This is a genomic window from Amycolatopsis sp. NPDC028719 (genome assembly GCF_055565395.1).
This window is the reverse complement of the sequence record NZ_JBVHUL010000003.1, coordinates 1-222,724: the sequence shown is the minus strand read 5'-3', so window position 1 is coordinate 222,724 and position 222,724 is coordinate 1. Positions and strand designations below refer to the sequence as shown.

General features: G+C 70.9%; 225 protein-coding genes, 1 tRNA gene and 4 pseudogenes (1 of these 230 cut by a window edge). 123 read left to right on the top strand and 107 right to left on the bottom strand.

Annotation, left to right across the window (positions count from 1 at the left end):
- Positions 1-624: the 3' portion of a DUF3592 domain-containing protein gene (locus tag ACZ4TR_RS14875; RefSeq protein WP_465287556.1), read on the top strand. It extends 186 nt beyond the left edge of the window; the window shows 624 of its 810 coding nt (coding positions 187-810); its start codon lies off the left edge, out of view; it ends in the stop codon at positions 622-624.
- Positions 625-716: 92 nt separating this feature from the next.
- Positions 717-3,089 (top strand): penicillin acylase family protein, encoded by a 2,373-nt coding sequence (locus tag ACZ4TR_RS14870; protein ID WP_465287555.1) that lies wholly within the window; start codon positions 717-719, stop codon positions 3,087-3,089.
- Between the two features lie 36 nt (positions 3,090-3,125).
- Here ACZ4TR_RS14870 and ACZ4TR_RS14865 read toward each other — a convergent pair.
- Positions 3,126-3,419, bottom strand: a pseudogene (locus ACZ4TR_RS14865) (ATP-binding protein); the annotation flags it as partial.
- A gap of 99 nt (positions 3,420-3,518) precedes the next feature.
- Entirely contained in the window at positions 3,519-3,887 is a 369-nt protein-coding gene (locus ACZ4TR_RS14860) for an STAS domain-containing protein (protein WP_465287554.1), read from the bottom strand.
- 459 nt (positions 3,888-4,346) lie between these two features.
- Between ACZ4TR_RS14860 and ACZ4TR_RS14855 the strand changes: the two genes are divergently transcribed.
- Positions 4,347-5,168, top strand: coding sequence for a GAF and ANTAR domain-containing protein (locus ACZ4TR_RS14855; protein WP_465287553.1), 822 nt, complete (start codon positions 4,347-4,349; stop codon positions 5,166-5,168).
- A 49-nt stretch (positions 5,169-5,217) separates the two neighbouring features.
- On the opposite strand, the gene ACZ4TR_RS14850 is transcribed toward ACZ4TR_RS14855, so the two are convergent.
- Positions 5,218-5,661 (bottom strand): MarR family winged helix-turn-helix transcriptional regulator, encoded by a 444-nt coding sequence (locus ACZ4TR_RS14850; protein ID WP_465287552.1) that lies wholly within the window; start codon positions 5,659-5,661, stop codon positions 5,218-5,220.
- A 56-nt stretch (positions 5,662-5,717) separates the two neighbouring features.
- On the opposite strand from ACZ4TR_RS14850, the gene ACZ4TR_RS14845 reads away from it, so the two are divergent.
- The 3 genes from ACZ4TR_RS14845 to ACZ4TR_RS14835 all read left to right on the top strand — a co-directional run bounded on the left by ACZ4TR_RS14845 (position 5,718) and on the right by ACZ4TR_RS14835 (position 8,165).
- A complete protein-coding gene (locus ACZ4TR_RS14845) occupies positions 5,718-6,743 on the top strand; it encodes an NAD-dependent epimerase/dehydratase family protein (RefSeq protein ID WP_465287551.1) in 1,026 nt (341 codons plus the stop codon).
- A 27-nt stretch (positions 6,744-6,770) separates the two neighbouring features.
- Positions 6,771-7,136: a MerR family transcriptional regulator gene (locus tag ACZ4TR_RS14840; protein ID WP_465287550.1), complete on the top strand. Its 366-nt coding sequence runs from the start codon at positions 6,771-6,773 to the stop codon at positions 7,134-7,136.
- Positions 7,137-7,241: 105 nt separating this feature from the next.
- Positions 7,242-8,165 (top strand): quinone oxidoreductase family protein, encoded by a 924-nt coding sequence (locus ACZ4TR_RS14835; RefSeq protein ID WP_465287549.1) that lies wholly within the window; start codon positions 7,242-7,244, stop codon positions 8,163-8,165.
- 38 nt (positions 8,166-8,203) lie between these two features.
- Here the strand turns inward: ACZ4TR_RS14835 and ACZ4TR_RS14830 are convergent, their stop codons facing one another.
- Positions 8,204-8,758 (bottom strand): TetR family transcriptional regulator, encoded by a 555-nt coding sequence (locus ACZ4TR_RS14830; RefSeq protein WP_465287548.1) that lies wholly within the window; start codon positions 8,756-8,758, stop codon positions 8,204-8,206.
- A 61-nt stretch (positions 8,759-8,819) separates the two neighbouring features.
- Between ACZ4TR_RS14830 and bioB the strand changes: the two genes are divergently transcribed.
- Entirely contained in the window at positions 8,820-9,872 is a 1,053-nt protein-coding gene (bioB, locus tag ACZ4TR_RS14825) for a biotin synthase BioB (RefSeq protein WP_465287547.1), read from the top strand.
- Positions 9,873-9,925: 53 nt separating this feature from the next.
- On the opposite strand, the gene ACZ4TR_RS14820 is transcribed toward bioB, so the two are convergent.
- Positions 9,926-10,363, bottom strand: coding sequence for a hypothetical protein (locus ACZ4TR_RS14820; RefSeq protein ID WP_465287546.1), 438 nt, complete (start codon positions 10,361-10,363; stop codon positions 9,926-9,928).
- Positions 10,364-10,523: 160 nt separating this feature from the next.
- Between ACZ4TR_RS14820 and ACZ4TR_RS14815 the strand changes: the two genes are divergently transcribed.
- The 3 genes from ACZ4TR_RS14815 to ACZ4TR_RS14805 all read left to right on the top strand — a co-directional run bounded on the left by ACZ4TR_RS14815 (position 10,524) and on the right by ACZ4TR_RS14805 (position 14,892).
- A complete protein-coding gene (locus ACZ4TR_RS14815; RefSeq protein WP_465287545.1) occupies positions 10,524-13,337 on the top strand; it encodes an AfsR/SARP family transcriptional regulator in 2,814 nt (937 codons plus the stop codon).
- Positions 13,338-13,637: 300 nt separating this feature from the next.
- A complete protein-coding gene (locus ACZ4TR_RS14810) occupies positions 13,638-14,519 on the top strand; it encodes a hypothetical protein (protein WP_465287544.1) in 882 nt (293 codons plus the stop codon).
- A 1-nt stretch (position 14,520) separates the two neighbouring features.
- Complete coding sequence (locus ACZ4TR_RS14805) at positions 14,521-14,892, top strand: hypothetical protein (RefSeq protein WP_465287543.1); 372 nt, start codon at positions 14,521-14,523, stop codon at positions 14,890-14,892.
- A gap of 21 nt (positions 14,893-14,913) precedes the next feature.
- Here ACZ4TR_RS14805 and ACZ4TR_RS14800 read toward each other — a convergent pair whose 3' ends face one another.
- The 3 genes from ACZ4TR_RS14800 to ACZ4TR_RS14790 are packed head-to-tail and all read right to left on the bottom strand — an operon-like array spanning position 14,914 to position 17,323.
- Entirely contained in the window at positions 14,914-15,807 is an 894-nt protein-coding gene (locus ACZ4TR_RS14800) for an alpha/beta fold hydrolase (protein ID WP_465287542.1), read from the bottom strand.
- Positions 15,808-15,845: 38 nt separating this feature from the next.
- Entirely contained in the window at positions 15,846-17,093 is a 1,248-nt protein-coding gene (locus ACZ4TR_RS14795; protein ID WP_465287541.1) for a beta-ketoacyl-[acyl-carrier-protein] synthase family protein, read from the bottom strand.
- The gene (locus ACZ4TR_RS14790; protein WP_364511159.1) at positions 17,090-17,323 is read right to left on the bottom strand and encodes a phosphopantetheine-binding protein; all 234 of its coding nucleotides are present in this window, start codon (positions 17,321-17,323) and stop codon (positions 17,090-17,092) included. The genes ACZ4TR_RS14795 and ACZ4TR_RS14790 overlap by 4 nt, the downstream gene beginning before the upstream one ends.
- A gap of 518 nt (positions 17,324-17,841) precedes the next feature.
- Between ACZ4TR_RS14790 and ACZ4TR_RS14785 the strand changes: the two genes are divergently transcribed.
- Positions 17,842-18,192, top strand: coding sequence for a hypothetical protein (locus ACZ4TR_RS14785; RefSeq protein ID WP_465287540.1), 351 nt, complete (start codon positions 17,842-17,844; stop codon positions 18,190-18,192).
- A 60-nt stretch (positions 18,193-18,252) separates the two neighbouring features.
- On the opposite strand, the gene ACZ4TR_RS14780 is transcribed toward ACZ4TR_RS14785, so the two are convergent.
- Positions 18,253-19,023, bottom strand: coding sequence for a lysyl oxidase family protein (locus ACZ4TR_RS14780; RefSeq protein ID WP_465287538.1), 771 nt, complete (start codon positions 19,021-19,023; stop codon positions 18,253-18,255).
- A 337-nt stretch (positions 19,024-19,360) separates the two neighbouring features.
- Here ACZ4TR_RS14780 and wecB point away from each other — a divergent pair, with 337 nt between their 5' ends.
- Positions 19,361-20,527, top strand: a complete 1,167-nt coding sequence (wecB, locus tag ACZ4TR_RS14775) for a non-hydrolyzing UDP-N-acetylglucosamine 2-epimerase (RefSeq protein ID WP_465287537.1) — start codon at positions 19,361-19,363, stop codon at positions 20,525-20,527.
- Positions 20,528-20,537: 10 nt separating this feature from the next.
- Here wecB and ACZ4TR_RS14770 read toward each other — a convergent pair whose 3' ends face one another.
- Together ACZ4TR_RS14770 and ACZ4TR_RS14765 are read right to left on the bottom strand one after the other, a co-directional pair.
- Entirely contained in the window at positions 20,538-21,866 is a 1,329-nt protein-coding gene (locus tag ACZ4TR_RS14770; protein WP_465287536.1) for an NAD(P)/FAD-dependent oxidoreductase, read from the bottom strand.
- Positions 21,867-21,873: 7 nt separating this feature from the next.
- Entirely contained in the window at positions 21,874-22,689 is an 816-nt protein-coding gene (locus tag ACZ4TR_RS14765) for a glycosyltransferase (RefSeq protein WP_465287535.1), read from the bottom strand.
- Positions 22,690-23,011: 322 nt separating this feature from the next.
- On the opposite strand from ACZ4TR_RS14765, the gene ACZ4TR_RS14760 reads away from it, so the two are divergent.
- Positions 23,012-24,439 carry an exopolysaccharide biosynthesis polyprenyl glycosylphosphotransferase gene (locus ACZ4TR_RS14760; protein WP_465287534.1) on the top strand — a complete coding sequence of 476 codons (1,428 nt, stop codon included), beginning with the start codon at positions 23,012-23,014 and terminating at the stop codon, positions 24,437-24,439.
- Positions 24,421-25,716: a putative glycoside hydrolase family 15 protein gene (locus ACZ4TR_RS14755; protein ID WP_465287533.1), complete on the top strand. Its 1,296-nt coding sequence runs from the start codon at positions 24,421-24,423 to the stop codon at positions 25,714-25,716. Before ACZ4TR_RS14760 ends, ACZ4TR_RS14755 begins: the two co-directional genes overlap by 19 nt.
- Here the strand turns inward: ACZ4TR_RS14755 and ACZ4TR_RS14750 are convergent.
- From ACZ4TR_RS14750 to ACZ4TR_RS14710, 9 genes are read right to left on the bottom strand one after another with little or no spacing between them, the layout of a single operon-like run.
- On the bottom strand, positions 25,703-26,824 hold the full coding sequence (locus ACZ4TR_RS14750; RefSeq protein ID WP_465287532.1) for a glycosyltransferase family 4 protein: 1,122 nt from the start codon (positions 26,822-26,824) through the stop codon (positions 25,703-25,705). The genes ACZ4TR_RS14755 and ACZ4TR_RS14750 overlap by 14 nt on opposite strands.
- Positions 26,821-27,921 carry a glycosyltransferase gene (locus ACZ4TR_RS14745; protein ID WP_465287531.1) on the bottom strand — a complete coding sequence of 367 codons (1,101 nt, stop codon included), beginning with the start codon at positions 27,919-27,921 and terminating at the stop codon, positions 26,821-26,823. Before ACZ4TR_RS14745 ends, ACZ4TR_RS14750 begins: the two co-directional genes overlap by 4 nt.
- 5 nt (positions 27,922-27,926) lie before the next feature.
- On the bottom strand, positions 27,927-29,363 hold the full coding sequence (locus ACZ4TR_RS14740) for an oligosaccharide flippase family protein (RefSeq protein WP_465287530.1): 1,437 nt from the start codon (positions 29,361-29,363) through the stop codon (positions 27,927-27,929).
- Positions 29,360-30,652, bottom strand: a complete 1,293-nt coding sequence (locus ACZ4TR_RS14735) for a glycosyltransferase 87 family protein (RefSeq protein ID WP_465287529.1) — start codon at positions 30,650-30,652, stop codon at positions 29,360-29,362. The genes ACZ4TR_RS14740 and ACZ4TR_RS14735 overlap by 4 nt, the downstream gene beginning before the upstream one ends.
- On the bottom strand, positions 30,649-31,536 hold the full coding sequence (locus ACZ4TR_RS14730; RefSeq protein WP_465287528.1) for a YveK family protein: 888 nt from the start codon (positions 31,534-31,536) through the stop codon (positions 30,649-30,651). The genes ACZ4TR_RS14735 and ACZ4TR_RS14730 overlap by 4 nt, the downstream gene beginning before the upstream one ends.
- On the bottom strand, positions 31,533-32,603 hold the full coding sequence (locus ACZ4TR_RS14725) for a glycosyltransferase (RefSeq protein WP_465288110.1): 1,071 nt from the start codon (positions 32,601-32,603) through the stop codon (positions 31,533-31,535). The genes ACZ4TR_RS14730 and ACZ4TR_RS14725 overlap by 4 nt, the downstream gene beginning before the upstream one ends.
- On the bottom strand, positions 32,578-33,810 hold the full coding sequence (locus ACZ4TR_RS14720; RefSeq protein ID WP_465287527.1) for an O-antigen ligase family protein: 1,233 nt from the start codon (positions 33,808-33,810) through the stop codon (positions 32,578-32,580). Before ACZ4TR_RS14720 ends, ACZ4TR_RS14725 begins: the two co-directional genes overlap by 26 nt.
- A complete protein-coding gene (locus ACZ4TR_RS14715; RefSeq protein ID WP_465287526.1) occupies positions 33,807-34,778 on the bottom strand; it encodes a polysaccharide deacetylase family protein in 972 nt (323 codons plus the stop codon). The genes ACZ4TR_RS14720 and ACZ4TR_RS14715 overlap by 4 nt, the downstream gene beginning before the upstream one ends.
- Positions 34,775-35,605, bottom strand: a complete 831-nt coding sequence (locus ACZ4TR_RS14710; protein ID WP_465287525.1) for a hypothetical protein — start codon at positions 35,603-35,605, stop codon at positions 34,775-34,777. The genes ACZ4TR_RS14715 and ACZ4TR_RS14710 overlap by 4 nt, the downstream gene beginning before the upstream one ends.
- A gap of 428 nt (positions 35,606-36,033) precedes the next feature.
- Between ACZ4TR_RS14710 and ACZ4TR_RS14705 the strand changes: the two genes are divergently transcribed.
- Positions 36,034-36,402, top strand: a complete 369-nt coding sequence (locus ACZ4TR_RS14705; protein ID WP_364511204.1) for a hypothetical protein — start codon at positions 36,034-36,036, stop codon at positions 36,400-36,402.
- A gap of 964 nt (positions 36,403-37,366) precedes the next feature.
- Here the strand turns inward: ACZ4TR_RS14705 and ACZ4TR_RS14700 are convergent.
- Entirely contained in the window at positions 37,367-38,572 is a 1,206-nt protein-coding gene (locus ACZ4TR_RS14700) for an ROK family protein (protein ID WP_465287524.1), read from the bottom strand.
- A gap of 165 nt (positions 38,573-38,737) precedes the next feature.
- On the opposite strand from ACZ4TR_RS14700, the gene ACZ4TR_RS14695 reads away from it, so the two are divergent.
- From ACZ4TR_RS14695 to ACZ4TR_RS14635, 13 genes are all read left to right on the top strand, one after another.
- Entirely contained in the window at positions 38,738-40,048 is a 1,311-nt protein-coding gene (locus ACZ4TR_RS14695) for an ABC transporter substrate-binding protein (protein ID WP_364511210.1), read from the top strand.
- Between the two features lie 115 nt (positions 40,049-40,163).
- A complete protein-coding gene (locus ACZ4TR_RS14690) occupies positions 40,164-41,015 on the top strand; it encodes a carbohydrate ABC transporter permease (RefSeq protein WP_465287523.1) in 852 nt (283 codons plus the stop codon).
- Complete coding sequence (locus ACZ4TR_RS14685) at positions 41,008-41,847, top strand: carbohydrate ABC transporter permease (RefSeq protein ID WP_465287522.1); 840 nt, start codon at positions 41,008-41,010, stop codon at positions 41,845-41,847. The genes ACZ4TR_RS14690 and ACZ4TR_RS14685 overlap by 8 nt, the downstream gene beginning before the upstream one ends.
- Positions 41,848-41,888: 41 nt before the next feature.
- Positions 41,889-43,229: a GH1 family beta-glucosidase gene (locus ACZ4TR_RS14680; protein WP_465287521.1), complete on the top strand. Its 1,341-nt coding sequence runs from the start codon at positions 41,889-41,891 to the stop codon at positions 43,227-43,229.
- Between the two features lie 376 nt (positions 43,230-43,605).
- The gene (locus ACZ4TR_RS14675; protein WP_465287520.1) at positions 43,606-44,073 is read left to right on the top strand and encodes a GlxA family transcriptional regulator; all 468 of its coding nucleotides are present in this window, start codon (positions 43,606-43,608) and stop codon (positions 44,071-44,073) included.
- Between the two features lie 108 nt (positions 44,074-44,181).
- Complete coding sequence (locus ACZ4TR_RS14670; RefSeq protein WP_465287519.1) at positions 44,182-44,877, top strand: alpha/beta fold hydrolase; 696 nt, start codon at positions 44,182-44,184, stop codon at positions 44,875-44,877.
- A 687-nt stretch (positions 44,878-45,564) separates the two neighbouring features.
- Positions 45,565-46,032 carry an Asp23/Gls24 family envelope stress response protein gene (locus ACZ4TR_RS14665; RefSeq protein ID WP_465287518.1) on the top strand — a complete coding sequence of 156 codons (468 nt, stop codon included), beginning with the start codon at positions 45,565-45,567 and terminating at the stop codon, positions 46,030-46,032.
- Positions 46,029-46,337, top strand: coding sequence for a hypothetical protein (locus tag ACZ4TR_RS14660; protein ID WP_465287517.1), 309 nt, complete (start codon positions 46,029-46,031; stop codon positions 46,335-46,337). Before ACZ4TR_RS14665 ends, ACZ4TR_RS14660 begins: the two co-directional genes overlap by 4 nt.
- Entirely contained in the window at positions 46,334-46,510 is a 177-nt protein-coding gene (locus ACZ4TR_RS14655) for a hypothetical protein (protein ID WP_364511231.1), read from the top strand. The genes ACZ4TR_RS14660 and ACZ4TR_RS14655 overlap by 4 nt, the downstream gene beginning before the upstream one ends.
- A complete protein-coding gene (locus ACZ4TR_RS14650; RefSeq protein ID WP_465288109.1) occupies positions 46,507-46,881 on the top strand; it encodes an Asp23/Gls24 family envelope stress response protein in 375 nt (124 codons plus the stop codon). The genes ACZ4TR_RS14655 and ACZ4TR_RS14650 overlap by 4 nt, the downstream gene beginning before the upstream one ends.
- Positions 46,878-47,405, top strand: a complete 528-nt coding sequence (locus ACZ4TR_RS14645; protein ID WP_465287516.1) for a DUF6286 domain-containing protein — start codon at positions 46,878-46,880, stop codon at positions 47,403-47,405. The genes ACZ4TR_RS14650 and ACZ4TR_RS14645 overlap by 4 nt, the downstream gene beginning before the upstream one ends.
- Complete coding sequence (gene amaP / locus ACZ4TR_RS14640; protein ID WP_465287515.1) at positions 47,402-47,974, top strand: alkaline shock response membrane anchor protein AmaP; 573 nt, start codon at positions 47,402-47,404, stop codon at positions 47,972-47,974. The genes ACZ4TR_RS14645 and amaP overlap by 4 nt, the downstream gene beginning before the upstream one ends.
- Positions 47,975-48,413: 439 nt before the next feature.
- The gene (locus ACZ4TR_RS14635) at positions 48,414-48,695 is read left to right on the top strand and encodes a hypothetical protein (protein WP_465287514.1); all 282 of its coding nucleotides are present in this window, start codon (positions 48,414-48,416) and stop codon (positions 48,693-48,695) included.
- A gap of 456 nt (positions 48,696-49,151) precedes the next feature.
- Here ACZ4TR_RS14635 and ACZ4TR_RS14630 read toward each other — a convergent pair whose 3' ends face one another.
- From ACZ4TR_RS14630 to ACZ4TR_RS14610, 5 genes are all read right to left on the bottom strand, one after another.
- On the bottom strand, positions 49,152-49,529 hold the full coding sequence (locus ACZ4TR_RS14630; protein WP_465287513.1) for a DUF1330 domain-containing protein: 378 nt from the start codon (positions 49,527-49,529) through the stop codon (positions 49,152-49,154).
- Positions 49,530-49,653: 124 nt separating this feature from the next.
- A complete protein-coding gene (locus tag ACZ4TR_RS14625) occupies positions 49,654-50,433 on the bottom strand; it encodes an ABC transporter permease (RefSeq protein ID WP_465287512.1) in 780 nt (259 codons plus the stop codon).
- Positions 50,430-51,332, bottom strand: coding sequence for an ABC transporter ATP-binding protein (locus tag ACZ4TR_RS14620; protein ID WP_465287511.1), 903 nt, complete (start codon positions 51,330-51,332; stop codon positions 50,430-50,432). The genes ACZ4TR_RS14625 and ACZ4TR_RS14620 overlap by 4 nt, the downstream gene beginning before the upstream one ends.
- A 60-nt stretch (positions 51,333-51,392) precedes the next feature.
- Positions 51,393-51,608 (bottom strand): YrhK family protein, encoded by a 216-nt coding sequence (locus ACZ4TR_RS14615; RefSeq protein WP_465287510.1) that lies wholly within the window; start codon positions 51,606-51,608, stop codon positions 51,393-51,395.
- A 33-nt stretch (positions 51,609-51,641) separates the two neighbouring features.
- Entirely contained in the window at positions 51,642-52,064 is a 423-nt protein-coding gene (locus ACZ4TR_RS14610; protein WP_465287509.1) for a DUF4232 domain-containing protein, read from the bottom strand.
- 385 nt (positions 52,065-52,449) lie between these two features.
- Here ACZ4TR_RS14610 and ehuB point away from each other — a divergent pair, with 385 nt between their 5' ends.
- The 11 genes and pseudogenes from ehuB (at position 52,450) to ACZ4TR_RS14555 (ending at position 58,061) form a co-directional block, all read left to right on the top strand.
- Complete coding sequence (gene ehuB, locus ACZ4TR_RS14605) at positions 52,450-53,355, top strand: ectoine/hydroxyectoine ABC transporter substrate-binding protein EhuB (RefSeq protein WP_465287508.1); 906 nt, start codon at positions 52,450-52,452, stop codon at positions 53,353-53,355.
- A 12-nt stretch (positions 53,356-53,367) separates the two neighbouring features.
- Entirely contained in the window at positions 53,368-54,042 is a 675-nt protein-coding gene (gene ehuC, locus ACZ4TR_RS14600; RefSeq protein ID WP_465287507.1) for an ectoine/hydroxyectoine ABC transporter permease subunit EhuC, read from the top strand.
- Between the two features lies 1 nt (position 54,043).
- Positions 54,044-54,700 (top strand): ectoine/hydroxyectoine ABC transporter permease subunit EhuD, encoded by a 657-nt coding sequence (ehuD, locus tag ACZ4TR_RS14595; protein ID WP_465287506.1) that lies wholly within the window; start codon positions 54,044-54,046, stop codon positions 54,698-54,700.
- Between the two features lies 1 nt (position 54,701).
- On the top strand, positions 54,702-55,466 hold the full coding sequence (gene ehuA, locus ACZ4TR_RS14590) for an ectoine/hydroxyectoine ABC transporter ATP-binding protein EhuA (protein ID WP_465288108.1): 765 nt from the start codon (positions 54,702-54,704) through the stop codon (positions 55,464-55,466).
- Between the two features lie 87 nt (positions 55,467-55,553).
- Positions 55,554-55,979, top strand: a complete 426-nt coding sequence (locus tag ACZ4TR_RS14585) for an SPW repeat domain-containing protein (protein ID WP_465287505.1) — start codon at positions 55,554-55,556, stop codon at positions 55,977-55,979.
- 54 nt (positions 55,980-56,033) lie between these two features.
- A pseudogene (locus ACZ4TR_RS14580) lies at positions 56,034-56,195 on the top strand (universal stress protein); the annotation flags it as partial.
- A gap of 24 nt (positions 56,196-56,219) precedes the next feature.
- Entirely contained in the window at positions 56,220-56,621 is a 402-nt protein-coding gene (locus ACZ4TR_RS14575) for a universal stress protein (protein WP_465287504.1), read from the top strand.
- Positions 56,618-57,043, top strand: coding sequence for a hypothetical protein (locus ACZ4TR_RS14570; RefSeq protein ID WP_465287503.1), 426 nt, complete (start codon positions 56,618-56,620; stop codon positions 57,041-57,043). The genes ACZ4TR_RS14575 and ACZ4TR_RS14570 overlap by 4 nt, the downstream gene beginning before the upstream one ends.
- Positions 57,030-57,380: a hypothetical protein gene (locus ACZ4TR_RS14565; RefSeq protein WP_465287502.1), complete on the top strand. Its 351-nt coding sequence runs from the start codon at positions 57,030-57,032 to the stop codon at positions 57,378-57,380. Before ACZ4TR_RS14570 ends, ACZ4TR_RS14565 begins: the two co-directional genes overlap by 14 nt.
- On the top strand, positions 57,377-57,601 hold the full coding sequence (locus tag ACZ4TR_RS14560) for a hypothetical protein (protein ID WP_465287501.1): 225 nt from the start codon (positions 57,377-57,379) through the stop codon (positions 57,599-57,601). The genes ACZ4TR_RS14565 and ACZ4TR_RS14560 overlap by 4 nt, the downstream gene beginning before the upstream one ends.
- Before the next feature lie 100 nt (positions 57,602-57,701).
- Positions 57,702-58,061 (top strand): DUF4440 domain-containing protein, encoded by a 360-nt coding sequence (locus tag ACZ4TR_RS14555; protein ID WP_465287499.1) that lies wholly within the window; start codon positions 57,702-57,704, stop codon positions 58,059-58,061.
- Between the two features lie 43 nt (positions 58,062-58,104).
- Here the strand turns inward: ACZ4TR_RS14555 and ACZ4TR_RS14550 are convergent, their stop codons facing one another.
- From ACZ4TR_RS14550 to ACZ4TR_RS14540, 3 genes are read right to left on the bottom strand one after another with little or no spacing between them, the layout of a single operon-like run.
- The gene (locus ACZ4TR_RS14550) at positions 58,105-59,010 is read right to left on the bottom strand and encodes a glycine betaine ABC transporter substrate-binding protein (RefSeq protein WP_465287498.1); all 906 of its coding nucleotides are present in this window, start codon (positions 59,008-59,010) and stop codon (positions 58,105-58,107) included.
- A 14-nt stretch (positions 59,011-59,024) separates the two neighbouring features.
- Positions 59,025-59,873: an ABC transporter permease gene (locus ACZ4TR_RS14545; protein WP_465287497.1), complete on the bottom strand. Its 849-nt coding sequence runs from the start codon at positions 59,871-59,873 to the stop codon at positions 59,025-59,027.
- Positions 59,866-61,026, bottom strand: coding sequence for a quaternary amine ABC transporter ATP-binding protein (locus ACZ4TR_RS14540; protein WP_465287496.1), 1,161 nt, complete (start codon positions 61,024-61,026; stop codon positions 59,866-59,868). Before ACZ4TR_RS14540 ends, ACZ4TR_RS14545 begins: the two co-directional genes overlap by 8 nt.
- Positions 61,027-61,242: 216 nt before the next feature.
- Here ACZ4TR_RS14540 and ACZ4TR_RS14535 point away from each other — a divergent pair, with 216 nt between their 5' ends.
- A complete protein-coding gene (locus ACZ4TR_RS14535) occupies positions 61,243-62,280 on the top strand; it encodes an ion channel (RefSeq protein ID WP_465287495.1) in 1,038 nt (345 codons plus the stop codon).
- Between the two features lie 742 nt (positions 62,281-63,022).
- Here the strand turns inward: ACZ4TR_RS14535 and ACZ4TR_RS14530 are convergent.
- The 4 genes and pseudogenes from ACZ4TR_RS14530 to ACZ4TR_RS14515 all read right to left on the bottom strand — a co-directional run.
- Positions 63,023-63,248, bottom strand: a pseudogene (locus ACZ4TR_RS14530) (hypothetical protein); the annotation flags it as partial.
- A gap of 93 nt (positions 63,249-63,341) precedes the next feature.
- The gene (locus tag ACZ4TR_RS14525; RefSeq protein ID WP_465287494.1) at positions 63,342-63,923 is read right to left on the bottom strand and encodes a carboxymuconolactone decarboxylase family protein; all 582 of its coding nucleotides are present in this window, start codon (positions 63,921-63,923) and stop codon (positions 63,342-63,344) included.
- Positions 63,910-64,191, bottom strand: a complete 282-nt coding sequence (locus tag ACZ4TR_RS14520) for a hypothetical protein (protein ID WP_465287493.1) — start codon at positions 64,189-64,191, stop codon at positions 63,910-63,912. The genes ACZ4TR_RS14525 and ACZ4TR_RS14520 overlap by 14 nt, the downstream gene beginning before the upstream one ends.
- A gap of 108 nt (positions 64,192-64,299) precedes the next feature.
- Entirely contained in the window at positions 64,300-64,794 is a 495-nt protein-coding gene (locus ACZ4TR_RS14515) for an SRPBCC family protein (RefSeq protein WP_465287492.1), read from the bottom strand.
- Between the two features lie 503 nt (positions 64,795-65,297).
- Between ACZ4TR_RS14515 and ACZ4TR_RS14510 the strand changes: the two are divergent.
- The 4 genes and pseudogenes from ACZ4TR_RS14510 to ACZ4TR_RS14495 all read left to right on the top strand — a co-directional run.
- Positions 65,298-65,520: pseudogene (locus ACZ4TR_RS14510) on the top strand (cobalt transporter); the annotation flags it as partial.
- 157 nt (positions 65,521-65,677) lie between these two features.
- Complete coding sequence (locus ACZ4TR_RS14505; protein WP_465287491.1) at positions 65,678-67,426, top strand: chloride channel protein; 1,749 nt, start codon at positions 65,678-65,680, stop codon at positions 67,424-67,426.
- Complete coding sequence (locus tag ACZ4TR_RS14500) at positions 67,426-67,602, top strand: DUF6292 family protein (RefSeq protein ID WP_465287490.1); 177 nt, start codon at positions 67,426-67,428, stop codon at positions 67,600-67,602. The genes ACZ4TR_RS14505 and ACZ4TR_RS14500 overlap by 1 nt, the downstream gene beginning before the upstream one ends.
- The gene (locus tag ACZ4TR_RS14495; RefSeq protein ID WP_465287489.1) at positions 67,596-67,850 is read left to right on the top strand and encodes a DUF6292 family protein; all 255 of its coding nucleotides are present in this window, start codon (positions 67,596-67,598) and stop codon (positions 67,848-67,850) included. Before ACZ4TR_RS14500 ends, ACZ4TR_RS14495 begins: the two co-directional genes overlap by 7 nt.
- 6 nt (positions 67,851-67,856) lie before the next feature.
- On the opposite strand, the gene ACZ4TR_RS14490 is transcribed toward ACZ4TR_RS14495, so the two are convergent.
- The gene (locus ACZ4TR_RS14490) at positions 67,857-68,351 is read right to left on the bottom strand and encodes a MarR family winged helix-turn-helix transcriptional regulator (protein ID WP_285483690.1); all 495 of its coding nucleotides are present in this window, start codon (positions 68,349-68,351) and stop codon (positions 67,857-67,859) included.
- Positions 68,352-68,522: 171 nt separating this feature from the next.
- Between ACZ4TR_RS14490 and ACZ4TR_RS14485 the strand changes: the two genes are divergently transcribed.
- On the top strand, positions 68,523-68,852 hold the full coding sequence (locus tag ACZ4TR_RS14485; RefSeq protein ID WP_465287488.1) for a hypothetical protein: 330 nt from the start codon (positions 68,523-68,525) through the stop codon (positions 68,850-68,852).
- Positions 68,853-68,862: 10 nt separating this feature from the next.
- On the opposite strand, the gene ACZ4TR_RS14480 is transcribed toward ACZ4TR_RS14485, so the two are convergent.
- The 6 genes from ACZ4TR_RS14480 to ACZ4TR_RS14455 all read right to left on the bottom strand — a co-directional run bounded on the left by ACZ4TR_RS14480 (position 68,863) and on the right by ACZ4TR_RS14455 (position 72,726).
- Entirely contained in the window at positions 68,863-69,504 is a 642-nt protein-coding gene (locus tag ACZ4TR_RS14480; protein ID WP_465287487.1) for a DUF4142 domain-containing protein, read from the bottom strand.
- Between the two features lie 62 nt (positions 69,505-69,566).
- Positions 69,567-70,274, bottom strand: coding sequence for a winged helix-turn-helix transcriptional regulator (locus ACZ4TR_RS14475; protein WP_465287486.1), 708 nt, complete (start codon positions 70,272-70,274; stop codon positions 69,567-69,569).
- The gene (locus ACZ4TR_RS14470) at positions 70,271-70,486 is read right to left on the bottom strand and encodes a hypothetical protein (RefSeq protein ID WP_364621229.1); all 216 of its coding nucleotides are present in this window, start codon (positions 70,484-70,486) and stop codon (positions 70,271-70,273) included. The genes ACZ4TR_RS14475 and ACZ4TR_RS14470 overlap by 4 nt, the downstream gene beginning before the upstream one ends.
- A gap of 4 nt (positions 70,487-70,490) precedes the next feature.
- Positions 70,491-70,691 carry a hypothetical protein gene (locus ACZ4TR_RS14465; protein ID WP_465287485.1) on the bottom strand — a complete coding sequence of 67 codons (201 nt, stop codon included), beginning with the start codon at positions 70,689-70,691 and terminating at the stop codon, positions 70,491-70,493.
- Positions 70,688-72,049, bottom strand: a complete 1,362-nt coding sequence (locus tag ACZ4TR_RS14460; RefSeq protein ID WP_465287484.1) for a HAMP domain-containing sensor histidine kinase — start codon at positions 72,047-72,049, stop codon at positions 70,688-70,690. Before ACZ4TR_RS14460 ends, ACZ4TR_RS14465 begins: the two co-directional genes overlap by 4 nt.
- Positions 72,046-72,726, bottom strand: coding sequence for a response regulator (locus ACZ4TR_RS14455; RefSeq protein ID WP_465287483.1), 681 nt, complete (start codon positions 72,724-72,726; stop codon positions 72,046-72,048). The genes ACZ4TR_RS14460 and ACZ4TR_RS14455 overlap by 4 nt, the downstream gene beginning before the upstream one ends.
- A 110-nt stretch (positions 72,727-72,836) precedes the next feature.
- Between ACZ4TR_RS14455 and ACZ4TR_RS14450 the strand changes: the two genes are divergently transcribed.
- The 7 genes from ACZ4TR_RS14450 to ACZ4TR_RS14420 all read left to right on the top strand — a co-directional run bounded on the left by ACZ4TR_RS14450 (position 72,837) and on the right by ACZ4TR_RS14420 (position 76,706).
- Positions 72,837-73,394, top strand: coding sequence for a TetR/AcrR family transcriptional regulator (locus ACZ4TR_RS14450; RefSeq protein WP_465287482.1), 558 nt, complete (start codon positions 72,837-72,839; stop codon positions 73,392-73,394).
- A 17-nt stretch (positions 73,395-73,411) separates the two neighbouring features.
- A complete protein-coding gene (locus tag ACZ4TR_RS14445; RefSeq protein ID WP_465287481.1) occupies positions 73,412-74,605 on the top strand; it encodes an FAD-dependent monooxygenase in 1,194 nt (397 codons plus the stop codon).
- Positions 74,606-74,643: 38 nt separating this feature from the next.
- Positions 74,644-75,060: a nitroreductase family deazaflavin-dependent oxidoreductase gene (locus ACZ4TR_RS14440; RefSeq protein WP_465287480.1), complete on the top strand. Its 417-nt coding sequence runs from the start codon at positions 74,644-74,646 to the stop codon at positions 75,058-75,060.
- Positions 75,061-75,136: 76 nt separating this feature from the next.
- On the top strand, positions 75,137-75,595 hold the full coding sequence (locus ACZ4TR_RS14435) for a hypothetical protein (protein ID WP_465287479.1): 459 nt from the start codon (positions 75,137-75,139) through the stop codon (positions 75,593-75,595).
- A gap of 122 nt (positions 75,596-75,717) precedes the next feature.
- The gene (locus ACZ4TR_RS14430) at positions 75,718-75,909 is read left to right on the top strand and encodes a hypothetical protein (protein WP_465287478.1); all 192 of its coding nucleotides are present in this window, start codon (positions 75,718-75,720) and stop codon (positions 75,907-75,909) included.
- 69 nt (positions 75,910-75,978) lie between these two features.
- Complete coding sequence (locus ACZ4TR_RS14425; protein WP_465287477.1) at positions 75,979-76,332, top strand: hypothetical protein; 354 nt, start codon at positions 75,979-75,981, stop codon at positions 76,330-76,332.
- Positions 76,329-76,706 carry an STAS domain-containing protein gene (locus tag ACZ4TR_RS14420; RefSeq protein ID WP_465287476.1) on the top strand — a complete coding sequence of 126 codons (378 nt, stop codon included), beginning with the start codon at positions 76,329-76,331 and terminating at the stop codon, positions 76,704-76,706. The genes ACZ4TR_RS14425 and ACZ4TR_RS14420 overlap by 4 nt, the downstream gene beginning before the upstream one ends.
- Before the next feature lie 323 nt (positions 76,707-77,029).
- Here the strand turns inward: ACZ4TR_RS14420 and ACZ4TR_RS14415 are convergent, their stop codons facing one another.
- Positions 77,030-77,764, bottom strand: coding sequence for an ANTAR domain-containing protein (locus ACZ4TR_RS14415; protein WP_465287475.1), 735 nt, complete (start codon positions 77,762-77,764; stop codon positions 77,030-77,032).
- A gap of 1,090 nt (positions 77,765-78,854) precedes the next feature.
- Between ACZ4TR_RS14415 and ACZ4TR_RS14410 the strand changes: the two genes are divergently transcribed.
- The 4 genes from ACZ4TR_RS14410 (at position 78,855) to ACZ4TR_RS14395 (ending at position 84,078) form a co-directional block, all read left to right on the top strand.
- Entirely contained in the window at positions 78,855-79,850 is a 996-nt protein-coding gene (locus ACZ4TR_RS14410; RefSeq protein WP_465287474.1) for a YncE family protein, read from the top strand.
- Between the two features lie 247 nt (positions 79,851-80,097).
- On the top strand, positions 80,098-80,499 hold the full coding sequence (locus tag ACZ4TR_RS14405; protein ID WP_465287473.1) for a hypothetical protein: 402 nt from the start codon (positions 80,098-80,100) through the stop codon (positions 80,497-80,499).
- A 770-nt stretch (positions 80,500-81,269) separates the two neighbouring features.
- Positions 81,270-81,593 carry a hypothetical protein gene (locus ACZ4TR_RS14400; RefSeq protein ID WP_465287472.1) on the top strand — a complete coding sequence of 108 codons (324 nt, stop codon included), beginning with the start codon at positions 81,270-81,272 and terminating at the stop codon, positions 81,591-81,593.
- A gap of 787 nt (positions 81,594-82,380) precedes the next feature.
- Entirely contained in the window at positions 82,381-84,078 is a 1,698-nt protein-coding gene (locus ACZ4TR_RS14395; protein WP_465287471.1) for a hypothetical protein, read from the top strand.
- Here the strand turns inward: ACZ4TR_RS14395 and ACZ4TR_RS14390 are convergent.
- A complete protein-coding gene (locus ACZ4TR_RS14390; RefSeq protein WP_465287470.1) occupies positions 84,068-86,119 on the bottom strand; it encodes a tetratricopeptide repeat protein in 2,052 nt (683 codons plus the stop codon). The genes ACZ4TR_RS14395 and ACZ4TR_RS14390 overlap by 11 nt on opposite strands.
- 362 nt (positions 86,120-86,481) lie before the next feature.
- Between ACZ4TR_RS14390 and ACZ4TR_RS14385 the strand changes: the two genes are divergently transcribed.
- Positions 86,482-86,712: a hypothetical protein gene (locus tag ACZ4TR_RS14385; protein ID WP_465287469.1), complete on the top strand. Its 231-nt coding sequence runs from the start codon at positions 86,482-86,484 to the stop codon at positions 86,710-86,712.
- Between the two features lie 489 nt (positions 86,713-87,201).
- Here the strand turns inward: ACZ4TR_RS14385 and ACZ4TR_RS14380 are convergent, their stop codons facing one another.
- The gene (locus ACZ4TR_RS14380; protein WP_465287468.1) at positions 87,202-87,546 is read right to left on the bottom strand and encodes a hypothetical protein; all 345 of its coding nucleotides are present in this window, start codon (positions 87,544-87,546) and stop codon (positions 87,202-87,204) included.
- A 164-nt stretch (positions 87,547-87,710) separates the two neighbouring features.
- On the opposite strand from ACZ4TR_RS14380, the gene ACZ4TR_RS14375 reads away from it, so the two are divergent.
- From ACZ4TR_RS14375 to ACZ4TR_RS14355, 5 genes are all read left to right on the top strand, one after another.
- Positions 87,711-88,382: a Crp/Fnr family transcriptional regulator gene (locus ACZ4TR_RS14375; RefSeq protein ID WP_465287467.1), complete on the top strand. Its 672-nt coding sequence runs from the start codon at positions 87,711-87,713 to the stop codon at positions 88,380-88,382.
- A gap of 127 nt (positions 88,383-88,509) precedes the next feature.
- Positions 88,510-89,358 (top strand): hypothetical protein, encoded by an 849-nt coding sequence (locus tag ACZ4TR_RS14370; RefSeq protein ID WP_465287466.1) that lies wholly within the window; start codon positions 88,510-88,512, stop codon positions 89,356-89,358.
- A complete protein-coding gene (locus ACZ4TR_RS14365) occupies positions 89,358-91,397 on the top strand; it encodes a hypothetical protein (RefSeq protein ID WP_465287465.1) in 2,040 nt (679 codons plus the stop codon). Before ACZ4TR_RS14370 ends, ACZ4TR_RS14365 begins: the two co-directional genes overlap by 1 nt.
- Before the next feature lie 137 nt (positions 91,398-91,534).
- Positions 91,535-92,188, top strand: a complete 654-nt coding sequence (locus tag ACZ4TR_RS14360; RefSeq protein WP_465287464.1) for a hypothetical protein — start codon at positions 91,535-91,537, stop codon at positions 92,186-92,188.
- Entirely contained in the window at positions 92,185-94,269 is a 2,085-nt protein-coding gene (locus ACZ4TR_RS14355) for a tetratricopeptide repeat protein (protein WP_465287463.1), read from the top strand. The genes ACZ4TR_RS14360 and ACZ4TR_RS14355 overlap by 4 nt, the downstream gene beginning before the upstream one ends.
- Before the next feature lie 1,304 nt (positions 94,270-95,573).
- Here ACZ4TR_RS14355 and ACZ4TR_RS14350 read toward each other — a convergent pair.
- Positions 95,574-95,647 (bottom strand) — tRNA-Leu (locus tag ACZ4TR_RS14350).
- 174 nt (positions 95,648-95,821) lie between these two features.
- Between ACZ4TR_RS14350 and ACZ4TR_RS14345 the strand changes: the two genes are divergently transcribed.
- Positions 95,822-96,436 carry an ANTAR domain-containing response regulator gene (locus ACZ4TR_RS14345; protein WP_155546120.1) on the top strand — a complete coding sequence of 205 codons (615 nt, stop codon included), beginning with the start codon at positions 95,822-95,824 and terminating at the stop codon, positions 96,434-96,436.
- A 33-nt stretch (positions 96,437-96,469) separates the two neighbouring features.
- Complete coding sequence (locus ACZ4TR_RS14340) at positions 96,470-96,991, top strand: DUF4352 domain-containing protein (protein WP_465287462.1); 522 nt, start codon at positions 96,470-96,472, stop codon at positions 96,989-96,991.
- A gap of 44 nt (positions 96,992-97,035) precedes the next feature.
- Here ACZ4TR_RS14340 and ACZ4TR_RS14335 read toward each other — a convergent pair whose 3' ends face one another.
- The 5 genes from ACZ4TR_RS14335 to ACZ4TR_RS14315 form a co-directional block, all read right to left on the bottom strand.
- Entirely contained in the window at positions 97,036-97,749 is a 714-nt protein-coding gene (locus ACZ4TR_RS14335) for an ABC transporter ATP-binding protein (RefSeq protein ID WP_465287461.1), read from the bottom strand.
- Positions 97,739-98,512: an ABC transporter ATP-binding protein gene (locus ACZ4TR_RS14330; RefSeq protein ID WP_465287460.1), complete on the bottom strand. Its 774-nt coding sequence runs from the start codon at positions 98,510-98,512 to the stop codon at positions 97,739-97,741. The genes ACZ4TR_RS14335 and ACZ4TR_RS14330 overlap by 11 nt, the downstream gene beginning before the upstream one ends.
- On the bottom strand, positions 98,509-99,636 hold the full coding sequence (locus tag ACZ4TR_RS14325) for a branched-chain amino acid ABC transporter permease (RefSeq protein ID WP_465287459.1): 1,128 nt from the start codon (positions 99,634-99,636) through the stop codon (positions 98,509-98,511). The genes ACZ4TR_RS14330 and ACZ4TR_RS14325 overlap by 4 nt, the downstream gene beginning before the upstream one ends.
- Positions 99,633-100,604: a branched-chain amino acid ABC transporter permease gene (locus ACZ4TR_RS14320; RefSeq protein ID WP_364511380.1), complete on the bottom strand. Its 972-nt coding sequence runs from the start codon at positions 100,602-100,604 to the stop codon at positions 99,633-99,635. The genes ACZ4TR_RS14325 and ACZ4TR_RS14320 overlap by 4 nt, the downstream gene beginning before the upstream one ends.
- Positions 100,605-100,714: 110 nt before the next feature.
- Positions 100,715-101,869 (bottom strand): branched-chain amino acid ABC transporter substrate-binding protein, encoded by a 1,155-nt coding sequence (locus ACZ4TR_RS14315; protein WP_364511383.1) that lies wholly within the window; start codon positions 101,867-101,869, stop codon positions 100,715-100,717.
- A gap of 557 nt (positions 101,870-102,426) precedes the next feature.
- On the opposite strand from ACZ4TR_RS14315, the gene ACZ4TR_RS14310 reads away from it, so the two are divergent.
- A complete protein-coding gene (locus ACZ4TR_RS14310) occupies positions 102,427-103,197 on the top strand; it encodes an alpha/beta hydrolase family protein (protein ID WP_465287458.1) in 771 nt (256 codons plus the stop codon).
- On the opposite strand, the gene ACZ4TR_RS14305 is transcribed toward ACZ4TR_RS14310, so the two are convergent.
- Both ACZ4TR_RS14305 and ACZ4TR_RS14300 read right to left on the bottom strand, forming a co-directional pair.
- On the bottom strand, positions 103,163-104,134 hold the full coding sequence (locus tag ACZ4TR_RS14305) for a LysR family transcriptional regulator (protein WP_465287457.1): 972 nt from the start codon (positions 104,132-104,134) through the stop codon (positions 103,163-103,165). The genes ACZ4TR_RS14310 and ACZ4TR_RS14305 overlap by 35 nt on opposite strands.
- 3 nt (positions 104,135-104,137) lie before the next feature.
- Complete coding sequence (locus tag ACZ4TR_RS14300; protein ID WP_364511392.1) at positions 104,138-104,578, bottom strand: PaaI family thioesterase; 441 nt, start codon at positions 104,576-104,578, stop codon at positions 104,138-104,140.
- Between the two features lie 62 nt (positions 104,579-104,640).
- On the opposite strand from ACZ4TR_RS14300, the gene polA reads away from it, so the two are divergent.
- From polA to ACZ4TR_RS14285, 3 genes are all read left to right on the top strand, one after another.
- Positions 104,641-107,382, top strand: coding sequence for a DNA polymerase I (gene polA / locus ACZ4TR_RS14295; RefSeq protein WP_465287456.1), 2,742 nt, complete (start codon positions 104,641-104,643; stop codon positions 107,380-107,382).
- A gap of 182 nt (positions 107,383-107,564) precedes the next feature.
- Positions 107,565-108,098, top strand: a complete 534-nt coding sequence (locus tag ACZ4TR_RS14290; RefSeq protein ID WP_465287455.1) for an EF-hand domain-containing protein — start codon at positions 107,565-107,567, stop codon at positions 108,096-108,098.
- Between the two features lie 215 nt (positions 108,099-108,313).
- The gene (locus ACZ4TR_RS14285) at positions 108,314-109,924 is read left to right on the top strand and encodes a trypsin-like peptidase domain-containing protein (RefSeq protein WP_465287454.1); all 1,611 of its coding nucleotides are present in this window, start codon (positions 108,314-108,316) and stop codon (positions 109,922-109,924) included.
- A gap of 292 nt (positions 109,925-110,216) precedes the next feature.
- Here ACZ4TR_RS14285 and ACZ4TR_RS14280 read toward each other — a convergent pair whose 3' ends face one another.
- The 6 genes from ACZ4TR_RS14280 to ACZ4TR_RS14255 all read right to left on the bottom strand — a co-directional run bounded on the left by ACZ4TR_RS14280 (position 110,217) and on the right by ACZ4TR_RS14255 (position 116,269).
- Positions 110,217-110,789 (bottom strand): TetR/AcrR family transcriptional regulator, encoded by a 573-nt coding sequence (locus ACZ4TR_RS14280; RefSeq protein WP_465287452.1) that lies wholly within the window; start codon positions 110,787-110,789, stop codon positions 110,217-110,219.
- A complete protein-coding gene (locus tag ACZ4TR_RS14275) occupies positions 110,786-112,681 on the bottom strand; it encodes a YhgE/Pip family protein (protein WP_465287451.1) in 1,896 nt (631 codons plus the stop codon). The genes ACZ4TR_RS14280 and ACZ4TR_RS14275 overlap by 4 nt, the downstream gene beginning before the upstream one ends.
- Positions 112,678-113,367: an ABC transporter ATP-binding protein gene (locus ACZ4TR_RS14270; protein ID WP_465287450.1), complete on the bottom strand. Its 690-nt coding sequence runs from the start codon at positions 113,365-113,367 to the stop codon at positions 112,678-112,680. Before ACZ4TR_RS14270 ends, ACZ4TR_RS14275 begins: the two co-directional genes overlap by 4 nt.
- A 198-nt stretch (positions 113,368-113,565) precedes the next feature.
- Positions 113,566-114,486 (bottom strand): GNAT family N-acetyltransferase, encoded by a 921-nt coding sequence (locus ACZ4TR_RS14265; protein ID WP_465287449.1) that lies wholly within the window; start codon positions 114,484-114,486, stop codon positions 113,566-113,568.
- Positions 114,487-114,509: 23 nt separating this feature from the next.
- Complete coding sequence (locus tag ACZ4TR_RS14260; protein WP_465287448.1) at positions 114,510-115,421, bottom strand: GNAT family N-acetyltransferase; 912 nt, start codon at positions 115,419-115,421, stop codon at positions 114,510-114,512.
- Complete coding sequence (locus tag ACZ4TR_RS14255) at positions 115,418-116,269, bottom strand: class I SAM-dependent methyltransferase (RefSeq protein WP_465287447.1); 852 nt, start codon at positions 116,267-116,269, stop codon at positions 115,418-115,420. The genes ACZ4TR_RS14260 and ACZ4TR_RS14255 overlap by 4 nt, the downstream gene beginning before the upstream one ends.
- Positions 116,270-116,569: 300 nt before the next feature.
- Here ACZ4TR_RS14255 and rpsA point away from each other — a divergent pair, with 300 nt between their 5' ends.
- Positions 116,570-118,069 (top strand): 30S ribosomal protein S1, encoded by a 1,500-nt coding sequence (gene rpsA, locus ACZ4TR_RS14250; RefSeq protein ID WP_364511420.1) that lies wholly within the window; start codon positions 116,570-116,572, stop codon positions 118,067-118,069.
- Positions 118,070-118,271: 202 nt separating this feature from the next.
- Here rpsA and ACZ4TR_RS14245 read toward each other — a convergent pair whose 3' ends face one another.
- A complete protein-coding gene (locus tag ACZ4TR_RS14245) occupies positions 118,272-118,886 on the bottom strand; it encodes a TetR/AcrR family transcriptional regulator (protein ID WP_465288107.1) in 615 nt (204 codons plus the stop codon).
- Positions 118,887-119,061: 175 nt separating this feature from the next.
- Here ACZ4TR_RS14245 and ACZ4TR_RS14240 point away from each other — a divergent pair, with 175 nt between their 5' ends.
- Positions 119,062-119,682 carry an HD domain-containing protein gene (locus ACZ4TR_RS14240; RefSeq protein ID WP_465287446.1) on the top strand — a complete coding sequence of 207 codons (621 nt, stop codon included), beginning with the start codon at positions 119,062-119,064 and terminating at the stop codon, positions 119,680-119,682.
- Positions 119,683-119,687: 5 nt separating this feature from the next.
- On the top strand, positions 119,688-120,134 hold the full coding sequence (locus ACZ4TR_RS14235; protein ID WP_465287445.1) for an OsmC family protein: 447 nt from the start codon (positions 119,688-119,690) through the stop codon (positions 120,132-120,134).
- 23 nt (positions 120,135-120,157) lie between these two features.
- On the opposite strand, the gene ACZ4TR_RS14230 is transcribed toward ACZ4TR_RS14235, so the two are convergent.
- Both ACZ4TR_RS14230 and ACZ4TR_RS14225 read right to left on the bottom strand, forming a co-directional pair.
- The gene (locus tag ACZ4TR_RS14230) at positions 120,158-120,412 is read right to left on the bottom strand and encodes a hypothetical protein (RefSeq protein ID WP_364511429.1); all 255 of its coding nucleotides are present in this window, start codon (positions 120,410-120,412) and stop codon (positions 120,158-120,160) included.
- A 149-nt stretch (positions 120,413-120,561) separates the two neighbouring features.
- Positions 120,562-120,792, bottom strand: coding sequence for a hypothetical protein (locus ACZ4TR_RS14225; protein ID WP_465287444.1), 231 nt, complete (start codon positions 120,790-120,792; stop codon positions 120,562-120,564).
- A gap of 142 nt (positions 120,793-120,934) precedes the next feature.
- Between ACZ4TR_RS14225 and coaE the strand changes: the two genes are divergently transcribed.
- Positions 120,935-122,119 (top strand): dephospho-CoA kinase, encoded by a 1,185-nt coding sequence (coaE, locus tag ACZ4TR_RS14220; protein ID WP_465287443.1) that lies wholly within the window; start codon positions 120,935-120,937, stop codon positions 122,117-122,119.
- Here the strand turns inward: coaE and ACZ4TR_RS14215 are convergent.
- The 7 genes from ACZ4TR_RS14215 to ACZ4TR_RS14185 all read right to left on the bottom strand — a co-directional run bounded on the left by ACZ4TR_RS14215 (position 122,116) and on the right by ACZ4TR_RS14185 (position 130,317).
- The gene (locus ACZ4TR_RS14215) at positions 122,116-122,739 is read right to left on the bottom strand and encodes a response regulator (RefSeq protein WP_465287442.1); all 624 of its coding nucleotides are present in this window, start codon (positions 122,737-122,739) and stop codon (positions 122,116-122,118) included. The genes coaE and ACZ4TR_RS14215 overlap by 4 nt on opposite strands.
- The gene (locus tag ACZ4TR_RS14210; protein WP_465287441.1) at positions 122,736-124,007 is read right to left on the bottom strand and encodes a sensor histidine kinase; all 1,272 of its coding nucleotides are present in this window, start codon (positions 124,005-124,007) and stop codon (positions 122,736-122,738) included. The genes ACZ4TR_RS14215 and ACZ4TR_RS14210 overlap by 4 nt, the downstream gene beginning before the upstream one ends.
- On the bottom strand, positions 124,004-125,512 hold the full coding sequence (locus tag ACZ4TR_RS14205) for a glycosyltransferase family 39 protein (protein ID WP_465287440.1): 1,509 nt from the start codon (positions 125,510-125,512) through the stop codon (positions 124,004-124,006). Before ACZ4TR_RS14205 ends, ACZ4TR_RS14210 begins: the two co-directional genes overlap by 4 nt.
- Positions 125,513-125,606: 94 nt before the next feature.
- Positions 125,607-127,106 (bottom strand): ArnT family glycosyltransferase, encoded by a 1,500-nt coding sequence (locus ACZ4TR_RS14200; RefSeq protein WP_465288106.1) that lies wholly within the window; start codon positions 127,104-127,106, stop codon positions 125,607-125,609.
- Positions 127,103-127,846 carry an ABC transporter permease gene (locus ACZ4TR_RS14195; protein WP_465287439.1) on the bottom strand — a complete coding sequence of 248 codons (744 nt, stop codon included), beginning with the start codon at positions 127,844-127,846 and terminating at the stop codon, positions 127,103-127,105. Before ACZ4TR_RS14195 ends, ACZ4TR_RS14200 begins: the two co-directional genes overlap by 4 nt.
- An 11-nt stretch (positions 127,847-127,857) precedes the next feature.
- Complete coding sequence (locus ACZ4TR_RS14190; RefSeq protein ID WP_465287438.1) at positions 127,858-128,763, bottom strand: ABC transporter ATP-binding protein; 906 nt, start codon at positions 128,761-128,763, stop codon at positions 127,858-127,860.
- A gap of 138 nt (positions 128,764-128,901) precedes the next feature.
- Entirely contained in the window at positions 128,902-130,317 is a 1,416-nt protein-coding gene (locus ACZ4TR_RS14185) for an MFS transporter (protein WP_465287437.1), read from the bottom strand.
- A gap of 96 nt (positions 130,318-130,413) precedes the next feature.
- Here ACZ4TR_RS14185 and ACZ4TR_RS14180 point away from each other — a divergent pair, with 96 nt between their 5' ends.
- On the top strand, positions 130,414-131,046 hold the full coding sequence (locus ACZ4TR_RS14180) for a TetR/AcrR family transcriptional regulator (protein ID WP_364511453.1): 633 nt from the start codon (positions 130,414-130,416) through the stop codon (positions 131,044-131,046).
- Here the strand turns inward: ACZ4TR_RS14180 and ACZ4TR_RS14175 are convergent.
- Entirely contained in the window at positions 131,043-131,561 is a 519-nt protein-coding gene (locus ACZ4TR_RS14175; RefSeq protein ID WP_465287436.1) for a ribonuclease FAU-1 family protein, read from the bottom strand. The genes ACZ4TR_RS14180 and ACZ4TR_RS14175 overlap by 4 nt on opposite strands.
- Before the next feature lie 104 nt (positions 131,562-131,665).
- Between ACZ4TR_RS14175 and ACZ4TR_RS14170 the strand changes: the two genes are divergently transcribed.
- The 5 genes from ACZ4TR_RS14170 to ACZ4TR_RS14150 all read left to right on the top strand — a co-directional run bounded on the left by ACZ4TR_RS14170 (position 131,666) and on the right by ACZ4TR_RS14150 (position 136,671).
- Positions 131,666-133,252 carry a DUF5685 family protein gene (locus tag ACZ4TR_RS14170; RefSeq protein WP_465287435.1) on the top strand — a complete coding sequence of 529 codons (1,587 nt, stop codon included), beginning with the start codon at positions 131,666-131,668 and terminating at the stop codon, positions 133,250-133,252.
- A 192-nt stretch (positions 133,253-133,444) separates the two neighbouring features.
- On the top strand, positions 133,445-135,601 hold the full coding sequence (gene uvrB / locus ACZ4TR_RS14165; RefSeq protein ID WP_364511465.1) for an excinuclease ABC subunit UvrB: 2,157 nt from the start codon (positions 133,445-133,447) through the stop codon (positions 135,599-135,601).
- Between the two features lie 58 nt (positions 135,602-135,659).
- A complete protein-coding gene (locus ACZ4TR_RS14160) occupies positions 135,660-135,932 on the top strand; it encodes a type II toxin-antitoxin system VapB family antitoxin (RefSeq protein WP_465287434.1) in 273 nt (90 codons plus the stop codon).
- Positions 135,929-136,327, top strand: coding sequence for a type II toxin-antitoxin system VapC family toxin (locus ACZ4TR_RS14155; protein ID WP_465287433.1), 399 nt, complete (start codon positions 135,929-135,931; stop codon positions 136,325-136,327). Before ACZ4TR_RS14160 ends, ACZ4TR_RS14155 begins: the two co-directional genes overlap by 4 nt.
- The gene (locus ACZ4TR_RS14150) at positions 136,324-136,671 is read left to right on the top strand and encodes an MmcQ/YjbR family DNA-binding protein (protein ID WP_465287432.1); all 348 of its coding nucleotides are present in this window, start codon (positions 136,324-136,326) and stop codon (positions 136,669-136,671) included. Before ACZ4TR_RS14155 ends, ACZ4TR_RS14150 begins: the two co-directional genes overlap by 4 nt.
- Here the strand turns inward: ACZ4TR_RS14150 and ACZ4TR_RS14145 are convergent.
- Positions 136,668-137,057: a VOC family protein gene (locus ACZ4TR_RS14145; protein ID WP_465287431.1), complete on the bottom strand. Its 390-nt coding sequence runs from the start codon at positions 137,055-137,057 to the stop codon at positions 136,668-136,670. The genes ACZ4TR_RS14150 and ACZ4TR_RS14145 overlap by 4 nt on opposite strands.
- A gap of 60 nt (positions 137,058-137,117) precedes the next feature.
- Complete coding sequence (locus tag ACZ4TR_RS14140) at positions 137,118-138,515, bottom strand: S28 family serine protease (RefSeq protein WP_465287430.1); 1,398 nt, start codon at positions 138,513-138,515, stop codon at positions 137,118-137,120.
- 226 nt (positions 138,516-138,741) lie between these two features.
- On the opposite strand from ACZ4TR_RS14140, the gene ACZ4TR_RS14135 reads away from it, so the two are divergent.
- Complete coding sequence (locus tag ACZ4TR_RS14135; RefSeq protein ID WP_465287429.1) at positions 138,742-139,245, top strand: SRPBCC family protein; 504 nt, start codon at positions 138,742-138,744, stop codon at positions 139,243-139,245.
- Here the strand turns inward: ACZ4TR_RS14135 and ACZ4TR_RS14130 are convergent.
- The 3 genes from ACZ4TR_RS14130 to ACZ4TR_RS14120 form a co-directional block, all read right to left on the bottom strand.
- Positions 139,242-139,982 (bottom strand): enoyl-CoA hydratase/isomerase family protein, encoded by a 741-nt coding sequence (locus ACZ4TR_RS14130; protein ID WP_465287428.1) that lies wholly within the window; start codon positions 139,980-139,982, stop codon positions 139,242-139,244. The two genes, ACZ4TR_RS14135 and ACZ4TR_RS14130, sit on opposite strands and share 4 nt — an antisense overlap.
- Positions 139,983-140,054: 72 nt before the next feature.
- Entirely contained in the window at positions 140,055-140,987 is a 933-nt protein-coding gene (locus tag ACZ4TR_RS14125) for an ABC transporter permease (RefSeq protein ID WP_465287427.1), read from the bottom strand.
- Positions 140,984-143,842 carry an alpha/beta fold hydrolase gene (locus ACZ4TR_RS14120; protein ID WP_465287426.1) on the bottom strand — a complete coding sequence of 953 codons (2,859 nt, stop codon included), beginning with the start codon at positions 143,840-143,842 and terminating at the stop codon, positions 140,984-140,986. The genes ACZ4TR_RS14125 and ACZ4TR_RS14120 overlap by 4 nt, the downstream gene beginning before the upstream one ends.
- A gap of 304 nt (positions 143,843-144,146) precedes the next feature.
- On the opposite strand from ACZ4TR_RS14120, the gene ACZ4TR_RS14115 reads away from it, so the two are divergent.
- Genes ACZ4TR_RS14115 through ACZ4TR_RS14100 form a run of 4 tightly spaced genes read left to right on the top strand, consistent with a single transcriptional unit; the run spans position 144,147 to position 148,108 of the window.
- Positions 144,147-145,109: a TerC family protein gene (locus ACZ4TR_RS14115; RefSeq protein ID WP_465287425.1), complete on the top strand. Its 963-nt coding sequence runs from the start codon at positions 144,147-144,149 to the stop codon at positions 145,107-145,109.
- Positions 145,110-145,161: 52 nt separating this feature from the next.
- A complete protein-coding gene (locus tag ACZ4TR_RS14110) occupies positions 145,162-147,105 on the top strand; it encodes a S9 family peptidase (RefSeq protein WP_465287424.1) in 1,944 nt (647 codons plus the stop codon).
- A gap of 42 nt (positions 147,106-147,147) precedes the next feature.
- Entirely contained in the window at positions 147,148-147,480 is a 333-nt protein-coding gene (locus ACZ4TR_RS14105) for a YciI family protein (protein WP_465287423.1), read from the top strand.
- Positions 147,473-148,108, top strand: a complete 636-nt coding sequence (locus tag ACZ4TR_RS14100) for an HAD family hydrolase (RefSeq protein WP_465287422.1) — start codon at positions 147,473-147,475, stop codon at positions 148,106-148,108. Before ACZ4TR_RS14105 ends, ACZ4TR_RS14100 begins: the two co-directional genes overlap by 8 nt.
- Here ACZ4TR_RS14100 and ACZ4TR_RS14095 read toward each other — a convergent pair.
- From ACZ4TR_RS14095 to ACZ4TR_RS14080, 4 genes are all read right to left on the bottom strand, one after another.
- Positions 148,090-148,746 (bottom strand): RES family NAD+ phosphorylase, encoded by a 657-nt coding sequence (locus tag ACZ4TR_RS14095; RefSeq protein ID WP_364511504.1) that lies wholly within the window; start codon positions 148,744-148,746, stop codon positions 148,090-148,092. The genes ACZ4TR_RS14100 and ACZ4TR_RS14095 overlap by 19 nt on opposite strands.
- 51 nt (positions 148,747-148,797) lie before the next feature.
- Positions 148,798-149,379, bottom strand: a complete 582-nt coding sequence (locus ACZ4TR_RS14090) for a MerR family transcriptional regulator (protein ID WP_465287421.1) — start codon at positions 149,377-149,379, stop codon at positions 148,798-148,800.
- Between the two features lie 456 nt (positions 149,380-149,835).
- Positions 149,836-150,813, bottom strand: coding sequence for a LacI family DNA-binding transcriptional regulator (locus tag ACZ4TR_RS14085; RefSeq protein WP_465287420.1), 978 nt, complete (start codon positions 150,811-150,813; stop codon positions 149,836-149,838).
- A gap of 105 nt (positions 150,814-150,918) precedes the next feature.
- A complete protein-coding gene (locus tag ACZ4TR_RS14080; protein WP_465287419.1) occupies positions 150,919-151,944 on the bottom strand; it encodes a helix-turn-helix domain-containing protein in 1,026 nt (341 codons plus the stop codon).
- Positions 151,945-152,112: 168 nt separating this feature from the next.
- Between ACZ4TR_RS14080 and ACZ4TR_RS14075 the strand changes: the two genes are divergently transcribed.
- Positions 152,113-152,586 carry an MmpS family transport accessory protein gene (locus ACZ4TR_RS14075; protein WP_465287418.1) on the top strand — a complete coding sequence of 158 codons (474 nt, stop codon included), beginning with the start codon at positions 152,113-152,115 and terminating at the stop codon, positions 152,584-152,586.
- Positions 152,587-152,593: 7 nt separating this feature from the next.
- Complete coding sequence (locus ACZ4TR_RS14070) at positions 152,594-153,349, top strand: ABC transporter permease (RefSeq protein ID WP_465287417.1); 756 nt, start codon at positions 152,594-152,596, stop codon at positions 153,347-153,349.
- On the opposite strand, the gene ACZ4TR_RS14065 is transcribed toward ACZ4TR_RS14070, so the two are convergent.
- The 3 genes from ACZ4TR_RS14065 to ACZ4TR_RS14055 are packed head-to-tail and all read right to left on the bottom strand — an operon-like array spanning position 153,333 to position 156,354.
- Positions 153,333-154,019 carry a histidine phosphatase family protein gene (locus tag ACZ4TR_RS14065; protein WP_364511522.1) on the bottom strand — a complete coding sequence of 229 codons (687 nt, stop codon included), beginning with the start codon at positions 154,017-154,019 and terminating at the stop codon, positions 153,333-153,335. The two genes, ACZ4TR_RS14070 and ACZ4TR_RS14065, sit on opposite strands and share 17 nt — an antisense overlap.
- Positions 154,020-154,029: 10 nt before the next feature.
- Positions 154,030-155,913: a Na+/H+ antiporter gene (locus ACZ4TR_RS14060; RefSeq protein WP_465287416.1), complete on the bottom strand. Its 1,884-nt coding sequence runs from the start codon at positions 155,911-155,913 to the stop codon at positions 154,030-154,032.
- Between the two features lie 33 nt (positions 155,914-155,946).
- The gene (locus ACZ4TR_RS14055; protein WP_465287415.1) at positions 155,947-156,354 is read right to left on the bottom strand and encodes a nuclear transport factor 2 family protein; all 408 of its coding nucleotides are present in this window, start codon (positions 156,352-156,354) and stop codon (positions 155,947-155,949) included.
- A 55-nt stretch (positions 156,355-156,409) separates the two neighbouring features.
- Here ACZ4TR_RS14055 and ACZ4TR_RS14050 point away from each other — a divergent pair, with 55 nt between their 5' ends.
- Positions 156,410-157,795, top strand: a complete 1,386-nt coding sequence (locus ACZ4TR_RS14050) for a carboxylesterase/lipase family protein (protein ID WP_465287414.1) — start codon at positions 156,410-156,412, stop codon at positions 157,793-157,795.
- A gap of 46 nt (positions 157,796-157,841) precedes the next feature.
- Here ACZ4TR_RS14050 and ACZ4TR_RS14045 read toward each other — a convergent pair whose 3' ends face one another.
- The 4 genes from ACZ4TR_RS14045 to rnhA form a co-directional block, all read right to left on the bottom strand.
- Positions 157,842-160,913 carry a glycosyl hydrolase 2 galactose-binding domain-containing protein gene (locus tag ACZ4TR_RS14045; protein ID WP_465287413.1) on the bottom strand — a complete coding sequence of 1,024 codons (3,072 nt, stop codon included), beginning with the start codon at positions 160,911-160,913 and terminating at the stop codon, positions 157,842-157,844.
- A gap of 117 nt (positions 160,914-161,030) precedes the next feature.
- Positions 161,031-162,263: a hypothetical protein gene (locus ACZ4TR_RS14040; RefSeq protein ID WP_465287412.1), complete on the bottom strand. Its 1,233-nt coding sequence runs from the start codon at positions 162,261-162,263 to the stop codon at positions 161,031-161,033.
- Between the two features lie 44 nt (positions 162,264-162,307).
- Positions 162,308-162,682, bottom strand: coding sequence for a YchJ family protein (locus tag ACZ4TR_RS14035; protein ID WP_465287411.1), 375 nt, complete (start codon positions 162,680-162,682; stop codon positions 162,308-162,310).
- 41 nt (positions 162,683-162,723) lie between these two features.
- Positions 162,724-163,185, bottom strand: coding sequence for a ribonuclease HI (rnhA, locus tag ACZ4TR_RS14030; RefSeq protein ID WP_364511546.1), 462 nt, complete (start codon positions 163,183-163,185; stop codon positions 162,724-162,726).
- A gap of 74 nt (positions 163,186-163,259) precedes the next feature.
- Here rnhA and ACZ4TR_RS14025 point away from each other — a divergent pair, with 74 nt between their 5' ends.
- The 5 genes from ACZ4TR_RS14025 to ACZ4TR_RS14005 all read left to right on the top strand — a co-directional run bounded on the left by ACZ4TR_RS14025 (position 163,260) and on the right by ACZ4TR_RS14005 (position 166,835).
- Positions 163,260-163,967 (top strand): Crp/Fnr family transcriptional regulator, encoded by a 708-nt coding sequence (locus ACZ4TR_RS14025; RefSeq protein WP_465287410.1) that lies wholly within the window; start codon positions 163,260-163,262, stop codon positions 163,965-163,967.
- A 116-nt stretch (positions 163,968-164,083) separates the two neighbouring features.
- The gene (locus tag ACZ4TR_RS14020) at positions 164,084-164,251 is read left to right on the top strand and encodes a hypothetical protein (RefSeq protein ID WP_465287409.1); all 168 of its coding nucleotides are present in this window, start codon (positions 164,084-164,086) and stop codon (positions 164,249-164,251) included.
- Positions 164,252-164,457: 206 nt separating this feature from the next.
- Positions 164,458-165,423, top strand: coding sequence for a hypothetical protein (locus tag ACZ4TR_RS14015; RefSeq protein WP_465287408.1), 966 nt, complete (start codon positions 164,458-164,460; stop codon positions 165,421-165,423).
- Positions 165,424-165,427: 4 nt separating this feature from the next.
- The gene (locus tag ACZ4TR_RS14010; RefSeq protein WP_465287407.1) at positions 165,428-166,033 is read left to right on the top strand and encodes a hypothetical protein; all 606 of its coding nucleotides are present in this window, start codon (positions 165,428-165,430) and stop codon (positions 166,031-166,033) included.
- 19 nt (positions 166,034-166,052) lie between these two features.
- A complete protein-coding gene (locus tag ACZ4TR_RS14005) occupies positions 166,053-166,835 on the top strand; it encodes a DUF1684 domain-containing protein (protein WP_465287406.1) in 783 nt (260 codons plus the stop codon).
- A gap of 15 nt (positions 166,836-166,850) precedes the next feature.
- Here the strand turns inward: ACZ4TR_RS14005 and ACZ4TR_RS14000 are convergent, their stop codons facing one another.
- The 3 genes from ACZ4TR_RS14000 to ACZ4TR_RS13990 all read right to left on the bottom strand — a co-directional run bounded on the left by ACZ4TR_RS14000 (position 166,851) and on the right by ACZ4TR_RS13990 (position 168,506).
- Positions 166,851-167,336, bottom strand: coding sequence for an AMIN-like domain-containing (lipo)protein (locus tag ACZ4TR_RS14000; protein WP_465287405.1), 486 nt, complete (start codon positions 167,334-167,336; stop codon positions 166,851-166,853).
- Positions 167,337-167,488: 152 nt separating this feature from the next.
- A complete protein-coding gene (locus ACZ4TR_RS13995) occupies positions 167,489-167,641 on the bottom strand; it encodes a hypothetical protein (protein ID WP_364511562.1) in 153 nt (50 codons plus the stop codon).
- Between the two features lie 187 nt (positions 167,642-167,828).
- Positions 167,829-168,506: an MBL fold metallo-hydrolase gene (locus ACZ4TR_RS13990; protein WP_465287404.1), complete on the bottom strand. Its 678-nt coding sequence runs from the start codon at positions 168,504-168,506 to the stop codon at positions 167,829-167,831.
- A gap of 106 nt (positions 168,507-168,612) precedes the next feature.
- Here ACZ4TR_RS13990 and ACZ4TR_RS13985 point away from each other — a divergent pair, with 106 nt between their 5' ends.
- Both ACZ4TR_RS13985 and uvrA read left to right on the top strand, forming a co-directional pair.
- Positions 168,613-169,821, top strand: coding sequence for an acyltransferase family protein (locus tag ACZ4TR_RS13985; protein WP_465287403.1), 1,209 nt, complete (start codon positions 168,613-168,615; stop codon positions 169,819-169,821).
- A gap of 76 nt (positions 169,822-169,897) precedes the next feature.
- Positions 169,898-172,759: an excinuclease ABC subunit UvrA gene (gene uvrA / locus ACZ4TR_RS13980; protein WP_465287402.1), complete on the top strand. Its 2,862-nt coding sequence runs from the start codon at positions 169,898-169,900 to the stop codon at positions 172,757-172,759.
- A gap of 67 nt (positions 172,760-172,826) precedes the next feature.
- Here the strand turns inward: uvrA and ACZ4TR_RS13975 are convergent, their stop codons facing one another.
- Positions 172,827-173,369, bottom strand: a complete 543-nt coding sequence (locus ACZ4TR_RS13975; RefSeq protein WP_465287401.1) for a fibronectin type III domain-containing protein — start codon at positions 173,367-173,369, stop codon at positions 172,827-172,829.
- A 221-nt stretch (positions 173,370-173,590) separates the two neighbouring features.
- Between ACZ4TR_RS13975 and ACZ4TR_RS13970 the strand changes: the two genes are divergently transcribed.
- From ACZ4TR_RS13970 to ACZ4TR_RS13955, 4 genes are all read left to right on the top strand, one after another.
- Entirely contained in the window at positions 173,591-174,106 is a 516-nt protein-coding gene (locus ACZ4TR_RS13970) for a hypothetical protein (RefSeq protein WP_465287400.1), read from the top strand.
- A gap of 144 nt (positions 174,107-174,250) precedes the next feature.
- Positions 174,251-174,802 carry a sigma-70 family RNA polymerase sigma factor gene (locus tag ACZ4TR_RS13965; RefSeq protein WP_329056855.1) on the top strand — a complete coding sequence of 184 codons (552 nt, stop codon included), beginning with the start codon at positions 174,251-174,253 and terminating at the stop codon, positions 174,800-174,802.
- On the top strand, positions 174,799-175,518 hold the full coding sequence (locus ACZ4TR_RS13960; protein WP_465287399.1) for an anti-sigma factor family protein: 720 nt from the start codon (positions 174,799-174,801) through the stop codon (positions 175,516-175,518). Before ACZ4TR_RS13965 ends, ACZ4TR_RS13960 begins: the two co-directional genes overlap by 4 nt.
- A gap of 4 nt (positions 175,519-175,522) precedes the next feature.
- Positions 175,523-175,966, top strand: a complete 444-nt coding sequence (locus ACZ4TR_RS13955; protein WP_465287398.1) for an SRPBCC family protein — start codon at positions 175,523-175,525, stop codon at positions 175,964-175,966.
- Between the two features lie 106 nt (positions 175,967-176,072).
- On the opposite strand, the gene ACZ4TR_RS13950 is transcribed toward ACZ4TR_RS13955, so the two are convergent.
- On the bottom strand, positions 176,073-177,485 hold the full coding sequence (locus tag ACZ4TR_RS13950) for a DHA2 family efflux MFS transporter permease subunit (protein WP_465287397.1): 1,413 nt from the start codon (positions 177,483-177,485) through the stop codon (positions 176,073-176,075).
- A 104-nt stretch (positions 177,486-177,589) separates the two neighbouring features.
- Between ACZ4TR_RS13950 and ACZ4TR_RS13945 the strand changes: the two genes are divergently transcribed.
- Positions 177,590-177,991, top strand: coding sequence for a winged helix-turn-helix transcriptional regulator (locus ACZ4TR_RS13945; protein WP_465287396.1), 402 nt, complete (start codon positions 177,590-177,592; stop codon positions 177,989-177,991).
- 101 nt (positions 177,992-178,092) lie between these two features.
- Here ACZ4TR_RS13945 and ACZ4TR_RS13940 read toward each other — a convergent pair whose 3' ends face one another.
- Positions 178,093-179,508: a cation:dicarboxylate symporter family transporter gene (locus ACZ4TR_RS13940; RefSeq protein ID WP_465288105.1), complete on the bottom strand. Its 1,416-nt coding sequence runs from the start codon at positions 179,506-179,508 to the stop codon at positions 178,093-178,095.
- 106 nt (positions 179,509-179,614) lie between these two features.
- Here ACZ4TR_RS13940 and ACZ4TR_RS13935 point away from each other — a divergent pair, with 106 nt between their 5' ends.
- Together ACZ4TR_RS13935 and ACZ4TR_RS13930 are read left to right on the top strand one after the other, a co-directional pair.
- Positions 179,615-181,189 (top strand): ATP-binding protein, encoded by a 1,575-nt coding sequence (locus tag ACZ4TR_RS13935; RefSeq protein ID WP_465287395.1) that lies wholly within the window; start codon positions 179,615-179,617, stop codon positions 181,187-181,189.
- Positions 181,186-181,854 (top strand): response regulator, encoded by a 669-nt coding sequence (locus ACZ4TR_RS13930; protein ID WP_465287394.1) that lies wholly within the window; start codon positions 181,186-181,188, stop codon positions 181,852-181,854. The genes ACZ4TR_RS13935 and ACZ4TR_RS13930 overlap by 4 nt, the downstream gene beginning before the upstream one ends.
- A gap of 4 nt (positions 181,855-181,858) precedes the next feature.
- Here ACZ4TR_RS13930 and ACZ4TR_RS13925 read toward each other — a convergent pair whose 3' ends face one another.
- Entirely contained in the window at positions 181,859-182,506 is a 648-nt protein-coding gene (locus tag ACZ4TR_RS13925) for a hypothetical protein (RefSeq protein ID WP_465287393.1), read from the bottom strand.
- 63 nt (positions 182,507-182,569) lie between these two features.
- Here ACZ4TR_RS13925 and ACZ4TR_RS13920 point away from each other — a divergent pair, with 63 nt between their 5' ends.
- Entirely contained in the window at positions 182,570-184,324 is a 1,755-nt protein-coding gene (locus ACZ4TR_RS13920; protein WP_465287392.1) for a M64 family metallopeptidase, read from the top strand.
- Here ACZ4TR_RS13920 and ACZ4TR_RS13915 read toward each other — a convergent pair whose 3' ends face one another.
- The 8 genes from ACZ4TR_RS13915 to ACZ4TR_RS13880 form a co-directional block, all read right to left on the bottom strand.
- A complete protein-coding gene (locus ACZ4TR_RS13915; protein ID WP_465287391.1) occupies positions 184,325-185,695 on the bottom strand; it encodes a beta-N-acetylhexosaminidase in 1,371 nt (456 codons plus the stop codon). It abuts the gene before it with no gap.
- A 1-nt stretch (position 185,696) separates the two neighbouring features.
- A complete protein-coding gene (locus ACZ4TR_RS13910; RefSeq protein ID WP_465287390.1) occupies positions 185,697-186,551 on the bottom strand; it encodes a carbohydrate ABC transporter permease in 855 nt (284 codons plus the stop codon).
- Positions 186,542-187,489: a carbohydrate ABC transporter permease gene (locus tag ACZ4TR_RS13905; protein ID WP_465287389.1), complete on the bottom strand. Its 948-nt coding sequence runs from the start codon at positions 187,487-187,489 to the stop codon at positions 186,542-186,544. Before ACZ4TR_RS13905 ends, ACZ4TR_RS13910 begins: the two co-directional genes overlap by 10 nt.
- A complete protein-coding gene (locus ACZ4TR_RS13900) occupies positions 187,489-188,772 on the bottom strand; it encodes an extracellular solute-binding protein (RefSeq protein ID WP_465287388.1) in 1,284 nt (427 codons plus the stop codon). Before ACZ4TR_RS13900 ends, ACZ4TR_RS13905 begins: the two co-directional genes overlap by 1 nt.
- A 77-nt stretch (positions 188,773-188,849) precedes the next feature.
- Entirely contained in the window at positions 188,850-189,983 is a 1,134-nt protein-coding gene (locus ACZ4TR_RS13895) for a lactonase family protein (protein WP_465287387.1), read from the bottom strand.
- A 42-nt stretch (positions 189,984-190,025) separates the two neighbouring features.
- The gene (locus tag ACZ4TR_RS13890; RefSeq protein ID WP_364511617.1) at positions 190,026-191,414 is read right to left on the bottom strand and encodes a GntP family permease; all 1,389 of its coding nucleotides are present in this window, start codon (positions 191,412-191,414) and stop codon (positions 190,026-190,028) included.
- Positions 191,411-193,006, bottom strand: coding sequence for an N-acyl-D-amino-acid deacylase family protein (locus ACZ4TR_RS13885; RefSeq protein ID WP_465287386.1), 1,596 nt, complete (start codon positions 193,004-193,006; stop codon positions 191,411-191,413). The genes ACZ4TR_RS13890 and ACZ4TR_RS13885 overlap by 4 nt, the downstream gene beginning before the upstream one ends.
- Entirely contained in the window at positions 193,006-194,304 is a 1,299-nt protein-coding gene (locus tag ACZ4TR_RS13880) for an amino acid deaminase (protein ID WP_465287385.1), read from the bottom strand. The genes ACZ4TR_RS13885 and ACZ4TR_RS13880 overlap by 1 nt, the downstream gene beginning before the upstream one ends.
- Positions 194,305-194,417: 113 nt before the next feature.
- Here ACZ4TR_RS13880 and ACZ4TR_RS13875 point away from each other — a divergent pair, with 113 nt between their 5' ends.
- From ACZ4TR_RS13875 to ACZ4TR_RS13865, 3 genes are read left to right on the top strand one after another with little or no spacing between them, the layout of a single operon-like run.
- Positions 194,418-195,389, top strand: a complete 972-nt coding sequence (locus ACZ4TR_RS13875) for a sugar kinase (RefSeq protein WP_465287384.1) — start codon at positions 194,418-194,420, stop codon at positions 195,387-195,389.
- Positions 195,386-196,144, top strand: a complete 759-nt coding sequence (locus tag ACZ4TR_RS13870) for an IclR family transcriptional regulator (RefSeq protein ID WP_465287383.1) — start codon at positions 195,386-195,388, stop codon at positions 196,142-196,144. The genes ACZ4TR_RS13875 and ACZ4TR_RS13870 overlap by 4 nt, the downstream gene beginning before the upstream one ends.
- On the top strand, positions 196,144-196,527 hold the full coding sequence (locus ACZ4TR_RS13865; protein WP_364511628.1) for a RidA family protein: 384 nt from the start codon (positions 196,144-196,146) through the stop codon (positions 196,525-196,527). The genes ACZ4TR_RS13870 and ACZ4TR_RS13865 overlap by 1 nt, the downstream gene beginning before the upstream one ends.
- A gap of 37 nt (positions 196,528-196,564) precedes the next feature.
- Here ACZ4TR_RS13865 and ACZ4TR_RS13860 read toward each other — a convergent pair whose 3' ends face one another.
- The 3 genes from ACZ4TR_RS13860 to ACZ4TR_RS13850 all read right to left on the bottom strand — a co-directional run bounded on the left by ACZ4TR_RS13860 (position 196,565) and on the right by ACZ4TR_RS13850 (position 198,879).
- Positions 196,565-197,560 (bottom strand): 1-aminocyclopropane-1-carboxylate deaminase, encoded by a 996-nt coding sequence (locus ACZ4TR_RS13860; RefSeq protein ID WP_465287382.1) that lies wholly within the window; start codon positions 197,558-197,560, stop codon positions 196,565-196,567.
- Positions 197,557-198,201, bottom strand: coding sequence for a GntR family transcriptional regulator (locus ACZ4TR_RS13855; protein ID WP_465287381.1), 645 nt, complete (start codon positions 198,199-198,201; stop codon positions 197,557-197,559). Before ACZ4TR_RS13855 ends, ACZ4TR_RS13860 begins: the two co-directional genes overlap by 4 nt.
- A gap of 318 nt (positions 198,202-198,519) precedes the next feature.
- Entirely contained in the window at positions 198,520-198,879 is a 360-nt protein-coding gene (locus ACZ4TR_RS13850; RefSeq protein ID WP_465287380.1) for a DUF1844 domain-containing protein, read from the bottom strand.
- A gap of 186 nt (positions 198,880-199,065) precedes the next feature.
- Between ACZ4TR_RS13850 and infC the strand changes: the two genes are divergently transcribed.
- The 7 genes from infC to pheT all read left to right on the top strand — a co-directional run bounded on the left by infC (position 199,066) and on the right by pheT (position 205,858).
- Positions 199,066-199,704, top strand: coding sequence for a translation initiation factor IF-3 (gene infC, locus ACZ4TR_RS13845; RefSeq protein WP_364511729.1), 639 nt, complete (start codon positions 199,066-199,068; stop codon positions 199,702-199,704).
- Between the two features lie 67 nt (positions 199,705-199,771).
- Positions 199,772-199,966, top strand: coding sequence for a 50S ribosomal protein L35 (gene rpmI / locus ACZ4TR_RS13840; protein ID WP_086672342.1), 195 nt, complete (start codon positions 199,772-199,774; stop codon positions 199,964-199,966).
- A 69-nt stretch (positions 199,967-200,035) separates the two neighbouring features.
- On the top strand, positions 200,036-200,410 hold the full coding sequence (rplT, locus tag ACZ4TR_RS13835; protein WP_364511634.1) for a 50S ribosomal protein L20: 375 nt from the start codon (positions 200,036-200,038) through the stop codon (positions 200,408-200,410).
- Between the two features lie 23 nt (positions 200,411-200,433).
- A complete protein-coding gene (locus tag ACZ4TR_RS13830; protein WP_465287379.1) occupies positions 200,434-201,222 on the top strand; it encodes a TrmH family RNA methyltransferase in 789 nt (262 codons plus the stop codon).
- Between the two features lie 48 nt (positions 201,223-201,270).
- Positions 201,271-202,101, top strand: coding sequence for a DUF6159 family protein (locus ACZ4TR_RS13825; protein WP_465287378.1), 831 nt, complete (start codon positions 201,271-201,273; stop codon positions 202,099-202,101).
- A 134-nt stretch (positions 202,102-202,235) separates the two neighbouring features.
- Complete coding sequence (gene pheS / locus ACZ4TR_RS13820) at positions 202,236-203,297, top strand: phenylalanine--tRNA ligase subunit alpha (protein WP_465287377.1); 1,062 nt, start codon at positions 202,236-202,238, stop codon at positions 203,295-203,297.
- Entirely contained in the window at positions 203,297-205,858 is a 2,562-nt protein-coding gene (pheT, locus tag ACZ4TR_RS13815) for a phenylalanine--tRNA ligase subunit beta (RefSeq protein WP_465287376.1), read from the top strand. The genes pheS and pheT overlap by 1 nt, the downstream gene beginning before the upstream one ends.
- A gap of 208 nt (positions 205,859-206,066) precedes the next feature.
- Here the strand turns inward: pheT and ACZ4TR_RS13810 are convergent, their stop codons facing one another.
- Positions 206,067-206,804: a DNA alkylation repair protein gene (locus ACZ4TR_RS13810; RefSeq protein ID WP_465287375.1), complete on the bottom strand. Its 738-nt coding sequence runs from the start codon at positions 206,802-206,804 to the stop codon at positions 206,067-206,069.
- 193 nt (positions 206,805-206,997) lie between these two features.
- Here ACZ4TR_RS13810 and ACZ4TR_RS13805 point away from each other — a divergent pair, with 193 nt between their 5' ends.
- Complete coding sequence (locus ACZ4TR_RS13805; protein WP_465287374.1) at positions 206,998-208,581, top strand: alpha/beta hydrolase; 1,584 nt, start codon at positions 206,998-207,000, stop codon at positions 208,579-208,581.
- A 213-nt stretch (positions 208,582-208,794) separates the two neighbouring features.
- Entirely contained in the window at positions 208,795-209,292 is a 498-nt protein-coding gene (locus ACZ4TR_RS13800) for a helix-turn-helix domain containing protein (RefSeq protein ID WP_465287373.1), read from the top strand.
- A 644-nt stretch (positions 209,293-209,936) separates the two neighbouring features.
- On the opposite strand, the gene ACZ4TR_RS13795 is transcribed toward ACZ4TR_RS13800, so the two are convergent.
- A complete protein-coding gene (locus ACZ4TR_RS13795; protein ID WP_465287372.1) occupies positions 209,937-210,899 on the bottom strand; it encodes a helix-turn-helix transcriptional regulator in 963 nt (320 codons plus the stop codon).
- 83 nt (positions 210,900-210,982) lie between these two features.
- On the opposite strand from ACZ4TR_RS13795, the gene argC reads away from it, so the two are divergent.
- The 8 genes from argC to argH are packed head-to-tail and all read left to right on the top strand — an operon-like array spanning position 210,983 to position 218,451.
- A complete protein-coding gene (gene argC / locus ACZ4TR_RS13790) occupies positions 210,983-212,011 on the top strand; it encodes an N-acetyl-gamma-glutamyl-phosphate reductase (protein WP_465287371.1) in 1,029 nt (342 codons plus the stop codon).
- On the top strand, positions 212,008-213,168 hold the full coding sequence (gene argJ / locus ACZ4TR_RS13785) for a bifunctional glutamate N-acetyltransferase/amino-acid acetyltransferase ArgJ (protein WP_465287370.1): 1,161 nt from the start codon (positions 212,008-212,010) through the stop codon (positions 213,166-213,168). Before argC ends, argJ begins: the two co-directional genes overlap by 4 nt.
- The gene (argB, locus tag ACZ4TR_RS13780) at positions 213,165-214,082 is read left to right on the top strand and encodes an acetylglutamate kinase (RefSeq protein ID WP_465287369.1); all 918 of its coding nucleotides are present in this window, start codon (positions 213,165-213,167) and stop codon (positions 214,080-214,082) included. The genes argJ and argB overlap by 4 nt, the downstream gene beginning before the upstream one ends.
- Positions 214,079-215,281 carry an acetylornithine transaminase gene (locus ACZ4TR_RS13775; RefSeq protein ID WP_465287368.1) on the top strand — a complete coding sequence of 401 codons (1,203 nt, stop codon included), beginning with the start codon at positions 214,079-214,081 and terminating at the stop codon, positions 215,279-215,281. The genes argB and ACZ4TR_RS13775 overlap by 4 nt, the downstream gene beginning before the upstream one ends.
- On the top strand, positions 215,281-216,207 hold the full coding sequence (gene argF / locus ACZ4TR_RS13770; protein WP_465287367.1) for an ornithine carbamoyltransferase: 927 nt from the start codon (positions 215,281-215,283) through the stop codon (positions 216,205-216,207). Before ACZ4TR_RS13775 ends, argF begins: the two co-directional genes overlap by 1 nt.
- A complete protein-coding gene (locus ACZ4TR_RS13765) occupies positions 216,204-216,716 on the top strand; it encodes an arginine repressor (protein WP_364511672.1) in 513 nt (170 codons plus the stop codon). The genes argF and ACZ4TR_RS13765 overlap by 4 nt, the downstream gene beginning before the upstream one ends.
- A complete protein-coding gene (locus ACZ4TR_RS13760; RefSeq protein ID WP_465287366.1) occupies positions 216,713-217,039 on the top strand; it encodes an argininosuccinate synthase in 327 nt (108 codons plus the stop codon). Before ACZ4TR_RS13765 ends, ACZ4TR_RS13760 begins: the two co-directional genes overlap by 4 nt.
- Positions 217,036-218,451 carry an argininosuccinate lyase gene (argH, locus tag ACZ4TR_RS13755; protein ID WP_465287365.1) on the top strand — a complete coding sequence of 472 codons (1,416 nt, stop codon included), beginning with the start codon at positions 217,036-217,038 and terminating at the stop codon, positions 218,449-218,451. The genes ACZ4TR_RS13760 and argH overlap by 4 nt, the downstream gene beginning before the upstream one ends.
- A 13-nt stretch (positions 218,452-218,464) precedes the next feature.
- On the opposite strand, the gene ACZ4TR_RS13750 is transcribed toward argH, so the two are convergent.
- Genes ACZ4TR_RS13750 through ACZ4TR_RS13740 form a run of 3 tightly spaced genes read right to left on the bottom strand, consistent with a single transcriptional unit; the run spans position 218,465 to position 220,346 of the window.
- Complete coding sequence (locus ACZ4TR_RS13750) at positions 218,465-219,124, bottom strand: TetR/AcrR family transcriptional regulator (protein WP_465287364.1); 660 nt, start codon at positions 219,122-219,124, stop codon at positions 218,465-218,467.
- Positions 219,124-219,789: a DUF4166 domain-containing protein gene (locus tag ACZ4TR_RS13745; RefSeq protein ID WP_465287363.1), complete on the bottom strand. Its 666-nt coding sequence runs from the start codon at positions 219,787-219,789 to the stop codon at positions 219,124-219,126. The genes ACZ4TR_RS13750 and ACZ4TR_RS13745 overlap by 1 nt, the downstream gene beginning before the upstream one ends.
- Positions 219,786-220,346: a hypothetical protein gene (locus ACZ4TR_RS13740; RefSeq protein ID WP_465287362.1), complete on the bottom strand. Its 561-nt coding sequence runs from the start codon at positions 220,344-220,346 to the stop codon at positions 219,786-219,788. Before ACZ4TR_RS13740 ends, ACZ4TR_RS13745 begins: the two co-directional genes overlap by 4 nt.
- A 107-nt stretch (positions 220,347-220,453) precedes the next feature.
- Between ACZ4TR_RS13740 and ACZ4TR_RS13735 the strand changes: the two genes are divergently transcribed.
- Together ACZ4TR_RS13735 and tyrS are read left to right on the top strand one after the other, a co-directional pair.
- Positions 220,454-221,092, top strand: coding sequence for a DNA-3-methyladenine glycosylase (locus tag ACZ4TR_RS13735; protein WP_465287361.1), 639 nt, complete (start codon positions 220,454-220,456; stop codon positions 221,090-221,092).
- A 32-nt stretch (positions 221,093-221,124) separates the two neighbouring features.
- A complete protein-coding gene (tyrS, locus tag ACZ4TR_RS13730) occupies positions 221,125-222,399 on the top strand; it encodes a tyrosine--tRNA ligase (RefSeq protein WP_465287360.1) in 1,275 nt (424 codons plus the stop codon).
- The last annotated feature ends 325 nt before the right edge of the window (positions 222,400-222,724 follow it).

The window sequence follows — 222,724 nt, the reverse complement described above, 5'->3', positions numbered from 1 at the left end:
CTGTTCTTCAGCGTGGCGATCACGGTGGCGTCGTCCCTGGGGTTCGCCATGCTGTGGGGCGCGGGGATGTCGCTGACCCGGCTCGGCCTCGGCTTCCGGGCGAGCTCGCTGACGACGTCACTGGGCGTGGCGCTGGGCAGCGGCGTCGCGATCCCGTCGTGGACCCCGCCGGAGTCGGTGGGGCAGCGGCTGCCGTTCCTCGACGGCCGCGCGGAGCCCTGGTCCGATGTGGACTGGGTCGTGTACTACGAGCCGTACCTGGTGCCGGCGGTGTCGGCACTGGTGGCGCTGGTGACGATCGTGGTGCTGCTGCGGACGTTCCTGCGCGAGGCGGAGGCGGAGGACCGGGTGGAAGGGCTGCGCCACAGGGGCCGGCGGGTGACCGGCCGGGTGGTGCAGGTCGAGTTCACGAACGTCTGGGTGATGGGCAACCCGCGGTTCGTCGTCCACGTCCGGTACCCGACGGAGACGGGGGAGCGCACGGTGGTGGCGACGATGGTGACCCCGCTGTTCCAGGCCCCGTCCAGCGGCTCGGCGGTGAGCGTGCGGTACGACCCGAAAGACCCGGAAAACGTGCTGGTGGAACCGGAGGGGTCGGCGTTCCCGGGATCGTTCTTCGGCTAACCGCCGACCCCTAAGGGGCTCGTCGGACCGCGTCGGACGCCGGTAGACATACCGGACGAACCCGGTCCCGAGTCCCGAACGAGGAGATCACGATGGTTACACGCCGGCCGGTCGTCCGCGGCCTGCTCCTGGCCCTGGTCGTGCTTCTCCTCGCGCCGGTCCCCGGCGTCCGGGCGGCGACCGGCCCGACCTATGCGGCCGCCGGCCTGCACCGGCCGGTCGAGCTGCTCGTCGACAAGTGGGGCGTGCCGCACATCTACGCGGCCGACACCAGCGACCTCTTCTTCGCGCAGGGCTTCAACATCGCCCGCGACCGGCTGTTCCAGGTCGACACCTGGCGCCGCCGCGGGCTCGGCACGCTCAGCGACGTGCTCGGTCCGTCCTATGTGGAGCAGGACCGGGCCGCCCGGCTCTTCCTCTACCGCGGCGACATGGACGCCGAGTGGGCGTCCTACGGTCCGGAGGGCAGGCTCGCCGCCACCCGGTTCGCCGAGGGCATCAACTCCTACGTCGACTGGCTGGGCCGCAACCCCGCCGCGCTCCCGCCCGAGTTCGCCAAGCTCGGCTACCAGCCCGCCCGCTGGCGCCCGCAGGACGTGGTGCGGGTCCGCACGCACGCCATCGGCGAGAACCTGATGTGGGAGGCCGCCCGCGCGAAGCTCGTCTGCCTGGCCGGTCCCGGCGCGAGCCGCTACCTGCGCTCCCTGCACCCGGACCACGAGGCGGCGGTGCCCGCGGGGCTCGACCCGTGCTCGGTGCCGGACGACGTGCTCAAGGTGTACGACCTCGCGACCGCCGCGGTGAACTTCACCGGCAGCGGTTTCCGGACCGAGACCAAGGACATCGCCGACGCGACCGCCGGCAGCAACGCCTGGGCGATCGGGCCGGGCCGGACCGCGTCGGGCCGCCCGATCCTGGCCAACGACCCGCACCGCGGCGCGGACGCCCTGCCCTCGGGCCGGTACGTCGCGCAGCTGTCGGCTCCCGGGCTGAACCTCGCCGGCGCGGGCGAGCCGTGGAACCCGGGGATCGCCATCGGGCACAACGAAAACATCGCGTTCGGCCTGACCAACCTGCCCGTCGACCAGACCGACCTCTACGTCTACGAGCTCGACCCGAACGACCACACCCGCTACCGCTACGGCGCCGGCTGGGAGCGGATGACCACGGTCACCGAGTCCATCCCGGTGCGCGGCGGCACGCCCGTCACGAGGGAGCTGTCCTTCACCCGGCACGGCCCGGTCGTCAAGGTCGACGAGGCGGCGCACCGCGCGTTCGCGGTCCGCACGGCGTGGACGCAACCGGGCGCTTCGGCGTACCTGGGCAGCCTGAACTACCAGCGGGCCACGAACTTCGGCGAGTTCACCGCGGGCATGCGGAAGTGGGGCACACCGGGCTCGAACCTGGCCTACGCCGACGTGCGCGGCAACATCGGCTACGTCCCGGCGGGGCTGACGCCGCGTCGCACGGGTGCCGGTTACGACGGCCTGCTGCCCGTCCCCGGTGACGGGCGCTACGACTGGAATGGCTTCCACGCGAACAGCGAACTGCCGGGCCGGTACAACCCGGCGCCGGGGTACTTCGCCTCCGCCAACGACTTCAACATCCCGCCGGGGCACCCGGTGGTGTCCAACTACGAATGGCAGCTGCCCTACCGCAAGCAGCGCATCGACGAGCTGATCGAGTCCCGACCGAACGCGACCGTCGCCGACTCCCTGGCGTTGCAGAAGGACGAGAAGTCACTGGTGGCCACCCAGCTCCTCGAGTTCGTGCGAGGACTGTCCTCATCGGACCCGGACACCGCGAAGGCGCTGGAGTTGCTTCGCGGCTACGACGGCGTCGCGTCGGTGGACTCGCCGGGAGCCGCGCTCTTCGAGACGTGGATCATGAAGTACCTGCACTACGTGTGGGCGCACGCGGTGCTGCCGCAGGCGGCCGCGGACGCGCTGGTGCGCACGATCAACCCCGACTTCAGCCTGATCATCGCCTCCTTCACGGACCCGTCGGGCTGGCTCGGCCCGGACGGCGCGGCGGTGCGCGACAAGCTGATCCTGGACTCGCTCCCGGTGGCGTTCCGCGACGTCGCGAGCCAGCTCGGCAGCGACACGTCGACGTGGCACTGGGGTTCGCTGCACCACCAGGAGTTCAAGCACCCCCTGGGAAGCCCGAACGTGGGCCCGACCCCGGTCGGCGGCTCGTACCACACGATCCACCCGTCGTTCTTCCACCCGCTGACGTACGCCCAGATCATCGGGGCGACGTTCAAGATGGCGCTGGACGTGGGCAACTGGAACGGCTCGGCGGCGATCAACGCGCCCGGGCAGTCCGGGGATCCGCGCAGCCCGCACTACAGCGACCTGAACGGGCTCTGGGCTTCGGGCGGGTCGTTTCCGCTGCTCTACAGCCGGAGCGAGGTGCAGCGGAATCTCGACGTGCGGATCCGGCTGGAGCCGGCCGGGCGATGAGATCCGGCGGCGCTGGTCCGGGCGCCAGATCATCGTCACGCGGGTTCCGTGCTTCCCGGTTTCGGCGTGCAGCTGATCGGTGACCTTGTCGATCAAGAGGAGCCCCCGGCCTCCGGACGTCGATGCGCCCGACGCACGCCGCGGGTCTTCGGGGGCACCGCACCCGGTGTCGGAGACGACGACGGTGAGGACGTCCCCGGACCATTCGGCGTAGAGCCGGATCCAGCCCCGTTCGCCGGGGTAGGCGTGGGCGACGACGTTGGCCAGTGCTTCGCAGGCAGCCAAGGTGATGTCGTGGCCGCTGTCGGAACTGCCGGACCTGGCCGGCACGATCTTCCCTTCCTGCCTGCGCTCGCGCCCTCAGTCGCGAACTCGTAGCAGGGAACTGCCCGTGAAGTCCGTCCGTTTCTTGTTCGTGGCCTTCCTCGGTCAGGCCAGGCGAGCAGGGTCATGACCGCGCAGCGCCGTGCCGAGATCCGGCACGATCGTCAGGTGCTGCTCCAGTCCCAGCAGCTCCAGCGGCCGGCGGACCGCGCGATGCCGGGCGACGACGGTCAGCCCGCCGCCGCGCAGGCTCGCTGCGACCAGGACGCCCAAGATGCTGGACGAGCAGAAGGTGACCGCGGCGAAATCCACGACTACGCGGGTGCCGCCCGCGACGATGCGGGCCAGCGCGGCCTCGAGCACGGGGCGGGCGACGAGGTCGAGTTCTCCGGCGGCGCGGACGACGACGAGGTCGTCGCGCGTCTCGGTGACGATGCTGAAGTACTGGTCCGGCGGCGCGGCGGGCAGGGCCATGGGTGACCGCTCTCTGGCTTCTCGACGGGATCCGCGCTCGGGCGCGACGGATCGCCACCGGAGAGGTGGGGATGCGGCAGCCGAGAACGGATGCTGAAGCGAGAGGCTGTGATGTCAACCCTTCGTCGATCACTTTACGCACCCACGGCCCGTCACCGCCACGAGTGTCCCCTTCCCGCTACGGGACGATCCGCTGATCAGTCCAACACCGCACTCCGATCAGACGTGTAGTGCGTTGCGCCGTGGGGTAGACCGGGTTCGAGTCTGGTTCTCTGCGCGCAGAACACCAGTACTTAGGCCCCACCGGTCGAAACCTGCGGCCGGTGGGGCCGCCTCGCCTCACTCGCCGGCGCACCCGCACTTTGCAGAATGCACACCGCTGCGGCGGGAACGCCGAACCACGGGTCGGTACGGTGTCGGAGTCAGGGCCCGGCGACCGGGCGACGGAGGAGGACCACGGTGAGCGACGTCGACGCGCAGACCGACGACCACTGGGAAGCCGATCGAACCGCGTTCCGCGCCGACCTGGGCAGTGCGGACTGGAACCGGTGCACCGTGGCCGCCGACGGACCGCTGGCCCGGCAGTTCGGCGCTCTCGCCGCCGTTCTGCTCGAGGCGGAGTCGCTGCACGACGCGATGGAACTCGTCGTCACCGCGGCACTGAGGATCGTGCCGGAAGCCGATCTGGTCAGCATCACCCTGCGCTCCGCCGAGGGCACCTTCCACACCCCGGTCGCCACCGGCGAGACGGCCGAGGAGCTGGACCGCATCCAGTACCGGACCGGGCAGGGCCCGTGTCTCGAGGCGGCCCGGCACGAAGGCCCGGGTCATGCCCTGACCAACGACCTCGCGACCTCCGACGCGTTTCCCGAGTTCGGCTCTCAGGCCGCGCGGCTGGGCTTCGGTTCCTTGCTGGCCACGACGTTGCTGCCCGGCCGCAAGTCCGACCTGCCGCCGGGCGCGATCAACCTCTACAGCCGCCGGCCCGGCGCCTTCGGCGACGCCGCCGTCGACCACGCGCTCATCCTGTCCTCCCACGCTTCCCTCGCGTTGGCCGGTTCGGCCGCGCACACCGCCTCCGCGCTCAGGCAGCAGCAGCTCGAGCAGGCCGTCGACAGCCGCGACGTGATCGGTCAGGCGAAGGGAATCTTGATGAACCGCCGCGGAATCTCGGCCGACGACGCCTTCGACATCCTGCGGCGCACGTCCCAGGAGCTCAACGTCAAGCTCGTCCAGCTCGCCCACACGCTCACCGAACGACACCGGGAACTCGACGGCTGAACCCCGGCCGGCGAACCCTCAGGGGTTCGCGGGATCAGTGCGGTGTGGATCAGCCGAGGTGACGCAGCAGCTCGAGCAGCGTGCGCTGCTGGTCGGCACTCAGCTCCGTCAACAGGTCCGAAGCGTGGAGACGGTCGCGGAGGGTGTTCCACAGGCCGAGGCCGCGATCGGTGAGCACGAGCGTGCGCTTCCGGCCGTCGGTGGGGTGGGGGCGGCGGGTGACGAGATCCAGGGTTTCGAGCTTGTCCGCCGTGAGGGTCACGGTGGACGGGTCGCGTCCCAGCCTCGCCGCGATCTCGCGAAGCGTCATCGGTGTCTCGCTGGTCGCCAAGGCCCACAGCAGGTCCGAGGCCGAGCTCGGGGCGCCGCTGTCGCGAAGCGTGGTCGCGACGATCGCCCGCGCGGTGTCCCCGACCTCGATCAACCGCCGGATGATCTCGGCTTTCCGCAGGGCGTCGGCGGACCCGGCGCCGGATTTCGTCTCGCTCGGCATGCGGGCCATGATAGCTTGGAAACTCGTTGAGATATTCAATGAGTTAGGTGGAGTAAATGGCGAACGAGCACGAGCGGAGCACCGTCGTCGTCACCGGCGGAACGGGGTACCTGGCGGGCTGGGTCATCAGCGGGCTGCTCGAACGTGGCCACCACGTCCGGACGACGGTCCGGGACCCGTCGAAGACCGAGCGTTTTCGTGCCGCGATCGCCGCGCGGACGAGTGCGGAGGCCGCTGCTTCCGTCGAACTCGTCCGCGCGGATCTCCTCGAAGACGAGGGCTGGGACGCGGCGCTCGCCGGCGCCGGCTATGTGCTGCACACCGCCTCGCCGACACCGTTCGACACGGGTGCCGACCTGATCAAGACGGCCCGTGAGGGCACCCGTCGCGTGCTCGAGGCGGCGGCCCGGGCCGGCGTCCGGCGGGTCGTCCTGACCTCCTCGGGGGTGACGGCCGTCCCCGATGATCCCGAGACACCGGCGACCGAGACGATGCGATCGTCGCCGGCCCATGACGCGGCGCACGTCTACCCCGACTCGAAGATCCTCGCCGAGCGGGACGCCTGGGAGATCTCGTCCGCCACCGGACTCGAGCTGACCGCGGTGCTCCCGACCTTCATGCAAGGTCCGCCGGTGGGTGCCGCGGACCGGCCGGGAACGATCGACGTCGTCCGCCGCCTCGTCCACGGGAAGCTGCCGGCCCTGCCGAGGATCGGGTGGAACGTCGTCGACGTGCGTGACGTCGCCGAGCTGCACATCCTCGCCATGACGAACGCCTCCGCCGCCGGGGAGCGGTTCCTCGGATCCGGCACCTTCCTGTGGTACGCGGACCTGGCGCGGATCATCCGCGAAGGGATGCCTGCCGGAGCCGGGAAGGTGCCTACGCGGCGGATACCGGACTTCGCCGTGAAGGTCCTCGGCCACTTCAACCCGCAGTTGGCGATGGTGCGCCACGAACTGGGCCGCAAACGGCTCGTCGACAGCTCGAAGGCGCGCCACGTCCTCGGGTGGAAGAACCGTGAGGCGGACCAGACAATCCTCGACACCGCCCGCGCGATCCTCGCCGCCGGTGCCGGGAAGTAACGCGACCGCGTCGGCGTACTTGGAAGCATGAGGATCGGCGAGTTGTCCCGGCGCACCGGCGTGAGTCCGCGCTCCCTGCGGTACTACGAAGCACAGGGCCTGTTGACCAGCACCCGCTCCGCCGCCGGGCAGCGGCACTACTCCGACGCCGAGGTCCAGCGCGTGTCGCTCATCCGGCAGCTGTTCGAGGCGGGCTTGTCCAGCCGGGTGATCGCGACTGTGCTGCCGTGCGTGGACGTCCCCGGTGACCTGAGCGTCGCCGAGGAGACGTTCGTGACGATGAAGCGCGAGCGCGACCGGATCGACGCGGAAATCGCGCACCTGGCCGAGACCCGGGACGCGCTCGACGTGCTGCTCGGCGCCAACAGCCGGCACCGGGCGAAGCTGGCCTGACGGTGTGACCCGCGCCTCAGCCGGTTGCCCCTGACACCGGTGTCAGCGGTCAGGATGGCCGCAGAGCCCGGACCGACCGGGCCGTCACCCGGAAAGGCGCGGAAAATGGGACAGGCATGGGGTTTCGGCAGGCACGGCGGGCCCGAAGTGCAGGAGTTCTTCGATCGTCCCGATCCCGTTCCCGGGCGCGGTGAGGTGCTGATCCGGGTCGACGTCGCCGGAGTGAACCCCCTCGACCACCTCCTGCGCGCGGGTCTGGTCCCCGGGCTCGACGGCGGGCGGCCGTTCCCGCTCGTGCTGGGCATGGAAGCGGCGGGAACCGTGCTCGCCCTCGGCGAAGGCGTCGACGGGCTCGAGGTCGGGGACGCGGTCTTCGGCTTCGCGCTCACCGGTGGCGGCACCTACGCCGAGACGACGGTGCTGTCCGCGGCGAACACCGCGCGCATCCCGGCGGGTCTGTCCGCGACCGTGGCGGCGACGCTGCCGGTGGCCGGGACGACCGCGGTGGACGCGCTCGACCAGCTCGGCCTGCCGGCCGGCGCCACGATCCTGGTCAACGGGGTCGGGGGCGGGGTCGGCCTCGCGGTCGCCCGGCTGGCCGCGGCGCGCGAGCTGCACGTGGTCGGCACCGGCAGCGCCGCCAAGCGCGAGCCGGCCGAGGCCGTCGGGGTGCGATTCGTCGACTACACCACGCAGGACGTCGCCGCCGCGGCCCGCGAGCTGGTTCCCGGCGGCTTCGACGGGATCGTCGACCTGGTCGGCGGCCCTTCGCTGCGGACGGTCGCCCCGCTGGCCCGGGACCCTCGCAACGTCATCGCCGTCGGTGATCAGTCCGTGGCCGGCATCGGCGGCCGTTTCGTCGAGCGCCGCCTCGATCGCGAAAACCTGGAGCGCGCCGCCCGCCTGGCGCTCGACGGGGTCCTCGCACCCCCGATCACGGCGGTCCACCCGTTGTCCGACGCCCCGGCCGCCCTCGCGACCGTCGAGAAGGGCCACACCTCGGGCAAGGTCGTGATCAAGGTGACCTGAGACGACTTCCGGTTTCGCGGTTCCCCCCGCCGGTCGGTTCAGGTCCCGGCGGGCCGCGGAAGTCCGTTGAGGATGGCATCGACGCCGAACATGAAGGCCTCAGCCGGTTTTCCGGCGTCGGCCGGCGGCTCCTCGATGAGGCCGGCGTGCAGCAGTTCGGCCCGGTTCTGCTCTTCCGCGACGAAACCCAGTACGTAGTGAACGACGGTCCGTGCCGCCCAGTCGGCGTGGCGCGGGCCGAGCCGCGCCGAGAACAGCCGGTTCAACGTCCGCGTCGGGGTCACGATCTCCGGCCGGTACGCCTGCACGAACGACACGACTTCGGCGCCGTCACGGACGCTCAGCAGCACCGTCCGGAAGGCCTCGGCGGCACTGCGGACATCGGCCGCCGCAGCCGGGAAGTCCTCGAGGACGCGCGTCGCCACCACGGCGAGCAGCTCCTGCTTGCCGGCGACGTGGTAGTACAGCGCGCCGGGCCGAACGCCGAGGTCCGACGCCACCCGCCGCATGGACAGGGCGCTCAGCCCCTGCTCGCGGAGGAGGTCGTACGCCCGGTCGACGATCTGGGCTCGCGTCACCTTCACCCGCGTCATTGTGCCCGCCGCCGAACCGGGGCCCTTGCCTGCCCCGCTCCGCCCACCTAGGATTTGATAGGTGTTCAAAACCTATGATGACCTGGCCTCTCGCCAGCTGGCCGGCGGCGTCCTCGACCGAGCCGAGGCGCGTGCGGTGCTGGCGGCGCCCGACCGCGAGGTGCTCGGCCTGGTCGCTGCGGCCGGACGTCTCCGCCGTGCGTACTTCGGCAACCAGGTCAAGGTCAACTACCTGGTCAACCTCAAGTCGGGGCTGTGCCCGGAAGACTGTGGTTACTGCTCGCAGCGCCTGGGGTCGTCCGCGCAGATCCTGAAGTACTCCTGGCTGTCGGCCGAGGAAACGGTCCGCCAGGCCGCGGCTGGCATCGAAGGCGGTGCGTCGCGGGTCTGCCTGGTCGCGAGCGGACGCGGCCCGAGCGACCGCGACGTGGACCGCGTCGCCGGCGTCGTCGAGGCGGTCAAATCCGCCCACGCGGACGTGGAAGTCTGCGCGTGTCTCGGCATCTTGCAGGAAGGCCAGGCCGAGCGCCTCCGCGACGCCGGCGTCGACGCCTACAACCACAACCTCAACACGAGCGAATCGCGCTACGCCGGAATCTGCTCGACCCACGGCTACGACGACCGCGTGGCGACCGTCGAAAAGGCCAAGGCGGCCGGTCTTTCCCCGTGTTCCGGCGTGATCGTCGGCATGGGGGAGACCGACGACGAGCTGATCGACGCGATCTTCGCCCTGCGCGAGCTGAACAGCGACTCGATCCCCGTCAACTTCCTGATGCCGTTCGACGGCACGCCCCTTGCCGACACGTGGGAACTCTCGCCGCTGCGGGCGCTCCAGATCCTCGCCCTGGTGCGGCTGGCCTGCCCGGCGACCGAGGTCCGGATGGCGGGCGGGCGGGAGATGCACCTGCGCTCCCTGCAGCCGCTGGCGCTGCACGTGGCGAACTCCCTGTTCCTCGGGGATTACCTCACCAGCGAAGGGCAGGCGGCCCGGGCCGACCTGGACATGATCGCCGACGCCGGCTTCGAGGTCCTCGGCACCGCGCGAGCCGAAGCCCGGACGTCCGTGCCGATCCGCGCGCGCGGAGCCGGGACCGCGGTCTCACCGAACGCCTGAACGGCGCCGGAAACGTGGCTCACCACCGCGCGCGATGACCGGCACCGCGCCGGTCAGTCGATGATCTGGCAGATGGCGACCGGCAGCCTGGGCGACCACGTGCCGGTGGCGTAGTCGTAGGCCCGGGCGTAACCGTTGTCGCCCGGCGCGCACGGGGCCGCGATCGTCGTTTCCACGTAGAAGGTGCCGCCCGGGGTGATCGAGTGCGGCTGCGCGATCACGTGCGTGCTGAACCACACGGTCCCGTTGTTCAGCTTCACGGCCAGGTACACCTCGCCGCCGAGGGTGAAATCGCCGCCGGCGACTTTCAAGTGGCCGTTGAAGGTGTAGCTGAAGAGGAAAGGCGAATCCTCCGCCTGGCGAACCGTGCTCCGTGCGGTGTGTTCGGCCGGCGCGGACGCGGCCGAGGCCGGGACGGCCGTCAAGCCGGCGGCCGCCAGCGCGACGGCGGGCAGGAAGGTGAGTTTCGCGAGCAGAGACGTCCGGGTCATCCGGTCCTCCTGAGGCAGGGCGGCGGCGAGTCCCGCCGTTCCCCGATGGTCCGGCGCGAGCCTGCTCGCCGACCTTGCGCCGTCCTTGAGGACGGGCCAGCATTGAGCGGGGGAATTCGTCCGTTTCGGCAGCGCATCGCACAGCCGGGAGCGTGGGCCCATGGAGCTCCGTCTGCTGGGTGAGGTGGAGCTGCGGGTGGACGGCCGGCGCGTGGACGTCGGAGCACCACGGTTGCAGGTGGTGCTCGCCGCGCTCGCCGTGGACGCGGGCCGACCCGTCACCATCGAGACGCTGATCGACCGGGTCTGGGACGACTCGCCACCCGCCGAAGCGCGCAACGTCCTGTACTCGTACCTGAGCCGGATCCGCCGGCTTCTGCGGCAGGCCGGTCCGGCGGCGCGCGTCGAACGCCGCCACGCCGGTTACGTGCTGGACATCGACGCGGAACTGGTGGACCTGCACCGGTTTCGCCGGCTGGCCGGCGAGGGCCGCGACTCCCGGCGCGACGACGACGGCCGGGCCGCCGCGCTCGGTGAGGCACTGGGCCTGTGGCGCGGGCCTCCGCTGGCCGGTCTCCCGGGGGAGTGGGTCGCCCGGGTACGGGACAGCTGGTACCGGCAACGGCTGGACGCGGTCGTCTCGTGGGCCCGGATCACGCTCCGCCTCGGCCGGCCCGCGGCGGTGCTCGCCGCCTTGCCCGAGCTGGTCGCGGAGTACCCGCTGGCGGAACCCCTCGAGGCCCTCCTGATGCGCTCCCTGTGCGCGGTGGGGCGAAGTGCGGAGGCCCTCGACCGGTACACCGCCATCCGGCAACGGCTGGCCGACGAGCTGGGCGCCGACCCCGGCCCCGAACTCCGTTCGCTGCACCGGGCGATCCTGGCCGGCGGCCTGCCACCGGCCGGACCGGAATCCGCGCTCCCGACCGCGAAAGTGGTGGCCGGCCCCGCGCAGCTCCCGCCGGACACGTTCGGGTTCGCCGGCCGCGGCGATCACCTGCGGCAGCTGGACGGCCTGCTCGAGCCGACCGGCGACCGCCCGGCCACGGCGGTCATCTCCGCGGTGTCCGGAACGGCCGGCGTCGGCAAGACGGCGCTGGCGGTGCGCTGGGCCCACCGCGTCCGTGCCGAGTTCCCCGACGGCCAGCTGTACGTGAACCTGCGGGGCTTCGACCCGAGCGGAGCGCCCGTGGCGCCCGCCGACGCCGTTCGGGGGTTCCTCGATGCGTTCGAGGTACCGGCGGAGCGGATCCCGACCGGTTTCGACGCCCAGGTCGGCCTGTACCGGAGCTTGCTGACCGGGCGGCGGGTGCTGGTGGTGCTGGACAACGCGCGCGACGCGGAGCAGGTCCGGCCGCTCCTGCCGGGGGCGTCCGGCTGCGTCGTGGTGGTGACCAGCCGCAGCCAGCTCATCGGCCTGGTCGCCGAGGGCGCCCACCCGCTGCCGCTGGACCTGCTGCCGGTCGCCGAAGCGCGTCAGCTGCTGGCCGGGCGCCTCGGTGCCGGCCGGGTCGCGGCCGAGCCCCGGGCGGTGAACGAGATCATCGCCGCATGCGCGCGGCTGCCGCTCGCCTTGGCGATCGTGGCCGCCCGCGCCGCCACCCACGCCGGATTCGAGCTGGCCGCGCTCGCCGGCGAGCTGCGCGGGACCCGAGGTGGCCTGAACGAGTTCGCCGGCGTGGACCCGGCGACCGACGCGCGAGCGGTGTTCTCGTGGTCCTACCGGCAGCTGGGCCCCGCGGCGGCCCGGTTGTTCCGGCTGCTCGGCCTGCACCCCGGCCCCGATCTCGGCGAGCCGGCGGCGGCCAGTCTCGCGGGCCTTCCCCGGGCGCGGGCGCGGACGTTGCTGGCCGAGCTGGCCCAGGCCCACCTGATCGTCGAGCACGCCCCCGGGCGGTACACCTTCCACGACCTGCTGCGGGCGTACGCGACCGAACAGGCCCAGCTCGTCGACGCCGGCGAGCAGCGCCGCGCCGCGCTCCACCGGACGCTGGACCACTACGTGCACACCGCCCACGCGGCCGCCCGGTTGCTGCACCCGGAACGGGATCCGCTCCCGGCCGCCCTGCTTCCTCCGCAGCCGGGCGTGCTGCCCGAAGACCTCGCCGGCCACGTGCGGGCGCTGGACTGGTTCACCACCGAGCACGCCGTGCTGCTCGCCGCTCTCGACCACGCCGCCGCGACCGGCTGGGACACCCACGCCTGGCAACTCGCCTGGACCATGGCCGACTTCCTCGACCGGCAGGGCCATTGGCGCGACTACGCCGCGACCCAGCACGTCGCGCTGGCCGCGGCCGCGAGGCTGGGTGATCCCTCCTTGGCGGCCTGCGCCCACCGCATCCTCGGCCGCGCCTGCACGCAGCTGGGCCGGCTCGACGACGCCCACACCCACCTGCGGCACGCCCTCGACAGCTACGGGCGGTCCGGCGACCGGTCGGCGCAAGCCCAGACCCACCACAACGTGACCCTGGTGTTCGAGCGCCAAGGCCGCCACGACGAGGCCCTCGACCACGCCCGGCGGGCGCTGGCGCTGTTCCGGTCGGCCGGGAACCGGCGCGGTGAAGCCGAGACCCTCGCCACGGTCGGCTGGTGCCATGCCCTGCTGGGGGACCACGAACAGGCTCTCGTCGCTTGCGGGCAGGCCCTCACGCTGCTCCGGGAGCTCGGCAACCGCCGCGGGCAGGCGTTGACGTGGGACAGCCTGGGCTACGCCCACCACCACCTCGGCGACCACGTCGAAGCCGTCGCCTGCTACCGGCACGCCATCGACCTGTACCGGGATCTCAGCGAATATCGCGAAGAGGCGATCACCCTGTCCCACCTGGGCGACACCCATGAGGCCGCCGGGCAGGCGGACCTCGCCCGCGAGGCCCGGGAGCACGCTTGGGTGATCTTCGACCGGCTGGAGCACCCCGATGCCGAGCGGGTCCGGGCCAAGCTGGAAGGTCACGGCGGGCAGCGCCCCACGGGGCACTAAACCGGTCCGGCCGGTCGGGCGTGGACACTTCACCCGACCACGGAACCCGGAGGAACGACCATCAGCACCGATTTCAGGGCCGACCCGGACGCGATCCAGAAGCTCGGCGCGCTCGCCGGGCGGGCGGGCTCCGCGGCCGGCCTCTACGCGGCGGCGGCCACCGACGGCCCGAACGAGCTGGGCGAAGGGCTGCTGGTCAACCTGCTCGCCCAGCCGCTCGACCAGTGGCAGGCGCTCTGCCTCGCCAACGACCGCAAGGCCGCATCGCTGGCCGACGCCTTCGACACCGCGCTCGTCGCCGTGGCCAAGCTGTATCGCGAAACCGACCACGAGGCCGCGGCGAAGGCCGACCGGTCCTACCCGGACGCGCACTCCGAGCGGATCGCCGCCGACGACGTCGTCTCCCCGGAAACCGCCGCGGCCTTCACCGACTTCGACAACGCGTCCCTCAACCCCCGGACCGGCGAGCCGTACCCGTGGTCGTTCACCCCGGCGGAGGACGCGTTCGGCGGCTGGAACATCGAGCTCCAGCGCATCGCGGACAAGATCGCGGGCGGGGCCGCCATCTCCGGGCCGGTGCGCGGCCTGCTGACGAAGATCATCGGGACCGACCTGCTGACCTTCGTCGAGAAGCTGGTGACCGGCGACTGGGACCTCCTGCTGCGCCAGGGCATGGTGTTCGAGGACACCGGGCTCGCCTTCGGCAAGATCAAGCAGAACATCGACCGGGGCCGCCTCGGGATCCAGGAACGCTGGACCGGGCACGCCGGGGAAGCCGCGCGCGCCTGGCTCACCGACTACTCCCACGCCTGCGCCGCGCACGCCAAGTTCTGCACGGACGCCGGCTGGAAGATCAAGAACTTCGCCCGCGCGGCCTACAACGCCATGCAGGCCCTCGACATGGCCCTCGAGTCCCTGCTGGACGCGGTGCTCAGCAAGGTGCTGAAGCTCGGGAAGGCCCTGGAGCTGGCGCTGCTCGGCATCGTCGGGCTCAGTGACGGCGAGTCCGTGCGCCAGGCGATCGCCGGCGTCCTGGCCGAGGCCAGCCCGTTGCGCGCCGCCATCGACACGCTCACCGCGCTGGCGCACTCGGTCGCGTCGGTGTCCGAGCTGGTGGCGGGCAACGGCGAAATAGCCGCCCAGGCCTGGCCGGGCGAGCCCTACAAGCACCCGGGGACGTGACGTGGAAATCTCACCTTGGCGCACCGCGCAGGGCCGGCTCGCGCGGCACAACCAGCTGGTCCTGCTGGCCCGCGGCGACGGCGACCTGGCCGACTTCGCCCGCGACGTCCTGGCCGGCCGGGCGAAGCCGGAGGACCTGCTCCACCGGTCGTACCTGAGCGAAAAGACCCTCGGAACGGCACACGCGGAGATCGACGCGTGGAACGCCCTCCCCGAAGACGAACGACAGGCGGCCGTCGACGGGGCCGAAGCCCGGACGCGGGCGGAGATCGCCGCCCTCGCGGCGCTCGACCTGTCGCAGCCGGCTCCGGACGACGACGATGATGACGACGACCACGACTTCGGCGCGGAGTTCCTGAACTCGCTGCGGTGACCGGGGTTCACCGGCACGCCTTCAGCCGGGACTGCTTACTCGGTCCTCGGCCGAGGTCAGGGTGGCGACATAACGAGCGGAGTCGAAGGATTGGCCGGTGAAGAAGCGGGTGGCCAGGTCGGCGACGTCGGCCGCCCGCTCGAGGACGACCCAATGGTCGGAATCCTTGAGCGTGAGGAACCGGCTGCCCGGTAGCGTGGCCGCGAACTCGCGCTGCAGTTCGGGGCTGGTGATCGAGTCGTGTTCGCCGGTGAACACCAGCGCCGGCACCCCGGACAGGCCGCCCTCGAAGGACGGCCCGCCGATCAGCGATCGGCGCAGGGAGTCCATCGCGTGGGGTACGTGGACGGCGACGTGGAGCATCGACCGCCTGACGTACCGGTAAACCAGGGCACGTCGCGGGATGTGGCGGTCCTCGTCCAGGCAGAGCTGCATCTGCGCGGCAAGGGTCGCGAAGCTTTCCGTGTCACCGTTTTCGAGGTACTCGGCGGCCCGGCGCACCGATGCGCGCTGGGCATCGCTGGTGTGGGAAACCACTCCGCCGAGGATCAGCCGCGCGATGCGGCCCGGGTTGCGCCGGGCGCAGCCGAAGGCGAGTTCCGCGCCGTAGGAATAGCCGAACAGGTTGACCCGCGGGACTTGGAGGTCGTCGATGATCCGGTCGATCGCGGCGGACATGAACTCGGTATCGGCTCCGGGCGGCGGTGGGTCCGACGCTCCCACGCCGGGGAGATCCGCGGTCACCAGGCTCGCCACCGGGGTGATCCGGTCTTCCATGTGGGGCCAGCCGTGGCTGCCCTGGAACCCGCCGCCGAGCACGATCACCGGCTCGGTCCGCGGGGCGTGCTGCCGGAGGAGCCGGTAACTGAACCGCGTCCGGCCGACGACCAGCGAACGGACAACTTCCTCGTGCATGCTCCGCTTCCTGCTCCGAGACGGCGTCGAGCTCGTGCTCAGCAGTTCTTCGTGAGGACGAGGGCGGCGTTGTGGCCGCCGAACCCCATCGATGTCTTGACCGCGCACTCGAACACCGCGGGCCGCGTTTCCTTGGCGACGACGTCGATCGGGATCCGGAGGTCCCGGGTCCGGAGGTTGGCCGTCGGCGGCACCGACTGCCGCTCCAGCGCCAGGACGGTCAACGCCGTTTCGATGCCGCCCGCCGCGCCGAGCGCGTGCCCGGTCATCGCCTTGGTGGAGGTGACGAGCGGCTGGTCACCGAGGACCCGGTGCAGCATGGTCGCTTCGATGAGGTCGTTCATCACGGTGGACGTGCCGTGGGCGTTGACGTGGCCGACGTCGGCCGGGGCGACGTCCGCGTCTTCCAGGGCGGTCCGCAGTGCGCGTTCGATCCCGTTGCCCTCGGGATCCGGTGCCACCGCCGCGTAGGCGTCGCTGGAGGCGCCGTAGCCCGCGATCGCGGCCCGCACCCGGGCACCGCGCGCGGCGGCGTGCCCGGGTCGCTCCAGGACGACCAGGCCGGCTCCTTCGCCGACGACGAAACCGTCGCGGTCGGCGTCGAACGGGCGGCACGCCGTCGACGGGTCGTCCGTGCGCGTGGAGACGGCCCGCATCTGGCAGGCGCTGGCGATCAGCAGGCGCGAGCGCACGGATTCGGCGCCACCGGCGATGACGACGTCGCACGCGCCGGAGCGCAGCATCTGCAGGGCGGTGCCGATCGCGACCGTGCCGGAGGAGCACGCGGTGGAGACGCTCAAACTCGGACCTCGTGCCCCGAGGTCCATGCAGACGCTGCTGGCGGCGCTGTTCACCGTGGTCATCGGCGCGAGTTTGGGCGACACCCGGCGCGCGCCCTTTTCCGCGAGGACCGTGCTCTGCTGGTCGTAGAAGGGAAGGCCGCCGTGCGCCGACCCGATGACCACCGCGATCCGGCCGGAGTCCCACACCGAGGTGTCGAGCCCCGCGTCCGCGACCGCTTCCCGGGCCGCGATCACCGCGAGCTGGGAAAACCGGTCCATCATCCGCACGGCCGGGATGCCCAGGACACTTCCGGGGTCGAGGTCGTCGACGGTGTACATGAAGTCGCACGGCAGGCCGGAAAGCTCTTCCTGGTGGCGGACGCCGGTGGCGCCGCCGGGCCCGGTCACGCCCCGCCAGGTGGCTTCGGCCCCGACCCCGGCCGCGGTGACGAGACCGATGCCGGTCACCGCCGCGGTGAGCCGGTCCCGGGAGCGCGCGGTCACGCCGCGAGCTTCTCGTCGACGGCCGTCGCGAGCTGTCCCACGGTCTCCCGGGAAGTCAGCTGGACGTCCTCGAGATCGATGCCCAGGTGTTCCTCGAGGAGCACGCGCAGTTCTTCCAGGGCGAGGGAATCCATCCCCAGCTCACGCAGCGCGGCATCGGGGCGCACGTCGACGGGCTGCACGCCGAAATCCCTGGTGAGGAAAGTCGTGATCTCTTCGGTGGCGGACACTCTGTTCTCGGCTTCCATTCCGGCTGTGGGGCGGACGCACCTGCTTGCGGTGACGAAGAGGCGCATCAGCAGATGCCCGCGGAACGTCTTTTATACGCGTTCTCGGGAAAAGTCCCGCTTTGTTGACTCGATCGGGTGAGGCGCCGAATGGGCGGATCTTCGGTTCGCCCACGTCACCGGCCTGCTGCTAGTGCGGTGGTGTCCCGACCGGGTGGACGCAGGTGGTTCGACGCCCGCGCATGTCCCACCAGCGGCCGGTCTTGCGCGCGAAAACCCTTTCGGGGGTAGTGATCCCCGGTCAGCGGGTCGGGCCGACTACACGATCGGTGGCACGAGCTGGCTCGACCCGCGCCGCCTCAGTAAGTTCCGCTCCGGCGCGGATCCCGCGGCGGCATCGGTGTCCCGATGCTGTCGCCGGGCCGACGCGAAAGACGTCCGTGGCGGACCGAACCGCCACGGCGATTTCCGGACCGTTCATTTCCCGCTGTACCCGGCGGGTCTCTCTAGGAGTTCTTCTCTTGATCAAACAGCTCGGATTCGTCGCGACCACCCTCGCCGCCGGCATGGCGATCCTCGGCGGATCCGCCTCCGCGGCCGGTGTCACCGTCACCGGTCACCCGATCGACCACAACGACCAGATCGGCCTGGCCAACGTGCAGAACCTCGACGCCCTGCACAGCGTCAACGGCACCGTCGGGTTCTGCGACAACAACGTGAACGTGCTCGGCGTCCAGGTCCCGGTGCGCGACGTGGCCGAAGGCGTCAACGTGCCGGTGCTGTCGCCGGGTGAGAGCGAGGCCGAGGGCGAGACGCCGGACAACTGCGCGGGCAGCGGCGCCGCGGACGGCGGAACCGCCCAGGGCAACTGATCGCCCATCGCCGGCCGCCGTGCTGACCCCAGCGCGGCGGCCGGCCCCGTCGGCCGAGGATCACGGGCAGTGTGCTTGCCCGGGGCAGCTGCGAAGGAACCGGACCACCGGCGCCTTCCCGACGGCTTGGTTCGGCCCCGGGACGCCTTGCGGCCACTCGATGGACAGGGTGACGGCGGAGGAGTTGTTCCCGTAGTTCTTCTCCGCCAGGGTCCGATCGGCGTTGACGGTGTTCACCAGCTCGTACGTCCCGGACGGCACGTGGGTGATGTCCAGCCACTGGAAGTCGACCCCGTACTTGTAGTCGTCCCCGGAACCGACCGAAATACCCTCGACCACATCGAGGGCGTTCGGTTCGTGGTGGCCGCAGTTGTTGGCCCGCAGGCGCTCGGCGAGCTCCGCGTCGGCGCCGGTGTCGCCGGGAACGTGACCGAGGCGGCCGACGTCGGCGACCGGGTACCGGTCGCCGAGGCAGAAGCCGTTCTTGCGGTCGGTGACGACGGTCTTGCCCTGCTTCGAGATCAGTGCGAAGTGCTCGAAGTTCATCAGGTGCCAGTGCTGGTGGGCCATGGCCGGTTCGTAGTAGGTGTAGGCCCGGGTGGGGCGTTGCGCCGAGGCGTAGTCGGGCGGTATCGAGCCGTCCGCCTTGTTCCGCAGCGCTTGGCGGACAGTCATCGTGCTTTCGTTCGTGCCGGCCCGGTGGCCGTACAGCAACAGCGGTCCATCGCCGATGTTCTCTTCCGAGCTGGTGAACCGCAGTCGCACGGCCTTCGCCGCGGCCTCGCCGGCGCACCGTCCGTTGGGCGCGCCGGGATCGACGACCGGGCACACGTCCCAGTCCCGGCACCGGCTGGGATCACCGGCGTATCCACCCGGACATCCCGGTGGCGCCTGGCGGAGATCGGGCAAGAGCGGACTGGGTGCCGCGGCGGCCTGGGGGACCGATCCGGTGACGGCGGTCAGCAGTGCCGCTGCCGCCAGAGTCGTGTACTTGATGAACAAGAGTTGTGCCCGTCCTGTCGGTATTTTCCCGGTGAATCCTAAGTGGACACGTGGTAGGGCAAGGAGAGCCACGCGGGAAGGTGTACCCGATGGGCTGAGGTGCTGCCGGTATCGGGTGTTTCGTCGGTAGCGTGCGGGCGAACTCACGCCGAAGGGGCCTTCGAAGATGTCGACCACCGCAGGATTCCACACCGTTTCGGACGACTTCCGGGAGGCGGTGCCGGCCCCGTCACGACCGGCCTCGGGCGAGGGGATCACGATGGTGTGCGGAACCCGGCCGGAGCTGATCAAGCTGGCTCCGCTGCTGCGCTTCTTCGGCGATGCCTGCGACGTCGTCTACACGGGACAGCACCACGACCGTTCGCTGTATTCGCTCATCCGCGCGGATTTGCCGTCGCCGAAGCGGTTTCACGAACTGGCGGTCGGCAGCGCCCGGCGTGGGGTCCAGCTCGGGCGGGCGGTCAGCGCGGTCGACGAAGTGCTGCTGACCCACCCCGGCCGCGTGGTGCTCGTGCAGGGGGACACCACGTCCGCTCTCGCCGGCGCTCTGGCGGCGAACGCCCATGGGCTGCCCCTGGTGCACGTCGAGGCCGGGCTGCGCAGCCGTGACCGGTCGATGCCGGAAGAGCACAACCGGGTCCTGATCGACCACCTCGCCGACCTGTGCTGCGCGCCGACCGACCTCAACCGCCGGAACCTGCTGGCCGAGAACATCCCGTCCGAGCGGGTCGCCGTTACCGGCAACACCGTCGTGGAGGCGCTGCGGACCGCCCTTCCCGCCGCGGAAGAACGGGCTTCCGTCCTCGCCGCCCGAGGTCTCGTCCGGGACGAGTACATCCTCGCGACCATTCACCGCCCGGAGAACGTCGACGATCCCCGCCGGCTCGCCGCGGTCCTGCAGGAGCTCGGCGAGCTGCCCCTCCCCGTCGTCTTCCCGCTGCACCCCCGCACGGCCAAGAGCGTCGAGCGGTTCGGCTTGACCCGGCTCCTGCACCCGTTGCGCGTCCTGGATCCCCAGGCCTATCCGGCGTTCCTCGCGCTGGCCGCCGAAGCCGCGGTGATCGTCTCGGATTCCGGGGGCATCCAGGAGGAGGTGAGCGTGCTCAAACGACCCGTGGTGGTGGTGCGCCGCAGCACCGAGCGGCCCGAGATCACCGGTACGTTCGGAGTCCTCGTTCCGGCGGGGCCCCGGATCGGTGCCGAAGTGGCGCTGTGGCTGGACGACGTCGCCGGCCATCGCGAGCGCCTCCGCCGCATCCCTTCGCCGTACGGGGACGGGTCGGCGTGCCGGCGGATCGCCGAGGCGATCGAGCGGGTGCTCCAGCCGGCGTGACCGGGTGCCGTCACCGGACCGGTTCGCCGGCCTCCGGGCGTTCCCGGACGGCGAGGATCCGGTTCGTCACGGCGTTGGCCAGTGCCACGCTCGAGTTCCAGCTCGTCACGTCCGGGTAGACGTGGGCCGTGGTCGCCACCAGGACGTTCGTGTCTTCGACGACGACCGGGGGCCGCAAGGCGAGGTAGTTCAACGGGTAGACGGGTTCGACGAAGGGCGCTTTGAACACCCGCACGTCCGCGATGTCGTCGGCGTGCAGGCCCGGGTGGAGGCTCATGAGCTGCGCCGACCACCGCGCGGCGATGCCGTCGGCGGGCTCGTCGTACAGCCGTGACCCGCGGTCGGTGTAGCGCATGACGTAGGCGAGGTGCGCGCCGCCGTAGGCTTCGGTGCCGGCGAGCGCGGACATCTCGACCACGCCGTCGAAGCCGGTGGCCGAGCGCAGCACCGGCGTCCAGTAGTGGCCCGTGAGCGGCCGGCGGAGGAAGAACGCGGCGGTGACCACGCCCTGGTAGCGCAGGTCGGACCGCGGCAGCCGGGCGGCGAGCTCGTCGTCGGCGAGCCGTCGCAGCAGTGGCAAGGGAACGGTCGACAAGACCTGGTCCACGTCGAGCACTTCGCCATCGGCCGAAGTGAGGGAACACCCCGCGGCCGTGCTGCTGAGCCGGTGGACCGGAGCGGCTGTGCGGACCGTCCCGCCGGCGGCCTCGATGGACGAGCGCAACGCGTCGATGATCGTCTTGTACCCACCGGCCGGGTATCCCCGGGTGGCGACGTTGCGTTCCCGGCCGAGCCGCTGCCACAGGTACAGCGCGGGCACGTCACCGAAGGAGGCGCCGAACTTCGACCCGAACATCGGCGCGAAGAGGTTCTCCCACACCCGGCGGCCGTAGAGGCCGCGCAACCAGTCTTCGGTGCGGAGCGAGTCGAGGTCCCGCCCTCGGCCGAGTCGGCGCAGCAGCAGCGAGACCGCGCCGAAGCGCACCCGGTCGTCGAACCGCAGCGGGGTGAACCGCAGCAGGTCGAGCGCGGAGTTGAACCGGTGGTGGCGGCCGTCGACGATCATGCCCATCGTCGTCTTCCGCCACCGGACCGCGCTTTCGAGCCCCAGCTCGCCGAGCAGCCGCAGAAGCTCGTCGTCGGTGGGCATGATGCAGTGGTAGAAGCGCTCCACCCACTGGTCCCCGCGGGCGAAGAAGGTGCCGAGCCCGCCGAGCTGGTCACTGGCCTCGAGAAGGGTGACGCGGACTCCCCGGCGGGCGAGGCGGTGGGCGGCCGCGAGTCCGCAGATGCCGCCGCCGATCACGGCGACGTGCGTCGCGTTCGTGGAGGTTTTCACCGGTGTGTCAGAGCTTTCGGTAGGGCGCCGGGCTGAGCCGGTCGCGGGCGAGCAGCTTCACGTACTGCAGGATCGTCCGCCGCAGCTTCAGCTTGCTCGGCCCCTGCTTCCGGTCGTAGCGGAGGGCGAGCGGGATCTCGGTGATCACCGGCCGGCAGTGGCGCAGCTTGAGCAGGAGCTCCACCATGCACGCGAAGCCCTGCTCTTCGATGAGCCGCTCGCCCCAGTGCGCGGAAGCCCTGCTCAGCAAGCTGGCGCGGTAGGCGCGGTAGCCGCTGGTGAAGTCGCGGACCCCGTCGACGGCGAGGACGCGGTGGAAGAGCTGTGCCGCACCGCGGGAGAGCAGCCGCCGCCCGAGGGGCGCGGTCTGGTCGTCTCCGCCGGGGACGAAGCGCGAGCAGATGGCGACGTCCGCGCCGGCGGCGATTTCCGCCTGCAGCCGGCCGATCAGGCCGGGGTCGTGGGTGTCGTCCGCGTCCATGACGACGACGATGTCGTCCGGATCGGACGCCTCCACGGCCGCCCGGAGCCCGGACAGCACGGCGCGGCCCAGCCCGAGGTTGACCGCGTGGCGGACCACCCGTACGTCGAGGTCGCTGTGACCGGCTTCGGCCACGGCGGCGGTCCGGTCGGCCGAACCGTCGTCGACGACCCACACCGTCAGCCGCTCGGTGAGCGCGACGTCGGCGAGGCGGTGCAGCAAAGCGGGTAAGGACGCTTCTTCGTTGAACGCGGGGAGGACGACGTGCGCCCGTCCACCCGTCCGGCCGGTGTCCCGGTCTTGGCCCGTCTTCGTGGCCAAACCGGTTTCTTCGAACGCCACGGATCCCCTTCGGATTCTCGATGCGGTGGCCGGCCGCAAACCTTCGTTCGGCCGTCAGCTCATATTCGGCTATGTTGGGCCCTTTCTTTAGGGCTGCCTGATGTCCCCCGGAAGGAGTTGACCCCGTGGAACCACCCGGCGTTCCGTTGTTTCGCTGGAATGGGACCACTGCGTTCCTCGAACGGGTGGTTTTGCGGCCGGGCACCGCGCATCGCGCTCGACGGAGCCGAACGTCCCCTGAACGGATGAGTTTTGGCAGAGACAGAAGGACAATCGTGATGAGACAATCCGGTGACGGCTCTCCCCGAAAAGGGCAACTCCAGTGACCGAACTGAGAACCCCGGTCTTCGCCGGGACGATGCCGCTCCAGCGCCGGCGCGGACCGGCGCACCGGGTGCCCGCGGCGCGGAGCCGGCCGCCGCTGTCCCGGGTCAACGCCGTCGTGGTGCTGCTGGTGGCCGCCGATCTCGGCGCTTGGCTCGCCGCGATCCCGCTCACCGCCTCGGACGTGCTGGACGCGGTGGTGGCCGGCGCGGCGCTGTGGGGCACGCGGGCCGCCGGGCGGGTGCACCGGCGCCGCCTGTGGCTTTCCTGGTTCCAGGACCTTCCGCGATCGCTTGCCACGTCCGGGATCGCGTTCGCGCTCGTCACGTGCGTCGCTCTGGTCACGAGCCCGGCGGGTCCGGGAATGGCGGCGGTGCAGGCGCTGGTCCTGGTGTTCGCCGTGCTCAGCGAGTGCGCGCGGCCGTGGATCTTCGCGTTCGGCCGCTGGGGCCGCCGACGGCTCCGCCGCTGCGACCGGGCCATCGTGGTGGGCTCGGCGGACTGCGGGGGCGACCTGATCCGCACCATGGTGCGGCACCCCGAGTTCGGGCTCCTGCCCGTCGGTTTCCTCCCCTCCGGCCGGGATGCGGAGGCCGTCGACCTCCCGGTCGAGCTCGTCGAAGACGGCCTCGCCGAGGCCATCACCCGTCTCGGGGCGGGAACCGTCGTGCTGGCGCATGCGCCCGAGAGCGACAGTGCGGTCGTCGACGCGGCGGTCACGGCGCACCGCCTCGGCTGCGTCACCCTGGTCTTGCCCCGCCTCTTCGCGCTTTGCCCGGACGGACCCGGGATCGACCGGCTCCGCAGCTATCCGCTGATGTGGCTGGCCGGCGCGCCGACCCGTAGGCCCAGCTGGTGGGTCAAGCGGGCGATCGAGACCGTGCTGGCCGCCACCGCGCTCGCCGTCGTGGCACCGGTCATCGCGTTGTGCGCGCTGGCGGTACTGGTGGAAAGCGGGCGTCCCGCGATCTTCCGCCAGGTCCGGGTCGGGGTGAACGGCCGGACCTTCGTGCTCTACAAGATCCGCAGCGTCCGGCCCGACGCCGTGGACGATTCGGCGACGCGCTGGTCGGTGGCCGGCGACCGCCGGGTCGGTCCCGTGGGCCGGTTCCTGCGACGATCCTCTTTGGACGAGCTGCCCCAGCTGTGGAACGTCGTGCGGGGCGACATGGCGCTGGTCGGGCCACGCCCGGAACGGCCGGTGTTCGTGGCCGAGTTCTCCGCCCTCCACGACCTTTACTGGGCCCGGCACCGGGTTCCCGCCGGGCTGACCGGCCTCGCGCAGGTGCACGGCCTGCGCGGGGACACCTCGATCGCGGACCGCGCCCGCTACGACAACTACTACATCGCCAACTGGTCGCTCTGGCTCGACCTCAAGATCATCATCCTGACGGTGGGAGAACTGCTGTGCCGAAGGCAACGCTGACGCGGGCGCACCCGGCGGTCACCCGGCTCTTCGCCAGGTGTGCCGCGCTCGTCCTGGCCGCCGGGTGCGTGACCGCGTGCAGCATCAGCTCGGCACACGAGGCCGCGGCGCCGCCGCCGAAACCCCTGGCACCGTGCGCGTGGTGGTACGGGATCGGTCAACCGCCGACGGCCACCGAGCTGAAGCTGGCGGCCCAGCGGTACGACGTCGTGGTGCTCAACGCCGACCAGGCTCCGGCGATGCGGAAGCTGCACGAGCTCAACCCCCGCGTCAAAGTGCTCGTGTACAAGGACTTGTCCAGCACCCGCAACTACCCGGGTGCCGTCGACGGCGGTGAAGACGCCCAGTTCCTGCCCAGCGGGATCGGGTACGTCGCGGCGCAGCGGACGCACCCCGAGTGGTTCGCGACCGACACCCGCGGCGGCCGCATCGAGTGGCAGGGCTACCCGAAGCACTGGCAGATGACGGTGTGGGACCCGGCCTACCAGCAGGCCTGGAGTTCCGCCGTGGTGGCCGAGGCCAGCCGCGAAGGCTGGGACGGCGTGCTGGCCGACAACGACTTCAACTCCTTGAGCCACTACTCGCCCGCGGTCCTCGCCGGGACCGCGTCGACGGCCGAGACCGACCGGAAGCTGCGCGACGGGCTCGACGCTTTCCTGTCCCTGGTGGGCGACGCGATGCAGAAGGCGGGCAAGCTGTTCGTGCCGAACGTCTCGGAGACCCACCTGCTGCCGGGGAGGTGGACGGCGCATTCCCGCTTCGGCGGGGCCATGGAGGAGAACTTCGGGTTCCGCGAGAACGGCGGAACCGGCGGCCTGCTCACCTTCCGCGGCAACGAGTTCCAGGAACTGCGGGCGCAGGCCGCGCTGGGCGAGTCGCTCCTGCTGCTGGTCACCCGCACGAGGTCCGAGAAGCAGGACCGGGCGGGCTACGCCAGTGCGGCCCTGCTGGCCGGCCCCCGGACGTGCTGGACCCCGGCCACCACGGACGACTACCGCGACCCCGAGTGGTCCGACCTGCAGAGCAGCGGCCTCGGCGAAGCGGTGGACGCCGCCGGCCGGCTGCCCAACGGCGTCTGGACCCGGACGTTCACGAACGGCTGGGTCGCGGTGAACCCGACATCGGCCACCCAGGCCGTGACGCCCCCCGAGGGACTCGTCGCCGCGAACGGCGCCCGCGCCGCGACCACCTCCCCGCCTCCGGCGCCGACGACGGTGCCGCCCGCGGCCGTCGAGCTCGAGGCCGCCGACGGGCTGGTGATGGTCAAACCGAAGTAGCGGTCTCCGCGCCGGACAGCGACTCGTACAGGTCCAGGTGGCGCCGCGCGCACTCCGCCGGTGCGAACCGTTGCCGGGCCCGGGCGGCGAGCAGGGCGCCGATCCGGGCCGGATCCGGTTCGGCGAACAACGCGCGCAGGCGTTCGGCGAGGGCGGCGGTGTCCCCGGGCGGCACCAGGTAGCCCGTCCCGGCGCCGGGGCCCAGCATGTCGGCCACGCCCCCGGTTTCGGTGGCCACGACGGGTTTCCCGGCCGCCATCGCCTCCGCCACGACCAGGGGCTGCTGCTCCATCGCCGACGGCAGCACCAGCGCGTCGGCACCCGCGAGTAGAGCGGGGACGTCCGGCCGGAAGCCGAGGAACGTGACGCGCCCGGGGAGCGCTTGGGCGGCCCGTTCCGCTTCGGCTCGTTGCGGGCCGTCGCCCACCACGGTCAGCCGCCCGTCCGGCGGCAGGACACCCGGTACGGCCAGCGCCGCGAGCAGGTCGAGGATTCCCTTGCGCTCCACCAGCAGGCCCACGAAGACCAGGTGGCGCACCGGTCCCTTCGGCGGACTCGGCTCGGCGAGTTCGACGCAGTTGTCGAGGCGGGCCAACCGTTTCGCGGGCACTCGCAGCCGCCGGCGCAGGAACCGGCCCATCGCTTCGGCGGGCACGACCGTCCGGTCCAGGATCCGCGCGACCGCGGCGTCGCCCGCCAGGATCGCCCGCGTGTAGGCGGAAGGACCGCCGGCCCCGCGATCGCCGCGAAACCACGGCTCGGTCACGTCGTCGGGGACGCCGTGGTAAGTCTGGACGAGCGCCGGCCGCGCACCGCGGGTGAACCGCAGCCCCGCGAGCACGAGCCCGGCGCGCCGATCTTGGGCGTGCACGACATCGGGACGCCAGGCCCGGATCGCCGCTCGTGCCCGGCTCGCGGCCGCGAGATCTCCTTTCCCGGTCACCAGCAAGGGCTCGTGATGGCCGTCGAGCAGTTCGGCTCCGCGCGCCGGCACCGGGCCGAAGACGCGCACGTCGGCACCCTGGCCGAGCAGCGTCGCGGCGAGCCGGACCGTGACGTCCACCGGGCCGCCCCGGTCCTGGGTCAGCAGGTAGGCGATGCGTTTCACGGGGTTCGCTCCGAGGGGGTGAGTTTGTCGACGAGCGTGGCGATCTGGTCGGCCATCCGGTTGCTGTCGAAGGAAAGTTCGGCGCGGTGCCGCCCGCGCCGGCCCTCGGCCCGGGCCAGGACCGGGTCGGCGAGCCGGGCGGCGACGGCGCCGGCGAGCCGGCCGAGGTCGCCGGGCGGCACGACGGCACCGGCGTCGGCGATGCTCTGGCGCATTCCGCCGACGTCGAACGCGACCACCGGCCGGGCACACGCCATGGCCTCGAGGGGAACCAGCGCCATGCCCTCGGCTCGGGAGGGGAGCACCACGACGTCCGCGGCGGTGTAGAACGCCGCGGGGTCGTCGGTGTGTCCCGTCCACCGCACCGATGCGTGCGGCGCGACCGGGTGCCGGTCCCGCCAGACCGGGCGCATCGGCCCGTCGCCGGCCAGGACCAGCTTCGCGTCCGGCAACCGCCGCAGGACGTCCGGCCAGGCCGACAACAACTGGTCCTGCCCCTTCAGCTCCGCGAACCGGCCGAGGCAGACGGCGATCGGCGCCCGTTCGGGCAGGCCGAGCCGCCGCCGCGCCGCGGCCCGGTCGCCGGGGGTGAACTTCGCCGTGTCGACGCCGTTGCAGACCACTTCCGCGTCGGCCGTGATGCCCGCGTCCTGGCCGGCCGCGAGCTCGTCGTCGCTCACGCACACGACGAGGTCGGTCCACCGGGACGCGAACCGTTCCCACGCGGCGGCCGCCCGTCGCACCGGACCGCGCGCGGTCTCGAAGGACCACAGGTGCGGCTGGAACACCGTCGGCCGTCGGCCACGCAGGGCCAGCCGTCCGGCGAGCCCGGCTTTCGAGCTGTGCAGGTGGACGACGTCCGGTGCCAGCTCCGTCAGGATCCGCCCGAGCCGGACCGTTTCCGCGAGCACTCGCGGGCCGGGGGAGCGGGTCGCCGGCCAGCCGCGCACGTCGACGCCGAGCTCTCGCGCGCGTTCGGCGAGCCGGCCCGACGGCGGGCACACCACGGTCACCGACCAGCCGCGGTTCCGCTGGGCCACGGCCAGTTCCAGCGCGACGACGGCCACGCCCGCCGTCGAGGGCTGGGAGACGTGCACGACCTTCACCGCAGCCCGCCCCGGCGCAATGCGGACAGCTCGCCGCGCTGGAACACCAGTGTGGCGCCGGTGTACCCGGCGATGAGCACGGCGCCTTCGGCGAGGGCACCCGGCAGTGACTCCGGGGGGCCGAAGAACCCGGTGTGGGCGAGCAGGAGGGCGGGAAGCGCGCCGGCGGCACCGGCGCCCAGCACGCGCGCGACGATTCCCCGCAGCCGCGCCACCGGCGGCGCGACGCCGAGCCCGGCCAGCACGCGCCAGGCGATCGGCACCACCAGCCAGGCCGCCCCGAGCTGGACGGCGGCGACGGCCCCGATCCCGGCGTGGGTCAGCAGTCCCAGCCCGGTCGCGAGCAGGACCAGGTGGGTGCCTTCGAGCGCCAGGTAGCGCCGCGCGTGCCCCGTCGCCTTCACGGCCTGGTACCAGATCTGCAGGAGGGAGATCGCGCAGCCGTAGCCGGCCAGCAGCACCAGCGGGCCGGCCGCGTCCGCCCAGCGCGCACCCAGCAGCACGACGTGGTCGGCGAGGACGGCCAGCGCGAGGTAGAGACCGCCGGTGACCACGAGGACCGCGCGGCTGAACCGCGTGACCGCCTCCGTCAGCGAATCGCCTTCGCGCCGCAAGCGCGTGAAGACGGGGAAGGCCACCGCGCCGAGGACGACCGCGACCATGATGTACGGCACCCACGCGAGCCGGTAGGCCAGCGAGTAGACACCGACCGCGGCCGGTCCGATGACGTGCCCGACGGCGAGGTAGTCGAGGTTCACCAGCAGCGCACCGACGACGGCCGCCGGCCCCACGACGGCGACCCAGCGCACGGCTTCCCTTGCCGCCTCGGTGTCCCAGTGCGGCCGGACGCCGCCGCCGGCCAGCGCACCGAGCAGCGGCTGAGCCATCGCCGTGCCGAGCAGGCCGATCACGAGGGAGGCGGGGCCGACGCCGGCGAGGGCGAGCAGGACCGTCACGCCGGCGCCCAGGACCGCGCCACCGCCGTCGGGCAGCAGGCGGCGGCGGAAGTCCAGTTCGCGGTGCATCAGTCCCATCTGGACCCCGCCGGCGGCCGAGAACGGCAGGCCGAACGCGGCCAGGCGCACCAGGCCGGCGGCTTCGGGGGTGCCGAGCAACGCGGTGACCGGGCCCGCGGCGGCGGCGAGGACGATGGCCAGGACCAGGCCGGCGCCCACACTCATCACCAGCAGGGTCCCCGCCATCCGGCGCGGGTCCCGCGTGGTGCGGCCGAGCACGTCGTAGACGCCGATCGACTGCACCACCTGACCGAGGTTGACCAGCGCCACGGCCAGCGCCACGGCACCGAGCTGACCCTCGGTGAGCAGCGCCGCCAGCACCAGGGTGACGAGCATCTGGCTGCTCTTGCTGACCAGGTTCACCACGCCGAGCCAGAGCGAACCCCGGACCACCCGCGTCCCGAGCCCGCCGGTCATCCGCCGGCCCCGGCTTCGGCGCGCATCCCGGACAACCGGACGGCGACGGACACCACCAGGCCCCACGCGACGACCACCGCGACACCGTCGACCGTGACAGCCGCCCGCGCGCCGAGCGTCGCGACCACCAGTGAGTCCACTGTGTACAGATGAGCGAAGGGCACCGCCAGCACGAGCACCGCGAGCCCGGCGGGGCCCCGGTCCCGCCACCACAGCGCGGCCACGGCGGCCATCGCGGGCACGGCCATCAGGACGTCGCCGGGCTGGTGCACCACGCAGACCACCACGGCCAGGCAGGTGAGCAGGTCGGCGAGCGGGTTCGCGGCCGGCCGGTCGAGCCGCCGGACGAGCAGCACGCTCGCGGCGAGCACGCCGGCAAGTACCACCAGCTCGATCGCCGTGGGCGCCCAGCCGGTGACGCGGAACAGCACGGCGGCGAGGTCGACGCGTTGCGCCGTGGGGGAGTCCACGGCGCCGTAGTCGGTCCCCCGGGCGTGGGTGAGGTTCGCGACGACGACGTCGGCGAACGCGCCGATCCCCCCGCCCCGGAGCACGAGCAGCAGCACGACCGGCAGGCTCGCGGCCGCCGCCAAGGCGGTCCCGGTCAGCGCCACCCGCCGCGAGCCCCGGGCGAAGAGCAGGACGGCCAGGGGAAAGCCGTACTGCGGCTTCAGCCACGCGAGCGCGAGTGCCACCGCCGCCCACCCGGGCCGGTCCTTGCGGGCGAGCAGCGCGCCCGCCGCGCCGAGCGCGATCAACGGGTTGACCTGGCCGACGTAGAGCTGTGCCTTCCCGACCTGGCTGGTCACCAGCAGCGCGGCGACGACGACGGTCGTGACCGCGACCGGCACGGCCACGAACCGCCGGACCGCGTGCCCGGCCAGCGCGGCGAGCGCGACCAGCAGCAGCAAGTTGACCGCAGTGAACGCCACCGCCCCGGCCCGGTAGCCGGGCAGGGCGAACGGCAGGTGCAGCAGCAGGTGGTAGGGCTGGTAGAGGTTGAAGTCCTGGCGCACCGGCCAGTGCGCGAACATCGCGGCGGGGTCGTAGGGGTTGCCGCCGGCGAGGAATTCCCGGATCGGGAAGTACAGGGCGTCGCGGAAGTCCTGCAGCCGTTCTTCGGCCGCGTTGGCGGCGGTCGGCAGGGGGACTTGCCACGACGGCGCGAGTGCGTGCCAGGCACCGATCGCACCGGCGACGGCCGCGACGACCAGGATGCCGCGGTGGAGGGGGCTCAGGCCGGACAGGCGGAGCCGCACGGCGAGGGGGGTCGCCGGCGTCCCGCTCACGCCAGCACCACCGCCACCAGCACCGCGTCCGCCGGCAACACCCCGGCCGTGGCGGTCAGTTCGTCGTGGTGCCGCTTTCCCGTCACCGCCACCACCGACGTGCCGGTTCCGTCGTGCTCGTCCGGGAGCGCGGCCGCCAGCTTGGCCGCGGTCTCCGCGAGTTCGGGCGCCACCGGCACGACGCGCACCGGCCGCCCGGCCGCGCGGCCCAGCACCGCGAGCCGGTCCGCGGCCGCCGGGTCGTCGGCGCGCAGGACCGCCACCGGACGGTGGATGCCCGCCGCGGCCAGGGAACGGCGCACCGCGCCCGATCCGCCGCGCAGCCGCGACGGCGTCGTCCGGCGGATCGCCGCCGTCGCGAGACCCGCGGCGATCGCCGCCACCAGGGCCAGTCCGGTCACCAGCGGTGCGTCCGGCGCCACCGGGACGACGTCGGGGCGGGGGTCCAGCGCCCGCAGCCGGCCCACGGGGGCCAGCAGGTTCGCGTCGATCATCGCCTTGCCCAGCGCCGACGCCGTCGCGCCCGCCTGCTCCGCCGACGGCGCCCGCACCGACAGGCGCGCCAGCCCGGAAGCCGGCACGAGCTCCACCGAGACGTGCGTGCCGAGCTCTTCGGGCGCGTAGCCGGAAACCGGTGCCGCCGCCTGCAACACGGACGGACTGCGGGCGAGCTCGACCAGCGCGGGCAACGCCAGGGACACGACTTCGCCGTACTGCGCGGCCGGGCCGTCCGCCTGGCCGGCCGGCTCGGCCAGCAGGCTCACCCGCCCCTGGTACACCTGGCCACGCAGCAGGCCGACGGTCAGCACGAGCAGGCCCACCACGAGCGCGGCCGCGACGCTCACCGCCGCGGTGCGGGGAATCCTGGACAGAAGGTCGTTCACCGGCCACCTCCGAGCGCGGTCCGCAGCAGTTCGTCGTAGGCCTTCATCACCGTGTGCGGGTCGTACTCCCGCTCGATGGTGCGCAGCCCCTCGGCCGCCGCGGAGTGCCGGGCGGCCGGGTCGGACAGCAGTGCGGCGAGCGCCTCCGCGATGGCCGCGGGATCACCGGGCGGCACCACGAGCCCGCCGCCGCCGGACAGCACGGCACGGACTCCGCCGACGTCGGTCGCGACGACCGGCCGCCCGGCCGCCATCGACTCGAGCACGGCCAGGGGCAGGCCTTCCCAGTCGCTGGCCAGCACCGTCACGTCGGCCGCGGCGAGCAGGTCCGGCACGTCCTTCCGGGTGCCGAGGAACCGCACCCGCCCGTTCAAGGGCTCGGCGCGACGCTCGAGCCCGGCGCGGAGGCTTCCGTCGCCGGCCAGCCACAGCACCGCGTCGCCGTCGAGGCGGGACCAGGCGTCGAGGAGCACGTCGTGGCGCTTCTGCGGCTCCAGCCGGGCGAGGCAGAGCGCGACCGGCGTGCCGTCGGCGAGACCGAGCGATGCCCGCACCTCGGCCCGGCCGAACACCGGGCGCTGCGCGAAGACGGCATTGCGGATCACGTCGGGCCGGTCCAGGCCCGCTTCGGCCAGCCGGTCCGCCGCCGCCGCGGAGACGGCGACGACGCGGTCGGACGTGCGTCGCAGGATGCGCGCGGCCGCGGGGATTTCCTCGTCGGCGACGCCGTGGAAGACCGTCACCACCGGTCGCCGGCGACCGGCGACGAGGGCCAGCCGGGCCACCAGGCTCGCGCCGACGTTGTGCGCCACCACGATGTCCGGAGCGAACCGCGACACCGCCCGGCGCACGCCCCGCGCCGCCCGCAGCACCCCGGCCTTGCTGCGGCGGGCGAGCGGAACGGGATACGTCGTCACCCCGCCGGCGGCGAGCGCGTCGGCCCGGAAGCCGCCGGCACTCGCGACGGCGGACACCCAGCCGTACTCGTCGCCGCGGGTGGCCATGCCGGCGACGAGCGTCTCGGCCCCACCGGCTCCCATCTCACTGATCACGTGCAGGACACGCATCGGCACCAGCCCTTCCCACTCGGCTCCCGGCCGCGACGGCGAGCGCGGACAGCGACCACAACGGCAGGTAGTACTGCTCGGACAGGAACGTCGAAGTCACCAGGACGGCCAGCAGCGACGCCTGGATCGCGACGGCCTCGGCGCGGACCGGCCCGGTGGGCGCGTGCCGCACCGCCCGTTCGCTCGCCACCGCGGCCACGGCGATCACGCCGGTGAACAGCGCGAACCCCGGCAGGCCCAGTTCCGCGGCCACTTCGAGGTACATGTTGTGCGCCACCGGCGTCTGCTCGTCGACCTCGGCGTCGTGCGACTCGGCGGCGTACTCCTCACGGAACCCGCCGGGACCGACCCCGAGCACCGGGTGGGCGGTCACCATGCGGGCCGCGGCCTGCCACCGCAGCTCGCGTGTGTCTACATTGGACGCGGCGATGAAGCTCTTCTCCTGCACGGCCCGGTCGAGTTCCGGCCCGGCGAACAGCAGCGCCCCCAGACCCAGCGTGGCGACCGCCGCGGCCGCGGCGCCGAGCACCCGCCACGGCAGCACGCGGCGCAGCAGCAGCCAGCCGACGGCGGCCGCGAGCCCCAGCGCCCCGCCGCGGGAGAACGTCGCCAGCGAGCCCGCCACCAGCACGGCGCCGGCGACGGTGACGACGAGGTTCCGGCGACGCAAGCCCTGGCAGGCCACGGAAAGCACGGGCACCGCGGCCACGAGGAAGTACGCCAGGTCATTCGGATCCGGCTGGGGACCGCTGGCCCGCGCCTCGCCGTCGACGACCAGGCTGTACAGCGCGCCGGCGCCGGCCACGGTGGCGCCGGCGGCCATGGCCAGCAGGAGCCCGCGGATCGGGACCTCGCGGCCGGCGACGTCGGCGAGCACCGCGGTGACCACCAGGAACGGGAGCCACCGGAGGGTGTACCCGGTGGTGAAGACACCGGACGAATGGGCGGCCGCGGTCGTCGCGACGACCGCCGCGAGCAGCGCGAGGACCGCGTGCAGCGGCGTCGGCCGGGGGAGCCGCCGCTGCCGGACCCGGACCACGAGCCAGGTGGCGATCAGCAGCGCGGGCGCGACCTTGCCGAGCTGCGCGTCGACGGCCGTGAGGTAGCCCTCGACCGGGGCCAGCGCCACGGTGGCGTACGCGAGAACCCGCAGCGTCGCCGCGTGCGTCCGGGGTTCGGCCGGCAGCACGACCGTGAACGTGGTCATCTCCGGCCGTCCAGGCGGGTCACCGGGCGTTCGCGCCGCACGTCGGCCCGGCGGACGTACTCGCCGGTGCCGACGACGTCGAAGTGCGCGCGCAGGGCGTCGAGGACCCACCCCAGCCAGGCCACCTTCCGCCCGCCCGGCGTGGCCATGCCGGGGAAGAACTCCATCCCGGGTGCCTCGGCGCTCCCGAGGACATCGGTGGGGTGCAGCAGCAGCGACGGAGCGACGCCGCGGGCGAGGCAGAGGCGCAGGGCCGTCCGGAAGTACGTGCGGGCCAGCCGCGGGGAAACTTCGTGGAGCTGCAGGAGGTAGGAGCCGTGGATCGGGGTGCGCAGCAGCGGCATCGTCGTCACCGGGAGCTCCACGAGCGCGGTGCCGCCGGTCGTCCGCCAGCGGTGGGCGTGCACCGGTGCCAGCACCCGGGAGAAGCCGCCGAACAGTTCGCCGCGTCCGTCGTCGCCGGTGACCGGTGGCGCGGTGCGGTTGTGGTACGCGCGGGCCAGCGGGCCGATCCAGGTCGGCAACGTGCTCGCGTCGTAGGCGTAGCCCCGTTCGGCCAGCAGCTCGACGAGGTCGCGCGTGACGCTGTAGCCAGGACCGCGGAAGCCGGTGGGCCGGGGAGCGCCGGCCGAGACGATCGCGTCCTCCGTCCGGCTCAGCTCTTCTTCGAGCCGGACGCGGGAATAGCGGTGGAGCCAGGGTTCGTGGCCGAAGGAGTGGTTGGCCACCTCGTGCCCGGCCGCGGCGATGTCGTTGACCGCCTTCGCCCCGTCTTCGCGGACGACGTCGGCGCCGACCGCGAACACCGTCGTCGTCAGCCGCTGTTCGCCGAGGATCTCGAGCAGCCGGGGGACGGCGGAGGGCAGGAAACTGGGGTACCGGCGCCAGCCGGAGTCACCGTGGGTCTTGAGGTACGCCCACAGGTTGTCGAGGTCCACCGACACGCTCGCCAGGGGCCGTCCGCTCATGCGGCTTCCCCCGCGCGTGTTCCGGCTCGGCTCTGGGAGCCGAGGAACAGGACGCCGGCGACGACGACGGTGAGACCGAGGGCGACCCAGGGCCGGCTCCCGTCGGCGACGTCGTCGCCCAGCACGGTGATGCCGGTGACGGAGGACAGCACGATCGTCGTGGCGTCCGCCGTGGCCACGACCGCCGCGGCCGGGCCGCGTTGCAGCGCGACCGCCATCGAAGCCTGGCCGAGCACGGCGGCGGCCAGCATCAGCCAGGTCAGCGGGTTCGCCGGCAGGGCAACGAGATCGAGGTGGGCAAGACTGCGGCTCGCCACCGCCACGACGGCGAACGCCACCCCGGACAGCGCCGCGGGCGCCAGGAACGTGCCGGCGCGGCCCGCCGGGATCATGGCCAGTCCCGTCGCGGCCACCACCGCGGTCAGGACCACGAGTCCGCCCGCTCCGAGGTCGTCGGCGACCGACGGCGCCGCCGACGCGGCCAGCACGATCAGCCCGCTCGCCAGCAGCACCAGCGTCAGGGCTTCCGCGGTCCGGATCCGCCACCCGAGGACCAGCACGCCGAACGCGGTGGCGAGGCCGATCGCCGCCGCCGACGCGGCTTGGACCAGGTACAGCGGCAGCGAGGAGCGCGCGAAGAAGGCGAACGCGAACCCGCCTGCCTGGCCGGCGAAACCCACCAGGTAGAGCGGGTCCGTGGCCAGCCGGGCGAGCAGGTTGACGCCTGCGCCGGGCCTGCTCTCGGCCCGGCGAGCCGCCACGCTCTGCGCGACGATCCCCACCGCGTAAAGCAGGGCCGATGCCACGAGCATTCCGTAACCCACCACGCACGACTCCTTCGCGTCACGTCGGGTGCTGGACGTCGAGCGTAGGAGAACGAAACCGCAGCCACTTTCGAAGGATCAGGTCCGCGCTTTTGTGACGCAGCGGAGTGGTGGTGGTGCTGGACGGCTATTCCAAAGCGTGACGCATCAGGCTTCGGCGCTCGCTGGGCACCGTGTGTAATTGTGTCCACGAGTTTCCCGTGTCCAGCGTTCGCGGATTCTTTCCGGAACCCGGAAAAGCTCTGGTTCCGGCGGGGAGCTGTCTCCGCGTCGCTACCCCGTTCGTGGCGCAAAAGCCCGGTCAGGGAGTCGGGATGGTTACACGATGGTGGTCTCGAAGTGGAATGGGGTAGGGGGCGTCAGTAGGTTTCGCTTCTGGGCGGAACACACCTCAATTGCCGCCACAGCAATCGTCGATCCGAGGAGAATTCATGCTGAAGAAGATCGGTTTCGTCGCGGCCACCATGGCTGCCGGCGCGTTCCTGACCGGCGGTATCGCGGCTGCGGGCACGCCCGACGAGGAGCACGGGCACCACCACGGTCACCACGGCTACGACTACAGCGGCCAGGTCGGCCTGGTCAACCTGAACAACACCGACGTCCTGCACAACGTCAACGTGACGCCGGGCATCTGCGGCAACGACGTCAACGTCCTCGGTGTCCAGGTCCCGATCCGCGACTCGCTCAACGGCATCGGCGTCCCGATCCTGTCGCCGGGCGAGCACGAGGCCAGCGGCGAGTCCCCGTACAACTGCGCGGCGGGCGCGGTGACCGACGGCGGCACCAGCCAGGACAACTGAGGCTCCGTGCCCCGGCCGCCCGTTGTGTGTGCGGAAGCCGGCCGCGGGCGCGGAATCCGGCGGTGCGTGTCAGTGTGAAGTGACACCCGGGCTCGAACCGAGTGGCACACTCCTGTTGCGCGTCAGGGTGCCCACCGCACTGTCCCGCCAGGCCGGCGCGGGTGGGGCCGGCCACCGAACCCCCTGTGTGGGCCGGCCCCACCCGGCGGCAACTCGGTCGCTGCGCGGAAAGCGCACGCTGCGACCGTCGCCAGTACCAGGGTCGCCGCGCTGCGAAGCCACCTGTCCGCTTGGCCCGGGCAGGTGCGCAGCCGCGGCGACCTTTGTCTGTTCTCATCATTCGCACAAGCGTTCACGCCGAATCCACTCGGATTCGCGTGAAGCAGAGTCAAGCGGATCGATAAACTGATGTGGCGTGACGCTCCGCTCTCGACGAACCCCCGAGGGAGCGTCCGTCAGGTGAACCGGCGGGGTCTTCTCACCTCGACCCTCAGCCGGGTGGTGCCCCGACCCCGCCGGATCCCTGATCTCTGCCCCAGGAGTCATGGGCATTGCTATCCGCCCCATTGTTCGGCGGAATAGAAACGGGGGACGGTGGGGCTGTGTCCGGCCGTCTTCCGCTGAGTGTGCACTCCACGCCTCGTCTGATCTGCACGACGGGCGATCGCCTCATCCCACGCCGACCGGGGGAGACCTCGAGCCAGCTGACCGGGTCGTACGTCATCGACCAGCGTGGCATCCGGGCACGGCGTAGCACCGCCGGACCTACCGCCGTCCGCGCCAGCTTGCGGTCATCGCGTTGCGGTGGCCGGTGTCGTGCGGATGACGTCCTCGTCGACTGGCCGACCCTTCTCGTTCGAGGGTGGCCCGTCATCACCTGGCACAACGGTGAGTCGTCGAACCCGATGATCGACAGCTCTCAGGGAATGCCGTTCCGCGATCCGGACGGCAACCTGATCAACCTCTACACGCCCGCGACTGGCTGTCCCGGACTGCTTCGGCCGCCCAGGAAGTGCTCGAGGGGCAGGGTTGCGGCACCGCGTACCGCGGCCTCGGGGCCGAAGCTGCACAGGTCGATCGATGTGGTGGCGAACGAGTACTTCAGCGCATGGCGGCGGGCCGCGTCGCGGATGGCGTCGAGATCGCGTGCGCCGAGGAGCAAGCCGGCCCAGCCGCCGAGGATGACGCGGGTGGGGTTGAGCAGATTGATCAGCCCTCCGATGCTCGCGCCGAGGTAGCCGAGAGTCTCCGCCAGGACGCCGGTTCCCTGATCGTCATCGACGATGGCGGCGAGGGCTGTTTGCTGGTCGGCGGCTCCTGCGATGACGCCGCCCGCTTCGCGGAAACGGTCGAGGATCCCCTCGGCGCCGACGTAGGCTTCAAGGCAGCCTTTGCTGCCACACCGGCAGGAGCGCCCGCCGGCGACGAGGACGGTGTGCCCGGACTCTCCCGCGCCCGGGCCGCTGTGGACAGTGGAGCCTCCGGAGATGATGGTGACTTCCACGTCCGTGCCGAGCAGCAAGACCACCGCGCTGGGCGTTTCCCGGCCGCTGTCGAACCACAGCTCGGCCCGTCCCACGGTGTTGGCCTGGCTGTCAAAATGCAATGGCAGGTCGGTGCCCGCACGCAGCAGCTCGGTAAGGGAGATCGGGTCCCGACCGAACCGCTGCGAGCCCACCGTCTTCCCCGGCGTCTGCCGGACAGCGCCGGGCACGCTGATGCCGATTCCGAGGACGGCGTCGGTGGGAACGGCGGTCTTCGTCAGCACGGCGGTCAAGCCGGACAAAATTCGGGAGGCGACCGCTTCCGGACCGTGCCGGCGGGGATCCAGGGGGCGGTCGGCATCGGCGAGCTCGGTCATGGACAGGTCGAAGAGCCCGATCCGGATCCCCGTTTCGCCGACGTCCACACCGACCACGTGACCGCAACCGGGAGCGATGCGCAGCAGTTTCCGCGGTCGGCCGCCGTCGGAACCCAGGGAGCCGGCTTCGATCACGACGCCTTCGCCGACCAGCTCGCGCACCACTTTGCCGACCGAGGCCGCGCTCAGTCCGGTAGCCGCTGCCAGAGCGTGCCGACTGGCCGGGGCGCTGAAGTACAGCGAGCGAAGCAGCAGGGAGCGGTTGTCTCGCCCGAGGGAGCCCGCGGTGCCCGGTCGGCGCTGCGTCATGGTGCGTGCTCTCCTGGTGACCTTCTTTCACGGCGTGAACAAACGGGGTTCACGGCCTTGACTCTTCTTGGTCACACGAGTTAAATCAAGGCGCGAATTAAGCTGTGTCCTGAGTCACAGAGACCTTCGTGGCTCGTCCGCACACCCCGAGGACTTCAGATGCGAATGAGAACCACTGCGTCAGCGCTCGTCCTGGCGCTGGCCGCCGCTACCACCGCCGCCTGTGGTGGCGGCGACTCCACGTCGGCCGACGGCCCCAAGGAACTCACCTACTGGGCCTCCAACCAGGGCACGAGTCTCGACAACGACAAAGCGGTCCTGCAGCCCGAGCTCGACAAGTTCGAGAAGGCCACCGGCGTCAAGGTGAAGCTCGAGGTCGTTCCGTGGTCGGATCTGCTCAACCGGATCCTGGCCGCGACGACTTCCGGTCAGGGGCCCGACGTCCTCAACATCGGCAACACGTGGTCAGCGTCGCTCCAGGCCACCGGTGCGTTCCTGCCCTTCGACGACGCCGCCCTCGACAAGGTGGGGGGCAAGGCCCGGTTCCTCGGACCGTCGCTGGCCGCGACCGGTGCGAACGGCCAGCCTCCGGTGGGTGTGCCGCTCTACGGCCAGGCCTACGGTCTCTACTACAACAAGAAGCTGTTCAAGGACGCCGGTATCACCGCGCCCCCGGCGACGTGGGAAGAGCTCGTCGCGGACGGCAAGAAGCTGACCGACCCGCAGAAGGGACAGTGGGGGTTGTCGCTGCAGGCGGGCCAGGTGACCGAGAACAGCCACCACGCCGCCATCCTCGGCGCCCAGCACGGGGCGAACTTCTTCTCCCAGGACGGCAAGCCGCAGCTGGCGTCGGACCCGGCGGTCGCGGCCGTCCAGCAGTACGTCGACCTCATGCAGAAGGACAAGATCGTCAACCCGTCGAACGCGGAGTACGCCGACACCGCGAAGTCCCTCAAGGACCTGGTGGACGGCAAAGCCGCGATGTTCATGAACCAGGCGTCGACCGGTTCGTTCAAGAACATCGGGGCGGACATGGCCAACATCGGAGTCGCGCCGATCCCGCTGCCGGCCAACCCGCCCGCGAACGGCCGGAAGGTCACCAGCTTCGTCGCGGGCATCAACTTGGCGGTGTTCAAGAGCGCCAAGAACCCCGACGCCGCGCTGGACTTCGTGAAGTTCATGGTCTCCGCGCCCGAGCAGGCACTGCTGAACAAGACTTACGGCTCGCTGCCCACGGTGCAGGACGCCTACGGTGACCCGGCGTTCCAGACCGAGGACGTCAAGGTGTTCCAGAGCGTCCTGAGCACCACCGCCGAACCGATGCCGCAGGTCACGCAGGAATCACAGTTCGAGACGCTGATCGGCACCGCGATGAAGACGATGTTCGCCGACGTCGCGGCGGGCCGCACGGTCGAGGCCGGCAAGATCAAGGATCAGCTGGCCCAGGCCGACCAGCAGATCGCGGCCGGGAGCTGACCCGGACATGACGACCGCTGTGCGGGGGGCTCCGGCTGCGAAGGCGGCTGGAGCCCCCCGGCCCGGAAGCCCGCGGCGCAAACGCCGCCGGCCGGCCCTCCCGTACCTCCTGCTGTTGCCGGCGCTGTTGCTGGAACTGCTCATCCACGTCGTCCCGATGCTCGTCGGCGTCGTGATGAGCTTCGTCAAGCTGACCCAGTACTACATCCGCAACTGGTCGGCGGCCCCGGGCGCCGGGCTCGACAACTACAAGTTCGTCCTCGACTTCGACACCGCCACGGGCAAGGCGCTGGCGCACTCGTTCGCGATCACCGTCGAGTACACCGTCCTGTCGGTGGGGCTCTGCTGGCTCTTCGGCACGTCCGCCGCGGTCCTGATGCAGCGCAGCTTCCGCGGGCGTGGGTTGCTGCGGACGTTGTTCCTCGTTCCGTACGCGCTGCCGATGTACGCCGCCGTCATCACCTGGTCGTTCATGTTCCAACGCGACACCGGCCTGGTGAACAGCCTGCTCGGCACCCACTCCTTCTGGCTGATCGGGGACAACAGCTTCTGGTCGCTGTTGATCGTTTCGGTGTGGCGGAACTGGCCGTTCGCGTTCCTCATCGTCATGGCGGGGTTGCAGAACATCCCGGGGGAGCTCTACGAAGCAGCGTCGATCGACGGCGCCGGCTGGTGGACCCAGTTCCGGGCGATCACCCAGCCCATGCTGCGGCCGGTCAACCAGGTGCTGTTGCTCGTGCTGTTCCTGTGGACGTTCAACGACTTCAACACCCCGTACGTCCTGTTCGGGAAGTCCGCCCCACGCGAGGCATCGCTGATCTCCATCCACATCTACCAAAGTTCGTTCGTCACCTGGAACTTCGGCCTCGGTTCCGCCATGTCGGTGCTGTTGCTGCTGTTCCTGATGGTGGTCAGCGCCGCGTACCTCGCGGTGGCTTCCCGCCGGAGGAGGAGGGCCAGTGTCTGAGCCTCGTTGGGTCCCTTGGGCCCGCCGCTTCGTCCTCGGTTTCCTCGCGCTCTTCACGTTGCTGCCGCTGTACGTGATGCTTTCCACGTCGCTGAAGCCCCTCGGCGACGTCCAGGGCGCGTGGCAGTGGATTCCGACGACGTTGACGATCCAGCCGTTCCTCGACATCTGGAAGACCATCCCGCTGGCCAAGTACTTCCTGAACAGCTTGGTCATCTCCGGCGCGGCCACCGTCTGTTCGGTGCTGATCGCGATCTTCGCGGCCTACGCCATCAACCGGTACAAGTTCCGCGGGCGCAACTTCTTCGCCATGACCGTCCTGTCGACCCAGATGTTCCCCGGCATCCTGTTCCTGCTGCCGCTGTTCCTCATCTTCGTCAGCATCGGCAACACCACCGGCATCGTCCTGTACGGTTCCCGCCTCGGCCTGACCTTGACGTACCTGACCTTCTCGCTGCCGTTCGCGATCTGGATGCTCGCCGGCTACTTCGACTCCATCCCCAAGGAGCTCGACGAAGCCGCGATGGTCGACGGCAACGGGCCGGTGGGCGCGCTCATCCGCGTCGTCATCCCCGCCGCGGTCCCCGGCATCGTCGCGGTGTCGATCTATTCCTTCATGACGGCTTGGGGCGAGGTCCTGTTCGCCTCCGTCATGACCGACTCGGACACCAGGACACTCGCCGTCGGCCTGCAGGAGTACTCCACGCAGGTGCAGGTGTACTGGAACCAGGTCATGGCCGCGAGCCTGATCGTCTCGGTGCCGATCGTCGCCGGATTTCTTCTCTTCCAGCGCTACCTGGTTTCCGGGCTCACCGCCGGCGCCGTCAAGTAAACCCCCTCCCGCCCACGTACTTCCCTAGGTGAGGTCCTGCCTTGAAGCTTTCTCTGCCCGCGGATTTCCTGTGGGGCGCGGCCACGGCCGCGTACCAGGTCGAGGGCGCCGTCGACGTCGACGGCCGCCTGCCGTCCATCTGGGACGAATTCTGCCGGCTGCCCGGCGCCATCGACAACGGCGACACCGGCGACGTCGTGTGCGACCACTACCGGCGCTGGCCCGAAGACCTGGCGATCATGAAGCAACTGGGTCTCGACGCCTACCGCTTCTCCATCGCCTGGCCCCGGGTGATCCCGACCGGCCGCGGCGAGGTGAACCCCCGGGGTCTCGACCACTACGACCGCTTCGTCGACGCCCTGTGCGAAGCCGGGATCCGCCCGTTCGTCACCCTGTACCACTGGGACCTGCCTTCGGCGCTGCAGGTCGCGGGCGGCTGGCCCGAGCGGGACACCGCCTACGCCTACGCGGAGTACGCCGCGGTCGTCGCCGCCCGGCTCGGCGACCGGGTGCGGGACTGGAGCACCGTCAACGAACCGCTGTGTGCCGCCTGGCTCGGCTACCTCGAGGGCCGGTTCGCCCCCGGTGTCAAGGACCTGACGCAGGCTGTGCACGCCTCGCACCACCTGCTGCTCTCCCATGGGCTCGGGGTGCAGGCCATCCGCGCGCACGCCGCCCGCCCGGCGAGCATCGGTCTGGTGTGCAACCTGTCGGGCATCGAAGCCGCCTCGGACCGCGACGAGGACATCGCCGCGGCGAAGCGGATGGACGGGCACGTCAACCGGTGGTGGCTCGACCCGGCCAACGGGCGCGGCTACCCGGCCGACATGCTCGAGGTCTACGGCGTCGAGCCACCGGTGCTCGGCGACGACCTCGACGTGATCGCGGCGCCCACCGACTACCACGGCCTCAACTACTACTTCCGCCAGATCGTCGAGGACGATCCCACCGGCCCCGCGCCCTTCGCCAGGCAGCTGCCGGCGGAGGGCGCGGGCACCACCGCCATGGGCTGGGAAATCCACGGTCAGGGGCTGGCCGACCTGATCCACCGGCTGCACGACGACTACGGCGCGCAGGCCATTTACATCACCGAGAACGGTGCCGCGTTCGACGACAAGGTCGCCGAAGACGGCTCCGTCCAGGACGAGGACCGGATCGCCTACTTCGAGGAGCACCTCACGGCGGTCGCGTCGGCCGCCGAGGCGGGCGCGCCGGTCAAGGGGTACTTCGCCTGGTCCCTGCTCGACAACTTCGAGTGGGACAACGGCCTCGACAAACGGTTCGGCCTCGTCCGAGTCGACTTCGAGACCCAGCTCCGCACCGTGAAGGCGAGCGGTCACTTCTACGCCGACCTGATCGCCGAGCACCGGGGCCGCCGTTGATGCCCGCGGCCAACCCTTCCCGCTGTTATCGGCCGGCGCCGGTGTCGTCGCCTGGCTGCAGCTCGTCGTCGCTCCGCCTCTACCCGGCTTCAGCTGGGCCCAGCGCGTGCTCTCGGCTTCGGCAGTCAGCTGGTGCACCTATAGAGTCCTGCCGTGACTCGGCACCGGATCGTGGTCGTCCTGCCCGATGACGTGCTGCCGCTCGACTACGCGATCCCGGTCCACATCTTCGGCCGGGAGGCCTCCGAGGCCTACCACCTCGTAACGGTGTCCGTCGGTGGCGGTGCGGTGCCCGTGGCCGGCGGGACCACGGTCGTTCCGGACGGCGGGCTGGAGCTGCTGCGCGGGGCGGACTTCCGGGGGTGTCACCGCCGGCGTGGATCTGTGCCTGCATCTGCTGAACGTCGACCTGGGGCCGGCTGCCGCGCGGCACGTCTCACGGCGCATCGTCATGGCGCCCCGGCCGGCCGGCAGCCAGCAGCAGTTCGTGGAGAAAGCGGTCGTCCCGCCGGGTGATGACGTCATCGCCCGGGCCCAGCAGTGGATGCTCGTGTCGCTGGACAACACCTTGTCGGTGAAGGACGTGGCCACTCGGTTCGCCATGTCGGAGCGGACCTTCCACCGGCGCTTCCGCGAGAAGGTCGGCCTTTCGCCGTTGGCCTGGCTGCGTGACCAGCGCATCGCCCGAGCCAAAGAGCTCCTGGAGACTTCGGAACTCTCCGTGGCGGACATCGCGCGCGGGGTCGGTTTCGGCACGGCGACGAACCTGCGGGTGCAGTTCCGGCGCTCGACGAACGTTTCGCCGCGAGAACACCGGAAAGCGTTCAGGTTCGATCTCGCCTGACCGAGTGGCGGAAAACTTTCGGTAGTCGGCAGTACTGCCACTGTCCGCTCGGTGTCCCTGGGGCAAGGCTGGGTGTCTCGCCGACTCAACCTCAGGAGATCGAATCCCATGAACCAGCCGACCTTCGTTCTCATCCATGGCGCTCTGACCGATGCCTCGGTGTGGCGCCGGGTCTCCGTGCGGCTGCAGGACGTGGGTTACCCCGTCATCGCGCCGTCCCTGCCCATGCGTGACTTCGACGGCGACGTCGCCTACGTCAAGCACTTCCTGAGCACCCTCGACGGCCCGCTCGTGGTCGTTGCGCACTCTTACGCCGGGTCGGTGATCTCGGCTCCGGACGCGTTGACCCCGCAAGTCCGGTCACTGGTGTTCGTCACTGCTTTCCAGCCGGACGCGGGGGAGACCGCGGGCGCGTTGAACGAGAAGTTCCCGGGCAGCCTGCTCACCCCGGACAACCTGGTTGTGCGTGGGTACCCCGGAGGTGCGGAGATCTACCTCCGGCCGGACAAGTTCAGGGAGGTCTACGCCGGCGACGCCAGCGTGCGTGAGCAGAAGATCCTTGCCGCCGCCCAGAAGCCGTTCAACCCGGTCACCCTGGAAGGCAGCTTCGTGAAGCCCGCCAGCTGGCACACCTTGCCGTCCTGGGCCGTAGTGTCCACTCAGGACAGCTCGATTCCCGCCGAGGCCCAACGGTGGATGGCCGAGCGGGCGGGCTCCACGGTCGTGGAGGTCGAATCCTCCCACGCCGTCCCGTTGGTGCACCCGGACGTGGTGGCCGAGGCAATCCTCAGCGCGGCGAACTGAGCACCATGACCGCGATCAGCTTTTGGTTCTCTGAGGGAAGCACGTGTGCCAGACGGCGACCTGCGGTCTCGACCGGAACGGAGAGCGAGAACGTGGTGTTCCCCTCTACAGGCATCGCGGTGCTGGTTGACGCCCATTCCGCGCCGAACCGGGCCCCGAGGTGCGAGTGGCGGCCGGACCGGTGGCAGGTCGGGCGCTCAGGACCGCCCGCGGCGGCGCTGCGGGTGCCGTGACGGCTGCTCGGAGCCTGTCGTGGTCGAGGTCGACGTCCGAACTGGCATGGTCATGGACGTGGGTGACGCGGCGGGCCGCCATGCGCGAACTCCTCGCGGAATCTCCGTGGTTCACGATGTCGAGTGATCTGTGACGGTGTCGGCGTTCGTGAAGTCGGCGGCGTCCATGGCGATCGCCTCGGACGCCGATGTCGCCCGGCTGGTAGGCGCCATCCGCAACCTCGACGCGCCACCCCTGATGTCGCCGTAGCAGAGGGCACCGCCGTCGCAGTCCGCGTATTCCCAGCGGATGCCGCCATGCCGGCACAGCGCACCTCCCGGATGAGTGGCGTACCTCACATGATCGGGTCGTGACGAACTGCCCGCTCGGGTGTCTGTCCTGTGTGGAGGAAACGATCGAAGTCGGTTCCTCTGCCGATCCAAGACATCCGTCCCGTGCGAAGGAGAGACCACGATGACCACTGCTGCCACCAAGGTTCCCGCGCAGACCAGCTCGTCCCAGCCCGCCGCGAAGACCGAGGGCGCGCTGGTGAGCGCCCAGGGCTCGACGTCGATCTCCGACGTCGTGGTGCAGAAGATCGCCGGCCTGGCCACCCGCGAAATGCCCGGCGTGCACGCCCTCGGCGGTGGCGCCGCGCGGGCGTTCTCGGCGATCCGGGAGCGGATCCCGGGCGCGACCGCCTCGGCCGGCCAAGGCGTGTCGGTCGAGGTCGGGGAGAAGCAGGCCGCCGTCGACCTGCAGCTGATCGTCGAGTACGGCGTCTCCATCGCCGACCTCTCACGTTCGGTGCGCCGCAACGTGATCACCGCGGTCGAGCAGATGACCGGCCTCGAGGTCGTCGAGGTGAACATCCACGTCGGCGACCTGCACCTGCCCTCCGACGATGAGGGCGAGACCACCGACACCGGCCGGGTGCAGTGACACCCGAGCCCGACGCCGCCCGGATCGCCGCCGCCGTGCTGGCCGTGCCTGGCGTGGCCGGCCTGCACGGCGGCCGGTTCGGGGAGATCGCCACCCTCGACCCGCCACGGCGGGTCGAAGGAGTCCGGGTCCGCGAGGAGGACGTCACCATCGCGGTCACCGCGCACCTTCCGGTGGTGGCCGCCGAGCTCGCCGCGGCCGTGCGGGCCGCGGCGAGCGTCACCGGGCGGGCCGTCCATGTCATTTTGGCGGACCTCGTCGAACAGTCCACTGTGGAGCAGCAAGCGAAGGAGAAGGTCTCGTGAATTCCACCCAGCTCGGCCTGCTGACCGGCCTCGTGCTCGGCCTGGCCGTCGCCTTCGGCGGGTTCGGGGCGTTCGCCGCCGTCGCCGTCCTCGGCGCGATCGGCTTCCTCGCAGGCCGCGTCCTCGACGGCAAGCTCGACCTGTCCCAGCTGTCCGGGCGCGACCGGGGCTGAGCACCGTGACCGCCACCCTCGAACGCGGCACACTCACCATCGCCGCACAGGCCGTGCAACGCCTGGCCGCCCACGCGGTGCTGGAGATCGACGATGTCGGCGGCGCCGCGGGCCGGGTCCTCGGCGTCAGCCTCGGCGCCGAAGCCCCGGACCGGTCCGCCAGGGTCACCGCCCATGTCACCGGCGGCGAGGTGGCACTGGACGTGCGCCTCTCGACCACCTACCCGGCCTCGGTCACCCGGACGACCGAGCGGGCCCGCGAGCACCTCGAGCGCCGCGTCGAGGAGCTGACCGGGCTCACCGTCACCCGCGTCGACATCACCGTCACCGCCCTGCACCGCACCGTCGCCGGCTCTCGGAGGGTCGAATGAAACGCCGTCCCCGCCGGAGCGTCCCAGCCCTGCTGAGCGCGCTCGTGCTGCTGGCCGCGTGTGTGCTCATCGCCGTGAGCGCCATCCAGCTGATCCTCGGCGAACGCCCCTGGATCAGCTACGACACCGTCGCCGCCACCCTGCACGACCTGCGCTGGAACGACCTCGCGACCGCCGTCGCCGGATGCGTTCTCGTGCTGGCCGGCTTGGTGCTGGTGCTCGCCGCCATCCTGCCCGGGACGGCCACCGTCCTGCCGCTGGCCGGGCGGTTCGACTCCGGCGTCGCCCGCGGCGGCTATCGCACGACGCTGCGCGCCGCCGCCGCAGGTGTCGACGGCGTCTCCGCTGCCCGGGTGAAGCTCGGCCGACGGCGGATCAAGGTCCGCGTCGACACCGCCCGCACCCGTCCCGACGGCCTGGCCGAGGCCGTCCGCGCGGCGGTCGCCGGCCGGCTGGACCGGATCCGCCCGGCCACCCCGCCCGCGGTGACGGTGCGGGTCCGTGCCCCGAGGAGGACGACATGACCGGCCTCAACCGACCGGCGCGGCTCAACCGCACGGTCCTGGCCCTGCTCGGACTGCTCCTGCTGGCCGCCGGCGGGTTCGCGGTGGCGACACACTTCGGGCGCCTGGACGTCCTCGACCCGGCGACCACGCTGGTGCCCGGCACCGCGGCGCCGCCGGCGTGGGCCTGGTACGTCACCGCCGCGGTCGCGGTGCTGCTCGGGTTGCTGGCGCTGCGCTGGATCCTCGCCCAGTTGACACGCCGGCCACCCACCCGGACCTGGCGCTTCGACACCGACCCGGACCGTGGCCGCACCGAACTGGCCGCCGACACGGCCGTCGTCCCGTTCACCGAAGAACTGCGTGCTCACCCCGGTGTGCACCAGGCGCGCGCGACGCTGGCGGGAACTCGCGAGGCCCCGACGCTGGCCTTGGTCGTCACACTGGCCCACGACGCTGACCCGCAGGAGGTCCGGGAACACCTGGCGGCGGAGATGCTTCCCCGGCTGCACCAGGCGCTTGACCTGGAAGTTCTCCCGGTGAGCGTGGAGTTCCGCTTCACCTCCACCACCGGGCGCAGCCTCGGCTGACCTGCGCGTGCCATCCCGAAACGATGCGACATCGCTCGGCCATTCGTGAAGTCCGACTGCGGCCCCTGCCACGGGGCGGCCTGCGGAGGGGAGGAATTCCGCCTTGTACGTAGCCCTGTCCGCATCGGCCGTCCAGTCGGTCTTGCACCCGTTGCACGCCAGGCGAAGGCCGAGCGCCTTTCGCACGTTGCCGCCTCTCAGCTCGGTCGGCGGGGCCGGTCGCCGGCAGCGTGATCGGCCAGCCCGGTCGCCATGTCCTGCGTGAAGCGGCGAAGGTATCGCTTCAGGAACCAGCGCATGCCGAATCGCGCCGAGTACGTGCCATGCCAATGGATCCGGGTTCCTCCGCCGGGCAATTTCCGGCTCGAGCGCGGTGATCCGTAAGGCGTCGATGCGAGACCAAGCCGGCCGGCTGTGCGGGTCTGAGGACCTCTTCGAGGTGGTTCAGCTCAGCATCCAGGTCCACGACGAGGGCGAGCACGCGACAGTGACGATCACCCTGCCCGCTGACGAGGTCATCAAGGTGACGGGCGCAGCAGAGAGGATCGGCGACCGGATGAACCCGCAAGGGACGCCCGAGGGGCGCGCTCGTGGGGTTCTGGATCGTGCCCCCGGTGAGATTCCGGCGGCAGTCACACCAATCGTCCTGCCCGACGGCCTGCTGATCCGGGTCGACGTGAGACTGGTGATGGAGCGTCGGCCGCGGGGGAGCGCGCGGTGAACAACATGCGCGGGTTCGAGCCCTCAGCAGGATCGCCGAAGGATGGGAACGGGCCTGACCAGGGGCTTTGCTTCGGAACCTGGTGGTTGAGGCGAGCTTCCGGCCACCGGCGGGAGTTCGACGTGAACGCCAACTCGCAGCAAGACCGGCCGAAGCCCGCCGGCAAATGCGCACCGGCAGCCGAAAAGAAGTCGACCGCGGTCGGATCGACCACGACCAGCGCGGGCCGAGGTCGAGGGTCGATTGCTGGACGGAGTCTGGCGTCCGCGGCGCGGCGGGTCGACACGTCGATCTCGCCGCCGATACTGAGCACGACGGTGCTGGCTATCGAGTTTCGCGTGATCGTGGAGCGCGCCGCGCCTTGCTCGCCCATGGCCATGCCCCGCTCCGGTCGGCGACCCGTTTCACAACGGCAGCCCTGTACGGCGCCGGGGTGCGGGTCGAAGACGTGGTTGGTCAGAATTTCGAGCCGGACCAGGGCGTCGTCGCTTGGAGGACGGCTTCGGTCAGCGCTTCGGTGCGCAGGTGAGTGACCTGCTGGTACTCCGGGTCGGCGACCATCCGGCTGAACGCTTCGCGGCTCGGGTAGCGCACGAGCAGCACGGCGTCCCAGTCCTGGCCTTGTTCGGCGACGAGCGAGGTGGAGCCGTCGCCCGCGTAGAGGACCTCGGCGCCGTAGCGGGGCAAGAAGGTTGTCTCGAGCGCGGCGGCGTACTGGGCGTAGCTGTCCCGGCCGCCTTCGCGGAACCGCGGGAGGTTCAGCATTACGACCGGGCCGCCGGGGTCTTCGGCGAGGTAGCGCTTGAGGTCTTTGCCGCGGGGATCCACCGCCATGTCGTGCCTCGCTTCGAAGGTTCGGCCAGCGCACTGAACGAGCGCTTGCTCACCTTAGTTGACGTCGAGCCGCGCGCAAGCCGCCGCCGGCCGGTGGTGTCGCGTGCCGCGGTGGACCTTCCGGTCATCGGTCGTGGTCCGCGCGGTTCCACCACGCCGCCGTGCCCGTGGCGCCGAGTACCCCGATCAGCACGACCAGGCCGTACCCGAGGGGCCCGGGCAGCTCGCTGTCCGGGCCGGCCGTCCCGGCGAAGAGGGCCGGGACCGACCAAGGGAAGAACCGGCCGTAGCCCAGCAGGGCCACGACCTGGGCCAGGAAAGTCGCCGCGAACATGGCAGCCACTCCGGCCAGGTAGCCGCGCCCGGCGCTGGCGGCCAGCGCGAACGGCGTCACCAGGGCGATCGTCATCACCGTGGTGAGCACCAGCTTCACGAGACCGCCGGCCGCAACCGGCAGCGACCAGCCGGGCAGGCCGATCGCTGCGCCGATCGCCAGCCCGAGCCCGTAGGTGTAGAGCGAGAGCAGGAAGCACCAGGCCGTCATGACCCCGAACTTGGCGCCGACGATCGCGGCGCGCGGGGTGGGCAGGGCCAGCAGGTCCTTGGCCGTGTTCTGGCTGAACTCGCGACCGAACACCCACACCACGACGAGCCCGAACAGCAGCGTGCCGCCGACCGCGACGGTCTGGGACAGCAGGGCGAAGTAGCCGGGCCAGTCCGCGGTGCCGCCGGTGAGCGCGGCTTTGGTGCCGAGCAGGCCGAGGGATCGGGCGCGATCGACGTCCTGGAGGATGAACATGACCAGGCCGCCGAAGCCGGCCGCGATCGTGAACGCGAGGCCGGTCGTCCAGGGCAGCCGGGACCGGCGGGCTTTGAGCAGCTCGGCCCAGACGGCGGCGTTCACGCTGCGCCGACCAGACGGAGGAAGCAGGTTTCCAGGTCGTCCTGGTCGACGGCGAGCCGGGTGGGCGGGCAGCCCGCGTCGACGAGCAGCGTGGCGACCTCGTCCGGGTGCCGGGTCGCCCGGTCTCCCCTGAGCGAGAGCCCTTGGCCGTCGTCCTCGTTGGGGTGCCCGGCCGCGTGGAGCACCGCGGCGGCCCGGGCGCGCTCGCGGACGACGACGTGCAGCCGTGGGCGGGCCCGCGCGATCAGGTCGGCGGCGGCACCGGTCCAGACGAGCCGGCCGCGGTCGAGTACGCCGATGCGGGTCGCCAGGCGGGCGACTTCGGTCAGGATGTGGCTGGACAGCAACACGGTGACGCCGTCGCGGTGCGCGAGGTCGTGCAGTAGCTGCCGGATCTCGACGACACCGGCCGGGTCGAGGCCATTCGCCGGTTCGTCGAGGATCAGCAGCTCGGGCCGGTGGACGAGGGCTTTGGCGAGGCCGAGACGCTGCTTGTTGCCGAGCGACAGCGTCCGTGCGCGATGCCGGCGGTGGTGGTCGAGGCCCAGCCGTGAGATGACCTCGGCGACGGCCGTCCCGTCGCGCAGGGCGTGCAGGCGCGCGGCCAGCCGGACGTTCTCTTCGACGGTGAGGTCGGGATAGGCGGACGGAGTTTCGACGAGGTGGCCGACCCGGGACCAGACGGAGTACGCACCGGGCCGGACTGCCGTACCCAGCACTGACACCCGGCCGCTGGTGGGGCGGACCATGCCGAGCAGCATCCGGATGGTGGTCGTCTTGCCCGCGCCGTTGAGACCGAGCAGGGCGTGGATTTCGCCGGGTGCCACGTGCAGGTCGAGCCCGTCTACCGCGACGACGTCGCGGTAGTTCTTGGTCAAGCCGATCGCGTCGATCGTCATGGGAAGCCTCCGCGTTCGATTACGACGCCGACCAGGCTTCCCGGCACTCCATCCGCGAGCTTACTCCGTTGAGAGCCGGTGCCGCTCGTGCAGGTACAGCGCCTGGCCGACGGCGCCGAGCAGCATCCCGAACGAGCCGACGATGAACAGCCAGATCGCGAGCGACTCGGTGCTGTGCCAGACGAACAAGACGCTGCCGACGAAGAAGATCAGGTTGCCGGCTACGCCGATCAGCAGGTGCACGGTCGGGAACTCGCGGACGAACGCCTTGATCATGGTGACTCAGCGAATCCTTTCGAAGTACGGCGGTCAGGCCGGGTGCACGGTCTTGACGGAGAGCTGGTTGCCGGGGAGATCGTCGTTCGCGCAGCCCGTTCCCGGCATGGGCACGAAGTTCGAGTCGGTTTCCTGCGGCAGGTAGATGCGCAGGCCGCGTACCGGTGTCGGCCGGCAGATGCCGTCCGGGTAGTTGTGCACGTTCACGAATTGGATGACCGCCGCTGCGGTCTGTCCTGGCTTCAGGCGGACCGGATCTCCCTTCGTTCCGCTGCGGTAAGCAGCTTCACCCACCTGATGACCGTCGTCACCGGCCACATAGGACACTCCAGGGAAGCCTTGCACGGTGCACGGTTCCACCTTCGTGTTGGTGATCAGCAGGGGACGGTAGACCGATCCCGCCGCAGCGTCACCTGTGCCGAGGGCCAAACCGACATCGCTCGCGCCGCACAGCACGTTTCCGCTTGGAACGGCCGAGGTCGACGGTGGCGGCGAAGTCGATTCCGCCGTGCTCGCGGTGACGGTGTACGTCGGTGATGCGGTCGCCGACGGCGCGGATGTGCTCGGCGCGGCCGCGGCGGGCTCGCCGCGGCCGCAGCCGACGAGCCCCAGTACACCGACTGATGTGGCGAAGAGGGGCAGTAGGCGTGAATTGGTCCTCTTACGATCCGTGCTGCGAATCGTAAGGTGATCGTCAGGTGGGGTACTTCGGATTTCGGCAACACTGGAAGGTTACCTTGCGGTCAGTCGTCACGTTCGAGTAACAGCATTCGCCGTTTTCTTTGTGGTAAAAGAAACTCGCGCCTAGGTTCGTGGCCACTCGGATCGTGAAGGGGTGCGAATGACGCACGAGGGATGGACTCGCCGCGACGTGCTGCGGCGAACGGTGCTCACCACGGCGGTCGTGCTGGGCGGTGGCGTGCTGATGTCGGCGTGCGAGAGCACCGGCGGTGCCGACGGTGGCAAGGACGCGTTGCAGGCGGCCAAGGACACCAAGACGATCAGGATCGGCATCGCGAACGAGGCGCCGTACGGGTTCGCCGACAGTTCGGGGAAGACGACCGGTGAAGCGCCGGAGGTGGCCCGTGCGGTGTTCAAGGCGCTGGGCATCGACGGCGTGCAGGCCAGCGTGGTCCCGTTCGACCAGCTCATCCCGGCCCTGACCGCCAAGCAGTTCGACGTCGTGGCCGCGGGGATGAACATCACCGGCAAGCGTTGCCAGGCCGCGGATTTCTCGGCACCGGACTACTCGGCGCTCACGGCTCTGCTCGTGCCCAAGGGAAACCCGCAGGGCGTGCTGAAGCTCGAGGACGTCGCCGCGAAGAAGGTCAAGGTGGCGGTGCTCTCGGCCGCGGTCGAGAAGGGCTACCTCACCGGCGCCGGAGTCGCCGAGGAGCAGATCCAGACGCTCGACACGCAGGACAACATGCTGCGCGCGGTAGCCGACGGCCGGGTCTACGCCGCCGCGCTCACCGACATCTCGCTGAAGTGGCTGGTCAAGCAGAACCCCTCCGCCGCGGTCGAGGTGACACCGGGGTTCGTGCCGATGGCCGACGGGAAGCCGGTGATATCAGCGGGGGGCTTCGTCTTCCGCAAGGAGGACGACACCCTCCGCACCGCGTTCGACGCCGAGCTGAAGAAGCTGCACGCCAGTGGCGAGTGGGTGAAGATCGCGTCGCCGTTCGGCTTCGCCGAGAGCAACCTGCCGAAGCCCGACGTGACAACCGAGAAGCTGTGTACCGCGTGATGCGAGATCGCCTTGCCTGACTCCTTCGGCACGATTCTGTCGTCGATCCTGCAGGGCCTGACGACGACGGTGTCCGCGGCGGCCGGCGGGATCGTCCTGACGATCGTGCTGGCGTTCGCCGCGGGGCTGGCCTTGGTCTCCCGTTCGCGGGTGGTCCGGGCGATCAGCCGGGTCTACGTCGAGGTCTTCCGGGGCACGTCCGAAGTGGTCCAGCTGTTCTGGCTCTACTTCGTGCTGCCCGCCCTGGTGGGCTTCAAGCTCGTCCCGCTGTTCGCCGGCATCCTCGTGCTGGGCCTGAACCACGGTGCCTACGGCGCGGAGATCGTCCGCGGCGCCGTGAACTCCGTCCCCCGGGCCCAGTACGAGGGCGCCGTCGCGCTGAACCTGTCGCCCGCCCAGCGGATGTGGCGGGTGCTGCTGCCGCAGGCCGTCGTGGAGATGCTGCCGCCGTTCACGAACCTGTTCATCCAGCTGCTGAAGAGCACCGCGCTGCTGTCGTTCATCTCGGCCGGTGACATCGCCGAACACGGTGAGCTGCTCCGGCCTGTGTTCGGGCAGGACATCGTGTGGATCTACGGCACCGAACTCGTGCTGTATCTGCTGCTCGCGCTGGTGATCAAGTACGGCATGCGGGTGCTCGAACGCGCCGGAGCGCGGCGGCTCGGCCGCCAGACCGCGGGGGTGTGAGATGGACTGGGATTGGGACAGCGCGGCCGCGTCGGTCCCGCTGCTGCTCGACGGTTTGCTCACCACCGTCGAACTGACACTGCTGGGTTCGGTGCTCGCCTACGCGCTGGGCATCGTGCTCGCGTTGCTGCGCCGGGCCCGCGTGCCGGTGGTGAGCCCGGTCGTGGCCGGAGCTGTCGAATTCATCCGGAGCACACCGCTGCTCATCCAGGTCTTCGTGCTCTACTACCTGATCGAGCCCGCCATCGGACTCAGGCTGTCCGGGTTCGTGACCGGCGTGATCGCACTCGGCGTGCACTACGCCTGCTACACCGCCGACGTCTACCGCGCCGGGATCGAAGCCGTCCCGGCCGGCCAGTGGGAAGCGGCGGTGGCGCTGAACCTGCCTCGGCGGCGGGTGTGGACCGGCGTCGTGCTGCCGCAGGCCATTCCGCGGGTCCTGCCCGCGCTGGGGAACTACACGATCTCGATGTTCAAGGAGGTTCCGCTGTTGCTCGCCATCGGCGTGCTCGACGTGCTCAACCGGGCCAAGGAGGTCGGCGCCGAGACCTTCCGCGTGATCGAGCCCTATACCCTCGCAGGGCTGTTGTTCCTCCTGGTGAGCCTGCCCGCGTCGATCCTCGTGCGGAAGGTGGAGCGCCGTGTCGGACAGCTCTGAGATGATCCGGTTCGACCAGGTCGTCAAACGGTTCGGCGACCACGTCGTGCTCGACGAGCTGAGCTTCCGCGTGGGGCGCGGCGAGTTCGTGTCGCTGATCGGGCCGAGCGGGTCGGGGAAGACCACGATCCTGCGGCTGCTGATGACCCTCGAACGGGTCGACGGCGGCGCCATCCACGTCGGCGGCCAGTGCCTCAGCCACCGCATGAAGGACGGCGGCCTCGTGCCGGCCGACGAGCGCCACCTCCGGTCGGCGCGCAAGCGCATCGGCATGGTCTTCCAGCACTTCAACCTGTTCCCGAACATGAACGTCCGGCAGAACATCGTCGAGGCACCGCTGCGGGTGCTGGGTCTGTCCAGAGAGGAGGCTGACGCCCGAGCGGCTCAGCTGCTGCAGCTGGTCGGGCTGGCCGACAAGATGGACGCCCACCCGGCTCGGCTGTCCGGTGGTCAGCAGCAGCGGGTGGCGATCGCCCGGGCGCTGGCGATGCGCCCGCAGGTGCTGCTGCTCGACGAGGTCACCTCGGCGCTGGACCCCGAGCTGGTCGCCGAGGTGCTGGCCGTGCTGAAGGAGATCGCCGCGAGCACCGACATCACGATCCTCTGCGTCACGCACGAGATGGAGTTCGCCCGGCACGTCTCCGACCGGGTCCTGATGTTCGACCGCGGCCGGATCGTCGAGGACGCCCCGCCGGAGGAGCTGTTCACCGCGCCTACCCAAGAGCGCACGCGGACGTTCCTGAAAGCCGTGCTCGAACGCGGCTGAGGCGGATCGCAAGCTGATCGTCAGGTGCGGTGGCGCCGGTCCGCGAGAGGCTGGAGCCGCACTCGCGACGAAAGGAGCCGAGGACCCATGAGGACCCGGACCCTCCCCACCACGAACCACAGCGTCTCCGGGCCCAGCTTGGCGCTGGCCGTGGTGAACGCCCTGACCTTCCTGACCGGCTTGTGGCTGGCGCTTTCGCCGTTCCAGCTGGACCAGGAGCTCAGCGGCGGCGGCTTCAACGGCTACTGGAACGACGTGCTCGTCGGCTCGGTCGTGCTGCTGTGCGGGGCCGCGCAGCTCGTGGCGCCGTCGACCGCGCACCGGTGGCGTCCGGTGCTCCCGCTCGCCGGGGCGTGGCTGGTGGTGGCGCCGATGGCCCTCGGTTACAACCACGGAATCCCGGCCCCGTCCACCACCGCCGGCGACGTCGCGGCCGGAGTCGTCGTGCTGGCGCTCTGGGGCGTCGGCATCCTCGTGCTGGCCCGGGCGTTGCGCGATCGGGGAGAGCGGTGACCACGACGGAGCCGGCGGTCATCGTCTCCGGCTACGACGGCACCCAGGAATCGCTTCGAGCTGTGTTCTGGGCCGCTGCGGAGGCCGATCGCCGAAGCAGCGCGCTCCTCGTCAGCGGTGATGGTGGTGGTGGGCCCGCCGGGCACGGGCCCGCTCGGCCGGGCGGTTTTCGGGTCCACCACCGCCGGACTCGCGAAAGCGTCCGGACGACCACTCGTCGTCGTCCGAGGTGAGGATCCTGTGGAAGGGACCGCGCGGTACCCCGTGGTCGTCGGTCTCGACCCGGCAGCCGACAACTCCGCCGCGCTGGCGTTCGCGTTGGACTTCGCCCAGCGGCACGCGGTCAAGGTGCACCTCGTCCACGCGATGACCGGCCGGTTCCGCAAGCACACCGGCCCGTCGGAGCCGATGGTGGCCGAACTGGCCGGCTGGTTGTCCGCCTACCCGGAAGTCCCCTTCGAGCACGAGATCGTCCGGGACTTCCCCGAACGGGCGCTGCTGGACCGCGCGAGGCACGCCGCGTTGCTCGTGGTCGGTGACCGCCGCCGCAATCCCGTCCGGCGCGTGTTGTGCAGTTCGGTGAGCCGGACCGTCCTCCACTACGCGCCGTGCCCGGTGAGCGTCGTCGGAGCGGGGGCGTGACCGTGTTCGACTACGTGGAGGGCATCGTCATCGCGGCCCCGGTTCCGGCGGTTCGCGAGACGTTGCGCAGCATCGAAGGGGAGTGGCTCGGCACCTCTCCGCCACCGGGCGAGCGGGCCGAGTCGTCCTGTCTGCGGCCGGCGCCGGTCCTGAACCGCAGTTCGTTCGCGCGCTATCACTGGCTGGGGTTGCCGGTGGACGTGGCCGAGAGCGTCACGTGGAGCGTCGAGCGGTACGGGTACGACAGCACGGTGGTCCGCGCGCACGTCTGGGCCGAGTTCCGGGCCGGGCTCCGCGCGCGGCTCATGGAGCTGGCCTTCTCCCGGCTGCTCGGCGGCGTCGCCCGCGACCGCGAGCACACCCGCTCGCAGCTGCGCCACCTGAAGCGGAGCAGCGAGGGGCTACGGCGTGGAACGCACTGATGGCGAGGTGTCGCGGCTGCAGGACGTCGCCGAGCTGATGTGGCGCACCGCGGCCGTCCACCGGGCCCGGGCGGCCAGGCTGGTGACAGCCGCCGAGCCGGGCGGTGAATTCGAAGCCCGCGTCGAACGGGGGCTGGCGAAGGTCGCGGCCGAGCACGCGATGGCTTTCCTGGAGCTGGCGGACGCCGTCGAAGCGCGGCACTCGGCCACAAGCCGGCCGGCTACGTCACCGGAGTGGCACGCGGCGATGAACCGGTCATACGCGGCGCTCCGGAGGGCCGAGGCCCATCACCACCGGGCCGCGGCGGTTCCCGCGCAGGACGAGCCGCACGGGTGACCATCGTGTTCGCCGCGGCACTGGCGATGATCGCGTTCGCCTTCGTCCCGGCCCGTCACCGGTACTGGCGCTTGACCGCTGTCCTCGGCTGGACGGCCATCTGGCTCGACGGGTACGCCGGCCTGAACCCGGTCGACCTGACCGGTCTCGGCGCCGCCGTGGCGAGCCTGGTCGTCGTCCTGGTGCGGCAGCAACGCCACCGGCCCGGCGAGAACGGCTGAGCGGGCGGAATCGCAAGGTAATCGTCAGGTGCAACCGCTTCCGGATGCGGAACGCTGGCAGTGGCACCGGCGACCGCCGGACCGTGGTGGAGGACGGCCGGTGGCGCACGACGAGCTGATCGACCTGGAGCAGCAGGGCTGGCAGGCGCTCATGGCGACGCCCGCGGCTGCCCGGAAGTTCTACGAGGACGTTTTCGACGAGCAGATCGTGGTGCTGCTTTCGGACCTGCCGCCGATCCGGACCCGCGACGAGGCGCTCGACGCGTTGTGCGTGGCTGCCTGGGAGGAGTTCCGGTTGCACGGGCTGCGCTGCGTCCAGCTCAGCGAAGGCACCGGAGTGGTGCGCTACAGCATCGCGGCGACGCGCTCGGCGCTGCCGTATTCGGCGCAGGTGAGCAGTGTCTACGCGCGCCGGCCGGGCGGCTGGAAGCTCACCTTCCACCAGCGGACCCGCCGGTGAGACGTGCGGCCGCCACCGGCGCGTGGCGGCGGCCGCACGAACCTCAGAGGCCGGTGAAGGCCTGGTCGACGAACGCCTTGTTCCGGTCGATCCACTGCTGCGCCGCGGCCTTCTCCTGGCCCTTGGGCGCCTGCTGGATCAGGTCTTCCAGCGAGCCGAGCTGCTCGTCGGTCAGTTTGACGCTCTTGGCGACCTTCGCCAGGGCCGGGAAGTCGGTGCCGAAGCTCTTGCGGCCGATGGCGTGCAGCTGCTCGCCCGTGCCCATCGCGCCCTGTGGGTCCTTCAGGTCCTTGAGCTGGTAGCGCGAGTAGGCCCAGTGCGGGTGCCACAGCGTCACGACGATCGGCTTCTTGTCCTTGATGGACGAGTCGAGCGCGGCGAGCATCGCCGTCGTCGAGGAGTTCTGCAGGGTGATCGTTCCGTCGAGGCCGTACTTCGGGATCGCGTTCTTCTGCACGATCCCGGTTTCGCCCGCGCTGGCCTCGATGCCGGTGATCTTGCCGCCGAAGTCGGCGGCGTGGGCCTTGAGGTCGGCGATGCTGTCGACGCCCTGGACGTAGTCGGGCACGGCCAGGTTCAGCGTCGCGTTGTCATACCAGGTACCGAGGTCTTCGAGCTGGTTCGAGTACTGCTTCCAGTACTGCTCGTGCGTGGCGGGCAGCCACGCGTCGAGGAACAGGTCGACGTCGCCCTTGGCCAGGCCGGCGTAGATCGGGCCGACGTCCAGCAGCTGCGTCTTGACCTGGTAGCCCCTGCTCTCCAGCACGGCCTGGTAGAGGTTTGTCAGCGCGACGTCCTCGTCCCAGTTGATGTAGCCGATGGTGACCGACTTCGAGCCTTGGTCGTTGCCGGACTGCGTTTCGCGGCCGCCACAGGCGGTGAGCGCCAGCGCCGACAGCACGGCGACGCCGAGGGCGGCGATCCGGCGGGTCTTCGGGGTGTTCCGCACGCTTCTTCCTTTCTCTAGCGGTCTTTCCGTTCGGGCTGGGCGCTGCTGAGCCGGTCGAGGTAGATGGCCAGGACGACGACGCCGAGGCCGGCTTCGAAGCCGGAGCCGAGTTTCAGGCTGGTGACCGCGGCGTAGACCTCGGCGCCGAGGCCGGGCGCGCCGACCATGCCGGAGATCACGACCATCGACAGCGACAGCATGATGATCTGGTTGACCCCGGCCAGGATCGTCGGCAGCGCCAGGGGAAGCTGGATCTCGGTGAGGATCTTCCGCGGCGGCGAGCCGAACGCCTCACCGGCTTCGACCATTTCCGGGTCGACCTGCCGGATGCCCAGTTCGGTCAGCCGCACGCCGGGTGGCAGCGCGAACACCACGGTGGCGACGACGCCGGGCACCGGGCCGATCGAGAAGAAGAAGATCACCGGGATCAGGTAGACGAATGCCGGCAGCGTCTGCATGAAGTCCAGCACCGGCCGCACGATCCGGCTGACCGTCGCGTTGCGCGCGGCCAGGATTCCGATCGGCACGGCGATCACGACCGCGACCACACCGGCGACGAGCACCTGGGCGAGCGTCTGCATCGCGGACGGGAACCGGTCCAGTCCGTCGATGAGGGCGAAGCCGGCGAAGGAGCCGACGCCGAAGCGCCAGCCACGATGCCACCAGCCGAGCGCGGCGAACAGGACGATCGGCACCGGTGCCGGTGGTGCTTGCAGGGCATCGGAAAGGCCTTCGACCACGCCCTTGATGAGGGTGTCGACCGCGTCGAAGAACGGGCCGATGTTGTTCTGCAGCCAGTCGACCACGGCTTGGAACCAGTCGCCCACGGGGATCCGCGGAACCTGCCAGGCTGCCTCACGCATCGGTGCTCACCTCCGTGTGGCGGGCCAGGGCGCCGAGGATCGCCGCCGGGGTCACTACGCCGAGGAGGCGGCGGCGGTCGTCGACAACGGCGATCGGCCGGCCCCCGGTGGCGAGACCGAACAGTTCGGAAACCCTGGTGCCGGCGGTGACTTCGGCGAAGCCGTTGCTGACCGCGCTCGTGACGGTGTTCGCGCCACGGGCTGCGGCGGCGACGGCGGCGGCCATGGTGACGATGCCGACGAGCCCGCCGTCGGGATCGACGGCGAACATCTCGGTGACGTCGAGCTTGCGCATGGTGTGGATCGAGCCGCGCGGACCCGACGACGTCGGCAGGGTCTTCCCGGGCGGGGCCATCACCGAACCGGCGGTGAGCACGCGGGACCGGTCGACGTCCTGCACGAACCGGGCGATGTGGTCGTCGGCGGGCGAGGTGAGGATCTCGTCGGCCGTACCGAGCTGGACGATCCGGCCGTCACGCATCATGGCGATCCGGTCGCCGAGGCGCATGGCTTCGTTGAGGTCGTGGGTGATGAACACGATGGTCTTGCCGAGCCTGGCCTGCAGCTGCAGCAGCTGGTCCTGCATCTCCTTGCGGATCAACGGGTCCAGCGCGCTGAATGCTTCGTCCATCAGCAGGATGTCGGTGTCGGCGGCGAGCGCGCGGGCGAGGCCGACGCGTTGGCGCATGCCGCCGGAGAGCTGCGCCGGTAGCCGGTCGCCCCAGCCGTCCAGTCCGACCAGCCGCAGCGCTTCTTCCGCGCGCTGGGTGCGTTCGTCGCGGGGAACTCCCTGGACGCGCAGCCCGTAGGCGGTGTTGTCCAGCACGGATCGGTGCGGGAACAGTGCGAAGTGCTGGAACACCATGCTCATCCGCCGGCTGCGCAGCTGCCGGACTTCGCTCTTGGACAGCGCGGTGAGGTCCTGGCCGTCCACGAGCACGCGTCCCGCGGTGGCCGGCAGCAGGCCGTTGAGCATGCGCAGCAGTGTCGACTTCCCCGAGCCCGACAGGCCCATCACGACGAAGATCTCGCCGTCGCGCACCTCGAAGGAGGCATCAGCGACCGCGGCGGTGACGCCGGGCAGGTCCAGCTCGTCGCGCGGCGTGCCGTTCTCGAGGCGGCGGACGGCTTCCTGGGCGCGCCTGCCGAACACTTTGTACAGTTTCTCGGCTCTGACTGTCGGCAATGGACTCCCGACTTTCCTTGGGGGACCGGAACACTGGTCAACGTTGACCAGCGGCATCATTGCACACGCCAATATTTGGTCGACCTCAGCGTGAAGCGGTCACAGTCGGGTAAAGTCCGTTGTGTCCGGTCCGGCGATGTGTTCGGCTGGCGAGATCGAGGACCGGGCCGGCGAAGGGGATGGATGACGTTCTTCCTGTCGCGGCTGCTGGCGCGCTGGGTGCTGAGGCGAGGCCGGCTGTTACCGGTGGCGGTCGTCGTGTTCGTGTTCGCGACGAGCTGGCCGCTGATGGCACTCGCCGAACCCGCCGGCAGCGACTTGGTGCGTCCGGGCAACTACTGGTGGTACTTCGTCGTGACGGCCGCCACGGTCGGCTATGGCGACTACTCGCCGCAGAGCGTCGCGGGACACTTCGTGGGCGGCTACGTCATCATCGGCGGGATCGCGACCCTCACGACGGTGTTCACCCGGCTCGCCACGGCGCTCGAGCAGGCGAAAGGACGGCGGATGCAGGGGACCGAACCGGTGCGCACCACCGGGCACACGGTGCTGATCGGCTACACGGCGGGCCGGACCGAGCGGATCGTGGCTCAGCTGCTGGCCGACGGCGTGACCGGGCTGGTCCTGTGCACGGGTGAGGGGGTCCCGGTGCACCCGATGCCCGGGGAGCCGGTGGAGTTCGTCCGGGGCGAACCGACGGCCGCCGACGTGCTGGCCCGCGCGGCGGTGCACCGCGCGGCGACGGTGCTGGTGGACATGGCCGACGACAACGAGGCACTGGCCGTCGCGGTGACGGTCGACCACGCGAACCCCTCGGCGCACGTCGTGGTGGCGTTGCGGGACATGGAGCGTGCCGAACTGGTCCGTTACGTCGACCCGAAGATCAAGTGCGTGCAGTGGCACACCCCGCGAATGGTCACCGAGGAGCTGACCTCGCCCGGAATCGCCGACGTCTATGCGGAGCTGATGACCGCGGGAGGTGCGAGCACCTACTCCGTGGCGCTACCGCAGTCGCTCGGGACCCTGCGGACCGAGCGGTGCCGCGTGGCTCTGGGCCGGGCGTTCGGTGCCACGATCCTGGCCGCCTGCGCGGCCGACGGCCTGGTGGTCAACCCCGGCTGGGACGGTGAGCTTCCGGCCGGGGCGACGCTGTACTACGTGGGCCCGCGACGGCTCACCGGCACGGAGGTCGTGGCCGCCTTGCGCGAGCCAGGCAGTTGAGTTTCAGTCGTCTCCTTCGGCTTCGGCGGCTCTGTCGCGGACGCCGCGGGCGGTAACGCGCTGGTCGCGTCCTGTCCGTGGCAGCGATGAGTCCGTTGGTGCCGCCGCGCACCCAGGACTCTTCGGACCCGGTGCATTCGGAGGCGCTTTGGTGGCCCGCGGCGCCGACATGACGGCCATCGGCGCGAGTGTCAACGTCGTCATGCCGGGGATCGCAAGGAAATCGTCAGGTCCGGCGGGAGAATTCCACGGGACAGTGGAGTCCGGCGCCGGCGGGTCCGGAGCGGCCGTCGTGAGCGAGGGAACGCGTCATGGGTTTGGGGGCGCGGACCCCGGGGTGCCGAAAGGCTCCGGCCTGGGCGGAAGCGGCGTCGTGACGCGGCGGCGGGGTACAGAGCGGTGCCTCGCCGCCGCGCCAGATCTTCGTCAGAAGCGTAAACCGTTGTCTTATGCAACGTTGAGCGACGAGGAACGCCGGAGGGAACATCGTCACCCGTGGTGTCGAACAGCACTTCTGGATCGGACCGGGCGCCGAAGGCGCGCTGACGCCGAGCTTGCCCAGTTCGCTGGCCTTCGTGGCGGCGCTGTGGCTCGGCTTCGCGCCCTGCGTGCTGTACTTCAGCCACGTGCGAGGCGGCCTCGTTGACGGCATCGACGTGCTGGTTGGCGCTGGTGGTCGGTGTGCCGGCCCTGATCAGGACCGTGGTGCCGCGAGATTTCTGTGCCCACCAGCGCCACCGGATTACAGGCTCCATTCGACACGAAGATGCTGTCGGCGTGCTTCTGGCGCCTGGCTGTATGAGGCCATGACGTTGGTGACGCCGGTGAGGAGCTGGGACGCTGGTGCCTGGTTTCCGGCGGCGGTGTGGGGTCGATGGTAGTTGTCGCGGATGTTCCAGACGGCCAGGACTGCGGTGCGCTGTTCTCGCTGGTCCAGGCAGGACGTAGCGGAACTCTTCGGCCAGGATAGGGGCTCGGCACCGAACGCTGGCTACGCCAATCCGACGTCCCGCACGGCCGCCGGGCGCCGCGGCGACGGCGATACTCCGGCCAGAAGCAGGTCAGGCGTAGCCGCGCTTGAGCATCATGCCCGCGGCCTTGTCGAACTCGGCGTCGGTCGGAATGGCAAAGCCCAGCGCGTTGGCATACCGGGTGACGATGTCGAACACGGCCGCAACTGCGGCCGCATCCTCGAGTTGTCGCCGGGTAACACCCGCGGCGAGCGCCGCTCGGACTTGCTCGCCCTGCAGTTCATCAGGGCGCACGGTCATGGTTTCCAGAACGGCGAGCGTGGCGCGCAGAGGCTCCGAGACAGGTGCGGTGTGGTAGTCGGCGAGGGCCGCTTCCGCCACCGCCTTGTCCATCCCGTGCACGGCGATGGCCCGGTGCGCCCCGACGCAAAAGGGACATGAGTTCCACTGGGCGACCATCGCGGCCATCAGCTCCCGCTCCGCCACGGACCACTCGCTTGGTCCGCGCATCGCGTCTTGCGTCCACGCGCCGAGGGCTGTACCGACGAAGCCCTTGTGGTAGAAGGCAACCCGGGCCGCGTCCGGGAGACGCGCGCCCAGCGCCAGGGAGATGACCCGGATCAGCATTCTGCTGCGGAGACCGTCACCGCGTTCGACCTCAGGCAGGCGCATCGGTCGCCTCCTCGATGACCCGGACCGCGGTGTCCCAGTGAGCCAGGCCCGCCCCGATGCAGGCCGACATGATGATCTCGAACGCCGCTTTGTCGGCTCCTGCCACCTGCCGGACGGCGTCGACCTCGGCATCGGTCACCCGGTAGGAGGCTTCACCGATCTGCCGGGCCAGCTCGTCGTACGGTTCGGCAACCGGCGGCCCGCCCGCTGCCCGAGCCGCCACCGCGGTCCGCAGCGCCGCATCGGTGACTCCGGTGTCGCCGCCCACCGCCGTACGCAATGCTTCCGCTCGATCGCGGTGTGACTCCGGCGTGCTTGTGCTCAGGTGGCCTCTCCGCTGTCGCCAGGATCGGATCCGGTGTGGACGGTATCCGCTTCAGGCCTCTGCGGCATCCCGTTGCGTCGCGGCGCGGAACCGCTCGAGGTAGAGCGGCCAGCCCGAGTCGGAGCCGAGGCCGGTGAAGCTCTCCCAGCCTTCGCCGTGCCGGTCGAGGTGCCGGTGTTCGAGGACGACCCGGGTGCGGTCGGCGCCTTCGGCGGTGAACCGGATCTCCACCTCGCTGGTGTGGCCGGGGTCGGACTCCAGCTGCCAGCGCGGGCTGATGTCCCAGCTGATCACCAGCCGGTCCGAGGGCTCGTAGGCGAGAACCCGCGCCCAGGTGCACCGGCTGTCGTCGGAGCCGACGTCGTACACGGTGCCGCCGGCCTCGGGTTCGAGCACGGTCCGCTCGATCGGGAACGGGAGCAGGTTGTGCTCGCGCGGCTTGACCTCGTCGAACCGTTCGGTGAACACGCGGAAGGCCTGCTCGACGGGAACATCGACGACGATGTCGGCCTGAACCGAGGTCGTGGCTGGTGACGTGCTGCTCATGGGTGGTGTCCTTTCGGCGAGTCGTCGGTCGACTCACCAGAGGACGAACAGCTGCACGGCTTCTCGACAGCTCATCACTCACTTTTTTCGAGCGTGTGGATACGGCTCGCGAGGTAGCGTTGGTGGCGAGGTCGTGGGCACGCCGGTACGCCGCGACCGCCTCGTCCGCGCGGCCGAGGCGACGCAGGAGATCGGCGCGAGCGGCATGCAACAGGTGGTAGCCCTCGATCCGGTCGATCAAGGCCGGCCCCTCGGCCGGGGTGGTGGGCCATGGCGACCGCCACGGCGTGGTTGAGGGCGGCCACCGGAGACGGCGTCAACCCGAGTAGCTGCTCGTACACCGCGGCGATCCCGGCCCAGTTCGTGTCGTCGGCCCTCGGCGCCTGGGCGTGCAGGACCGCGAACGTCGCCTGCAACACGTACGGCCCGGGCGCGCCGAAGCACAGGACCCGGTCCAGCAGGCGGACGGCTTCGGCGATCTCAGCGCGGTCCCAGCGACGTCGAAGGTGATCGCGCTGTCGTTCTTCGCGCTCGCTGCCTACGTCTCGGTTGAGTCGGTCCGCGTTGTTCGGCGCGGAGTCCGCGGAGCACTCGACGGTCGGGACCGTGCTGGCCGCGGTGTCGTTGCTCGGCTGGCCGTGGGCGGACCCGATTGTCGCCCTGGTGATCGCCGCGGTCGCGGTGAAGGAAGGCCGCGCGGCCTGGTGTGGCGAGCACTGCTGCTGATCACCGGCACTCGAGCGGGCCCATGAGCGGGCCCATGAGCGGGCTCAGTGCGGTGCTGACCTACCGTCAGCGGGCGAGGGCGAGGGTGCGGGTGGGGGATCGTGCCGCGTGATCGAACAAAGTGTTGCATACTGCAATAGTGTCTACAGCTAACAGCATGTCGGTCAGGCGCGTCCCGGTCCCGGTCCGGCAGCCGATCGGGAGGTGGCTGCGGGAAAGCCGGAGCGGTCTGGTCGGCTTGGCCGTGCTCATCGGGGCCGGCGCCGGGCTCGGCGCCATCGTGTTCCGCTGGCTGATCACGACGTTCACCCACCTGTTCTCCGGGCAGGCCGACTACGCCGACGCGGGGCGGGCTGCCCATCCGTGGCTTCCGGAGCTGGGGCCGTGGTTCCTGCTGTTCGCGCCGGTGGTGGCGGGGCTGATCTACGGGCCGTTGGTGTACAAGTTCGCGCCGGAGGCGCGCGGCCACGGCGTGCCTGAGGTGATGTACGCGGTCGCCGAGCGCGGCGGCCGGATTCCCGCGCAGGTGAGCGCGGTGAAGGCGCTGGCGTCGGCGCTGACCATCGGCTCCGGCGGTTCGGTCGGGCGCGAGGGCCCGATCGTGCAGATCGGGTCCGCGCTCGGCTCCACCCTGGGCCGCCTCACCCGGCTGCCCGAGTCCCGGCTGCGGGTGCTCGTCGCGTGCGGCGCGGCGGGTGGGATCGCGGCGACGTTCAACGCGCCGCTGGCCGGTCCGTTCTTCGCGATGGAGCTGATCCTGCGCGACTTCGCCGCGGAGTCGTTCGGCGCGGTGGTGCTGGCCAGCGTGACCGCGAGCGTGGTCGGGCGGGCGGCGTTCGGGAACACCCCGTTCCTCGACCTGCCGCCCTTCACCTTGCGCAACCCGGTGGAATATCTGCTCTTCGTCGTGCTCGGCGTTGTCGTGGGTGCGTGCGGGGTGCTGTTCACCCGGGTCCTGTACTGGATCGAGGACTTCTGCGACTGGGTGTGGCGCGGGCCGGAGTGGCTGCGTCCGGCTGTCGGTGGCGTGTTCCTCGGCGGGCTGCTGCTGGCCCTGCCGCAGATGTACGGCGTCGGGTACCCCGTGCTGCAGAACGCCGTCGAAGGCAAGTACCTGATCGGATTCCTGCTGCTGTTGCTGGTCGGCAAGATCGTCGCGACGAGCCTGACGATCGGCATCGGCGGCTCGGGCGGGGTGTTCGCGCCGTCGCTGTTCATCGGCGCGATGGGCGGGACAGCCTTCGGGATCCTGATGCACGCCTGGTTGCCGTCGCTGACCGCGTCGCCGGGCGTCTACGGGCTGATCGGGATGGGGGCCGCGTTCGCGGGAGCCGCGCGGGCACCGATCACGGCGGTGATCGTGCTGTTCGAGCTGACCGGGCAGTACACGATCATCCTGCCGATGCTCACCGCGATCGTGATCGCCACGGCCACGAGCCGGGCGCTTTCCCGGGACACCATCTACACGCTCAAGCTGCGCCGCCGGGGCGTCGACCTCGACCGGCACCCGCAGGAGCGCCGGCTGGCCGCCACGACGGTCGAGGCTGTCGCCGAGCCGCTTCCCGAACCCCTGCCCGCCGGTACCCTGCTGGAGCGGGCCGCGCACGCCCTGGCCGTGTCCGGGCACGGCATCTTGCCGGTGGTCGACGAAGAAGGCCGTTATCAAGGCTGCGTCACGGCGCAGGCGGTGGCCGAGGCGCTCGGGGACGACTTCGACGGCACCGTCGGGAAGCTGGCGGAACTGCCTCCCCTGGTCACGTGCGAGACCTCGCTCGCCGACGCCTTGACGGCTCTGACGAACGCACCCGGTACCGGTCTGCCGGTGCTCGACGGCGACCACCAGCTGACCGGCTGGCTCACGCACCAGGCGGTGCTGTCCGCGCTCGCCACGGCGGGGACGCGCTGATGCTGGACAACGAGGCCGCGCACGAGGCGTTCGGGCTGGCCGGCTACGTGCGCGCGGTCGCCGCGGCGGTGGACGTGCCCTCGCAGGCCACGGCCTGGGAGCTCGGGAACCGCCCGGCGGCGTACCTCGCGCTGCAAGACCGCTGTGCCGACCACCCGAGCGCGGCGTCATGCTGATCTGGTCCGCCGAACGTGGCTGGAAGGTCTGCCTGGAGAACACGCCTCACCAGCCGTCGGCGGTGGTCGCCCGGCTCGGGACGCGGGTGATCGCGGCCCCGGCCGAGGTGGGGAATTTCGTCGCGGACGTGCTCGCCGGGCGCCAGAAGGGGGGTCGCTCGGCTCCACCGCTGCCCGGCGATGGGCCGCCGCTCACGGAGTTGCTCTCCGGCTACGCGGTCGGCCGGAACGCACCGCGATTGCGGTAGCGGCGGTCAGGTCCAGACGGCTTCGGGAGCGACGGCCGACGCGGGCGGCTCCCCGCCGGCCTCGGCGAAGGCGGTGAGGCTGTCGACCAGGCCGTGGCGAGCTTCGTCCGGCATCCGGGCGACGATCTTCGCGATCTCCTTGCGTCGCCGCGCGGTCACCTGGCGGACCACCTTCGTGCCCTCGCGGGTCAAAGCCAGCACGATTTCCCGGCGGGAGACGGTGCTGTGCTGCCGGTCGACCATGCCGACCGTGACGAGGCGGTCGACCATCCGGCTCGCGGTGGACGGCGTGACCTGCAGGTATTCCGCGAGGTCGGCGTGCTTGAGCGGGCCCCGGGTCTGCAGGACCACCAGGAGGCGGAACTGCGGCAGGGTGATCGCGTCGCCGGCGGCGGCGATCGACCGGGCCGACACGGCCACCAGCAGGCGCGAAGCGGTCAGCACGGCGTCGGTGACAGCGTCGACGTCCGTCGCGTCGAGGGCAGGGGAGCTGCGAGGCATAGCTACCAGTGTGCCCGACGTGGGCATGGACCTGCTGATCAGCCGCGCCAAACCTTCGCCTTCCGCCCGATTGATCTGATTTGTCCGGGTGATCAAGGACACTGGCGACAATGGGTAAAGTATTGCATACTACAACAATGAGTGGAGGCAACCTTTTATCGTGGGGTGCGCATGAGTCCGCGTGAGGGATTGGCGCGGCCGATGTTCGGCAAGGTCGACCCGTACTGCCTGTTCGCTGTGCTGCCGATGCTGTTCGTCGCCGGGATCGTGGTGGCGCTGGTGAGTGTTCCCGCAGGTCTGGTCGTCGTGGTCTTCGCCGGTTTGGTCGTCGTGTTCGATTCGTGGGCCAACCGGCCCGGCCCAGTGCAGCCGGCCCCGCGACCGCGGACGCAGGTGAGGCCCGTATTGGTGCACCGGCCGCGACCGCCCATGCCGAGGCCGGTGTCCCGGCCTCGGCCCGGAGTGCGGCAGCCGGCGCCGGGAGCGCCGTACCGCCGCTGACCCCGCTGCTTCACAGGTCGGGCACCGGGAGCTGGGCGTAGTCGACGTCGCCGGTCTTCTCGAGCAGGTTGATGTGGGTCTTGATGTAGTCGCCCGCGAGGTCCGCGAACGGCCGGACCAGGGTGTTGCGCGTGTCGGCGCGCACCGTGGACACCAGGATCAAGGCCTCGGCGTGGGCGTTGCGCAGGGTGTTGACGTAGTCCCGCTCGAACGCGTCCCCGAATTCGCCGCGCATGCGGTCGATCCCGGCCTGCATGTCGGGGGCGGGCCGGGTCGGAACGGTCAGGCCCATCCGGGTGCTGATGCCGGCGTCGCGGTTTTCGAGGTCCTTGTGCTGGGTGATGACGGTCTGGGCGGCTTCCTGGACGGCCGGGTTGGCCGAGCGCTGCAGGGCCCACGTCGACGTGGTGATCTCGCGGAGGCTGGTCTGTTCCACGATGGTGAGCAGCTTCCTCCCGGCGGGGCTGATCGGCCCGAACGGCGTCTCGGTGAGGTTGCCTTCGGTCAGCGTCGGCGGCGCCGGTGCCACCGCCTGACTGGTCGCCACCGGGAGCTGAGGAGCCGTCACGACCTGGGTGTTGGGTGGAGCGCACGCGGTGACGGCGAGGGTGAGCGTGCCGCACAGCGCGATCCACGGCTTCCGGGACTTCATCGTCGGCCTCCAGGGGAGTTCGGTGTCTTCCCTGGAGCACACGGCTCCCGGAGCAAGCTGGTTCAGTCAAACTGTTGTGTCGTCGTTTTGTTTGATGCGGAAACTTTCAGGGCCGGCTCGGTGAATCGGTTCCGGCCGAGCCAGGCGATCGTGTTCCGGACCGCTTCGCGGGTTCCGTCGAACCGGATCACTTGCTCGGACAGTGCTTCCCGCCAGGTCCGGTGGCCGAGCCAGACCCCGGCGAGCGCGGAGACGGTGCAGTCGATCCGGGCCACCATGGGCAGCCGGGGATCGGTGTCGGTGGACGACGCACCCTCGGGGGACAGGACCAGCCACCACCAGCGGGGTGGCGGGGTTTCGGCGAACCGCAGGTGCAGGGAGACCTTCTCCCGGGGCAGCCGGGCGGGGTCGATGCTCCGGCAGATGTCGAGCAGCAGCAGGTTCGGCTTCAGGTCGCCGCTGCGGGGTGGCGGCATCCAGCGACGGCCCCAGTGGCCCAGGTGCTCGATCACCGGGGCGAGGTCGCGCCCGGCCGGGGTGAGCGCGAACCGTCCTTCGCCGGTGGACGCCAGTCGCGTCACCACACCGGCTTCGGCGAGCTGCTTGAGCCGCCGCGCCAGCAGCGCGGACGACATGCCCGGCACGCCGCGGGCGATCTCGCTGGTGCGGCTGCTGCCGTGCAGCAGTTCCCGGACGACGAGCAGGGTCCACGACTGGCCGAGCACTTCGGCCGCGGTCGCCACGGGGCAGTGCTGGCGATACGACGTCATGCGTGTTCGAGCGTGCGCAGGACGCGGAACCGGGCCAGCCGGTGCAGCATCTCGCCCATGGCCTCGGGCACGATCTGGCCTTCGAGGTCGGTGCGGGCCGACCGGACGATCTCGGCGATGTCGGCCGCGGGCAGCAGCGACGCGAACTCGCCGGTCAGCCAGGTGCGGACCTCGTCGGTGATGTCGTCGGCCTGGTGGGTTTCGACGGTCATGCCCTCATTGTGTGGGCGACGGCGCGGGCTGCACCTGACGACTGGCTGACGATTCGGGCGGGCAAGGCGTCGGTGGAGCGGGCCTGCTGGTCACCGTCGGGGTCGCGGTCGGCACCGGGGTGGTGATCGGCTCCGGCTCGTCCTCGGTCGTCACGCCGCAGCCGGCGAGGCACAGCGCCGCCAGCAGCGCGAGAGCGATCTTCATGACGCGGCCTCCGGGAGTTCGACGACGAACCGGGCGCCGCCACCGGGGCGGTCTTCGACCCAGACGCGGCCGTCGTGGCGGTGGACGTGGTCGGCGACGATGGCCAGCCCGAGGCCGCTGCCGGTGTCCTGATCGCGGCGGGCGGCGTGCAGGCCGCGGGCGAACCGCTCGAAGATGCGCTCGCGCAGGGCGGGCGGGACGCCGCTGCCGGCGTCGTCGACGATGATCCGGGCGCGGCCCTCGTGGCGGTGGACGGTGATGGCGACCGCGCCGCCGCCGTAGTGGTCGGCGTTGTCGAGCAGGTTGGCGACGACCCGGTCGATCCGGCGGCGGTCCACGGAAACGAGCGGCGTGGCGGAGTCCGTCTCGATGCGCACCGCGGAAGCGGGTCTGCTCTCGACGACGTTGCGGACCAGCTCGCCGAGGTCGACCAGCTCGACGGTGCTGTCGGCCTCGTCCTGGTCGGCTCGTGAGATCTCCAGCAGGTCGACGACCATCCGCTGGAACCGCCGCAGTTCCGCTCTCAGCAGCCGCAGTGCGCGTTGCGCCGTCGGCGGCATGGCGTCCTGCCGGCGTTCCAGCACCTCGCTCACGTTCACCATGGTGGTGAGGGGGGAGCGCAGTTCGTGGCTGACGTCGGAGGCGAACCGCGCGTCCCGGCGCACGCGCTGTTCCAGCTGCCCGGCGGTGGTGTTGAAGCTCGCGGCGAGCGGGGCCAGGTCGGGGTCGGATTGGTCGGGGAGCCGGGTCGCGAGGTCGCCGCGTGCGACGCGGGACGCGGCGGTCGTCAGGGCGGTCAACGGGCGCAGTGCGCGGCGGGCGGCCCAGGCGCCGAGCCCGACCCCGAAGAGTGCGGCCGCGACGGTGCCGGCGATGAGCAGGGTGCTCAGGTAGCGGAAGGTGCGGTCCAGCTCCAGCAGCGGGTACAGCTCGACGTAGACGCTGTCCGGGCCGACCGGTGTCGCCACTCCCAGCACCGGGATCCCGTCGGCGGCGAACCGCTGTCGCGCCGTGATCCCGCGGTGGGCCTCGTCGAGCAGGCCGCGCGGGACCACGCCGGGATCGAGCTGCCGGCCGCTGGTGAGCCAGCCGGCCGGACGGGACAGCAGGATCGACGAGTCCGGGCCGGTCGCCAGGCCGGTCAGCAGCTCGTCGAGGTCGTCGGCGTGTTCGGCCAGGGCGGTGGTGACGAGGTGGACGTTGACCTCGGACTGGCGGGTGACGCTCTGCTCGCGCTGGTCGAGCATGTAGCCGGTGGTGAGGTTCCAGGTGGCCACCGCGAGGATGGTCATCACCAGCGCGAGGCCGATGCCGAAGGCCGCCGCGACCCGCCAGCGCAGCGAAAGCCGCCGGATCACGGCTCGGGGGCGATGCGGTAGCCGCTGCCGCGGACGGTCAGCACCAGGCTCGGTGTGTCGGGGTCGGGTTCGACCTTGCGGCGCAACCGTCTGATGTGGACATCGAGCAGCCGCGTGTCGCCGAAGTAGTCGTGCCCCCACACGCGCTGGAGCAACTGCTCGCGGGTGACGACCTTGCCGTCGGCCGCCGCGAGCTCGGCCAGCAGGCGGAACTCGGTGCGCGTCAGGTGCACGGGGACGCCGTCGCGGTGGACGGCTTCCTCGTCCGGCCGGATCTCGAGGCCGCCGAGGGTGAAGTGGGCGGGCCGTTCCGGAGCCGCCCGGCGGAGGAGGGCGCGGATCCGCGCCGCGAGTTCGCCCGCCACCAGCGGCTTGGTGACGTAGTCGTCGGCACCCGCCTCGAGGCCCGCGATGACGTCCTGGGTGTCGGTGCGGGCCGTGATGACGATGATCGGGAGGTCGCCGCGCTCGCGCACGGCGCGGCAGACGGTGAGACCGTCGATGCCGGGCAGCATGAGGTCGAGCAGGACGACGTCGACCGCGGTGGACTCCAGCAGCTCCAGGCCGTCTTCGCCGGTCGCCGCGGTCGTCACGGCGAAGTCCTCGTCCTCCAGGGCGAGGCTGAGGGCCTCGCTGATCATCACGTCGTCTTCGACGAGCAGTACTCGCGTCGGCATTCTCCGGATCCTATCAGCAGACAAATTGTTGCATAGACGAATAGTTGTGCTAGTCTGGTTCGGTGCGGGTTGGGCGAGTGTTCAGGGCGATCGCCCTGGAGGAGGTCGTGATGCCGTCTCCGTCCGCCGCCCGGGGTGAGGCCGTCCGGCGGCGGCTGGTCGCCGCCGCCGCCGAGTTGATCCCGGAACGTGGGTGGACTGCGGTGAGTACCCGGGCGCTGGCCGAGCGGGCCGATGTCACGCCGAGCGTGGTGCATTACCACTTCCCGTCGGTGCAAGCCGTACTGGTCGAAGCGGTGCTGGGGGCGATGCGAGCCGTATCGGCCGAGCTCGGCCCCGTGCTCGCCACGGCGAGCACGGCGGAAGCGGTGGTCGACGCGATGGTGGCTGCGGTGGAGCAGTACACCGGCACCGACCCCATGTCGCTGTTGTTCGTCGAGGGCTACCTGGCCGCGACCCGGGACACCACGTTGCGCGCGGGCATCGCGGCGGTCCTGGCCGGCCTTCGGGGCGTGATCGGCGACCGGCTGCGGCAGCTCGGCGTGGTGGACCCCGACGGCACAGCCGTGGTGCTCGGCGCCGCGATCGACGGGTTGCTCATGCACCGCGCGGTAGCTCCGGACGCGACTCCGGCCGGGGTGGCCGGTGTCATGCGGCGGCTCGTCTGAAACGAAGGAGGCAAACGGTGAAAGTCGTGGTGTGCGGAGCCGGGATCACCGGTCTGGCGGTGGCGAACAAGTTCGCGGGTGACGGGGCCGAGGTGGTGGTGCTGGAGCGTGCTCCGGTACCCCGCGAACAGGGATACATGATCGACTTCTTCGGCGCGGGGTTCGACGCCGCCGAGGACATGGGCGTACTGCCGCGGATCCGGGAGCTGGCCTACCGGGTGGACGAGGCGAGCCTGCTCGACGAGCGGGGCCACCGCCGCGCGGCGGTGCGGTACACGACTTTCGCCCGCACGCTACGGGACCGCCTGTGCGGCATCATGCGGCCCGACCTCGAACGAGCGTTGCGCGAGCACTTGCCATCCACTGTGGATATCCGGTTCGGCGCCGGAGTGACGGCGGTCGAGGACCTGGGCGACCGCGTGCGGGTGACCGCCGGGGACCAAGTCGTCGAGGCGGACGTGCTCGTGGGCGCCGACGGGATCCACTCCGCGGTGCGGCGGCTGGTGTTCGGAGAAGACGACCGGTTCCTGCGGTACCTCGGGTTCCACACCGCGGCGTTCGTGTTCACCGACCCCGAGATCCACCACGCGGTGGGCGACCGGTTCTGCCTCACCGACACCATCGGGCGGCAGATGGGTTTCTACGGCCTGCGTGACGGCCGGGTCGCCGCCTTCGCCGTCCACCGCACCGATGACGCCCGGCTGCCCGAGGACACCGGAGCGGCGCTTCGGAAGGAGTACGGATCGCTGGGCTGGCTGGTGCCCCGCGCGCTGCGTCGATGCCCACCGAGCGAGGCCGTGTACTACGACCAGGTCGCCCAGATCGTCATGCCGCGCTGGAGCAGCGGGCGCGTCGTGCTCGCCGGGGACGCGTGCTCCGCCGTCTCGCTGATCGCCGGGCAAGGCGCCTCGCTCGGCGTCGCCGGCGCCTTCGTGCTCGGCGAACAGCTGCTGCGGAACCAGGCGGTCACCGACGCGTTCGCCGAGTACGAGCGTCTGATGCGGCCGGTGGTCGAGGAGAAGCAGCAGGTAGCTCGCCGCAGTGCTCGCTGGTTCCTGCCGGAGAGCCCGCTCCGACTCGGGATCCGGCGGGCGGCGCTGCGGCTGGCCCGCGTTCCGGTCCTCGACCGCTACGTCGCCGCCGTGCTCGCGGGCAAGTCCACCGCGGTGGTCACGAACCTCCGCCGGGCCGCAGCCGGGGCCGCGCGGTGAACCGAGTCGCCAGGTTCGTATTCCGCGCACCGGTCCGGTTGTACGACAAGGGACTCGGGTGGCTGCTCGGCCGTCGCTTCCTGTGCCTGACCCACCTCGGGCGGCGGTCCGGACGGATGTACCGCACGGTGCTCGAAGTCGTCGGCGTGGACGGCGACGAGTACGTCGTCGTAGCCGGGTTGGGTGCGGGAGCCGACTGGTTCCGCAACATCCAGGCGCGGTCGCCAGTCGAGGTGGTCGTCGGGCGGTGCCGGTTCCCGGCCGAACACCGCGTCCTCGGCGAAGACGAGGCCGTCGCGGTCATCGCCGGCTACGAGCACCGCAACCGCCTGGCCGGTCCGGTGGTGCGGTTCGCGCTGGGGAAGCTGCTCGGGTGGCGCTACGACGGCAGCGACCTCGCCCGCCGCCGGATGGCGTGGCAGCTGCCCCTGGTCGGGCTGCGGCCACGATCGTAAGGCAGTCGTCAGTTGCGACTCCCTCTTCCCGTGTCAGGGTGGAAACCGAGCGAGGAAGAAGGAAGGTGACCACGACATGACGACCGACGTAGCGGTGAAGGAGACCTCCGAAACCTGGGTGCTCCCGGAGGTCCGCCGGCTGCGCCTGGACGCGGAACGGGTCTGGGAAGCTGCGGCAGCGCACCGCAGCCTGGCGGTCGGACTGGAAGCCGGCCCCGAACCCGACGGTCTCTACCGGGGCAAGACCCAGCGCGTACTCGCGGAAGTCGCTTCGTGCCACGCGATGGCTTACCAAGAGCTCGCGGCTGCGGCAGAAGCGCGCGGCGAAGCGCGGCAGTATCCGCGTCACACTCCACAGTGGGCACGACTGGTGGAGGAGTCGTTCGCGGCGATCCGCCGGGCGGAAGCCCACCATGAACGCGCCGCGGCTCAATCGGCGAGCGCGGCCGGCGACGAAGCCGCGGCCCGCCGGCACGTGGCCGCCGCGGACGAGGCGGACCGGCGTGCTTCGGCGCCGACGAAGCGCAGCGCCTGAACTGCCGACGCGCCGATTCCGACCCGTACGACTGGCTGGGTTGTACTTCATGGCCGGGGTTCTGCTGGCCGGAACGCCGGCACCGCCGACCCTCGGTGCCGGGCTGCTGTCCAATGAGGTCGGTGACTCGGACGCGGCGACCGGTGCTGACGGGCTTACCCGAGGCCGACGCCCGGGCGGCGTTCCACCACCTGGACCGCAACGGCGACGGGTACATCGCGACCGGCGACCTGCTGGTGGCCATCCGCGCCTACTACTTCGACGAGACTCCCGGCTCGGCGTGCAGCTGGCTCCTCGGCTCCCTGGACCGGTGACGTGTCCAGTAGTCGCCTGCGCCGCCGGTGGGGTCACGGGCAGTGATTATGGTGCCACCGGATCGAGGCGTGGCCGTGCCCGAACGGCGCTGGCGCCGGAATTCGGCTTTCGATGAGGCTGACCCCGATGTCCGAAAGCTTGATCGGGCGGTGGGCGGGGTTGTCCGCTCTCGAAACGCTGAAGTACCAGGGGATCCGCTGGCGGACGCCGTCATCGCCGATCTGGTGGCCGGTGGGCGGACGGGCGTGGTGAACGAGGTGCTGGCCCAGTTCCGGGACAACGATCAGCCCATTGACGGGCTCGCGGTCGGCTGGTCTGTCGCAGGGCTGCATGCGGTGAGTACGCCGTCGACTTCAAGCACCCGCTCGGCTGGTGGTGATGACCGTTACGTGGAGCCCGGTAATGGCATCATGGTCGTATGACCGCTCCGGATCCTCAGCCCGCCGATGTCACCGGGCGCGAAGGCCCGTCGACGGTGTCGGTACGGCGGGTCGACGGCGCAGTCGTGGTGGCCCCGACCGGCGCTGTCGACCTCGCCACCGCGCCGCAGCTCGACGACGCCATCTCCGCAGCATTGGCCGACCAGCCGGCGAAACTGATCATCGACTTGAGCGCCGTGGATTTCCTTGCCTCGTCGGGGCTGACTGTCCTGCTCAAGACCCGCAGCGGCATGGGCATCGGCACGGCACTGCGCGTGGTGGCCACGGGTACTGCCCGGCGAGCCATCGACATCACGGGGTTGGGCGGCGTTCTGTCGATCGATTCCACGCTCGACGACGCGCTGGCCGGCTTCTGAACGGTCGCTGCAACGGTGCCGACATGACCTGTCCCGCCGCAGCGGATGTGCGGGGGCAAGGACGCGCCGTTCCCGAGGCCAGGCGGCCGGGATCGACGGCAGCAGAGCCGGCGATCGGCTGGGCGGGCCTTGCTGTCAGTGTTCGCGGACTGGTGGTGTGTCTCCGATACGGAGGTCGTCTCGCGGAACAGGAAGACAAGAGCCCAGGCCGGCAGCGCGTGGCAGGAAGTGCGTGCTCCGATGGCGGCCGCGGCCGAACCATCAGCCGGCTACCCCGCTCGCAGCGCCGGCACCGGCACCGCCCGCTTGCTCTTCTGCCGGTCCTATCGCGCTTCGACGAGGCGGGGGTCGGCCACGATGACCGCGGCGAGGTCGCGGACCTTGCGGTTGGTGCGCTGGGACATCTGCGTGAGCCAGGCGAACGCCTCGTCGACGGTGAGACGGCGGCGGGCCATCACGATCCCCTTGGCCGTCGCGATCACGTCTCGCGTGCCCAGTGCACTGATCAGGCCGCGAATTTCGTCCTGGGCGAGGGCCCAGCGGGACGCGGTCAGTATCACCCCGGACATCGCCGTGGTGAACACGGCGATCAACGCGGCGTGCACCGGTTCGAACGTCCCCGCCTGCCGGCTCCACACGTTCAGCGCACCCGACAGGTGCAGGCCGTGGCAGCCGGCCCCTCTCCGGTCGGTGACGTCGTCGGCGCGGACGAACAGGGGACAGGACAGCGACGTCTTGATGCCGGCCGCGGATGCGGCGTCGGCGAACGCGGGCCACCGAGTGCGTGCCTGCTCGCTATCGGTGCGCGTCGCCTCGAGGCACGGTCCGTCGTCGAGGGAGTACTGGGCCTTGTCGAGGGGAAGGACGTCCTCGTCGGTCGCCGCGACCGTGGCCGGTACGCCGTGCTCGAACAGGGTGACGCTCGCGGCGTCGGCCTCGGGCACCAGCACCACCACGCGCGCGGCCATCCGCGCCAGCGTTTCGTCGCGCGGGTGCTCGGGTCTCAGCGACTCCGTCAGCTCCAGCAACGCCGCTGAAACATCGTGAACGTGATCCATTTTCACTCTTTCAGCAAGCTATCGCCCGAGTACGGGTGAAAGCCCGCCTTGCCAACCCTGTCATTTCCGCGGGCGAAGCGCCAGAGGGCGCAGCCTTCCGTGCAGGCGTTTGAGCCGAGTTCGTTCGCCACGGGACAACCGGTCCACCCAAAACCCGTTTCCTGTCGAGGCCGCTGCGCTGTTTCGGGTGGCGACGATGGCGAGAGTCGTGCGGCGCTGCCGCGTCGGGTGAACTGGACTTGGTCACCTCTCGGCGGCTCGCCGCCGCCGAGGCCAACTTTCGCGGCGCGTCCCTGGGCGTCCTCGACCGGATGAGCCTGCTCGGCCAAGTGCTGCGGCCGCGACGCAAATGGCCGGAGTATCCTATGTGGACAGCGACAACCGGACTCTGGTCGTTACGTCGTCGACGTTCCAGAGTGGTGAGCTGGATATCCGGTGGCGACCTTGCGCGCATCCTGTACGACGCCACAGCGGACGACTCGAGCACGTCTTCGGCGACTCGATCACACGTCGTTCGACCATGAGGCGCTGATCAGGCTACCTACGGAGAACTCGGCGGGCGGTGGCGTGGTGCCCGGCAGTGTGGAGGTGCGGACATGGAACAACTTCGGTGGGCTGGTAGGTCAGCCCATCCGGTTCGTTACGGCGGACGACCCACGCTGGGTAGCGCGTTTTCTTACTCATCTCCGCGCTGTGGCCGGAGCGTACGTCGGCGAAGTCGAGTCTGCAGCGGATAGCGGCCATTGCCGGCGGCAGGCATGGTTGGCGCCGAATTGGTTTCCGCAAAATGCGTGACAGCCGAAATTTACCCGGTCGGGATGTTTCGCCGGCATCGCGCACGACATCTGTGACAAAGGTAGGGGGTGGGCGCGGTGATCCGCGTGCTATGGCGGCGTCTTCACCCGTCAAGGCGATCATGATCTTGTTCCGGTGGCAGACTCATCGAGTGGTCGGTTAGCGTGGAGCTGGCCGGGGAGATCGGCGCGCCACAAGCGCCTCGCCAACCGGTCACCCGGAAGGCGTCCGATCAGAAATCTGAAAGGCCTTCATTTCCTGTGCAAGACATGTTCACTGTACCTGGGAGAAGGCAATGTCATTCGGAGACGACACGGCGACGATTCGTCGTTCACAGTGGGCCGCCGGAAGGATTTGCGGCCGGCTCTTGGCGGCGCTGCTCCTGTCGTTGGGTCTCGCTTGCCCGGACGCGTACGCCTACCCTTCACGGGTTCAGGTGTTCGTCGCGAACAGCGGTTCTGACAGCGTCACCGTGTACGACACCCGGATGAACGAGGTGGTGGCGACCGTCCGAGTTGGACGGTCGCCGGTCGGCGTGGGCGCAGCACCCGGCGGGGACCGGGTCTACGTCACCAATGAGCTTTCCAACACCGTCTCGGTGATCGACGCCCGGACCTACGCGACACTCGCGACCGTGCCGGTGGGCCTCCACCCGTTCGGTGTCACCGTGACCGGATCGCACGCCTACGTCACCAACTTCGGCGCCGACAACGTCACCGTGATCGACACTGCGACGAACACGGTCGTGCGGAACATCCCGGTGGGCCGGTTCCCGCACAGCCCGGCGGCCAGCCCGGACGGGAGCCTGGTGTACGTCAGCAACAACGGCGCGGCCACGGTCTCAGTCATCGACACCGGCTCGGACCGGATCGTCGCGACGCTGCCCGTGGGCCGGTTCCCGGCCGGGATCGCGGTCACCCCGAGTGGCGACCGTGTCTACGTGGCGGCAACCGGTGCGAACAGCGTGAACTCCCTCAGCGCCACGATGCCGACGCCGATGACGACCCAGCCGGTCGGGCAGGCGCCGGTGGGCGTCGCGGTCACCCCCCGCGGCCAGGTCTACGTCGCCAACGCCGGTTCCGACACGGTGTCCCTGCTGGGCCGGAATGCACCGGCGCCCATCCCGGTGCAGGACGAGCCCGAAGGGTTGGCGGCGTCCCCCGACGCCAGCTACGTGTTCGTCACGAATTCGGCTTCGGGGTCGATGTCGGTTATCGACACCGTGACGAACACCGTGGTCGCGACCGTACCCGTCGGCAGCGAACCGGAGGGGCTCGCCGTGACGTCGTAAACCTGGCCACGCGGTAGCCCCCGCACACGGGAGTGGTCCTGTCCACAGCCATGCTCATCGCACAGGCGATCATCGGCTTCCCTGATCGCCTGACACGCGACAGGCCCATGACATCGTCGACCGGTTCATCTCGAGGGTCGAGGTTGCGGAACACCCGAGTTCGCCGACAAACTCCGCAAATCAACACGCCGCCCACCGCAGCCGAAGACCGCGAAGAGGTCCCGCTGTTCGGCGAACAGCTGAACACATGATCACGAGATCCCTCAAACAAAATATTTTGACCACAATCAACGATCCATACCGCGCGGACTCCGGGATTGCATTGGCGGCCATCATGAGAACTACGCGACCGAGAACAGCGGTTGATGCGGCAATCGCCGCGCTAGGGGCCTTGATCGCGTTTGCACCTCAAGCCCTGGCTTACGGACCTTCCTACTGCAACAGTTCCACATGCAGTCTTTCGAACACCTCGAACACGTCGGGGATCTACTTCGAGATGCCCCGACTCACCGCGGTGACCATGCGCTGCTGGACCGATAGTCAGTGGTGGAACGGCACCAACCGCTGGTTCAAGGTCGACTCCGGGTATGGGCAGGGATACATGATCGCCACCCAAGTATCGAACCAAACGACCGTCGGGCGCTGCTGAGTTCTGCCGCCTGCTCGCTGCCCTGCGCCCCCAGTTCATGGCGTGGAGCAGGCCAGGGTGCACCGTGCTCAGTCGGAACGAATACGCGTCCGTTGCAGACCGCCCCGTCGAACCAGGCGACACCGCCGAACCTCACCCCGCTGAACCCCGTCGCTGTCGATGAGGGTGGCACCGGTGAGGTCGACGGATCGAGGACGCCGACTATGCCGCGGATCATGATGTCACCAGGCGGCCCGACCCGCAGCTGGCGATGCTCCGGAACAAGATCACCGCGTAGGCTTGGGACGTGTCATCCGACCTCAAGTGCGCATCTTCGCCTGCCGGACTCACCCACATGACTCGCCGGCTGCGTTCGAGGGCGTCGTGGAGCCGTTCGGCGGGCAGCAGCAGTGCACGATCGAGGTGTCGGGGCCGGGATCGAGGTCGAACACCAGCTGATCCGGCGGGAGGCGGTCGATCGCGCAGGCGTGGTGAGGGCCAACAGAGCCCGCGCATGAGGCGGAACCATCCGATGGACCGGCCAGCGGCTCCGGCGCACACGCCGGCCACGCCTCGCCCCCCAGCCGCTGTTCCGCCTGCAACCCCACGTCCCGCCGAGGTCGCGCCTCCGGTCGAGCAGGACAGCGGTGTGACGCCTGGACTGCTCGCCGGCGCCGGGGGAGTACTGGTGGCGTCTCTGCTCCTGCTGATGCCCGCGCGGCGCGGACGTGTGCGTCAGCCGACCGCCATCGTCGAAACGCCGACAGTGCAGCAGCTCCTGCGGACGGCGGATGATCGGCGTTCCGCGGCACGACAGGTCCTGCTACCTCTGCCGGCCGAGCAACACGAACCGCGGGCGCCCGGACGAATACCAGGGCCACGAGAAGGCGCTGTACTTCCGCGAGGACGCCATCCTCGACGCCGTTGCTCGGTTCTTCGCTGACCGCGTCTTCGGCTCGGACCGCCGCGCTACCCTCGAGAGCGACCTGGCGGGCGTCGACGACCAGGCGGCCCGCGATCAGGAGGCTGAAGCCAAGCGGCTCGGCAAGGTCCTCGGCGAGGTCACGAAGAAGCAAGATTCACTGCTTGCAGCAGGCCACCGACGGCGCCCCTGACGATCCTTTCACGAAGGCGCTGAGAGGGCGGTACAACGACCTTGAAAGGCAGCGAGCCGACGTGGCGAGCGCACTGGCCGAGCTCGGGCAGCCCGACAGGACCGGCCCCGACGTGCCGACAGCCGAGGATGTCGGGCTGATCGACGGCGCTCCCTTACCTGGCGCTGAATCTGGCGCAGGCGCCGGAAGGCCTGCTTCGGACGCTGTTCGAGGTCACGCAGCTGGGCATCCGGATTGACGCCGAGGGCGATCGTGCGACACCGGAGATCACACTTCCCGAAGATCAGCTGCCGGTGATCACCGGCGCGGCGGAAAGGATCACCGAGGAGATGTCTTCACAAGTTGCGCCCGGCGGGCGTGCTTGTGAGGTTGCTGTCTGTGCCCCCGGTGAGATTCCGGCGGCAATCACACCAATCGTCGTGCCCGACGGGCTGCTGATCCGAGTCGACGTGCGGCTGGTGATGGAGCGTCGGCCGCGGGGAAGCGCGAGATAAGCGCAATGCGCATGTTCTAGTCTTCACCAGCAGGATTGCCGAAGGATGGGAACGGGTCTGATGAGAACCTACGTCGACGCCCCGATAGCCGCGGCGACGTTCCCCGGCTCCGTCGATAGCTGGTCGTGTGCGCCAACTCGCTGGCGGTTGTCCGATTTGCCGCGACATCATGGAGGCTGGACGGGAGGCGCGCGATCGGCGCTGGACACGGGTCTCGGTATCGGCCGACCAGCCGATACAGGGTTCTGATCAGCGAGTATGCGGTGTGGCTTGCGCGAACTCTGACGGGTAGAGTGGCCACTCTCAGTTCCAATCTGGAGGTTCGGGTGCCGCGAGCAGGGCGCGAAGCCGGGCCAACCATCGTGCCTGAGCGATCCGCGCTCGTTGTTGTCCGGAATCTGACGTCGCTGTCCCGGCTGCTCGACGTGACAACAATGCTCGAAGCCGACAGTCGGGTCGATGTCAGCTATGTGATTGATGAAGGCTCTGCCTTTGCTGTGGGCCTCGGTGCGCATCTCACTGCCGTCGGTATGCATCCGTTGACCTGGTCAGCGGCTGTCAGTCAGCACTTTGATCTGGTCCTGGCGGCGCATGTCAACACATCGCTTGCGGCTCTCGACGGGCCGCTCGTAGTCATTCCGCACGGCGCTGGGTACAACCGCTTGCTGACTGCGCGCACGAGCGACGACGTCTCGCCGGTCGGTCTGTCGCGACGCGAACTGACCTTCGAAGGCGAAGTCTTCCCGACGGTGATCGGGCTGTCCCATCCGAGGCAACTGGAGCAGCTGCGACGAACCTGTCCGGAGGCTGCAGATCGGACCCAGGTGGTCGGTGATCCGACGTGGGACCGGATCCAGGCCAACCGGCGACGGCGGGATATCTTCCGTGCGGCTCTCGGCGTGCTACCCGGTCAGCGGCTGGTGGTCGTCAGCTCTACTTGGGACGTCAATTCCCTGCTGGCCAAGCAGCAACGGCTGATCGACCGGCTGGTGGCGCATTTGCCCATCGACGAGTTTCGGGTGGCGCTCATTCTGCACCCGAACATCTGGGCGTACCACGGTCCGGCTGCCGTACGTGGCTGGCTCCGTGACGCCCTGGATGCCGGGCTACTCCTACTCCGTCCCGAAGACGGGTGGCAGGCTGCGCTCATCGCGTCCGATGTCGGCATCGGCGATCACGGCTCGGTGGCCTTCTACACGGCAGCGATGGGGCGACCTTTCCTGCAGGCTGTTGACGGACTGGACGATCTCGCCTCGGACTCGATCCTGGCGGCAATGGGACAGACGGTGGAAAAGATCGACCCCGCAGGCGACCTGCGGGCTCAGATCGAGTCGGTGTCGGTGCGCCATCATCCCGCCAGCTTTGACTCTATTGCCGATCAGATGCTCAGTCGCCAGAGCGAGGCCAGCGGGCTGCTCCGACAGATCTTCTACGAGCTGATGGCGCTGTCCGCGCCCGCCGGACCGCCACGCGTGGTGCCCATCGCGCTACCCCGCCCGATTACCGGCAACGACATCACCGCATTCCACACGTCGGTTGTCGTCGACGACTGGAAGGTGGTCATGGTCGAGCGGTTTGCCGCGGTCGTGGGAGCACATGGCCACCACAACTGGCAGCCCACTCCGCTGCTCGTCGTCGAGGACACCGAGATCGACGACGCCACGTGGGCAACGGCCGATGTCGTCGTGCGGCGCACCGAACCCCCGGATGGCGACGCACACGGATGGATTCGTGAAACGCTCACCGACAGCCGGGCCGACGTGGTGGTGATCGGTGGCAGAGATTTGTGCGTCTTGGGCCTGCGTGACGGCCGCGTGCTGGTGGCTACCGGCCCGGCGCTGATGTTGGACCCCATCGCGGTCGGTAGCGCTGTACACCGATGGGCGGCCAGCACCATGGAACCCGAGCTTACATTCAGCCTACGGATGGGGGCGGCCGGTGGCACATCGATGCCGGTCACCATCCGGCCGGTTGGCAGTCTCAGTCTGTAGCCACGTCGCCCCGGAGCTCGATGAGACGAGCCTGCGCCCGTTCTGACGTGGCCGCATCGGAGATCTGCTGCGCGGCCTCGATGAGCGACAGCAGTGCCTGCAACTCCTTGGTTGGCTGCCGGCGGGTACGCATCGTCTCGGCTGCGTCGCGCAGCATTGGTGCGGCCTTCGCCGGTTCGCCCGCGGCTACGTGCGCAGCGCCGAGCACAATCCACACTCTGGCGGCCAGATACTCGTCGTTGAGCGTTGCGAGGCCCGCCACCGCCCGGTCCAGCGCGCAGATGGCTGCCGCTGCCGCGCCCGTGTCCACCAGCGTCTCTGCCAGTTGGTAGCACTGCAGGACGACGCCTCGGGCGTCGCCGATGACCTCGTTGACCTCCAACGCCTCCCGGAAATGCTCGGCCGCTCGCTCGCCCTGTCCTTGGCGTCGGAACAACACCCCGAACGACTCCAAGACCGTGGCACGGGCCCGTAGATCGCAGCCGGATGACACATCGAGCGCGGTGGTCAGCACGGACTCGGCGATCTCGAAGTGTTTGAGTTCCAAATGTGCTCGGGCGAGTTGGTTGAGCATGCGCGCCTCTGCTGTCCGGTTGCCGCACGACTGCGCTGCGGTCACACCTAGCTCGTGTGCGTCAATCGACTCAACATAGTGCTCCCGGCTGTGGTAGGAGGCCCACAACGCTTCGCACAGTTGCCACGCGACGTCATTCCAGCCGTGAGTAGCGGCGATGCGCACCGACGCCAGCAGATTGGCCCGTTCCTGCTCGAACCAGGCCATGCCGGTCGCTGGCGTGAAAACATCGTGCCAACCGGTGAGGTCGTGCCGGGCGAGCCGCCAGCGTTGATCGCCGAGTACGGCGCGGTCGGCCGCTGCGGCCCCGAGCAGGTACCAGGTCACGATCATCCGGGGAACACCGGAGAGCCGTGGGTCGGCGGTCGCGGCGTTGCCGGCATGCAGGCGGAGGAGGTCGTGCATCCGGAACCGGTCTGGGCCCCGCGGCTGTAGCAGGTTCGCCTCGCACAGCTCGTCCAGTGCGTCGTCCAGGGTGTCCGACCGCAGACCGCTCGCCGTCTCGATTACCTCGGTGCCGAAGTCGTGCCCCGGATGCAGTCCTGCAACTAGGTACGTCCATGCCGCCGCCTCGCCGAGGGCGCTGGTGGCGGCGGTGAATACCTCGTCCAGCCTCTTGTGCCGAGGGGACAGCCGAGCCAGCAGTTCGCCATTGTCCGACAGGTAGTCGCGGAAACGTTGCAGGGTCCAACGGCGGTGACGCGCGATCAGCGCGCCGAGCACTCGTAGCGCGATGGGCAGCCCCCCACAGGGGCGGACCAGTTCGCGCACGTCGACCTCTGACAGTTGGTCATTGTCGGCGGATGGCATGTTCAACAGCAGACGTGCGCTGTCCTCGGAGCTCAGCGGCGGCACGTCGACTATTCGCGCGTCCTGTGTGACGAGGGCGGCGAGTCGGCTGGAGCTGGTGGCGATCACCGTACTGCCTGCCGAGCTCGGCAGAAACAGCTTCACGTTGTCGCCGTCGTGCACGTCGTCGAGGACCACCAGGACTCTGGTCTCGGCCGTCCGGGTTCGGAAGAGCGCAAGCAACTCCGGCAGGAAAGTCGGTGGTGCCTGGACGCCAAGGGCGCGAAGAAATGAGGCGAACACCGCGCGATGATCGAGTCCGCCGTGGTGGCGGTAGGCCGTCAAGTCGGCGTAGAGCGTGCCACCATCGAAAAGCGCCTGGTGGTCGTGCGCCCACACGATGCCCAGCGCTGACTTGCCGACGCCGCTCATGCCACTGAGCACGACGGTCAACGGCCGATTCAGCCGTCGATGGGCCGCGACCAGCTCGGAGAGCTGCGTCAACTGACGGCCGCGCCCGATGAGTCGTTCCGGAACCGGTGGCAACTGCCGGGGCACGGTTGAGGACGGTCCTGACAACAGATGGATGGCGTCGATGTGGCCGGCCTGGATAGCGTTGCCCGCCACATCGCCCAACAATCGGTTACGGGCATGCCCGTCGTTCGCAGGTTCGTCCATTCAGTGCACCCCCGAGCCGGGTGGTCGAAGGTTGATATTCGCATATCAACGGCATGGGCGGCACGCGCGCGGGTTCTGGGAGTGACGCTATCTCGGCGAACGGGGTCGTCTCGATTCCCGGCGAGGGTGGCTCCTGTCACGGATCCGGCCTCGGGAGTGGTGAAGCGGCATCAAAACGCCGCTCGCGCTGAGGCGCCGATTGCCCTTTGGGTGCTGACTTTGTGGCGATCGTCAGATCGTCCGCCGTGGCTCGCGCCCGAGCTTCCTTCAGGAGAAGTGGAGAAGGGAGGCACAGGCGCCCGACGAGCCATTTTGCCTCCTGCCCCTCCTCGGCGTCGCAGGTAAAGAAGTTGCGGCCGCCGATGTACGTGCACGACCACCACACGCCGCACTTCGTCGACGTCGGTGGCGGGTTCGACGTGATCGCCACGGCGGTCACCCGAGAGCTGGTGGCCGAAGAGCTCTCGGCGGTGCTGGCCTGGATGGCGCGCCATCGGGGCTGGGCCGTCGACTACGACGAACCCAAGTTGGGGCTGGACGTTGACACATGGCACCTCGAGACGGCGACCGACATACCGGACGGTGTCGGATGATGTCAAAAGGTTGCTTCGCCGGTCGTCCGGCGCGGTGGTCCTAGTCTGTGCTTAGGCTTGTCGGGGCTTCCGTGCGCTCCCGGGCTCCCCTCAGGCTCGCAGCTGCCGTGCAGTGCCGCCTGGTTCGAGCCCTTGTCGGCGTAACTGGGCCGGCCGGGGAGATGTGCACGGACGGCCAGCGAGCCGTGAGCAGGATGGCGTGACGCTGCTCAGCGAGTTGCCGACTCAAAGGACTGTGCTGGCGTACCAGTCCCGCTGTAGCAAGTTCCGGGTGTCCCCCTGCTGACGATCGGGACGGTCGAGCTTCTGAACGAAGCGTTGAAGCGAGGTACTCGAAATTACAGGCTGACGAGATCTTGGAGCCGCCGATTTACCTGGTCACGGTCTCGCGACCGAGCACGGAGAACTCCGAATACGACTTCGGCACGACCTGCCGTTCGGTGATCCGATGGCTCTGTGGCGAGGCAGCGGGGACATCTGCTCGAAGAATCACAAGGTGATGTTGCCGTGGACGTTGCCGGCTTGGACGACCTTGCCGCTGACGGTGCCGGTCACGTGGTTGCTCACGCTGTCGCGCAGAATTCGGCTCTCCGGAAGCTTCTGCCACTCGGCGTGCAGAGCGCGGGCGAATTCAGGGTCGTCCCCCTTGGCCTGGTGCAGCCGTTGGGCGAGTGCAATGACCGGTTGGGAGTCAGCCGGCGCGGACGATGCGGCTTCCAGCGCCGCAGCCGCCGCGGCGTCCTTGGCGAACTTGCGTTTGACCAGGTCGTACAGGCCGGTCGCGCCCTTCGTCGCCAGCGCAGCGGCAATGGACACCAAGATCGGTTCAGGCATGAACTTCAATCTATCCGCGGTGGGCGTCCGGATCCAGGACGTTCACCGTTCTAGCGGCCGCCACAGCTCTCCGGAAACCGTCTGTGGACCGCGGGGAGCGAAGAAACCGGCCGAACGAGTGATTCTTCGGGAGCCCGGCCGGAGAGCGGTTAACGTGACAGGTCGTGCTGATCGAGCAAGGACGCCAGTCATTTCGCGCGCTAGTCCCTGAACTCACGTGGTCGACCTTGTGCGACGTCGGCTTCGAACGGAGGTTCAGCAAGGGCGAGCCGATTTTGGTGCGCGGGGCACCGGCGACGTCAGTACTGCTCTTGACATCGGGGCGGGTCGAAGTGGGGTGTCACACCGAGGAGGGTGACTACCGCCTCATCGCCCTGCGCGGCGCTGGTGACGTGATCGGTGAGGTGGCGTTCGAAGTCGGCGGGTTGCGTACTGCGGACGTCTTCGCGCTGGAAACCTGCGTGGCTTTCGCGGTGCCGTCAGTGACCTTCAGGCGCATCCTCGATGAGGATGGTGTGCACCGTGAGGTCGGGCGTTACATCGCGACCAAGCTGCAACGGGCGGGTCAGGACTCGGTGGACATGCAGAGCCTGCCGCCGGTGCGGCGGATCGCGAGGTTGATGGTGCAGCTGACCGATTTGGCCGATTCCGGTCACGACCCCTGCCTGATCCCGATGTCCCAGACCCGGATCGGCTCTGTGCTGGGGCTGTCACGAAGTCTGGTAGCCGGCCTCGTCGCAGAGCTGCGCAACGAGCGTGTCTTGAGCGCTCAGCGCAGCTTGACCGTCGAGAGTTTCGACAAGCTGAGGCGCTGCGCATACCCGTCATCGAAGTGACGCACGTCATATTCGATCGTCCAGCGGTGGACAACGGAGTCGACATGGTTCGACCAGAGTTCTCCTCATGCCAGAAAACGCACTACCTTCCGCCTGCGAACTTCCGTCCTACCGAGCGGTGGTTTCGGTGGACGTCAGGAACTTCAGCGGGGTCCCACCCGCGGACCACCACGCTCTTACCGAACTGATCCCGATCATCCTGCAGCGGGCCTTCGAACGCGCAGGCCAGGCCGCGATCTGGGAAGAACGCCGGTTCCCCGCCGGACGCGGCGACGGCTTCGCCGTCGGGTTCCGTCCGGAGACCTTGCCGATCCTCGTTGGGCCGTTCCTCGACGCCCTGCAAGGCGAACTGGCTTACCACCACCAGATGCACCTCGGTCGCAACGGCGAGCCGACCCGGATGCGGGTAAGCGTCGCGGTCGGTCCGCTGACCGATTCCGACGACGCCCGGCTGGGGGATGGGTCCGGCGCGGCCATGGTCGAGAACCACCGCCTCTTGGACTGCGAGCCGGTCCGCCGGCTGCTCGAGAGCTCCGACCCCGAGGTGACTTTCGTCGCGGCGATCGTCTCGGCACGGGTCTATGAAGACGTTGTGCTCTCGGGATACGCGATCAAAGCGCCCGGCGAGTTCGTCCGAGTCCCGGTGTCCGTCAAGAGCTTCGTGGGTGAGGCCTATCTGCACGTTCCGAAACCGTCCGGGGCTCTGCTCAGCGGCGGAATGGTACTTTCGGAGGAAGGCTCGCCGGAGGAAGCGGAACCGACACCGGTCGGGCCCGGGGAAACCGATGGCGCCGTGGTGAACACGATCAACGGCGCGGTGAGCGGAAACGCGACGCAGATGCGAGATCAGCACCGGATGACCGACAAATCCCGGAATTCGGCGCAGCACACCGTCGGAGACGGGAACATTGTCACCGGTGGCAGCGTGCGCGGAGGAATCAAGCAGAACGTTCGCAAGCACTGGAAGGGTGACTGATGACTGTCTTGGACACCCTTTCGTCCCTCGCCGAGCACCCCTTGATCGACGGCGACGGCAACGTGACCGTGGACGGCGATGTCGACGGCGACATCGTCGTGAACGTGGACAAGCGGCAAGACCTGGTCCAGCTCTTCGGCGACGGCAGCGGCTATCGCGACCTCGTCGTCAGGGACGAAATCGATTTCAGTCATCTCGCCTGGCTCAAGGACCGGTTCGCCGAGCCAGCAGAGTTCGCGCAGCTCGTGGCGTCGTTGCGTGAGCACAAGATCCTCTTCATGCACGGCCGGCCACGCAGTGGCCGCTGGACAGCTGGCGTTTGCGTGCTCGCCAAGGCGTCGGGTGCCGGAGATCCGACGATCAATGTCATCGACTTCGACGAAGGAACCCAGCTCGCCCTGCGCCGGGTCGCGTCGCAGGCATACGTCCTGCTCGACCTGACCAAAGCCGGTGCCGGGGTTTTCGCCAAGGTGGAGGAGCAGCTCAGGCCCTTCCTGGTCACCATCGCGAAGGCCAAGGCCCACTTGGTCGTGCTCCTCCCCGAACCTCCGCCGCCGGGGCTGCAGGGGCTGTACCAGAACCGGCTCGAGCCGGTCACCAAGCCGGCCGCCACGGATGTTCTTCGTGCCCACCTGGTCGCTGCCGAGATACCCGCGGAGGCGGCGCTGACCGAGACCGCGTCCGTCCTCGCGGGGGCCGATCCCGCCGACGCCGCCCGGATGGCCGAACTCGTCACTCACGAATACCGGACGGCGGGTGCGGACGTGTCAGCGAGTGCCGTGGTCGCCAAGGCGGTACTCGCCTACGGCAACTGGTCGGCGGAGCTGATCTCCACCTACGACGAGGTAGACGAGCCGAGGCGACGGAGCCTGCTGCTCACCGTCGCCCTTCTCAACGGCGGTACGACGGAGATCCAGTACTGGGCGGAACGCGTCCTCCTCGCGGCCGCCGGGTATTCGGTGAGCACGGGAAAGCCGCTGGAAGGGCGCGGCTTCGCCGGACGGCTGGCCGAACTCGACGGCGTGCGCTTCGTCGACGACCGGGCGCGGTTCGACCGCCTCGACTACGACCATTCGGTTCTCCGGCACGTCTGGCGCGGGTATCCGGAACTGCGCGGCAGGCTGGTGGACTGGGTGATCGCGCTCGGGCTCGGTCAGCAGACCCGCTTGGACAGCGCCACCGTTTCCGGGATGGTGGACCGGTTCTTCGAACTCTGCGCGTCCCAGGATGTCGTCAAGTACGTCTCTCAGGTGGCGAAGCGCTGGGTGGAGTCGGGCAAGGCGACTCCGACGCGACTGGCGGTCCACCTGCTGACCGAGGGAGCCTTGGACGACCGCAGCGCCGCCGTCGTGCACCGTCAGCTCAACACGTGGGCGAGTACGGCCGAGCTCGCCCCCGAGTTGGTCGATCTGGTCCTGGCGGTGTGCCAGTCGGACTTCGGCCGCCGGTACACGGACAAGGCACTGACTCGGCTGGGCAACCTCGCCGGTCACCGTGACCGGGTGGTCAGCGACAAGGTCGTCACCGGGGTCCTCGCCCTCGTCCGCGACAACCGCGCCTTCGCGCAGGTGCTGACGAAACTGCACGAGTGGCTGCGCAGTGCCAAGGACCGGCAGCGGGCTTTCGCGGTCCGAGTCCTGCGGGAACTCGTCGTCGCCGACGCCGGCCTGCCGGAACCTGAGTTCGACCGGCCCGAGCACCACCCGGTGCTGGTCCGGGTCTGGCAGGCGCTGCTCGTCCTGGACGACCTGGCGCTCGTGCAAGACGCCATCGTGGCCTGGCTCGAGCTGGCGACCACGCCGGACCGGCAGGACCCGTTGCTGGACGTGCTCGTCGAAGCCGCCACGGCGCCCGGCGCGCCGATCGATCGGATCGGCGCGGTGAGCCGGGCCGCCGACGGGTGGCTGGGCTTCGTGCCCCGCTACTGGAAGGACACGGACGGGACGGACAACCGTGCCGAGGTGCACCACGCGCTGGCGGAAAAGATGTTGCGCCGGCATCCCTTCGCCGGCGCGGTGGTGGAGACCGAGGGAGACTGAGCGTGTGGTGGCCTCGTCGTGGCACATCGGCCGGATCAGCGCATGGCGGTGTCGGAGGCGCGCCGGACTACCGCGCTCCGCTGGCGGGTGCAGTACCCAGCAAGCTCCCTCACTTCGACTTCGAGCTGAGCTGCACCGTGGTCTGGGACACGTCGCCTGCCTGGCGGGAGAAGGCTCGTCAAGCGGTGGCCGCCCGCGCCGCGAAGCGGCTCCTCGACTACTTGCCGACCCACGCCGACCTCGCCGCGGCCCGCGTCGCGGGGGAGCTGGCGGAGCGTTGCACGCCGGGCGAGGGGGCACCCGCTCGTGTCTGGGCGGAAGATGTCGTCGTTTCCGTCGAGCCGCACCAGCTGCAGCTGGCGCATCAGCACGCCCGGCGGCTTCGCGAGCAACGGCTCCTCGATGCCGAGCACGACCGGGAAAGAACCGAGCTCAGATACCTCAGGAATACGGCGTTCGCCGATGTGGCGTCGGCGGCCCTGTGGTGGCTGCGCCGCAACGACTACGACGTCGCCCGGCTGGGCGGGGTGACCGGGGAACTCAAGAAGGTGGTGGAGATCAGCGCGAGCGGTGCGGCGCCGGTCGACGTATTGATCGATGTTTTCGACGAGCTGGCGCCGGATATCAACCGGAACGCTAGATACGAACTCCATCGGAGCCTGGCACGGATCCTCCACGGACTCGGGCAAGGCGAAAACGCGGAGCTTCTGCTGTCCCGGATCGAAGAAGCAAGCCGACAGGCTGGGATGATCGCTGTTGCCCGGAGCGAGGCTGATAGGAAGTTGTCTTGACTGAAGTTCGAAACTTCTTCGGCGGAAACGCCGACCGCGTTGTCCAGGTGGGGATCCACCACGGCGACGTGTACCTGGGAGACGGAGCGCCGCCACGCCCCTTCCAGCTGCCACCTCGGGTGCCGGCCTTCGTCGGCCGCGAGTCCGTCGTGGACCGTATCGTGGCCGTCCTCGACCCGCAGGGTGCGGAAGCGCCGGCGGTCGTCTCGGGACTGGCCGGTTGCGGCAAGACCGCGGTGGCGGTGCACGTGGCGCACCTCGCGGCCGGCCGCGGCTGGTTTCCCGGGGGAGTCTTGTTCGCCGACCTGGGAGGCTATCGTGACGATCCGCAAAAACCCGAAGGGGTTCTCGCGAGGTTCATCCACGCGCTGGGACACCCGCGGGGCCGGATCTCGGCGGATCTCGAAGAGCTGACGGTCGTGTACCGGACGTTGCTGGCGCGGCACGCCGAGGAATTCGGTCCCGCGCTGGTCCTGTTGGACAACGTTTCGTCAGCCGGAGCTGTCCGTGGCCTGCTTCCCGCTGATCCCGCCCATCGCACTTTGCTGACCAGCCGGCATCGCTTGGGTCTCCTGAACGCCGTGCACCTGGAGCTCGGTGTCATGACCGGTGCCGAAGCGGAGGAGCTGCTGGTGTCCCGAGCCGGTGCCGAGGTCGTCCGGTCCGATCCTGCCGCGACCCGGCGGGTCATCGGCTTCTGCGGGCACCTTCCCTTGGCGCTGCGCATCGTCGCTGCGTTGCTCGCGAACTGCGAAGAGGCGAGCATGCCGGAGATCGCCGAAGCCTTGAACAATGCCGAAACGCGGCTTGACGAACTGTCCTGCGAAGACGGCGCCGGCGGTGAGATCGAAGCGGTGCGGCGCGCGTTCGATTTGTCCTATTGGAGGTTGACCGAAGAGCAGCGTCGTATGTTCCGCATGCTCGCATTGGATTTCGGGTCACTGTCGAGTGTGGAAAAGGCCGCTGTCCTGGCCGACGTGGATCAGCGCGCGGCGAGGAAGGTCCTGCGCGGACTGACTTGCGCCGGACTCCTGGACCCGGCGGACCGACGTGGGCGGTACCGCTTCCACGACCTGGTTCACCTCTACGCGACTGAGCGTGCTGAAGAGATGTCCGAAGAGGTGCGGGATGCCGCGCGCGAGAGGTTGCTGGTCTGTCAAGAGCGAACCGGCCGGTCCGCCATGGCGTTGATCGGCGGGTTGCCGGATGAAGGTCAATGGTTCGCCAGTGTGCAGGAGGCCCTGGCCTGGTGCGAGGCCGAGCAGACCGGAGTGGCTCAAGCCCTCCGATGGGCGCACGACAAGCGCCATTACCGCAAGGCCACTGTCTTGGGCGTCGTCTTCGGCACCTACTGCGAGCACCAGGGGCGTCTTGAGGAGTCCCTGGATTTCTTAACGACAAGTCTCACGATGGCCGAGCGGTCGGGCGAGCGCACGGGTATGCAGACCGTGGAAGCTGGGGTTGCCGGACTGCTAAGCCAGCTGGGAAGGCCGGAAGAAGCGGCCCGGTACACCAGACAGGCCGGTCGATCCGCCCGAGCGGTCTCGGATCGGACTACGGCGTTGAACGCACTGATCGGGGAGGGTTACGCCGCCGCTGCGGCGGGGGACAAGCGCAGAGCGATGCTGGTGTGGGGAGACGCCATGTTCAAAGCCGCGGCAGCGGGGGACAAGGAGACCCAGTCGGTCATCCTGGCGGCGCTGGGAGAACAGCTGAAGTCCGAGGGGAAATTCGCTGGCGCCATCAAGACCTTCGAAGGTGCCCTTGCCATCTCGGGAGAGCGGAAGGGTCGAGGGATTGCGAGTATTGAGTGCACGCTGGGGACCACGCACCTGCTCGCCGGCAATCCGGACAAGGGCGTGCATTACCTCCGGCAGGCGATCGCGCACAGCGCCGATGCCGGTCACGCCAAGAGCGAGATTCGGGCCCGGATGGTGCTGATCGAAGCGCACGTGCAGCGGAAGGAGTTCGCGGCCGCACGCTCCGAAACGCTGAAGGCGGTCGAATTGGCGGTACAGCTGGGCGATGACGATCTCGTGGCCGTTCTGAAATCGCGACTCGATGGTGCTCCGCTGGGCTGAAGGCGGCCGGCGGACCTGCCGTACAGTATCGCGGAGTTGCTCGCCGAGGCGCGTCGGAAACCCGTGGTGTCCGCCGGCACGTCCGTAGAGACCGGACCCGGCCAGCCGGGTGCTGCTCGACCAGGCGAGTCTGTTCCAGGTCGCGCAAGATGCTCCGGGTCCCCCGGCCGGCCAGGCTCGCCGCGGCTGGCATGCGACTGGCCCAGCAGGACAAGGCCGGGCGCGCCTACTACTCCAGCCGCACTTCGTAGTGCGTCGTACCGAAATCCTGGACCGCCGATCGGGATCGCTGCTGCGAGGCCGCGATTCTGATGAGGTTGAGTCGCGACCAAGGCCGTGCTCGCACAGCGGATGCTCATCCGCGCCATGGACGTCGGCGTACCCGCGACCTCGGTCACCGCCGATGAAGCCTATAGGGGTCACTCGGATTCCGTCGCTGGCTGGGAGAGTCGCTGTCTCGAGCTGGGTCATCAGCGCCGAGGCGACTGTCACTGGCCGCCGAGCAAGGGCGGCTGCCGCGTGTGACGTAGGGACCGATTACTTGGGGTGAGGACGGCAACTGGCCGCGGACCTCTGAGTCGCTGGCGTTCACCGCGGACCGAGACGAAGTCGCGGGTCCGCAGTCGGCGTGTCGTCGAGGAGCAGGCCGGCGGCCTCGGCGTCGGCCAGTGCGTCGTCCTCCGCGCGGGGCTTGACACCTTCGCCCAGCGTGATCGACTGGGGGCGAACTGGTCGTCGACCTCGATCGCGAGCTCGGCCTCGACCTGCTGATCTCACCGTTGCTGACGCGGTGGACGATCGGGCCGGTGACGATGTCGCCTAGCGAAGCTGGAATTGGAAGCCGGCCGGAGACGAAGAGGTCGACCGGCGCTGGCGGCCACGCGCCCGAAGCGTGACGTCGAACGCCGAGCAGGGTGACCGCTCTCACGGCCGTGTTGCGGCGCTTCGAGCGATCACCGCCTGAGCTGGATCGGCCCACCCCTGACCACCGTGGTGCTGGTGGTGACGCTGCACCGCCCGTCGCAGCTGGGGGCGGGCGCATCGCCAGCGGCGGCAGACCGCAGCCAGAGCCAGCCTGTGCGTCCCGGGCCTTACGGCCCGGTCAATGTTGGGGCAGAGGTTCTTGTCGCAGAAACCGGTGATCGTGGTCGGGAATGGTGAGATGGCCGCAGACAGGGATCTTTTTCCGGTCTTTGCCAGTCGTACCCCTGAGAGATTCGAACTCACACGCCGTGACCTGCGTAAACGCTGGCTGCCAGGCAGCAGCGTTCGCTTGTATAGGACTCTGACCTGGGATTTCCTCGTGCCCCCGGTGAGATTCGAACTCACACTGGACGGGTTTTGAATCCGTTGCCTCTGCCAGTTGGGCTACGGGGGCGTGACGCAGTGACTCTACGGGATCACCGCACCCGGCGAGTGACCGGGGCGGCGAGTGTCGCGCCCGCCACTTCGTGGTGAACGCCATCTCTTCTTCTGGATCGTTCCCGGTAGGCTTCAGGTTCGCGGGAAGCCGCGAAGACCCACGTCCCGCCGAGTCTTCAGGAGGACCCCGGTGACCGATCAGGCTACCGAGGCCAACGGTGCCGCCACCGTGCCGCAGCGTCGGGTGCTCGTCGCGGAAGACGAGGCGCTCATCCGGCTGGACCTCGTCGAAATGCTGCGCGAAGAGGGCTATGAGGTCGTCGGGGAGGCCGGGGATGGCGAGCAGGCCATCTCCCTCGCCACCGACCTCAAGCCCGACCTCGTGATCCTCGACGTCAAGATGCCCAAGCTGGACGGGATCGAAGCCGCGGCCAAGATCACCGGTGACCGGATCGCGCCCGTCGTCATCCTCACCGCCTTCAGCCAGCGTGACCTCGTCGAACGCGCTCGTGACGCCGGCACCATGGCCTACCTCGTCAAACCCTTCGCCAAGCGGGACCTCGTGCCCGCCATCGAGCTCGCCGTCAGCCGGTTCTCCGAGCTGCAGGCCCTCGAGGCCGAGGTCGCCGGGCTCACCGACCGGCTCGAGACGCGGAAGGTCATCGACCGCGCCAAGGGCCTGCTCATGAGCCGTCAGGGCCTCACCGAGCCGGATGCCTTCCGCTGGATCCAGCGCACCGCCATGGACCGCCGGACGACCATGAAGGCCGTCGCGGAGGCCGTCGTCGAAAGCATCGGCACCTAGCCGGGAACGGCGGCCGGCGGCAGAATCACCCAGGTGAAACTGCTGCCGGCCGTCGTCGCCCTCATGCTGCTGACGGGGTGCGAAGCAGCCCCGAGCACACCCGCGCCGACCACCTACGAACTGCCGCCACGTCAGGTCCGCCCTGACGAGACCGCCCTCAAGGTGCCACCCGCGAAGAACGGCGACACCGAGTTCACCCTGCTCGGCCTCGCCGCGGGCCTGCCCAGCATCACCGGCAGCCATACCGAAATGCCCGCCAAGGGCCAGTTCGTGCGCCTGCGGCTAGTGATCACCAACACCGGCACCTCGAGCGTCCTGTTCGACCCGAAGCGCCAGCTGCTCGTCGACGACCAGGGCGCCACCCACCCGCCGGACGAGCAGGCCATGCTGATCAAGCGCCAGCCCGCGCAGTTCGACCTCGGGCACAGCGTGCGCGTGGAGTTCGACCTCTACTGGGACATCCCCAAGGACCGGAAGCCGGTCGCGGTCAGGGCTTTCGGCGGGCCCACGATCAGCGACATGAAGAACGTCGAAGGCACCGACATCAAGCTGTGAGAAAGGGGGCCCGGCGCGAAGCCGGACCCCCTGGAGAAACGATCTCAGACGCCGAGGTCGCCACCGAGGTAGGCGGCCCGGACCTTCGGGTCGTTCAGCAGCTCGGCCCCGGGCGCGCTCTTGACCACGCGGCCCGTTTCGAGCACGTACGCCCGGTCCGACAGCTTCAGCGCCTGCTGGGCGTTCTGCTCCACCAGCAGCACCGTCGTCCCGCGCTTGTTGATCTCGCGGATGATGTCGAAGATCTGCGCGATCAGCATCGGCGCCAGGCCCATCGACGGCTCGTCGAGCAGCAGCACCTTCGGCTTCGTCATCAGCGCGCGGCCGATGGCGATCATCTGCTGCTCGCCGCCCGACATCGTGCCGCCGAACTGCGTCTTCCGCTCGTCGAGCCGCGGGAACAGCTCGTAGACCTCTTCGAGGTCGGCTTGGAGGTCGTCCTTGCGGGTGTAGGCACCCATCAGGAGGTTCTCCTGCACCGTCATGCCGGGGAACACGCCCCGGCCTTCCGGCGACTGGCCGATCCCGAGCAGCACGCGCTTGTGCCCCGGGGTCTTCGAGATGTCCTGGCCGTTGAACAGGATCCGGCCGCTGGTGAGCGGCCGCAGCCCCGAGATCGTCTTGAGCGTAGTGGTCTTGCCGGCGCCGTTGGCCCCGATGAGGGAGACGATCTCACCCTCGTCGACCTGGATGCTCATGCCCTTGAGGGCCGCGATCTTGCCGTAGTGGACGTTGATGTCCTCGACCTCAAGAAGCATCTTCGGACACCCCCAAGTACGCCTCGATCACCTTCTGGTTGTTCTGCACCTCGTGCGGCAGCCCTTCTGCGATCTTCTGCCCGAAGTCGAGCACCGCGAGCCGGTCGCTGATGTGCATGACCAGGCCCATGTCGTGCTCGATGAGCAGCACCGTGCGGCCGTCGTCCCGGATCTTGCGGATCAGCGCCTGCAGGCCGTTCTTCTCCGCCGGGTTCATGCCCGCGGCCGGTTCGTCGAGCAGCAGCAGCTTCGGGTCCGTGGCCAGCGCCCGCGCGATCTCCAGCCGGCGCTGGTCGCCGTAGGAGAGGTTCTTCGCCACGTTGTCCTCGACCCGGCCGATGCCGACGAAGTCGAGCAGCTCGCGAGCCCGCTCACGGCCGTGCTTCTCTTCCTTGCGGTGCCAAGGCAGGCCGAGCGTCGCGCCGATCGCACCTGTCTTGTGATGCGCGTCGACCCCCACCATGACGTTCTCGAGCGCCGTCATGTTGTGGAACAGCCGGATGTTCTGGAACGTCCGGGCGATGCCGCGCTTGGTGACCTTGAACCGCTTCATGCCGTCGATGCGGTCGCCGTCGAAGCGGACCTCGCCTTCGGTCGGCTGGTAGACGCCGGTGACCACGTTGAACACCGTGGTCTTGCCCGCGCCGTTCGGGCCGATCAGGGCGAAGATCTCGCCTTCGTTGATGCTGAGGTTGACCTCGCGCAACGCCGTGACGCCGCCGAAGCGCATGGTCACGTTGTCGAATTCGAGCAGCGTGCTCACTTCGTCACCTCCGCCGAAGCCTCGGAGTCGGGACCGGCCACTTCCGCGCCCATGGCGCCCATGCCACCGGTTCCTTCCCGTAGTTCGGCCTTGCGCTGCCGCGACGGCAGCAGGCCTTCCGGCCGCAGCGCCATCATCAGCACCAGCACGGCGCCGAAAATGAGGACGCGGTAGTCGTTGAACTGACGGAACCGCTCCGGCAGCCAGGCGATCACGAACGCGCCGAGGATGACGCCGGGGAGGTTGCCCGAGCCGCCCAGCACGACCGCGGCCAGGATGGTCGCGGACAGGATGAACGGGAAGTTGTTCGGCTCGATGAACACGGCCTTGCTCGCGTAGATCGTGCCGGCGAACCCGCCGATCATGGCGCCGATGGCGAAGGCGAGCAGCTTGAACTTGAACGTCGGCACGCCCATCAGCTCGGCCGCGTCCTCGTCCTCGCGGATCGCCGCCCACGCGCGCCCGACCCGGCTCTTGGTGAGCCGCACCGAGAAGACGATGACCAGCACGATCGCGACGACCATCATGTAGTAGTACGGCGCCGGGTCGAGGAAGAACTCCATGCCGAAGATCGGCTCCGGGTGCGGGACGTTCGTGATGCCGCGGGCGCCACCGATGGCGTCGGTGTTGTTCGCGGTGATCCGGACGATCTCGCCGAAGCCCAGCGTCACGATCGCGAGATAGTCACCCCGTAGCCGCAGCGTCGGCGCGCCGAGGATGACCCCGGAGACCGATGCCAGGAAGATGCCGAGCACCACCGTCGGCCAGTACGACCAGCCGTACGACGTGCCGATCGACGCCCAGGTGTAGGCGCCGATCGCGAAGAACGCGACGAAGCCGAGGTCCAGCAGGCCGGCGTGGCCGACCACGATGTTGAGGCCCACGGCCAGCAGGATGTACGTGCCGACCGGGAAGATCAGCACCGTCGTCCAGTCCGAATACGGGGACATGAACGAGCCGATCCAGGGTGCGGGCAGGATCAGGACCAGGACGATCAGGGCGAGGTAGACGCCGTAGCGCTGCCACTGCGGCGCGTCGGCCCACCAGTCGCGCATCCCGTCGATGGGGTGAAAACCCTTGCGCGCCGGGGTTTCGTTGTTGTCAGACACTCCGTCGCCTTTCATGCGCGTGCCCGCTGCAGGGATTCACCGAGGATGCCGGTGGGCCGGAGCATGAGCACGAGGACGAGGACCACGAACGCGGTGACGTCCTTCCACTCGGAGCCGAGGAAGATCGAGCTCCAGTTCTCGACCAGGCCCAGGACGATGCCGCCGAGGAGGGCGCCGCGCAGGTTGCCGATGCCGCCGAGCACGGCCGCGGTGAACGCCTTGATGCCGAGCAGGAAGCCGACCCGGTAGTCGGTGTTTTCGTATTCCATGACGTAGAGCGCCGCGGCGACGCCGGCCATCGCCCCGCCGAGCAGGAACGTGATCCGGACGATGCGGTCGATGCTGACGCCCATGAGCACGGCGGCTTCGGGGTCCTGGGCGGTCGCCCGGATACCGCGGCCGATGCGCGTGCGGCTGACCAGCTGGTCGAGCACGACCATCACGATGACCGCGGCCGCGATGACGAAGACGTGGTCGGTGCGCACGACGCCGTTGCCGATCCGGAACAGCTCCTCGTGCGGCACGAACCGGGGGGCGTTCTGCTGGACCTTGCCCGCCTTGTCCGACAGGGCGGGGATGATCGCGAGGCCGAACAGCTCCTGCAGGAACAGGGAGGCGCCGATGGCCGAGATCAGGGCGGCGAGCCGGGTCGCGCCCTTCTTGCGCAGCGGCCGGTAGGCCAGCTGCTCCAGCACGATGGCCGAGCCGCCCGACGTGATCGCGGAGGCCACCGCGATGAGCAGCAGGATGCCGATCATCCCGAGCACGCCGACGGTGATCGGGGCGGTGCCACCGGCGATGCCGATGAGGATGAACAGGGACGTCATCGTCCCGATCATGAAGATTTCCGAGTGCGCGAAGTTGATGAGCCTCAGCACGCCGTAGACCATCGTGTAGCCGAGGGCGATGAGGGCGTAGATGGAGCCGGCTACCAGGCCGCCGATGGTGCTGCCCAGAAACTGGCTCTGCAGATCTTGGAACATGACGTAGTTGCCTTACCTGACGGGGCGAGGATGGTCGCCACATTGGCGGGGAGCGGGGGTGCTGTGTCCGAGCACAGCGCCCCCGCTCCCGTTAGGTGGTTCTAGCTCCGTCAGCCGGCGATCTTGGCTTCGGTCGAGGCGCCGAGGTTCTTGATGACCCCGCCGACGACCTGGTAGACGTAGATCGCGTTCGTCTGCGGCTCGCCGTTGTCCTTGAACTTGATCTGCTTCGACGCGCCCTTGAAGTCCTCGGTCTTGAGGAACTCGTTGATCTTCTCGCCGGTGGTGTTGCCCGCCTTGACCGCGTTGATGATGGCGGTCGCGGCGTCGTAGCCCTCGGTCGCGTAGATCGCCGGGGCGACGTTGAACTTGGCCTTGTACTTGGTGGCGAAGTCGTTGGTCGCGCCCGCGTCCGGGATGTTGCACGGGCAGCCGACGACGGCACCTTCGGCGGCCGCGGCACCCGCACCGGAGACCAGCTGCGGGTCGAGCGAACCGTCACCGGTGGCGAAGGTGGCCTTCACGCCACCGTCGCGGAGCTGCTTGAGCAGCCGGCCGGCCTGGGCGTAGTAACCGCCGTAGGCGATGACGTCCGGGTTGGCGGCCTTGACCTTCTGGACGGTCGAGGAGTAGTCCGAGGCGTCCTTGGCGAACTTGTCGCGCTCGGTCGTGATGCCCTTGTCCTTGAAGGTCTTCTCGAACGCGTCGGCCAGGCCGACGCTGTACTCCTGGTCGTCCGAGATGACGTAGGCGTTCTTCGGCGACTTCGCCGTGATGAGGAAGTTCGCGATGCCGGGGCCCTGGTCGTTGTCGTTCGCGACGACGCGGTGCCAGTACTTCCAGCCGTTCGCGGCCAGGCCCGGGTTGGTCGCCGACGGCGACACGCTCGGGATCTTGCCCTGCTCGAGGACACCGCCGACGGCCTTCGACTCACCCGAGAAGGCCGGGCCGATCAGGGCGGTGATCTTGTCCGTCCCGATCGCGGTCTGCACCAGCGAGGTGGCCTGCTCCGGCTTGCCCTGGCTGTCGTAGTTCTTCAGCTCGAGCTTCACCGAAGGATTCGTGGCGTTGTACTCGTCGATGGCGAGCTTGGCGCCGTTGTTGGGCGGAATCACGATCCCGGAGTTCTCCCCGGTCAGGTCGCCCATGAACCCGATCTTCAGCGTGCTGCCGTCACCGCTGCCCGACGAGCTGCTGCCGCCGGCGCAGCCCGCCAGCGCAAGCGACGTCGCCGCCGCGAGGGCGAGAACCCGTCCAAAACGCACTCCTGACACCGACTACCTCCCATGACCAACCAGCCGCCGGTAGGCGTTGCCCCCGACACAGGGGCTAGGTTAGGGCAGGAAGATATCCCTCTCGCCCGTCGTGTGCACAGGCGGCCTCACTACTCTGTGTCCACATCGTGACGATCGCAACCGACACGAATTGCACGAAAAGGCGAATGGCGTGGCGTTACAGCCCGCCGCTGGTCACGCAGCGCTGCTAAGTATCGGCGCCTGATGTGCGAATGGATGACAGGCGTGTTTCCGCGGTATGTCATCGCCCATTTCGGCGGGCGGTGCGTGGCCGCTTTCCCGGCGATCCGCTGTTCACCCTCGCGGGGGCTCCGCGGGCCGGACACCGCCGTAGGGATGCACCTTACGTCCGGTTCGGGCGGCCGAACGGACCCCCGCTCACCGGGACCGCCCACCTCTGCCCGAACGGCCGCCCCTGCGGGCACCGGGGCCACAACCACCGGTTGTCGTGGGTGCCGGACCGGCTGTTGGACCCGCCCCGCCCGCCGGCGGTTGGCTGGAGGCAGCCGAGAGACAGGGAGACGGAAATGGGCGAGCTGATCGAGGGTGCGGCGGCGGGCGTGCCGTTCGTGGCGGTGCCGCCGGTCGACCCCGGCGCGCCGGCGGCGCTGGTGGCGGGCTGGCACCTGATGGACGCGCCTGCCGGTGAGCGGGCGATGGCGGAGGCCGTCCCGATGGCGGGTCTCCAGGCGTGGCGGGTCTACTTCGGGCTCCCGCTCTCCGGGGCGCGGCTGCCCGAAGGCGGCTACGACGAGGTGTTCCGGCGGGCGAGCGAAGACGCCGTGCTCAACGTGTTCCAGCCGGTGACCGAGCAGGCGGCGGGCGAGTTCCCGGCGGCGCTGGCCGAACTGCGCGACCGGCTGCCCGGCGCGACGGGGCCGCTCGGCGTGTTCGGCGGCTCGGCCGGGGCCATCGTGGCGCTGGAGGTCTTGGCGCGCGGGGACGCCGAGATCGCCGCCGCCGCGGTCGCCAGCCCGGTCGTCCAGCTCGCGCCGGTGATCGCCGCCAACGAGCGGCGGTTCGGCGTGACCTACTCGTGGACCGAGCGGTCCCGCGCGGTCGCGGCGCGCTACGACTACGTGGACCGGGCCGCCGAGCTGACCGCGCCGCTGCTGCTGGTCGCCGGGGCGGACGACGACATCGCCGTGCGCGAGCCCGCCGAGGCCCTGCGCGCGAAGCTGGGGACCGAGCTGCTGACGGTGGACGGGATGGCGCACGAGTTCCCGCCGGGCACTCCGGGAGCGGCCGGGGTCGACGCGGCGTTCAGCGAGTGGTTCGCGCGGCGGTTGCGAGCTTGAGGTCGTCCGCCGGCAGCCAGGCGTGCTCCGGGTCGTAGGCGCACCAGTCCTCTTCGCGGCTGGTGCGCCCGGCCAGGGCCAGGAGCCGCCGCAGCGCCGGGTGCGCCTTCCCGCGCCGCCAGACCAGCGACCACGGGAACAGCGGCGACGGCTCGAACGGCAGCACCTTCAGGTCGAGGTCGGGCGCGAGCTCCATGTCGGCCCCGGCGAGGGTGACGCGCCGCTTGCCGTAGCGCGTCTGCTCGAGCGTGTGCCGCAGGTCGTAGCTGACGCCGGAGTCGTCGATCGGCACGTCGAACTGCTCGCACATCGCCCGCAGGTAGGACAGCCATTCGGCGGCTCCGCCGGACCCGGGCAGCCAGATGCCCTCGGCGCGCAGCTCATCGAACCGGAGGACGTCCTGCTGGGCCAGGGGGTGCTCCGGGGCGAGCAGCGCGACCAGGGGTTCGAGCCGGAGCGGGCGGTGCTCCAGCTCGTCGGGCAGCGGCCCGCCGAAGCCGGTGACGCGGCCGATGGCGGCGTCGAGCCGGCCGGCCAGCAGCGGTTCGACGGCGTTCGCGAACCCGGCGCCGGCGACCCGGTCGATCCGCAGCGCCGGCTCCCGCTCGGCGAGCCGGCGCAGCAGGAACATCGGGGAGAGCCGGAAGTCGACGACGTCGAGGCGCAGCGGCCGGTCCTCGGCGCCCATGGCGGCGACCGCCGCGTCGGCCACCCGCACCAGCTCGCGCGCGTGCGGGAGGAAGCGTTCGCCGTCGGCGGTGAGCTCGACCGAACGGTTGGTGCGCAGGAACAACGGCGTGGCGAGGGTGTCCTCGAGCTTCCGGATCCGCTTCGACAACGCCTGCTGGGTGAGGAACAGCGCCTGGGCCGCGCGCCCGAAGTGACGCTGTTCCGCGGTCACGACGAACGCCCGCACCTGGGCGAGGTCGAGGTCCACGGCTCAGGCGCCCGGCGGGCGGTCCCGGACGACGCAGGTGAGCCGGGCGGTGCAGGTGCGCCGGCCTTCGTCGTCGGTCAGCACGATCTCCGCGGTGATGGTGCCGCGGCCGACGTGCAGCGGCGTCGCGACGCCGGTGACGGTGCCCGAGCGGACGGCCCGGTGGTGCGTGCACGACAGTTCCAGCCCCATCGCCGCGCGGTCCGGGCCCGCGTTCAGCGCGGCGACCGTCGAGCCCAGCGCTTCGGCGAGCACGGCGTTGGCGCCGCCGTGCAGCAGGCCGTACGGCTGGAGGTTGCCCTCGACCGGGATCGTGCCGACCACGCGTTCGGCGGTCGCTTCCAGGAGCTTCATGCCGACCTTGTCGTTCAGCTGCTGGTCCGCGGCGGCCGGGTCGATGCCCGACAGCCGGTCCACGTCGAGGGGGGCGGCACGTTCGGTCACGCAAAGCTCCTGTTCCTATGCGACACGTAGGAGTGTCGGACCCTCAGCCTAGACTCGGCTCCGTGAGCCCGAGTGAGAAGACGACCGTTGCCAACGCCACAGGAACGACCGGTGTCGCCGAGCGGCCGAAGCTGCTGCTGATCGACGGCCATTCGATGGCCTACCGCGCCTTTTTCGCGCTGCCCGCGGAGAACTTCAAGACCAAGACCGGGCAGGTCACGAACGCGGTCTTCGGGTTCACCTCGATGCTCATCAACCTCCTGCGCGACGAAGCGCCGACCCACCTCGCGGTGGCGTTCGACCTCTCGCGCAAGACGTTCCGGTCGGAGACCTTCGCCGACTACAAGGCGAACCGCAGCACGACCCCGGACGAGTTCCGCGGCCAGGTCGACCTGGTGCGGGAGGTGCTCGACGTGCTCGGCATCCCGTCGCTGACGAAGGAGAACTTCGAAGCCGACGACATCATCGCCACGCTCACCACGCAGGCCACGGCCCTGGACTTCGACGTCCTCATCTGCACCGGCGACCGCGACGCGCTGCAGCTGGTCACCGACCACGTCACCGTGCTGTACCCGAAGCGCGGCGTCTCGGAGATGACCCGGTTCACGCCGGACGCCGTCGAGGAGAAGTACGGGCTCACCCCGCGGCAGTACCCGGACTTCGCGGCGCTGCGCGGCGACCCCTCGGACAACCTGCCGAACATCCCCGGTGTCGGCGAGAAGACCGCGGCCAAGTGGATCAAGCAGTTCGGCTCGCTCGACGACCTGATCGACCGCGTCGACGAAGTAAAAGGCAAAGCCGGGGAGGCCCTCAGGGCGCACCTCAGCTCGGTCCAGCTGAACCGGCAGCTCACCGAGCTGATCCGCGACGTCGAGCTGGAGATCGGCCCGGCCGCGCTGGAGCTGCGCCCGTGGGACCGCGAGGCGGTCCACGCGCTGTTCGACGAGCTGGAGTTCCGCGTCCTGCGTGACAGGCTGTTCGCGACGCTGCAGAGCGCCGAGCCGGAGGCCGACGAAGGCTTCGAGGTCTCGGGTAGCGCGCTGGCCCCCGGCGCGCTCCCGGCGTGGCTCGCGGCGCACGCGGGCGAGGGCGAGCCGGTGGCGCTGGCCTTCCGCGCCGTCGGCACGTCGGTCCGCTCCGACCTGCGCGCGGTCGCCTTCGCCTCGGCCGACGGCGAAGGCGCGTACGTCGACGTGACGGCGATGGACCAGGCCGACGACGCGGCGCTCGCCGCGTGGTTCGCCGACCCGAAGATCCGCAAGACCGGCCACGACCTCAAGGTCCCGCTGCACGCGATCCGCTCGCGCGGCTGGGTGCTGAACGGCCTGGCCATGGACACCGCGCTGGCCGCGTACCTGGTGCGGCCCGGGCAGCGCACGTTCGAGCTCGACGACCTCGCGCTGCGCTACCTGCACCGCGAGCTGCGCTCGGAGACCGACGGCGGCGACGGGCAGCTGTCCCTGCTCGACGGCGGCGCGGAAGGCCTGGAGCAGAAGGAGATCCAAGAGGAGCTGGTCAAGGCCCGCGCGATCTTCGAGCTGGCCGGCGCGCTCGACAAGGAGCTCGAGCAGATCGGCGGCGCCCGGCTGCTCGCCGAGCTGGAGCTGCCGCTGCTCGAGGTGATCACCGAGCTGGAGATCGCCGGTGTCGCCGTCGACCTGGAGCAGCTGACCACGCTCGAGGCGCACTACCTCTCCCGCGTCACGCAGGCGGCGGAGGAGGCGTACGCGGTCATCGGCAAGCAGATCAACCTCGGCTCGCCGAAGCAGCTGCAGGTCGTGCTGTTCGACGAGCTCGGCATGCCGAAGACCAAGCGCACCAAGACCGGCTACACGACCGACGCCGAGGCGCTGCAGGGCCTGTTCGAGAAGACCGAACACCCGTTCCTGCAGCACATGCTGGAGCACCGGGACGCGACGAAGCTGCGCACGACCGTCGAGGGCCTGATCAAGTCCGTCGCCGACGACGGGCGCATCCACACGACGCTGCTGCAGACCATCGCGGCCACCGGGCGGCTGTCCTCGACCGAGCCGAACCTGCAGAACATCCCGGTCCGCACCGAAGAAGGCCGCCGCATCCGCGACGCGTTCGTGGTCGGCGAGGGCTTCACCGAGCTGATGACCGCGGACTACAGCCAGATCGAAATGCGGATCATGGCGCATCTCTCCCAGGACGAGGGCCTCATCGAGGCGTTCAACTCCGGCGAGGACCTGCACACGTTCGTCGCGTCGCGGGCGTTCTCGATGCCGCCGGAGGAGATCACGCCGGAGCTGCGCTACCGCGTCAAGGCGATGTCGTACGGCCTCGCGTACGGGCTCTCGGCGTACGGCCTCTCGCAGCAGCTGCGGATCTCGACCGAGGACGCCAAGTCCCAGATGGAGGCGTACTTCGACCGCTTCGGCGGGGTGCGCGACTACCTCCACTCGGTCGTCGGCGTCGCGGCGAAGAACGGGTACACCGAGACGGTCTTCGGCCGCCGCCGCTACCTGCCGGACCTCAACAGCGACAACCGCCAGCGCCGCGAGATGGCCGAGCGGATGGCGCTGAACGCCCCGATCCAGGGCAGCGCGGCCGACATCATCAAGGTCGCCATGCTCAACGTCCACCGCGCGCTGGTCGAGGCGAAGCTGAAGAGCCGGATCCTGCTGCAGGTGCACGACGAACTGGTGCTCGAGGTCGCCGAAGGGGAGCGCGAGGAGCTGGAGAAGCTCGTGCGCCACGGCATGGGGTCGGCCTACGAGCTGGCCGTGCCCCTGGAGGTCTCGGTCGGCTACGGCCGGTCCTGGAACGAAGCCGCGCACTGACCTCTGGGACATCCGGGGGCTTCGCCACCCGGACCCGTCCAGCGGGTGTCACTCTGCGCCACGGCCCGGACCACCGGGTCGTGGCGCAGAAGTACCTGGGCGGACGTCGTCGGGTGCCGGTCATCCGGACCAAGCTGGGTGGCCCGAACAGCCCAGCCGAGCCCGGCCGGAAGGACCAGCACATGGCCAGCGAATTCCAGCGGCGCAAGATCTCCGGCATCTTCGGCGCCATGGACGCCGACGACGACGGCTACCTCACCGAGTCCGACTTCCGGGCCCTGACGGCGAGATGGCTCGACCTCCGCGGCACCGACGGCAGCACCCCTGAGGGGCAGAAGCTCACCATGATCATGATGGGCTGGTGGGCGACGCTGCGCGACGCGTCCGACCGCGACCGTGACGGCAAGGTCACCCTCGACGAGGTCCTCGGCGTCGTCGACGAGCTCCCGAAGACGCCGGGCGCCGTCACCGGCACCGCGGCGGCGATGTTCGAAGCGGTGGACGAAAACGGCGACGGCACGATCTCGGCGGCGGAGTACGGCCGGATGATCGAGGCCTGGAGCGGCCCCGGCACCCCGACGGCCGAGGTGTTCGCCCTCCTGGACACCGACGGCGACGGCCGCCTGTCCCACGACGAGTTCACGGGCCACTGGTACGAGTTCTGGGCGGGCGACGACCCCGCGGCGCCGGGAAGCGCGGTCTTCGGCCGGGTCTGACGGGTGAGGCGGTGCAGTGTCGGGTGCGCTTTCGGGCAGACCGCCGGACGGCGCCACGGTCCCGCTGAGCGGTCTCCCCGGAAGCCCGTTCGGTCATCCGCGCGCGGAAACCGTTGGCATTGCGACGAACGCCGGACTCCGTTCGGTCGAGCCATTACCGCTGGGTAGGGAGGTCGGCGCCCGCGGCGCGACGATCACGGCGTAGGGTCCGCCGAATGGGGTTCGAGCGTGAGCGACGACGCTGGCGGGTCCGGCTGCACGACGAACTCGGCCGGGTGTGCGGCGCGGGCACGGTGCTGGACGAATACCACGTCCTCACGAGCGCGCACGTCGTCGAAACCGCCGGGGGACCACGCTCGGCGCTGAGCGTCGACTTCGTCGGCTTGGCCGAGGCGATGCCCGGCACGGCCACCGTCGTCGAAGGCTGCTGGGTGCCCTCCGACGGAGGCGGCCGCGGCGACCTCGCCGTGCTGCGGCTCGACCGCCCCGAATCCCGCGTCTTCCGCGCGCCGCTGCACCGCATGCCGCTCGGCGAGCACCAGCTCGTGCGCGCCTTCGGCTTCCCGCCGGGGTCGGTCGGCCGCTGGACCCACGCCCGGCTCGGCGGCCCCGAGCACCCCGGCAGCGCCGGCGGCGAGTGGGTCCGCCTCTTCCGCACCGCCGAAGCCGAACCGCTCGGCCCCGGCTTCGGGGGCACGGCGGTGCTCGACGAGGCGACCGGTCACGTCGTCGGCGTGGTCGTCGGCAAGGACACCGGCACCTGGATGATCCCGGTCGAGACCATGCTGGGGCACCTGCCGCAGCTGAGCATCTGGACCTCGGGCAGTCCGGCCGTCGACGCGAGCTTCTCGCGGCCCGTCGGCGAGGCCGTCGACGTGTCCTTCGTGCAGCGCGTCGCCGACTGGTTCGGCAAGGCCGAGCCCGGCACCGTCTGGGTCGTCGACACCGGCGAAGCCGGCTCGCCGGTAGCCGCGGCGCTGCGGTTCGGGATCGTCCTCGCCGACCGCGAACGTTCGCTCGGCGTGCCCGGCCTGCCGCCCGCGCTCGGCGAGATGCCGCCGGCGGGCAGCGTCGACCTCGCCGTCGACGCCACCGGCCGCACCGCCGACGCCATCCGCCACCGCATCGAAGACCGGCTCACGACGGGGGTCGCGGGGCGCACGCTCGTCATCGACGCGATCGACGACTCCGCGGAACCCGACCGGCTCGTCGGCGAGGTGCTGGCGCCGCTCGCCGGCCGCGCGGCCGAACTCGGCATCCGCTTGCTGCTGGGGTTCCGGGAGGAGTCCTCGCCCGGCGTCGCGGCGGTGCAGGCGAGCACCCTCGGGGCCCGCCCGGCGCCCGAGGACCTCGCGGGCCGGCTCGACGTACTGACCCAGTCCGTCGAGGAGCTCGCCGAGATCGAGGCGTACCAGCTGCGCGTGGCGACCCGGTTCACCGGCGTCGCGATGCTGCCGGCCCGGGCCCAGCGGCTGCGCGGCGCGCTGAAGCAGCTGCGTTCGGCCGAGGTCGACGGCGACGCGGAGTGGGTCGAGAAGCACATCGGCGGACACGAGCACGCGGTAGCCCCGGCGGTCGAGGACGGCCGCCGCCAGCGCGCGGTGCTCGACGGACTGGTCGCCCGCCGCGAGGAACTGCGAGCCCGCCTGACTGCGGACAACGAGCTCGCGCGCGAGCACGGCTTGGCGGGCGATCCGGAGCTGGAGCAGGCGTACACCCCGGCGAAGAGGCTGCTGATCGACGGCCCCTGCGAGCTGACGGCGGCAGCCACGGCGGTCGACACGTACGCGGCGGCGGTCCGGGCCCGCATCGAAGACCGCGGCTGACGGCTCCGCCCTTGGCTAGCATCGAAGACCGCTGCTGACGGCTCTGCCCGCCCGGTCACCCGTCTGCCTGCCCGGCCGGCCGCCCGCCTGCTCGCCCGGCCGCCCGAACGCAGTGAATGACTCATTCCTTGCGTCGGACGCCAGCAATGAGTCATTCACTGCATCGGAGACCGGGAACTGTCGGTGCCAGGCGGTAGCGTGGAAAACGGGGGCGCCCCCGCGGGCCTCCGAGCGGCGGCCGGCCTCGAACCCGGCGCCCGCAGGAATCGCGGAGGGTGCCGCGAGACCGGCGTCAGCGGCGGCCGAGGCCGCGGATCAGCACCATCACCGCTTCCCGCACCTCGGCCCGCGTCCGCTGCGGCCCGAACACCTGCCAGTCGAGCGCCACCACCAGCATCGTGCCGAACAGCCCGGCCGCCGCCGTCGGGATCTGTACCCCTTCCGGCAGTCGGCCGGCCTCCTCCAACCGTGACAACTGCTGCTTCACGATGGAGATGATCTCCTCGCGCAGCAGGGAAAGCGTGCCGTGCCACTGGCCCGGTGTCCGCCACAGCTCGCTCACGAGGATCTGCGAAAACCCCGGATAGCTCGCGATGAACTCCAGCGTCGTGTCGACCTGCGCCTCGATCACGTCGAGCGGATCCGCATCCGAAACCGCGGCGCGCAGCCGAAGAGCGAGCATGTCCACCCCGTAGCGCAGGAGCCCGTCGACCAGGCCGTCCTTCGAGCCGAAGTTGTAGTAGACCGTGCCCTTCGCGACGCCGGCTTCGGCGGCGATGTCGTCGACCGTCAGCCCGACCAGGCCCCGGCTCTTCGAGAGCCGCAAGGTGGCCTCGAAGAGCTTCTGCTTCGTCCCGCCGCTCACAGGCTCAGCTCGGGCTTGAGCGCCGACACCGTCCACACGCGACGCTTGCGCGCGGCCAGGGTGGACACCAGGATCCCGCCGGCCAGGTACGCCAGCAGCACGCCGATGTCACCCAGGATCTGCACGGTGGCGCCACTGTAGAAGAGGTGCCGGAAGCCGTCGATCGCGTAGCCCATCGGCAGCACCACGTGCAGCGGGTACAGCGCGTCCGGGATGGTCTGCCACGGGAACGTCCCGCCCGCGCTGACCAGCTGCAGCACCAGCAGCACCAGCCCGAGGAACTTGCCGACGGCGCCGAAGAACGCGTTGAGCGCATGCACCACCGACGTGAACGTCAGCGACACCAGCACCGCGAACCCGATCGCCGCCAAGGGGTGCGCGATGTGGATGCCCACCAGCCACGTCACCGCACCGAAGAGCACGATCACCTGCGCGATACCGAGCAGCGCCGACGACAGCCAGCCGCCGACGGCGACCCGGAACGGCGCCGCGCCCGCGGTCAGCGCCCGCGTCGAAAGCGGCCGCAGGATCAGGAACAGCACGAACGCGCCGATCCAGGTGGCCAGCGAGATGAAGAACGGCGCGAGACCGGCGCCGTACGTCCCCGCCGACGCCTCGCCGTTGGCGTTCACCGCCACCGGGTCCGCGATCGTGGTGGCCGTCGCGTTGCGGGTCGGGTCGTCCGGGTTCGGGATCTGCTGGAGGCCGGCCGCGAGCCCGTCGCGCAGCTTCACCGCGCCGTCGGCGAGCTGGTTCGTCCCGTTCACCGCCGTCTTCTCGCCGTCGTTGAGCTGCGAAGCGCCGTCCTTCAGCTGGTTCGCGCCGTCCGACGCCTGCGCGATGCCGCTGGTCAGCTGCGGTGACGCGGCGGCGAGCTTGGCTGCGCCGTCGGAGACCTGCCGGGCGCCGTCGGCCAGCTTCGCGAGGTCGCCGTTGGCCTGCTGGATCTTGCTGTTCGCCTGGTCGACGGGGGAGCGCAGCTGGTCGGCCTTGGCGACGATCGCCTGGATCTGGGCCTCCGGCACGCCGGCGTCGCGCAGGTCCGTCACGAGCTGGGTGCGGTAGGAGTCGAGCTTGCCCTGGATGCCGGACGACGCCGTGGCCGCGAGGGACGCCGCGTCGGCGACCTTCTGGTCCCCGGCCGCCACCTGCGAAGCGCCGTCGGCCAGCTTCTGCGTCTGCGACGGCAGCTCCGCGGTGCTGCTCTTGAGCGTGCCCAGGCCGGTCGCCAGCGTCGACGAGCCGTCCGCGAGCTTGGCGGCGCCGTCGGCGAGCTGCTGCTGCCCCGACTTCAGCTGGGTGGCGCCGTCCGCCAGCTGCGACGCGCCGGTCGAGGCCTCCTGGATCTTGGCGTAGATCGTCGAGAAGCCGACCAGGAACCGGTCCGCGGCCTCACTGCCGACCTTCTCCGCGATCGTCTTGCGCACCTGCTCGGCCACCTGTTTCGCGATGGTGCCGGAGAGGTAGTTGTTGGCGTCGTTGGTGGTCAGCGTGATCGTCGCCTGCTGCGGCTGGAAGGTGCCGACGCCCAGCAGTGCGGCGGAGAAGCCGCTGGGGATGCCGATGGCGAAGGAGTACTTGTCGTCGCGGACGCCGTCGCGGGCCTCCTGCTCGGACACCTCGTGCCACTGGAAGGTGCCGGACTCGACCAGCTCGTCGGTCACCTCGCGCCCGACGTTGCGCTGCTGGCCGCCGGCGTCCTTCGCGCCGGCGTCGCTGGTGAAGACGGCGGCGGGCAGCTTGTCGAGCCGGCCGTACGGGTCGTAGTTCGCGTAGAGGTAGAAGGACGCGTAGAGCAGCGGCACCAGCACGAGCGCGACCAGTGCGAGCTTCGGCATCGTGCCGGTGGAGAGGCGGCGCAGCTCGTTGCGGGCGATCCGGAAGGCGTTCATTCGGGGACTCCGTCAGTGCTCTCGGGGAGCTCTTCGGTGGGGGCGGGTTCGGGGGAGTGGTGCCGCGGCTCGGGCTGCTCGGCCGAGCCGAGGCGCGCGGGCGGGAAGGGGAGCGCCGACAACGGTGTCGTCGCGGCCAGCACCACGACGGCCAGGCCGCGCTCGGCCTGCTCGCGCGCCAGACCCGCCCAGCTTTCGACGTCGCTGGTGTGCCGGTCGGGGGTGTCGAGGACGAGCAGCCGCACGCCCTTGCGCTCGGCGGCCAGCTCGGTGAGCAGCCGGGTGCGCAGGGCCGGGGCGAGGTTCTCGAACCGCGTGCCCGCGAGCGGCGCGGCGTCGTGCGCGGCGAGCCAGCGCGCGACGTCCTCCTTGCCCGCCGGGCGGTGGGCGAGCGCCAGCTCCTCGCCGACGACCACGCGCAGGGCCAGCGCGTCGTCGGGCTCGCTGACGCCGGGGGCGTCGACGACCGCGACGAGCTCGGGCAGCCCGGCGTCGGTTCCTTCGGCGTGCACCGTGCCCGTGGTCGGCTTCAGCCGCCCGGCGAGCGCGAGGCCGAACGCGGTGACACCGACGCCGGGTTCGCCGTGCACGATCGCCAGGTCGCCCTCGCCGACGGTCAGCGAGGTGGGCGGTAACAAGGGGCCGTGGTGTCCTTCGAGGGACACCCGATCGGCTCGGACCTGCACGGTTACTCCAGCGTCGGGAACTTTTTGCACTGACCGGTCAGTGCAAAAGCTAGTCCTGGCGGAGGAGCGCGGCAAGATCACCGGACGCACGTCACACCCGTGGGTGATGCACCGGTCCGCGGCCGACTGTCGCATCCCGGGAGCCGCGACGCTGCCTGGTGACCCCGAACGGGGGAGAACGCGGGACCCGGCGTTCGCTCAGCGGAGCGCCGACGCCGGGCGCACTTCCCAGCTGGTCCACAGTGGACGGTAACCCTGCCGGTGCCAGAACACCGAGGCCAGCGGGTTGGTCGGGTTGTAGTAGAGGTACGTGCGCGTGGCGCCGCCCCGGCGCAGCTCCCGGTGCACGTGCGCCATCAGCGCCCGGCCGACGCCGCCGCCGCGCTCGCCGGGCGCCGTCACCACGTTGTTCACGTACCCCCACCGTCCCGGCGGCAGCAGCTCGGCCGCCGCGCTCCCCGGCGTCGCGTCGAGCCACGCGCAGTGCGCGAGGGCGCGCGCCTCGCCGTCCTCCTCGGCCAGCCACACCGTCGGCTCGTCCTCGGCCAGCGCGTCCCGCAGCGAGGGGGCGAGCAGCTCGGCCGTGTTCGCCCGGCGGGTCGCGGCCACGAGCCCGGTGTAGTCGAACGTCGCGGTGGCCAGTTCGAACGCCGCGGCGAAGTCGCCGGGCCCGGCGCGGCGCACGGCGACCGCCGGGTCCGGCTCGGGCGGGGGAGCCGTGCGCACGCCGACGGCGGAAAGCGGGACGAGGCCGTGGTCGAGGAAGGCGCGGATCGCCTCGGCGTCCCGGCTGGGCCAGAGGACGACGCACGACGAGTCGTCGCCGATCTCCTCCGTCTCCAGCACGCCCTTCAGTGCGCGAAGCAGCAGGTCCACGCCTTCGGTGCCGGTGGCGCCGAAGTACGGGAAGAGCTGCCAGACGTCGGCGGCCGCCCACAACCTCGTGACGTCGCCGGGCGCGGCGTGGTGCCGCTGCAGCACGCCGGCGACCCGGGTGCCGTCCGCGGTCGCGGCGTCCAGCCGGCGCCCCTCGGCCGGGGGCGCGGCGGGCGGCAGCAGGGCGTCCACCGCGGCGAAACGCGCGCGGTGGGCGGCGAGCAGCGGCTCGGCGATGTCCATGGATCCCCCTGGTGGTGCGTCGGTCAGGACCAGGCGGGGCGCCGGATCCACATCGTCCATAGTGGACGATAGCCCTGCCGGTGCCAGAACACCGGCGAGAGCGGGTTCGCCGGGTGGTAGAAGAGGAACGTACCGTTTCCCTCCGGCCGGAGCAGCTCGCGATGGGCCACCGCCATCAGCGCCCGGCCGACGCCGGCACCCCGCGCGCCGGGTGCGACCGACAGCGTGTCGACGTACCCCCAGCGGCCCGGGATCAGCCGGCCGTGGATGCCGTCGCCCGGCGCGGGCGCGGTCAGCAAGCACGCGGCCAGGCCCACCGGGACGCCGTCGTCCTCCGCGAGCCAGACCAGGCCGCTGAAGCGCAGCGAGCGGACCACCTCCGCGCGCAGCAGCTCCCGCGCGCCGGGCCGCGGCACCGCGGTGCCGACCAGCGACGTGTACTGCCACTCCGCCACGCGCAGATCGGTGAGCGCCTCGACGTCGCCCTCGCCGGCCAGGCGGACGGTCACCCGCGACGGCCCTTCTGCCGCGGGGGGCGCGGGGGTCCGCACCGCCAGGCACGTCATCGGCGCGAAGCCGTGGGCCAGCAGGACCGCCGATGCCTCGGCGTCGCGGCTCGGCCAGGCCAGCGAGCAGCCCGAGTCCGGATCGGGCCGAGTCCCGCGCATCCGCTCGCGCCAGGCCCCCAGTAGCGCGGCCAGGCCCGCCGCGCCGCTGTCGCCCGGCACCGCCGTCAGGTCCCAGACCTCCAGCGGGCCCCACAGTGCGGGCCACGCCCCCGGCGCGTGCACGACGTGCGTCAGCAGACCGCCCGCCCGGCGTCCACCGACGGTCACCACCAGCGGCTCGCTCGCCGCCGGCGGGGCGGCGATCGGCGGCAGCAGCGGGTCGAGCGCGGCGAACCGGGCGTTCTGCTCCTTTTCGAGGGGGTTCACGAGCGGTGCGTGCGGAAGATCGCGGTGCCCGGGAAGAGCCGCCCCCGCAGCGGGCTCCACTGGCCCCAGACCCGGGTGTGCCCCGCCGGCCACTCGGGCTCGACCAGGTCGGTGAGGGTGAACCCGGCCGCGGCGAGCGCGCGCACGTAGTCGCCGAGGGTGTGGTGGTACTCGACGTAGGTCGCGGTGCCCTCGCCGTCGACCTCGACGTACGGCGTGCGGTCGAAGTACGGCTGGGTGACGGTGAGCCCCTGCGGGCCGGGGTCGTCCGGGAAGATCCACCGCATCGGGTGGGTCACCGAGAACACCCACGGCGCGCCCGGCCGCAGCACCCGGTGCACCTCGGCGAACACGGCGTCCACCGAGGCCACGAACGGGATCGCGCCGAAGGCCGAGCAGGCCGCGTCGAAGCTGCCGGACGCCAGCGGCAGGTACTCGGCGTTCGCCTGCACGAGCGGGACGTCGGCGCCGGTGCGCTCGTTGCCTTCGCGGGCGTGGCGCAGCATGCCGGCGGACAGGTCGGTCGCCACGGCGCGGGCGCCGTGGGCCGCCAGCCAGCGCGAGCACGCGGCCTGCCCGCAGCCGACCTCCAGGACGCGCTTGCCGCGGACGTCGCCGAGCAGCCGCGCGTCTTCTTCGCGCACGCCCTCCGGGCACCAGACGAAGTCGGCGTCGCCGAGGAACCCGCCGTGTTCGGCCTGGTAGTCGTCGGCGTCGGCGTCCCACCACGCGAGGTTGGCGGCGGCGGCTTCGGGGCCTTCGACGGCGCGGTAGGCGACGGCCGTGGTGCCCAGCCGGTACTCGGCCGCGTCGTGGCGCCCCGGCGCGGGCGGCTCCTCCGGTGGCATGATGGTGGTCTCCGGTCCCTGCGTCCTGGTGCGTGCGGTTTGCTTCCGCGAGGACCTTAGCGACCGAGGGGGACCCTGATTGTGCCGCCTAGCGGCCGCCGCGTAGGATGAGTGTTAGCGCAGTGGGTTCGCGCTGCCTTCCGCTCAGCTTCTGGTCGGGCTCGGGTCGCGCACCGTTTGCGGGTCATGCCGCGGTCGTTCACTGGTGGACGTTTGCTCGCAGGGTCTTCGCATGCCGTAGTGCCCATCGCGCCGACAACTGCCAACCCTCGATTCCCATCCACCGGAGCAACCCGCCTAATGACCATCGACACCGCCACCGCCCCGACCGCCCCGAACGCGGCCCCGCAGGTCGCCATCAACGACATCGGGTCGGAGGAAGATTTCCTCGCGGCTATCGACAAGACGATCAAGTACTTCAACGATGGCGACATCGTCGAAGGCACCATCGTCAAGGTCGACCGCGACGAGGTCCTGCTCGACATCGGCTACAAGACCGAGGGCGTCATCCCCTCGCGTGAGCTCTCCATCAAGCACGATGTCGACCCGGCTGAGGTTGTCACCGTCGGCGATGAGGTCGAAGCCCTCGTTCTCCAGAAGGAGGACAAGGAAGGCCGTCTGATCCTGTCCAAGAAGCGCGCGCAGTACGAGCGCGCCTGGGGCACGATCGAGGAGCTCAAGGAGAAGGACGAGCCCGTCAAGGGCACCGTCATCGAGGTCGTCAAGGGCGGCCTCATCCTGGACATCGGCCTGCGCGGCTTCCTGCCCGCGTCCCTGGTCGAGATGCGCCGCGTCCGCGACCTGCAGCCGTACGTCGGCCGCGAGCTCGAGGCGAAGATCATCGAGCTGGACAAGAACCGCAACAACGTGGTCCTGTCCCGCCGTGCCTACCTCGAGCAGACGCAGTCCGAGGTGCGCAGCGAGTTCCTCAACGCGCTCGCCAAGGGCCAGGTCCGCAAGGGCGTCGTGTCGTCCATCGTCAACTTCGGTGCCTTCGTGGACCTGGGTGGCGTCGACGGCCTGGTGCACGTTTCCGAGCTGTCCTGGAAGCACATCGACCACCCGTCCGAGGTCGTCGAGGTCGGCCAGGAGGTCACGGTCGAGGTCCTGGACGTCGACATGGACCGCGAGCGCGTCTCGCTGTCGCTGAAGGCGACCCAGGAAGACCCGTGGCGCCAGTTCGCCCGCACCCACGCGATCGGCCAGATCGTGCCGGGCAAGGTCACCAAGCTGGTTCCGTTCGGTGCGTTCGTGCGCGTCGAAGAGGGCATCGAGGGCCTGGTCCACATCTCCGAGCTGGCCGAGCGCCACGTGGAGATCCCGGAGCAGGTCGTCCAGGTCAACGGCGACGTCATGGTCAAGGTCATCGACATCGACCTCGAGCGCCGTCGCATCTCGCTGTCGCTGAAGCAGGCGAACGAGGGTGTCACGCCGGACACCGAGTTCGACCCGGCCCAGTACGGCATGGCTGCCGAGTACGACACCGAGGGGAACTACATCTACCCCGAGGGCTTCGACCCGGACACCCAGGAGTGGCAGGAAGGCTTCGACAAGCAGCGTGAGGAGTGGGAGCGCCAGTACGCCGAGGCGCACACTCGTTACGAGGCCCACATGAAGCAGGTCCAGAAGGCCGTCGAGGCCGACGCGGAGGCCGCGGCCGACGCGGCGACCGGCATCGAGAGCGGCGCGGAAAGCTACACCTCGGGTTCGGCCCCGGCCGACACGAAGAGCAGCGGCGGCACCCTCGCCTCCGACGAGCAGCTCGCGGCGCTCCGCGAGAAGCTCTCCGGCGGTGCGTGAGCAGTAGCGCTCTGAGCTGACAGCGAACCCCCGGTCCCGAGCGGACCGGGGGTTCGCTGCGTTCCCGTCCCACCCCGGCTCAGCTCGCCCCGCCTCGAGCGCCCCAATGTGGCCTTGGTTGCGTCTGACGCACCGAAGGCCGCCTTGGGTGCGTCAGACGCACCGAAGGCCACATTGGGGCGCATCGCGAGTCCAGCCCGCCTCAGCGGTTGCGCAGGTCCAAGCCGGCCATCGTCGCGGTGATGCCGCGGCGGTACATCCGCTCGTTCGCCTCGTCGGTCGGCGGGATGAACCAGTCCGGCAGCGGAGTCCGCGAAGCCAGCATCAGCTCCGCCCCGACCAGGCCGTGCATCGCCGTCCACAGCTGGTACGCCGTCTCGCGGGCGTCCGCTCCCGGTGGGCACACCCGCTGGACCCGGGCGATGAACAGGGTGAACGTCGTCCGCAGGACCGCCGACCGCAGCGCCGGGTCCGGGTCGAACCCCGGCACCGGGCGCTCGAACATCAGCGCGTAGCGGGCCGGGCTCTGCCGGGCGAACAGCCGGTACTCGAGCGCGAGGTGCAGCAGGTCCGCGACCCCGTCCGGGCCGGCCGGCGGCAGCCCCTCCAGCAGTTGCCGCAGCGAGTCGAACGTGCGCTCGTACAGCGCGTCGAGCAGGCCCGCGCGGCCGCCGAAGCGCGCGTACACCGAGATCGTCGACGCGCCGGCCGCCTCGGCCACGCCGCGCACCGTCAGCCCCGGGACGCCGCGGTCGAACAGCACCGCCAGCGCCGTGTCCAGGAAGCGCTCGCGGCTGCCCTGCTCGGCGGGGCGCATCGACAGGTGCCTGGTGGCCACGGCGCACCCCCTTCGCGCACATCCGGGTGATCGACCCGCAGCAAAAGATACGATATCCGGCGCGTCTTGGGAACGTGCCGGATGTCCGGATGTGCGGGGTTCCCGTCCGCCGGACGCATGTCCGAGCAGCGCGCGGGCGGGCATCGTCGGCGTCATGAACCTCGACATCCCCGACACCGCCCTCGCCCGCGAAGCCACCGAGTACGTTCGCGACACCGCCGGCTCGCTCCTCTACGACCACTCCGCGCGCGTCTACCTGTTCGGCGCGCTCCAAGGCCGGCGCCGCGGCCTCGACTTCGACGCCGAGCTGCTCTACGTCGCCGCGCTGTTCCACGACCTCGGGCTCGTCGCCGGCCACCGCACCGACCGGCGCTTCGAGCTCGACGGCGCCGACGAGGCCCGGCGCTTCCTGCTCGGCCACGGCGTCGACGCCGACCGCGCCCGGGTCGCCTGGACGGCCATCGCGCTGCACACGACCCCGGGCATCCCCGAGTACATGGAACCCGAGGTCGCGCTGGTGACGGCCGGCGTCGAGTACGACGTCCTGGGCATCGGCTACCACGACCTCCCCGCCGAGGCCCGGGCCGCGGTCGTGGCGGCGCACCCGCGGCCGGACTTCAAGCGGCGCATCCTCGAGGCCTTCACCGACGGCATCCGTGACCGGCCCGACACGGCTTTCGGGAACGTCAAAGCCGATGTCCTGGCCCGGTTCGTGCCAGGCTTCGAGCGCACGGACTTCGTCACCACGATCCTGGCATCACCCTGGGAGGACTGACCCGGATGGAACACCCCGAGCCCGGCACGGTCGTCGTCACCGCGAGCGGCGACGGCACCTACACGCAGCAGGTCACGACGGCGACCCACGAGCTGCTCGTCGACGAACCGGTCGAGGTCGGCGGCGCCGACGCCGGCCCGAACCCGTACGAGCTGCTGCTCGCTTCGCTGGGTTCGTGCACGGCGATCACGTTGCGGATGTACGCGAACCGCAAGGGTTTCCCGCTGACCCGGGCGACGATCCGGCTGCGCCACGACCGCATCCACGCCGAGGACTGCGCCGAGTGCGAGACCGAGCGCGGGATGCTGAGCCGCATCACGCGCGAGATCGAGCTGGAGGGCGAACTGGACGACGACCAGCGCGCGAAGCTGATGCTGATCGCCGACAAGTGCCCGGTGCACCGGACGCTGTCCTCGGAGATCACCATCGAGACGCACGAGGCCGGCCGCTGAGGCAAGGCCGCGAGCGGCCGCCGTCAGGCAGCGGCGGCCTGGGCGGTCACCGGCCGGATCGTCGCCGTGCCCACCGCGGGGACCCAGATGCGCTCGAGGGCCGCGGCGCGGGCCTTGCGGCGGAGGCCGGCGAAGCTGTGCCTGGCCGGCACGAGCAGAGTGCTGAGCCACGTCCGGCGGTAGTCCGCCAGCGCGTCGGCCACGGTGCGGTGGACGAGGCAGTGCACCAGCCCAGGCGTGCCGAGCCGGTGCCTCCCGGCGTGCTTGCTGTCCGCCATCGTTCCTCCGTGTGGGCGACCCTGTCGCGCGCACGGTACGCAGCCGGGCCGGTGAAGGTGAGTAAGCAACGCGGCGTGTCCGGATATCGGTTGAGTCACGCGTCACGATCACCTTGCGGTTCACCCGTTCGTATGCATTCGCTACGCCGTCACGCGGGCGGCGTCGTGACCTGGCCCTTCGGGCACGTCACGACGAACGGGATCCACGTGCTCTTCACCGCGTACACCGTGCGAGACGGCTGAACCTGGATCCGGTAGACACCGGACAGGCAGTGACCGGCCGGCTCGGCCCGTCCCGCCGGTCCGTCGGGCGCCCCCATGGCGAGCCCGCCCGCCCCCAGTACCACCACCGCCGCCCTGCCGAGCTTCGCCATGTCCATGGTCCCTCCCTTGACCAGGCGGGCCGGTGACCCGCTGCCGGGCGTATCGGAAAACGTTTACCGGAGTTACAGGGCAGCTACCTGTGTCACACGGATGGGCGCACCACTCGCCCGTCCGGCGAGCCTGACTAGGGTGATCGGCATGTTGCGCGTGGGGCTGACAGGTGGAATCGGGGCCGGCAAGTCGACCGTGGCGAACCGGCTCGCGGAGCACGGTGCCGTCCTGATCGACTCCGACCGGATCGCCCGCGAGGTGGTCGAGCCCGGCACCGAGGGGCTCGCCCGGCTCGTCGAGGAGTTCGGCGAGGAGATCCTGGCCGCCGACGGTTCGCTCGACCGGCCCGCGCTCGCCGCCAGGGCGTTCGGCGACGACGAGTCGCGGCGCCGGCTGAACGCGATCGTGCACCCGCTGGTCGGCGCCCGCACCGGTGAGCTGATGGCCGCCGCCGCGCCGGACGCCGTCATCGTCCACGACATCCCGCTGCTGGTCGAGAACGGCCTCGCGACCGCGTACCACCTGGTCGTGATCGTCGACGCGCCGGTCGAGGTGCGGGTCCGGCGGCTGGTGACGGCGCGGGGCATGGCCGAGGAGGACGCGCGGGCCCGGATCCGCGCGCAGGCGAGCGACGAGCAGCGCCGCGCCGTCGCGGACGTTCTCCTCGACAACGGCGGTGCCGAAGACGCCGTGCTCGCCGACGTCGACGCGCTGTGGGCCGACCGGCTCGTGCCGTTCGAGGCGAACGTCCGGCTGCGGCGGCCGCGGCCGCCGGTGTCCCCGAAGATCGCCGAGTACGACCTCACCTGGCCGGCGCAGGCCGAGCGGGTGCTCGCCCGGATCCGCGCCGTGGCCGGGGAGCTCGCCCGCCGCGCCGACCACATCGGGTCCACCGCCGTCCCCGGCCTGCCCGCCAAGGACGTCCTCGACTTCCAGCTGACCGTGTCCACTTTGGACGACGCGGACACGCTCCGCGAGCTGCTGTCCGACGCCGGGTTCCCGCGCCTGGAGGGCGACTGGGTCGACGACGCCCTGGACGGCACCGGGACGTGGCCCAAGCGCCTGCACGTCGGCGGTGACCCCAAGCGCGCGGTGAACCTGCACGTCCGGTCCGAAGAAACGCCGGCGTGGCGGCTCGCCCTGCTGTTCCGCGACTACCTGCGCGCGAACGCGGACGAGCGGGACGACTACCGCGACGTCAAGCTGCGGCTGGCCGCCGCGCACGCCGACGACGGCAACGTCGCGGCCTACGCGGACGAGAAGCAGGAGTTCGTCAACGGCGTCTTCACCCGCGCGGAGAAGTGGGCCGCGGCCACCGGCTGGACGCTTTAGGAGCCCAGCAGCCCGCGTTCGAACGCGACCGCGACGGCCGCCGCGCGGTCGTTCACGCCGAGCTTCGCGTAGACGTGGATCAGGTGCGTCTTGACCGTCGCTTCGCTGATGAAGAGCTTCTTCGCCGCTTCTTTGTTCGTCGAGCCGCGGGCGACCAGGGTGAGCACCTCGCGCTCGCGCTGGGACAGCGGTTCCCGCGCCGGCTCGCGCATCCGGCCCATCAGCCGGCTGGCGACCGCGGGGGAGAGCACGGCCTCGCCGCGGGCGGCGGCTTCGACCGCGCGGAAGAGGTCCTCGCGCGGCGCGTCCTTGAGCAGGTAGCCCGTCGCGCCCGCCTCGATGGCGGGCAGGACGTCGGAGTCGGTGTCGTAGGTCGTGAGCACCAGGACCCGCGCCGGGTTGCCCAGCCGGGCCAGCTCGGTGATCGCCGTGACGCCGTCGGTGCCCGGCATCCGCAGGTCCATCAGCACGACGTCGGGGCGCAGCCGCTCGGCCAGCGTGACGGCTTCGGCGCCGCTCGCCGCCTCGCCGACGACCTCGAAGCCGCGGCCGGTGAACATGCCGCGCAGGCCGTCGCGGACGATCGGGTGGTCGTCGGCGATGAGCACGGTGATCGTCACGGGGAGGCCTCCGGCGGGGACGGGACGGCGGGCAGGACGGCCGAGATCGCGGTGCCGCCGCCGGGTTCGGACTCGACGTGCAGCGTACCGGCGAGCCGTTCGACGCGCCGCCGCATCCCGGGCAGCCCGTAGCCGGGGCCGGGCCCGGGGACGAACCCGGCGCCGTCGTCGCGGACGTCCAGGGTCACCTCGTCGTCCATGTAGGACAGCGTGAGGCCGACGCGGCCCGCCGCGGCATGCTTGTCCACATTGGACAGCGCTTCCTGGGTGACCCGCAGGATGGTCGACTCGATCTCGGGGTGCAGCGGCCGCGGCTCGCCGGTGGCGGTGAACGCGGCGGGCACGCCGGTCCGCCCGCTCCACCGCGTCGCGACGCCGGCGAGCGCGTCGGGCAGCGCCGCGGTGTCCAGGGGTTCGGGGTGCAGCGCGCGCACCGAACGCCGGGCGGCGACGAGGTTCTCCCGCGCCAGCGCGGCCGCCGAGTCCAGGTGCCGCTGCCGTTCCGCGGGCTCGTCCTCGGCCAGCGCGGCGGCTTCGAGCTGGGTGATGATGCCGGTGAAGCCCTGGGCCAGGGTGTCGTGGATCTCCTGGGCGAGCCGCTGCCGCTCGTCGAGGATTCCCGCTTCGCGCGCCTGGCTGAGCAGCTGCCGTTGCAGGCCTTCGTTTTCCGCGTGGGCCGCGGCGAGGTCGTCGAGCATGCGCCGGCGTTCTTCGTTCTGCCGGGCGACGGCCGCGGACAGCAGCCCACCGCCCCCGATCGCCGTGGTCTGCACGAGGATGATCGTGATCCAGACCCCAGGTCTCGCCTGCAACGCGTGGACCGGCCCGCCGTTGCCGAGGGTGTTGATCAGCAGCGAGGTCACCGCGAGCGCGACGAAGGCGAGCCACGTCGGCCGCAGCCGCATCGCGGAGAAGAACGCGAAGATCATGAAGATCACGAACGTGACGTCCCGGGATTCGAGGACGCTGCCCAGCCCGATGACGCCGGCGAAGCTCAGCAGGGCGAACGCGGGGTGCTCGCGCACCCGCGGGACCGGGAGGGTGATCGTGGCGAGCAGCCAGAGCGCGGTCGCGGCGACCAGCGCGCCGGTGAGCGCCCACCAGCGGCTGTCGTGCCCGCCGAAGGCGAGGGCGATCAGGGTCGCGGTGGCGAGCAACCCACCGCCCAGGTACCGCTCGACCCGGTTCAGCAGGGGCTGCCAGCCGGTGGCGGCCTTCGCCGACTCCAGCGGCCACATCGGGCGGTTCCAGCCGACCCGGACGCTCACGCTCTCATGTCCTTCACCCGAGGCCAGATCGCCGCCCAGTCCGCGGTCCGGCCGGTGAGCTGCCAGACCGGCATGTGCTCGCTCGCGTTCGCGACGCCCAGGCGGTTCCCGACCTGCCCGGCGAGGTGCGCGGACGCGAAGTACTTCGCGAGCCTCGACGGGTCGTAGCCGACGAAGAGCACGGTGCCGGCGTCGTCGGCAGGCCGGCCGAAGTACCAGAAGCCGCGGCTCGGGCTGTGGGCCTCGGGCAGGCCGTGCTCGGGCCCGTACCGGTCGAGCGCACCGGCTTGCCAGTAGCCGCCGGTCACGACGGCCGTGCCCGGCGGCGCGGTCCGGTACAGCTTGGCGACGTCGCCGGCGAGGTCCGGCCAGCCGATCTCTTCGGCCGCGTAGGCCGGCCGCGGCGCGCCCGGGTGGTCGGCCAGCCAGTGCGCCGGCCAGAGCGGCAGCGTGAACGGCAGGCTGAACAGGGCCGAGAGCACGAAGACCGGCCAGGTCGGCACCCATCGCCACCACAGCGCCGGTTCACGTCCGTCCAGGTGCACCGCGGCCGCGGCCCACAGCACGCCGAACATCCCGGCGGCGTAGTAGTACCGCCCGTTGGCGAGCAGGAAGGCCGCGACGACACCCAGCGCCGTCCAGCCCAGGAACCGGTACGGCCGCAGCTGCGCGCTCCCGAGCAGCACGGCGAAGCCGTAGAGGACACCGAGCGCGCCGATCACCCAGCCGGCGCCGGCGAGGAGGTTCGGGACGAAGCTCTCGCGCCCGCCCGCCGCGTCGACTTCCGCGCCGACCGCGTCACCCATGCCGAGCTGCGGCCAGCCGTTCGCGCGCTGCCACAGCAGCGTCGGCACCAGCGATACGGCGGCGATCAGCGCGCCCAGCCAGAGTTTCGGCCGGCGAAGCAGCTCGCGCGGCCCGAACACGAGCACCGCGACCCCGGCCACCACCCAGAACGCGCCGATGAGCAGCTTGCCGTTGAGCGCCACCGCCGTGACGACACCCAGCCACACCAGGAGCGAGTCGTCGCGGGTGCGGACCCAGCAGACCAGCAGCCACAGCACGAGCGTCCACAGCAGCGGGTCGATCGTCGACGTCGCCAGGTAGTGGCCGCTGCCGACGAACTGCCCGCAGATCGCGTACGCCGCCGCGGCGCGCGCCTGCGCCTTGCGCCGTCCGCCCAGCTCGCGGGCGATCAGGGCGGTGACGACGACGCCGGCCGCCGTCGCGGCGATCGCCGGCAGCCGGAAGACGACCAGCGAGCCGGGCGCCAGCGAGTCCATCGCCCAGGCCAGGAACGGAACGAGCGGCGGCTGGTCGGCGTAGCCCCACGCCAGGTGCTTCCCGGCGGCGAGGAAGTACAGCTCGTCACCGAAGTAGCCGTAGCGGCCCGCGGTGAGCAGCAACGCGGTGGCCGTGCCCAGCGCCGGCAGCGCGACCGGCAGCCGGGCGAACGGGGCGAGCTGGGTTGTCGCCTGGTCGGGGGCCGTGGCTACGGCGTCCATCGTGCTCCTTCGTCCTGGGTAGGCGCCGGTCCTTCCCGCACCCTACGGGGGCCACCCGGCGTCACCCCGCGACCGGTGACGCCGGGCACGTGGCTCAGGTGTGGGTGTTCACCAGCTTCGGCCACAGCACGGACCACGGTTCGGTCCGCCCGCTCGCCAGCCACAGCGGCACGCCGTCGAAGTAGCTCGGCTTCGCGTCGCCCGTGTCGACCGTCCCGATCGGCCGCACGACGGCGAAGCGCCCGAGCAGTGGCCGCGGGTCGGCACCGACGTACAGGACGTCCGTCGCGTCTTCGGGCGGTACGACCAGCGTCGCGTACCCGCGGTTGCCGCTGGCCGGCTCCGGCAGGCCGAGGTCGCGGCCGTAGCGGTCGAGCGCACTGGCCTCCCAGTACGTCTCGGTCACCACCGCCGTGCGTTCCCGGCTCGGCAGCCTCGCGAAGGCGTCGGAAACCGACCGGGTCCCCTCCGGCCAGCCGATCTCGGCGAAGGCGAACACCGGCGACGGCAGGGACGGGTGCTCGGTCAGCCACACCCGCGGCCAGACCGGCAGCGCGACGGGCAGGACCAGGAGCACGGACAGCGCGTAGCACGGCCAGGCCGCCAGCCACCGCCACCAGCGCGACGGTTCCCGGCGCTCGAGCGCCACCGCGGCCATCGCCCAGCACACCGGGTACATCCCGGCGAGGTAGTAGAACCGGCCGTTCACCGCCACGAACGCCACGGTCAGCAGCAGCGTCGTCCAGCCGAGGAAGCGGAGCTCCCGGTCGCGCAGCACCCGCCACAGGCCGTACCCCAGCAGGACGGCGCCGACCGGGATCCCGGCGGTGAGCAAGGCCGCCGGCACGAACGTGAGCCGCCCGCCCCAGGTGTTGCCGACCTCCTGGGAGATCGCCGCGCCCATGCCGAACTGCGGCCAGCCGTGCGTGGCCTGCCAGAGCAGCGTCGGCACCAGAGCCACCACGGCGATCGCCGCGCCGAGCCACAACGCGGGCCGGCGCAGCAGTTCCCGTGGTCCGCACACCAGGAGCGCGACCCCGGCGGCGAGCCAGAAGCCGCCGATGAGGAACTTCGTGTACAGCGCGAGCGCCGTCACCACGCCGGCCCAGACGAGCAGGCCGTCGGCGCGGGTCCGCAGCCACCGGACCAGCAGCCACAGCAGCAGGGTCCAGAGGAACGGGTCCACTGTGGACGTCGCGAGGTAGTGCCCGCCCGCCAGGAACAACGACGACACGCCGAAGGTCGCGGCGGCCAGGGTCTGCGCTTTCGCCCCGCCGCCGAGTTCGCGGGCGATCAGCGCGGTCAGCGCGATGCCCCCGAGCATCGCCAGCACGGCGGGAATCCGCAGCACGAACGGTGACTGCCCGAGCGCGTCCATGGTCCTGGCCAGCAGGGGCAGCAGCGGCGGCTGGTCGACGTAGCCCCAGGCGAGGTGCCGGCCGGCGGCCAGGAAGTAGAGCTCGTCGCCGAAGTAGCCGTACCGGTTTGCGGTCAGCAGCAACGGGATCGCCATCAGCGCCGTCACGATCGCCACCGGGCGCGTGGCGACCGGCGCGACCGGCCGGACCCGGGCCGCGGCGGCCGCGGTCGTCACTCCCACCGGAACACCCGCGCCGCGATCGTCGAGCAGACGACGGCGAAGACCGCCATCGCGCCGAGCTGGAGCAGCTCCGGGGCGTCGCCGGCCCAGGTGGCGCGCAGCGCGTTGAGCGTGCCTCCCAGCGGCAGGACGTCGGCGACGTGCTGCAGGAAGACCGGCAGCTTCTCCTTCGGCACCCAGACCCCGCCCAGCGCCAGCATCGGGAAGAACAGCGCGCTCCCGATGCCACTGGCCGCGCGGCCGGTCGGCACCAGTGCCGCCACCAGCAGGCCGACGGAGAACAGCGCCACGGCCCCGAGCACGAGCGACAGCAGGAAGCCGCCCGGGTTGCCCGGCAACGGGATGCCGAGCGCGAGCCCGCCCACCCCGGCGATCAGCGCGACCACGACGACGGCGGCGGCCAGGTTCACCAGCAGTTGCGCGGCGAGCAGCAGGCTCGGCGACACGGGACTCGCGGAAAGCCGCTTCAGCAGGCCTTTTTCGCGGTAGGTGCCCATCGCGGCCGGGAACAGCGTCAGCGCCAGCATGGCCAGCAGGATCGTGATGGCCATCGGCGCGATCAAGGTGGCCAGGGCGCTGTGCCCGCCGTACTCGGGGTCCGGCTCGTTCGCACCGGGCATCAGCCCGAACACCAGCAGCAGGGCGAGCGGGATGCCGACGACGACGGCCGGCGCGCCCGGGTCCCGCAGGAACACCTTGGCCTCGGCGGTGGTCAGCTTGGTCAGGACGGACATGGTTTCCCCCTTCATTCCGGCCGGTGGCCGGTGAGTGCGACGAAGGCGTCGTCGAGGCCGGCCTGCTCGACGCGCAGGTCCTCGGCGATCACGCCGAGGCGGGCGAGCAGCGACGTCACCGCGTGGAGCACGTTCCCGCGGCCGCTGACCACGAGGCGGTCGGCGTGCCACTCGGCCTTCCGGACCTCCGGCAGCGCCTCGAGCGCGCGCGGGTCGAGCGGGATCGACGGCCGGAACCGCACGACCTGCTCGTCGGTGACCCGGGCGACCAGCCCGGCCGGGGTGTCGACGGCGACGACGCGCCCGGCGTCGATCACCGCGATCCGGTCGCAGAGCCGTTCCGCTTCGGCCATGAAGTGCGTGACCAGCAGGATCGTCACGCCCTGCGCGCGCACGGCCTCGATGAGGTCCCAGGTGTCGCGGCGGGCCTGCGGGTCGAGGCCGGTGGTGAGCTCGTCGAGCACCGCCACCTCCGGGCTCCCGACCAGTGCGAGCGCGATGGACAGCCGCTGCTGCTGACCGCCGGAGAGCTTCTTGTAGGCGGTGTTCCGGTGCTCGGCCAGGCCGAGCGTCGCGAGCAGCCGCTCCGGGTCGGCCGGCGTCCGGTAGAACGCGGCGTAGAGGTCGAGCAGCTCGCCGACCCGCAGCTTGTCCTGCAGCCGGCTCTCCTGGAGCTGGACGCCGACGCGCTGGCGCAGTTCGGCCCGGTCGTGGCGCGGGTCGAGCCCCAGCACCGAAAGCACACCGCCGTCGGGCGTCCGGAGGCCCTCCAGGCACTCGACGGTCGTGGTCTTGCCCGCCCCGTTCGGGCCCAGGATCCCGAAGATCTCCCCGCGTTCGACGCTGAACGACACGTCGTCGACCGCGACCTTGTCCCCGTACCGCTTGTGGAGGTGCTCGACCTCGATGACCGGCATGGCGCTGTTCCCCTCTCGATCCGCTTGCGACACACCGAGACTCCCGCGCGAGGGGCCTCCGGCGAATCGTCAGGACGGTCCGGACCGGGTCCTCCGGCGGCGGACCCCGTATCCACCGTCCGGAGGATGCGCGAGGAGTCAGGAGCTGCGCCGGGGTGACGCGAGCACGAGCAGGAAGGTGAGCGCGATGCCCCCGGCGATGACGAACACCGCCGTCCGGATCCCGTCACCGGTCGCGACGCGCAGCGCGTCGCCGCCGAGGTTCCGGGTACCGGCGTTGGCGATCAGGACCAGCACCGCGAGCCCGGCCGCGGCGCCGATGCCGGAACCGGTCGTGACGATCCCGGAGGCGACCCCTTGCCGCGGGGCGGGCACGCGCGTCGCCGCGGCGATGTACATGGCCGTGAACACCATCCCGTCGCCGGCGCTGACCGCGATCAGGCCGGGCACCAGCCCGGCGTAGGAGCCGTCCGGGGTGAGCGCGAACCCGAGCAGGCACGCGCCCAGCGCGCCGGTCGCGAGCGCGCCGAGCAGGGTGTGCCGGACGCCGATCCGGGTCACCAGCGGCCCGGCCAGCACCGAGCCGGCGACCACCACCGCGGTGGGCAGCAGGAACGCGAGCCCGGTGGCCAGCGCGTCGTAGCCCCGGACGTCCTGGAAGTGGAGGGACAGGAAGTACAGCAGCGAGCCGAAGGTGGCCGTGAACAGGAACGCGACGACCAACGCCAGCCGGAGACTCGGATTGGCCGGCAGGCGGCGCGGCACCAACGGGTCGGCGCTGTGTCGCTCGATCACCGCGAAGGCGCCGGCGAGCAGCGTCCCCGCGACCAGGGCCGCCACGATCCCGGGGGAGTCCCATCCCGCGTCCGGGCCCTGGACCAGCGCGAACGCCAGCAGGGTCACCGCGCCGGTGACGCTCAGCGTGCCGGCCAGGTCGAACCGCCGCCCCGGCGCACCGGGCCGGTCGGGTGCGATGAGCGCGAACGCCGCCACGAGCGCGACACCGGCCAGCGGAACGTTTACGAAGAACACCGCCTGCCACCCGAAACCCCGCGTGAGCACCCCGCCGAGCAGGACGCCGACGACCAGGCCGGCGGCACCGGCTCCGCCCCACGCGCTCAGCGCGCGGTTGCGCTCGCGGCCCTCGGCGAAGGTCGTGGTGATGATCGCCAAGGTGCTGGGGAAGACCAGCGCCCCGCCCAGGCCCTGGAGCGCCCGGCCGGCGAGCTGGAGGAGTGGCACCGTGGCGAGCCCGCCGACGACCGACGCGATGGCGTAGAGGGCGAGGCCGGTCACCAGTACCCGGCGCCGGCCGAGCAGGTCCGCGGCCCGGCCGCCGAACAGCAGGAACCCGGCGGAGGCGATCGCGTACGTGCTGATCACCGCCTGGAGGGTCTGGGCGGAGTAGCCCAGGTCGCGGCCGATTTCGGGCAGCGCCACCACGACGATGTACTGGTCGAGGGAGACGATCAGCATCGCGAAGGCCAGCAGCGCCAGCCGCGCGCGGGGGTGGTCGCGGCGCCCCACCGAGGTCACTTCCGGTTCGGTCAGCATGGTTCCTCCTGGTCGTCGCCTGGGTCGCTGCTGAACTGTACGCTTCAGTTCATATGAACTCAACGGTTCAGTTCAGGAGCTTGGTATGCTGCGGCGATGACCGAGACGCGACGGCGTGCCCCCTCCGGCGAGCGCGCCGACCTCAAGCGCCGGGCGATCGTGGACGCCGCCCGCGAGACGTTCCTGGCTCGCGGCTTCGAAGCCGGCATCGACGTCATCGCCCGGCAGGCCGACGTGTCGAAGGTGACGATCTACAACCACTTCGGCAGCAAGAGCGAGCTGTTCCACGCGGTCATCCACGACGCGCTCAAGGAAGCGCTCCAGCAGTCGACGCTGGCGCTGGAGAAGAGCCTGGCCGAGTCCGACGACATCCGCGAGATCCTCGTGCGGACGGCGACGGGCTGGGTGGCGGGAATGGCGCAGCCGCAGGTGCTGGCGCTACGCGCGCTGGTCGCCAGCGAAGCGCAGCGGTTCCCCGAGCTGGGCCAGGCGTGGAAGGCCAACGGTCCCGACCTGACGTCCGCCATCCTCGCCGGGGAGTTCCGCAAGCGCATCGAGGCCGGCGAACTCGCCATTCCCGACGTCGACCTGGCCTTGGTGCAGCTCTACGCGCTGGTCCTCTACCCGCACTTCACGCACGCCGCCTACGGCGAACGGATCGGCGAGCAGCGCACGCACGACCTCATCAGCCGCGGCGTGGACATGTTCCTCGCCTACTACTCGGCCTAGGGGTGCCGGCGCCAGGTCAGCGTGATGTCCTTCGTGGACAGCCAGGCGGAGAGGTCGTAGCCGTGGGCGGCCAGCCCTTCCACCGCGGCGTAGGTGGTCTTCAGCGCGTACTCGGCGTCTTCGGTGGTGAGGAGACCGGCCGCGTGGGCTTCGAGGAGCTCGTCGGTGTCGATCACGCGCAGTGAAAGCTTGTCCTTGAGCACCAGGTCGACGTAGAGGTCGGTGGCGACCCAGCGCGGGCCGTCGCGGCGGACGCGGACCACGTCGAGGTAGAAGTCCTGGTCGCGCTCGTGGCCGGGGGAGAACCAGAAGTCGGTGAACCGCAGCCCGAGCCCGGGCACCAGCCACGACTCGAGGTAGTGGAACTGGGCGCGGCCGGGGGTGGGGCGCGCGAGGTACAGGCCGAACGGCTCCTCGCGGTACTCCTCGACCTCCCGGCGGATGCCCTTCGGGTCGATGTTCGCGCGCTCGGCGGGGTCGAAGAGCTCGACCTTCGGCGCGTGCAGTTCAGCCATGCGGTCATCCTGCCGGGCAGGTCACGAATCGCGTATACGCGACGCGCGCGCCACTCGTTCGGGCTAAGGTGCGCCGACGATCAGGGGAGCCGAGGGGACTGGGGATGTTCGGGATCATCAGGCCGTGCCGGCACCGGCTGTCCGGCCGCCTGCACGCGGACTGGGTCGCGCACCTGTGCGGGCTGTGTCTCACGCTGCGCGACGAGCACGGGCAGCTGGCCCGCGTCGTCACCAACTACGACGGGCTGATCATCTCCGCGCTGGTCGAGGCGCAGACGCCTCGCGCGGACCAGCGCCGGGACGCCGGGCCCTGCCCGCTGCGGGGCATGCGCTCGACGTCGGTGGCGCGCGGCGAGGGGGCCCAGCTCGCCGCGGCGGTGTCGCTGGTGCTGGCCGCGGCGAAGGTCGGCGACCACGTCGAGGACCGCGACGGTGCGTTCGGCCGCCGTCCGGTGGCCATGGCCGCGCGGAGGGTCGCGGCCCGCTGGGCGGCGCAGGGCAGCAGCACCGGCGGCCGGATCGGGTTCGACACGTCGGTGCTCACCGAAGCCGTCGAGCGGCAGGGGGAGCTGGAGCATTCCGTTCGCTTCGGCGACTCGGCGCTCCTCGCGACCGAGCCCGCCGAGCTGGCCACGTCCGCGGCTTTCGCGCGGACGGCGGAACTGGCCGGGCGGCCGGGGAACGTGGCCCCCCTCGCGGAGGCCGGCCGGCTGTTCGGCCGGGTGGCGCACCTGCTGGACGCGGTCGAGGACCACACGGCCGACGCGGCGGCGGGTGCCTGGAACCCGTTGCGGGCGACCGGAACGTCCTTGGCGGAGGCGCGCCGGTTGTGCGACGACGCGGTGCTCGGGGTGGAACTGGCGTTGCGGGAAGCGGAGTTCGCGGAGCCGGGTCTGGTGCACGCGTTGCTGGTCCATGAGCTGCGGCAGGCAGTGCGACGCGCGTTCGGACACGGCTCGGCGCATGGTCACGGCTCGGCTTCCGGTGCTGGGTCGGCGGCCGGGAGCGGCTCGGGCTTCGGTCAGGGTTCGGCCGCTGAAGCTGGTTCGGTGGCCGGAAGCGGCGCGGACTTTGCGCAGGACTCGGCCGCTGGTGCCGGGTCCGGCGCGGCGTTCGCGGCCGGCGAACAGTGGCCGGGCGGCCTTGCCGGGCAACAGCCGCCGCCCGGGTGGATCGGGCCGGGACCCACCCCGCCGCAGCACCCGCAGCAGCCGCCGCCGGGCCGGATCGGCCGGGGGCCGGCTCCTCAGCAGTACCCGCACCAGCCCCCGGGCGGCCCGCGAACCGGTGCGCCGCAAGGCTTTCCGCCGCCCGGCCCGGTCCCGCCGCCGGGTGCGCCCGGCGGCCGCGGCCCGGGGGGCCCTGGCGGAGGTGGCCCGGGTGGTCCCGGTGGGCCGGGAGGTCCTGGCGGCCCGGGTGGTCCCGGCGGGCCGGGCGATTCCGGCGGTCCGGAGTCGCTCGACGGCAAGGGCGGTGGACTCTGGTACCCGAAGTTCGCCGTCCCGCCGAAGAAGCGCAACTTCTTCCTCGGCTGCGCTCTCACCCCCTACATGTGCTGCACCTGCCAGTTCTGCTGCCGCGATCCCTTTCCCGGCCCGTGGAGCGGGAAACCGCACTCGACCGGCGGCTGCGACTGTGCCGGCTGCGACGGCTGCTGCGACTGCTGTTCCTGCTGTGACTGCAGTTGCTGAAGGGGCACCGCGATGACGATGGACGATCTGCCCCACCGGAGCCACGCGACCTTGCCGGGCCGGCCGCACCCGCGCCCGGCGCCGGCCCGTACCGCGCCGTGACCGGCGGCGAAGTCATCTCCGTCACGGTGTCCCGGCCCCGCTGACCAGGCCCGACGGAAATTGTCGGTGGGTCGGCTTACTCTGGTCGACGTGGCTTTCGCAACCGAACACCCCGTGCTCGCCCAGTCCGACTTCCGCCCGGTCTCGGAGATCCCCCGGACCGGCGGCCGCTTCGAGGTGGTCAGCGACTACCAGCCCGCCGGTGACCAGCCGGCGGCCATCGACGACCTCGAACGCCGGGTCAGGGCGGGCGAGAAGGACATCGTGCTGCTGGGCGCCACCGGTACCGGCAAGTCGGCGACCACGGCGTGGCTGATCGAGCGCGTCCAGCGGCCGACGCTGGTGATGGCGCCCAACAAGACCCTGGCCGCGCAGCTGGCGAACGAGCTGCGCGAGCTCTTCCCGCACAACGCGGTCGAGTACTTCGTCAGCTACTACGACTACTACCAGCCCGAGGCGTACATCGCGCAGACGGACACGTACATCGAGAAGGACTCGTCGATCAACGACGACGTCGAGCGGCTGCGGCATTCGGCGACGATGAACCTGCTGTCGCGGCGGGACGTCATCGTGGTCGCGAGCGTGTCCTGCATCTACGGCCTGGGCACCCCGCAGTCCTACCTCGACCGGTCGTCGAAGCTGGCGGTCGGCATGCAGCTCGACCGGGACGTCTTCCTGCGGGCACTGGTGGACGTGCAGTACACGCGCAACGACATCGCCTTCGCGCGCGGCACGTTCCGGGCGCGCGGGGACACGGTCGAGATCATCCCGGCGTACGAGGAGCTGGCGATCCGCGTCGAGTTCTTCGGCGACGAGGTCGAGAAGCTGTACTACCTGCACCCGCTGACCGGGGACATCGTCAAGGAGGTCGACGAGGTCCGGATCTTCCCGGCGACGCACTACGTCGCGGGCCCGGAGCGGATGGAAAAGGCGATCCAGGGCATCGAGAAGGAGCTCGAAGACCGGCTGGCGGAGCTGGAGAAGCAGGGCAAGCTGCTGGAAGCGCAGCGGCTGCGGATGCGCACGGCCTACGACATCGAGATGATGCGGCAGGTCGGGTTCTGCTCCGGCATCGAGAACTACTCGCGCCACATCGACGGCCGCGGGCCGGGTACCGCGCCGGCGACGCTGATCGACTACTTCCCGGACGACTTCCTGCTGGTGATCGACGAGTCGCACCAGACCGTCCCGCAGATCGGCGGCATGTACGAGGGTGACATGTCCCGCAAGCGCAACCTGGTCGAGTACGGCTTCCGGCTGCCGAGCGCGGTCGACAACCGGCCGCTGACCTGGGAGGAGTTCTCCGACCGGATCGGGCAGACGGTGTACCTGTCGGCGACGCCGGGGCCGTACGAGATGGGCCAGGCGGGCGGCGAGTTCGTCGAGCAGGTCATCCGGCCGACCGGCCTGGTCGACCCGAAGGTGGTCGTGAAGCCGACCGAGGGCCAGATCGACGACCTGGTGCACGAGATCCGCGAGCGCGCGGACAAGGACGAGCGCGTCCTGGTCACCACGCTGACGAAGAAGATGTCCGAGGACCTCACGGACTACCTGCTGGAGCTGGGCATCCGGGTGCGCTACCTGCACTCGGAGGTCGACACGCTGCGCCGGGTCGAGCTGCTGCGCCAGCTGCGGGCGGGCGACTTCGACGTGCTGGTCGGCATCAACCTGCTGCGCGAGGGTCTCGACCTGCCGGAGGTGTCGCTGGTGGCGATCCTCGACGCGGACAAGGAGGGCTTCCTCCGGAGCGGGACGTCCCTGATCCAGACGATCGGCCGCGCGGCGCGAAACGTGTCGGGCGAGGTCCACATGTACGCGGACAAGATCACCGACTCGATGAAGCACGCCATCGAGGAGACGGACCGCCGCCGCGAGAAGCAGGTGGCCTACAACGTGGAGCGCGGGGTCGACCCGCAGCCGCTGCGGAAGAAGATCGCCGACATCCTTGACCGGGTCTACAGCGAGGCCGAGGACACCGAGCAGGTCTCGGTGGGCGGCTCGGGCCGCAACTCCTCCCGCGGCAAGAAGCCGGAGCAGGGCGATCGGGTGCGCAGCTCGGGCATGCTGGTCGACAAGGACGTCTCGGCGATGCCGCGCGCCCAGCTGGCGGACCTGATCCAGCAGATGACGGACCAGATGATGCAGGCGGCGCGGGACCTGCAGTTCGAGCTGGCGGCCCGGCTGCGCGACGAGATCCAGGACCTGAAGAAGGAGCTGAGGGGCATGGACGCGGCCGGCATCAAGTAGCGGCCCGGCCGAGGGGGAGGAAATGGAAGTATTACACCATCGTCAGTACCATTACACCATGGCGATGAACATCAAGGACCCCGAGACCGAGCGCCTGGCGGCCGAAGTGGCCGAGCTGACCGGCGACACCAAGACGGGCGCGGTGCGCGAGGCACTCCGGATGCGCCGTGACCAGCTCCAGGCCGAGCAGAACTCGGCTCGGGACGGGGCCGCGTTCGTCCGGTTCCTGGAGGAGGAGATCTGGCCGCAGGTCTCCCCGGCGAACCGCGGTGTGCCGATCGGCAAGGCCGAACGCGAAGGGATCCTCGGATACGGGCCCGGTGGCGTGTGATCATCGACAGCTCGGCGATGATCGCGACGATCATGGGCGAGCCGATGGCTCCGCTCCTCGGCAAGATCATCGGTTCCGCGCCTGTCTGCCGCGTGGGTGCGCCGACTCTCGTCGAGACCACCCTTGTCCTCGTGCACAAGGAAGGTCCGCGCGGGAAGGCCCTCCTCGCGGACTTCCTGCAGCAGCGGCGGTTCGGGGTGATCTCCTTCGGCGACGCCCACTGGCGTTCGGCGCAGACGGCATTCATGCGGTTCGGCAAGGGGCGCCATCCGGCCGGGCTGAACTTCGGGGACTGCCTCACCTACGCGACCGCGTTCGTCGCGGGGGAACCGTTGCTCTGCATCGGGGACGACTTTCCGCAGACCGACCTCGAACTCGTGAAGTTCGAGTCGTGAACATCGACGCCGTCGTCGCCTACTGCCTCGGCAAGCCCGGGGCCGAGGAGACCTATCCCTTCGGCGACCACGTGCTCGTCGCGAAGGTCGGGGGCAAGGGCTTCGCCTTCATCGGGCAGGACGAGCCCGGCAGCGTCGCCGTCAAGTGCGGTGCCACCAAGGACGAAGCCGCCGAGATCCGGCAACGGTACCCGGACGCCGTCACCGTCATGGACTACCTCGGCCGCTACGGCTGGAACCGCGTCGAACTCGGCGCCGGTGTCCCCGACGCCGAGCTCGAAGAACTCATCGACGTCTCCTACGACGATGTCGTCCGGAGGCTGCCGAAGGCGAAACGTCCTTAAGACGGTGCCGGCGCTTCCGAGTCCGGCTGGAGCATGCCGAAGATGTTGCCTTCGGTGTCCTTGACGTACGCCAGCCAGCCGACCCCCGGCACCGGGCTCTTCGGCAGCGCCAGCGATCCGCCCGCCTCGGTCACCGCGGCAAGCGCGTGGTCGAGGTCGGCGACGTCGACCGTGTTCACGAAACCGTGCACCGGCGCCGAGTCCTCGGGGGCCGGGCCGACCCGGGGCACGAGCCCGCCGTCGATGCCGTCGCCTTCGCCCGTCGTGATCACCCAGTACGGGACGTCGCCCCAGCGTTCGAACTTCCAGCCGAACACCGCCGTGTAGAAGGCCACCGCGCGTTCGGGCTCACCCGCGTGGATCTCGAAGTGGACGGGACGAGGCATGCCGCCTCCTCAGGCCGGGCCGTCAACGTGCCGTGAGACTACGCCCGGCCTGAGGGGAAGTCACAGTGGTGGCCGCGCCGAAAGGGTGAGGTCCGCGTCGAAGTCCGGGAACCCGGCCGGCGCGCTCCGGGCCGTCAACGCCGAAGCGGGGGACAACCCCGCCCAGCGCCGGACGGTCGCGGTCGCCGCGGCGGCGTCGGCCGCGGGCAGCTGCGCGATCTTCGACCCGTGGTTGCCGCCCGGCACGTAGTAGCGGTACGAGTCGCGGCTGCCGAAGCCCAGTTCGAACGGCTCGGCGCCCCACGGGTCGTTCGAGCCGTACACGAACAGCAGCCGGGTGCCGCGGGACTTCACCCAGAAGTCGATGTCCGGCATGGCCAGGTAGTCGAACCGCGGGATCTTGACCGACGAAGGCACGAACGTCTTCGGCTGGTCGGCGCCGGGGTAGCGGAGCAGGTCGCGCAGGTAGCCGTCGTACGCCTCGGGCGAACCCAGCTGCGCGGCCGCCTGGTAGTAGTACGGGACGTACGGCGCCAGATCCTGGTCCGAGTAGGTGTTGAGGCTTTCCACCTTCTCGTACCAGGCGTAGACGTCGGCCGCGGGCGCTCCCGGCGCCGGCACCGTCGCGCAGTCCGCCTGCTTCTGGTACTGCCAGAACGCGAAGTACGAGTCGATCACCGAGATCTCGAGGGACTTGTCGGCCGAGCCGACGATCGAGAACGTCAGCCCGCGTTGCGCCGCGTCCGCCGCGGCGATCACGCCCAGCTCGGCCCGCCGCTTCAGCGCGTCGCGCTGGATCGCCTTGAGCGCGTCCCGGCAGCCGGGGTCGTCACCGACCCGGGACAGGAACCGGTTGTAGACGTCGACGGGGTCGATGACGTCGTTGGGCGCGACGTAGGGGATCGTCGCGTCGACGTCGTCGGGGAAGAAGCGCCGGAAGTACGTCGCGGTCATGCCGCCCTTGCTGCCGCCGGTGGCCAGCCACTTGCCCGGGTAGATCGCCTTGAACGCCTGCACCGCGCGGTGCTCGTCCGCGGCGGCCTGCCAGATCGTCAGCTGCTTCGCCCAGTTCTCCGGTTCGGGGCGTGACGGCGTGAAGTACCGGTACTCCATCGAGAGCTGGTTGCCGTCGACGATCTGCGTCGGCTCCGACCGGTTCGGCGCGGTGCTGACGTTGTAACCGCTGGTGAAGGCGACCGTCGGCGCGGCGAAGTCGCGGTGCAGCAGGGTGAACCGCTGCTGGAAGGTGCCCGCGCCGGGGTGGCGGTGGTCGGCGGGCTGTGTGAAGGTCAGCTCGAAGAACCGGAACCCGGCCGGCGCCGGATCCTCCTTGACGATCGTCAGGCCGGGGATCTTCCGCAGGGCGGCCTCGATGTCGGCCGGCCCCGCGCTCGCGACGGGCGCCAGCCCCACCACGGCCAGCACGGCCGCCGCGACGGCGGTGAACACTCTGCGCATGGACGCACCCTCCCCGGCTTCGGATCCCACCGTGGGACCCTCACAGAACCGGCGGCGGTCGGCAATCGGCTGTCCGGGCGCAGCATCGGTCAGAATCCGACTTTCGGCGGGTGGCGCGCGCGTCCTCCGTCGTGCGCACCCGCGGGCACCGTGCGAGTTGTCCGGCTGGTCAGCGCGACGTTACGGTCCGATCCCGTAGGCACCGGCATCGAGCGAGGGGTCCGCCATGAAGGTTTCCGACTGCCCGACGACGCAGGTCGAAGTCCGCATCGACGCGGGACCGGCCGAGGTCTGGTCCTGGTTGCTGGACATCGACCTGCCGGCTCGGTTCTCCACCGAGTTCCAGGGCGGCGGCTGGGTCGAGGGCGCCGAGCCCGGCCTGGGCGCGCAGTTCCGCGGCCGCAACTCCCACCCGGTCGCCGGGGAGTGGGAGACGGTCTCGACCGTGACCGGCTACGAGCCCGGGCGGCTGTTCGCGTGGGCCGTGATGGACGTGACGAACCCGGCCGCGTCGTGGCGCTTCGAGCTCGTCCCCGACGGTGAGGGCACGATTCTCCGCCAGTGGGCCCAGATCGGCCCCGGGCCGTCCAACCTGACGACGATCATCGGCTCGATGCCCGAGCACGAGGAGGAGATCGTCGCGATGCGGCTGGGCGAGCTGCAGGGCAACATGCAGAAGACGGTCGACGGCATCAAGGCCCTCGCCGAGAGCGGCGTCCGCACCGCCTAGCGCAGCACCTTGTCCACATAGGACTTGACGGCGGCCAGCGCCGCGGGTGCCCGCCACAGCCGCTCGACCTCGGGGTCGTCGGTGTGGCGGTACTCGGCGATCCGCTCGTGGAAGGGCTGGCGGATCTGGGCCTTCGTGTGCCCGAACGCCTCGGCGGGCAGCTCGCCGAGCCGGGTCGCGACCGCCAGCGCCCGCTCGACGACGTCGTCCGGCGCGGCCAGCTCGTCGACCAGCCCGCGCGCGAGGGCGTCCTCGCCGCGGTGGACTTGACCCGAGTAGGTGAGTGCGGGCAGCGGCGCCGTGCCGTAGGCGCAGCGCAGGATCTCCAGCGCGGCCAGCGGGAAGGGCAGCCCGACCAGCAGTTCGGTCACGCCGATGCCGCCGGACCCGAGCACGCGGTGGTCGCACGCGGCGGCGAGCACGGCACCCCCGGCGACGGCGGGCCCGTTCAGCGCGGCGACCACCGGCCGCGGGAAGCCGAACACGGCCAGCAGCGCGTCCGACAGCAGCGGCAGGAACTCCGACACGTACGACGCGCCGCCGTCGTGGATCCGCTTGAGGTCGACGCCCGCGGAGAAGATGCGCCCGGTGCCGGTGAGCACCACGGCGCGGGCTTGCGAGACCTCCTCGAGCCGGAGCACGAGCTCCCTGCAGGAGTCGCTGTCGAGGGTGTTGGCCTTGCCGTGGTCGATCCGCAGCACGGCGACGTCGTGGTGGCTGTCCAGGGTGATCGGCACGCGCCCGACCGTACCCCGGCGCGGTCCGGCCGGCGACGGCGAGCGGCGTGGCCCCGCCGCTCGCCGCCCACGTCAGCTCGTGATGTCCTTCCGGGCGAAGCGCCGCCCCGCGTACAGGAAGAACACCGTCCCGTAGATCACCGCCGACAGCATCCCGCTCGCCAGGTTGGTCCAGTCCACGTCCGTCGAGATCAGGTCCATCCACGAGAACGCGTAGTGGGTCGGCAGGTAGTTGCGCAGGCCCTCCAGCGCCGTGATCTGGTCCAGGATCTGCGACAGGATCGCCACCAGCACCGCGCCGCCGACCGCGCCGAGCGGGGCGTCCGTCGACACGCTCAGGGCCAGCGCCAGCCCGGCCACCCAGGCCAGCTGGAGGATGATGTACATAGTGGACAGAGCGATGGCCAGCAGGCTGTCGCCGAAGGACACCGCGTCGCCGGTGGGGCTGATCGCGTCGCCCGCGCCGTACCAGAGCACCCCGACGCCGAGCGACACCAGCGGCAGCAGCACCAGCGCCGCGGCCGACAGCAGCCCCGACACGATCGCCTTCTGCCGCAGCACCCGGTGCCGCGGCACCGGGACGGCCAGCAGGTACTTCAGGCTCGACCACGACGCCTCGCTCGCGATCGTGTCGCCGAAGAACAGCGCGACGATCATCGGCAGCAGGAACGTGCCCGACACGAACAGCGCCAGCACGACGAAGTTCGGCGCGGACGCCGTGGCCAGGTCGACGAACCCGCCGCTGCGCCGGTTCGGGTTCGACTGCCCGGCCTCGAACGCGATCACCAGGATGAACGGCAGGAGGGCGACGAACCCGAGCAGGAACTGCGTGCGCCGCCGCTTGAGCTGGCGCCGCAGCTCGACGCCGAGGCGCAGCGTCCGCCGGGCGGAGTACCCCGCGACGGCGCCGTCCGGCCCGACTTCGGCGTGCTCGTGCGACGCGACGTCGGTCAGCTCGTCGAGCGCGTGCGGGTCGGTGTGGACGCCCGAATTCGAAGTGTTCACGACTCGTCTCCGACCAGTTGCAGGAACGCGTCTTCCAGGCGGCGCCTCGGCCCGGCCTGCTCCACCGCGACGCCGGCGCGGACCAGCGTCGCGACCGCCTCGGCGCGCGGCAGCCCGTCGAGGTCGGCGTGCACCAGATCGCCGTCGACGTCGACCGAGGTGACGCCGCCGGCCTTCAGCGCGGCCGCGGCCGCTTCCGGGTCGTCGACCCGGAACGTCGCCTCGCCGCCGGCCGCGGCCAGCTCGCCGACCTCGCCCGCGGCGACCAGCGCGCCGCGGTGCATGACCACGACGTGCGTGCAGGTCTGCTCGACCTCGGCCAGCAGGTGGCTGGACACCACCACCGTGCGGCCGGTCGCGGCGTAGCGCTGCAGCACCTCGCGCATCTGGTGGATCTGGGGCGGGTCGAGCCCGTTGGTCGGCTCGTCGAGCACCATGAGCTCCGGCAGGCCGAGCATCGCTTGCGCGATCGCGAGCCGCTGCCGCATGCCCTGGCTGTAGGTCCGGACCCGGCGGTCGACCGCGGAGCCGAGCCCGGCGATCTCCAGCGCCTCGCCGAAGTGTGCCTTGTCCGCCGGCCGTCCGGTGGCCGCCCAGTACAGCTCGAGGTTCGCCCGGCCGGACAGGTGCGGCAGGAAGCCGGATCCCTCCACGAACGAGCCGATGCGAGAGAGCACCGGTGCGCCCCCGGTGATCTTGTGCCCGAAGACCCGGATGTGGCCCTTCGTCGGCGTGATCAGGCCCATCAGCATGCGCAGCGTGGTCGTCTTGCCCGCGCCGTTCGGCCCGAGCAGGCCGAGCACCTGGCCCGGCTCGACGCGGAAGGACAGGTCGTTCACCGCGACGAACCCGCCCGGGTACTCCTTGCGCAGCCCCTCGATGACCAGCGGCGTCGCGGACAGTTCCGGATCGATGTCGGTGGCCCGGCGGCGCCGCAGCACCGCGAAGAGCACCGCGGCCAGCCCGATCGCCAGCGTCACGCCGATGCCCACCAGCTGCCCGACCGGGGCCGGCGAGCCGACGGAGGTCCCGGGCACGACCGGTACGGCCAGCGCGGTGCCGCCGGCCAGCGCGACCCGGAACACCGCGGGCGCGGCCGGCGTCGCGAACGCCTGGTCGGTCGTGCCGACGACGAGGCGCAGCGAGTGCCCGCCCTCGATCGGCCGGACGATGCCGGGCAGCGTCACGGTGACCGCGACCGGCGTGCCGTCGGCCGGCAGCCCGCTCACGCGGAACGGCGCGATCGCGTTGGCCGGCAGCACCCGGGAGCCGTCCTGGCCGACGTCGTAGAGCTTCGCGAACAGCACTGCGTCCGGCTGCGGGTGCGCCGGGTCCGCGGCGACCTGCAGCCGCACGGTCGAGGCGCCGCTGACGACGACCTGCCCGTCCACCGGCGCGGTCGTGAACTGCGCGGCCTGACCCGGCGGGTCGTTGCTGAACAGCGCGCCCAGCCGGGACGTGCTGCTCGCGACGCCGTTGAGCCCGGGGATCCCGCTCACCGCCGAGGGGTTCGCCCCGGCCGGGCGGACGATCGCCTGCGCGGGCCCGCTCATCGCCAGCGGCCGGCGCTCGGTGGCCGGGCCGGTCAGGCCGGGGTAAGCGGCCGCGGTGACCGTGCGGACCGACGGCGTCCCGTTGGCGCGCAACGTGCCCTGGACGTCGTAGCTGAACCCGGTGCCCGGGTCGCCGCCGTCGACGGCGGTCCACAGGAAGTCCGCGATCTTGGCCCGCAGCTGCGGGCCGGGCTTGCCGCCGTCGTGGCCGCCGGTGTACCAGATCGTGCGCACCTTGCCGCCCGCCGCGGTGATCTGGCGCGCGGTGGCGTCGGACTGGTCGAGGCCGAACAGGGTGTCGCTCTCGCCCTGGACCAGCAGGGTCGGGACGGAGATCTGGCCCGTCACCGAGACGGGGGAGACGCGGCGCAGCAGGTCGACGCTCGCCTGGCTCGCCCGCCCGGTGGTGCCGAGCTCGGTGTAGGCGCGGCAGACGGCGGCGGTGAACCGGCCGCACGGGTCGGCGGGCCCGCTCTGGCGACCTCCGCCCGCACCCGGGGGCGCGGCGGGAACGGCGGCCGCCGCCCCGGCGGCTCCGGTGGATCCCGTGTCGGTCGCCTGCCCGGCTTCCGGTGCCTCGGCCGACGGCGAGCCGCTGGAGGCGGCGCCGGAGCCGGCCGAGAAGAAGATGCCGGCCCAGCTCTTCTTGAACACGCCGTCGGTCGCGAAGGCACCGGCGGCCGGGGTGCTCGATGCCTGCGGGCCGGGCGTGGCCGCGTTCGGGACCAGGCCCTGCGCGAGGTCGTTGTAGGTGATGACCGGGGCGATCGCGTCGACGCGCTTGTCCGTGCCCGCGAGCAGCAGCGAGAGCGCGCCGCCGTAGGAGGCGCCGGTGACGGCGACCTTCGGGTCGCCGTCCGGGCCGGTGGTCACCTGGTGCTGCGCGACGAGGCGGTCGATCAGGCGGCTCGCGTCGGCGACCTCGCCGTCCGGGTCGTTGAGCCCGATCTTGCCGGTGCTCTTGCCGAACCCGCGCGCGGACCACGTCATGACGACGAAGCCCTTCCGCGCGAGTTCGCGCGCGTCGTCGGCGACGCTGTTCTTGTCCCCGCCGAACCCGTGCGCGAGCAGCACCGCGGGTGCGGGCACGGTGGCGGGCAGGTAGGTGGTCGTGTCGATCTTGACCTGCTCCGCCGAGCCGGGCGCGGCGGGCAGGTCGATCAGCGCGTCCTGGGTGGGCACCGGCGGGGGCGCGCCGGGGCGCGTGATCCAGAAGACCGCGCCGGCGGCCAGGACCACGACGGCGGCGGCGAGCGCGGTGAGGCGGGCTCCGCGAGTGCGCGGGAGCGGGAGTCGGGGCACGAGGTGACCGTAGGTGAAGTTTCCTGAGAACGTCCTCACCGGCTCACGTCGATCACACGCTCGTGACCGCCTGGTGGACCGAGGTGACCGAAATTACAGGACCAACCTGGTGACGTGCGCGATCTCGGCTGGCGTTCGAGCGGGGGTAACCGGCAGACTGGAGCCGCTGTGAGGGGAGTATTCCTTCGCGGCGGTGTCGTCAGCACGGTGGCCTCGCGTCCCCCGGCACCGTCGGCCGGTGTTCCATCGGCGGAAGAGACCTCCGGTTAGTTGCTCATGCGCACTATCCGGAGGTTTGGGTTTCATGACTGTCCCCCTGTGGCTGTGGATCGCCACGATCGGTGGCCTGCTCGCGCTCATCGCGCTGGACCTGGTCATCGTCGATCGCAAGCCGCACGAAGTGACCACGGGGGAAGCCGCTCGCTGGGTGATCTTCTACGTCTCCTGCGCGGTCCTCTTCGGTGCGGGCGTGTGGATCTTCGCCGGGCACGACCCGGGCGTCGAGTTCTTCACCGGGTACATCACGGAGTACTCGCTGAGCGTCGACAACCTGTTCATCTTCATGATCATCATGGCGTCGTTCAAGGTGCCCGCCATCCACCAGCACCGGGTGCTGCTGGTCGGCATCCTGCTCGCGCTGGCCTTCCGCAGCGTCTTCATCGCCATCGGGGCCGCGCTGATCGCGCAGTTCGTCTGGGTGTTCTTCCTCTTCGGCGCGATCCTCGTCTGGACCGCGGTCAGCATGCTGCGCGGCAAGGGCGAGGACGAGGAGTACCACGAGAACGCCGTCACCCGGCAGGTGCGCAAGTTCGCCCCGGTGACCGACGACTACCACGGCCACCACTACACGGTGAAGATCAACGGCAAGCGGATGATCACGCCGATGCTGCTGGTGATCGTGGCCATCGGCTCGGCGGACCTGCTCTTCGCGGTCGACTCGATCCCGGCGATCTTCGGCATCACGCAGGAGGCGTTCCTCGTCTTCACCGCCAACGCGTTCGCGCTGATGGGCCTGCGGCAGCTGTACTTCCTGCTCGGCGGGCTGGTGACGAAGCTGGTCTACCTGACCTACGGCCTCGCGGTGATCCTCGCGTTCATCGGCGCGAAGCTGTTCCTGCACGCCCTGCACGAGTACCACGTCGTGCCGGACTGGCTGGACATCAACAACTGGGTCTCCCTCGGCGTCATCATCGTCGTGCTCACCGTGACCACGGTGGCGAGCCTGGCCAAGGCCCGCCGCGACGAGCGCAAGCAGGTCTCGGCGTAAGTCCCGACGAAGGTCGTTCGCAGCGCTAAGGATTTCGGGTACCGTCGAGGACGTGCGTCCTGCCGACATCGAAGCCCTCGTCGTTCCCGGCCGTCCCGCGCTGCGCGGGAACCTGCTGCTCACGGCGCTGAAGAAGCCCGACCTGAAGACGAACGCCGCGCACAGCTCGCTGCGGCGCGTGTCGCTCGACGGCGGCGAGTCCGCGTGGACCCACGGTCCGCGCGACTCGGCGCCCGCGATCTCCCCGGACGGGCGCTGGGTGGCGTTCCTCCGCGCGGGGGAGGGCCCAGGCGCCGACGGCAGCCCTCAGCTGCACGTCATGCCGGCCGACGGCGGTGACGCGCGCCGGCTGACGTCGCTGCACCTCGGGGCCGGCGAGCCGGTGTGGGCGCCGGACTCGCGGCGGATCGCCTTCACCGCGCGCGTGCCGGAAGCCGGCCGGTACGGGACGGCGGACGCCGACGGCGAGACGCCGGAACCGGCCGCCGAGGCCCCGCGCCGGATCACGCGCATGGACTACCGGATCGACGACGTCGGCTTCCTGCGCGACCGCACGCAGCGGCTGTTCGTCATCGACGCCCTGGCGGAGGAACTGCCGGACCCCGAACCGCTGACCGGCGACGGGTACGACGTCACCGGCCCGGTGTGGACGCCGGACGGCACCCGCGTCGTCTTCACCGCGCCGCCCGACTGGGGCGCGGCCGAGAGCGACTACCGCGACGTCTGCGTGATCTCCGCCGAGGGCGGGGAGCCCGAGGTCGTCGTGCGGGGCGAGGGGTACTCGGAGCGTCCGGTGTTCGCCGCCGACGGCACGTTGTTCTACTTCGGACAGTCCTTCGCGGAACACCACGAAGCCGCGATGACGGGTCTCTACACGGCGACGCCGGAGTTCGGGGCCGGCCCCGCGAAGGCGCGCCGGCTCACCGACATCGAAACCGTGGACTGCGAAACCTCGGCGGGCCCGCCGGCGCCGCGCGAAGGCGACGTGCTCGTGGCCGTCCGCAACCGCGGCGCGGTGGAGCTGCGCGCGGTCGCGGTCGACGCCGCGGACGCCCCGCTCGCCGACCTGCCGGTGGTCTACGCGGACCGGACCGCACTGCGGTCGTTCACGCTGGACGGCACGACGCTGGCGGCGGTGATCGCCACGCCGGACACCTCGGGCGAGGTCGTGCTGCTCCGCGACGGCAACCCGCAGGTGCTGACGGACTACTCGAAGCCGTTGCGCGACAAGGGCATCCGGCCGATGATCGAGCTGGAGACCACGGCCCCGGACGGCTACCCGGTGCACGGCTGGCTGGTGGTGCCCGAGGGCGACGGCCCGCACCCGGTGCTGCGCGTGGTGCACGGCGGCCCGTTCACCCAGCAGGACTGGGCGGTGTTCGACGAGGCGCAGGTGTACGCGGCCGCGGGGTACGCGGTGGTGCTCGGCAACCCGCGCGGGTCGGCGGGCTACGGGCAGACCCACGGCCACGCGATCACGCACGGCTTCGGCACGGTCGACGTCGATGACGTCCTGGCGCTGCTGGACAAGGCCCTGGAACGGCCGGACCTGGACGCCTCCCGCGTCGGCATCATGGGCGGTTCCTACGGCGGGTTCATGACGAGCTGGCTGGCGGCCCACCACGGCGAGCGGTTCAAGGCGGCGTGGAGCGAGCGCGCGGTCAACGCGTGGGACTCGATGGTCGGCAGTTCAGACATCGGCTACACGTTCGTCGACGCGTACATCGGCGCTTCGCCGGAGGTGCAGCGTGAGCGCTCGCCGCTTTCCTACGCGGCGCAGATCAAGATCCCGTTCGCGGTGGTCCATTCGGAGCAGGACTGGCGGTGCCCGCTGGAGCAGGCGCAGCGGATGTTCGTCGCCCTGCGGCGCGCGGGCGCGCCGGCGGAGTTCCTGCTGTTCCCGGGTGAGGGGCACGAGCTGTCCCGGTCCGGGCGGCCGCGCCACCGGGTGCAGCGCTTCGAAGCGATCCTCGAGTGGTGGGGGCGGCACCTGTAGGCCTCTTGCGCCGGGGGTCGCCGCCTGCGAACGTCGGTGGTCATGACGGTGCCCGAGGTGGACTTCGAGCTCGAGACCTGGCGGATGGTGCTGTTCCGGGCGGGCCCGCGCGCCGGTGAGATCTCCGAGGAGATGGCGCGTGAGCTGCGGGCCCGGCACCTGTCGTCGGCCCGCCGGCAACAGGCGGCGGGGACGCTGCTGTTCGCGGGCGCGGTGCCGCAGCCGTCGTCTTCGCTGCCGGTGACGGGCGTGGCGTTCTTCCGGACCTCGGAAGCGGAGACCCGGGCGATCCTGGACGCCGATCCGGCGGAACAGGCGGGGTTGATCGCGTCGGAGATCGTGGGGTTCGTCTGCCCGCGAGGCACCCTTGGCTGACGGGCTGGTCTGCTTCGACGTCGACGGCACGCTGGTCCCCGGCACGAGTTCCTGCGCCTGGGTGGCCGCGGTGCTGGGGCACGAGGCCGAGCTCGTCGCGGCCGAAGCCGCCTACGTCGCGGGCCGGATGACGAACCAGGAGGCGTCGGTGATCGACGCCCGCGGCTGGGCCGGGCACACCGAGGCCGAGATCGGGGCCCGGCTGGAGTCCCTGCCGCTGGTCGACGGGATCGCCGAGACGGTGGCGTGGTGCCGCGAGCACGGCCTGCGCCCGATCCTGACGACGCTCGCGTGGACCCCGGTGGGCCGGCTGCTCGCCGGGCGGTTCGGCTTCGCCGCCTACTGCGGGCCGGTGCCCGAGGCCGTGGACGGGCGCTACACCGGCGCGGTCGCCGAGCACCTGGACGAGTACGGCAAGCGGGACTTCGCCCTCGCCCAGGGCATCGCGCCGGAGCGGTGCGTCGCGGTCGGGGACAGCCGGTCGGACCTGCCGCTCTTCGCCGCCGTCGGGATGAGCATCGGCTTCAACGCCGCGCCGGTGGCCCGCGCCGTCGCCACCCACGTCGTCGACTCCGGCGACCTGACCACGATCCTCCCGCTGCTCGAAGCTCAGTTCAGCAGCGTGTAGTTCAGCTCTTCGCAGACCCGGCCGAGCGGGACGTCGAGGCCCGGGTGGTCCAGCGGCAGCAGCACGTCCGGCGCGATCGGCAGGGCCGCGCCCGCCGGCGGGTCCCACAGGCAGATCGCCGGGTCGCCGGAGTCCATCGAGGAGCGGTACCAGAGGCCGTCGAGGTCGCTGAACGCGCCGCGGATCGCGCGGGCCCACGCCTGGGTGAGTTTCTTGGGCCCGCTCGAGATTTCCTGCGAAGCACCCACCCGCGTCGGCCACAGGCCGGTCAGGTCGAGCAGCCGCAGCGTGCGCGTCGGGCGGACGACGACCAGTCGCGGGCCGCGCGTGCGGCGGTCGACCGCCGAACTCGTCTGAAAGACCTCGGCGACCGAGGTGCGCACCGTGAGGCCGAAGTACAGGACCCCGTTCGCGGGGTCGGTGACCGGCGCGCCGCCGCGGCCGGGCGACTGCTGGTCGAACCGGCCGTGCGGGAGCGGGCCGGTGTAGCGGAACGAGTTCCACTGCTGGGGGTGGTTGCCGTGCGCGGTGAAGATCCGGACGAGCCTGGTCGCGGGCTGGACCGTCACCACGTCATCGGCGCGGTTCAGCTGCCGGACCAGGACGGATCGGGCGGGCGGCAGCGGGAGCCGGGCCATGGGTCGGGGGTGGTCCGTCCTTGTCGGTGATCTTGCTCGGAGAGGCCCAGCCTAGAACGGCGAGCCGAGCGTGGCGATGAGGCGGGCGACGTGGTGCGGGTCACCCCCGGACAGGAGCCATTGGCGCGGGGTCGCCGGATGCTCGTTGATGACCAGGTCGGCCTGCGGGGTGCTCATGAACGCGGCGACGACGAGCGCGGGCTGGTCGTCGGGGAGGGCTTTGAGCACGACCTCGAGGCCGGGCAGCACGCCCGAGCCGGCGAACTGCCACGCCGGCAGCCGCCAGCCGCCGTCCTTCCAGCCGGTCAGCCTGCCTTCCTTGAGGCGGTGGCGGATGCGGCTGTCGTCGACCCCGAGGGCCCTCGCCGCCTCGTTGACGCTGAGCGCGCCCTCGGCGAGGACGGCGTGGGCGGCGACGGTGCGGGCCCGGAAGTCCGGCTCGCCTTCTCGGCGAGGTGACAGATCGAGGCCGACGTCGGTGAGCGCGGCGCGCTGATCGGCGGAGAAGTAGTGCGAAGGATCCGGATTCGGTGGGGACAGTCTGCGCGCCGCGTCTTCGACGAGCGTGAGGAACTCGTTCGCGTCGACCTTCAGGCCCGCCTTGGCGAGGATGTTCTCCAGCGCTACAGACATGTGGCTCAGGTTAACCCGAAACAGCGCGCGTGTGCGGGTTCGTGCGGTTTCTTGCCCGGACTGTGGGTGAATTCACCAGGATCGACACTTAACGCACATCAGTCAACACGTTGAGTAAGCAACTTCCGGTCAGTCTGCCCGGAACGGAGGACGTTGTCCAGGGTTGACAGTGCTCGGGGTCCGGACTTACGTTCCGAGGTGAGTAAACGATTTCCGCTCCGTGCTCACAGGATCCGGCGAGGTTGGCGCCGGCCATGGGGGACACAGGGGGTGGGGCGTGCCTGGGGGGCCCGGCACGAGCCGGCCCCCCGGGCACGTCGCTCCACGCACCCCCAAATGCGCGCGAGTCGACCCTTCAATCACGCGAGTCGACTCTCCAGGCACGCGGGTCGACCTTCGCGGTTTCCCTGGCGTGGGAACTGGTTCTCGTGGTGTGCGAACCGGTTTCGTCCGGCGTCAGCGGCGGGAGCTCTTGCGCTCGATCAGCCGTGCCTCGAGCGTCGTGGTCGTCGCTTCGCGGCCGCTGTCGGTGATGCGGGCCAGCAGGAGCTGCGCCGCCACCCGGCCGACCTCGTACGCCGGCTGGGCGACCACCGTCAGCGGCGGGTCGATGAGCGTCGTCCACGGGGCGTCGTCGAACGAAACGATGCCGACGTCGCGGCCCGGACGCAGGCCGCGCGACGACAGGGCCTCGAGGACGCCGATCGCCATCGTGCTGTTCGCGACCAGGAGCGCGTCCGGCGGGGACGGCTCGTCGAGCAGCTCCAGCGCCGCCAGCCGGGCGCCCTCGGCGCGGTACTCCGCCCGCCGGGACACGACGTTCGCTTCGCCGACGACGTCGGCGTACCCGGCCAGGCGATCGTCGGCCGTGCGGACGCCGGCGGGCCCGGTGAGGCAGGCGACGCGGCGGTAGCCGCCCGTCACCAGGTGGCGCGTGGCGTCGGCGGCCGCGTGACGCGTGTCGACCAGGACCTGGTCGCCCGCGTCGGCCGGCAGCGGCCGGTCCACCGCCACCAGCGGCGTGCCCTGGCGGCGCAGGCCCTCGACGTTCGTCGACCGGCCGGTGGGGGACAGCACCACCCCGGCGACCCGCTCCTGCAGCGCGACCTCGATGTAGCGCCGCTCCTTGTCCTCGTTTTCGTCGGAGTTGCAGAGCACGACCGAGTAGCCGGACCGTTGCGCGAGGTCCTCGACGCCGCGTGCGATGGCCGTGAAGAACGGGTTTTCGACGTCGGAGATGATCAGCGCGAGGACGGCGGTCTCCTGGCGGCGGAGGTTCCGCGCCAGCCCGTTCGGGTGATAGCCGAGCTCGGTGGCGGCTTCCTGGACGCGCGCGGCGAGCATCGGGTCCACAGTGGACTTGCCGTTGAGCGCGCGCGACACGGTCGCCGTGGAGACGCCGGCCCTCGCCGCGACGTCACTGATGGTGGCCACACGCCCCTCCCTGATCGCCGGTCGAACGGAGGATAGCGCTCTTGGTGGCCGTTTACCGTCCGCTTACCTTCCCGGCCGAGGTTCACTTCCGGTTGCCCGCACGGGTTACGCCGAACGGCGCCGATCACGCACCGGCCCGTCCACAGTGGACGGTGTGCGGAAGTAGGCGCGCGGGGTCAGGCCGGTGAGGGCCCGGCAGTCCCGGCTGAGGTGCGCCTGGTCGGAGTACCCCGCGGCGACGGCCAGCGCGGCCAGCCCGGGGACCCGCGAAGCCAGCGCGACGGCCCGCTGGAACCGGGCGACGCGGAGGTAGGTGGCCGGCCCGTACCCGACGGCCTGGACGAACCGCCGCCGCAGCCGCCGCTCGCTCACGGCGAAGGGCCCGGGATCTTCGAGCCGGGCGGCCGCGACCTCCGGCGCGCCGCGGGGAGCGCCTGGCCCGAGGAGTGCGGCGGCTTGCGCCGGGCTCGCACTTCCCCGGGCCGGCATTGCGGCGATCTCGGCAGGGCTCGCGCCTGGCCGGCCGAGCAGTGCGGCTGCCTCGGCCGGGCCGACCCCCGGCCGGGCGAGTGCGGCCGCGACACGCGCCGGATCCGCGCCACCACGAGCGGCCGCACCGGCAGCTTGCCCGGGACTCGTACCTCCCGGCGCGAGCACCTCGGCAGCACCCGTCACCATCGCCGCCGCCTCTGCGACCCGCGTCGCCCCAGCGTCCAGCCTCGCGATCAGCGCCGCCACCGCCTGATCAGCCGGGGCCACCTCCGGCAACCGCGACGCAACCGCTTGCGCCGGGGTCAGCTCGCCCGACAGCAACCTCTCCGCCAGCACCTCCCCGGCACGCCCCCACAGCTCGCCCAGCGGTACCCGCCGGTCGCGCAGCTCGTCCGCCGCCACCCCGAGCACCGCCGGTGCGCGACCCGGTGTGAACCGCACCCCTCGCAGCTCGGCGCCCGGCTGGGTCACCGATGACCACGCCGCCGTGTCCGGGCCCGCGATGAACACCCCGCCGTCGCCGACGACGAGGTCCAGGCAGCCGTCGGGGACGATCCGCTTCGGTCCCGCCGAAGCCGACCGCCACACGCAGCGCGCCACGCCCGCCAGCCGCGCGGGTGGTGCCGCCTCTTCGTACACACCCCCGATGATGCACCCGGGGTCCGACAAAAACCGCACCACCGCCCGAGCACCCGATTGGGTGAAAGTTGGACTTCTCGCGATTCGGCGCTAACGCGCAGTGAGGTCACGGCGAGATAGAGGTCGACGCACTCGACGGAAGTGCGCGCGACGAGAGAAGACCTCTCCATGGGTGTTCCCACCGCGATCCCGTCCCGCCACGACTGCCCGCGCCGCGCCCGGTCGGCCGGTAGCGTCGTGGTCGTGCTGGGCGTCCTGGCCGCGGCCGTCGCCGTGACCGCGTTCGTCGTGCCCCGGTCCGCGCGCGGACCGGCCCGGGCGGAGCCGGTGGCCGCGCCGGTCGTCCCGGCCGCGGTCGCCACCGTGCGCCACTCCGTCGTCTACGAGCTGCTCGGCGCGCACGGCGCCCAGGACGTCACATACGCCGGCGAGGGCTCGGCGCTGACCCAGCACGCCGAGGTGACGACGCCGTGGTCGGCCGAGTTCACCCGCGTCGGCCCGGCCGGCCGCACCGAGTTCTACAGCGTCGCCGCCCGCAACCCCGGGCCCGGCGAGCTGCGCTGCCGGATCGTCGTCGACGGGGTCGTCGTCGCCGAGAAGACCGTCGCCGAGCCGGGCCGCCAGTTCAGCTGCGCCGTCTGACGGCACCATGGGCGGCGTGAACGACGCCGCGATCACCTTCGGGCCCGCCCTCGTGGCGGTGCTGGTCCTGCTCGCTGCCGCCGGCACCGCGGTCGTCCGGGCCGGCGGGCTCGGCCGCGGACGCGACGTGCTGATCGCCGCCGTCCGGGCGGTGGTGCAGCTGGCCCTCGTGTCGCTCGTGATCACCGCCGTCCTGCGGTCGGGCCCGCTCACCGGCTTGTTCGTGCTGCTGATGTTCGGCATCGCCGCGGTGACGTCGGCGCGCCGCGCCGGCACCTGGGCGAACCTCCCGTGGACGGCGCTGGCGATCGCGGCCGGCGTCGCCCCCGTGCTGGCCCTGGTCCTGGGCGCCGGGGTGGTCCCGCTCGAGCCGATCGCGGTCGTGCCGATCGCCGGCATCGTCATCGGCGGCGCGATGACGGCGACGTCGCAGGCCGCGCGCCGGTCCCTCGACGAGCTGAAAGCCCGCCACGGCGAGTACGAAGCCGCGCTCGCCCTGGGATTCCTGCCGCGTCCGGCCGCGCTCGAGATCTGCCGTCCGAGCGCCGGGCACGCGTTGATCCCGGTGCTGGACCAGACCCGCACGGTCGGCCTGGTGACCCTGCCGGGCGCCTACGTCGGCGTGCTGCTCGGCGGCGCCGGCCCGATCCAGGCCGGCCTGACCCAGGTCCTCGTGCTGATCGGGCTGCTCGCCGCGGAAGCCGTCTCGATCCTGGTGACCGTGCAGTGCGTCGCGGCCGGGAAGCTCAGCCGAGCGGAGTAGCCAGGTGGCCGGTGTCGTTGAAGCGCCGGATGATCCAGCGGTCGCCGTGCAGCACCAGGTGCGAGATCGACCCGTTGTCCGCGCCGAGGAACGCGAACCGCTCGACCGAGCGGCTGGCCTGCGCGAACACCTCGCCGATCACGCCGCCGTGGGTGAACACGGCGACGCGCTGATCGGGGTGCGCGGCGGCGATCCGGGTCAGCGCGCCGCGCAGCCGCGCGCCGAACCGCTCGTCGGACTCCGCGCCCGGGATGACGTCCCACCGCTGCTCGGCCCACAGCCGCTCGACGATCGGGTGGCCTTCGGCCGTGTACTTCCGGAAGAGGCCGTTCTCCCAGTCGCCGAGGTGGATCTCGCGCAGGTCCGGCTCGACGACGGGGGTCAGCCCGAGCTTCTCCGCCAGCGGCGCGGCGGTCTCCGCGGTGCGGCGCAGCGTCGTCACGTAGATCGCGTCGATCCGCTCGCCGGCCAGCCGGTCACCGACGCGCCGGGCGTGGTCGCGGCCGTCGGGCGCGAGTTCCGGGTCGGCCTGGCCCTCGACCAGGGTGAAGGGGTTTTCGCCACGTGCGGGAGCCGACTCGCCGTGCCGCACGAGGAAGATTTCCGTCGCGCCCGGGGGCGGGCTGAAGCGGTGCTGGCGGTATTCGATCTCCTGCTCGGGCGTGCTCATGGCCCCGACCTTAACCGAGCTGCTTGTCCACGAAACACCATCGCCACGTCTCGCCCGGTTCGAAGCTGCGCATGACCGGGTGCCGGGATTCGTGGAAGTGCAGCGTGGCGTGCCGGCGCGGCGAGGAGTCGCAGCAGGCGACGTTGCCGCACTTGAGGCACATCCGCAGGTGCACCCAGGTCGTGCCCTCCTCGAGGCAGGCCGCGCAGCTGTCCTGGGAGCTGGGGTCCTTGTCCACCCACTCGTGGACCAGGTGCTTGCACGAGCCGGCCGTCGCGGCCGGGGTGCGCAGCTCCCGGCCTTCGACCTCGGGTTCTTCGTCCTTCCGGTCGAGCATCGACTCCTCGATGTCGAGCCGCTCCAGGACCTTCCGCAGGACGTCGTCGTCGGCGCTGCCGCTGTCGCGGGCCTTGAGGAACTGCTCCCGCTCCACGTCGAGCAGCTCCAGGCGCAGGCGGCGGTAGGCGTCGCTGGGGGTCTCGGCCAGCGCGCTTTGACGGCCGAGCTGTTCCCACGCCGAGTCGGCGCGGTGCCGCAGCCGGTCCTGGAGCCGCTGGATGATTTCCGGCGGGTCGTCGGGCTGCCGGATCTCCTCGAGCTTCGCCAGCGCCGCGGTGGTCATGTCGTGCAGCACGGACGCCTCCTGCAGGGCGTCCTCCGCCGGATCCGGCCGGGGCAGCCGCAGCCGCCGGATCAGCGGCGGCAGCGTCATGCCCTGCAGGGCCAGCGTGCCGGCCACGACGACGAACGCCGCGAGCACCAGCACGGCCCGCTGCGGGGTGTCCGCGGGCAGCACGAACGCCGCGGCGAGCGTCACCACTCCGCGCATGCCCGCCCAGGAGATGACCGCCGAGTAGCGCCACGGCCAGATCTTGGCCCGCGCCTTGGTCGGCAGCAGCCGCCGTTCCAGCCGCTTCACCGTGCCGATGCCGACCAGCCACACCATGCGCGTGAGGATCGTCGCGGCGAGCACCGCGACGCAGATCCAGGTGAGCAGCCCCAGCGACAGCCCGGATTCGCCGACTTCGGACAGGATCCGCCGCAGCTGCAGGCCGATCAGCAGGAAGACCATGTTCTCCAGCAGGAACGCGATGGTCTGCCAGTTGAGCCTGCTGGCCAGGCGCGCCGAGCCGGAGAGGATCTTCGGCGCCTTGTGCCCCAGGATCAGGCCGGCGACGACCACGGCGAGCACGCCGGACCCGTGGATCGCCTCGGCCGGGATGTAGGCGATGAACGGCACCGCGAACGACAGCGCGGTGTCGAGCACCGGCTCGTTCATCCGGGCGCGGATGAACGCGGTCACGAACCCGATGACCAGCCCGACCACGATCCCGCCGATGGCCGCGCGGAAGAAGTCGGCGCCGACCTGCCAGAGGCTGACCGAGCCGGCCAGCGCGGCGATGGCCGTGCGCAGGGCGACCAGCGCGGCCGCGTCGTTGAACAGGCTTTCGCCCTCCAGCAGCCGGATCAGCTTCCGGGGCATGCCGACGCGCCGGGCGACGACGCTGGCGGCGACGGCGTCCGGCGGGGCCACGATCGCGCCGAGCGCGATCCCGCCGGCCAGCGGGAGGCCGGGGATCACGGCCCAGGCGACCAGCCCGACGCCGAACGCGGTGAACACGACCAGCCCGACCGACATCAGCCCGATCGCCCCGCGGTTCTTCCGGAAGTCGATCAGCGACGTCTGGATGGCCGCCGAGTACAGCAGCGGCGGGAGCAGGCCGAGCAGCACGACCTCGGGGTCGAGGTGGTACTCGGGCACGCCGGGGACGTACGACGCGCCGACGCCGACGCCGATCAGGCACAGCGGGGCGGACCAGTCCAGCCGCCGCGCCACCGCGCTGACGACGAGGACCGTCACGACCAGCGCCACTATCTCTGCCGCTATGTGCACCGGCTAATCATCACCCGGCCGCCGCGGCGGGCGTCAGCGGGCCAGCTCCGGGAGCACCTCGGCGATCAGCTGCGTGTCCAGGTACTCGGTGATCTCGCGGATCCGGCCGCCTTCGAGCCGGAAGACGAAGCAGTACTCGTTGTCGTAGCGCGGCCCGGCCTTCGTGGCGACGCGACCCCGCGTCTCGACCACGACGACGTCGTCCTCGGCGACGAACCGGCTCGCGGTGCTGGTGTAGGTGCCGGCGAACTGCTCGCCGAGCGGGCCGAGCAGGTCACGGCGGACCGAGTCCTTGCCGGTGAAGGTGCCGGACCAGCTGGTGTGCCCGCTGACGGTCCACGTGACGTCGTCGGCCATGGCGGCGATCAGCGGCCGGATGTCGCCGGTCGCCCACGCGTCGAAGGCGGTTCTCAGGAGTTCCTTGTTTTCGGCTGCGCTCATGGCTGGTAGTCAACACGCTGGAGCGCGCTCCAGGGCAAGTTCGTAGGCTGGGTTCGTGACGACGGTGGAGACCGCGGCCGGCGCTCTGCGCGGGGCCGAGCGGGACGGGGTCAGGACCTTCCTCGGCGTGCCCTACGCCGAGCCGCCGGTGGGGGAGCTGCGGTTCCGCGCGCCCCGGCCGGCGCCGCCCTGGTCCGGTCTCCGTCACGCCGTCGAGTGGGCACCCCGGGCACCGCAGCCGGAGCTGACCGGGCGGAGCTTCACCGGCGACGAGGACTGCCTCTACCTGAACGTCTACGCGCCGGCGGCGCCCGGCTCGTACCCCGTGCTCGTCTGGATCCACGGTGGCGGCGGGGTGATGGGCGCGCCGCACCAGTTCGACGCCTCCGCGTACGCCCGCGCGGGCGTGGTGGTCGTGACCGTCGCCTACCGGCTCGGCGTGCTCGGGATGCTGCACCTGCCCGGCGTCGCCGACTCGAACCTGTCCCTGCGCGACCAGGTCGCGGCGCTCGAGTGGGTGCGCGACAACGTCGGCGCGTTCGGGGGTGACTCGGGCCGGGTGACGCTCGCCGGGCAGTCCAACGGCGGCCGCACGGTCGGGACGCTGCTCGCCGTGCCCGCCACGCACGGGCTGGTCCACCAGGCGATCGTGCAGAGCGGCACCGGCGTCGGCTCGGTCGTGCACACCCCGGCCGAGGGCGCGGCGATCGCTTCCGCGGTCCTAGCCGAGCTGGATGCCTCACCGGAGGACCTCGCCAGCCTGCCCGTGACGCGGATTCTCGCGGCGCAGCAACGGGTTTCGGCGGTGTCCGGCACCAAGGTGACCTACCGCGTGGTCGTCGGGGACGAGCTGCTGCCGGAACGCCCGCTGGACGCCGTCCGCGAGGTCCCGCTGCTCATCGGGACGACGGCCGACGAGGAGGACCTGTTCAGCTGGCTGCAGTCGGGTGGCGCGAAGCTCCTGGGCGTCGGCTCGACGATGCTGGACGCCGCCGAGGTCGAGCAGGCCGTCGCGGCGTACGGCGAGTTGCTCGACTGGCCTGAGGAGCAGATCCGCAACCGGGCGCTGACCGCGGGGGACTGGTGGATCCCGGCGATCCGGTTCGCCGAGAAGCAGCCGGCCGCCTGGATGTACCGGCTGGACTGGCGGATCGCGCCGCGGGGCAAGGGCCTCGGCGCGCCGCACGGACTGGACCTGCCACTGACGTTCGACGACATCCGCAACAAGAACTGGCGGTTCCTCTTCGCCGGCCGGACGTTCCCGGCCGAGCGCATGCAGGCGATGGCGACGGAGATGTTCGGCGCGTGGGTCCGGTTCATCGCGACCGGCGACCCGGGCTGGCCCCGCTACACGAGCGACGACCGCGTGACGCGCCTCTTCGACGACGTCTCCACGACGGTCTCGGACCCGGACCGCGCCCAGCGCCTCCTCTGGGAATGACCGAGGGCGGCACTTTCGTAGGGAAAGTGCCGCCCTCGGTCAGGTGCTAGACGGTGATCTTGTCGACGTTCGGGCCGCCGTTGGCGGTCGTCGCGGTCGCCTTGATCTTGTTCGTCCCCGCGGTCAGCGTGACCGGGATCGTGACCGTCTGCCAGGTGTCCCAGTTGCCCGTCCCGCCGAAGGCCACCGCGGACGCACCAACGCGGCCGTTCACCGTGAGGTCCATCGGGCGGTTCGCCGTGGTGCCGTTGGCGTACCGCAGGACGACGTTCGCGGCGCCGGCGGAAGCCGCGTTCACGGTGAACTCCACCGCGCTGCCGGTCGCGTTGTCGTAGTTGACGAACCCGGTGCCGGTGAACCCGGCGTGGTTCGACTCCGCGACGCCGCCGGTGATCGTGGCGTTCTCGGCCTGGTAGTCGGCCGGGGTGCCCGGGGTCACCGTGCCGTCCGCCGGGATGGTCTTCGTCCCGGTGTTCCAGCCCGCGACCCGCACGGACGGCTTGGCGCCCTGGAGGTCCGCGGTCCGGTACGTCGCGGTCAGCGTCGTCGATTCGCCCGGCCAGAGGCTGACCTGGTTGTCGGTCCACCGCACCGGCAGCACCGGCGCGCCCGCCGCGCCGACCACGTGCGCGTCGACGAAGAACGCCGGCACCTTGCCGGACGCCGGGTTCGTCAGCGTCACCTTGGTCGTCGTGGTGCCGTCGCCGTTGGCCGTCGAGGTGGCGGTCGACCCCAGCGAAACCTGGGCCAGGCCGTTCAGCCCGGACAGGTCCGCGTACGACGTCGTCGGGGTGTAGTACCAGTCGCTGTTGGCCCAGTCGAGCGTGTCGGCCTTGGTGGACAGCCAGTAGACGTTGCGGCTGACCTCCTTGCCCGACGGGTCGGTCAGGACCAGCTTCGCCAGGTACGTCGTCGACAGGCCGCTCACCGAACCGATGGTCAGCGCGGTGGTCTTCGCGCCGTCACCGCCCACCGACACGGTCTTCGACTGGGTGAACTTCTCCGTCCCGTCCAGGTTGTACAGCTTCACGGACGCGGTCAGGTTCGACGCCGCGTCGTGGTTGTGGTTGACGACCACGACGGACTTGGTGTCGTACGAGTACTGGATGTGCAGTGGCTCGTTCGCCTTCTTGGCCCCGAAGTACGAGCCGTTCTGGTCGAGGTAGGCGTCGAACAGCTGCCAGTGCAGCGACGTCCAGCCGCTGTTGAGCATCCAGTAGATGATCCCGGTGGCCGGGTTCGAGCTGTCGCTGAAGTTGCGCGAGTGCGACTCGAACTCCGCGCGGACGTTCTCGTACTGCGCCAGCTGCGCCTTGCGGACGAAGTCGTCCAGGCTCGCCGGCTTGCCGTAGCGGCCGGTCAGCGCGTCGCCGAAGAGCTTCAGGTTGGCGAAGGTGGAAGAGGACGACCGGTGGTACTGCGGGGTCGACGGGCTCTTCCACAGCGTGTCCAGCTCACCCGGCGACATCATCCGCTTCAGCGTGTCCATCGTCGGGATGTCCGGCCCGGCACTGGTCTCGGAGTTGAAGTTCCACGCGCCGCCGAGATCGCTGTGCGCCTTGTCGTGCCAGTAGTTCGGCGGGACGTAGTCGTACGGGCCGTTCATCTTCATGCCGGACGCCCCGAGCTGCGGCGACGACTTCGCCGACGCGGCCGGGACCACCGGGGTGGGCCAGTCCGCGGCGCTCAGCGCGTCGAGGTAGTTCTTCTCGATCGTCGCGTCGGGCGCGAAGTCGCTGCCGATCAGGAACGAGATGACGCTCGGGTGGTCGCGCAGCCGCTCGGCCTCCGCGGTCATCGACGCCTTGGCGACCGGGTAGTCCGCGGCCGTCCACGGGTCACCCTTCTCGTCGCCGTTGACCTGGCCCTCCCACTTGTCGCAGCACTCCCAGCCGGGCAGCGTGAGCACGCCCATCCGGTCGGCGAGGTCGAAGAACTCGTCCGGCTCGATGTGCCCTTCCAGGCGCACGGTGTTGAGCCCGAGGTCCTTGACGTAGGCCAGCTTGTCCGCGGCGGCTTGGGCGTTCCAGCGCAGGAACAGGTCCGGCGAGTAGCCGCCGCCCTTGATCAGCAGCGGGCGCCCGTTGATCGTGTACGCGCGGCCGCCGCTCGAGTTCTTGTTCGCCGTCACCTGGCGGACGCCGAAGCTGGAGTGCGAGGTGTCCGAGGCCGTGCCACCGACGCTCGCCGTCAGGTCGAGGTCGTAGAGCGGCTGCCCGCCCATCCCGGCCGGCCACCAGACCTGCGGGTTGTCGATCCCGACCACCGGGAAGGTGACGGTCTTCTTCTCCTTGGCCGCCAGGCTCACCGTCTGGCTGACCGGTTTGCCGGCGACCGTGCCGGAGACCGTCGTGCTCACCGCGCTCGCCGAGTCGTTGCGGACGTCGGCCTTGACCGTCAGGTCGGCGTGGCTCAGCCCGGTCAGCTTCGTGACGACGTGACCGCCGCGCAGCGCCACCGGGCCGCTGCGCCGGACCAGGACGTCCCGCACGATGCCCATGTTCTGGTCCGGCGGGGTCTGCGCCCAGTCGATCCAGCCCATCGACAGGTCCTTGTTCGGGTCGTTGGGGTAGACCTTGAACGCGACGCTGTTCGTGCCGGCCTTCACCAGCGAGGTGATGTCCAGGTCGTGGCGGGTGTAGGCGCCGTTGACCTGCGTCTTGTCCGCGATCCGCGTCCCGTTGACCCAGACGTCGGCCTTGGACAGCACGCCGCTGAAGTCGAGGTAGGTGCGCTGGGTGGAGTCGGGGACCGTGAGGTCGGTGCGGTACCACCACGGGACCTGGAAGTCCGCGGTGGGCACGTTCTTCATGTTCGTCGAGTAGAACGGGTCGGCGTACTTGCCGTTGGCCAGCAGGCCGGCGTAGACGGTCGAGCGCGGGCCGACCGGGTACCAGCCGGAGGTGTTGTAGCCGGGCTTGGAGACCGCCGAGTCGTCGCCGACCTGCGCCGACGTCTGGATCAGGAAGCCGGGCACGGCGGTGGCCGGGCTCGCGGCCGTGACCGTCGCTCTCGCCTGTTCCTGGCCGGTGGCCGCCGGGACGGTCGCCCCGCTCACGGCGACGGCGAGCACCGCCGCCGCCACGAGGGTCCGGGTTCTTTTCTGCCGATAGCTCACTAGCGCGCCTCCTAGGCACCGTGGCGGCGTGGGACAGCGGACCATCGTTAGGGAACTTTCCTAACAATTGCGGACGATCGTAGCGGTCCGGTCACCCGGAGAACAGGGGCGTTCCGGTCAGACGCGGGCCGCTTGCCACGCCGCCGCGGCGCGCAGGGCCAGCAGGAGCGGCAGCGAACCGTCCTCCCAGATCCGCTGCGGAAGTGCCTCGCTGAGCGGGACACCGCCGTCCAGCGCGGTCCCGATGGCCGGGAGGTCGACGTCGAAGAGCGTCAGCCCGGCGCTGTAGAGGCGTTCGCCGCTGACCGGGCGGCGCGCGGCGACCTCGGTGCTGTCGACCGCCAGCTCGGTCACGCCGAAGAACTCCGGCTTGGCGCCGCGTTCCATCCAGCGCGCGAAGCCGGTCAGCTTCGTCCCGCGGACGTCCTGGGGCCGCAGGCCGCTCTCCTCGCACAGTTCGCGTTCCATCCCCGCGCAGACCGCGGTGTGGAGGGACCGGCGCGGGCCGCCTTCGGGGGTGCGCAGGTCCCGGGGTTCGAGCGAGCCGCTGCCCGACGGCGCGAGCAGCAGCCCGCTCACGGCGTTGAGCGAAGACTGCCGGACGGTGACGAGCTTGCCGTCGGTGGTGAACGCGACGGTGGAGACGCCGACGAGGTCGGCCAGTGTGCTGCTGCCGAGCTCGCGGAGCGACCCGTCGGTGTCGGTCAGCTCGGCCCTGCGGAGGTCGTACTCCTCGCCGGTGTCGGCGCGGACGATGCGGAGCGTGCCGAGCTCGTTCGAGCAGACGGCGTCGAAGAACCGGGCGCGGTGCAGCCGGATCGGCGCGGGCCGCGCGCCGGCGGCGGGCAGCGGGTCGCCGCGCATGCCGACGATGGGGCCGTTGAACAGCAGCCGCCCGCGCGCCCGCAGCGGCAGCACGTGCGGCGCGGTCGCCTTGAGCGCGGGCGGCAGCCGGTACGGCTCCTCGGCGACGGTGATCGTGTGCCGTTCCGTCCAGAGGTCCCGGTCGATCGCGGCGCTGACCAGCGCGGTCCCTCGGGAGGGCACGGCGACGTAGTCCGACGGCGGGTAAGCCGACGGCGGCGGCAGCTCGGCGGTCGGAAAGGGCGCGGCGATGGTGGTGAAGGCGAACCCGGCCCAGCGGCGGCGCAGCAGCCGCACATCCCGGGTGAAGGTGGCGACGCCGAGCCCGAGGGCGACGGCGGAGAGCACGACCCCGACGGCACTCGGCAGGATCGTGACGACCCCGAGCACGACCCCCAGCCCGGACGCGGCGAGCGGCCATTCCCGGGCGCCGATGAAGCCGAGGTAGTCGGCCCTGGCCCGGGCGCGACGCGTCAGTTTTCCCATCGCCGCTGTGTTTAGCACGGTGAAGGTGGTGCGTGGGGCGGATTTCAGGCTTCGGCGTCGAGGTAGACCCACTGGCCGTCCGCGCGGCGGAAGCGGCTGTTCTCTTCGAGGAAGCCGTCGCGGCCGTGGTGGCGGTAGTGCGCGCGGAACTCGACCGTGCCTTCGGCGTGCAGCAGGCCACCGCCGGTGCGGGCGAGGATCTCCAGCCGCGTCCACTCCTGCGCCGGGTCCAGCCGCAGCCGGCGCGGGCGGGTGTCCGGGTGCCAGGTGCGCAGCAGGTACGCGGTGTCCCCGACGGCGAAGGCGCTGAACCGGGAACGCATGAGCAGTTCGGCGGTCGGCGCGGCGAGGCCGCCTTCGTGGAACCGGCCGCAGCAGGCGGCGTAGGACTCGGCGAGGCCGCACGGGCACGAGGTCATCCCGGAATCATCCCACGGCGGCCCCGACCGTCTACTGAGGACTATTCCGCGTTGACCGGCTTCCCGGTCTCCCGCGCTTCCTGGGCCCCGCGCACCGCGAGCCGGTCGGCGCGCTCGTTCTCCGGGTGTCCCGCGTGGCCCTTCACCCACAGCCACTCGACCTGGTGCTCGCCCGCCGCCGCGTCCAGGCGCTGCCACAGGTCGGCGTTCTTCACCGGCTCGCGCGCCGCCGTCTGCCAGCCGTTCTTCTTCCACCGCGGGAGCCACTGCATGATCCCGTTGCGCACGTACGTGCTGTCCGTGTACACGCGGACCTGCGACGGCCGGGTCAGGCTTTCCAGTGCCCGGATCGGCGCCGTCAGCTCCATCCGGTTGTTCGTCGTCGGGGTGGCTTCGCCGCCGTAGAGCTCGCGCTCGTGCCGCCCGTAGCGGAGGACCGCGCCCCAGCCGCCCGGTCCGGGGTTCCCGCTGCACGCGCCGTCGGTGTAGATCTCCACGTCCACGCGGCGACCCTACCGGTCCCGGCTCTCGCCCCGGCCCGCCACTCGGGGTTACGGTGAATCTCCGGAGGGGAACCATGAGCGGGCACGACGACACGGGCGAGGACGCACTCCTCGCCTACCTCGCCGATGCCGACCGCGAGTACCTGCTCGGCCGGGGCACCCGCCGCCGGTTCCGGGCGAACGACGTCGTGCTCATGGAGGGCGATCCCTCCGACCACGTCCACGTGCTGGTGTCCGGCTGGGTGCGCGTCTCCACGATCGTCGAGGACGGCCGTGAAGTGCTCTTCGGCCTGCGTGGCCCCGGTGAGGTCCTCGGCGACCTCGCCGCCGTGACCGGGCGGCCGCGGTCGGCGTCGGTGCGCGCGATCGAACCGTGCACCGTCTTCCAGTTGACCGGCGCGGAGTTCGTCGACGTCCTGCACACCCGGCCCGAGATCGCCATCGCGACGATCAAGACCGTCGCGGCCCGGCTCCGCGCCGCCGAGTCGGCCCGCGTCGACTCCGCCGCCTTCGACGTCAGCCGCCGGGTCGCGGTGGTCCTGGTCCGGCTGGCTGAGGAACACGGCCGGCGCGTCCCGGAAGGCGTGCTCATCGAGGGCGCGATGTCGCAGGAGGACATCGCCGCGCAGATTGGCGCGGCGCGGCGTACCGTCGCCCGGGCGTTGCACGTTCTGCGCGAGCGGGGGATCGTCGAGACCGGCCGCCGCCGGATCCTCATCCGCGAACCGCGCGTCCTGCGCGCCTTCGCCCGTTCTGAGCCAAACGGCACACAACGCCCGTGACAGCGGACCTCTGAGCGGACCCCGCCCCCGCGCGATCCTGGGTTCCGGCCGGAAAAGAAATCGGATGCCGACCGGCCGGATTCCATTTTCGAAGCGAGGTCGGGGAGTGCTTTGCCGTGAACGTCTACTGCAAGATCTTGACCCTGGTGAAATCCGTCTTCGTCGCGTTCGTGGTCGGTGCCGTCGCGGGATTCCTCGCGGCCACCGGAAACGCGGCGGAGCCGGCCGCGCCGGCGTTGCACGGCTCCGCCCCGATCTCCGCCTCGGCCTGGGTGCAGCGATGAGGAGGTGTGTGTGATGGAGAGCCACTTGATCTGGGCGCTGATCTTCGGCGCGAACTGACCCGCGGCGGCCCGGCCGGCCGGCTCGTGGGGGGCCGGCCGGCCGGGTGTTTCCGTGAATGCGGGTGTCCGCGATCTGTCACCCCCGGCGCGGAACATTCTTTGGTAATGTGGTCTGTCATTTCACCGCGGCGCCGGGAGGGGGTGGGATGCGGCCGGAGAACTCCTTCCCGTTCGTGCGCGAGCTGAACGAACTGCGCCGCGGCCGCGGGCTCGACGCGGCCGACCTGCACCAGCGGATCGGTCCCTGCCTGCGCGAAGCGTGCGAAATCATCGACGCCGACCAGCCGTCCGCCGCCCGGGAGAAGCTCGTCCTGCGGCTCACCGAGCTGTGCGGCCGGCTGCCGGCCGACCTGCGGCTGGCCGCGCTCGCGGCGTTCGGCCTGCACGAAGAGGCCGCGGGGGAGTTCCTCGACCGGCGGATCTCGTGGCTGGCCAGCGTCCTGGACCGCGATCCGCGCACCGCGCGTCGCCGGATCGACCTCGCGTTCCGCCGGCTCGACGAGCTGCTCGGCGCACCCCCGCCGGGGCGTGACCGGCACCCGCTGGCCGGCTGGTACGCCGAGTCGGCCAAGGCCGTGCTCCGGCTCGACCACGACCCGCCCGATCTGCAGGAGGAGCGCCGGATCGTCGCGGAGGTCGACGAGCTGGACGAGCTGGTGCTCTCCTTCAGCGTCCCGGCCGAGCCGGGCAGCGACCCGGTGCCGGACATCACCGCCGACGTCCTGTTCGGCGGCGAGATCGTCGAAGCGCGCCAGGTTTCGGCGAGCCACGCGCAGTTCGTCATGCGGCTCCCCAGCCCGTTGCGGCTCGGCCAGCGGCACGAGTACGGGATCCGCTTCGCGCCGCGGCGGACGTCGCTGCGGCCGTACTACGTCATGACGCCCTTGCGTCGCTGTGAAGAGTTCTCGGTGCGCGTCCGGTTCGACCGCGCCGAGCCGCCGCCGCGCGTGTGGCGGCTCAACGGCGTGCCGGGCCGGGTCGTCGACGACGGCGTCGACTCGGGCGACGCGCTGACGGTCAACCGGGTCGGCGAGGTGGCGCTCGAGTTCCACGACCTGCACCAGGGGCTGAGTTACGGCCTGCAGTGGTCCTTCGCTCCCCGGGAGGACTGAGGCCATGCGGACCGTCCCGGTGGCCGCGACCGTCGTCCGGATCGGGATCGTCGCCCCGAGCCGCGGCGGCACCGCCCGCGCGGTGCACCTCGGCGCCACCCTCGACGGGGTGCTGGACGAGGTGTTCGACCACGTCCCGGTGCCGTACCGCACGCCGACCTGGTACCGCCGGGCGGAGGGGGACAACACGACGCTGGTCCTCCCGCCGGCCGTGCCGAGGGAGTGGGTCGTGACGGGGTTCGCGGGCGACGTGGCCGGGGCGTTGCGGCGCCGCAACCGCCACCTCAACGAGTTCGGCCGGCTTCGGCTGAGGCTGGCCGCCGACCACGGCGACGTCGTGCTGCGGCCGCCGAACTTCGGCGGCGCCGCGATCGCGCTGGCGGTCTGGCTGTGCGAGGCGGAGGTGCTGAAGGCGGCGATGGCCGAGGCACCGGAGCTCGACCGGCTGCTCATCGTCTCCGACCGGTTCCACGCGGCGATCGACGACCTGGCGGGCTTCCGGCGCGTCGTCGTCCCCGCCGGGGGCGAGCGGGAGATCGCGTGGCTGTGGACGGGTCCGGATACTGGGACGCGGAATACCGGCTCGGGCGACGGGTTGGCACCGTCATAGCCGAGCAGAAGGGCCCGCGATGAGCACGTTCACGAGCGAGTGGCAGGACTGGAAGACGCAGCGTGAGGAGGACCTCGCGGCACCCCACGGCTGGCTGGCGCTGGTGTCACTCGACTGGCTGACCGACGCCCCGCGGGAGTACCCCGGCATCCCCGGCCGCTGGTGGCAGGACGCCGAAGCGGCGTACATCGACCCCGCGGGCGCGACGCTGACGCACGAGGGCTCACCGATCACCGAGACCCGCCGCTTCGAGCTGGTCAACAGCGGCGCGGGCACGCGCGTGCTGGCCGGCGACGTCGAGATCGAGGTCGCCCGGCGGTCGGGGTACCTGATCCGCGTCCACGACCCGAAGGCCGAGGTGCTGCGCGAGTTCCACGGCATCCCGGCGTACGAGCCGTCGCCGTCCTGGGTGGTCTCGGGCCGCTTCGAGCCGTTCGACTCGCCGCGGCCCACGACGGTCGGTGCCGTGGTGGAGGGCTTGAGCCACGTCTACACGGCGCCGGGCGTGGTGCACTTTTCCTGGGCGGGAGAGCCGCACATGCTGACGGCGTTCAACGGCAAGGACGGCGGCTTCAGCATCCTGTTCACGGACGAGACGAGCGGCGTCACGACGTACGCGGCGAACCGCTCGCTGCCGGTCGGCGCGCCCGCGCCCGACGGTTCGGTGACGCTGGACTTCAACCGGGCGGTGAACCTGCCGTGCGCGTTCACGGACTTCGCGACGTGCCCGCTGCCGCCGGCGGGCAACCACCTGCCGTTCGCGGTCGAGGCGGGGGAGAAGATCCCGTACGAGCGCGGATGACTCCCCCGCCCGCGGTCAGTGGGCCACGTCGATGACGATGCGGTTGGGCGCGGTGAGCGTGAAGACGTTCACCGTGGTCCGCGACCGCACTCCGAGCCCGACCAGCAGATGGGCCTCCCAGTCCCCGATGACGGCGACGGCCATGACGTTGGAGAGGTTCCGCGTCCGGAACTTCTGCGGCCCGGTGTAGGTGGGGTTCCCGTTGTCATCGTGCGCGGCGGCGTAGGGCACGCTGACGTTGATGAAGTACTCCCCGGTGAGCCACACGATTTCGGTGCTCGGATCGGCGACGAGCTCGTCGACGAGCTGGTAGCCGGGAGTGGGCGCGCTCCCGGGCCCGAGGTCGAGCACGATCCGGTCGAACGTGGGGTTGTTCCCGGTCCGGATGGCGGTCAGGGTGGGAACGCTTTGAACGGCGGCATCCGAGGGCACAGCGGCGGCGAGCGTCCCGGCGAGCACGATGGCGACGGCGAGGAGCGCGCGTCTGACGGGTCTGGACATGGTGGGCCTCCTGGGGTGAACCGGTGGAAGTCCCAGCGCTGGGTCTACGGGGGACGTCCGGTTCGTCCGGGAAGTTGCGCTCGGGTTCCGGATCGTTACCCGGCTGCTCCGAACGTTTTCGGCGTCCGGAGCAGCCGCGGCGCGGGCGGGCCCTACTTCCAGTGGCCGCCGTGTTCGTTGCACACCAGGCCCGTGGACGAGCAGTTCTTGCACGACAGCTTGTCGCCCAGCAGGCTGCGCGCCCGTCCGCCGTTGCAGGCGGAACAGTCGTGCAGCGGCCGGTGGCACTTGCGGCAGTCGGACATGGGTCACTCCTCGGTCGGCCGTTCGGCGGGAATCCCGGTGCAGCGGGCCGACTCGGCACTGCTCCGGTTCCCGGACACGGTCGCTTCGCCCCGAGTGCCTGTTACGCGGTGCGAACTCCTTGCCCCGTCACGTAACGTGAACGGGGCCGCCCGCGCAGCGGGCAGCCCCGTTCCGTAAAGCCTCAGCTCACCAGCCGCGCTCGCGCCACTCCTTCAGCTTCGGGCGCTCGGCTCCCAGCGTCGAGTCGTCCCCGTGCCCCGGGTAGAACCACGTCTCATCCGGCAGCTCGCCGAAGACGCGCGACTCCAAATCGTCCATCAGGCTGCCGAAGTCCTCGGGATTCGTCGTCCGCCCAGGACCCCCAGGGAACAGCGAATCCCCCGTGAACAGATGTGGGTGCCCCGCAGGATCGCGATAAAGAAGAGCGATCGACCCCGGCGTGTGCCCGCGCAGGTGGATCACCGACAGCGTGACCTGTCCCACGGTCAAAGTGTCGCCGTGCTCGACGAGGAAGTCCGGCGGTACCGGCAACGGCGAAGCGTCCAACGGGTGCGCCGCCGTGTTGGAGCCGTTCGCTCCCGCCACCGCTCCCAGGGCCTGCCAGTGGTCCTGGTGCTGGTGGGTCGTCACCACCGTGCGCAGCGCCGGGCGGTCCGGGCCGTGGCCGATCAGGTCCGAGATGCGCTCCGGGTCGCTCGCCGCGTCGATCAGGAGCGCCTCCTGCGATGCCCGGCACACGAGCAGGTACGCGTTGTTGTCCATCGGGCCGACGGACAGCTTGGTGATGGTCAGCGCGTCCAGGGTCCGCCGGGTGGCGTCGCCGCCCGGGTCGACGTGCCCGGTGTAGGTCTCCACGATGTTCACCCCGCACACGGTAGTCGTTTCGCTCCAACCGGTTCCACCCGCACAAGCGTGCGCTCACCCCGCCACGTAGGCTCGGGAAGCCCAGCCCGCCGACCCCAGGAAGACCGTGCCCACCACCCCGACGGCGCCGCGCCGGATCAGCTGGGACCTCCTCCGCGTCGTCGCCGTTCTCGCGGTGATCCTCGGGCACGTCACGCACCAAGGGGCGCTCCTGCACCCCGAACTCACGGGGTACCCCATCAGGGTGACAGCGCAGTTCGGCGCCGCGATCCTGCTGGTGATCTCCGCCTTCTTCGTTTGCGCGAGCCTCCGCAAGGGCAATCCGCGCCGGTGGCTGTGGAACCGCGTCGCGCGCCTTGTGCCCGCCTACCTCGTCGCGGTCCTGGTGACCTACGTCATCACGCGGTACGCCGCCATCTCCTTCAGCGGCCTGCCCTACCCGCCCGGCGTCACCGGCTTCCTCTTCGGGGTGCCGGCGGGGCCGCCGTCGAACCCGTCGCCGTGGTACATCCCGACCGGGCTCGACCTGGTCGCCAACCTCGGCATGGTGCAGGAGTGGGGCGTGCGCTCGGAGACGTTCTACTACCTCGACGGCTCCTACTGGACGCTGCCGGTGCAGCTGCTGGCCTTCACCGGCGCCGCCCTGCTGTGGCCGCGGTCGTGGCGCACCCACCGGCTGACCGTCGCCCTGCTGTGGGCCCTGATCCTCGTCCCGCTCGCGCTCCGCTTCCTCGTCTTCCCGCCGGGGACGGCGAGCCCGGTCGCCGAGACCTTCTTCTACGGCCTGGGCCTGCACCGGCTGCACGTCTTCGCCATCGGTGTCGCGCTGTGGTTCTGGTCTCAGCACCGGCTCAGGACGTGGCACGCCGCGCTGTTCGCCGCCGCCGCGGTCGCGGCGCAGGACCTGCAGGTCTTCCCGTTCCACGTCGCGCTGCCGCAGGACGCCGAGCGCTGGCCGTCCACGATCGGGTTCGCCGTGCTCCTGCTGCTCGTCTGCCTCGCCGCCCGCGGCCCGGACTGGCGGTTCCCCGGACTGGCGAGGATCGCCCCGGCCGTCACCTGGCTCGCGGGCATCTCGTATGGTCTTTATCTGGTGCACCAGGAACTGGGTTACGTCCTGGCCCGCGCCCTGCTCGACGCCGGCCTGCCCGGCTGGCTGCGGCTCCCCGTGGTCGTCGGCGCCGCCGTGCTGGCCGGCTGGGCGGTCACCGCGGGGGTCGAACGGCCGGCCCACCGGTGGCTCACCACCCGCCGAAAGCCGGAAGAACCGCAGGTCAAGGACGCGGAACCAGTTTCTGTCGGTGGTGGCTCGTAGCATGGGGAGGCCGCCCGTGCAGCCTCCTCTCCGGGCCGGCAACCGCAGCTGAGAATGACACTGAAGGGACCCTGGCGTGGCTGATCGCCTCGTTGTTCGCGGCGCCCGCGAGCACAACCTCCGCGGCGTGGATCTCGACCTGCCCCGCGACAGCCTGATCGTGTTCACGGGTCTGTCCGGGTCCGGGAAGTCGAGCCTCGCCTTCGACACCATCTTCGCCGAAGGGCAGCGGCGCTACGTCGAGTCGCTCTCGGCGTACGCCCGCCAGTTCCTCGGGCAGATGGACAAGCCGGACGTCGACTTCATCGAGGGCCTCTCGCCCGCGGTGTCGATCGACCAGAAGTCCACCTCGCGCAACCCGCGCTCGACCGTGGGCACGATCACCGAGGTCTACGACTACCTGCGCCTGCTCTACGCGCGGGCCGGCAAGGCGCACTGCCCCAAGTGCGGCGAGCCGATCAGCAAGCAGACCCCGCAGCAGATCGTCGACCAGGTGCTGGAGATGGACGAAGGCGTCCGCTTCCAGGTGCTCGCGCCGGTGGTGCGCGGGCGCAAGGGCGAGTACGTCGACCTGTTCGAGAACCTGCAGCAGCAGGGCTACGCACGCGTGGTCGTCGACGGCACGGTCCACGCGCTCACCGACCCGCCGAAGCTGAAGAAGCAGGAAAAGCACCAGATCGGCGTGGTCATCGACCGGCTGAGCGTGAAGTCGAGCTCGCGCCAGCGGCTCACCGACTCGGTCGAGACGGCGCTGCGGCTGGCCGACGGCCTGATCGAGCTCGAGTTCGTCGACCTGCCGGAGAACGACCCGCACCGGATCCGCGGCTTCTCCGAGAACCTGGCCTGCCCGAACGGCCACCCGCTGGCCATCGAGGACCTCGAGCCCCGCTCGTTCTCCTTCAACTCGCCCTACGGCGCCTGCCCCGAGTGCACCGGCATCGGCATCCGCAAGGAGGTCGACCCGGAGCTGGTGGTCCCGGACGACGAGCTGTCGCTGGCCGAGGGCGCGATCGCGCCGTGGTCGGGCGGGCAGAGCGCCGACTACTTCATCCGGCTGCTGGAGTCGCTGTCGGAGACCATCGGCTTCCGGATGGACACGCCGTGGCGCCGCCTGCCGGCGCGCGCCCAGAAGGCCGTCCTGCACGGCGTCGACGACCAGGTGCACGTCCGCTACAAGAACCGCTACGGCCGCCAGCGGTCGTACTACGCGGCGTTCGAGGGCGTCATCCCGTTCCTCGAGCGGCGCCAGGAGCAGACCGAGTCCGAGTACATGCGCGAGCGGTACGAGGGCTACATGCGCGAGGTGCCGTGCCCGGCCTGCCAGGGCACCCGGCTCAAGCCGGAGATCCTCGCCGTCACGCTGGCGCACAAGACCCGCGGCGACATGTCGATCGCCGAGGTCTGCGCGCTCTCCATCGCGGAGGCGTCGCAGTTCCTCGACGAGCTGGAGCTGGGGCAGCGCGAGTCGATGATCGCCGGCGCGGTGCTCAAGGAGATCCAGGCGCGGCTGCGCTTCCTGCTCGACGTCGGCCTGACCTACCTCTCGCTCGACCGCGCGTCGGCGACGCTGTCGGGCGGCGAGGCGCAGCGCATCCGGCTCGCGACGCAGATCGGCTCCGGCCTGGTCGGCGTGCTGTACGTGCTCGACGAGCCGTCGATCGGCCTGCACCAGCGCGACAACCACCGGCTGATCGAGACGCTCACCCGGCTCCGCAACCTGGGCAACACGCTGATCGTCGTGGAGCACGACGAAGACACGATCCGCTCGAGCGACTGGGTGGTCGACATCGGCCCGGGCGCGGGCGAGCACGGCGGCCACATCGTCCACAGTGGACCGTACAAGAAGCTGCTGAAGAGCAAGGACTCCCTGACCGGCCAGTACCTGTCCGGGCGGCGGAAGATCGAGGTGCCGGCGATCCGGCGGCCGATCGACAAGAAGCGGCAGCTGACCGTCGTGGGCGCGCGCGAGCACAACCTGCGCGGCCTGGACGTCTCGTTCCCGCTCGGCTGCCTGGTCTCGGTCACCGGTGTCTCGGGCTCGGGCAAGTCCACGCTGGTGAACGACATCCTCGCGACGGTGCTGGCGAACAAGCTCAACGGCGCCCGCCAGGTGCCGGGCCGCCACACCCGAGTGAACGGCCTGGGCCACGTCGACAAGCTGGTGCGCGTCGACCAGTCGCCGATCGGGCGGACCCCGCGGTCCAACCCGGCCACCTACACGGGCGTCTGGGACCACGTGCGCAAGCTGTTCGCGGCGACGACCGAGGCCAAGGTCCGCGGCTACCAGCAGGGCCGGTTCTCGTTCAACGTCAAGGGCGGCCGCTGCGAGGCGTGCGCCGGCGACGGCACGATCAAGATCGAGATGAACTTCCTGCCGGACGTCTACGTCCCGTGCGAGGTCTGCAAGGGCGCGCGGTACAACCGGGAAACCCTCGAGGTGCACTACAAGGGCAAGACCGTCTCGGACGTGCTCGACATGCCCATCGAGGAGGCCGCGGAGTTCTTCGAGCCGATCAAGGCCATCCACCGCCACCTGCAGACGCTGGTGGACGTCGGCCTCGGCTACGTCCGGCTCGGCCAGCCCGCGCCGACGCTCTCCGGCGGTGAGGCGCAGCGCGTCAAGCTGGCCAGCGAGCTGCAGAAGCGCTCCACCGGCAAGACGGTCTACATCCTCGACGAGCCGACGACCGGTCTGCACTTCGAGGACATCAACAAGCTGATCGGCGTGATCAACGGCCTGGTCGACAAGGGCAACTCGGTGATCGTGATCGAGCACAACCTCGACGTGATCAAGACGTCCGACTGGATCATCGACATGGGCCCGGAGGGTGGCAACGGCGGCGGCACGATCGTCGCCGAGGGCACGCCGGAGCACGTCGCGGGCGTCGAGGAGAGCTACACGGGCGAGTTCCTGCGCCACGTCCTCACGCCCGAGTAACCGCCGCCAGGTCCGTGAAAGGCCCATTGAGGGACTTCAAGTCCCTCAATGGGCCATTCACGGCTCGCTACCGCGCCTTGCCGGTGGTCTGGTGGACCACCGGGGAGAGCGGCCCGTAGTGCAGCGTCCGGAGCCGGTAGGCGGAGTTCTCCTCTCCGGGCAGCAGCGACAACACGCACGTCGTCGCGTCCGGGCCGGTCACCTCGACCGGGTCGAAGCCCGGCGCACCCGGCCGCCGGATCTCCAGCAGGAAGCCGGCTTCGTCGCTCGTGCGATCGGCCCACGTGAAGGTCACCGTGCCGCCCGACGTCACCTGGTGCAGCTCGGTCGAGACCGGACCGGTGAACGGTTGTTCCCGGTAGTAGAACGGCGTCTCCGGGATCAGGTCCGGGTGGTGGTAGCTCGTCGTGTGCGGCGGCAGGAACCGCAGGGTCGTCCACGGCCCGGCGGGATCGTTGGCGTACTCGACGCGGTGGCCGTCGGCGTCGTCCGGCCAGCTCAGCACCACGTCGGTGGGCGTGGTCAGCGTCGCGGTGAACGACGGTGCCGGCGCGGCGGCCGAACAGCCCGCGGCCAGCAGCGCGACGAGGAAGAGGAGTTTCACGGACACGGCGGCTCCCGGGTGAAGCGGGGGCGGCGGCGAACGTGATCAGCTTAGGAACCCGCCCGCACGGCGACAAGGTCGTGCCGATCACCGGAACGCACCAATCCGGCCCCGGACCGGCACCGAATCGCGCGAAACCCCGCTGAACCGTTTCCCGCGACCGTCCGTGTCTCAGGTGTCGAGGTCCGCCGGACGGCGGTGCCGCCCTCACCGAGGAGAGAAACGCCATGAACCGTATCCGGACGGCCAGTTTGTGCGCCGCCGCGATCGCCGTCGTCGCCCCCTTGTCGGCCTGCGGCGACATGGCTTCCGGGGCACAGGGCCCGGAGCACGGGCAGCCGGGGCACGTCATGCTGGCCGCGACCGAGGTCGCGGGCGTCGGGACGGTCGTCACCGACGCCGCCGGCAAGACGCTCTACCGGTTCGACAAGGACATGGCGGCGCCGCCGACGTCCAATTGCGACGCGCAGTGCGCCACGACCTGGCCGCCGGCGCTGGCCGGGGAGGCCGCGCCGATGCTCAAGGGCATCCAGAACAGCCAGGTCGGCACGGTGGCGCGCCCGGACGGCAGCCGGCAGCTCACGCTCAACGGCTGGGCGCTGTACGAGTTCTCGGGCGACATGGCCCCCGGGCAGGTGAACGGCCAGGGCGCCAACGGCACCTGGTTCGCCATCGCGCCGGACGGCAGCAAGATCACCGCGGGCGGCCAGGGCCAGCCCGCGGCCGCCGGCTCCGGCTACTGACCACCGACGGTTTCCGGGCAGAACGAGGAAGGATGGCAGCCGATGAACACCATGGTCGCGCTGCGCTCGACGCACGCACCGCCGGTGGAGCTGAGGGTTGCACTACTGTCCTCGACGACTCAGAACACCGTCGGGAGGACGAGGGTGGCCATAGGAGGCAGGCGGCCTAAGAAGGCCAAGGGCGAGGACCTGATTCGGCAGCTGTACGCCGAACACGGCCGGAGCCTGCTGGCTTACGCGACGAGGCTGACCGGTGATCGGGCGGCAGCCGAGGACGTGGTCCAGGAGACGCTGGTCCGAGCGTGGAAACACGCCGACGACCTGCAGAACGACGGGAAGGGCTCGGTGCGCGGCTGGTTGCTGACCGTCGCGCGCAACCTGGTCACCGACCGGGCACGTGCCCGGGCGGCCCGGCCACAGGAGGTGGCCGAACCGGCCGACGGCGCGCCGACCCCGGCCGTCGAGCGCGACCACGCCCAGGGCGTGGTCGACTCGATGACGGTGCTCGGCGCGATGGACGGCCTGTCGAACGAACACCGAGAGGTCCTGGTGGAGATCTACTACCGGGGACGGACGGTGGCCGAAGCGGCGAGAACACTGGGCGTCGCACCAGGTACCGTGAAATCAAGGTCTTACTACGCACTGAGAGCACTGAGAGCAGCGATGATTTCGAGCGGAACGGAGGTGGCGCGATGAACTCGGTCGACGAGAGTCACACGCAGCTCGGCGCGTACGCCCTCGGCGCGCTCGATCCCGGGGAGGCGGCCGACTTCGAGCGGCGGCACCTGCAGACCTGCGCGCAGTGCCGGTTCGACCTGAACGAGCTCGTGGCGTTGCGCGAGTCGCTCGACGAGGTACCGCCCGAGGCGTTCCTCGACGGGCCGCCCGAAGGCGGGGACCTGCTGCTGCAGAAGACCCTGCGGCGGGTGCGCGACGAAGAAGGAGCGGCACCGGTCCGTTCGGGCGGGTCGTCACGGCGGGGCCTCGCCCTGGTCGCGGCGGCGGTGCTCGTGGTGGCCGCGCTCGGCGGCGGGATCCTCGTGGGCCGGCAGACCGGTTCGGACAGCGCGCCCATCGCGATTCCCGCACCGCCCACCGAGGTGCCCGGCACGAAGAGTGTCGAAGGGCGGGATCCGACGACCGGCGTGCAGCTGGCCGCGTCGGTGAGCCCCTTCCAGGGCTGGGTCCGGGTGAACGTCGCGGTGAAGGGCGTGCACGCGGGGGAGAAGTGCCTGCTGCAGATCACGACCAAGGGCGGTCAGTCGGTGACCGCCGGCAGCTGGCAGGTGTCGGAGAAGTGGGAGAGCCAGGGCTTCTCGCTCGACGGGTCCGCGCTGGTCGCGCCCGACGACGTGAAGTCGGTCGACATCGTCACGATGGACGGCCGGAAGCTGGTCTCGGCCCAGGTGTGAGGCCGTGAAGGGCGCGCGCTACCGGTTCAGCAGCACGTGGCTGCTGCCCGGTACCGCGCCCGAGCGGGTGTTCGGCGCGGTCACCGACCTCGCCGGCTACCCGCGGTGGTGGTCGGACGTCCGCACGGTGCGCCGGGTGGACGACGACACCGCCGAGCTGGTCTGCCGGTCCCGGCTCCCGTTCCGCCTGGTCGTCCGGATGCACCGGGACCACCAGGACGAGCGAGCGGGCCTGATGCGGGTCCGGTTGAGCGGCGACCTGGACGGGGTGCTGGCCGGAGCGGTCCACGCGGCGGGCGCGGACACGCTCCTGCGGATCACCCAGGACGTCCAGGCTCGCAAGGAGCTGCTGCGGCGGCTCGACGCGGTGGCCCGGCCGCTCTTCCGCGCGAACCACGCGCTGATGATGCGGCGGGGCCACCGCGGCCTCCGCGCCTATCTGACGTGATCAGAACGCCAGCCCGCGTGAGGGAAACGCCGACTCGCGTGACTGCGGGGTCGACACGGTCGGGGAAGCCGTGTCGACCCGGCAATCACGCGAGTCGACTCTCGGATCACGCGGGGCCGGCGACGCAGACTTCGGGTTCCGGGGCCGGGGAAGCGGCCCGGCGGGTCAGGACCAGGCCGCCCAGGGCCACCGCCGCGATCAGGAAGCCCGCGCTGACTCCGTACGCCAGCCGGAAGCCCGACGCCAGTGCCTCGCGGTGCTCCACCGCTTGAAGGCTCGCCGTCCGGGACGCCGCCACCGTCGCCAGCACCGCCGTGCCGATCGCCGCGCCCACCTGCTGGGTCGTGTTGATCAGGCCGGACGCCACGCCCGCGTCCGCCGGGGCGACGCCGGACATCGCCAGCCCCATCAGCGCGGGGATCGCCGCTCCCGCGCCGAGGCCCATCACCAGCAGCGGCGGCAGGACGCCGGTGAAGTAGCCGCCGGACACCTGCGTCAGCAGCAGCAAGCCCACGATCACCAGGCCGAGGCCGGCCAGCAGCACCGCCCGCGGCCCGAACCGCGCCGCCAGCTTGTCCGCGAAGCCCAGCGACGCCACCGCGATCACCACCGGCACCGGCAGGAACGCGACGCCGGTCCGCAGCGCGTCGAGGCCCAGCACCTGCTGCAGGTACAACGCCGTGACGAACTGGAAGCCCAGCATCCCGGCGACCATCAGCACCATCACCACGTTCGCGCCGGTGACCGCGCGGATCCGGAACAGCCGCAGCGGCAGCAGCGGCGTGCGCGCCTTCGCCTGCCGCACCACGAACGCGGCCAGCAGCGCGGCCGACGCGGCCAGCGCACCCCAGTCGTGGGACGAAATGGCGTACACGCCGAGCATCACCGCGGCGGTGACCAGCACCGCGCCGAGGACGTCCAGGCCGGCGCGCAGACCCGGGCCGCGGTCGGCCTCGACCACGCGCACCGCCAGCACCAGCGCGACGAGCCCGATGGGCAGGTTGACGTAGAACGTCCAGTGCCAGCTGAGCGCCTGCGTCAGCGCACCGCCCGCGATGAGCCCGATCGACGCGCCCGCGGCCTGCGTGAAGCTGTAGACGCCGATCGCGCGAGCCCGGGCCCGCGGCTCGGGGTACATCGTGACGATCATGCCGAGCACGACGGCCGACGCGAGCGCGCCGCCGGCGCCCTGCGCGAACCGCGAGACGACGAGGACACCCGCGTCCGAAGCCAGGCCCGCGACCAGGGAAGCCAAGGTGAACAGGCCGAGGCCGCCGAGGAAGACGCGGCGGCGCCCGAGCAGGTCGCCGAGCCGGCCGGAGATCAGGAGCAGGCCGCCGAAGGCGACCAGGTACGCCGTGACGACCCAGGCGAGGCCGGTCGGTGTGAAGCCGAGGTCGGCCTGGATCGCGGGCAGCGCCACCGCGACGATGCTGCTGTCGAGCACGACCATCAGCGACGCGGCGCACAGCACCGCCAGCGCGAGGCCGCGGGAGCGGATGGGACGGTTCTCGGCCATGTCAGACCTTCCAGTCGAGCGTTCCCCCTGGTCGTCGCCAGGGCACTTCTTGTAACAGTGCCCATCATGTGTGACCATGGGTGCGCCGGGAAGGAGGCACTTCCATGTCCCAGGGGAACATCGGTGTACCTGTCCAGGTCACCGAGATCGACCCGGAGAAACTCGACGTCTGCACGGTGCTGGAGGTCATCAACCGGATCAGCGGCAAGTGGGCGATCGGCATCCTCCTGGAAGCCATCCGCGGCCCGGTGCGCTTCACCGAGCTGGAACGCGCGGTCAACGGGATCAGCCGCCGGATGCTGACCCTGACGCTGCGCAACCTCGAGCGCGACGGCTTGCTGGAACGCACGATCTACCCGACGGTCCCGCCGCGCGTGGAGTACGAAGCCATGCCGATGGCGAAGGAGCTGTACCAGTCGCTGAGCGGCCTGCTCGGCTGGGCGGAGCGGCACCGCGAAGACATCGCCGCCGCGCGCGTCGTCTACGACGGGCACGCCGCCTGCTGAAGCGGACGTGGAAACGGGCCGCTGCGCGAAGTCGGGGAACTCGCACAGCGGCCCGTCGTGGTTCGTGCTCAGCGGGAGCGTGAGCACGAACGTTTTCGGTGTTACCTGGCGGGTTCCTTGACGTCGTCCAGGTCGTCGGTCCCGGCGGCGTGGCTGTGCTCGTCGAGCATCGTGGCCTCGTCGAAGGGTTCCTGGCCGGAGAAGACGCGGTGCGCCTTCTCGCGGTCGAACTCCTTCGTCCAGTTTCCGATGAGGACGGTCGCGACGGCGTTGCCCGCGAAGTTCGTCAGCGCACGGGCTTCCGACATGAACCGGTCGATGCCGAGGATGAAACCGACGCCGTTGACCAGTTCCGGCCGGTGCGACTGCAGGCCGCTCGCCAGGGTCGCGATGCCCGAGCCGCTGACGCCCGCCGCGCCCTTGGACGCGATGATCATGAAGGCCAGCAGGCCGATCTGCTCACCGATCGACAGCGGTTCGTCCTGGGCCGCGGCGATGAACAACGTCGCCATGGTCAGGTAGATCGCGGTGCCGTCCAGGTTGAACGAGTAGCCGGTCGGCACCGTGATGCCGACGACCGACTTGCTGACACCGACGTGCTCCATCTTCGCGATCAGCCGCGGCAGCGCCGACTCCGACGACGACGTCGACAGGATCAGCAGGAACTCGCGGCCGAGGTAGCGCAGCAGGTTCCAGATGAACACGCGGGCGCCGAGCCACAGCACGATCCCGAGGACCACGAACACGAACACCAGGCAGGTCGCGTAGAACCCGATCATGATCACCGCGAGGCTCTTCAACGCCGCCCAGCCGGTCGCGCCGACCACGGCCGCGATGGCGCCGAACGCGCCGATCGGGGCGGCCCACATGATCATGGCGAGGATGCGGAACACCAGGCGCTGGATGTGCTCGATGCCCCGCAGGATCGGCGCGCCCTTCGGGCCCAGCTTCTGCAGCGCGAACCCGACGAGCAGCGCGACCAGCAGGGTCTGCAGGACCTCGCCTTCGGTGAAGGCGGACACGAGCGTCTTCGGGATGATGCCGAGCAGGAAGTCGACCGGGCCTTCGGCGCCACCGGCGGACTTCTGGACGCTCTTCACGTCGGCCGGGTTGAGGTGCAGGCCGGTGCCCGGGTGCAGGATGTTGCCGACGACCAGGCCGATCGCCAGGGCGAAGGTCGACATGATGATGAAGTAGAACAACGCCATCAGACCGACCTTGCCGACCTTGGCCGCCTTCGCGACCGAGCCGACGCCGATGACGATGGTGCAGAAGATGATCGGCGTGATCATCATCTTGATCAGGTTGACGAAGCCGTCGCCGAGGGGCTTGAGGCCCTTGGCGAAGCCCGGGAAGAGGAAGCCCACCAGGATCCCGAGCGCGACCGCGACGATCACGGCCAGGTACAGGTAGTGGGTCTTGTCCCGCTTGCGCGGGGTCTCCTCGGTCGTCGGTGGGGTCGGCACCGTTGCCTCCAGCTCAGGGGTGTTCCAGGTTGCGGCACACTGTAGGCCCATCCGGGTGACCCGGCTCACTTGTGTTCATTGAGTTCGCGATGATCGCCACCGTCCCGTTCGGACACCCGGTGAGCCCGTGTGCTGGTATGAGGAGGTGCCCCCGACGATGCGGTCCCGCTGGAGCCTCGCGCGCCAGCTGCTCGTGCTGCAGCTGGTGGTGCTCTGCGTGCTCGCCGGCGCCGGGATCACCTTCGCCTACCTCGACGCGTCGCGGGCGGTGGACGAGAACGCGCGCGACCAGGTCCACACGGTCGCCTGGACCGTCGCCGACGCGCCGACCGTCGCCGCCGCGGTGACGACGCCGGACCCGAGCGCGACGCTGCAGCCGTTCGCGTTGCGCGTGCAGGCCCACACCCACGTCGACTTCATCACGATCATGAGCCCGGCCGGGATCCGCTACACGCACCCGACTCCGGCGCTGATCGGCCGGCACTACATCGGGACCATCGACCAGGCGCAGCGGGGCCGGGAGCTCACCGAGACCTACACGGGTTCGCTGGGGCCGTCGGTGCGCACGGTCGTGCCGGTGTTCGACGCGGGCGGCCGCGTGGTCGCGCTGGTGGCCGTCGGGATCACCGTCGTGGCCATCTCGGCCGAGCTGCGGGAGCGCCTGTGGCCGCTGTTCGGCGTCGCCGGCGCGGTGCTGCTGGTCGGTGCGCTCGGGGGCTGGCTGATCAGCGCCCGGCTGCGGCGCCAGACGCGCGGGGTCGCGCCGGACGAGCTGAGCAACTTGTTCGAGTACCACGAAGCCGTGCTGCACTCGGTCCGCGAAGGGGTCCTGCTCGTGGGCCGCGACGGCCGGGTCGGGCTCTGCAACGACGGCGCGCGCGCCCTCCTCGGCCTCGAGGCCGACCCCGTCGGGCGCGAGCTGGCGGCGCTGGGGCTGCCGGACGAACTGGCGGAGGCGTTCACGTCGGCGGAGAACCGGGCCGAGCAACTGCACCTGACGGACTCGCGCGTGCTCCTGGTGAGCACGACGGCCGTCCGCTCGGGCGGCCGCTCGCAGGGCACCGTCGTCGTCCTGCGCGACCACACGGAACTGCAGGCGCTGACCGGCGAGCTGACCACCGCCCGCGGCCTCGCGGAGGCGTTGCGGTCGCAGGCGCACGAGGCCGCGAACCGGCTGCACACCGTCGTTTCCCTGGTGGAGATCGGCCGGCCGGACCAGGCCGTCGAGTTCGCGACGGCCGAGCTCGCGCTCGCCCAGGAACTGACCGACCGGGTCGTCGGCGCCGTCGCCGAGCCGGTGCTCGCCGCGCTGCTGCTGGGCAAGGCCGCCGAAGCGAGCGAGCGCGGGGTCGAGCTGACGATCACGCCGGACACGGTGATCGACGACGTCTCGCTCGGCGTCGCGGCCCGCGACCTGGTCACCATCCTCGGCAACCTGATCGACAACGGCATCGACGCGGCCGTGCGCGGCAGTGGGCATCCCCAGGTCGTCGTCACAGCTCGCACGGACGACGACGGGCTGCTGCTGCGCGTCGCCGACACCGGGCCGGGCGTCCCCGAGGACGCCGACGTCTTCCGCCGCGGCTGGTCGACGAAGGCCGGCGACGGCCACGGGCTCGGCCTGGCGCTGGTCGGGCAGGCGGTGCGCCGCTACGGCGGCACGGTCGAGGTCGGGCACGACGGCGGCGCGGTGTTCACCGTGCGGCTGCCGCGGCAGGAGGCGGACCGGTGATCCGGGTGCTGGTGGTGGAGGACGAGCCGGTGGCCGCCGAGGCGCACCGCGTCTACGTCGAACGGCTGTCCGGGTTTTCGGTGGCCGGCGTCGTCCATTCCGGCGGCGACGCGCTGCGGTTCTGCGAACGCGAGCCGGTCGACCTGGTGCTGCTGGACTTCTACCTCCCCGACACACACGGGCTGGCGGTGTGCCGCTCCCTGCGCGCGGCCGGGCTCCCGATCGACGTCATCGCGGTGACGTCGGCGCGCGACCTCGGCCTGGTGAAGGCCGCGGTCTCGGTCGGAGTGGTGCAGTACCTGCTGAAGCCGTTCACGTTCGCCACCCTGCGCGAAAAGCTCGAGCGCTACCGGGAGTTCCGCGACGCGTCGGGCGAGGTGACCGGTCAGGCCGAGATCGACCGCGCGCTGGGAGCGCTGCGCACGACGGAACAGCCCCCGCTGCCGAAGGGGATGAGCGTCCAGACCCTGGAGGCGATCACGGACGCGCTGTCGGGCGCCGCGGAAGGGCTTTCCGCGGGCGCGGCGGCTTCGGCGATCGGCGCGTCGCGCGTGACAGCCCGGCGATACCTCGAGTACTTGGCGGACAACGGAATGGCCCACCGGGAGCCGCGCTACGGCCAGGTCGGACGGCCCGAAGTCTGGTACCGGCTGACTCGCGTATAACGCCTTACATCCGGTCGGTCAGGAGCTGCGCCAGCTTGGTGTAGACCTCGTCGGTGAAGGGGCGGAGGTAGAGCTCGGCCAGGCGGGTCTGGCCGTGCGACTTCTTCGCGACCAGCACCATGACGTCGCCGGAGTTGGTGCCGTCCAGCGAGCAGGTGCGGGTGGTGCCGGCCACTCCGCCGATCGGCTTCGCCGGGCCCTTGCAGTCCTTGGTCCACTCGGTGACCAGGGACGCGACCTGCCGCGTGCCCGGGACGACGGTGACGTACAGGTCGAGCAGCTGCCGCCCGCCGGTCCGGCTGGCGTAGTTGCAGTGGTAGGTGGTGGCGTCCTGCTGGGTGGTCGTCGCCTCCTCGACCGCGTAAGCGTCCAGGACGACGCCCATCGTGGCGCTCGACTCGGTCACGCCGAGGAACGGGCAGGCCGACGTCACCTTGGCCGGCGAGTTCGGCGGTGGTGGCTGCGGTGTCGTCGGTCGCTGGGAGCCCGGCCCGGGGCCCAGCGCGGGCGCGTCGGACGCCGGAGCCGGCTTCGTCGTCGACGGCGCCGCCGAAGTGGTGGTCTGCGCGACCGGCGCGGGCGCCGGAGTCGAGCACGCGGCCAGCAACGCCAGCGCGGCCGCCGTCGCCAGGATTCCCCCTCGATTCCCCATCGCGGCAGAATAGCCCGACTTCCGGCGGTTACGGCGGCTTTTCCGGTGCGGTAGACCGGGACCATGTCGAAGTGGGCCGGGTTCGTCGCAGCGCTGCTGATCGCCATCGGAGTCGCCACGCCCGCACAAGCCGCCGAACCGGCCGCCTCCGTCACCGACGTCCAGGTGACCGGGCCGGTCGCGCAGCGGTTCAGCCTCGTCGTCCTCGGGGACGGCTACACAGCGGCCGAACAGCCGAAGTTCTTCGCCGACGTCCAGCGGCACGTCAGCACCCTGTGGTCGCTCGAGCCGTTCAAGTCGTACCGCAGCTACTTCAACGTCTACGCCGTGTCGATCGCCTCGCCCGAGTCCGGTGTGGACTGTGACCCCTCGCTCGACGCGCCTCGCCGTGACACCCCGCTGAACATGGGTTTCTGGGGCGGCTGCAACGCGCAGAGCGTCCAGCGGCTGCTGACCGTCGACGACGACGCGGCCCAGCGGTACGCCGACCTCGTGCCCGGCACGACCCGGGCCAACCGGCAGATCCTCGCCCTCACGAACAGCGGCACCTACGGCGGCGCGGGAGGCACGTACGCGACGGCGTCCGGCGGGAACGCGCTGTCGGCGCTGATCTCCCCGCACGAGCTGGGGCATTCGCTCGGCGGCCTCGACGACGAGTACGACTACTACGCCCGCAACGTCCCGGGCGGCGCCTACGAAGGCGGCGAGCCGGACTCGATCCACCACACCGTGCTGACCGAGCAGCAGCTGCGCGACCAGCACGCGAAGTGGTACCGCTGGCTCGGCGAGCCCAGCGACTCCGGCGGCAGGATCGGCCGTTTCGAAGGCGGGCTGTACACGCAGACCGGCGTCTGGCGGCCCAGCGCCCACTCGATGATGAAGACGCTCGGCTACGCGTTCGACCAGGTCGGCCGCGAACGCATGACCCAGCGCATCTCCGCGAAGGTGCCGCTCATCAGCGGCGGTACCCCGGCCGGGACGATCGGCGCCGACCGCGTCGTGTGGGTCCGCCCGATGCACCCGGTGAGTCACCGCCTCGACGTCACCTGGACCCTCGACGGCGTTCCCCTGCGCGGTTCCGGCGCGCTCGACCTGCGCCAGGCCCACGTGAAGCCGGGGACGCACACGTTGATCGCGAAGGTGACCGACCCGACGCCGTTCGTCCGCGACCCGGCCGTGCGGCCGACGGCGACCCGCACGTGGACGGTCGACACCTCGGTGACCACCCCGCCCGTCGGCGGCCCGGCTGTGGTGGCGTCGACGCCCACCGCCGCGCCGGTCGGCGGCCACGACGTCGTGTACGTCGAGACGGGGGAGCCGACGGGTTCGATCCCGCCGGTCCGCTGGGCGCTCGACGGCAGGCCGGTCGGAAGCGGCCCCGACTTCGCTCTCGAGGAGACACGCGGCCGGCACACGCTCACGGCGACGACCGGCGGCGCCACGTTGACCTGGAGGGTGGACGCGGACGGCCCGACGACGACGGTCTCGCTACCACCCGCGAAGGACCAGGTGTTCCACGGTTCGTTCACGATGCGGCTGACAGCGTCCGACGGAATGCCGGAGTTCCGCGTGGACGGCGACGGCTGGCACAAGTACTACGGCTGGCCGACGGACCCGAACGCACCGTACGTCTTCACCCCGCGCGGCACGGAGATCGACGGCCTGGCGTACGGCAACCTCGGTTCGGGCGGCCTGACGGTATCCCCGTTCGCAGACCGGACACCCGGCTACGGCCGTCACCGCATCGAGTACCGCTCGATCGACGCGGCCGGCAACGTGGGCCCGACCCGGTCGTTCGTGGTGACGCTGCTGCCGTGATCAGCGCGGCCGGCCGGGTACGCCCGGCCGGGTCTGCCACGGGTGCGGCCCGTCCAGCGGCCGGTACTCGACACCCAGCGCGTCCAGCCGCGGCAGGTGGTGGTCGCGCAACCGCGGCAGGAACTCGGCGTAGTCCCGCTCACCGCTGCTCCACGCCACCTCCGCGAACGCCGACAACCGCGGGAACGCCATGTAGTCCACCCGCCGCACGCTGTCCAGGTGCTCGCTCCACACCTGGGCCTGCACCCCGCGCAGCCGCGGCCCGGTCAGCGCCGGCTCGTACGCGTACACGTCTTCCAGCGTGTGGACCATCCCCACCGGGATCGGCTCGTCCGGGTGCGAAGACTGGCGGTGGTCCAGGTACACGTGCTGTTCCGGGCACATCACGACGTCGTGCCCTTCCGAAGCGGCCCGAACGCCCGCCGCCTCGTTCTGCCACGAGCCGATCACCATCGGAGGCAGGCCGGGGATGTCGAGGACCTCGTCCCAGCCCATCGGCGTCCGGCCGCGCGCCACCAGGTGCTCGGCCAGCCGCCGGACGAACGCGCGGTGCTCGTCGGTCGCGCCCGGCGTCTCGTCGCCGCCCAGCGCGATCACCGGGGACGGGAAGATCTCCAGCAGGTGGTCGAACACGCGGCGGAAGAAGTCCAAAGTGGACTCGGTAGGCGACAGCAGCGAAGTGCTGATACCCCAGGAAGTCCAGATCTCGTACGACGACGAGGTCCCCAATGATGGGTAGGCGGCCAAGGCGGCTCGGGCGTGCCCGGGGATGTCGATCTCCGGCACCACCGTGACGGCCCGGGAAGCAGCGTAAGCCACGATCTCCCGCAGGTCGTCCCCGGTGTAGAACCCGCCGTGCGGACGACCGTCCTGCTCGCCCCCGCTCCCCGCCATCGACGACGGCCGCCAGCCACCCACCGACGTCAGCCGGGGGAACTCGGGGACCTCGAAACGCCAGCCCTGGTCGTCGGTCAGGTGCAGGTTGAGCACGTTCAGCTTGTGCGCGGCGAGCAGGTCGACGAACCGCAGCACTTCGGCCTTGGTCCGGAAGTGCCGGGCGACGTCGAGCAGGCACCCGCGCCAGCCGAACCGCGGGTGGTCCTCGACCACGCCGCACGGCACGGACAACGCGCCACCGAAGGAAGCCGCGCGAAACGCCGGAGGACCCGCGAGCTGACGCAGCGTCTGCCGTCCGTAGAACTCGCCGGCCGCGTCACCGCAGGACAAAACCACGCCCGAAGGAGTGACCTCCAACCGGTACCCCTCCGCCGGCAGCGAAGCGGACCGGACGTCCACAGTGGACGGCCACGGGCAGGAACCCGCTGAAGGCGTCACCGAGACCGGGCGGGGGAGCAGGGTGTCGAAAGCCATGTCAGCCCTTCACGGCGCCGGCCATCCCGGACACCAGCCGTCGTTGCACGAGGACGAAGAACACCAGGACCGGGATCGTCATCAGCGTCGAGGACGCCATGACCGCACCCCAGTCGGTGTCCTCCGGCTTGAAGAACACCAGGATCGCCTGCGGCAGCGTCTGGTTCTCGGTCTTGGAGATGATGAACGTCTTGGCGAACAGGAAGTCGTTCCAGGCGTGGATGAACGCGAGCACGCTCACCGCGACCAGACCCGGCGCCACCAGCGGGAACAGGATCTGCCAGGTGAACCGCATGCGTGACGCGCCGTCGAGCTTGGCCGCCTCTTCGAGCTCCACCGGCACCGCCGCGACGAACCCGCGCAGCATCCAGATCGCGAAGGGCAGGCTGAACGCCAGGTGCACCAGCACCAGTGAGCCCAGCTCGTTGAGCCCGAACGCCGGCGCGACGCCGCCGATCTGGCGCATCAGGAAGAACAGCGGGATGGTCAGCGCCTCCACCGGCACCATCTGCGCGACCAGGGTCATCACCAGCAGCACGGTCCGGCCCTTGAACGAGAACCGCGTCAGGGCCACCGCCGAGAGGAACGACAGCACCAGCGACAGCACCACGACGACCAGCGCGACGACCAGGCTGTTCACGAAGAACCGCCCGAAGCCGGACACCGTGAGGACCCGGGAGAAGCTGTCGAACGACGGGTCGAACGTCCACGGCTTCGGGTTCGCCGACTGGATCTCGCCCGGCGGCTTGAACGCCGAGAGCAGCATCCAGTACAGCGGGAACGCGACGACGCCGGCGATCACCACCGTGATGATCTCCGCGATCAGCCGTCCGGGGCGACGAACGGCTACAGCCATGCCGCGCTCCGGCGCTGCGACCGGACGTAGAGCCCGGTGATCGACAGCAGCAACAGCGTCATGACGACTCCGATCGCCGAGCCGAGGCCGTACTCCTGCCCGGCGAAGGCCTGTTGGTAGGCGTAGACGTTGAGGACCAGGTTGCGGCCGGCGACGCCGCCGCCGTTGGTCATCACGTAGATCTGGGTGAACACCTTGAAGTCCCAGATGATCGACTGGACGGTCGCGATCATCAGCAGCGGCCGCACCGTCGGCAGCACGATCGAATAGGTCGTGCGCCACACCGACGCGCCGTCGAGCGCCGCGGCTTCGAGCACCTCGTCGGCGACGCCCTTGATCCCGGCGTACATCGTGACCAGCACGAACGGGAACGAGCACCAGATCACCTCGGCGGCGACGAGCCCGAACGCGCCGAGCGTGCCGAAGGTCCACGAGTGGTGCTCGAACGGCAGGCCGATCCCCGAGAGCACCTCGTTGACCAGGCCGAAGTCGGTGTCGAAGAGGAACAGCCAGACGTAGGAGCCCGCGATCGCCGGCGTCGACCACGCACCCAGCGCGGCCAGGAACAGGAGCGTGCGGGGCAGTGAGCGCACCCGCGAAGCCAGCACGGCGAGTCCGGTGCCGACGATGAGCGAGCCGATGACGCAGGCCGCGGCGAACCCGACCGTCTTGCCGAGCACGGTCCAGAACTGCGTCTGCGACAGCAGATCGGCGTAGTTCGCGAAGCCGAGGAACACCAGCGGCGCGTTGCCCGCGGCCTGCGGCTGGCCGTAGTCGTAGAACGAAATGAGGACCAGCTGGTAGATCGGGTAGGCCAGCATCGCCGCGAGCAGGATGCCCGCCGGGGCGAGGTAGAGCGCGGCGGCCCGGCCGTCCCCCTTCCGTCTCGGCCTCCGTGCGGGTGCCGTGACGGAAGGGGCTTCCTGGACGGTCACCACTAGCCGAAGGCCTTGTCCATCGCCGCGGCCGCGTCGGTGAGCGCGGCGGCCGGGTCCTTGCCCCCGGTCGCGATCTGCTGGACGGCCGTCGGCAGCACGTTCTGGCTGTCGATCTTCGACCACGCCGGCGTCGCGGGGACGAACTTCGTGCCCGCCTTGAGCGTGTCGACGAACGGCTTGAGGAACGGGTCGTTCGCCGCGAGCTTCTGCTGCACGCTGCTCAACGTCGGCAGGTTCCCCATCGCCGTGTACATCTTCTCCTGGTACTTCGCGCCGCCGAGCAGCTCGACGAACTCCAGCGCCAGGCCCCGCCGCTTGCCGGCGTTGAAGACGCCGAGGAGGTTGCCGCCGGCGAACGCGGGGGCGACGCTGCCCGCGGCCGTGCCCGGGATCGGGACGACGGCGTACTTGCCCTTCACCGCGCCCTGCTCGACGGCCTTGCGGTTGAAGTCGCCGCCGATGGTCATCCCGGCCTTGCCGCCGGCGAACGCCGTGACGCTCTGCGTGCCGGTCAGGTTCGCGCACTGCGCGGGCGGGCAGATGTCGTCCTTCAGGAGGTTCGCGTACTGCGTCACACCGGCCTTGGCCTGCTCACCCGTGACCGTCGACTTCCACTTGCCGCCCTCTTCCTGCGCCAGCTCGCCGCCGTTGGCCCAGAGGAAGGGCAGCATCGCGTAGGTGTACTTGCCCCCGACGGAGATGCCGTAGAGGTCCGGCTTGGCGGCGCGGATCTTCCGGGCCTCCTCGGTGAGCTCCGAGAGCGTCGTGGGCGGCTTGAGGCCGAGCTCGGTGAAGACGTCGGTGCGGTAGTACAGCGCGCGGATGCCGGTGTACCACGGCAGGCCGTAGGTCTTGCCGCCCGACTTGGCGGTGTCCAGCACGGTCGGGATGAGGTCCTTGCCCTCGCTCCACGACGCGAGGTCGCCGGTCAGGTCGGCGAGCGCGCCGGTGGCGGCGTAGTTGGAGACGTCGGTGTTGCCGAACTCGGCGACGTCCGGCGCGTTGGCCGGGTCGTTGAAGGCGCCGGAGAACTTGTCGGCGCGGCCTTCCACCGGCACCCACTGGACGTCGACCTCGACACCTTGGTGCGCGGCCTTGAACTCGGCGATGGCCTCCTTGACCGCCGCCTCCTTCGGCGCGCGGTTGGCCTCGTCGAACAGCCAGACGCGGACGGTGCCGGTCTTCTCGTCCCCGCCGTTGCCCGCGGGCGCGGACTGGGTGGGCGCGCAGCCGGCCAGCAGGGCCAGCCCGGCGACGACGGGCAGGGTGCGGCGCAGTCTCATGGGGATCCTCCAGTAAGTGCCCCTCGTGGGTGTTCAGGCGGGTTCTGACCCGACTGAACACTCACGAGGGCTTGTGCTCAGGCGAAGTAGACGGAGTTGACGTCGGGGACCGCGAGGCTGCCGGCAACCGCGCCGGGCAGGCCGGTGGCCGGGTCGCGCGGCAGCCAGGTGACGGTGCCGGAACGCTGGTTCGAGACGTAGAACCAGTTCTCGCCGGGGTCGAGGGCGACGTGCCGGGGCCAGTTGCCGCCACTGGACACAGTGGACACCAGCTTCAGCGTCTCGCCGGCGACGGAGAACGTCGCCAGGGTGTTGGGCCCGCGGACGGTGGCGTAGGCGAACTTCCCGTCCTTGGACAGGGTGATTTCGCCGGGGAACAGGTCCCCGGTGCTGCCCGGCGGCACGGCGGGCACGACGGAAAGCGCCTTCAGCGTCCCGGTGGCCGCGTCCCAGCTCGCGACCGTCACCTCCGGGCGCAGCTCCTGCAGGATGTAGGCGAACGTCCCGGTCCTGTCGAACGCGAGGTGCCGCGGCCCGGCCCCGGCCGGCAGCTTCAGCTGCTGGTGCAGCGAAAGCTTCCCGGTGGCGACGTCGAGGGAGTAGACGTACACCGAGTCGGCGCCGAGGTCGACCGACAGCACCCAGCGCCCGGTCGGGTCGTTGACGACCTGGTGGGCGTGCGCCTGCCCGGAATCGGCCCGGTGCGTCACCAGGTCCGTGGCCGCGCCGAGCTTGCCACCGGCCAGGATCGGCAGCACGACGACGCTGCCCGAGCTGTAGTTCGCCGCCAGCACGTACTGCTGGCTCGAGTGCACGCTCAGGTGCGTCGGCGCGCCGCCTTTGGAGGAAACCCTGTTGAGCAGCTTGGGTTTCGTCGCGTCGGCGACGTTCAGTGCCGAGACGAACCCGGCCGGATCGCCTTCGTTGGTGACGTAGAGGGTCTTGCCGTCGGCGCCGCGGTCGAACCACGACGTGTCGGTGATGCCCGGCACCGTGCGGACCGGGCCCAGCGTGGCGCCCGACCGGCTCGAGACGTCGAGGCCGTGGCCGCCCGCCCCGCTGGTGTAGCTGCCGATGTACACGGTCCCTCCGGCGATGCAGCCCTTCGAGGTGGTGGCAGCGGAAGCGAGCTGCGCGCCGAGCACGGTCGCGGCACTCGCCCCCGCGGCGGCGCCGAGGAACGTACGACGGGAAAGTCCGGTCATCGTCATTGTCTCCCAACGGTTCGGGCGGCGGCTGCCCTCCAGTATGGTCTAGACCACGGCCATGAGCAATGCCGAAACCGCGAAACCGGAAACGGAAAGCACGGTTTCCAGTGCCGTCCACGACTTCAGCGTCTGGACCACGCTCATGTTGAAGTACCGCGAAACGATCCAGAAGCCACCGTCGTTGACGTGCGACGCGATGATCGACCCGGCGGAGATCGCCATGACCAGCAGGGCCAGCTGCACCTGCGAATACCCGAGCTGCGCCACGGTCGGCGCGATGATCCCGCTCGTGGTCACGATGGCGACGGTCGCCGAACCCTGCGCGATCCGCATGCCGCAGCTGATCACGTACGCCGCGAGCAGCACCGGCAGCCCGGCGTCGTGCAGCGAGTCGGCGACGGCCTTGCCGATGCCGGTGGCCGAAAGCACCGCGCCGAAGAACGCGCCCGCGCCGACGACGAGCAGGATCATCGCGACCGGCCGCAGCGACTTCGCGGCCAGTTCGTTGAGGTCCTTGCCGGTGAACCCGCGGCGCAGACCCAGCAGCCAGGACGCCAGCAGCACGGCGACCGTCAGCGCGACCGCCGGCGTGCCGATGAACGCGGCGACGCCCGAGAGCGCGGAGCCCTTCGGCAGCCAGATGCTGCCGAACGTGCCGGCGAGGATGAGCACCAGCGGCACCGCGATGATCGAGCCGACCAGCGCCAGCGACGGCACGCTCTCCTCCTCTTCGCCTTCTTCTTCGGCGACGATCATCTCCTGGGGCACCTCGACGTCGATGCGCTTGCCGATCCAGGTCGCGTACAGCACGCCGCCGACGAGGAACGCGGGGATGCCGCAGGCCAGGCCCATCAGGATGATCCAGCCGAGCTCGACGTGCAGCAGCCCGGCCGCGGCCACCGGGCCCGGGTGCGGCGGCAGGAACGCGTGCGTGATCGACAGGCCCGCGATCAGCGGCATCGCGTAGAGCACCAGCGAGCGCTTACCCTGCTTCGCCGCGACGTACACCAGCGGGGCCAGCACGAAGATGCCGATGTCGAAGAACACCGGGATGCCGAAGATGAACCCGGCGACACCCATGGCCAACGGTGCCCGCTTCTCGCCGAAGCCCCGCAGCAGCGCCCCGGTGAGCACCTTCGCGCCGCCCGAGCGTTCCAGGATCGACCCGAGCAGCGTGCCGAGCCCGATGATCGCCGTGATGTGCCCGAGGATGCCGCCGAACCCCTTTTCCAGCAAGGAGTCCGACGACTTCTGCGCGGTGCCGACGATGGTGCCGACCGGCAGGCCCGCGGCCAGCGCGGTGAGCAGGCCGACGACGATCAGGGCGATGAACGGCTCGATCTTGAGCTTGACGATCAGCACCAGCAGGACGGCGATCGAGACGGCGGCGAGCGTGAGCAGGCCACCCGTAGTGTGTTGCAGCCAGTGGATCATCGAGCTCTCCGGGGGTTGCGCAGGGACGCACCGGCGAGGGCGCCGGTGGGACGGCCGTCGTCGAGGGCGGCGACGCCGTTGACGAAAACGTGGGTGATCCCCGCGGCCGGTTGCCGCGGGTCGTCGAAGGTGGCGGTGTCGGCGACCGCGTCGGGGTCGAACAGCACCAGGTCGGCGGCGTACCCGGCGCGGACGAGCCCGCGGTCGGTCAGCCGCAGCCGCCGCGCGGCCCGTCCGGTCAGGTGGGCGACGCACTCGGCGAGGTCCAGCACGCCCAGCTCGCGGACGTACCGGGCGAGGTAGCGGGGGAACGTGCCCCACGCGCGCGGGTGCGGCCGCGCGCCGACGAGCAGGCCGTCGCTGCCGCCGGTGTGCGTGCGGTGCCGCATGATCGCCTGGACGTTCTCCTCGTGCCCGACGTGCATCAGGCACGACGTGCCGAGGCGTTCGTCGAGCAGCGTGTCGAAGTACAGCTGCGCGGGTGCCACGTTCTGCTGGGTGGCCGACGCGGCGACGCTGTGCCCGACCAGGTGGTCGTTGTGGTCGTTGCGGACGCCGTTGATCTCGATGGCGTCCCAGTCGATCGGCACGCCGTGCGCACCGTCCGAACCGGACTCCTCGATCTCGGCGCGGATCCGCTCGCGTGCGTCCACATCGGACAGCCGGGCGAGGGTCGCGTCGAGCCCGCCCTCGGTGGCCCAGCTCGGCAGCAGCGCCGAGAGGTAGGTCGCGCCCGGCAGGTACGGATAGGTGTCGAGACTGACGTCGCAGCCGTCGTCGAGCGCGTCGTCCAGGAGCTTCAGCAGGTCGGGCGCTTTGCCTTTGTTCACCGAGAAGTTCATCGTCGCGTGCGCCAGGTGCAGCGGACAGCCGGAACGCCGGGAGACGTCGATCATCTCGGCGAACGCTTCGAGCGCGCCCTTGCCGTAGCTGCGGTGGTGCGGGCTGTAGAACCCGCCGCCCTCGGCGACGACCTTGCACAGCTCGACCAGCTCCCCGGTATCCGCGTACATCCCGGGGGTGTAGGTCAGGCCCGACGACATCCCCATCGCACCCTCGGCGAGGCCGGTCGCGACGAGCTCCTTCATCCGCGTCAGCTCGGCGTCCGTCGCGGGCCGGTCGTCGAAGCCGACGGCGAGCATCCGGACCGTGCCCTGCGGCACCAGGTACGCGGCGTTGACCGCGATGCCCTGGTCGAGCCGGTCGAGGTACTCGCCGACCGAACGCCAGTTCCAGTCGAAACCGGCCGGGTCGTCGTTCCACCCGGCGAGCTGCTGCCGCAGCGCTTCGAGCACGGTGTCGTCGACCGGCGCGTACGAGAGCCCGTCCTGGCCGAGCACCTCCGTCGTGACGCCCTGCGTGATCTTGGCCGGGTGCTCCGGGTTCGCCAGCAGCTGCAGGTCGGAGTGCGAATGCATGTCGATGAACCCGGGCGCGAGCACCAGCCCGCCGGCGTCGATCGTCCGCCCGCCGGTCAGCGAGCCCGCGTCGGCGACCTCCGCGATCTTCCCGCCGGTGATGCCGACGTCGTGCCGGGCGAGCGGTTCGCCGGTGCCGTCGGCGACCAGCGCGTTCTTGACGACGACGTCCATCAGAACCACGTCCGGACGAGATCGACGACGGTTTCGCCGTCCGCGGCGGTCACCGGCAGCAGCGGCCACTTGTCGAACACCGTGCACGGGTGCGAGAGACCGAGCCCGATCCAGTCGCCGACCTCGACCGGCGACCCGGCGGGCAGCGTGAGAAACGCGTGCTGGTCGTTCATCTTCGCGACGACGTGCCCTTCGAGGGGCTCGGCGGGGCCGTTCGGGGTGCGGCGCAGCTGCGGCTCGGGCATGCCCTCGTCGAAGGACGCGTCGCGCTTGCCGATGGTCAGCAGCGCCAGCTCGGCCGACGGCTTCGACGTCACCTGCGCCCAGGCGCGCAGAGCGGGCCGGAACGACGCGACGCCGTCGATGCGCGGGTGGTCGCCGAGCGGGGAGATCTCGCGGTAGAAGCCGTCGTCGTGGGTGACGTACGCGCCGCTGCGCAGCACCGGCAGGACGTCGAGGCCGTCGGGCCACGGCTTCGTCAGCTCGTTCGCGACCTGGTCGAAGTACGCGCTGCCGCCGGCGGTGACGATGATCTGCCCGTCGAGCATTCCCTTGTCCGCGAACGTGATCGCGAGGTCCCGGAGCCCGTCCACGTAGGAGCTGATCTTCGCGAGCGCGGCTTCGTCGGTGTCGTGCGAGAGCGCGCCTTCGTATCCGCCGGTGCCGCGCAGCCGCAGGGCCGGGCTGGCGTGCACCGCTTCGGCGACAGCCAGCGCGGTCGCGGTGTCGCGCACTCCCGTGCGGCCGCCGTCGGCGCCCAGCTCGAGGAGGACGTCGACCGGCCGTTCGGTGCCTTCGAGGGCTTCGGTCATCAGCTCGACGCCGCGAACCGAGTCGACCCAGCAGACGAACTCGAAGTCCGGGTCGGCCGCCAGCTCGGCGGCCAGCCAGCGCAGGCCCGACGGGTCCAGGAACTGGTTGGCCAGCAGGATCCGGGAGACGCCGAAGGCGCGGTAGATCCGCAGGTGACCGGCGTTCGCGCAGGTGATGCCCCATGCGCCGTGCTCGATCTGGCGGGCGAACAGCTGCGGGGCCATGGTCGTCTTGCCGTGCGGGGCGAGCACGACACCGCGGGCGGCGCACCACGCGGCCATCGTCCGCAGGTTGTGCTCGAGGGCGTCGTCGTCGAGGACGACGAAGGGCGCGAAGAACCCGTCGGTGAACAGGTTCAGCCGCCGGTCCGCGGCTTCGGTGAGCGTGAGCCCGGTCAGGGCGGGGGCAGCCGAGCGGAAGCGCCAGTCGATCCGCTCGTCGCGGAGGGCGGCGAGCGCGGCGGGGTCCATCAGGCAGGGTTTCATCGGCGGCGACCTCGGTTGCGTATGTTGCAACGACTGTTGCGCATTTTGAGTGCCATAGGTGTAGCATCCGGGTCGCCACAGGTCAACGGGGTGACGGACGGGGGAGACGGAAAGTGACGAGCGGGCCCGAGGTGCTTTGTGTCGGCGAGACGATGGCCCTGTTCGTACCCGCCGAACCCGGCCCACCGGACGAGGTGAAGCGGTGGACGCGCACGATCGGCGGCGCCGAATCGAACGTGGCCTGCCACCTGCCGGCCCTCGGCGTGCCGAGCGGCTGGGTGAGCACGGTCGGCGACGACCCGTTCGGCCGGGCGATGCTGCGGGAGATCGCTTCCCACGGCGTCGACGTCAGCGCGTGCTCCGTCGACCCGGTGCGCCCGACCGGGCTCTACATCAAGGAAAGCGGCGCCGGCGGCAGCCCGGTGCGCTACTACCGGGCGGGCTCCGCGGCGTCCGGGATGGGCCCTTCGCTGCTGGACCGGCTCGATCTCGGCGGTGTCCGCGTGCTGCACCTGTCCGGCATCACACCCGCGCTGTCCGAGAGCTGCCTCGCGCTGGTGCGCGCCCTGCTGGAGCTGCCCCGCGGCGACCGGCTGATCTCGTTCGACGTCAACCTGCGCCCCGCGCTCTGGGCGGGCCGCGACCCCCGGCTGCTCGCGGAGCTGGCCGGGCAGGCCGACATCGTCCTGACCGGTGACGACGAGGCCCAGCACGTCTGGGGGACCGGCGACCCGGCCGAGCTGCGGGCGTTGCTGCCGGGGCCGCGCACGCTCGTCGTGAAGCACGGCGAACGCGGCGCGACGCTGGTCGAAGGGGAGCCGCTGTTCGCGCCGGCGCTGCGGGTCGACGTCGTCGAGCCGGTCGGCGCCGGGGACGCGTTCGCCGCGGGTTTCCTGGCCGCGACGCTGCGGGGCGCCGAACCCCTGGCGCGGCTGCGGCAAGGTCATCTGCAGGCCGCGGCGACCCTGCTCACCCACGACGACGTCGGGGTGCCCCTGCCGCGCACGGTCGTGGACAGCCTGCTCCGGGCGGATCCGGACGAGTGGCTTTCGGCCCGGCTGACCGGAGAGGGCGTGCTCGCTTGAGTCAAAGTCTCGATCGCGCGCTGACGCTGCTGAACTCGATCGCGAAGGACGCGTGCACGCTCGACGACCTCGCCGACGAGATCGGCGTCCACAAGTCGACGGTGCTGCGCCTGCTGCGCACCCTCGAACAGCACCACTTCGTCCGGCGTGAGGGCACGCGGTACTACCGCCTGGGCAGCGCGATGTTCGACCTGGCCAACCAGGCCCTCGACTCGATCGACGTCCGCCGCAGCGCGCAGCCCGCGCTGGCCGCGCTCAACGCGCGCACCGGGCACACCGTGCACCTGGCCAGCTACGACGACGGCGAAGTCGTCTACATCGACAAGTACGAGGGCCGGCACTCCGTGCGGATGTACTCGCGCGTCGGCAAGCGCGCGCCGCTGCACTGCACGGCGGTGGGCAAGGTGCTCGTCGCGGCGATGCCGCCGGCTCGCCGCGAGGAGATCGCGCGGTCCATCGAGTACCCGGTGCTGACGCCGAACACGATCACGACGCCGTCGGACTTCCTGGCGGAGCTGGAGCGCGTCGGCCGGCGGGGGTACGCCGTCGACAACGCCGAGCACGAGGACTTCATCCACTGCATCGCGGCACCGGTCCGCGGGGCGGACGGCGAGGTGCTGGCCGCCGCGTCGATGTCGGTGCCGAAGGTCCTGCTCGACTACGAAGGCCTGCTGGCGCTGGTCCCGGACCTGCGCGCCGCGACCACGGAAGCTTCCGTCCACAGTGGATGGACGGAGAACGGAAAGGGGCACTGATGAGCAAGACGGCAGTTTCCACCGAGAACGCGCCGAAGCCGCCGGCGAAGTTCTCGCAGGCCGTCCGCAAGGGGAACCTCCTGCAGGTCGCCGGCCAGGTCGCGTTCGACCCGGCCACCAACGAGATCGTCGGCGACGACGTCGCGGGCCAGACCCGCCAGACGTTCAAGAACATCGAAGCCGTGCTCGCCGAAGCGGGTGCGAGCCTGGCCGACGCGATCATGGTGCGGGTGTACCTGACCGACACGGCGCACTTCGCGCCGTTCAACGAGGTCTACAACGAGCTGATCGGCGACGCGCCGCACGCCGCCCGCACGACGGTGTACGTCGGCCTCCCGGGCGAGCTCCTCGTCGAGATCGACGTGCTCTGCGTGCTGGACTGAGGTCTTCCCTGGGGCCGGTTTCCCGGCCCCAGGGGGCTCAGCCGAGCACGCTCGTGTAGCCGTTGAGCGCGGGCTGCCCGCCGAGGTGGGCGTAGAGGACGTTCGAGCCGCGGTCGATTTCACCCCGGCCGACCAGGTCGATGAGTGCCGCCATCGACTTGCCTTCGTACACGGGGTCGGTGATCATGCCCTCCAGCCGGGCGCACGTCTCGATGGCGTCCACGGTGGACTTGTCGGGGATGCCGTAGATCCCGGCGTGGTAGCGGTCGTCCAGCTCGACTTCCGCGATCTCGCCGGCGCCGATCAGTTCGGCCGTGGTGCGCGCGATGCGCGTGATCTGCTCGCGGGTCTCGTCAGGCTTCGCGGAGGCGTCGATGCCGAGGATGCGCCGGTTCTTGTTCCCCGCCACCCCGGCGACCATGCCGCCCTGCGTGCTGCCGGTGACCGAGCAGACGATCACGGTGTCGAAGAAGACGCCCAGTTCCGCTTCCTGGGCTTCGAGTTCGACGATCCAGTTCGCGAAGCCGAGCCCGCCGAGCCGGTGGTCCGACGCGCCCGCCGGGATGGCGTACGGCTTGCCACCATTGGCTTCGATCTCCGCGACGGCGTCCTCCCACGCCTGCTTGAACCCGATGCCGAAGCCGGCTTCGACGAGCCGGACGTCCGCGCCGAGGATCCGCGAGAGCTGGATGTTGCCGACCTTGTCGTAGAGCGGGTCGTGCCAGTCGACCCAGCTTTCCTGCACCAGCACGGCCTTCAGCCCGGCGCGCGCGGCGGCGGCCGCGACCTGCCGGGTGTGGTTGGACTGGACGCCGCCGATGGAGACGAGGGTGTCGGCTCCTTCTTTCAGGGCGTCCGCGACGAGGTATTCGAGCTTGCGCGTCTTGTTGCCGCCGTACGCCAAGCCGGAGTTGACGTCTTCGCGCTTGGCCCAGACCTTCGCGCCGCCGAGGTGCTCGGTGAGGCGTTCGAGAGGGTGCACCGGCGACGGGCCGAACAGCAGCGGGTAGCGCGGGAAGTCGGCCAGGGTCATCGGTCCTCCAGCAGGTCGGTCCAGATGGTCGAGATCACGGAGACGGCGGTTCCGGTGTCGTGGGCGTCGAGCGCGTCGATGAGCTTCGTGTGGCGCTCGACCGAGTTCCAGGCCAGCGCGGAGCTGAAGCGGGCGTGCTCCAGCCGGCGCAGCAGCGGCGTGTAGCGGTCGAGGGTCGCGGCGACGGCGGCGTTCCCGGCCAGCCGGACCGGGACGTCGTGCAGCTCGTCGTCCGCTTGGACGGCGGCGGCGATGTCTCCGGCTTCGATGGCCTTGGCGAACCGGTCGTTGGCCGCGCGCATCGCGGCGACGTCGGCCGGGCGGCACCGCGAGGCCGCCTCCCGCACGGCGAACTCGTGCAGCACGCGCACGATCTGCCGGGCATCGATGACGTCGCGGGACATGACGTCGGAGACCCGCGTGTAGCTCTGCGGCTTGGAGTCGACGAGCCCGTCGTCCGCCAGCCGCCGGAGCGCTTCCCGGACGGGTGCTTTCGAGAGCCCGAGCTGGTCGGCGAGGTCGGCGTCCCGCAGGGGAGCGCCGGGCGGCAGCGTGCCGTCGACGATGGCCCGGCGGATGCGGTCGTACGCCTCGTCGCGCAGGAGCGGGCGGGTGACCTTCGAGAGACTCACATCTAACATGTTAGATGTCGGATGGCTCGACCGGCAAGCTTTGCCAAAGGACGCCTCCCGGAGAGGGCGGGGTTCGCCTCATCTCATGCAGTGAAGGGCCCCTTCCTCTCGTGTTATGAGGGGAAGGGGCTCTTCAGCTCACGTCGACCGCACCGGGACCCGATCGCCCGAGCCTCGCCCACTCGACTGTCCCGTGCCGCTCGGTGGCGTGATGCCTCGCAAACGTCGCGATGACTCATTCGCGACAACCGAACCACTGCCGAGCTCACCCGGGAGACCGTCGAGCAGCCCCGCCCTCCCTGGACCTCGAGAGGGTGGGGACTGCGGTCAGTAAACGGGGCCGGTGTACTTCTCGCCGGGGCCCTTGCCGGGCTCGTCGGGCACGGCCGAGGCTTCCCGGAACGCCTTCTGGAGCGACTGCAAACCGTCGCGCAACGGCCCGGCGTGCAGGCCCAGGTACTCGGCGGACGCCGTCACGAGCCCGGCCAGCGCGGTGATGAGCCGGCGGGCTTCGTCGAGGTCGCGGTGCGGGGAGGCCGCCGGGTCGGGGTCGGCCAGGCCGAGCCGTTCGGCCCCGGCCGACAGCAGCATCACGGCCGCGCGGCTGATCACCTCCACGCTGGGGATGTCCTCCAGGTGGCGGGCTTCGGGGGAATACGGGGGCTGTTCGGAGGGTTGATCTGACACGTCTGGTACCCTTCCACGAGCGACCAGCCCCCGAGCGATCGGGGGCGGCAAGTGGAGCCCCGCTCCCACCCGTGTCACCGTACAGGTGTCCGGGTCCGGTCTCGCCCGGACGTCAAGTCCAGGGTGAAGTGTCAGGCCTCGCGGCCCGGCACGATCGGAAACAGAGTGGGCCCCGCGCACCGCAAGGTGTCGGGGCCTTCGCTATGTGGGCACCAGGTCGATAACGAGAACAGGAAACATTCCTCGGACCAAGGAGGCCCCATCAGCTCCGAGACACGCATCAACGACCGAATCCGGGTGCCGGAGGTCCGACTCGTCGGACCCGCCGGTGAACAGGTCGGCATCGTCCGGATCGAGGATGCGCTGCGCCTGGCGCAGGAGAACGATCTCGACCTCGTCGAGGTCGCGCCGCAGGCCCGCCCGCCGGTGTGCAAGCTCATGGACTTCGGCAAGTTCAAGTACGAGAGCGCGCAGAAGGCCCGCGAGTCGCGTCGCAACCAGCAGCTGACCGTCATCAAGGAACAGAAGCTGCGCCCCAAGATCGACCAGCACGACTACGAGACCAAGAAGGGTCACGTGTCGCGCTTCCTGGCGGCGGGCAACAAGGTCAAGGTCACGATCATGTTCCGCGGCCGCGAGCAGTCCCGGCCGGAGCTCGGCTACCGGCTGCTGCAGAAGCTCGCCGAAGACGTCACGGAGCTCGGCTTCGTCGAATCGTCGGCCAAGCAGGACGGTCGCAACATGATCATGGTGCTGGCCCCGCACAAGAACGTGAAGCCGAAGGCCAAGGCCGAGGCGGCCCCGGAGCCGACCCCCGAGGCGTAGGCGCCGACCAGCACAGTCAGCGGCTCACCGGAATTTCCGGTGAGCCGCCGCACGAAAGAGGACTGAAATGCCGAAGATGAAGACCCACAGCGGGACCTCCAAGCGGATCCGCGTCACGGGCACGGGCAAGCTGCGCCGCCAGAAGGCCGGTCGCCGCCACCTCATGGAGAAGAAGTCGAACCGCCTCACCCGCCGTCTCGAGGGCACCACCGAGCTGGCGAAGACCGAGGCCGGCCGCGTCAAGCGCCTGCTCGGCATCTGATCCCGCAGAACTTGCTGTAACCACCCGGGGCGGCTCCCCTTCGCCCCCTGAGATCGACAGGATGGACCCGTGGCACGCGTCAAGCGGGCGGTCAACGCCCAGAAGAAGCGTCGCGCAACTCTCGAACTGGCCAGCGGCTACCGTGGCCAGCGTTCGCGGCTGTACCGCAAGGCCAAGGAGCAGACGCTTCACTCGCTCAACTACGCCTACCGGGACCGTCGTGCCCGCAAGGGTGACTTCCGCCGCCTCTGGGTCACCCGCATCAACGCGGCCGCCCGTGAGAACGGCGTGACCTACAACCGGTTCATCCAGGGCATCAAGGCCGCGGGTGTCGAGGTCGACCGCAAGATCCTCGCGGACCTCGCCGTCAACGACGCCGCCGCCTTCACCGCGCTGGCCGAGCTCGCCAAGGCCAACGTGAACACCGAAAAGAAGTCGGCCTGACCGCCAGTTCTCCCCGGCCCGGGGTGGATCCGTTCACCGAACGGACCCCCCGGGTCGTTGCTGCGCGCAAGCTGACGCGGCGCGCGGAACGTGACAAGACCGGCCGTTTCCTGGCCGAAGGCGCCAACGCCGTCGAGGCGGCCCTCGACCACGGCACCGTGCACGAGCTGTTCGTCACCGAGCGCGCGGCGGCGCAGCACGCGGACCTGCTGGACGCGGCCCGCGCGGCCGGCGTCGCGGTCTCGCCGATTACCGACCGCGCCGCCGACGGCCTGTCCGAAACCGTGACGCCCCAAGGCATCGTGGCGGTCTGCGCGCTGCTCGACCGTCCGCTCGACGCGGCCGTGGCACCGGGCGCCCGGCTCGTCGTGGTCCTGGTGGACGTCGCCGACCCCGGCAACGCGGGCACGGTGATCCGCGTCGCCGACGCGGCGGGCGCCGACGCCGTCGTCCTGGCCGGCGACACCGTCGACCCGCACAACGGCAAGTGCGTCCGCGCGGCCGCCGGCAGCCTGTTCCACCTGCCGATCGCGCGCGTCCGCGACGTCCCGGCCGCCCTGTCGGCCTGCTCGTCGGCGGGCCTGCGCACGTTCGCCGCGCACGGCTACGCCGACGCCGAACTCGATCGGGTGGATCTCACCGAGCCGACGGCCTGGGTCTTCGGCAACGAGGCCCACGGCCTGTGCGCGGACGTCCTCGACCGCGCCGACCTCGCCGTCCGGATCCCGCTCTACGGCAAGGCGGAGAGCCTCAACCTGGCCACCGCGGCGGCCGTCTGCGTCTACACGAGCGCGATGGCGGCACGCCGCTGACCAGCCGCTAGGCTGCCCCGGTATCCACTGTGGTCACCGGGGGGAATCATGGGCAGGCTCGCCCGTTCGTACGCTTTGTTCGTCGCTTCGCTCAGAGTGCTGCGCGCCCACAAGGGCCTGGCCTGGTTCACGGTGCTGGCCGGCGTCGCCGGGCTGTTCGTCGCCGGGGCGTTCCTGACCCCGGCGTTCTTCCTGTCGCACGTCGAGATCACCGACCACGGCAGGCTCACCGCCGGCTCGTGGGTGCTGCTCGCGGCCTTCTACCTCGTCTCGGCGTTCGTCACGATCTTCTTCAACGCAGGGCTGATCTCCCAGGCCGACGTCGCGCTGCGCGGCGGCTCCCCGGCGGTCGGCGCGGGCCTGGCCGCGGCCGCGAGCCGGTGGCCGGCGCTCCTCGGCTGGGCCGGCATCTCCGCGACGGTCAGCGCGGTCCTGCGCGCGATCGAGGAGCGGCTCGGCTTCCTCGGGAGCATCGTCAGCGGCCTGGTCGGCCTGGCCTGGCGGCTCACGACGTTCCTGGTGCTGCCCATCGTCATGCTGGAAGGCGCCGGGGTGAAGGCAGGTGTCCGGCGGTCGGTGGAGCTGTTCCGCCGGACGTGGGGCGAGAACGCCGCCGGCGGCGCCGGGATCGGCCTGATCGGCTTCATCCTCAGCCTGGCCGGCTACGCCGTGCTGCTGCTCGCCGGCTTCCTCCTCGGCGGGACCGCCACCGTGTTCGTCTGCCTGGGCCTGGCGATCGTGTGGTCGGTGCTCGTCGCCGTCTTCACCACGACCTTGTCCGGGATCTACCAGACGGCGCTGTACCGCTACGCCGCCGACGGCGCGGTTCCCGGCGAGTTCGCGTCGGTCGACTTCGCCGGCGCGTTCCGCGCGCGCTGACAGCGCATCCGCGCGGCCCGGGGCGACCGGGGGCGCGCGGACCCGATCCCATAGACTTTTCCCACCTTTGACCTCTCGTGCGCCGCGTGTCCGGCGGCGCGCGTACGACCAGTCCCAGCGGACGCCGAGGAGTTATGTCCGGAGCCAAGGAGAAGGAAGCCCAGAGCGCGGTGCTCGCCCCCGAGACGCTGCAGGAGGCGGTCAAGGCCGCCGAAGCCGCGTTCGCCGCCGCGACCGGGCTCGAAGCGCTGGCCGAGGTCAAGCCGGCTCATCTCGGCGACCACTCGCCGCTGATGCTGGCCCGCCGCGAGATCGGCGCCCTGCCAAAGCAGGAGAAGGCCGAGGCGGGCAAGCGCGTCAACGAGGCTCGCCAAGCCATCCAGTCCGCCTTCGACACCCGCCGCGCCGAGCTCCAGGTGGAGCGCGACGAGCGGGTGCTGCGCGAGGAGGCCGTCGACGTCACGCTCCCGTGGGACCGCGTCCCGCGCGGGGCCCGGCACCCGATCAGCACCATTTCCGAGCGCGTCGCCGACGCGTTCGTCGCGATGGGCTACGAGGTCGCCGAAGGCCCGGAGCTCGAAGCCGAGTGGTTCAACTTCGACGCGCTGAACTTCGGCAAGGACCACCCCGCCCGCCAGTTGCAGGACACGTTCTACGTCGGCGAGGAGGACTCCGGCCTGGTGCTGCGCACGCACACCTCGCCGGTGCAGGCCCGCACCCTGCTGCACCGCGACCTGCCGGTGTACGTCGTCTGCCCGGGCCGCACGTACCGCACCGACGAGCTCGACTCGACGCACACCCCGGTGTTCACGCAGGTCGAGGGCCTCGCGGTGGACAAGGGCATCACCATGGCGCACCTCAAGGGCACGCTGGACGCCTTCGCCCGCGCGATGTTCGGCGAAAGCTCGAAGACGCGGCTGCGCCCGCACTTCTTCCCGTTCACCGAGCCGTCCGCCGAGGTGGACGTCTGGTTCGAGGAGAAGAAGGGCGGCCCCGGCTGGGTCGAGTGGGGCGGCTGCGGCATGGTCAACCCGAACGTGCTGCGCGCCTGCGGCGTCGACCCCGAGGTGTACTCGGGCTTCGCCTTCGGCATGGGCATCGAGCGCACCCTGCAGTTCCGCAACGGGATCCCGGACATGCGCGACATGGTGGAAGGCGACGTCCGCTTCACCCTTCCCTTCGGAACGGAGGCGTAGTGCGAGTCCCCGTCAGCTGGCTGACCGAGCACCTCGACATCGGCGAGGAGGTCACGCCGCAGGACCTGGCCGACGCGTTCGTCCGGATCGGCATCGAGGTCGACGACCTGAAGCAGCTCGGCCCGGTGACCGGCCCGCTGGTCGTCGGCCGGGTGGCCGAGATCGAGGAGCTCACCGAGTTCAAGAAGCCGATCCGGTTCTGCCGCGTCGACGTCGGCGAAGAGGCCGAGGAGCCGGAAGAGCCGGCCGACGACGAAGACGAGGACGACGACGAAGCCGGCGAGTTCGACGAGGGCCCGCACGGCATCCGGACCCGCGGCATCGTCTGCGGCGCCCGCAACTTCGCCGAGGGCGACCTGGTCGTCGTCGCGCTGCCCGGCGCCGTCCTGCCCGGAGACTTCACCATCGCGTCCCGCAAGACCTACGGCCGGGTCAGCGACGGCATGATCTGCTCCGCCCGCGAGCTCGGCCTCGGCGACGACCACAGCGGCATCCTCGTGCTGCCCTCGGGCACCGCGAGCCCGGGTGACGACGCGGCCGAGCTGCTCGGCCTCGCCGACACCGTGATCGAGCTGACCCCGACCCCGGACCGCGGCTACGCGCTGTCGGTCCGCGGCCTCGCGCGCGAGCTGTCGAACGCGCTGGACGTGGCCTTCGGCGACCCGGCGCTGCTGGAGGTCCCGGCGGCCGAGGGCGACGCCTGGCCGGTCCACGTCGAAGACCCGGAAGGCTGCCCGCGGTTCGTGCTGCGGCGCGTCACCGGCCTGGACGCGACCGCGCCGACGCCGTGGTGGATGCGGCGGCGGCTGATGCTGGCCGGCATCCGGTCCATCTCGCTGGCCGTCGACGTCACCAACTACGTGATGCTCGAGCTCGGGCACCCGCTGCACGCGTTCGCCACCAAGGCCATCCAGGGCGACCTGGTGGTGCGCCGGGCGAAGCCGGGCGAGAAGCTGACCACGCTGGACGACGTCGAGCGCACGCTCGACCCGGACGACGTGATCATCGCCGACGACAGCGGCGTCATCTCGCTCGCCGGCACGATGGGTGGCGCGAGCACCGAGATCACGCCGGAGAGCACCGACGTGCTGCTCGAGGCGGCGCACTGGAACCCCGCCTCGATCAGCCGCACCGCGCGCCGGCACAAGCTGTTCTCCGAGGCCGCGAAGCGGTTCGAGCGGTTCACCGACCCGCAGCTGTGCCCGGCCGCCGTCGAGCTGGCCGCGCGCCTGCTGCGCCAGTACGGCGACGCCGCGATCCAGCCCGGCCGCACCGACGAGGGCACGGTCGAGCCGAACCCGCCGGTCATGATGCCGATCAACCTGCCTGACAAGGTCGCGGGCGTGAACTACAAGCGCGGCGTGACCGTCCGGCGCCTGTCCCAGATCGGCTGCAAGGTCTCGGTCAGCACGGGTGACGACGGCACCGGCCGGGTCACGGCGATCCCGCCGAGCTGGCGCGGCGACCTGCGCCAGCCCGCCGACCTCGTCGAAGAGGTGCTGCGGCTGGAGGGCTACGACAGCATCCCGTCGACGCTGCCCGCCGCCCCGGCCGGCCGCGGCCTGACCGACGCCCAGCGGCGCGTCCGGAGCGTTTCTCGGGCGCTGGCCGAAGCCGGCTACATCGAGGTGCGGCCGTTCCCGTTCATCAGCGACACGGTCTGGGACGCCTTCGGCCTGCCCGCGGACGACGTCCGCCGCACCACGGTGAAGGTCCGCAACCCGCTGGAGGCCGACCGCGACCGGCTGGCGACGACGCTGCTGCCGGGCCTGCTGGACACGTTGCAGCGCAACGTGTCGCGCGGGATGAAGGACGTTTCACTCTACCACATCGGCCAGGTGGTCCTGCCCGCGCCGAACCCGCTGAAGGTGCCGGACCTCGGCGTCGACGGGCGGCCTTCGGACGAGGAGCTCGCGCTGCTCGAAGCGGCCGTGCCGCAGCAGCCGCTGCACGTGGCCGTGGTGCTCGCCGGCCAGCGCCACCGCGCCGGCTGGTGGGGCGCCGGCGAGCCGGCGAACTGGGCCGACGCGGTGCAGGCCGCCCGGACGGTCGCCGAGGCCGCCGGGATCGAGCTGACGGTGCAGGCCACCGACCTGCCGCCGTGGCACCCGGGCCGCTGCGCGCGGCTGCAGGTCGGCGACTGGCCGGTCGGCCACGCCGGTGAGCTGCACCCCAAGGTGGTCGAGGCCCTCGGCCTGCCGCCGCGGACGGTCGCGATGGAGCTGGACCTGGACGCGATCCCGCTGCCGGACTCCCGGCCGGCGCCGAGCGTGTCGGGGTATCCGCCGGTGCTGCTCGACGTGGCCCTGGTCGCGGCGGCGGACGTGCCGACGGCGGACCTGGCCGCGGTCCTGCGCGACGGCGCGGGCGAGCTGCTCGAGGACATCACGCTGTTCGACGTGTACGCGAGCGAGCAGATCGGCGAAGGCAAGCGATCGCTGGCGTACAAGCTGCGCTTCCGCGCGGCGGACCGCACCCTGACGGTCGACGAGGCCACCAAGGCCCGCGACGCGGCGGTGGCGGCGGCGGGCGAGCGCTTCGACGCGACCCTGCGCGCCTAGCCGGCGAGCGCGAGGTAGTTCGAGTGCGGGAGGGGCCGGGAAACCGGCCCCTCCCGCCATTTCCGGCCAACCCACGCGCTTGCACCCCGACACCCGGCGGCCCCCCGCAAGCTCACCCAGCCGGTCCCGACACCAACCCGCCCGCCCAGGCACACAACCCGACCCTCCAGGTACGCGACCCGACCCTCCAAGCACATGAGTCGTCCGCCTAAGTACGCGTGTTGTCCGTCTGGATACGTCCGTCCGCGGCTGGACCTCGGCCGATGTGCTTGAGCGCCTCCCGGCGGGACAACCCGGACAGCCCGGGGTGATCGTCCACGAAGGACCGGACCCAGTCCGGTGCCGTCTTCGCGTACTCGCGCAGGGCCCAGCCGATTCCCTTGCGCAGGAAGAACTCCGGCTCGGCGATCGCCGGCTCGATCGTGCGGGTGAGCAGGTCGGTGTCCGTGTCCTCCTTGGCGCCGACCTGGCAGATGATCGCCGTGCGGCGGCGCCAGAGGTCGCGGTCGGCCGCCCAGCTCAGCATGAGCGGCGTGATCCGGGCCCGGTCGGCGCGCAGGATCGGCCCGATCCGGCGGATGGCGAGCTCGTCCACGTGGTCCCACCAAGCGCCGCTGACGATCATCTCCTCGTACATCGGCACCAGCTCCGGGTCCTGCCACTGCCGGTACGCCCGGTGCCCGGAAAGCGCGATGGCCGCGTAGCGCTCCTCGCGGAATTCGGCTTCCCGCCACAACTCCAGCGCGGTCGCCGTATATGTCACCCGATCGGGCAGTATGTGGTCGGCCAAGATCTCCTTGAGAAGCACGCTTCGCTCGGGTGAAGCCACTCCGCGGAACGGCATGGCCGACTTCATGTACGCCTGCATCGCCGGCGCCTTGACCGGGTCCGCCAGCCCGGCCAGCCCGGTGCGGATCGCCTTGACCAGCTGTTCGTCCGCGCTCATGCGTCCTCCTGTCGTGCTCCGGCGGTCCGGAGCGTACTGCCGGGCACCGACGGTTTTCCGGTGCGAAGACCGGCGCAGGTTCCGACGAAAGACGGATGGCGGAAGTCGCGCCGGTCGACGAGATTGGCGAAGGTTGCCGGTAGTTTCGCCGGAATACGGCGAAATCTGTCCAATGCGGATGAAAAGGACGACTGTGAAGAGAATCGTTGCCGCTGTCGCCGCGGTGGGGCTCGCGGCCGGGCTGTTGGCCGCCGCGCCCGCCGCTTCGGCGGACCCCGGGGTGCAGTTCAGCCCCGCGCCGATCGCCTGGGGGCCCTGCGCGTCGGCGAGCCTGAAGGCCGCGGGCGCCGAGTGCGGCTTCCTCGAGGTGCCGATGGACTACGTGAAGCCGGGCGGGGCGAAGGTCTCCGTCGCGGTGTCGCGGATCAAGCACAAGACCCCGCAGTCGCAGGGGATCATGCTGGTGAACCCGGGCGGCCCGGGCGGGTCCGGCCTCGGGCTCTCGGTGCTCGGCAAGTACGTGCCGAACCACGCGGGGGACAACTACGACTGGATCGGCTTCGACCCGCGGGGCGTCGGGTCCAGCAAGCCGTCGATCAGCTGCGACGGGAACTACTTCAGCTACAACCGGCCGGCGTACGTGCCGACCACGCCGGCGCTCGAGAAGACCTGGCTCGCCCGCTCGAAGGGCTACGCCGAGGCGTGCAAGAAGAACGGCGCGATCCTCGACCACCTCAAGACGACCGACGTCGCGCAGGACATGGACAGCCTGCGCAAGGCGCTGGGCGAGAAGCAGATCAACTACTACGGCTTCTCCTACGGCACCTACCTCGGCCAAGTGTACAGCACGATGTACCCGAAGAACGTCCGCCGGATGGTGCTGGACGGCAACGTCGACCCGCGGAAGGTCTGGTACCAGGCCAACCTCGACCAGGACGTCGCGTTCGACAAGAACATCAAGATCTACTTCGACTGGCTGGCGTCCCACGACAGCGTCTACCACCTCGGCAAGACCGGTTCCGCCGTCGAGAAGCTCTGGTACGACACGCAGCGCAAGCTCGCCAAGAACCCGGCGGGCGGCGTCATCGGCGGCGGCGAGTGGACCGACATCTTCCTGCAGGCCGGCTACTACGTGTTCGGCTGGGTCGACATGGCCCAGGCCTTCGACGGCTACGTCCACAAGGGTGACTGGCAGACGCTGAAGGCGCTCTACGACAGCTCGAACCCGCCCGGCGACGACAACGGGTTCGCCGTCTACCTCGGCGTCCAGTGCACCGACGTCCAGTGGCCGACCAACTGGAACAAGTGGCGCGCCGACAACTGGCTGACCTACTTCAAGGCCCCGTTCGAGACCTGGGGCAACGCCTGGTTCAACGCGCCCTGCGTGTACTGGCCGGCGAAGGCGGGCAAGCCGGTGGACATCGACGGCCGCAAGGTGGCCGGGGTGCTGCTGATCAGCGAGGAGCTGGACGCGGCGACGCCGTACGCCGGCAGCCTCGAGGTCCGGAAGCGGTTCCCGAACTCCAGCCTGATCAGCGCGCCGGGCGGCACGACGCACGCCGGTTCGCTGTCCGGTGTGTCCTGTGTGGACGACCGGATCGCCGACTACCTGGCCACCGGCAGGCTGCCGCAGCGGCAGCCCGGCAACCACTCGGACGTCCAGTGCGACCCGGTGCCGGCGCCGGAGCCCGACGGCGCCGCGGCGCAGAAGTCGGACAACTCCGCGAAAGCCGCCCAGGAGAAGCAGAGCACGCTGGCCCAGCTGCTGCACTTCTGAGCGAAATCGACGCAGTCCGCTGCCCCGGTCCGGTTCGCCCGGACCGGGGCAGTGTCTTTTCCGGCTCTTCCGCCGCTGTCCCATCGTCGCCTCCCGATCACGTGGTGTGGTCGAGGAGGGACGTTAGGCGAGGGGTCCGACAGTTTCGGAGCGAAGTGGGCCGTGAGCAGCGCGTGGCCGAAAATTGTCGGGGGTGCGCGCTAGCTTCGGGGCATGTCGATCATCGAAGAGCGCCGGACCGAGGTCCGGGCCCAGGAAATCACCTACCAGATCGTGGTCGCGACCAGGACGGACGACGACCGCACCGAACCGACTCCGCGGGTGATGATCACCCTCGAAGCCGGCGGACCCGGCGGCGAACCGGTCGCCGAGGGCAGCCTCGACCTGGACGTCGCGGTGGCGGCCACGGTGGCCGACCTCGTCGCGGACGGTCTGCTGTCCACGACCGGCACGGGCCGGGGGCCGCGGCGAAGATCCGCGGGCCGTCCTGCGCAGCAGGGCCGCCCGTGGAACGAGGAGATGGACGCGGAGCTGGAGACCCGGTGGATCGCGGGGGAGAGCGTCGCGGCGATCGCGGCGTACTTCGAACGTACTCCCGGCGGCATCCGCGCCCGGCTGCCCCGCGTGGGCTGCGACCCGGAGAACCCGGGCTGCTACCTCCCCGTGCCGCCGAGCAGACGCACGGACCTGGACGGAGGCGAGCCGACCTGAGCGACGGCGGGCCGGTCCGCAGTGGACCGGCCCGCCAGGCCGTCCCCTCTTCCCGTGAACGGAGTCGACCCGATGAGGTTCGCTCTCGCCGTGTGGTCCGAACCCGCGGTCGTCACCGCGGAAGAAGCGGGACGCAAGTACGAGAGACTGTGCGCGCTCTTGCCGGACGCGGTCCCGGAGGAGCCTAGAGCTCTCGCCTTCCAGCGCGAGCTGACCGCGCGCTGTCCGTCCCTGTCATCGTTACCCGTGGACGAGCTCGAAGTCAGCCCGTGGAACGGAGATCCCGTCGTCCTCGGCGATGCGGTGCTCACGAAGATGAGCTGGTCCGCCGCCGACACGGCCGTCTTGTTCGGGAAGGCTGCCGGCGAAGAACTGGTTTGCGGTCCTCGAACGAGGAGATCACTACATCCGGGTCGGTCCGGGGAGAGCGGGCGGCCACCAACCCGTCATGGTTCGCGGTGAAACACCGCGAAGGATCGTCCGATCGGCACTTCCGTGCCGAGGTCGCCGATCCGGCCCGGGTTGTCCAGGCGTTCACGGCCTTCGCCGCGGGCGACGACAGCTGGCGAGATGGGCTCAGCTGGCAACGCGTGAAGTTCCGACCGGGTCGGCGATCGAGGAGGGGAGCAGTGTCGTACCACCGATCAAGCCCGCGCGCCGGAAGCCGCGGCGGCGCGGTCCGCGAGCACCCTCAGGTGCGCCACCAGCTCCGGTGGCTCCTCGACGGTGAACGCACAGCCCAGCCCCAGCAACCGGAACGCGAGCCAGTCCACCGTGTCCGCGTGACTGTGCCACCGGCAGCGGCCGTCGCCGAGGTCGGTCAGCTCGCCGGCCGCGACGCCGAGGCGGGGTGCCACCCGAGACGCCGGTTCCGTCAGCACTGCCACCGCCCGATACGTCGGCACGAGGTCGTAGAGCCGTTCGACGACGTAGGCCGCCAGGTCCGTCGCCGGAGGGGTGCGCGGGGTGGCGCGGCCGCCGGTCGCCTGGGCGTCGCGGACCCGGTCGACGCGGAAGATGCGCCAGTCCGCGCGGTCGAGGTCGTAGGCCACCAGGTACCAGCGGCGGCCGGTGGCGACCAGCCGGAGGGGATCGGCCCGGCGCCGCGTCTCGGCACCGTCGTTCGCGCGGTAGCGGAACCGGACCGTTTCGCGGTTGGTGATCGCGCCGGCGAACACGGTCAGCTGGGCCGGGTCGACGGCCGGTCCCACGGCCGGCACGGCGACCGTGGCCGTGCCGATCGTGCCCACCCGGCGGCGCAACCGCGCCGGGAGGACCTGCTCCAGCTTGGCCAGCGCCCGCACGGACGCCTCCTCGATCCCCGAGACCGTCTGCCCCGCGGCCGTCCGCAACCCGACCGCGATCGCCACGGCTTCGTCGTCCTCGAGCACCAGCGGCGGCATCGCGGTGCCGGCCACCAGCCGGTAGCCACCCGCGACGCCGCGGCTGGCCTCCACCGGGTAGCCGAGGTCGCGCAGCCGCTCGACGTCGCGGCGGATCGTGCGCGGGCTGACGCCGAGCCGGCCGGCCAGCTCGCTGCCCGGCCACTCCCGGGGCGTCTGGAGCAGCGAGAGCAGGCCGAGCAGCCGCGCCGGGGTGTCCGTCATCGGTCCAGCATCCCAAGGTGGCGGGGACCACTTCCCGGTATTCCTGTTTGTTTAGCCTTGCAAGGGCGTGCATAATCATGCGTATGACGGTGAACATCGCGGTGGCCGGAGCCAGCGGGTACGCGGGCGGCGAACTGCTGCGCCTGCTCTTGGCCCATCCCGAGGTCGAGATCGGCACGCTCACGGCCGCCAGCAGCGCGGGCACCAAGCTCGGCGTCCACCAGCCCCACCTCGTTCCCCTGGTCGACCGGGTCCTCGCCGAGACGACGCCGGAGACCCTCGCCGGCCACGACGTGGTCTTCCTCGCGCTGCCCCACGGGCATTCGGCGGAGATCGCGGCACAGCTCGGCCCGGACGTCCTGGTGGTCGACCTCGGCGCCGACCACCGCCTGGCCGACGCCGCCGACTGGCAGCGCTGGTACGGCGGCGACCACGCCGGCCAATGGCCGTACGGCCTGCCCGAACTCCCCGGCGCCCGCGAGAAGCTCGTCGGCACCAAGCGCGTCGCCGTGCCCGGCTGCTTCCCGACCGGCGGCTCGCTGGCCCTCGCGCCCGCCTTCGCCGCCGGGCTGGTCGAGCCGGACGTCACGGTCGTCGCCGTCACCGGCACCTCCGGCGCCGGCAAGAGCCTCAAGCCGAACCTGCTCGGCTCGGAGGTGATGGGCTCGGCCAGCGCGTACGGCGTCGGCGGCGCCCACCGCCACACCCCCGAGTTCGCGCAGAACCTCTCGGCCGTCGCGGGGGAGAAGGTCACCGTGTCCTTCACCCCGGTCCTCGCGCCGATGCCCCGCGGCATCCTCACCACGGCGAGCGCGCCGTTGAGGGGGGACGTCGACGAGGCCGCCGCCCGCGCGGCGTACGAGAAGGCCTACGAAGCGGAGCCGTTCGTCCAGCTGCTGTCCGCGGGCGCCTGGCCCGCCACCTCGGCGACGCTCGGCTCGAACAACGTCCAGCTGCAGGTCACGGTCGACGCCGACGCACGGCGCCTGGTCGTGGTCGCCGCGATCGACAACCTCACCAAGGGCACCGCCGGCGGTGCCGTCCAGTCGATGAACCTGGCCCTCGGCCTCCCCGAGACCACCGGCCTTTCCACCGTAGGAGTGGCACCGTGACCGTCACCGGCCCCCAGGGCTTCCGCGCCGCCGGCGTCGCCGCCGGGATCAAGGCCTCCGGCGCGCTCGACTTCACGCTGGTCGTCAACGACGGCCCGCTCGACGTCGCGGCCGGCGTGTTCACCCGCAACGTCATCAAGGCCGCGCCGGTGCTCTGGTCGCAGGAGGTGCTCAAGCAGCAGCGGCTGAAGGCCATCGTCCTCAATTCGGGCGGCGCCAACGCGGCCACCGGGCCCGGCGGCTTCCAGGACACCCACGCCACCGCCGAAAAAGTGGCCGAAGTCCTGCAGGCGGGTGCGATCGAAGTCGCCGTCTGCTCCACCGGCCTGATCGGGGAACGGCTGCCGATGGACGCCGTCCTGTCCGGGGTGGACACCGCGTTCAAGGCCCTCGACGCGAGCGCCGAAGCGAGCCTGAACGCCGCCACGGGTGTGATGACCACCGATACCAAGCCGAAGCAGGCCTTCGCGAAGCACGAGAGCGGCTGGAGCGTCGGCGGCTTCGCGAAGGGCGCGGGCATGCTCGCCCCGAACCTGGCCACCATGCTCTCGGTGCTGACCACCGACGCCGTGGTGGGCAAGGAAATCCTCGACCGGGCCCTGCGTGCGGCCACCCACGTGACGTTCGACCGCCTCGACGTCGACGGCGGCACGTCCACCAACGACACGGTGCTGGTCCTGGCCTCCGGCGCGAGCGGGGTCGAACCCACCGAGGCCGAGCTCACCGAGCTGATCACCGCGGTGAGCCACGACCTCGTGCTCCAGCTGCGCGCCGATTCCGAAGGCGCGACGAAGGACGTCGACGTCACGGTGCAGGGCGCGGCCTCCGAAGCCGACGCGATCGCGGTCGCCCGCACGATCGCCGAGGACAACCTGGTCAAGACGGCCCTGTTCGGCTCCGACCCGAACTGGGGCCGGATCGCCATGGCGCTGGGCCGGGTCCCGGCCCGCATCGACCCCGAAACCGTGTCGATCGCGATCAACGGCGTCACGCTGTTCGCCCGGGGGATGCCCGCCGCCGACCGCTCGGAAGCCGATCTCACCGGGCGCGCCATCGAGATCGTCGTCGACCTCGGCGTCGGCGCGGCCGCGGCGACCATCTACACCACCGACCTTTCGCACGGTTACGTCGAAGAGAACAGCGCGTACTCCTCATGAACCAGGAGGCACTGATTTCCGCGGACGAAAGACTCGCGACGGCGGCCGAGAAGGCCGGGGTCCTCATCGAAGCGCTGCCGTGGCTGCAGCGGTTCCACGGCGCCACGGTGGTGGTGAAGTACGGCGGCAACGCGATGATCGACGACGGCCTGAAGGCGGCCTTCGCCGAGGACATGGTGTTCCTCCGGCTGGCCGGCCTGCGCCCGGTGGTCGTGCACGGCGGCGGCCCGCAGATCACCGCGATGCTCAAGCGCCTCGGCGTCGAAGGCGAGTTCAAGGGCGGCCTGCGGGTCACCACGCCGGAGACGATGGACATCGTCCGGATGGTGCTCACGGGACAGGTCAGCCGCGAGCTCGTCGGGCTGATCAACGCCCACGGGCCGTACGCGGTCGGCATCTCCGGCGAAGACGCCCGGCTGTTCACCGCCGAGCGCAAGCAGGCCACTGTGGACGGTGAGCAGGTCGACATCGGGCTCGTCGGCGAGGTCGCCGAGGTCAATCCGGACGCGGTGCTGGACATCGTCAACGCCGGGCGCATCCCGGTGGTCTCCACCGTCGCCCCCGACGTCGAGGGCGTGGTGCACAACGTCAACGCCGACACCGCCGCGGGAGCGCTGGCGGCCGCGCTGGGTGCGGAGAAGCTCGTCGTGCTCACCGACGTCGAAGGTCTGTACGCGGACTGGCCGGACCGGTCGTCGCTGATCGACCGCATCCGCGTCGACCACCTCGAGCCGATGCTGCCCACCCTGGCCAGCGGCATGATCCCGAAGATGGAGGCGTGCGTGCGCGCCATCCGCGGCGGCGTGCGCCGGGCGCACGTGATCGACGGCCGCCTCGCCCATTCGGTGCTGCTGGAGGTCTTCACCTCCCGTGGCGTCGGCACCATGGTCTTCCCCGAAACGGAGCTCCCGTGACCGACCTCAAGTCCAATGTGGACGGCCAGGCACACTGGCAGTCCGCCCTCATGGACAACTACGGCACGCCCGCGCTGACCCTCGTGCGCGGCGAAGGCGCGAAGGTGTGGGACGCCGACGGCAAGGAGTACGTCGACCTGGTCGGCGGCATCGCCGTCAACGCGCTCGGCCACGCGCACCCGGCGATCGTCGAAGCCGTCACCGCGCAGATCAAGCAGCTCGGCCACACCTCGAACCTGTACGTCAACCCGGTGGCCGTCGAGCTCGCCGAGGCGCTGCTCGACGTCGCCGGCCTCACCGGTAACGGCAAGGTGCTGTTCGTCAACTCCGGCGCCGAGGCCAACGAAGCCGCGCTGAAGATCAGCCGGCTGACCGGGCGCACCAAGGTGATCGCCGCCGAGGGCGCGTTCCACGGCCGGACCATGGGCTCGCTGACGCTGACCGGCCAGCCCGGGAAGCGCGACCCCTTCAAGCCGCTGGTGCCCGGGGTGGAGCACGTGCCGTTCGGGGATGTCGCGGCGCTGAAGGCGGCCGTCGACTCGGAGACCGCGGCCGTCTTCCTGGAGCCGGTGCTCGGGGAGGCGGGCGTCATCCCGGCGCCGGACGGCTACCTGCAGGCCGCCCGCGAGATCACGAAGGCCACCGGCACGCTGCTGGTGCTCGACGAGGTGCAGACCGGCCTCGGCCGCCTCGGCACCTGGTTCGGCTACCAGCAGGCCGGCATCGTCCCGGACGTGATCACGCTGGCCAAGGGCCTCGGCGGCGGGCTGCCGCTGGGCGCGGTGATCGGCGTCGGCGCGGCGGGCGACCTCCTCAAGCCCGGCCAGCACGGCACCACCTTCGGCGGCAACCCCGTGTGCTGCGCGGCCGGCTTGGCCGTGCTGAAGACGATCGCCGCGGACGGTCTCCTCGACCACGTCTCGACGCTGGGCAAGGACATCGCGGCGGGCGTCGAGGCGCTCGGCCACCCGCTCGTCGGCGGGGTGCGCGGCGCCGGCCTGCTGCTCGGCATCGCCCTGCGTGAGCCCGTGTCGGCCGCGGTGGCCAAGGCCGCCCAGGACGCCGGCTACCTCGTCAACCCGGTCGCGCCCGGCACCGTCCGGCTCGCACCGCCGCTCGTACTCGACGCCGCCCAGGCCGAGGGCTTCCTCGCCGCCCTCCCGAACGCGCTCGACTCCACCACGAAGGACGCCGACTGATGCTCCGCCACTTCCTCCGCGACGACGACGTCAGTCCCGCCGAACAGAAGGCCATCCTCGACATCGCGGACGCGCTGAAGGCCGACCCGCTGGGGAACAAGATCCTCGCCGGCAAGTCCATCACGGCGATCTTCGAGAAGAACTCGACCCGCACGCGGTTCTCGTTCGAGGTCGGCATCAGCCAGCTCGGCGGGCACCCGGTGATCGTCGACGGCCGCTCGATGCAGCTCGGCCGCGAAGAGACGATCGAAGACACCTCGCGGGTGCTGTCGCGGTACGTCGACGGGATCGTGTGGCGGACCTTCGCGCAGAAGCGCATCGAGGCGATGGCCGCGGCCGCGTCGATCCCGGTGGTCAACGCGCTCACCGACGAGTTCCACCCGTGCCAGGTGCTCACCGACCTGATGACGATCCGCGAGCGCAAGGGGAAGCTCGACGGTCTCACCCTCGTCTACCTCGGCGACGGCGCCAACAACATGGCGCACTCGCTGCTGCTCGGCGGCGTCACCGCCGGGATGCACGTCCGGGTCGTCTCGCCGGTCGGCTTCCAGCCGGACCAGCAGGTCATGCTCGATGCCAAGAAGCGCGCCGAGGAGACCGGCGGCACCGCCACGGTGTTCACCGACCCGTACGCGGCGGTCGCCGGCGCGGACGTGCTCGTCACCGACACGTGGACGTCGATGGGCCAGGAGAACGACGGCCTCGACCGGGTCGGCCCGTTCCGCGCCCTGCAGGTCAACACGGAACTGCTGAAGAAGGCGGCGGACGACGCGATCGTCCTGCACTGCCTGCCCGCGCACCGCGGCTGGGAGATCACCGACGAGGTGATCGACGGCCCGGCCAGCGCGGTGTGGGACGAGGCGGAAAACCGGCTCCACGCCCAGAAGGCCCTGCTGGTCTGGCTTTTCGAAGAGAGCCGGCGATGACCAGCAGCCGGGTGGGGCGGCAGGCGCGGATCACCGAACTGGTGTCCACCATGACGATCCGCAGCCAGACCGAGCTGGCCAAGCTGCTGGCCGCCGAAGGCATCGAGGTCACCCAGGCGACGCTGTCGCGCGACCTCGACGAGCTGGGCGCGGTCAAGCTGCGCGGGCCGGACTCGGGTGCGCCGGTCTACGTCATCCCGGAGGACGGCAGCCCCGTCCGCGGGGTGCAGGGCGGCACCTCGCGGCTCTCCCGGCTGCTCGCGGAACTGATGGTCTCGGCCGACTCGTCGGGCAACCTGATGGTGCTGCGGACGCCGCCGGGCGCGGCGCAGTTCCTCGCCAGCGCGATCGACCGGGCGGCCCTGGAAGAGGTCGTCGGCTCGATCGCGGGTGACGACACCGTCGCCGTGATCGCCCGGGAACCGCTGACGGGCAAGGAGCTGGCCGAGCGCTTCGCCGCCCTCGCGCAGCGCTCGGCGCACGAAGCGGGAGACGAAGGACCACCATGACCGCGCTCGCCGACATCTTCCCGGCCGAGGGGGAGTTCCTCGCGCCGGACGAGGTCGTGATCACCTTCGACCGCGGGGTGCCGGTGGCGATCGACGGCGAGACCGTTTCCGTCGCCGAAGCGCGCCGGATGCTGAGCGCGCGCGGCGAGGCGCAGAGAATCGGCCGCGGCGAAGCGTGCGCCGCGCTCGAACGGCGGACCGGCCGCGGATGCGCCAGTCTGGCCACTGCCCTCTCGGGCGAAGTCCGCCTGGTCCTCCACGACGGCCGGGTGACGGCCGACGACTTGAATCCGACGAACACCGAGGAGAAGCGAGAACAGTGAGCGGGAACGAGCAGCCGGTGCAGCTGTGGGGCGGCCGGTTCGCCAGCGGTCCGGCGGAGGCCATGGCGGCGCTGAGCGCGTCGACGCACTTCGACTGGCGCCTGGCGCCCTACGACATCGCCGGGTCCCGCGCGCACGCCCGGGTGCTGAGCAAGGCGGGCCTGCTCACCGAGGACGAGCTCGCCGGCATGCTGGCCGCGCTGGACACGCTCGCCCAGGACGTCGCTTCGGGGGAGTTCACCCCGACGATCGCCGACGAGGACGTGCACACGGCCCTCGAACGCGGTCTCCTCGAACGGGCGGGCACCGAGCTCGGCGGCAAGCTGCGCGCCGGCCGCTCGCGCAACGACCAGGTCGCCACGCTGTTCCGGATGTGGCTGCGCGACGCGGCCCGCCGGGTCGTCGCCGGCACCCTGGAGGTCGTCGACGCGCTGGTGTCGCAGGCGAAGAGGCACCCGGACGCGATCCTGCCCGGCCGCACCCACCTGCAGCACGCCCAGCCGGTGCTGCTCGCGCACCACCTGATGGCCCATGGCCAGGCGTTGCTGCGCGACGTCTCGCGGCTGCAGGACTGGGACGCGCGCACGGCCGAGTCGCCGTACGGTTCGGGTGCGCTCGCCGGCTCGTCGCTGGGCCTCGATCCCGAGGCCGTCGCCGAGGAGCTCGGCTTCGCGACGAGCGTCGAGAACTCCATCGACGGCACCGCTTCGCGCGACTTCGTCGCCGAGTTCGCCTTTGCCGTCGCGATGCTCGCGGTGAACCTGTCCCGGATCGCCGAAGAGGTGATCATCTGGAACACCGCCGAGTTCGGTTACGTCACGCTCGACGACGCGTGGGCGACCGGCAGCTCGATCATGCCGCAGAAGAAGAACCCGGACGTCGCGGAGCTGACCCGCGGCAAGGCCGGCCGGCTGATCGGCAACCTGACCGGCCTGCTGGCCACGCTCAAGGCACAGCCGCTGGCCTACAACCGCGACCTGCAGGAGGACAAGGAGCCGGTGTTCGACTCGGTCGAGCAGCTCGAGCTCCTGTTCCCGGCGATCGCCGGGATGCTCGCCACGCTGACCTTCCACACCGACCGGCTCGCCGAGCTGGCGCCGGCCGGCTTCACCCTGGCCACCGACATCGCGGAGTGGCTGGTGCGCCAGGGCGTCCCGTTCCGCGTCGCGCACGAGGCCGCGGGCGAAAGCGTCCGCGTCGCCGAGTCCCGCGGGGTCGGCCTGGACGAGCTGACCGACGAGGAGTTCGAAAAGATCAATCCGGCGCTGACGCCCGAGGTGCGGGCCGTGCTGACCGTCGAAGGTTCGGTGAAGTCCCGCGACGCCCGCGGCGGCACCGCGCCGGTTCGGGTGGCCGAGCAGCGCGCGCGGCTGGAGGAGCGCGTCACCGCGGCGCGGCAGTGGCTCAACTGATGGTGAAGACCGGCTAGGCGCGCGCCCGGCCGGTCTTCCTCAGCTTCGCCCGGACGGCCCGGGTGGCCACCGGGCCGAGCCCGTCCAGGACGTCGACGAGCACGGCCAGCTGCTCCAGCGCGGTGACGGCCTGCTCGGCGCCCTCGGGATCGACGGTCTCGAACAGCGAGAGCCCGAGGAACCCCGACGACACGGCGTGCGCCAGCCCGGCGGGGTCCGCGAGCTCGGCCAGCGGCGACCCGTCGAGCACGCGTTCGAGGGCCGTGCGGACCTCGGTGATCCACTTGTCCAGGCCCTCGCGGGTGGCCTCGGCGAGCCGTGCGCTGCCCTGCGCCCCGGCGAGCGTCTGGGCGAGCACGGCGAGGTTGCCCTCCGCGCGTTCCGCGACGCGGATCTCGCGGCCGAGCTCCAGCAGGTCGCCGACCGTGGCCACCGCGGCGAAGCGTTCGCGGTAGAGCGAAACCCGGGATTCGGTCGCGAGGACGCACGCCTGCGCGATGAGCTCCTCGACGCTGCCGAAGTGGTAGAAGATGAGCGCCTGGTTCGCGCCGGCCGCGGTGGCGACCGACCGCGCGGAGACGCCGGTGATGCCCTGGTGCCGGACGATCTCGAGCACGCCGTCCACGAGCTTCTGCTTCGTGTCCCGCGAGCTGGAGTTCCGGCCGGTGCCCATCAGTCCATGACCTTCTCACGAAGTGGCTTGACCGCCCCGCTGACCCCGCCGCGGACGTCGACGAATCTCGCGGCGAAGCTGCCCTCGTAGCCGAACACCGGCCCGAAGCGCGGGTTGACCACCGCGACCTCGATCCGGAACTGCCCGCTCGCCTCGTCGAACCATTCTTCGACCCGGGCGGTGCCGGTGAGTGCCCGCGGCAGGCCGGAGCGGACCGGGCCTTCCCGCAGCCGGAACTCGCCGGAGCGGATCCGGAACCCGCCGTCCGGCCGCGCCGACACCGTGAGGTCCACCGCCAGATCCTGGTGCGTCCCCAGGTAGTCGACGAGCCCGCGCCCGGCGCTGTACACCATCTGCGCGTCGAAGCGCCTTCGCCGTCTCGGGAACTCGAAGGTGCGCACGAAGGACACGGTTTCGCGGCCGTGCCGGTCGACGTACGGGTAGTTTTCGATGGTGAACGGCACGTTCCGCCCGCAGTCGGGGAACAGGATGTGCCGCGTCGACCCGAGCCACAGGAACGGCAAGGTGAACCCGGGCCCGCGCCAGATCCGGTCCATCACGCCGTGGCCGATCATGCCGCGCCCGCCCGAGAGGGCGAGCCGCTCCCGCATCCGCGGGTGCAGGAACGCGAAGTCCGCGCCGAGGGCGCGTTCGAAGACGCTCACGCCGGCACCCCGATCCGGCCGGCGACGCGGTCACGCGGCCGCGTCCGCACGCAGCGCGCGGCCGAGGGCGCGGTCAGGGGCTGCTCCTCGGGCGGCGTCCCGGTCTCCAGCCAGATCCGCAGCCGGTCGAACGACCAGGCCGTCAGCCGGCCGAACGCCGGGCGGAACACCCGGTCGGCCACCTGCCCGAAGCGCCCCCAGCGGGTGCCGTAGTCGAAGCCGGTGACGAAGCGGACGCCGTCGCCGACCGGCGTGTAGCGCCAGAACCCACCGCCCGCGCTGATCAGCGACAGCGGGTCGGCCGAGGCGAACCGGAGCACCGACGTGCGCGAGCCGTCCGGCCAGGTGCGCGATGCCGCGCTCACCCCGACCCCGGTGACGGTTACCCCGAGGAACCGTGAGGCGTACCGGAAGTGGCCGTCGTGCCCGGCGAGCGGGCTGATGTCGGCGAAGCGGAGGTCCCAGCGGCAATGCAGGCCGGGGTCCTGCGTGTGCTGCCAGAGCGTGTCCAGGTCCGTGCGGATCACGGTCTCGACGTAGAGCGCCTTCGGTCGCATCTCTCGGCTCCCCTCAGAGTTTGAGCGATCGCTCAAACCGACTGTAGAGAAGTTTGAGCGATCGCTCAAGAGTTAAGGTGATCGGGAAACGTGAAGGAGGAGCTCGCTTGAGCGGCGACGCAGGCCGGTTGTTCACCCGTGAGGAGCTCGCGCTCGACCCCGTCGACCTGGCGCACCTGCTGCTCGGCGCGGTCCTGGAGGCCGACGGCCCCGACGGCACGGTCGGCGTCCGGCTCGTGGAGGTCGAGGCCTACCGCGGCGAGGACGACCCGGCATCGCACTGCTACCGCGGCCGCACCCCGCGCAACGCCGTCATGTGGGGACCCGCGGGTCACCTCTACGTGTACTTCGTCTACGGAATGCACTTCTGCGCGAACGTCGTCGGCACCCACGAGGGCATGCCCGGCGCGGTGCTGCTCCGCGCGGGCGAGGTCGTCGAGGGTCTCGACGTCGTCCGCAAACGGCGCCCGACCGCGCGGGGGACCGGTGAGCTCGCGAAGGGCCCCGCGATCCTGACGTCGGTGCTGCGCGTCGACCGCGCGCAGAACGGCGTCGACCTGACCGACCGGGCGTCTCCGGTCCGGCTGCGCGTCGGCGAGCGCGTGCCCGCCGAGCGGATCCGCACCGGGCCCAGGGTCGGCGTCGCGATGGCGATGGACACGCCGTGGCGGTTCTGGGACGGCGCCTCGCCGGCCGTGTCCACCTACCGCCGCGGCGGGAAGCGCCGGGTCCGACCCGCCAGTTAGTCGGTTGACCTGGTGCGGGAGGATCTACAGGCGTGAGCGAACACATCCTCGACGAGCTGTCCTGGCGCGGCCTCATCGCGCAGTCCACCGACATCGACGCCCTCCGGCGCGAGCTCGACCAGGGTCCCGTGACGCTCTATTGCGGCTTCGACCCCACGGCGCCCAGCCTGCACGCCGGCAACCTGGTCCCGCTGCTCATGCTCAAGCGCTTCCAGCGCGCCGGGCACCGGCCGATCGTGCTGGCCGGCGGCGCGACCGGGATGATCGGCGACCCGCGCGACACCGGTGAGCGCACGCTGAACACGCTCGACGTCGTCGCCGAGTGGGCCGGGCGCATCCGCGGCCAGCTCGAGCGGTTCGTCGACTTCGACGACTCGCCGACCGGCGCGATCGTCGAGAACAACCTCAACTGGACGGGCCAGCAGACCGCGCTGGAGTTCCTGCGCGACGTCGGGAAGCACTTCTCGGTCAACGTCATGCTCAACCGGGAGACGGTCAAGCGCCGGCTCGAGGGCGACGGCATGTCCTACACCGAGTTCAGCTACCTGCTGCTGCAGTCGCAGGACTACCTGCAGCTGCACCGCAAGTACGGCTGCACGCTGCAGGTCGGCGGCTCCGACCAGTGGGGCAACCTCGTCGGCGGGGTCGACCTGATCCGCCGGACCGGCGGGGCAGCCGCGCACGCCCTCACCGCGCCGCTGGTCACCGACGCCGAGGGCCGCAAGTTCGGCAAGTCGACCGGCGGCGGGAACCTCTGGCTCGACCCGGACATGACCTCGCCGTACGCCTGGTACCAGTACTTCGTGAACGTGGGCGACGCCGACGTGATCCGCTACCTGCGCATGTTCACGTTCCTGAGCCGGGAAGAGATCGCTTCGCTGGCGGAGGACACCGAGCAGCGCCCCCACCTGCGCGCCGCGCAGAAGCGGCTGGCGGAGGAGTTCACGATCCTCGTCCACGGCGAGGAGCAGACCCGGCAGGTGATCAACGCCAGCCAGGCGCTGTTCGGCCGCGGCGAGCTCGGCGACCTGGACGAACGCACCCTGGACGCGGCGATGGCCGAGGTGCCGAACGGCAAGGTCGACCCGACCGGCGAGGCGACGATCGTCGACCTGCTGCTAGCCGGGGGACTGGTGGACAGCAAGGGCGCCGCGCGCCGCACGCTCAAGGAGGGCGGCGCGTACGTCAACAACGTGAAGATCGTGGACGAGGCCTGGAAGCCGGCCGTCGGCGACGCCCTGCACGGCAAGTGGCTCGTCGTCCGCAAGGGCAAGCGGAACGTCGCCGGCGTCGCCCTCGGCGGCTGACCGGCGCAGGCGGCCCGAAACAGGCCCTTGACCTGCGGCAACGCGGTTAAGGTACCCCCCTGTTTCGGGCCTCTTCCCGGGGTGTAAAGTTCTCCAAGTCGCCAGGGAAACCGGGTGGCCGCCGGGACACGAACCAAGCTCTCGCTCGAAGCGATTGAGTGGGTGTCCCACCAAAAACTGCTAGGAATACTCGCTTCGGGTGAGGCCGCTTGACGGCGGTGCGACTCGGGGTGTGTTGCTTGAGAACTCAACAGTGTGCTAGTGAACTAAGCCAGTAGAGCTTATGTATTGAACCTCGTATGAGGTTCCTTTGAGAGCATTAATT

Bases quoted from the DNA above. Each gene is read 5' to 3' on its own strand.
- ACZ4TR_RS13915 (WP_465287391.1), bottom strand. From the start codon at position 185,695: ATGGCTTTCGACACCCTGCTCCCCCGCCCGGTCTCGGTGACGCCTTCA.
- ACZ4TR_RS14275 (WP_465287451.1), bottom strand. From the start codon at position 112,681: ATGAACGCCTTCCGGATCGCCCGCAACGAGCTGCGCCGCCTCTCCACC.
- ACZ4TR_RS13765 (WP_364511672.1), top strand. From the start codon at position 216,204: ATGACCAGCAGCCGGGTGGGGCGGCAGGCGCGGATCACCGAACTGGTG.
- ACZ4TR_RS14170 (WP_465287435.1), top strand. From the start codon at position 131,666: ATGTTCGGGATCATCAGGCCGTGCCGGCACCGGCTGTCCGGCCGCCTG.
- amaP (WP_465287515.1), top strand. From the start codon at position 47,402: ATGACCGGCCTCAACCGACCGGCGCGGCTCAACCGCACGGTCCTGGCC.
- ACZ4TR_RS14465 (WP_465287485.1), bottom strand. From the start codon at position 70,691: ATGAAGATCGCTCTCGCGCTGCTGGCGGCGCTGTGCCTCGCCGGCTGC.
- ACZ4TR_RS14845 (WP_465287551.1), top strand. From the start codon at position 5,718: ATGGCGAACGAGCACGAGCGGAGCACCGTCGTCGTCACCGGCGGAACG.
- ACZ4TR_RS14090 (WP_465287421.1), bottom strand. From the start codon at position 149,379: ATGTCTGTAGCGCTGGAGAACATCCTCGCCAAGGCGGGCCTGAAGGTC.
- argB (WP_465287369.1), top strand. From the start codon at position 213,165: ATGAACCAGGAGGCACTGATTTCCGCGGACGAAAGACTCGCGACGGCG.
- ACZ4TR_RS14180 (WP_364511453.1), top strand. From the start codon at position 130,414: ATGACCGAGACGCGACGGCGTGCCCCCTCCGGCGAGCGCGCCGACCTC.
- ACZ4TR_RS14620 (WP_465287511.1), bottom strand. From the start codon at position 51,332: ATGACGATCGACGCGATCGGCTTGACCAAGAACTACCGCGACGTCGTC.
- ACZ4TR_RS13740 (WP_465287362.1), bottom strand. From the start codon at position 220,346: ATGCGACCGAAGGCGCTCTACGTCGAGACCGTGATCCGCACGGACCTG.
- ACZ4TR_RS14435 (WP_465287479.1), top strand. From the start codon at position 75,137: ATGACGACCGACGTAGCGGTGAAGGAGACCTCCGAAACCTGGGTGCTC.
- ACZ4TR_RS14095 (WP_364511504.1), bottom strand. From the start codon at position 148,746: ATGGCCCGGCTCCCGCTGCCGCCCGCCCGATCCGTCCTGGTCCGGCAG.
- ACZ4TR_RS14255 (WP_465287447.1), bottom strand. From the start codon at position 116,269: ATGCCACCGGAGGAGCCGCCCGCGCCGGGGCGCCACGACGCGGCCGAG.
- ACZ4TR_RS14820 (WP_465287546.1), bottom strand. From the start codon at position 10,363: ATGACCCGGACGTCTCTGCTCGCGAAACTCACCTTCCTGCCCGCCGTC.
- ACZ4TR_RS13825 (WP_465287378.1), top strand. From the start codon at position 201,271: ATGGGCAGGCTCGCCCGTTCGTACGCTTTGTTCGTCGCTTCGCTCAGA.
- ACZ4TR_RS14405 (WP_465287473.1), top strand. From the start codon at position 80,098: ATGATCACGAGATCCCTCAAACAAAATATTTTGACCACAATCAACGAT.
- ACZ4TR_RS14545 (WP_465287497.1), bottom strand. From the start codon at position 59,873: ATGCGTGAGGCAGCCTGGCAGGTTCCGCGGATCCCCGTGGGCGACTGG.
- ACZ4TR_RS14195 (WP_465287439.1), bottom strand. From the start codon at position 127,846: ATGTCCGTCCTGACCAAGCTGACCACCGCCGAGGCCAAGGTGTTCCTG.
- ACZ4TR_RS14005 (WP_465287406.1), top strand. From the start codon at position 166,053: ATGAGCACGTTCACGAGCGAGTGGCAGGACTGGAAGACGCAGCGTGAG.
- ACZ4TR_RS13900 (WP_465287388.1), bottom strand. From the start codon at position 188,772: ATGAGACTGCGCCGCACCCTGCCCGTCGTCGCCGGGCTGGCCCTGCTG.
- ACZ4TR_RS14630 (WP_465287513.1), bottom strand. From the start codon at position 49,529: ATGGCGGTGGATCCCCGCGGCAAAGACCTCAAGCGCTACCTCGCCGAA.
- ACZ4TR_RS14835 (WP_465287549.1), top strand. From the start codon at position 7,242: ATGGGACAGGCATGGGGTTTCGGCAGGCACGGCGGGCCCGAAGTGCAG.
- ACZ4TR_RS14500 (WP_465287490.1), top strand. From the start codon at position 67,426: ATGCTGGACAACGAGGCCGCGCACGAGGCGTTCGGGCTGGCCGGCTAC.
- rpsA (WP_364511420.1), top strand. From the start codon at position 116,570: ATGACCATCGACACCGCCACCGCCCCGACCGCCCCGAACGCGGCCCCG.
- rpmI (WP_086672342.1), top strand. From the start codon at position 199,772: ATGCCGAAGATGAAGACCCACAGCGGGACCTCCAAGCGGATCCGCGTC.
- ACZ4TR_RS14390 (WP_465287470.1), bottom strand. From the start codon at position 86,119: ATGGACGAACCTGCGAACGACGGGCATGCCCGTAACCGATTGTTGGGC.
- ACZ4TR_RS14725 (WP_465288110.1), bottom strand. From the start codon at position 32,603: ATGCGTGTCCTGCACGTGATCAGTGAGATGGGAGCCGGTGGGGCCGAG.
- ACZ4TR_RS14420 (WP_465287476.1), top strand. From the start codon at position 76,329: ATGACCGCTCCGGATCCTCAGCCCGCCGATGTCACCGGGCGCGAAGGC.
- ACZ4TR_RS13935 (WP_465287395.1), top strand. From the start codon at position 179,615: ATGCGGTCCCGCTGGAGCCTCGCGCGCCAGCTGCTCGTGCTGCAGCTG.
- ACZ4TR_RS14225 (WP_465287444.1), bottom strand. From the start codon at position 120,792: ATGGACATGGCGAAGCTCGGCAGGGCGGCGGTGGTGGTACTGGGGGCG.
- ACZ4TR_RS14800 (WP_465287542.1), bottom strand. From the start codon at position 15,807: ATGCACGAGGAAGTTGTCCGTTCGCTGGTCGTCGGCCGGACGCGGTTC.
- ACZ4TR_RS14325 (WP_465287459.1), bottom strand. From the start codon at position 99,636: ATGAAAGGCGACGGAGTGTCTGACAACAACGAAACCCCGGCGCGCAAG.
- ACZ4TR_RS13860 (WP_465287382.1), bottom strand. From the start codon at position 197,560: ATGACCCTGGCCGACTTCCCGCGCTACCCGCTGCTGTTCGGCCCGTCG.
- ACZ4TR_RS14615 (WP_465287510.1), bottom strand. From the start codon at position 51,608: ATGATCAAGGCGTTCGTCCGCGAGTTCCCGACCGTGCACCTGCTGATC.
- ACZ4TR_RS13865 (WP_364511628.1), top strand. From the start codon at position 196,144: ATGAGCAAGACGGCAGTTTCCACCGAGAACGCGCCGAAGCCGCCGGCG.
- ACZ4TR_RS14185 (WP_465287437.1), bottom strand. From the start codon at position 130,317: ATGCTGACCGAACCGGAAGTGACCTCGGTGGGGCGCCGCGACCACCCC.
- ACZ4TR_RS13885 (WP_465287386.1), bottom strand. From the start codon at position 193,006: ATGGACGTCGTCGTCAAGAACGCGCTGGTCGCCGACGGCACCGGCGAA.
- ACZ4TR_RS14010 (WP_465287407.1), top strand. From the start codon at position 165,428: ATGCGGACCGTCCCGGTGGCCGCGACCGTCGTCCGGATCGGGATCGTC.
- ACZ4TR_RS14410 (WP_465287474.1), top strand. From the start codon at position 78,855: ATGTCATTCGGAGACGACACGGCGACGATTCGTCGTTCACAGTGGGCC.
- ACZ4TR_RS14670 (WP_465287519.1), top strand. From the start codon at position 44,182: ATGAACCAGCCGACCTTCGTTCTCATCCATGGCGCTCTGACCGATGCC.
- ACZ4TR_RS13750 (WP_465287364.1), bottom strand. From the start codon at position 219,124: ATGGGCACCGGCCGGAACTCCAGCTCGCGGGACACGAAGCAGAAGCTC.
- ACZ4TR_RS13810 (WP_465287375.1), bottom strand. From the start codon at position 206,804: ATGAGCGCGGACGAACAGCTGGTCAAGGCGATCCGCACCGGGCTGGCC.
- ACZ4TR_RS14585 (WP_465287505.1), top strand. From the start codon at position 55,554: ATGAGGACCCGGACCCTCCCCACCACGAACCACAGCGTCTCCGGGCCC.
- ACZ4TR_RS13940 (WP_465288105.1), bottom strand. From the start codon at position 179,508: ATGGGCCTACAGTGTGCCGCAACCTGGAACACCCCTGAGCTGGAGGCA.
- argC (WP_465287371.1), top strand. From the start codon at position 210,983: ATGACGGTGAACATCGCGGTGGCCGGAGCCAGCGGGTACGCGGGCGGC.
- ACZ4TR_RS14830 (WP_465287548.1), bottom strand. From the start codon at position 8,758: ATGACGCGGGTGAAGGTGACGCGAGCCCAGATCGTCGACCGGGCGTAC.
- ACZ4TR_RS14055 (WP_465287415.1), bottom strand. From the start codon at position 156,354: ATGAGCGCAGCCGAAAACAAGGAACTCCTGAGAACCGCCTTCGACGCG.
- ACZ4TR_RS14385 (WP_465287469.1), top strand. From the start codon at position 86,482: ATGTACGTGCACGACCACCACACGCCGCACTTCGTCGACGTCGGTGGC.
- ACZ4TR_RS14290 (WP_465287455.1), top strand. From the start codon at position 107,565: ATGGCCAGCGAATTCCAGCGGCGCAAGATCTCCGGCATCTTCGGCGCC.
- ACZ4TR_RS13895 (WP_465287387.1), bottom strand. From the start codon at position 189,983: ATGACGATGACCGGACTTTCCCGTCGTACGTTCCTCGGCGCCGCCGCG.
- ACZ4TR_RS14235 (WP_465287445.1), top strand. From the start codon at position 119,688: ATGGAACACCCCGAGCCCGGCACGGTCGTCGTCACCGCGAGCGGCGAC.
- ACZ4TR_RS14065 (WP_364511522.1), bottom strand. From the start codon at position 154,019: ATGAGCACGCCCGAGCAGGAGATCGAATACCGCCAGCACCGCTTCAGC.
- ACZ4TR_RS13970 (WP_465287400.1), top strand. From the start codon at position 173,591: ATGAACCGTATCCGGACGGCCAGTTTGTGCGCCGCCGCGATCGCCGTC.
- ACZ4TR_RS14720 (WP_465287527.1), bottom strand. From the start codon at position 33,810: ATGACCACGTTCACGGTCGTGCTGCCGGCCGAACCCCGGACGCACGCG.
- coaE (WP_465287443.1), top strand. From the start codon at position 120,935: ATGTTGCGCGTGGGGCTGACAGGTGGAATCGGGGCCGGCAAGTCGACC.
- ACZ4TR_RS13880 (WP_465287385.1), bottom strand. From the start codon at position 194,304: ATGAAACCCTGCCTGATGGACCCCGCCGCGCTCGCCGCCCTCCGCGAC.
- ACZ4TR_RS14740 (WP_465287530.1), bottom strand. From the start codon at position 29,363: ATGACCGGCGGGCTCGGGACGCGGGTGGTCCGGGGTTCGCTCTGGCTC.
- ACZ4TR_RS14175 (WP_465287436.1), bottom strand. From the start codon at position 131,561: ATGGCTGAACTGCACGCGCCGAAGGTCGAGCTCTTCGACCCCGCCGAG.
- ACZ4TR_RS14380 (WP_465287468.1), bottom strand. From the start codon at position 87,546: ATGCCTGAACCGATCTTGGTGTCCATTGCCGCTGCGCTGGCGACGAAG.
- ACZ4TR_RS14700 (WP_465287524.1), bottom strand. From the start codon at position 38,572: ATGACGCAGCGCCGACCGGGCACCGCGGGCTCCCTCGGGCGAGACAAC.
- ehuB (WP_465287508.1), top strand. From the start codon at position 52,450: ATGACGCACGAGGGATGGACTCGCCGCGACGTGCTGCGGCGAACGGTG.
- ACZ4TR_RS14840 (WP_465287550.1), top strand. From the start codon at position 6,771: ATGAGGATCGGCGAGTTGTCCCGGCGCACCGGCGTGAGTCCGCGCTCC.
- ACZ4TR_RS14335 (WP_465287461.1), bottom strand. From the start codon at position 97,749: ATGCTTCTTGAGGTCGAGGACATCAACGTCCACTACGGCAAGATCGCG.
- ACZ4TR_RS14525 (WP_465287494.1), bottom strand. From the start codon at position 63,923: ATGCGCCTGCCTGAGGTCGAACGCGGTGACGGTCTCCGCAGCAGAATG.
- ACZ4TR_RS14665 (WP_465287518.1), top strand. From the start codon at position 45,565: ATGACCACTGCTGCCACCAAGGTTCCCGCGCAGACCAGCTCGTCCCAG.
- ACZ4TR_RS13945 (WP_465287396.1), top strand. From the start codon at position 177,590: ATGTCCCAGGGGAACATCGGTGTACCTGTCCAGGTCACCGAGATCGAC.
- ACZ4TR_RS14205 (WP_465287440.1), bottom strand. From the start codon at position 125,512: ATGGACGCCGTAGCCACGGCCCCCGACCAGGCGACAACCCAGCTCGCC.
- ACZ4TR_RS14505 (WP_465287491.1), top strand. From the start codon at position 65,678: ATGTCGGTCAGGCGCGTCCCGGTCCCGGTCCGGCAGCCGATCGGGAGG.
- ACZ4TR_RS14870 (WP_465287555.1), top strand. From the start codon at position 717: ATGGTTACACGCCGGCCGGTCGTCCGCGGCCTGCTCCTGGCCCTGGTC.
- ACZ4TR_RS14265 (WP_465287449.1), bottom strand. From the start codon at position 114,486: ATGGACATCGCCGAGCCGCTGCTCGCCGCCCACCGCGCGCGTTTCGCC.
- ACZ4TR_RS13925 (WP_465287393.1), bottom strand. From the start codon at position 182,506: ATGGGGAATCGAGGGGGAATCCTGGCGACGGCGGCCGCGCTGGCGTTG.
- ehuA (WP_465288108.1), top strand. From the start codon at position 54,702: ATGATCCGGTTCGACCAGGTCGTCAAACGGTTCGGCGACCACGTCGTG.
- argF (WP_465287367.1), top strand. From the start codon at position 215,281: ATGCTCCGCCACTTCCTCCGCGACGACGACGTCAGTCCCGCCGAACAG.
- ACZ4TR_RS14450 (WP_465287482.1), top strand. From the start codon at position 72,837: ATGCCGTCTCCGTCCGCCGCCCGGGGTGAGGCCGTCCGGCGGCGGCTG.
- ACZ4TR_RS14645 (WP_465287516.1), top strand. From the start codon at position 46,878: ATGAAACGCCGTCCCCGCCGGAGCGTCCCAGCCCTGCTGAGCGCGCTC.
- ehuD (WP_465287506.1), top strand. From the start codon at position 54,044: ATGGACTGGGATTGGGACAGCGCGGCCGCGTCGGTCCCGCTGCTGCTC.
- ACZ4TR_RS14140 (WP_465287430.1), bottom strand. From the start codon at position 138,515: ATGCGCAGAGTGTTCACCGCCGTCGCGGCGGCCGTGCTGGCCGTGGTG.
- ACZ4TR_RS14245 (WP_465288107.1), bottom strand. From the start codon at position 118,886: ATGCGCCCCGCCGAGCAGGGCAGCCGCGAGCGCTTCCTGGACACGGCG.
- ACZ4TR_RS14025 (WP_465287410.1), top strand. From the start codon at position 163,260: ATGAGCGGGCACGACGACACGGGCGAGGACGCACTCCTCGCCTACCTC.
- ACZ4TR_RS13890 (WP_364511617.1), bottom strand. From the start codon at position 191,414: ATGATCCACTGGCTGCAACACACTACGGGTGGCCTGCTCACGCTCGCC.
- ACZ4TR_RS14135 (WP_465287429.1), top strand. From the start codon at position 138,742: ATGAAGGTTTCCGACTGCCCGACGACGCAGGTCGAAGTCCGCATCGAC.
- ACZ4TR_RS13950 (WP_465287397.1), bottom strand. From the start codon at position 177,485: ATGGCCGAGAACCGTCCCATCCGCTCCCGCGGCCTCGCGCTGGCGGTG.
- ACZ4TR_RS14190 (WP_465287438.1), bottom strand. From the start codon at position 128,763: ATGCCGGTCATCGAGGTCGAGCACCTCCACAAGCGGTACGGGGACAAG.
- ACZ4TR_RS14035 (WP_465287411.1), bottom strand. From the start codon at position 162,682: ATGACCTCGTGCCCGTGCGGCCTCGCCGAGTCCTACGCCGCCTGCTGC.
- ACZ4TR_RS13910 (WP_465287390.1), bottom strand. From the start codon at position 186,551: ATGGCTGTAGCCGTTCGTCGCCCCGGACGGCTGATCGCGGAGATCATC.
- ACZ4TR_RS14455 (WP_465287483.1), bottom strand. From the start codon at position 72,726: ATGCCGACGCGAGTACTGCTCGTCGAAGACGACGTGATGATCAGCGAG.
- ACZ4TR_RS14320 (WP_364511380.1), bottom strand. From the start codon at position 100,604: ATGTTCCAAGATCTGCAGAGCCAGTTTCTGGGCAGCACCATCGGCGGC.
- wecB (WP_465287537.1), top strand. From the start codon at position 19,361: ATGTCGACCACCGCAGGATTCCACACCGTTTCGGACGACTTCCGGGAG.
- ACZ4TR_RS14490 (WP_285483690.1), bottom strand. From the start codon at position 68,351: ATGCCTCGCAGCTCCCCTGCCCTCGACGCGACGGACGTCGACGCTGTC.
- ACZ4TR_RS14145 (WP_465287431.1), bottom strand. From the start codon at position 137,057: ATGCCTCGTCCCGTCCACTTCGAGATCCACGCGGGTGAGCCCGAACGC.
- ACZ4TR_RS14070 (WP_465287417.1), top strand. From the start codon at position 152,594: ATGGGCGGCGTGAACGACGCCGCGATCACCTTCGGGCCCGCCCTCGTG.
- ACZ4TR_RS14105 (WP_465287423.1), top strand. From the start codon at position 147,148: ATGACGGTGCCCGAGGTGGACTTCGAGCTCGAGACCTGGCGGATGGTG.
- ACZ4TR_RS13960 (WP_465287399.1), top strand. From the start codon at position 174,799: ATGAACTCGGTCGACGAGAGTCACACGCAGCTCGGCGCGTACGCCCTC.
- ACZ4TR_RS14000 (WP_465287405.1), bottom strand. From the start codon at position 167,336: ATGTCCAGACCCGTCAGACGCGCGCTCCTCGCCGTCGCCATCGTGCTC.
- ACZ4TR_RS14310 (WP_465287458.1), top strand. From the start codon at position 102,427: ATGGGCGAGCTGATCGAGGGTGCGGCGGCGGGCGTGCCGTTCGTGGCG.
- ACZ4TR_RS14115 (WP_465287425.1), top strand. From the start codon at position 144,147: ATGACTGTCCCCCTGTGGCTGTGGATCGCCACGATCGGTGGCCTGCTC.
- ACZ4TR_RS14470 (WP_364621229.1), bottom strand. From the start codon at position 70,486: ATGACCGTCGAAACCCACCAGGCCGACGACATCACCGACGAGGTCCGC.
- ACZ4TR_RS14485 (WP_465287488.1), top strand. From the start codon at position 68,523: ATGAGTCCGCGTGAGGGATTGGCGCGGCCGATGTTCGGCAAGGTCGAC.
- ACZ4TR_RS14705 (WP_364511204.1), top strand. From the start codon at position 36,034: ATGCTGAAGAAGATCGGTTTCGTCGCGGCCACCATGGCTGCCGGCGCG.
- pheS (WP_465287377.1), top strand. From the start codon at position 202,236: ATGTCCGGAGCCAAGGAGAAGGAAGCCCAGAGCGCGGTGCTCGCCCCC.
- ACZ4TR_RS14040 (WP_465287412.1), bottom strand. From the start codon at position 162,263: ATGGGAAAACTGACGCGTCGCGCCCGGGCCAGGGCCGACTACCTCGGC.
- ACZ4TR_RS14515 (WP_465287492.1), bottom strand. From the start codon at position 64,794: ATGAGCAGCACGTCACCAGCCACGACCTCGGTTCAGGCCGACATCGTC.
- ACZ4TR_RS13855 (WP_465287381.1), bottom strand. From the start codon at position 198,201: ATGTTAGATGTGAGTCTCTCGAAGGTCACCCGCCCGCTCCTGCGCGAC.
- ACZ4TR_RS13795 (WP_465287372.1), bottom strand. From the start codon at position 210,899: ATGACGGACACCCCGGCGCGGCTGCTCGGCCTGCTCTCGCTGCTCCAG.
- ACZ4TR_RS14240 (WP_465287446.1), top strand. From the start codon at position 119,062: ATGAACCTCGACATCCCCGACACCGCCCTCGCCCGCGAAGCCACCGAG.
- ACZ4TR_RS14495 (WP_465287489.1), top strand. From the start codon at position 67,596: ATGCTGATCTGGTCCGCCGAACGTGGCTGGAAGGTCTGCCTGGAGAAC.
- ACZ4TR_RS14365 (WP_465287465.1), top strand. From the start codon at position 89,358: ATGACTGTCTTGGACACCCTTTCGTCCCTCGCCGAGCACCCCTTGATC.
- ACZ4TR_RS14860 (WP_465287554.1), bottom strand. From the start codon at position 3,887: ATGGCCCTGCCCGCCGCGCCGCCGGACCAGTACTTCAGCATCGTCACC.
- ACZ4TR_RS14160 (WP_465287434.1), top strand. From the start codon at position 135,660: ATGGCGATGAACATCAAGGACCCCGAGACCGAGCGCCTGGCGGCCGAA.
- ACZ4TR_RS14475 (WP_465287486.1), bottom strand. From the start codon at position 70,274: ATGACGTCGTATCGCCAGCACTGCCCCGTGGCGACCGCGGCCGAAGTG.
- ACZ4TR_RS14230 (WP_364511429.1), bottom strand. From the start codon at position 120,412: ATGGCGGACAGCAAGCACGCCGGGAGGCACCGGCTCGGCACGCCTGGG.
- ACZ4TR_RS13995 (WP_364511562.1), bottom strand. From the start codon at position 167,641: ATGTCCGACTGCCGCAAGTGCCACCGGCCGCTGCACGACTGTTCCGCC.
- ACZ4TR_RS14075 (WP_465287418.1), top strand. From the start codon at position 152,113: ATGGGTGTTCCCACCGCGATCCCGTCCCGCCACGACTGCCCGCGCCGC.
- ACZ4TR_RS13920 (WP_465287392.1), top strand. From the start codon at position 182,570: ATGTCGAAGTGGGCCGGGTTCGTCGCAGCGCTGCTGATCGCCATCGGA.
- ACZ4TR_RS14695 (WP_364511210.1), top strand. From the start codon at position 38,738: ATGAGAACCACTGCGTCAGCGCTCGTCCTGGCGCTGGCCGCCGCTACC.
- ACZ4TR_RS13800 (WP_465287373.1), top strand. From the start codon at position 208,795: ATGTCGATCATCGAAGAGCGCCGGACCGAGGTCCGGGCCCAGGAAATC.
- ACZ4TR_RS14715 (WP_465287526.1), bottom strand. From the start codon at position 34,778: ATGAGCGGACGGCCCCTGGCGAGCGTGTCGGTGGACCTCGACAACCTG.
- ACZ4TR_RS14015 (WP_465287408.1), top strand. From the start codon at position 164,458: ATGCGGCCGGAGAACTCCTTCCCGTTCGTGCGCGAGCTGAACGAACTG.
- ACZ4TR_RS14815 (WP_465287545.1), top strand. From the start codon at position 10,524: ATGGAGCTCCGTCTGCTGGGTGAGGTGGAGCTGCGGGTGGACGGCCGG.
- ACZ4TR_RS14285 (WP_465287454.1), top strand. From the start codon at position 108,314: ATGGGGTTCGAGCGTGAGCGACGACGCTGGCGGGTCCGGCTGCACGAC.
- ACZ4TR_RS14415 (WP_465287475.1), bottom strand. From the start codon at position 77,764: ATGGATCACGTTCACGATGTTTCAGCGGCGTTGCTGGAGCTGACGGAG.
- ACZ4TR_RS14400 (WP_465287472.1), top strand. From the start codon at position 81,270: ATGATCGGCGTTCCGCGGCACGACAGGTCCTGCTACCTCTGCCGGCCG.
- ACZ4TR_RS14535 (WP_465287495.1), top strand. From the start codon at position 61,243: ATGACGTTCTTCCTGTCGCGGCTGCTGGCGCGCTGGGTGCTGAGGCGA.
- ACZ4TR_RS14850 (WP_465287552.1), bottom strand. From the start codon at position 5,661: ATGCCGAGCGAGACGAAATCCGGCGCCGGGTCCGCCGACGCCCTGCGG.
- ACZ4TR_RS13760 (WP_465287366.1), top strand. From the start codon at position 216,713: ATGACCGCGCTCGCCGACATCTTCCCGGCCGAGGGGGAGTTCCTCGCG.
- ACZ4TR_RS14480 (WP_465287487.1), bottom strand. From the start codon at position 69,504: ATGAAGTCCCGGAAGCCGTGGATCGCGCTGTGCGGCACGCTCACCCTC.